Origin of the sequence: Pseudomonas sp. DCB_BI (assembly GCF_026240995.1) — a bacterium.
In the GTDB taxonomy this organism is placed as follows: Bacteria; Pseudomonadota; Gammaproteobacteria; order Pseudomonadales; family Pseudomonadaceae; genus Aquipseudomonas.
In genome coordinates this window covers 228622-458304 of sequence record NZ_JAPFCG010000001.1, presented here as the reverse complement: position 1 = coordinate 458304, position 229683 = coordinate 228622, and the positions used below count along the sequence as shown (strand labels likewise).

The window sequence follows — 229683 nt, the reverse complement described above, 5'->3', positions numbered from 1 at the left end:
TGGAATACTGTCAAGTGAAGGTCGTCGCATCGTCTTGGGTGGCCATTTAGCCCCGGCAGGCAATACTTCTCTCTATACGCAGGCGTGTTCCTGGTGGCGCGCGCCGCTGGGAGGTGTCTGGTGAACAAATTAACGATTGTGGGTGCCGGCCTGGTCGGCGAGGCGGCGGCGCAGATCATCGCCCGGGATGAGTTGTGCCGTGAGCTGGTGTTGATGGACGTGCAGGGTGAACTGGCGCAAGGCAAGGCGCTGGACGTTTGGCAGGCGGCTGTGGATTCAGGTTCCGATACCCATGTTCACGGCGGGGCCAAAGCCGAGATGCTGGAGGGTTCCGAGCTGGTGGTGATCACGGCGGGCGTGCCGCGCAAGCCCGGCCAGTCGCGCCAGGATGTATTGAGCACCAACCTGCCGATCCTCGACAGCATCATGGCGGATATCAAGCACCACGCGCCGACAGCGACGGTGCTGGTGGTGTCCAACCCGGTCGATGTGCTCACCTACCGCGCCTGGCGCGTCAGCGGGCAGGGGCGCGACAAGGTGTTCGGGCAGGCGGGGGTGCTGGATACCGCGCGCATGAAGTGCTTCATCGCCGAGCAAACCGGGTTTTCTGCACGGGATATCACGGCGCTGGTGCTGGGCGGGCATGGCGACAGCATGGTGCCGCTGATGCGCTACTGCCAGATCGGCTCGGTGCCGCTGTCGCACTTCCTGTCCAGCGAGCAGATCGAACAGATTGTCGAGCGCACCCGTAAGGGCGGCGGTGAAATTCTGGGGTTGAAGAAGATGGGGAGCGCCTGCGATGCACCGGGCGTGGCCATTGCGCAGATGGTTGATGCGATCGCCAATGGGCGGAACCGTATTTTGCCGGCGGTGGCGATTCTCGAGGGCGAGTATGGGCGAACGGATATCGCCATGGGTGTGCCCTGCGTACTGGCAGAGAAGGGGCTTGCGCGGATTATCGAGTTGCCGCTGGATGCGCAGGAACAGGCGATGTTCGACCACTCTGCAGACCAGGTGGTGCGGGATATTGCCGAGATGAAAGCTTTGTGAGCGCTAAAGCGGTTTCAGTTGACGCCGTAGATGCAGGAGCGCCCTTGGTGGCGCTCCTGCGCGTCGTGCCTGAGTAGATGATTTCGCAGTGGCCGTGTGCAGCCCTTAGCGCTGATAGGCTTTGCCAAAATGCCGTTCCAGGCGCGCCTGCAGCAGCTCCAGCAGTATCGACAGCACCCAGTAGATCACGGCGGCGGTGGTCAGCATTTCCAGGTAGCGATAGCTCGATCGCCCATACGACTGCGCCAGAAACATCACCTCCCAAACCCCCATCACGGATATCAGCGACGAGTCCTTGAGCATCGAAATGAACTGGTTGGCGGTGGGCGGAATGATCACCCGCATGGCCTGGGGCAGAATGATGTGGCAGAAGATCTGCGGCGTGCGCATGCCCAGCGCCAATGCTGCTTCACGTTGCCCACGGGCCACGCCGAGGATGCCGGCGCGGAAGATCTCGCTCAGGTAGGCGCCGTAGTTCAGCGACAAGGCAATGATGCCGGCGCTGATGGCGCCGGGTACCAGGCCCACCTGCGGCAGCCCCAGGTAGATCAGCAGAATCTGGATCAGCAGCGGTGTGCCACGGAAGAACGAGGTATAGAAGCTGGCCACACCCACCAACACCGCGCTGTTGGATAACCGTGCCAGCGCGGCGGCAAAGCCGAGCAGCACGGATACCACCATCGAGCACAGGCACAGGAACAGGGTCAGTGCGGCGCCTTGCAGAAAACCATTGGGCCCCAGCTTGAAACCGGCCAGGTTGGGAAACTTCTCCAGAATGATGGCGAACTTCAGGTCAAAGCTGAGGAAGAAGGCGACAAACAGCCCGAACAGCGCCAGCCAGGTCAGCAGTAACCGGGTGCGAAAGCCGAACAGGCCGGCGCCCGCAGGCTTTGCCACGGGCTTGGGGGAGGGAGGGAAAGTGCTCATTTGCTGATGTCGGCGCCAATCCATTTCTGCGACAGCTTGGCCAGGGTGCCATCAGCCTTCAGCTCGGCGAACACCTGGCGTACCTTGGCATCCCACTCCGGGTCGCCTTTTTCGATGGCCACCGCGTTGGGCTCTTCATACAGCGGCGCACCGGCCAGCTTGAAGCGCTTGTCTTGCTGCAGGCGCGGCTGCGCGGTCACCAGGTTGGTAATGATGGCGTCCAGGCGCACGCCAGTGCCCAGGCCCAGGTCCTGGAAGGCGACGTTTTCAGTGTCGTAGGGCGCAGCCTGCACAAAGTCGAACGGGTAATCGATCTTTTGGTCTTCCTTGCCTTCAATGACCAGGTTCTTGTTCAGGTAGCTTTCGTAGCTCGATGCACTGATCGAACCCACCTTGCGGCCTTCCAGGTCTTTGGCGCCATGGATGCGTTCATCCGAGGCATTGACCACGATCACGGCGGGCGATGCGTAGTACTCCACGGGGAAGTCGAACACCTCGGCGCGCGCCTTGCTCGGGGTCATCGAGCAAATGCAGATGTCGTAGCGCCCGCTCCAGCGGCCAGCGGCAATTACGTCCCAGGACGGTGTTTCCAGGCGCAGTTTGACGCCGAGCTTGTCGGCCACTGCCTTGGCCACGTCCACGTCGTAACCGTCGAGTTGGTTGTGGTCATTGAGGAAGGAAAACGGCGGGTAGCTTTCCATCAGCACGTTGACCATTTCCTTGCGCGATTCAACCCGCTCCAACGTGGCGCCAGCAAAGGCTTGGGTGGCAGTTGCGAGCAGTACAAGGCCCGCACCCAGCAGAGAAGAAAATCGCATGTACATACCTGATATGTTGGGCAAATGGGTGATAGGGTATTTAATAGTTATAACCCTAATCCCCATAATGAATTTTATTCATAAGAACCTTCAGAGAAGTTATATGGCAGAGCGAACGATGGTAATTCTGGACGGTGGCATGGGCCGAGAGCTGCAGCGCAGCGGTGCACCGTTTCGCCAGCCCGAGTGGTCGGCGCTGGCGCTGAGCGAGGCGCCGGAGGCGGTCGTGGGCGTGCATGCAGCCTTCATCGATGCGGGTGCGCAGGTCATCACCAGCAACAGCTATGCAGTAGTGCCGTTTCACATCGGTGAAGAACGCTTTGCCGCTGAAGGGCGACAGCTGGCCCATATCGCAGGTCAGCTCGCGCGGCACGCGGCAGATAGCGGCGCGCACCCGGTCAGGGTGGCCGGTTCGCTGCCGCCGCTGTTCGGGTCCTACCGCCCCGACCTGTTCCAGCCCGAGCGTGTGGCAGAGGTGCTGACCCCGCTGCTCCAGGGCCTGGCCCCGCATGTTGACCTGTGGCTGGCCGAAACCCAGAGCTCCGTGGCCGAAGTGCGGGCCATTCATAGCCATTTGCCTGCAGACGGCAGGCCGTTCTGGGTGTCATTCACTCTGCAGGACGAGGACGTCGACGAGGTTCCGCGCCTGCGCTCCGGTGAACCGGTGGCCGACGCCATCGAAGCCGCAGTCAGCCTGGGGGTGGCTGCGGTGTTGTTCAACTGCAGCCAGCCTGAGGTGATCGGCGCCGCCATCGATGTCGCGCGCTCGGTCATCGAGCGGCACAACGCCGAGATTGCCATCGGTGCCTATGCCAACGCCTTCCCGCCGCAGCCCAAAGAAGCCACTGCCAACGATGGCCTGGACGAACTGCGCGAAGACCTCGATCCGCCGGGTTACCTGGCATGGGCCAAGGACTGGCGTGCGCGGGGTGCCAGCATGGTCGGTGGTTGCTGTGGCATCGGCCCGGAGCATATCGCCGAGCTGAAGCGCAACCTGGCCTAAGCGCCCACGTGATGGGTCAACGTACAAGCCGTGGTATCGCCCGCACGTAAATCAGTTCACTCACCAGCTCTACCAAGGTTTGTGTGATCACCGCCGCTGCCGCCAACCCGCGCATCTCTTCTGGCAACGCCAGCGCCAGCGGCAGCACCACCAGCGAGTTACGCGTGGCTGCGCTGAAGGTTACCGAGCGTGCCTCGGTGGCCGGCAGGCGCAGCAGCCGTGCCGAGGCGAAGCCGAGTACCGGCGCCAGCAGCATGAAGCCGATGTATACCGGAACCACCGGCAGCAAACGGTCGAAATCACGCAGTACCACGACAATCTGCGAAGCGATCACCACCATCAGCACCAAGGCCATGGCCGGCACCGGCAACCACGCCCAGGCGTCGTTCCAGGTCGCGACTGCGCGCGAGCGCCGGGCACCAGCGCTGGTGAGCACCGCGAGGGCCATCGGCAACACGATCAATAGCACGAAGGCTTCCACGAACGGGGTGATGGAGATTGTCACCTGGCTGCTGCCACCCAGCATCAGGGCCAGGTACACCGGCAGCAGCACCAGTTGCGCCAGCAATAACAGGGGGGTTGCGGCCAAGGTCAGGCGTGAGTCGCCTTTGCCAATGTGGGTGAACACCACCACGTAGTCGATGCAGGGCGTGAGCAGCACCAGCAAGGCACCGATGAGGATCGCCGGGTGTTCCACCAGCCCGCGGGTGATGGCCCAGACAAGCAGCGGAACGAGCATGAAATTGGCCAGTAGCAGGGCAGTGATGAAGCGGCGGTTACCCAGGCCCTGGCGCAGGTCGAGAAAGGGTATTTGCAGGAACATCGCGTACATCAGCACGGCGATGGCCGGGGTGATCAGGGCTTCAAGATGGCGCGCAGTGTCGCTGGCCAGCAGGCCGAAGGCAACGGCTGCTAGCACGGCAGCGAAGTAGATCGGGGTCTGGTGGGTCTCGAGTTGTTCTCTGGTCAAGGTGTGGCCTGTGGTTGGTAATGTGGAAGCAACTTGAATTGAGCCCAGGTAATGAAGGCAAGCATATTACCTGTGGGAGCGGGTTCACCCGCGAACACCGGCGTAGCCGGTGCCATCCACCTCGTTGCCCTCTTCGCGGGTAAACCCGCTCCCACAGGGACCGCGACAGGTTAGCGAACCTGGTTCATGAAAAACGAAAAAGCCCGGCACTGGGCCGGGCTTTTTCACTTCAGGCAAGCGCCAATCAGTTGCCGTAAACCGGCAGCTTCTTGCAGATGGCCTTGACCTTCTCACGGACGGCGTCGATCACCGCTTCGTTGTTCAGGTCTGCCAGGATGTCGCAGATCCAGCCGGCCAGTTCCTTGCACTCGGCTTCCTTGAAACCACGGGTGGTCACGGCTGGGGTGCCGAAACGCAGGCCCGAGGTGACGAACGGCGAACGTGGGTCGTTCGGTACCGAGTTCTTGTTCACGGTGATGAAGGCTTTGCCCAGTGCGGCGTCAGCGTCCTTACCGGAGATTTCCTGCTTGATCAGCGACAGCAGGAACAGGTGGTTCTGAGTACCGCCGGAAACCACGTCGAAACCACGCTCGATGAACACGCTGGCCATGGCCTGGGCGTTCTTCACGACCTGCTGCTGGTAAGCCTTGAACTCAGGCTGCAGGGCTTCCTTGAAGCAGATGGCCTTGGCGGCGATGACGTGCTCCAGCGGGCCGCCCTGGGCGCCCGGGAAGACGGCGGAGTTCAGCTTCTTCTCGATGTCGGCGTTGGCACGGGCCAGGATCAGGCCGCCGCGCGGGCCGCGCAGGGTCTTGTGGGTGGTGGTGGTGACCACGTCGGCGAACGGCACCGGGTTCGGGTAGACGCCAGCGGCAACCAGGCCAGCAACGTGGGCCATGTCGACGAACAGGTAGGCACCGACCTTGTCGGCGATGGCGCGGAAGCGTGCGAAGTCCAGCACCTGCGAGTAGGCCGAGAAGCCGGCAACGATCATCTTCGGCTTGTGCTCTACCGCCAGGCGCTCGACTTCGTCGTAGTCGATCAGGCCGTTGCCGTCGATGCCGTACTGGATGGCGTTGTACAGCTTGCCCGAGGAGCTGACCGAAGCACCGTGGGTCAGGTGGCCGCCGTGGGCCAGGCTCATGCCCAGAATGGTGTCACCGGCCGACAGCAGGGCCAGGTAGACGGCGGCGTTGGCCTGGGAGCCAGCGTGCGGCTGGACGTTGGCGTAGTCGGCGCCGAACAGCTCCTTGGCGCGGTCGATGGCCAGTTGCTCGACGACGTCGACGTACTCGCAACCACCGTAGTAGCGCTTGCCCGGATAACCTTCGGCGTACTTGTTGGTCAGCACCGAGCCTTGGGCTTCCATGACTGCCGGGCTGGTGTAGTTTTCCGAAGCGATCAGCTCGATATGCTCTTCCTGGCGCAGGGCTTCTTGCTGCATGGCTTCGAAGAGCTCGGCGTCGTACTTGGCAATGGTCAAATCACGGCTGAACATGGCGGTCCTCAAGGATCGGGGGTGAGTTAGGCGGGCATTCTAACCGATTGATTCGCGGCTGGCATATGAAGTGGCATCAAGTCGCGGACCAATGGGCTTCATGTTGCATCCCGCGCCGTGTCTGGGCTGGGCGGGGGCGAGAGTTGACTCGAAGGTCCGTTTTTTAGGCGCAATTCAGTCGCGGCTCCTAGGGGACCTTGTGAACAGGCAGCGGGCGGGTCAATGGAACATGAACAAGGTCTCGTTGGAGAATTGCGCCTCGAACTGATGCGCCGGCATCGGTCGCCCGAACAGGTAGCCCTGTACCTCGTCGCAACCGTGCTCACGCAGAAACTCCAGCTGCTCGTGGGTTTCGACGCCTTCGGCGATCACCGCCAGGTTGAGGCTGTGGGCCATGGCGATGATCGCCCGGGCAATCTGCGCGTCCTGTTCGCCTTCGGGCAGGCCGTCGACGAAGGTACGGTCGATCTTCAGCACGTCGATGGGGAACTGCTTGAGGTAGTTGAGCGACGAGTAGCCAGTGCCGAAGTCATCGACCGCAATGCTCAGCCCGAGGTTTTTCAGGCTGGCCAGAATTTGCAGCGCCTCGTTCACCTCGCGCATCAGGATACTTTCGGTGAGCTCCAGCTCCAGGCATGCGGGTGGCAAGCCGCTTTCCTCAAGGATGGTGGCAATCCGTGTACCCAGCTGGCCGTCGGAGAACTGCCGCGCCGAGATATTCACCGACACCTTCGGTACCCGCACCTTGGCCTTGTGCCAGGCCTTGAGCTGACGGCTGGCCTCGCGCAGCACCCAGTCGCCGACTTCTACCACCAGGCCCAGCTCTTCGATCACCGGGATGAAATCGCCCGGCGGCACCAGGCCGCGGGTCGGGTGGCGCCAGCGCAGCAGCGCTTCGGCACCGGTCAGGCGCTTGCCGTCGCCGCTGAACTGCGGCTGGTAGTAGAGGATGAACTCGTTCTGCTCCATGGCGTGGCGCAGGTCGCTTTCCAGTTCCAGGCGCTCCAGGGCACTGGCGTTCATCTCGGCCTGGTAGAACTGGAAGTTGTTCTTGCCGCGTTCCTTGGCGTGGTACATGGCGGTGTCGGCGTTCTTCATCAGCTGGCTCAGCTCGCTGCCATCCTGCGGGCTCAGGGCAATGCCGATACTGGCGGTGACGAAGAACTCGCGGTTTTCCAGCACGAACGGCCGCACCAGGCTGCCAAGGATGTTCTCGGCCACATGGATGGCGCGGTTCAAGGCCATTTCGCGGGTGGGGCGTGGTTGCAGCAGCAAGGTGAACTCGTCACCGCCCATGCGCGCCACGGTGTCGTCATCGTCCACGCAGGCCAGCAGGCGCAGGGCCATGTCCTTGAGCATGCGGTCGCCGGCGGCATGGCCAAGGGAGTCGTTGATCGGCTTGAAGCGGTCGAGGTCGAGGAACATCAGCACCACCCAGGCCTTCTGCCGTTCGGCCTGCTGCAGGGCGTTGTACAGGCGGTCCTGAAACAGCGTGCGGTTAGGCAGGTGGGTGAGGGCGTCGTAGTAGGCCAGGCGGTGAATGCGCTGTTCGCTGGCCTTGCGTTCACTGATGTCGGTGAAGAAGCACACGTAGCTGGCCAGGTCGCCTTCGTCGTCCAGTACCGCGGTAATACCGACCCAGGCCGGGTAGTGGTCGCCGTCACGGCGCTTCAGCCACACTTCGCCCTCCCAGCTGCCACGTTGGTGCAGTTGCTTGACCACATAGCGCAGGTGGCTCTCCTGCTGTTCATCGACGGTGAGCATGCCCGGCAACTGGTCGAGGACGTCGCTGACGGCATAGCCACTGACGCGGCTGAACGCCTCGTTGGCCTGGACGATGTAGCCGGCCGGGTCGGTGATGAGAATCGCCGAGGTGGAGTGCTCGAATACCGTCGCGGCCATGCGCAGGTCTTTCTCCGCGCGGCGTTGCTGGCTGATGTCACGGCCCACCCCGAGCACGCCTTCAAACCGTTGGTCGTCGTCCCACACCAGTACCAGGCGCAGCTCGATCGGGATCTTGCGGCCATCGGCGCGCAGGCAGTCGAACAGGAACAGCTGGGTGGGCAACTGGCTGCGCAGTTGCGCCAGTTGGGCCGGATCGCCCATTGCGCTACTGACCCGCTCCATCAGGCTGTAGATGCCGGTGAGCTGGGCCGGGTTGGCGATGATCGACTGCCAGCCGTTGGCGAAGATCCAGTCTGCCTGGTAGCCCAACACGCTCTGCACCGACGGGCTGACATAGTTGAGCTTGAGCAGGCTGTCGGTAGAGAAGATCACGTCGCTGATGCTTTCGGCGAGCATGCGGTAGCGCTGCTCGCTGTCGCGCAGGGACTGGCTGGCCTCGATCTGCACCGTCACATCCTTGCCCACCCCGATGATGCGCGTAACCAGGCCCTCGGCGTCGCGGGTCAGCACCTGCTCGCGGATGTCGTAGCAGCGCCAGCCGCCATCATGGTGGCGGAAACGCAGTTGGCAGTGCAGCGGTTGGTCATGGCCTTCGTCGCGCTGTTGCTGGCGCAGGGCCTGGTAGTGCGCGGCATCTTCAGGGTGCAGCAGCAGCTCCCAGAAGCGGTCGCCCATTTGTGCCAGTTCGGTACGGTCGTAGCCCAGGGTCTGGCCGAGGTGGCGGTTGCTGAAGATCATCCGCTGGCTCAGCACATCCTGCACGTACAACTGGTCGGGGACGGTGCGGACCACGTCCGACCAGAAGCTTTCGCGCTCCAGCAGGGACAGCTCTACCTGCTTGCGGCTGGTGATGTCGCTGATGCTGAGGATCACCGCCTGGTAGTCACGCCGCTGCTGCGGCAGGCGTGCCATCAGCCACAGGTGCAGCTCGCCGCCCAGTGGCGCCGGCAGGCGTACTTCCAGCTCCAGCAGCTGGCGTTGCTCGATCAGGGCGTCGATCAGTTGCATGCCGATGCTTTCGCGGCCGTCGCCAGTGCCGTCGATCAGCCGATGCCAGGCACCTTCATGGCTGTCGATGTTGAGCAGTTGGCGCGCCACCTGGTTGACCTCGGTGATCTTAAGCTCCAGCAGCAGCGAGCGGCGCAGGTTGGTGTCCAGCGCCAGGCTCTGCTTGAGCGCGGCGCGGTTGCGCAGGTGGTAGCGGTCGAGTTGGCCGGGCAGGCTGGAAAGGTCGAGCACGCACAGGGCCACACCGGTGCCTTCGAAGATTTCCTGGTAGCGCCGGCGGTCTTCCTGCAGCGCGCGCTGGCGGCGACGCATGTTGATCAGCGCCAGCACCGGCAGCAGGGCGCAGAACAGCACCAGCATGCATTTGCCGATCAGCGCCGGCAGCAGCTTTTGCTGGGCCAGCTTCGCGTCGAACAGGCCGCGCAGCTGCCAGGTGCTGTTGTCGATAAAGGCCAGCATCACGCTTTGCAGTGGTTCGTTGCTGGTATCGGTTGGCGCGTGGTGCTGCAGCACCTCGCCGCTGCGGCTGTTTTCCAGCAACCACAGCGGGTGCCCATCGCCGTCCAGGTGGGTGGTGAGTTCGCGGTAGTAGTCGGGTGACAGGCGCAGCAACCAGTAGCCGCGGTCCTGTTCAGCGGCCTGGCGCAGCAGCAGGTACAGGGTGCGGTTGTCGGCTGAATTGGTAAAGAAGTACGCACGGCCCTGGTTCAGCGTGAGCAAATCGTCAAGCAACTGGCGGTCGGGGCTGTTTGCCAGGCTGTCGGCGCGCAGTTGCCCGCTGCTGTTCAGCCAGGCCAGGCTTTGCAGGGCGGGCAGCCGCTCGCGCAGGGTAACCAGCAGGCTGGGCAGGGCGGCCGGCGTCGGCGCATTGACGTAGGGCTGCACCACATTCACCGCTTGCTGGGCCTTGAACGCCATGTTCAGGCTCAGGTGGTCAGCCAGTTCCGCGGTCGCGTCCAGGCTTTGTCGACGCAGGTCGGCCTGGGTGTGGTTGAACTGGGCGAGCAGCTGCCACAGCAGCAGGCCCAGCAGGATCAGGGCCAGCATCGCCAGCGCACCCTTGATCGACCCGCGCAAGGTAGAGGCGGGCGCTTGTGGCGCGGAACGCAGTGGCGACGGATGAGTAAGATTGGTCAAGCGTTGATCCTGCGATTGGGCTGGCGATGGCAGGGACGGAGCATGCAGGGTGTGTGCCGTTGTCTGCCTGCCGCACCGCGGTGGCGCACTATAAGGCCGGACACCCGAAACCGGCTAGCATGCCTAGGATTGTGGCAAAGTGCCAGCCATGTTGACCGAAGGTGGCTGCCGGGTGGTTCGGCAAGCCCCTGCAAGCTGTGCGAGAATAGCGCCCGCTATACATGACAACGCATCGGAGATGTTCGCTTTTGGTTACTCACTTTTCCTCCAATGGCCTCGATTCCGCCTGTGGGCGCAGCAGTCAGACCCTTGTCAGCACTGCCGTGACCGAGGACGTATCCTGCAAGTCTTGCCAGCGTTCGCTGAGCAAACCCGAGGCGGCTGCTACCGCCAAACCCAAGGCCCCATCGCTGGCTGAACTGCGCAAGACCGCCAAGGCGGCAGCAGAGCCGGCTGTTGCAGTGGCGGCGGCCAAGCCGGCAGCCAAGGTGATCAGTACTGCACCTGCCAAACCGGCCAAGGCGGCTGAGCAGCAACCTGCCCGCAGCGGCGGCTTCAGCGTGAAGTCTGCCTGGGCCGCGCGCCTGGCCGAGCAGGGCGACCGTTGCCGCTTGCCGCGGGGCAAGGTCAAACAGCGCCACGTGTGAGCCATTTCGGCTGCTGTGCCGGCCCTTTCGCGGCTAAAGCCGCTCCCACAGATACTGCATTGCCCTTGAAGGCAGTGATATCCCTGTGGGAGCGGCTTTAGCCGCGAAGAGGCCGGCACAGGCATCAAAATCCCCCAAGGGACAGCTCCGGTCCCGCCCCACCCTCGACCCCTCCTATGCAACGCCGCGCGTTGGCGTAGAATGGTCGTCTTTGTCCAATGACACTCGAACACACATCCACCCGGCCCCGCTGCCGGGGCGATCGTCGATGTCTTTACCTATCTGATTAGAGGGCTTGGTTTTGGCTCAATACGTCTACACCATGCATCGGCTGAGCAAGGTCGTGCCGCCGAAGCGGGAAATTCTCAAGAACATTTCCCTGTCGTTCTTCCCGGGCGCCAAGATTGGCGTGCTCGGCCTGAACGGCGCCGGTAAATCGACCCTGCTGCGGATCATGGCGGGCGTCGACAAGGAATTCGACGGCGAAGCCCGTCCGATGCCCGACATCAACGTTGGCTACCTGCCACAGGAACCGCAACTGGACCCGACCAAGTCGGTCCGTGAAGTGGTCGAGGAAGCGGTCAGCGTGATCAAGGACGCCCAAGCCCGCCTGGACGAGGTGTACGCGGCCTACGCCGAACCAGATGCCGACTTCGACAAGCTGGCCGCCGAACAGGCCAAGCTGGAAGCCATCCTGCAGGCCGCCGACGGTCACAACCTGGAGCGCCAGCTGGACGTGGCCGCCGACGCCCTGCGCCTGCCGGCCTGGGATGCACGCATCGAACACCTGTCTGGTGGTGAGAAGCGCCGTGTGGCCCTGTGCCGCCTGCTGCTGTCGGCCCCCGACATGCTGCTGCTCGACGAACCGACCAACCACCTGGACGCCGACTCGGTGGCCTGGCTGGAGCGCTTCCTGCACGACTTCCCGGGCACCGTGGTAGCGATTACCCACGACCGTTACTTCCTCGACAACGTCGCTGGCTGGATCCTGGAACTGGACCGCGGCGCCGGCATCCCGTACGAAGGCAACTACTCGGGCTGGCTGGAAGCCAAGTCGGACCGTCTGGCGCAGGAATCCAAGCAGCAGAGCGCCCACGAAAAGGCCATGAAAGAGGAACTGGAGTGGGTGCGCAAAGGCGCCAAGGCCCGCCAGTCCAAATCCAAGGCCCGTCTGCAGCGCTTTGAAGAAATGCAGTCGCAGGAATTCCAGAAACGCAGCGAAACCAACGAGATCTACATCCCGGCCGGTCCGCGCCTGGGCGACAAGGTCATCGAGTTCAAGAACGTCACCAAGGGCTACGGTGACCGCGTGCTGATCGACAACCTGTCGTTCGCCATGCCGAAAGGCGCCATCGTAGGCGTGATCGGCGGTAACGGTGCCGGTAAGTCGACCCTGTTCCGTATGCTGATGGGCAAGGAACAGCCGGATTCGGGCAGCATCGAGATCGGTGAAACCGTGCAACTGGCCTGCGTCGACCAGAGTCGCGAGGACCTGGACGGTGGCAAGACCGTGTTCCAGCAGGTTTCCGACGGTTCCGACATGATCCGCATCGGCAACTATGAGATCCCGTCGCGTACCTACGTTGGCCGTTTCAACTTCAAGGGTGGTGACCAGCAGAAGTTCGTCAAGGACCTGTCCGGTGGTGAGCGTGGCCGCCTGCACCTGGCCCTGACCCTGAAGGAGGGCGGTAACGTCCTGCTGCTCGACGAACCGTCCAACGACCTCGACGTCGAAACCCTGCGTTCGCTGGAAGAAGCCTTGCTGGACTTCCCGGGCGCCGCGATCGTGATTTCCCACGACCGTTGGTTCCTGGACCGTGTAGCGACCCACATCCTGGCGTACGAAGACGACTCCAACGTGGTGTTCTTCGAAGGCAACTACACCGAGTACGAAGCCGACCGCAAGAAGCGCCTGGGCGATGCTGCTGCCCAACCGCACCGGGTACGGCACAAGAAGCTGGCCCAGTAAGCTGGCTTTATGATGCACAAGAATGGGGCCCTATGTGGCCCCATTTTTGTGCTTGGCTAACCCGCAAACCCTGCTTATCAGGCACTGCATTTGTATACACTTATATAAAACGCACCAAATAATTTCAAAAAAACGACATCTCGCCCTATTCCAGTGCGATTGCTTCTTGGTACATTCCCGAAAAAACCAATAAGTCCAAACCCTTCGGTGAGATGTCTACCATGATCGAATCTGTCGACCATTTCCTTGCGCGTCTGCAACAGCGCGATCCAGGCCAACCCGAATTCCACCAGGCGGTGGAAGAGGTGTTGCGTACCCTGTGGCCATTCCTTGAAGCCAACCCCCGTTACCTGCAGTCCGGCATTCTCGAACGCATGGTCGAGCCGGAGCGCGCGCTGCTGTTCCGTGTGTCCTGGGTCGATGACCAGGGCAAGGTGCAGGTCAACCGCGGTTACCGCATCCAGATGAACAGCGCCATTGGCCCCTACAAGGGCGGCCTGCGCTTCCATCCGTCGGTGAACCTCAGTGTGCTGAAGTTCCTGGCCTTCGAGCAGGTGTTCAAGAACTCCCTGACTTCGCTGCCCATGGGCGGCGGCAAAGGCGGCTCGGACTTCGACCCGAAAGGCAAGAGCGACGCCGAAGTGATGCGCTTCTGCCAGGCGTTCATGAGCGAGCTGTACCGCCATATTGGCGCCGACTGCGACGTGCCGGCCGGTGACATTGGCGTGGGTGCCCGCGAAATCGGCTTCATGTTCGGCCAGTACAAGCGCCTGGCCAACCAGTTCACTTCGGTACTGACCGGCAAGGGCATGACCTACGGTGGCAGCCTGATCCGCCCGGAAGCAACCGGTTACGGCTGCGTGTACTTCGCCGAAGAAATGCTCAAGCGCCAGGACAAGCGTATCGATGGCCGCCGTGTGGCGGTGTCCGGCTCGGGCAACGTTGCCCAGTATGCGGCGCGCAAGGTCATGGACCTGGGGGGCAAGGTGATCTCGCTGTCCGATTCCGAAGGCACCCTGTACGCCGAAGCTGGCTTGACCGACGCCCAGTGGGACGCGCTGATGGAACTGAAGAACGTCAAGCGTGGGCGTATCAGCGAGCTGGCCGAGCAGTTCGGCCTGGAGTTCCGCAAGGGCCAGACCCCGTGGAGCCTGCCGTGCGATATCGCACTGCCTTGCGCCACGCAGAACGAGTTGGGCGCCGAAGACGCCCGCACCTTGCTGCGTAACGGCTGCATCTGCGTGGCCGAGGGCGCCAACATGCCGACTACCCTGGAAGCCGTGGACATCTTCCTGGACGCCGGCATCCTGTACGCGCCGGGTAAAGCCTCCAACGCCGGTGGCGTGGCCGTATCGGGCCTGGAAATGTCGCAGAACGCCATGCGCCTGCTGTGGACTGCCGGTGAAGTGGACAGCAAGCTGCACAACATCATGCAGTCGATTCACCATGCGTGCGTGCACTACGGTGAAGAGGCCGATGGCCGCGTCAACTACGTCAAGGGTGCGAACATCGCTGGCTTCGTGAAAGTGGCTGACGCGATGCTGGCTCAGGGCGTGGTCTGATTTGAGACCCTGAGGGCCGCTTTGCGGCCCTCAACCCTCACCCAAAATCTCAACCACCTCTATCACCTGTTCGCCTAGCGGTCGCCGCCAGAGCACCTCATCCCCCGGCGCGGCCCCAAGCAACGCCCGCCCCAAGGGCGAACCCCAGTTGATCAACCCCTGCCCGGCATCCGCCTCATCCTCGCCCACCAGCCGCACCACCTGCTCCTGGTCATGGGCATCGGCAAACCGCACCCGGCTACCAATCTGTACCTTGCTATGCGAAGTCGCCGCCGGTACCACTTGAGCGCTTTGCACCCGCGCGTTGAAGTAGCGCAGATCTCGCTCGGTATCGGCCAGCCGTTGCTTGTCACCCCGTTCGCCCTGCGCCTGCAGTTCGCTGCGCAAGGCATTCAGCTCGGCCACACGGGTTTGCAGCTGGCGCAGGCCGCTGGCCGTCACATAGTTGGGTTGGTCACTGACGCGCCGCTCGACCGGTTGGTCGGCCTGGGCGGCGGCCTGGTCTTCGTTGACGAATGCTCGGCTCATGCAGGGCCTCCTTGTGCAAGGGACCATCATGGCAGGCCACTGGTTTAAAGGAATGTCCGTTTGCGACTCAGTTGTGGCGATAAGCCTTGGCCGCGCCACGGTCCTTTTCCTGTTCCCAGTCGCGGTCGCGCTGGTCCCAGAAGCGCTCGTGGTACTGGCGCTGTTCTTCGCTGTTCTGCATGGCCTGGCACTGGCGGAAGCCATCGTCCCAGCCGGTTTCGTACTGGCGCTCGTGCAGATAGCGCGGTACGTTTTTGCGAAAATTGCCCACCATCAGCCCGGCCGCCTGGCGGCCACTGCTGCAGCCGTCCTGGAAGCCATCCGCATAGGCGGGAGGGTAACCGTTGTTGACCATCTGCTCGTGGGTGGTTTCGCAACCTGAAAGCAACACCGCAATGCACACGCCGAACCAGTACCGCGACATAGCCACAAAGCCCTCCAGTTGATGGTGGAAAGTCTAGGTGGCGATTTGTCGGATAGGTGTCAAAACAGTGTCAAAGAGTTGGTTCAGTCACACTGCTTTGCCAGCCTGACTGGCCAATTCGCGGGCTTGCCCGCGAGAGGCCCCAAAGCGGCCTCAGTAGTGATACCACTTCAGCTCCAGCATCACCTCGTTTTGCGCCGTGGCCAGGTGGCTGAATTCCCGCGAGGCACTCAGCCGCAACCCCAGGTTCTGGCTGATCTCCCACTGCTGGTTCAGGCTCACACTGCGCCGCACCTCGCCGTTGGTGAAATAGTCACCCTTGGCCTCCAGCGTCATGTTGCCCAGCCCGTTGCGCCACAGCAGCCCGCCATTGAACCCCGCCGCCGGGGCAATGAACTCGGCGAAGTCGTTGTGGTGCTCGACCCGCACCGTGCCCAAGGCAAAGCCCAGCAAGCCATCGGCCAATTGCCAGGTACCCCCGGCGCCGCCATTCACATGGCTTACCAGGACTTCGTCATCATGCTTGCCCGGCACCCGTTCCAGACCGCCAGCCACTTGCCAGGACCACGGCTTGAGCAGCTCGTTACGGGGTGTCAGTGAACGGATGGTGGCTAAATCCAGGCGTTGTATCTGCCAGTCGTTGCCTTCGTATTGGCGCACCTTCAACTGCAGGATTTCGATCTGCGCGCCCAGCGGGAAGCCATAGGCATTGTCGTTCAGGTCGTGGTAGGCCATGCGCAGGCCGTACTCGGCGTAGGCACGGTCTTCGCGGGTGCCCACGCCCAGCTGCCAGGTGCGCGAATCATGGCCGTCCTCAGGCAGGCCGGGGCGCTCTATCTGCAGCGGCGGGGGCGGGTTGCTGTTGATCGCCCGCAGCAGCTCGAAGCTGCGCTTGGCTTGCCCGGGGTCGCGTTCCTGGCCATTGGCACGGTAGCGCTCCAGGCGATACGCAGCGTCCTGTACCAGCGCCTGGCGTTCGCGGGGCAAGGCTTTGAAGTCGGGGCTTTGCAATTGCGTGGTGTCGGCGCTGACGGCCAGCACCTGGCGCTTTTCGTCATGGTCGAGTGGCTCGGCGCGGGCCAGCAGTTCACGTTCGCGCGAGGGGCGGTAGGTTTCGCTGGCGACCATGCCGGACTGTTTCACGGCTTTCACCGTATCGGTTGGGATGGCGGTCAGCGGGAACTGCGAGGTCAGGTCCAGGCTCGGCCGGGCGACCTGCAGCAGCTCCAGCAGGCGGTACGAGCAGTTTTCGTCGAAAAAGAAGTAGTCGAACTGGATCTGCTTCAGCTCCCACACGTGTTCGACCATGCGCCCGGTTTCTGCCGGGGTAAGGTCCAGCTGGTATTCCCACAGGTCGCGGTTTTCCAGGCTGCGGTATTCGGAGAGTTTTTCCTGGTAGGGCATCAGCGCGAACAGCCCCGGGTAGCCGCCCATCAGGCCCTTCCAGGCATACAGGATGCTGTTGTCGCTGCCTTCGATGTAGGCACCGAAGTTGATTGCGTAGCTCAGTAGCGTGGTGTCGTCGCTGCGGGTGTTGGACTGGTCGATGCGCAGCAGGGTGTGGCCGAACATCGACGATGGGCTGTTCAGGTAGGCCGCCGGGAAGATCAACGCGGCGCTGTGCGGGTCGATCGACTTGTACCAGGTCTTGAACTCCTGGCAGTCCGGTTGCGGCAAGTCTTGCAGGTTCAACTGCTCGCGCAGCCAGCGGGTGCGCGCCGGGAATACGCATTGGGCATGCTTGTCGCCGAGGCTGGCCGGGGCATACAGCGCATCGACCGTCGCTTGCAGCTCTTGGTCGGGGTGGTGGGCGCCATCCTCGGCCAGGAAGAACGCGTCATCGTCCACATAGCTGCGCCAGCCGCCAAGCTTGGCGGTTTCGTAATGGCCCAGGGCGATCCAGTAGGGGGTGTTGGCCAGTTGCTGGAGACGGCCTTGATCCAGCACGGGTGCGGCATGAACAGGGGCGCAGGCACACAGCGCCAGGGCAGCGAGGCGTTTGAGCATATCGGGCAACTACTTCTAAACGATGCCGAAAAAGGCGAAACCCGCCCCGTGGTGGGGCGGGAGCAGCAGTGCTTAGGCCTCGGTAGCGTATTTGGCCAGGCGTGGGTCGCTCTTCAGAACGGCCAGGGTGTTGCTGTGGACAGTTTCGGCAGTGACGTCGGCACTGCTGAAGATCTGGTTGAAGTGCTGGTGGGTGACCGAGTTGAAGTAACCACGGTCTTCCGGAGCTACGCCGAGGACCACGGCATAGGTGGTCAGTGCTTCGCCCTGGCCCATGGCCATGTCTTCGGACAGTTCGTTCATCATGCCATTCATGGCGAACCAGGACTTGCCGCCGTAGGTCAGCGAAGCCTTGGTCGAGCAGCCGTTGGTGCCGGAGGTCATGCCGAAGGTGGCGTTACCAGAGGTGCCGTTGGTGGTGGAAGCCAGGAAGTGTGCCGGCGTGCCGCGCTGGCCTTCGAACAGCATGTTGCCCCAGCCGCAGTTCGGGCCGCCTGGCGCTTCAGCCATGGCGTTGAGCGAGACTACGGTGAACAGAGTACCCAGAAGAATCCGTTTCATAGCATTTGTTCTCTTTGTCTTAACCAAGGGTCAGGGTTTCTGGCAACTCGGTTGCCAGGTCGGGGAAGCATTTCACCCACCCGCGCAGCTTGGAGTTTAGGCACGATCTAAAGGTTGCGTTGTTGATTGCGAAAAATTTGCTGTGACATCACCTGCGTTGGCTGCGACCTGCTGCGATATAAAGTCCCGTGGAGCCTTGCAAGGCGCGCGCGGGCAGCGCCAGAATGCTGCGTATCTGCCCCGCCGAAGTAAGGAAACCCAATGCCCGATCCTGTCGCTGCGCGCCTGCGTCTCGCGCCTGAAGCCCTGACCCGGCGTTTCTCGCCCGAGCAGTTTGCCTTTACCAATACCGACGATCTGGAGCCGTTTCGCGGAGTCCTGGGCCAAGAACGTGCTGTGGAGGCCCTGCAGTTCGGCGTGGCAATGCCGCGCCCCGGTTACAACGTGTATGTGATGGGCGAGCCGGGCACCGGCCGCTTCTCGTTCGTCAAACGGTACCTCAAGGCCGAGGGCAAGCGTCAGCAGACCCCGGCCGACTGGGTCTACGTCAACCACTTCGACGACACGCGCGAACCGCGTGCACTGGAATTGCCTTCGGGCAGCGCCGCCGAGTTCATCACCGACATGGGGGGCTTGATCGACAACCTGCTGTCGACCTTCCCGGCGGTGTTCGAGCACCCCTCCTACCAGCAGAAGAAGGGCGCCATCGATCGCGCCTTCAACCAGCGCTACGACCGCGCCCTGGATGTGATCGAGCGTGCGTCGCTCGAGAAGGACGTGGCGTTGTACCGCGACTCCAGCAACGTCGCCTTCACCCCGATGGCCGACGGCAAGGCGCTGGATGAGGCCGAGTTCGCCCAGTTGCCGGAAGAGGTGCGCGAGCAGTTCCACGAGGACATCGCCCAGCTTGAGGAGCAGCTGAACGAAGAACTGGCCAGCCTGCCGCAATGGAAGCGCGAATCGAACAACCAGCTGCGCCAGCTCAACGAAGAAACCATTACCCTGGCCCTGCAACCGCTGCTGGCGCCGTTGTCGGAAAAGTACGCCGAGAACGCGGCAGTCTGTGCTTACCTGCAATCGCTGCAACTGAACCTGCTGCGCACCGTGGTCGAACAACTGGTCGATGACAGCAAGACTGACGCCGTCGCCCGCAAGTTGCTTGAAGAGCAGTACGCCCCCAGCCTGGTCGTCGGCCATCACGCGGATGGCGGCGCACCGGTGGTGTTCGAGCCGCACCCGACCTACGACAACCTGTTCGGCCGTATCGAATACAGCACCGACCAAGGCGCGCTGTACACCTCGTATCGCCAGTTGCGCCCGGGCGCGCTGCACCGGGCCAATGGCGGCTTCCTGATTCTTGAAGCCGAGAAGATGCTGGGCGAGCCGTTTGTATGGGATGCGCTCAAGCGTGCGTTGCAGTCGCGCAAGCTGAAGATGGAGTCGCCGATTGGTGAGCTGGGCCGGGTCGCCACCGTCAGCCTGCAGCCGCAGATGATCCCGCTCAACGTCAAGCTGGTGATCATCGGCTCGCGCCAGCTGTACTACGCACTGCAGGACCATGACTCGGACTTCCAGGAGATGTTCCGCGTGCTGGTCGACTTCGACGAAGACATGCCGATGGTCGACGAAAACCTCGAGCAGTTCGCCCAACTGTTGCGCACCCGTACCAACGAGGAGGGCATGGCGCCGCTGACCAGCGATGCGGTTGCACGCCTGGCCACCTTCAGCGCTCGCCTGGCCGAAAACCAGTCGCGGTTGTCGGCGCGCATCGGCGACCTGTTCCAGTTGGTCAGCGAAGCCGATTTCATCCGCCAACTGGCCAGTGACGAAATGACCGACGCCGGCCACATCGAGCGTGCGCTGAAGGCCAAGGCCACCCGCACCGGGCGGGTGTCCCAGCGGGTGCTGGACGACATGCTCGCCGGCATCATCCTGATCGACACAGAAGGGGCTGCGATTGGTAAGTGCAACGGCCTGACCGTGCTGGAGGTGGGTGATTCGGCATTCGGCATGCCCGCGCGGATATCGGCCACCGTATACCCGGGCGGCAGCGGCATCGTCGACATCGAGCGCGAGGTCAACCTTGGCCAGCCGATCCACTCCAAGGGGGTGATGATCCTCACCGGTTACCTGGGCAGCCGCTACGCACAGGAGTTCCCGCTGGCCATTTCCGCGAGCATTGCCCTGGAACAGTCCTACGGCTACGTGGACGGTGACAGCGCCTCGCTGGGTGAAGCCTGCACGCTGATCTCGGCACTGTCGCGCACGCCACTCAAACAGTGCTTTGCCATCACGGGCTCGATCAACCAGTTTGGTGAAGTGCAGGCGGTGGGTGGGGTCAACGAAAAGATCGAGGGCTTCTTCCGCCTGTGCGAGGCACGTGGCCTGACCGGCGAGCAGGGGGTGATCATCCCGCGGGCCAACGTCGCCACCCTGATGCTCGACGAGCGCGTACTGCAAGCGGTGGAGAACGGCATGTTCCACGTCTACGCGGTCAGCCAGGCCGACGAGGCCCTGAGCCTGCTGGTGGGCGAGGAGGCCGGGGGGCTGGATGACAAGGGCCAGTTCGCCGAGGGCAGCGTCAACGCCCGGGTGGTGGAGCGGCTGCGTGAAATCGCCGAAATGATCAGTGAGGAAGACATCGAGAAGGCGGAAAAGGAGCGCCTTGAAGACATGATTGCCCAGGCCAAACCGGCTTGAGTCAATAAACCGGCGCTGGCGGCGATGTGCTACCGTTCAGCGCCGGTTTTCCATCTTTCTGTACTGTTCTTCTATGCTGGAACTTAAGGACGGTACAGCGTTCAGGATGGAAACAGCCTGAGGGTTTCGGGCTGAACAAGGCTCATTGGAGGGGACGCGGCCATGCGCAACCTCAGCCTCACACGCCAGTGCCTGGGCCTGGTGACCCGTATCGAATGCAGCATCCGCCCGCTGGCCGGAGACAACGGCATGTGGACGTTGCTGTTCGCCGCCGGCATGGCCGGTGAACAACCCTCCGCGATCAAGGCACAGGGGCCGTTTCATGGGCCGCTGGTGGCTGAGTCGGTGCTCAATGCCATTGTCGACAGCCTGACCCTGCATGGGTACCAGGTGGCCGAGGACCCGCAGATCTGGTGTTTGCATTTGCAGGCGCAGTTGCGGCGGATCAATGGCGAGCGGTGTCGCAACCTGGGGGATTACCAGTTTCACCCTGAGACCTGAAGATTGCCGGGGCTGCTCCGCAGCCCCCGGGCTTTTGCTGTAACAGGTGGCTGGCTATACTCGCCGTCGTTTTTCAGTCACCTGACGAGTCTCAAAACCCTCCATGGAACGTATCCTCGAAAACGCGATGTACGCCTCGCGCTGGCTGCTCGCCCCGATCTACTTCGGCCTGTCCCTCGGCCTGCTGGCCCTGGCGCTGAAATTCTTCCAGGAAGTGGTCCACGTCCTGCCCAACGTCTTTGCCCTCAGCGAAGCCGACTTGATCCTGGTGATCCTGTCGCTGATCGACATGTCGCTGGTGGGCGGCCTGCTGGTGATGGTGATGATTTCCGGCTACGAGAACTTCGTCTCGCAACTGGACATCGACGAAAGCAAGGAAAAGCTCAACTGGCTGGGCAAAATGGACTCTTCGTCGCTGAAGATGAAGGTGGCCGCGTCGATCGTGGCAATTTCCTCCATCCACCTGCTGCGGGTATTCATGGATGCGCAGAACATTTCCACTGACTACCTGATGTGGTACGTGATCATCCACATGACCTTTGTAGTCTCGGCATTCTGCATGGGCTATCTGGACAAGCTGACCAAGCACTGAGTCCTGCCATGCCTGAGGGAGCGGGCATGCCCGTTCCCTCAGAGGTCGAGGCTCAACTGACGAGCGGCGTCAGTCTTGACTTGTGTATTCTTCTTTCCTGTACGAAAAATGAGCACTCATGCGTGGTTCCACCAGCGAGGTGCTTTCATGAACCTGCATCAGCTCAATACCGAGGCCAGGGCTGGCCATGTCGACGAACTGAACCTGATCGCCATCGAGGGCGGTGACTACCTGCTCGAAGCGCGCGTAAAAGGTCATGCCCACCCTTTGTCCGACACCCGCGGTGAACGCTTGCGCGTGCGCTCGGTGGAGGACGCCCGCAAGTTGCTGCAAACAATTCCCATGGTCTCGATGAACCTGGTGCACTGGTCGGTGCAAGATGAGATGTGCGGCATGGGCACCCACCCGCAAGAAGACCTGAAGGTACCGATTTCCCAGCGTTCGGCCTGGTAGCTGCTCGCAGGGCCTCAGTGTGCTAGGCTGCTCGCCCTTTTCATCAAGGGCGCGGCCGCACTGCGCCCTGCAGTGGAGCACGACAATGTCCGAACTCAACCTGTCCACCGACGAAACCCGCGTTAGCTACGGCATTGGCCGTCAGCTGGGCGGCCAGCTGCGCGACAACCCGCCACCAGGCGTTAGCCTGGAAGCCATCCTGGCCGGCCTGACCGACGCCTTCAATGGCGCTGACAGCCGCGTCAGCGAAGCCGACCTGTCGGCCAGCTTCAAGGTCATCCGTGAGGTGATGCAAGCCGAGGCTGCTGCCAAGGCCGAAGCCGCTGCTGCCGCTGGCAAAGAATTCCTGGTCGAGAACGCCAAGCGTGACGGCATCACCACCTTGGCTTCGGGCCTGCAGTTCGAAGTACTGACCGCAGGTGAAGGCGCCAAGCCGAGCCGCGAAGACAACGTGCGCACGCACTACCACGGCACGCTGATCGACGGCACCGTGTTCGACAGCTCCTACGAGCGTGGCCAGCCGGCTGAATTCCCGGTAGGCGGCGTGATCGCTGGCTGGACCGAAGCCTTGCAGCTGATGAACGCTGGCAGCAAATGGCGCCTGTATGTGCCGAGCGAGCTGGCTTACGGCGCCCAAGGCGTTGGCAGCATCCCGCCGCACAGCGTACTGGTGTTCGACGTCGAGCTGCTCGACGTTCTGTAAGCGCCTTGAGGCCGGCAGTGCCGGCCTCAATTCCAGTCTGTCCCCCCGGGGCGCAATGCCCGCGCATAGCAGAACAGAAACAAATTCCGCACCAGTTCCTTGAGCACGCCCGGTTCGCTCGAATTCAGGCCGCTCAGGTCCAGGTCACCCTGGTCACGCAGTTCGTCGAGGGCTTCTTCTTCAAGCACCGCGCACACTTCGCCGGTTTCTCGATGAAGAATGCGCAGGTAGGGGTGAGGGCGGTCCAGCCAGGCGTCGATCAGATAAGTCATGGCTATTCTCCTTGGATAACAGTTCCAATGAGAATAATTCTTATTATCAAAATAGCAAGCGCCAATTGGCGGTTTTTTGCCTGATCAGACTTTGCGGACGAACTCGGACTTCAGCTTCATGGCGCCGATGCCATCGATCTTGCAGTCGATATCGTGGTCGCCGTCGCACAGGCGGATGTTCTTGACCTTGGTGCCGACCTTGACCACCAGGGACGAACCCTTGACCTTCAGGTCCTTGATCACGGTGACGGTATCGCCGTCCTGCAGGATGTTGCCGACCGAATCCTTCTTCACCACATCGTCGCTGGCCGCCTCGGCGTCGCCGCTGGCCGACCACTCGTGGGCGCATTCAGGGCAGATCAGCTGAGTGCCATCCTCATAGGTGTATTCGGAGTTGCATTTTGGGCAGGGTGGCAGAGTGCTCACTTCGGTTCCTCAAACAAACAGACGGGCGGTTAAAGGCCTGCATTGTAAAAGGTATTTTTCCGGAAGGGATTATGTCCGGACAAAAGCGTCGCGGGCAAGCCCGCTCCCCACCGATGGTGCAGGAGCGGGCTTGCCCGCGAATGAAGATGACTCGGTCTGTCAGTGAGTACGCGCGACCGCGAACTCGCTCAGTTCAACCAGCGCATCCCGGTATTCGCTGGCAGGCAGCACTTCGAGGCAGGCAATGGCACGTTTCACGTAGTCGCGCGCCAGTTCGGCAGTGTACTTCAGCGCACCTGATTCCTCGACCGCCACACGAATCTGCTCCAGGTCTTCCAGGCCACCCTTCTGGATTGCCTGGCGCACCAGTGCAGCCTGCTCGGCAGTGCCTTCGCGCATGGTGTAGATCAGCGGCAGGGTCGGCTTGCCCTCGGCCAGGTCGTCACCGACGTTCTTGCCCAGGGTCTGCGAGTCGCCCTTGTAGTCCAGCAGGTCGTCCACCAGCTGGAAAGCTACGCCCAGGTGGTCGCCGAAGGTACGCAGGGCTTCGCGCTGCTCGTCGGTGGCTTGGGCCAGCGCCGCGGCGCTGTGGGTGGAGGCCTCGAACAGCATGGCGGTCTTGCCGCGAATGACCTCCATGTAGACTTCCTCGGTGGTGCTGGCGTCGCGTACCCGCGACAGCTGCAGCACTTCACCTTCGGCAATCACCCGGGTGGCCTTGGACAGGATCTGCATGACCGGCATCGAGCCCAGGTCGACCATCATTTCGAACGAGCGCGAATAAAGGAAGTCACCCACCAGCACGCTTGGCGCGTTGCCCCACAAGGCATTGGCGGTGGAGCGGCCACGGCGCATGCCGGACATGTCGACCACGTCATCGTGCAGCAGGGTGGCGGTGTGCAGGAATTCGATGGTGGCGGCCAGCAGGCGCAGGTCGTCGCCTTCGCGGCCCAGGGCCTTGCCACACAGCAGTACCAGCAGGGGACGCAGGCGCTTGCCACCGGCAGACGTGATATAGTCGCCGATCTTCGATACCAGCGGCACGCGCGAGGTCAGCTGCTTCTTGATGATCTCGTCGACGGCGCTGAAATCATCAGCCACCGCACGGTAGAAGGTTTGGGGTTGCATCGGCTGCTCCAGTGAGGTTGCGCGGCATGCTAGGTCGCAGGTCCCGGTGTGTCAAGGCGCGGTGCCAGCTGGCCGGGGGCGGTACTTGCAAGCAAAACCGCGGTTGCGTACAATCGCGCACCCTAACTTCCTGGGCAGCACCTGCCTTACGCAATTGCACCGGGCCGTTCCAGCCCTGTGCAGCCATGCCAGCCAATACTCATCATATAAAGCGCTGGGTGAGCAGGATTATCGGAGAAATACCATGTCTTACGCAGTAATCGTTACCGGCGGCAAGCAGTACAAAGTCGCTGAAGGTGAATTCCTCAAGATCGAAAAACTGGAAGTCGCCACTGGCGAATCCGTGACCTTCGATCGCGTTCTGCTGGTCGCCAACGGTGAAGAAGTCACCATCGGTGCTCCAGTTGTTGCTGGCGCTAAAGTAGTGGCCGAAGTCGTTTCGCAAGGCCGCCACGACAAGGTTCGCATCATCAAGTTCCGTCGTCGTAAGCACCACATGAAGCGTATGGGCCACCGCCAGTGGTTCACCGAGATCAAAATCACCGGCATCCAGGCTTAATCCCCTAGATCCCCTGAATTTATTTGGAGAATTGAACCATGGCTCACAAGAAGGCTGGTGGTAGTACTCGTAACGGTCGCGACTCAGAATCTAAACGCCTTGGCGTGAAGATGTATGGCGGCCAGGTTATCAAGCCAGGCAACATCATCGTCCGTCAGCGCGGCACCGAATTCCACGCTGGCTACGGCGTTGGCATGGGCAAGGACCACACCTTGTTCGCCAAGATCGAAGGCGTGATCAAGTTCGAGAAGAAAGGCGAGTTCATGCGCCGTTACGTGAGCATCGTCGCCGCTTAATCGCGACGTCGCTCCAGAAGCCCCGTCATGCGACGGGGCTTTTTCGTTTGTGGTGAGCCTCTTGCAAAGCTGTTTGTCTGGGTTGCCGGCGTTGGTTTCTACGGTCGTACGGGGCCGCCGCGCTCATTTTTGCAAGAGCCTCATGTTTTTGAGTCATTCAGCTCGTCTGCCGACGAGAGGCGGTTTTAATGAAGTTTGTTGACGAAGTTTCGATTCGGGTCAAAGCCGGTGACGGCGGCAACGGTTGCATGAGCTTCCGTCGCGAGAAGTTCATCGAGAACGGTGGCCCTAACGGTGGTGACGGCGGTGACGGCGGCTCGGTGTACATGGTTGCTGACGAGAACCTGAACACCCTGGTCGACTACCGCTACACCCGTCACCACGAAGCCCAGCGCGGCTCCAACGGCGGTAGCACCGACTGCACCGGCAAGAAGGGTGAAGACCTGTTCCTGCGTGTGCCGGTCGGCACCACCGTGATCGATGCCTCCACCCAGGAAGTGATCGGTGACCTGATTACCCCGGGCCAGAAGCTGATGGTCGCCCAAGGCGGCTGGCACGGCCTGGGCAACACCCGTTTCAAGTCCAGCACCAACCGTGCGCCGCGCCAGACCACCCCAGGCAAGCCGGGTGATCAGCGCGACCTGAAGATGGAAATGAAAGTGTTGGCTGACGTTGGCCTGCTGGGCCTGCCAAACGCCGGCAAGAGTACTTTCATCCGCTCGGTCTCGGCAGCCAAGCCGAAGGTGGCTGACTACCCGTTCACCACCCTGGTGCCAAACCTGGGCGTGGTCAGTGTCGACCGCTGGAAGAGCTTCGTGATCGCCGACATCCCCGGCCTGATCGAAGGCGCCTCCGACGGTGCCGGCCTGGGTATCCGCTTCCTCAAGCACCTGGCGCGTACCCGTGTGCTGCTGCACCTGGTGGACATCGCGCCGCTGGACGAAAGCAGCCCGGCCGATGCCGCCGAAGTGATCGTCAACGAGCTGACCCGTTTCAGCCCGTCGCTGGCGGAGCGTGAGCGCTGGCTGGTGCTGAACAAGGCCGACATGGTCATGGACGACGAGCGCGACGAGCGCGTGCAGGAAGTGATCGACCGCCTGGAATGGGAGGGCCCGGTCTACGTGATTTCGGCCATCTCCAAACAGGGTACCGAGAAGCTCAGCCACGACCTGATGCGCTACCTCGAAGACCGCGCCGACCGCCTGGCCAACGACCCGGCCTATGCCGAAGAACTGGCCGACCTCGACCAGCGCATCGAAGACGAAGCCCGTGCCCAGTTGCAGGCGCTGGACGATGCCCGCACCCTGCGTCGCACCGGCGTCAAGAGCGTGCACGACATTGGCGACGATGACGGTTGGGACGATGATTTCGAGGACGACGAAGACGGCCCGGAAATCATTTACGTGCGCGACTGACCGGTTGCAGTACACTAAACGCCGCTCTCTGGAGCGGCGTTTTTGTATCCACGGTATCTACAGATTCGACATAGGTTGGAAGAAGATGCGAAGCAAGGTGACGGGCGCCAAGCGCTGGGTCGTGAAGATTGGCAGTGCTCTGCTGACCGCCGATGGCAAGGGCCTCGACCGCGGTGCCATGGCCGTTTGGGTCGAGCAGATGGTCGCGCTGCGTGAGGCAGGCGTGGAGTTGGTACTGGTCTCCTCCGGGGCCGTGGCTGCCGGCATGAGCCAGCTGGGCTGGACCTCGCGACCGAGCGCGATGAACGAGCTGCAGGCGGCTGCCTCGATCGGCCAGATGCGTCTGGTACAGGCCTGGGAATCGAGCTTCGGCGAACACGGCAAGCACACTGCGCAGATCCTGCTGACCCATGACGACTTGTCCGACCGCAAGCGTTACCTGAACGCCCGCAGCACGCTGCGTACCCTGGTCGACCTGGGTGTGGTGCCGGTGATCAACGAAAACGACACCGTGGTCACCGACGAGATCCGCTTCGGCGACAACGACACCCTCGCGGCGCTGGTGGCCAACCTGGTCGAGGCTGACTTGCTGGTGATCCTTACCGACCGTGACGGCATGTTCGACGCCGACCCGCGCAACAACCCCGAAGCCCAGCTGATCTACGAAGCCCGTGCCGACGACCCGACGCTGGATGCCGTGGCCGGTGGTACCGGTGGTGCCCTGGGCCGTGGCGGCATGCAGACCAAGCTGCGCGCCGCCCGCCTGGCCGCCCGTTCCGGTGCCCATACCATCATCATTGGTGGCCGCATCGAGCGCGTGCTCGACCGCCTCAAGGCTGGCGAGCGGCTGGGTACCTTGCTGTCGCCCGAGCGCGGCATGCTCGCTGCGCGCAAGCAGTGGCTGGCCGGCCACCTGCAAACCCGTGGCACCCTGGTGCTGGATGCCGGTGCCGTGCAGGCGCTGCGCCAGGCCAACAAGAGCCTGTTGCCGGTTGGTGTCAAGACCGTGCAAGGCAGCTTCCGCCGTGGCGAGATGGTGGTGTGCGTCGGCCCGGACGGTGTCGAGGTGGCTCGTGGGCTGGCTAACTACAGCGCCCTGGAGGCGCAGAAGATCATTGGCCAGCCGTCGGATGCCATCGAAGCGGCCCTGGGCTATATCGCCGAGCCTGAACTGGTCCACCGCGACAACCTGGTGCTGGTATGAGCCTCTTCACGCGCGCGATTGCCGTGGTGGCTTTGGCGCTGCCTATGCTGGCCGGGGCTGAGGAGATCGGCCAGGTGTCCACCGTGTTCAAGTTTCTTGGGCCGAACGACCGGATTGTGGTCGAGGCCTTTGACGACCCCAAGGTCGAGGGCGTGACCTGCTACCTGTCGCGTGCCAAGACCGGCGGCGTGAAGGGGGGCTTGGGCTTGGCGGAAGACCGCGCGGAGGCTTCGATCGCCTGCCGTCAGGTCGGGCCGATCAATTTCAAGGGTGAGTTGAAAGATGGCGAGGAGGTGTTCAAGGAGCGCACCTCGCTGGTGTTCAAGACCATGCAGGTGGTGCGCTTTCTGGACAAGAAACGCAATACGCTGGTGTACCTGGTGTACAGCGACCGCATGATCGAGGGCAGCCCGCAGAACGCGGTAACTGCAATTCCGATACTGCCTTGGGCTCATTGATAGCCTGGTAGGTTGCCAGGAGGCCTGCGGCCTCCATTCGCGGGGCAAGCCCGCTCCCACAAGTGCTATTCAGGCTTCAAGGACTGCGAGGGGCCTGTGGGGGGCTGGTGGGTTGCCGGGAGGCCTGCGGCCTCCATTCGCGGGGCAAGCCCGCTCCCACAAGTGCTATGCAGGCTTCAAGGACTGCGAGGGGCCTGTGGGGGGGCTGGTGGGTTGCCGGGAGGCCTGCGGCCTCCATTCGCGGGGCAAGCCCGCTCCCACAAGTACTATGCAGGCTTCAAGGACTGCGAGGGGCTGTGGGGGCTGGTGGGTTGCCGGGAGGCCTGCGGCCTCCATTCGCGGGGCAAGCCCGCTCCCACAAGTGCTATGCAGGTTTCAAGGACTGCGGGGGGCTGTGGGGGCTGGTGGGTTGCCGGGAGGCCTGCGGCCGCCATTCGCGGGGCAAGCCCGCTCCTACAGGTACTACGCAGGCTTCAAGGTCTACGAGGAACCTGTGGGAGCGGGCTTGTCCCGCGAATGGGCCGCAAAGCGGCCCCAATACCCAATATCAGGCCAGTTCCTCGGCCTGGTCCTCGCGCACAACCGCCTTCACCTCATCCAGACGGCTGATGAACTTCCAGTCCGCCTCGTCGATGTAGATGCCATTCGGCCCGCTGCCACCTTCCAGGTCGATCGCAACACGCGCCGATACCTGCGGCTTCACACTCGCCAGAATCGGTACGAAGCCCAGTTGCAGGCTGGTTTCCAGCAGTGCCGCCTGGTTGCGTTCGTCAATGTCTGCCGCTTCGTCCAGATAGTACGGTAGGCGGATGCGCCCAGCCAGGTCGCGGTCCATCAGGTGCAGCAACAAGTACATGTTGGTCAGCGCCTTGATGGTCATGGTGGTGCCGTTGGACGCCGCACCGTCAATGTCCGCGTGGATGATCGGCTGGCCGTTGACCTTGGTGATCTCGAACGCCAACTCGAACAGATCCTTCAAGCCCAACTGGTTGTGGTTGGCCGCCACCAGCCGCGCCAGGTACTCCTTGGCCTCTTCGTTCTTGTTGTCCTGCTCGGCGCTTTGGGTCAAGTCGAACACCGACAGGGTTTCGCCTTCTTCGTACTGGCCAGCACTGTGGATGATCTGGTCGATGTGCTTGAGCGCTTCCTTGTTCGGCGCCAGCACCACGCGGAAGCTTTCCAGGTTGGACACTTGGCGCTTGTTGATCTCACGGTTGAACAGGGCCAACTGGTGCTCGAGGCTGTCGTAGTCGCTGCGGATGTTGCGCAGGGTCCGGGCAATGTCGGTAACCGCCGCGCGGCGGGCCTTGGCCAGGGTCAGGGCTTCGTCGGTACGGTGGGCATAGGCGTTCACCAGCAGTTGCAGGCGGCGCTCCATGTCGTCTTCGCTGTCGAACTTGGCAACGCCTTTCAGGCGCACCTGCGCGTAGAGCGCTTCGATCTGGTTGTCGACGCGTTGCAGGCCCTGCCAGCTGTCCTGATAGTCGTTGAGCAGCGGCAGCAGGTTGTCCATCGAGTCGTCGATGGCTTCCATGAACGGCGTACCGTAGGGCAGGTCGGCCGGCAGCAGCTGGCGACGGCGCAGGGCGTCTTCCAGGGTGCGCTGCTTGGATTCGAGATCGCCGATCTGGCGGCCGACCAGCTGCAGCTTGGCCGACAGCTGCTGGACGCGCTCGGTGAAGGCATCGCTGGAGCGCTTGAGTTCGTCCTGGGCGGCTTCCAGCTGCGACAGCTGTTCCAGCTTCTCTGGTTCTTCGGCAGCGAGGGTTTCGCTGCGGCGGAAGTCTTCCAGCGCCTTCTGCGCGTCCAGCACTTCTTGGTACAGGGTTTCGGTCTGCGCCTTGGAGGCGGAGCGGTCAGCGGCTACGGCCTGCTGGGTCTTGAGCTGTTTCAGCTCTTTTTCCAGGCGCTCTTTCTGGTCGCGCAGGGCCGCGCGGTCGGCCAGCGCCTGCAGTGCCGGCGGGTCGATGTTGGTCAGGTCGATGGCCAGGCCCGGGGCTTCGAAGCGCTCGCCCTTGAAACCGTCCAGTACCGCTTCCAACGACTTGACCCACAGGTCGCTATCGTCCAGTTCTATGCCACGATCGCCCAGCGGCAGGCTGAACAGCGCGCCGTTGAACAGGCGCATCAGGCGGTCGACGTCCTGCTGGGAGAACTCTTCGCGCAGACGGGCGTAGCTGTTGTTGTCGGCGTGGTCGAGTTGTTGCCTGACCTGCTTCAGGCGCTTTTCCAGGTCGCGCACGCGCTCGTCGAGGTCTTCGGCGCTGAACTGCCGCGACTGGGCCAGGGCGCCGGCCAATTCGTCGTGGGCGTCCTTGGCGGCCAGCAGTTGCTGCTCCAGGACCTTGACGTCATCGACCAGGGCAAAGCGGTGCTTGAGCACCGACAGCTCCCCCAGCCAGCGCTGGATACCGGTGATTTCGCGTTCCAGGCGCATCAGCTCCTGAGTGCCACCGCGCTGATCGTTCTGCAGCCGGTCCTGCTCGCCACGGTAGTGCTCGGACTGGATTACCAGCTCTTCCTTGCGCGCCATGGCGTATTCCTGCCAGGTGCCCAGCAGGGTGTCGAGCACCGGAGAAATGCGGTGCAGCTTGCCGCGCAGGATATCGCGCTGGGCCACACCGCCCGCCAGGGCCTCGACCAGCGGGCCGGCAGCAACCAGGGCGTTGTAGTCCTGCTCCATGCGGCGCACGTCGCGGAAGGCCTCTTCGCAGGCAGCGATGTAGTCGACGCTGCCAGAGCGCAGGCTGTGCTCGAAGGCGTCGAGGAACAGCTGCTTCAGCTTGGCCGCGGTGATTTCGCGCATGTGCAGCAGGTTGATGAACAGCGCGCGGAAGGTTTTCAGGCTTTGCTCGCTGGTGGAGCGCAGCGGAATCATGGTCAGGTCCAGCGGCACCGAAGTGTGGCCGCCCACCAGCAACCGGCGCAGCTCGTCCGGCTTCAGCTCATAGGCCTTGATACCGAGGCGCTCAAGGTTGGTGAACAGCTCTTTCTGGCGCAGGCAGGTGTCGTTCTTCTGGTAATGGGCCAGGTCCAGCTCGCCCTTGTAGGCAAAGAACTGGTGGCCGAAACCGCCGCCCGGGCCGCGGCCGACCACGCCGATTACGTGCGGGCCGTGGGGTAGGCTCAGCTCGCAGAGAATGTACGAGGTGTCGCTGGCGAAGTAGAAACGGCGTGACTGCTCGAGGCTGTACTTGCCGAAGCTCATGTCCGACATGCGCGCCAGGATCGGGAACTGCAGCGCGTTGATCGACGCCGATTTACCCAGGTTGTTGGCGCCGTACACCGACAGTGGTTGCTCCAGCGGGAACAGGCCAAGGCTGTAGCCGGCGGTGTTGAGCAATGCAAAGCGGCGGATGCCGTAGCGTTCCTGGCTCATGCGTCAATCTCCTGTTGCTCTTCGCGGATGGCCCGGGCCAGGGCGTCCTCTTCGCTTTCCTCGCCCTCGAAAGGCGTGAGGTCGAGCGGGTCGTCGGTGCGGTTGAGTTCTTCGGGGCTTTCTTCCTCGACCAGTACCGGCGTCGGCAGCGGCAAGGCGCTGTGCAGGGTGGCGGCCAGGTCGCGGTCCTGCTGTACCGACAGGCACACATCGAGGAAGCGGTGCATCGGCGGCAGAAAACGGTAGATGCCGCCTTCTTCATGGGCGAAGCCGAGTTGAGTCATGCGGCGCAGGATTTTCTCTTCCAGCTCGTCCACGGTCTGCACTTCAGCCTGCAGGAACAGGTCGCGGTACTTGTCCAGCAGCGAGGGCAGTTCGTCGCGGCCGATGCTGCCGCCGTCGAGCACGGCCATCGGGTCGCGGCCCTGGTCAGCCAGGTGCTCGACCAGGATGAAGGTGAACAGCGACAGGCGCTGCGCGGTCTTGTTGACCTGCGCGGCGGTCATGTCCGGGACGAAGTAGTAGAAGCCACGGGTATCGCACACCAGTTCGAAGCCCAGGGCCTTGAACAGGGTGCGGTACTGGTCCTGGAAGTTCGACAGCTGGGCGTACAGCTCGGGGTCGCGGCGGCTGACGTGGAAGCCTTTGAACAGCTCGCGGAAGATCGGCGCGAGCTGGGACAGTTCGGAAAGATCAAGATGCATGGGCTGGGCTCGCGTTGGGTTCGGTAGGCGCGCTGGCGGCGTCTTCGCGGCTGGAGGTCAGGGCGAACGAACGCAGGCTGACCAGGTGTTCCTGGGTGGTGTACTCGCGGCGGTCGAGGCGTTCGCGCTTGAAGCGCTTTTCCCGCGACAGGCGTGAGAACCAGTACAGCAGTTCGTCGGTGGCACCGTCGGGCTCCTGCTCCAGCAGCCAGACCATCAGGTCGGGCAGCGGCAAGGCCTGCTCGCAGCGTTCGGCCATTTCCTTGACGGTGCGTGGGGCCCGGGGCAGGGCGCCGGACTGGGTCTTGTGGGCCTTGGGGAAGCGCGCTGGCTTGGGCTCGAAACGGGCCAGGGCGTACACATAGGCTTCGACCTGGCTAGCGCTGCCGAGGAAGGTGCTTTGCGGGCGGGTAAACATCGGCATGGCCGCTTGAGGCACGGCATCGATGCCTTTGCGCCGGATCACCGACAGGGCCAAGGCGGCGCCACGGGTGACGGCGTTGTGCCGGCGCGCTTCTTCGCGTAGCGGCAGCAGCAGTTCGCGGGCGTGGCGCAAGGTCAGCTGGGCGCTGGTCTGCATTTCCAGGATGCGCGCATGGGTACGTAGCAGCATGTCGTCGTCGACCAGGTGGCCCAGGCGCGCCTGTTCACCCAGCAGTTTCAGCAGCACGGTCTCGACCTTGCGCACGCCTTGCTCGAAGGCCCCGTCGGCGTTGACCAGCTGGATCATCGGCTCGACATATTCGTCCCAGGTCGCCAGTACTTCGGCATAACGCTGGCGCAGGGGAATCTGCCGGTTGCTGGTCTTGGCCCGTTCGGCTACGGCCACCAGCGCCTGTTCGTCATTGTCGAGCTTTTTCAGCACATCGCGCACGCGCATGTCGAGCAGGCGCAGTTGGCGTGCCAGGTCGTCACTGTCACGGTTGTCGAAGGCATCCTGGATGTGCCCGGCAAGGCGCTCCAGGTGGCGCAGGTAGGCCTCGATCTCCAGGCACAGGCCCAGGCGGTGTTCGCGGCGCAGGTAGGCGAGGAAGTCGTGGATCTGCGCGTTGAGCTCGAAACGGTTCGGGCTCTTTGCCACCGGGACCAGGATATCCAGGCGGATCCACACGTCGAGCAGCTGGGTGATGTCCTGCGGGGTACTCTCGACCTGCTGGCGGGCCACATGCTGGCGCAGTTCGACCAGGCTCAGGGTGCCCTGGTCGAAACGCTCGCACAGCGGCTCGATCAGGGCCCAGTGTTCGGCTAGGGCGCGCAGGACGCGCTTGGGTTCGATCATTGGCTTCGACTCGTTGCCAAGAAAAAGGGGGCGATTGTACTGCATCCGGGGGGGAGGTTTTCACCCCTTGGTCTGTAATGAGAGATAACCTTTTTGTTTGTGGGTGTATGGCGTTGTTTTTGTGGTGGTGTGGAGATCGAGCGCCGCCCGCGCGGCGCATCGCGACGCAAGGCCGCTCCCACATTTGTTTCGGGCCAATCAATCCTGATCCATTGGCGCGCGGTCCCTTGCTTGTCCCCTTCGATATCGCGTCGTGCACCCAGGGTACGCGCGCCAATGGCACAGGCATGACTGGCCCGAAACAAATGTGGGAGCGGCCTTGCGTCGCGATGCGCCGCGCGGGCGGCGCTCGGTCTGATAGGCGCTGCAAAAGCCACGGCGTACACGTTAGAATGCCCAACTGTCTTGAGCCCCTCGGATATCCGCCCCTTGCTGACCGAACCCCGTCGCCGCGCCTTCCTTTCCGCCATGCAAGTGGTGCACTGGCTGCCGCGCGCCGAACTGCCGTTCGCCGCACCGTCGCGGCCCGAGTTGCTGCTGCCGGTGGCGCCGGTCGAAGACATCGATTTCGAAGTTCGGCCGACACCCGCGGGCAACGAGGCACCGGTCGCGCCCCAGGCCCGCTCCGGCGAGCGACCGAAAATCGAGATCCCGCGCCCGGGCAGTGCGCCCAAGCCTGCCGCCAAGCCTGTCGAGGCCGAGGAGCAACCTGCACCTCCACGCCCGGCCCCCGTGCCGCCGCCACGTTTCGCGCTGCAGTTGTTGCGTGCCGGCAGCTGCCTGCTGCTGGTGGAGCTGGCCACCGGTCAGCCGTTCCAGAGCCGCGACCCGTCCTACCTGCTGCTCAAGGACATGCTACGCGCCGCCGGCCTGCCCGACGCCCCGCAGATCATCGGCGAACCGGTGCGCTGGCCGCTGCTGGTGCGCGGCAACATGGACCAGGGCCCGGAAGCCGCCCGCGATTTCGTCCAGGGCTTTGTCCAGGCGCGCCTGGAAGACGCCCCGTGCACCTGCCTGTGGCTGGTCGGCCTGCCAGCAGCGCGCTTTGCTGCCAATGCCGACGCCGAAGCCTATTACCAAACCCTGAAGCTCGACGGCCTGGGCGACGCCTGGGCCTTGCCGGGCCTTGAACTGTTGATGGACGAGCCGCAGCGCAAGGCGGACGTCTGGAAAGCCATGCGCCAGCTGATGGCGCGCTGGAAGAGCGTTGAATGAGTGAATCGATCAGTTTTCGCCCGATGACCGAGGCGGATCTGGATGCCGTACTTAAGATCGAATATGCCGCGTTCAGTCACCCCTGGACCCGCGGGATCTTTCAGGATGCGCTCAAATCGTACGAAGTGTGGCTGATGTTCGATGGCCAGCAGCAAGTGGGCCATGGGGTGATCAACGTGATCATCGACGAGGCGCACCTGCTCAACATCACCGTCAAGCCGGAAAACCAGGGCTGCGGGCTCGGCTTGCGCCTGCTTGAGCACCTGATGGCCCGTGCTTACCAGCTCAATGGCCGCGAATGCTTCCTGGAGGTGCGCGCCAGCAACCAGTCGGCCTACCGGTTGTACGAGCGTTACGGTTTCAACGAAATCGGCCGCCGCCGTGATTACTACCCGATCGCCGGTGGCCGTGAGGACGCCCTGGTCATGGCTTGCACCTTGCTTGAAGACTGATCCACGTCCACGGGTATCGCGCTAAAGTCAGAAGACCAGGATTGCCATGCACGGACGGGTAAAGGATGAGGAAGCTGTTTCTGAGCGCATGCCTGCTGGCAGCAAGTGCTGCCCATGCCGATGAACGTGATGTCTGGATGTTCGCCCAATGGGCAGGCGACCATCAAACCCGGCCCTTCCGTGAAATGCTTGTGGATGCCCGCCTGTACGGCGTAGTGCCCATCCACCAGTTGCTACGCTCGGCTTCGGACTGGAAGCTGTGCCACGCGTCGCCCTTCGCGGTGCCGCCCGCCAGCAACTGGCCAGCCGTACGTTCGACCCTTTCATTGCTCAAGACCCTCGACGACCAAGGCGTCCTGCGCCAGTTCGAAGTGGTGTCGGCCTACCGTGAGCCGCGGCTGAACACCTGCGCTGGCGGAGCGGCCAACAGTGCTCATACCCGCGCTTTTGCCGTTGATGTGCTGCTGCCCGCCTGGGCCGATCCTAACCCGCTGTGTCGCTTCTGGCAGCAACACGGCCAGGCGTGGAACATGGGCTTGGGGCGCTACCCGTCAGGCCGCATCCATGTGGATACTGCCGGTTATCGCACCTGGGGTGGTGACGGCAGCGCCGGGTCATCGTTCTGCATCAAGCCCAAATGAGCCAGGCAGCCCTGGCATTCCTCCATCACCCACTCCGCGAAACGCTGGCGCTTGCCGCTGTCAGCCAAGGGCTGCGCGCTGAGCAGGTGATAGGCCGAGCCGTCGCGGACGAAGCCGAATGGCGCCTGCAACTGCCCGCTGTCGAGTTCGTCGCACACCATCAGGGCTGAGGCCATGGCCAAGCCCAGGCCGGCGCTGGCGGCCTGGATCGACAGGTAGAAATGCTCGTAGTCGCTGCGTTCGCAGTGCCGCGCCTGTTGCCCGCTCAGGCGCAGCCAGGTGGGCCAGGCAGCAGGGCGGGTGGTGCTGTGCAGCAGCCGTTGGCCATCGAGTCTGGCGCTGGCGGCGGGGTGGCACACCGGACCGATCCATTCATCGCAGACCTTCTGGCTGAACAGCTGGTTGTTCCAGTGGAAGTCGTCACGGCGGATGGCCATGTCGACCCCAGTGCGGGCGAAGTCCAGCGGCCCGCCGGCAGCCACCAGGTGCAACTGCAGGTCGGGATGGGCGGTATGAAAGCGGGGCAGCCGCGGGATCAGCCAGCGCATGGCGATGGTCGGCTCGCAGGACAGCACAAGCACATTGTCGCGGGCCTGGTGCTGCAAGCGCTGCACGGCGCCTTCCAGCTGCTCGAAAATCGCCTGGGTGGTGCCTTGCAGGGCGCGGCCGGCAGGGGTGAGGAAAATGGCCCGGTTGCGGCGTTCGAACAGCTCCATGCCAAGGTTTTCTTCCAGCAGGCGTATTTGGCGGCTGACCGCGCCGTGGGTGACGTGCAACTGCTCAGCGGCGCGCACGAAGCTCTCGGTCCGGGCGGCAATGTCGAAGTAGCGGAAGGCGTTGAGTGGCGGCAGTTTCATGGCATCCCTTTTGGCCGGCACTGGCATTATGACTGTGTGAGAAAAACTATCAGATATGCCTCACTATAAATCGATTTTTACGCGTTCATAAGCCCTCGATAATCACCCCGTCTGTGTATTTTCATCGTCTATCGAGCGCCATTTGCATGACCGAACTCATCGCCGTCACCCTGTTCACCTTGCTCGCCGTCATCAGCCCTGGCGCCGATTTCGCCATGGTCACTCGCAGCAGTTATGCACAAGGCCGCCAGGCCGGGCTGGCGGCCGCGGTCGGTATCGCATTGGGAGTACAGGTGCATGTGTTGTACACGGTGCTGGGCATCGCCGTGATCATCAGTCAGACCCCGGTACTGTTCATGGCCATGAAGGTATTGGGCGCCGGTTATCTCATTTACCTGGGCTACAAATCACTGACCAACACCGGGCGCATCAGCCTGGAGGGTGGCGAGCGTTCCACTGCCACCGTGCTGCAAGCCCTTCGCATCGGCTTTCTGACCAATGCCCTGAACCCCAAAACCATGTTGTTCGCCATCAGTGCCTTCACCCAAGTGGTGCAACCCGGCAGCTCGTTGAAGCTGGCGTTTGCCTACGGTGCGTTCATGTCCCTTGCCCACTGGTTGTGGTTCAGCCTGGTGGCGGTGTTTTTTTCCAGCGCGCCCTTGCGCAAGGCGATGATCGACCGGCAACTGCTGGTGGACCGGGTGATAGGCCTGGCGTTGATCGGGCTTGGCTTGACGGTGGCGGTGAGCGGTATTCGCTGAGACGACGATCGGAGGCGGGGTGGGGGCCATTGCAAACCCTTGTGTGTGCAGTGGCTGCCTTCGATGCGGTAACTTTCTCTCAGGCAAAGAAAAAGGGCTTACCTTGCGGTAAGCCCTTCGTCTTGTTTGGTGGCTACACAGGGACTTGAACCCCGGACCCCAGCATTATGAATGCTATGCTCTAACCAACTGAGCTATGTAGCCGATGGCGCGCATTATTCTCTTGAACGGCCCCCCTGTCAACACTCATTTCAAAAAAAATTTGCACGCTTTCAAAAACTTAGCGGCCAGGCCTGGTTTCAGCGCACCACAAGCCAGTGCCCGAGCACCCGGTGTAGCTGCAGATGCTGGGCGGCAGCCAGGGATTGCAGGGTTTCGCCAGCCCGGTCCAGGTTGAAGTCGCCGCTGACACGGCGATGGGCCACTTGTTCATCTACCAGCCACAGCCGCTGCCCCTGATACCTGGCCAAGCGCTCCAGCACCTGCCCCAATGGCATGTCGATGGCCTTCAGGCGGCCGTTGCGCCAGCTATCGGCGGTCTTCAGGTCAACCTTCTGCAGCGGGCCGATGCGGGTGTCGTCGAACGTGACGCGCTCACCCGCCGAGACCAGGCGCTGCTCGCCACCCTGAACCACCATGGCCTTGCCAGTGAGTACCACGAGTTCGTCATGGTTGGCGTGGCGGGCTACCTGTAGGCGGGTGCCGTATACCTGGATGCGCGCGTTACCCACAGCCACTTCCATGGCACGCCCGTCGAGCATGACCTCCAGATAGACCTGGCCCTGCACCAGATGCAGCTGACGGGTGCGGCCGCGCAGGTCGACGTTCATCGCGCTGGCGCTGTCCAGGTTCAAGGTGGTGCCATCTGCCAGGCGTGTGCTACGGCGCTCACCCGTATCAGTGTGCAGCTCGCTAGCCAGGCGCTGCATCAGCGGCCAGTACAGGTAAGCGGCAGTCCCCAGCCCTAGCAAGAAGACCAGCGCCAGCCATTTGCCCAAATGGCTGCGGCGCACGGTTATTGGTCGTGGGCGAGGTCGGGCGGGTGCTGGTTGCAGCTGTTGCCAGAACGCCTCCAGTTCGGTGTAGGCGTGGGCGTTCTGCGCTACCTGGCACCACGCCCCGAATGCCTGGCGCTGGGTTTCGTCGCAACCGGGCTGGCGCAGCACTGAAAACCACTCCAGCGCTTCCTGCTGTGGGTCGGGCTTCAGCTGCTTGGCGGGCATCGGGTTCATGGGTCGGTCTGCTCACGATAGGGGCTATTTGCCCAACGATGACAGGGATGATTGGACAAGGATGCTAATTATATTGAGAACCATTTTCAAGTACGCGGCGATAAGGGGATAAAAAAGGTAGCTATGTATCTATTTGTTTCCCGATAATCGGATCCCAACCCGAGGACGGAGATTCAGCCCAATGGCCACCAGTAGTGCCTCCACCGCATCCACCCAGGCAGCGGCAAGCCAAGCCACGCCTCTGGTGATGCGCATCATTGGTTTCTGTGCCCTGGCGCATCTGATCAACGACCTGATCCAGTCGGTATTGCCGGCGATCTACCCGATGCTCAAGGCCAACTACAACCTGAGCTTCGCCCAGATTGGCCTGATCACCCTGACCTTCCAGATCACCGCCTCGTTGTTGCAGCCCTGGGTTGGCTTTTTCACCGACCGTCGGCCGACGCCCAACCTTTTGCCGCTCGGCACCCTGTGCACACTGGTAGGTATCGTGATGCTGGCGTTCGTCGGCAGCTTCCCGATGATCTTGCTGGCGTCAGCGCTGGTCGGCATTGGTTCGTCAGCCTTCCACCCAGAAACCTCGCGTATCGCGCGGCTGGCTTCGGGCGGGCGCTTTGGCCTGGCCCAGTCCACGTTCCAGGTTGGCGGCAACACCGGTTCCGCTTTGGGCCCGTTGCTGGCAGCGGCCATCGTGATCCCGTTCGGCCAGACCCATGTCGCCTGGTTTGGCGTGGCCGCGCTGTTCTTCCTTGGCGTCACCCTGATGCTGCGTGGCTGGTACAAGGAACACCTCAACCAGGCCAAGGCCCGCAAGGCGGTGCAGGCCACCCATGGCATTTCGCGCAAGCGCGTGATCGCGGCGCTGATCGTGCTGGGCCTGCTGGTGTTCTCCAAGTACTTCTACATGGCCAGCTTCACCAGCTACTTCACCTTCTACCTGATCGAGAAGTTCGATGTGTCGGTGGCCAGCTCACAGTTGCACCTGTTCCTGTTCCTCGGTGCGGTGGCGGCCGGTACCTTCTTTGGCGGACCGATCGGTGACCGCATCGGGCGCAAGGCGGTGATCTGGTTCTCGATCCTGGGCGTGACGCCATTCACCCTGGCGCTGCCGTATGCCGACCTGTTCTGGACCACGGTGTTGAGCGTGGTGATCGGCTTTATCCTGGCGTCTGCGTTTTCCGCGATTGTGGTGTACGCGCAGGAACTGGTGCCGGGCAGCGTGGGCATGATTGCCGGGATTTTCTTCGGGCTGATGTTCGGCTTTGGCGGGATCGGCGCGGCGCTGCTGGGGTATGTGGCGGACCTGCGTGGCATCGAGTATGTCTATGGGGTGTGCTCGTTCCTGCCGTTGTTCGGGCTGCTGGCGGTGTTCTTGCCAAGCACTGGCAAGCGGTGAAAGTGTCGGGGGCTGCCCTGCAGCCCCGACAATTGACGATTTGATCACTGTTGGCCTAGAGTGCCGCCTCTTTTTTCAATGCCCACAAAGTAGCCAACGCAATGCGCCGTTCCCAGTCCCTGCCCAGCGCCCGTCAGCCTGCCCTCCAGGCCCTGCGTCGTGCGTGGCCGAGCGACACGGTGCTCAAGCGCCGCCGCAGCGTGCTGTTTGCCTTCACCTTCTCGCCACATCTCGCCTGAACTGATCTGCGCTTTCGCGTCGCCCGCCATCCCGGCGTGCGCGCCTGTGTCTGCACGTCTTTTAGGTTGGCAAGGAGTGGTACATGAACAAGCGTTTGCTGGCGGGCCTGTTGTTCGCCGTATCGGTAGTGGGTTTCAGCCTGGGGGCCAGCCTGCCGCTGGTTTCGTTGCGCCTGCATGAGGCGGGGGCGAGCACCCTGGAAATCGGCATCCTCTCGGCCATCCCGGCGGCAGGCATGATGCTCTCGGCATTTCTGGTGGATGCCTGCTGCCGCCATCTCACCCGGCGCACCATCTACTTGCTGTGTTTCAGCCTGTGCACGGTCAGCATTGCCTTGCTCGAGCCGGCATTCGGCTCGCTGTGGTTGCTGGCCCTGCTGCGTCTGGGCCTGGGGCTGGGTATGGGTATCGCCATCATCCTTGGTGAGTCGTGGGTCAACGAACTGTGCCCGGAGCACAACCGCGGCAAGATCATGGCCCTGTACGCCACCAGCTTCACTGGCTTCCAGGTACTCGGCCCGGCCATGCTCGCCGTGCTGGGCGCCGACAGCCCATGGATCACTGGCGTAGTGACCGCCTGTTACGGGCTGGCGCTGCTGTGCATCGTGCTGACCGTGCCCAACGACCATGTCGAACACGAAGAAGGCGAAAAGAGCTTCGGCCTGGCCGGGTTCTTTCGGGTGGCACCGTCGTTGTGCATGGCGGTACTGTTCTTCTCGTTCTTCGATGCCGTGGTGCTGTCGCTGTTGCCGGTGTATGCCAGCAGCCATGGTTTTGCCGTGGGCGTAGCGGCGTTGATGGTGACCGTGGTGTTTGCCGGCGACATGTTGTTCCAGCTGCCGCTGGGCTGGCTGGCCGACCGCGTCGAGCGTACCGGCTTGCACCTGGTGTGCGGGCTGGTGGCGATGGCGATCGGCATCGGCCTGCCGTGGCTGCTGAACATGTCCTGGCTGCTGTGGCCCCTGCTGGTGGTACTGGGCGCAGTGGCGGGGGGCATCTATACCCTGGCACTGGTACTGATTGGCCAGCGCTTCAAGGGCCAGGACCTGGTAACCGCCAATGCCAGCGTGGGTTTGCTGTGGGGTGTAGGTAGCCTGGTCGGGCCGCTGGTCAGTGGCGCGGCGATGGGCGTGGCGCCGCATGGCTTGCCGATGGCGCTGGCGCTGATGGCTGGGTTGTTCGTGTGCTTTGCCCGGCAGTCATTCCGCGCTGCGGGGCGCTTGCGAGCGGTAGCGGACTGACAAGCCTGCGCGGCCCTGCGGGGCCACCTAGGCGTCAAGCTGCTCCAATACTTACCCAATACCGGGTGCGGTATTCCACCCGCACCGGCAGGCTATGGCTGAGCAGTTGCAGGATCTCCCCGGTATCGCTCAGCTGGTAGGTGCCAGACACCTTCAGGTTCGCAACTTCGGGCGCACAGCGCAGCAGGCCTGGGCGATAACGCGCCAACTCGGCGACAAATTCCCCAAGCGGCATCTGCTGCACGCTCAACACACCGTCTGTCCATCCCCAGGGGTCGCTATGCAGCGTCACGGCCTGGAAGCTGCCGTTGGCCGACACCTGCAAGGTCTCACCTGGCAGTACCTGCCGGGCCGTGGCTGATGCAGGAAACAGCGTAACTGCACCGCGGCGTACGGCCAGCAGCAGGCCCTGGCTGTTTTCTCGCAGCAGCAGTTGGCCGTCGACAGTGGCCAGCGGACCGACGCGTGTCTCGATCAGAAACGGGCGATTGTCGTTGGGGTTACTCTCCAGGCTCACTTCGCCGTGTACCAGCTCCAGCCGGCGCTGCGCACTGCTGTAGTGCAGGTCGATGGCGCTGGCGGTGTTCAACTGGATACGGCTGCCATCGCTACCTTGCAACTGCCGGCGCTCGCCGGTAGCGGTGCTGCTGTCGGCCAGCAGTTCAGGCAAGCCCAACGGCTCACGCGCAGCCAGGCCCAGGCTGCCGCCCACGGTCAGCAGCGCCAACAGCTTGAGGTGGCTGCGACGGCTGCTTTGTTGTTGCTGGCTGCCGTCCAGGGTGCGCCGGCTCAGGTCCTTGGGCAGGCCGGCCAGTTCGTCACCGAGCATGCTCACGCGGTGCCAGGCCAAGGGGTTGTGCGGGTGGCTGGCCAGCCATTGCTGAAATTGCTGCTGGGTACGCGGGCAGGGCCTGTCGAAGCGCAGCTTCACCAGCCAGTCGATGGCCTGGTCAACCTGCGCCTGCGCAGGTGTGCCATCAGGCGTCGACATAACGCAACCGATAGCAGACGCGCAGGGCGGTGGCGAGGTCGCGCTCGATGGTCGCTCGGGACACTTGCAGATCCTGGGCGATCTGCACAATGCTCAAACCGTCGAGCTGGGCCAGCAGAAAGGCCTGGCGGGCGCGCGGTTTGAGTTGGTGCAAGGCTCGGTCCAGACGTTCCAGTGCGTCCAGGATGACCAGCCGATCTTCCTCGCTGGGCACTTCGGCTTCGGGCAGGTGAGCCAGGCTCTCCTGATAAGCCCGCTCCAGGGCCCGACGGCGGAACTGGTCGATCATCAGGCCACGGGCGATGCTGCTCAGGTAGGCGCGGGGCTCTTTGAGCGGCGACATCTGGCGCGCGCGCAACACGCGCACGAAGGTATCCTGGGCCAGGTCGGCAGCGTGCTCGCTGCAACCCACCCGGCTACGTAGCCAGCCCCGCAGCCAGGCATGGTGGGACTGGTAGAGCAGAGCGACCTCGGCCGGTTTGAGCGTGTCGTTGATCTGCATCGTTGCGAAGACCCGGTCCCATGGAATGTGCGAATGTGAACAGTTCTCAATTCTATGCGGGGATGATGGCGCGGGGCAATGGCATGCCAGGAATTAGCCGAGCAAGATCCGGCGTTTGTCCGATGAACGGCTGCGCTAAGCTGGACCTGCAATCGACCTGATGGAGGTGCCATGATTCTGGCCGACCTTTCCCCTGAGGCTTACCGCGAAGCCAGCGAACACCTGGCGGCACTGGACCCGGACTGGTCGCGGCACATCGCGGCGACCGGGCCTTGTCTGCACCAGGCTACGCCTGGGCGCGAACCGTACGAGGCACTGGTGCGGGCGATTGCCTACCAGCAGCTGCATGCCCGTGCGGCCGAGGCCATCCTCGGGCGGTTGCTGGCGCTGTTCCCGGAGGATGCGTTCCCGCAGCCCGAGCAGTTGTTGGCGGTTGCCCCGCAAACCCTGCGCGCCTGCGGCTTCTCGGCGAGCAAGATGGCGACGATCCAAGGCATTGCCCAAGCCCGGCTGGAAGGGCTGGTCCCTACACGCGAAGCGGCGCTGGCCATGGCCGACGAGGCGTTGATCGAGCGCCTCGTAGGGTTACGCGGGGTAGGGCGGTGGACGGTGGAAATGTTGCTGATCTACAGCCTGGAGCGTTCGGACATTCTGCCGGTGGACGATTTTGGCGTGCGCGAGGGCTATCGTCGGCTCAAAGGCCTGGACAAGGCGCCGACGCCAGCGCAAATGCGCTCGCTGGGCGGCGGCTGGCGGCCTTACCGCACTGTGGCGGCCTGGTACCTGTGGCGGGCCTGAGGTTTCGGCATTGCCTGTAACGGCCCCCCTCCGGGCACAGGCCACAACGATCTGGAAGCTTACCCATGACTGCGTTCACCACCTCCAACCAACGCTGGCAAGCCGTCGAATCCCGCGACGCCGCTGCCACCGGCCACTTCGTCTACGCCGTGCGCACCACCGGCATCTACTGCCAGCCAAACTGCAAGTCGCGCCTGGCCAAACGCAGTAATGTCGAGTTCTTCGACACACCTGCCTGCGCCGAAGCCGCCGGTTATCGCCCCTGTAAACGCTGCTTCGCCCCCGCCAATGCCAGCACCAACCGCCACAGCCAGCTGGTGACCCGTGCCTGCCGCCTGATTGAAACCGGCGACCCCACCCCTAGCCTCGACCAGCTAAGCGCGCAACTGGCCGTCAGCCCGTTCCACCTGCACCGGCTGTTCAAGGCCGAAACCGGCGTTACGCCCAAGGCCTACGCCACTGCCTTTCGCGCCCGGCGCCTGCGCGCGCATCTGGAAGACGGCCAGCGCTCGGTCACCGATGCCATCTACGACGCCGGCTACAACTCCAACAGTCGCTTCTATGCCAGCGCCGACCAACGCCTTGGCATGCGCCCACGGCAGTACCGCGCCGGCGGTGCCGGAGCAACTATTCACTTCGCGTTGGGCCAATGTTCATTGGGCGCGATCCTGGTGGCACAGAGTGATAAAGGCATCTGTGCGATCCTGCTGGGCGATGACCCCGAAACCTTGCTTTACGACTTGCAGGACCAGTTCCCCAAGGCCCGCCTGATTGGCGGTGACAGTGCCTATGAACGGCTGGTCGCCGAGGTGGTCGGCTTCGTCGAAGCCCCGGCGCTGGGCCTGGCCCTGCCGCTGGATGTGCAAGGCACAGCGTTCCAGGAGCGGGTGTGGCAGGCCCTGCGCGAGGTGCCGGTCGGCAGCCGGGTCAGCTATACCGACATCGCCGAGCGTATCGGCGCCCCCAAGGCTGTGCGGGCGGTCGCCATGGCTTGCGCAGCCAATCACATTGCCGTGGCCATCCCCTGTCACCGCGTGGTGCGCCGGGATGGCGACATCAGCGGCTACCGTTGGGGCGTCGAACGCAAGCAGCAGTTGCTGAAGCGAGAAACGGCACTCTCCTGAAGCCCTGAAGCCGCGTAGAATCCACCGCCAAATCGAATTGTGAAGAGGAATATTCGATGAGGCGTGTCAGCCTTGTTCGTTTTTGCCCTGGCCTGATGGCCATGCTGGCCCTGATGCTGGTACTTGCCAGCCCGGCCTGGGCGGCCCCGGCCACCCCTTTGTCCAACCTGGCCAACGCCGAAGCCTCCGCACTGGATGAAAACGCCAGCATCGAAGAGTTGAGCGATCGCCTGGACCAGATTCGCCAGGGCGTTAGCAGCGAAGCCAATGACGACGTGCTGTCGCAGTTACGCCTGTCAGCCATGCAGGTTCAACGCCAGGCGGACGCCCTGAGTGCGCAGCGCACCACCGATGTGGAAAAGCTCGACGACAAGCTCAAGGTGATTGGCCCGGCGCAGCCAGACGAGGCGGCCACCCTGACCCAACAGCGCAAAGCCCTCGAGGCCGAGAAAAAGGCCCTGGTGGCCCAGCAGCAGCAGGCCACCAAGCTGACCCAGTCGGCCCGCGACCTGTCTACGCAGATCGTCAACCTGCGCCGCAGCCAGTTCAACTCGCAGATCACCAGCCGCGCGGCTACGCCACTGAGCCCGGCGTTCTGGCAGAGCATCATCCGCCCCACCCAGGACGACGTGGCGCGCCTGCGTGACCTGCGCGGTGAGGTGGCTGATGCCATCGGCAGTGCCTTCAGCGCCGAACATCGCTGGCTGTTCATGGCCAGCCTGGTAGCTGCCATCCTGGTGTGGACCCTGGTGCGCCTGTGGATAGAACGCCTGCTGGCCAGTGCCATGGTCAGGTGGCTGCCCGAGGGCCGTTTACGCCGCAGTGCCTTGGCACTGGGTGTGAGCCTGGCCACACTGGGCACGATCGCCGGTTCGGTTTCGCTGTTGCGCTGGGGGCTTGAGAGCAGTGCCGAGCTGGGCTCCGATATCGCCAGCCTGGTCAACCATGTGCTCGCGTTGGTGGTGTTCAGCGCCTTCATCACTGGCCTGGGCCGTGCCATGCTGATGTTGCAGCGCCCGTCATGGCGCCTGCCACCCATTCATGACGAAGTGGCCAGCGCGCTGGGCTGGTTCCCTAAAGTGCTCGCGCTGGCGCTCATGGGCATGATGACCATGGAGCGTATCAACAGCGTGATTGGCGCCAGCCTGGCGCTGACCGTGGCCGTCAACGGCCTGACCGCGCTGGTGGTAGCGATGACCTTTGCCGGCGCGCTGCTGCGCTACCGGCGCACACTGCGTACGCATGATCTGGAGCGCCCGACCGGCCTGGCCGGCTTGATCCCGTTCGTGATGGTCATCTGGCTGACGCTGATCCTGCTGGCCCTGGTCACCGGCTACCTGACGCTGGCCTACTTCCTCACGGCCAAGTTGCTGTGGGTCAGCCTTGTGGTCACCTGCGCCTACCTGCTGACCACCTTCCTCGGTGACCTGTGCGAGACCTTGTTGTCACCACGCCTGCCCGGTGGCCTGGCACTGGCCTCTACCCTGGGCCTGGCGCCACGTCACCAGGCCCAGGCCAGCACCATCCTGGCCGGTATCGGCCGTACCGTGGTGCTGTTCCTGGCACTGTTGCTGACGCTGATGCCATCGGGCACCAGCCCGAGCGAGCTGCTGCTGAGCCTGGGCGACTGGGACGGGACCGGCGGCAAGCTGCTCGGCAACCTGAACATCGTGCCGCAGGACATCCTGCTGGCGCTGGGGATTTTCCTCGGTGGCATGTTCGCCATTCGCGTGGTCAAGCGCTGGCTGAGTGAGCGCCTGTTGCCGGAAACCGATATGGATGCTGGCATGCGCGCCTCGCTGGTGACTCTGGTGGGGTACCTGGGCTTCCTGTTCCTGGCCATGCTGGTGATGTCGACCCTGCGTATCAACCTCACCAGCCTGACCTGGGTGGTCAGTGCCCTGTCGGTGGGTATCGGTTTCGGTTTGCAGCAAATCGTGCAGAACTTCATTTCAGGCCTGATCCTGCTGACCGAGCGCCCGGTGAAAGTGGGTGACTGGGTGAGCCTGGCAGGTGTAGAAGGTGATATCCGCCGCATCAACGTGCGCGCCACCGAAATCCAGATGTCCGACCGTTCGACGGTGATCGTGCCCAACTCGCAGTTCATCTCCCAGAACGTGCGCAACGTGACCATGGGCAATGCGCTTGGCGTGGTCGGCATCACCCTGACCCTGCCGCTGGAAACTGACGCTAACCGGGTGCGCGAGCTGCTGCTGGCGGCCTACCACGAACATGAAGCGATTCTGGATGCCCCGGCGACGTCGGTGTCGTTCAAGGACCTGACGGCCAGTGGCATGGTGATTGGCGTGAGTGGTTATGTAGCGGGGCCGCGGCAGGTGTCGGGGACCCGGAGCGACCTGTTGTTCACCATCCTTGGGCGGTTGCGTGACGAGGGCATTCCGCTGTCTTCGCCGCAGAGCATGGTGCTGGTGCAAGAGGGTACGCGCCCCGCTGATGAATCGGCGTAAGGGCCGTCTCGGGGTAAGTTGGATCGCCGCTCTCACAGGACTGTATATAACTCTTCGAGTTAGCAGGGCCCCTGTGGGAGCGGTCTTGCGAAACGACCCGCAAATCAATTTTCAATGCCCTGTGATTTCGCCTACATCTCGCATCAGGACCAGTTCATTGAGCGCCCTGACCATCTGCACGTTATGCACGGTATTGACCAACATTCCGATGCCAGGCTCGCCGGCATTGCCGCAGATGTATTCGTCCAGAGTGTCTTCGATACCGCGCAGCAATTGGGAAGCGTACAGCAGCGCCTCGGGCGAGGGCATGTCGTTGTTGATGGTGTAGAACGTGCGGGGGGAGGTTTTGGCGGGTGGATCAGGGACTACTTTTTTCATGCATTACTCCTAGATCGGTCAGGAGCTGATGCCCATTCCCTCTCACAGGTTTGGGTGGCAGCTGTACGCGGGGTGAGAGACCGGTGATCTAGGAAACCGGCCAGGACGAATCCTGCCCGCGCACAGCTACCGCTGAGGTTGCAGCTAGATCAACACAGGCTCTCACACCCGGTCGCCGAATTTGACGACACAGGGAAATTAGCCCTGATGCTGATAATCAACAACAGAGAAACGGCAGCGCCGTGCGTAGGATAATTCCCAATCAGGTTGTTCTTGAAGCATTTGGTTTTAGGTTGGGATTTTTCTTACGAGGGATTGATTGGGAATGCATGGCTGGAGATTGGGTGAGGGCCACCATGTGTTCGCCATGAGTAGTTCAGCGCCTGTTGGATCGAGCGCCGCCCGCGCGGCGCATCGCGACGCAAGGCCGCTCCCACATCTGTTTCGGGCCAATCACTCCTGTGGTATTGGCGCGCGCCCCCCTTGTTTGTTCCATTCGATAGCGATAGCTGATCATTTGCTCTTCTGCTATCGCCAGCCATGCACCAAGGGTGCGCGCGCCAAAGGAGCAGGAGTAACTGGCCCGAAACCGATGTGGGAGCGGCCTTGCGTCGCGATGCGCCGCGCGGGCGGCGCTCGATTTCACAGGCGCTGAAAATGTTGTGACAGGCACCTGGCGACCATCACCCCAAACACCGCGTCACATGCTTGACCGATTGGTAGGCCGACAACCCCCAAGGCCCCAGCTCACGGCCGATCCCGCTACCCTTGGTACCGCCCCACGACGTCTCGACGAACACCGCCTGCACCGAGTTGATCCACACATGGCCAACCTCCAGCGCATCGGCCACGCGCTCGGCGCGCTCCAGGTCCGCAGTGCACACCGTCGCCACCAGGCCGAAACGGCTGTCGTTGGCTTCGGCGATCGCCTGTTGCTCGGTAGCAAAGCGCCGCGCGCACAGCACCGGGCCGAAGATTTCCTCGGTCCACAAGCGGCTATCCTTCGGCACATCGGCATACAGCGTCGGGCTGACGAACCAGCCGTCGCGGTCCAGTGTCTTGCCACCGGCCAGGCACTGCAAACCTTCTTCACGCGCCGTGGCAAAGTAGCTGGCAACCTTCAACCACTGGGCTTGGCTGGTCAGCGGGCCCATTTCGACCTCTTCGGTCAGCGGGTTGCCCACCCGCAGGTTTTCCAGCGCCGCCTGCAGGCGCTGCAGCAGGGCATCGGCAATGCCGTCCTGCACCAGCAGGCGCGAAGTGGCTGAACACATCTGCCCGGCGTTCCAGCTTATGCCAGCGACAATCCATTCCACAGCCTGGTCGACATCGCAATCATCGAACACCACGATCGCCGACTTGCCGCCCAGCTCCAGCGTTACCGGCCGGCACTGCGCCGACGCACTGCGCATCACCTGGCTGCCTACGCTGTTGCTGCCGGTGAACGACAGTTTGTCCAGGCCGTTGTGGCTGCTCAGCGCGGCACCGGTCTCGGCTTTGCCGTTGACGATATTCAGTACCCCGGCCGGCAGGCCCAAGGTGTCGGCGATCTGGCCGTAGGCCTGCTCGACCAGCGGGGTCACCTCCGAAGGCTTGAGCACCACGGTGCAGCCGGCGGCCAGGGCCGGGGCAAGCTTCCAGGCGCTGGTCACCAGCGGGAAGTTCCACGGCACGATCAGGCCGACCACGCCCACCGGCTCCAGGCGAGTGCGGGCGGTGAAGCCCGGCGCAGCCAGCGGTACGTCACGGTTTTTTGCCGGCAATTGCTCGGCCAGCTCGGCGTAGTAGCCGAAGGTGGCGATGGCGTCGTCCAGGTCAATCTCTGCCTCGTGGCGCGGCTTGCCGTTGTTGCGCATCTGCAGGGTGATCAGCGCTTCGCGGCGCTGACCAAGCTGTTCGGCAAAGCCTCGCAGGTAAGCGGCACGCTCGCTGGCGCCGGTGCTTTTCCAGGCGGGCAGGGCAGTACGGGCGGCGGCCACGGCCTGGTCGACCTGCTCGACGCTGGCAGCCATCAGTTCGGCGAACGGTTGCCCCAGCGCAGGGTCGTTGACGCTGATGCAGTCGCTGCCTTGGCCTTCGACCCAGCGGCCGGCTATGTAGTGGGAAGTGGTCATGGTCGGTTTCCAGTCAGGCCATTTCGGCAGTGGTTACAGGCGTGTGCGCAGTACTTTTGCTGCGCACCCAGCGCGGGCCCTGAGGGCCATACACGCCAGCAGGTTCAGGGAAAAGGTTGAGCAATAGCAGGTACAGCACCCCTGCCAACCCAAGGGTGACCGGTAGGCTCAGGTCGACGCCAGCGGCCAGGTCGCCCAGCGGGCCGACGAACTGCCCCGGCAGGTTGACGAAGCACAGGCCGACCGCCGCGCTGGGGATCCATGCCCCCATGCCGCGCCAGTTCCAGCCGTGCAGGAACCAGTAGTGGCCACCACGCTGGCCGCGGGTGAACACCTGCAGGTCATCGGCGTGGTAGAAGCCGCGGCGTGTGATCAGGCCGAGAATCATGATCACCATCCACGGGCTCGTGCAGGTGATGATCAGCACGGCAAAGGTCGACACGCTTTGCACCAGGTTGAAGGTGAAGCGACCGATGAAGATGAAGCCGATCGCCAGCGCGCCGATCAGCAGCGTGGCGCCTGCGCGGCTGAGCAGGCGCGGGAACACGCTGGACATGTCCAGGCCGGTGCCATACAGGGCGGTGGTGCCAGTGGACATGCCGCCGATCACGGCAATCAGGCACACCGGCAGGAAGAACCAGCCAGGGGCAACGGCCAGCAGGCCGCCGACATAGTTGTTGGTGGCGATGTAGTCCGGTGCCTGGGTGGCCACCAGGGTGGCGGTGCACAGGCCGAACAGGAACGGAATCAGCGTGGCACCCTGGGCCGCAATCACGGCCAGCATGATGCGCGCCTTGGGTGTTTCACGCGGGATATAGCGTGACCAGTCACCCAGAAACGCACCGAACGACACCGGGTTGCTCATGGCCAGGATCGCTGCGCCGACGAACGCTGCCCAGAAGCCGGCCTGGCCGAGGTTGACGCTGCCCGCGTAGCCCGCATCGAACGGCCCGGCAAAGGCAACGATGCCCAGCAGGAACAGTAGGCTCGAAGCCCACACGGCAATCTTGTTGACCCACAGCATGAAGCGGAAGCCGAAGATGCACACCACCAGTACCAGCACTGCGAACAGGCCGTAGGCCAGGCCCAGGGTCAGGTCGGTTTCCGGAAGGCCGGCCAGGCGTTTGGCGCCACCGACCAGGGCGTCACCCGAGCTCCATACCGACAGTGAGAAGAACGCCACAGCGGTGAGTAGCGACAGGAACGAGCCGACGATGCGCCCGTGTACACCAAAGTGCGCGCCCGACGATACAGCATTGTTGGTGCCGTTCAGCGCGCCGAACAGCCCCATCGGTGCAAGGATAAGCGCGCCGATGCCAACGCCGAGCAGAATGGCCCACACACCGGCCTGGAACGACAGCCCGAACAGTACCGGGAAGCTGCCCAGCACGGCTGTGGCAAACGTATTGGCGCCGCCAAAGATCAAACGAAACAGGTCCAGCGGGGAGGCGTCGCGTTGATCGGCGGGGATCTGTTCGACGCCGTTGGTCTCGATACCGGTCGAGTGGCTCATGGTAATGCTCCAGCGCGGTTGTTGTGGGCCGGCGCGTGCGCGGGCCTTCTTGTGGGTGCGATGGCAGGGCGGCAGGGCCGCAATAAAGGTGATCAGGCCGGTGATACGACCGACAGGTGCTCGTGGCAGGCGAGCCACTGGTCCCCGTGGCGACGGAAGACAATGGTCTCGCGCTCGCGCAACTGGTGTTCTTCACCGGCAATGCGGATATGCGTGGCCACATCATGCATGAAGACCGCCACGTCACCCTGCAGGCTCACTTGGGCGTTACCCGATTCGCAGGCCAGCACGGCAAAGCCGTCGGCCTGCCACTGGGCCCAGAGATCTTCGTAGGCACGGCGCGACAGTAGCGGTTGCGGCAAGGTGTGGAAAAGGAAGGTGGCGTCTTCGCTGAAGCAGGCGAAATAGCGGGCGGTATCGTTGCTGGCGAAGGCGGCAACAAGGTCGGCGGCGGCTTGCCGTACCTGAAGTGTCTGGTCCACGGGAGTGGCCTCACGGTTTTTGTGATTGTGGTGAAGCGATTCTGGTGGCGCTTGCCGGGGGGAAAAATCGCTGGCAGCAAATAATCAGTTCAGGAATTTGTGAAGTGACAAGCCTGCCACAGTCCCTGCACCAATCTGCAAGCGAAGCGGCAAACTGGTATTCGTCGACCATACTGAAGCTTCATTCACCTTCAGGAGAGTGTCATGTCGAAGCCGTCCAAGAAGAAGCCCTCCCAGGAGCAATCAGAAAAGTTGGGCGGCAAGGCCTACGAAAAAGCCCTCAAGAGCCTGCATGTAGAGTTGGTGAAGCTGCAGGAGTGGGTGGTGGCCAAGGGCCTGAAGCTATGCATTGTTTTCGAAGGCCGTGATGGCGCCGGCAAGGGCGGCACCATCAAGGCTATTACCGAACGCGTCAGCCCGCGGGTATTTCGGGTGGTGGCGCTGCCCGCGCCGACCGAGCGGGAGAAGACGCAAATGTACCTGCAGCGTTACCTGGGCCATCTGCCAGCGGCAGGTGAAGTGGTGATCTTCGATCGCAGTTGGTACAACCGTGCGGGCGTTGAGCGGGTGATGGGCTTCTGCTCCGGCGAGCAAGCGGACAAGTTTCTGGCCGGTGTCCCTGGGTTCGAGAGGGTGATGGTCGACTCGGGGATCATCCTCATCAAGTACTGGCTTGAAGTCAGCGCCGAAGAGCAGACCCGGCGCCTGCAGGATCGCATCAACGACGGCCGCAAGCTGTGGAAGCTATCGCCGATGGACCTCAAGTCGTATACCCGCTGGGATGACTACACCAAGGCGCGGGACGACATGTTCCAGGCGTCGGATACCGCATGGGCACCGTGGTTCGTGGCCCATTCCAACGACAAACGTCGCGCCCGGCTGAATATCATCAGCCATCTGCTCAGCCGCATTCCCTATCAGGACATAACCCGCGACCAGCTGGTGAAGCTGCCCAAACGCGGCAAGATCGGCAAGTACAAGGCTGTCGCCTACCCGTTCAAGGTCGTCGAAGAACGCTTCTGAACCCCTCCCTCCCGGGAGCTGCGAAGGTACGAGCTCATGCCACATGACGGCAGCCTGCTGCAGGCGACGGTGGTATTTCTTCTGGCTGTGGTGCTTCTGGTGCCGCTGGCGCAGCGTCTGAAAATGGGCGCAGTGCCGGGATACCTCTTGGCGGGAATCTTGATTGGCCCGTCGGTGCTTGGGCTGTTGGGCAACCCGGACAACGTGGCGCGGCTGTCGGAAATGGGCGTGGTCATGCTGTTGTTCGTGATTGGCCTGGAGCTTTCCCCGCGGCGCCTGTGGACCATGCGCCGGGCGCTATTTGGCGTCGGCAGTTTGCAAGTGGGGCTGACCGCAGTGCTGCTTGGGCTACTGGCATTCTGGCTGTTCGATCAGTCGAAACCTGCCGCTATCGTGCTGGGCCTGGGCCTGGCGCTGTCGTCCACCGCCTTTGGCTTGCAGGTACTGGCCGAGCGCAAGGACCTGGGTAAACCTCATGGCCGCCTGGCCGTGGCCATCCTGCTGTTCCAGGACATTGCCGCCATTCCCTTGATTGCCGTGGTGCCGTTGCTCGGTGGCGATGTCAGCACTGCCGACGAAGGGGCCTGGCCGTTGCTGGCCGTGGCTGTCGGTATCGGCCTGCTGATCGTTTTCGGCCGCTATCTGCTGACCCCGGTATTCAAGTGGACGGTGGGGTCGGGCCTGCCTGAGCTGTCGACCGCCACGGCATTGCTGGTGGTGCTAGGCACCGCCTGGTTGATGGAGCATGTGGGCGTGTCGATGGCGCTGGGGGCGTTTCTGGCCGGTGTGCTGATGGCCGAGTCGCCTTTTCGCCACGAGCTGGAAACCCAGATCGAGCCGATCAAGGGCTTGCTACTGGGGCTGTTTTTCGTAGGTGTAGGCATGAGCGCCGACCTGCGTCTGCTTTTTGGCATGCCGCTGATAGTGCTAGGCCTGACCGTGCTGCTGGTGGCGATCAAGCTGCCCTTGCTGTATGGGCTGGGGCGCACGCTGGGCGAGCTCAACAAGGCCCAGGCGCTTTGCCTGGGTGTGGTGCTGGCCTCGGGGGGCGAGTTCGCCTTTGTGGTGTTCAAGCTGGCGCTGGCGCACCAAGTGCTCACACAACAGGTACACGACCTGCTGGTGCTGGCCATCACCTTGTCGATGGCGGTGGTGCCCTTGGTCATGATGGCCCTGGCGCGGCAGCTGCGCGATGAGAGCCCTGTGCAGGCATCCCCTGAAACGGGCCAGTGAATTGCGCCTAGCTGGCGCATTGAGTAACGGGAGGTGAATCATGCAGTCGAGTTTCAAACTGGACAGCGCCCTGTCGCGGGGCTTGCTCGATGTGCTCATCAAGGCCGGTCTGGTGGCAGCCTTGGTGATCTTCGCCTTTCAGGTGTTTCAGCCGTTCCTGGAGCTGATGCTGTGGGCGGTGATCCTGGCGGTTACGTTGTACCCCTTGCATTGCCGTATCCAGCGCCGCACCGGGCTCAAGCAAGGCTATGCGGCGACGCTGGTAGTGCTATTGGTACTGGTGGTGCTGCTGGTGCCTGTCTACCTGGTGATGATGTCCATCGCCGAATCGGTGGACAGCCTGGTGACGCTACTCAAGACCGGCGCCTGGAGTGTGCCGGTCCCGCCTGATTCCGTGGCGACCTGGCCACTGATCGGGCCGAAGGTGCATGCGCTGTGGTTGGCGGCCTCCGAAAACATGGCCAGTGTGCTGAACCAATGGCTGCCCCAGATCAAGGGGGCCGGGCTGACGGTGCTGGGCGCTGCGGCCAGCGCCGGTGGGGCCTTCCTGCTGTTCATCGGCGCGATCCTCATTTCCGGGGTCATCATGGCCTTCGGTGAACGAGGTGAAATCGCTGCGCAGCGTATCGCCATGCGGGTTTCAGGCGCAGAGCGCGGTAAACCCTTGGCCACGCTGTGTACGGCTACCATTCGCGCGGTGGCACAAGGGGTGATCGGCATTGCCTTCATCCAGATGCTGCTGATCGGTGTTGGTTTTATCGTCAAAGGGGTTCCCGGTGCCGGGATGCTGGCCATCGTCATCCTCATGCTGGGCATTGCACAGGCCCCGGCGACGCTGGTGACCTTGCCGGTGATCATTTATGTGTTCAACGCCGAAGGCTTCACGGTGGCGACCATCATTTTTGCCGTCTACACCTTTGTCGCCGGCCTTGCCGACAACGTGCTCAAGCCGCTGCTGCTGGGGCGCGGGGTCGATGTACCAATGCCGGTGGTACTGATCGGGGCGCTGGGCGGCATGGTGGTCAAAGGCATCATCGGTTTATTCATTGGCCCGGTAATCCTCGGCGTGACCTATGTGTTGTTCTGGCAATGGGTTGCGCTGCAGGTGCCGGAGCAACCAGCACCCCCTGCTGCCTGAGCCATGCCCAACTGTTGCCATGGCCTGGTGTTACTGATGCTACTGGCTGGTTGCACCCAGGTCGGCCCCGATTTCGAAACGCCCCAGGCGCCGTGGCTGGACGGCTGGAGCACACCTTTGCTGGAGCAGGCAGGGCGTAGCGCCGCCACCCCTGACATGCGCGCGTGGTGGGGGATGTTTGCCGACCCGATGCTGGACGCGCTAATTGCCGAGGCCGACGCCAACAACACCAACCTGCGCGTGGCGGGCCTGCGTATCGCGGAGGCTCGCGCCCAGTTGGCGATCGTGCAGACCGGGCGTTATCCACAGTTGCAGCAACTGAGTGCGCAGAGCCTGTATCTGAAGCAGGACCAGTCAGGTACCTCCACCGCCCGTGATTCGGTGTTCTGGCAATCCAGCGTCGGTTTCGACATCGGCTGGGAAATCGATTTCTGGGGCCGCTTCAGTCGCGCCATCGAAAGTGCCGACGCCGTCTACTTTGCCTCCCAGGCCAATTACGCCGACGCCATGGTGCTGCTGCGTGCGCAGGTGGCCGACACTTACTTTGCTCTGCGTACCGCCGAAGCTCGGCTGGCTATCGCCCAAGAGAACGCCAAGCGCCAGGCGCGTAGCCTGGAGATCACCGAGCGGTTGTTCCGCCACGGTGAAAATGACGAACTCGACTGGCAGCAGGCGCGTACTCAATACCTGGCGACCCAGGCCACCATTCCCGAGTTCGAGAACCAGCTCAATGCCCTGCGCAATGTGCTGTGTTCGCTGCTCGGCCGCCCGCCTGGGCCGCTGCCGCAGCTGGCGGCCGGCCATGGCCAACTGCCCTTGCCAGATCGGGCAGTGTTGCAGGATGTACCGGCCAGCCTGCTGCAGCGCCGCCCGGACATCCGTGCCGCCGAGCAGGCAGTGGCGGCGCAGTCGGCGCTGGTCGGGGTGGCCGAGGCCGATCTTTATCCACAGCTGAGCTTGCTTGGCAGTATCGGCTGGACCTTTCTATCGGCCAATCATCTGCCCAACACCTTCGACCTGGCGGCTGGCCCAAGCCTGATCTGGAACCCGTTCGACTATGGCCGGCGCAAGAACACCGTACGCGTGGAAGATGCCCGCTTGCAGCAACTTATCGAGTTGTACCAGCAGGGCGTGCGCGAAGCCGCCCGTGAGGCCGACGATGCTGCCAGCGGGCTGGTGCGCTCGCTGCAGAGTGCAGCCATTCGCGACCAGGCCTCCCAGGCTGCGCAACGCTCGCTGAACCTGGCCAGTTCGCAGTACCGCGAAGGCTTCGCCGATTTCCAGCGCGTGCTCGATGCTCAGCAACTGCTGTTGCAGCAACAGGACGGTTACCTGGTCAGCCGTGGCAACGCGGTCAGCAGCCTGGTGACTTTGTACAAGGCCCTGGGGGGTGGTTGGGACGCCAGCCGCGCGCCGATCGACCCGGCCACCCGCCAGCAAATGCAGCAACGCACCGACTGGGGCGAGTTGCTCGACGAGCCAGCCCCCACCGCGCATGCACAAGGTGAAACCGAATGAGCGACGCCACGCCAACGCCGCCCCCGTCAGCCCCGGATCGCGGCATGCGCTGGGTGCTGCTGCTGATTGCGGTCAGCCTGCTCTGGTACTTGCTGGCTGACCGCTATACCCCGTATACCCAGCAAGCTCGCCTGCAGGCTTACGTGGTCCCGGTGGCCGCCGAAGTGGCCGGGCAGGTCAAGCGTGTGGCCGTAGGCAACAACCAGGAGGTGCGCCAGGGCGATGTGCTGTTCGAACTCGATCAGGAGCAGTACCGCATTGCCTTGGCCCGTGCCGAAGCCGACCTCGATACCGTGCGCCGGCAAATCGGCGCCAGTACCGCCGGCATCGATTCGGCGCAGGCAGCGCTGGTGGCCGCCCAGGCCAACGAACGCAAGGCGCGCCAGGACGCCGAGCGCCTCAAACGGCTGATTGACGAGGACCCCGGTACGGTGTCGGTGCGCCGCCTGGAAGGCGCCCAGGCCACCCGCGACCAGGCTATCAGCCAAGTGGCGGCAGCCCGTGCCGAGGTGGAGCGCGCCCGTGAGCAGCAGGGCGGGGCACAGGAAGACAACGCCCAGCTGCGCAGTGCTGCGGCCAATGTGGAAAAGGCCCGCCTGGACCTTGCCCGTACCGTGGTGCGTGCCGACGCGAACGGGTTGATCACCGACCTGCGCACAGACGTTGGCCACTATGTCGGGGCGGGCAGCCCCATGATGACCCTGATCAGTATCCATGATGTGTGGATAAGTGCCGACATGACCGAGAACAACCTCGGTCGCTTGCGCCCTGAAACCCCGGTGCTGGTGGTGCTCGATGCGCTGCCGGGCACCGTGTTGAAAGGGCGTATACGCAGCATTGGCTATGGCGTGAGCGTGGGCCAGAGCACGCCGCCGGGTACGCTGCCGACCGTGCAGAATAGCCGCGAGTGGCTGCGTTCGGCGCAGCGCTTCCCAGTGATTGTGGAGCTGGAGCGCGACCAGCTTCAGGACAAGACCATGCTGCGGGTCGGTGGTCAGGCCGAGGTCATGGCCCTGCCCAGCGAAGGCAACCCACTGAACCTGCTGGGCCGGTTGTTCATGTGGCTGATGAGCTGGCTGTCGTATGCCTATTGAATGGCGCCGCCAGCGGGCACTGCGCCTGGCCTGGGGCGTATCGCTGTGCCTGGCCGTGAGCTTTGGTATCGGCTTGCCGGTGCCGATCCTTGGGCCGGTGTTTGCGGTGCTGTTGCTGGCCATGCGCAGCCAGCCATTACCCCTGCGTGCGGCACCGGCCCTGGCGCTACTGGTGCTGCTCGCTTGCGGCAGCGGGTTGCTGCTGATTCCGCTGTTGCGCCATGCGCCGTTGGCCGGGGTGTTACTGGTCGGGGTGGGTGTTTTCCTGACCTTGCGCTATGCACTGAAGGGCGGCAACGGCCTGCTGGCCAACCTGCTGGTGATCGGTCTGACCATGATCGCCGCTGCCGGCACCAGTGACTTCACCCTGGCATTGTCGGTGGTCGAAGCGCTGGCCAAAGGCATGCTGCTGGCAGTGCTGGGCACGTCGGTGGCGCATACGTTGTTCCCCGAACCTGCCAATGCGCCAGCACCGCCGGTGCCGCCGCTGCTGAGCAGCGAGCATGTCAGCTGGGTAGCGCTGCGTGCCACGCTGATCGTGATGCCGGCCTTTCTGCTGGCGCTGATCGCCCCGGACCAGTACATGCCGCTGATCATGAAAGCAGTCAGCGTAGGGCAGCAGGCCGGCGAAACCCGTGCGCGGCACGCCAGCCGGGAGCTGATCGGCTCAACCTTGCTTGCTGGCGTGTTGGCGATACTGCTGTGGGGGGCGTTGAGCCTGTTCGTGCACCTGTGGATGTTCTTCCTGTGGGTGCTGCTGTTCGCCCTTTGGCAGGCGCGGCGGCTGTACCAGGCCGTGCCGAATCGGCAGAGCCCGGCGTACTGGGTCAGTTGCCTGACGACCATGTTGATCTTGCTGGGGCAGTCGGTGCAGGACAGTGCAGGTGGGCAGGATGTGTACAAGGCGTTCGCGGTGCGTATGGCGCTGTTTCTGGCGGTGTCGGTGTACGCCAGCGCCATGTTGATCTGGATTGACCGGCTTCGGAATCGGCGCGGGCTTCTTCGCGGTTAAGCTCGCTCCCCTGGAAGTTCAGGGCTGCCAATCAACCCCGCTCTCTTCCAGGTAGGCATCCACCGCTGCGCCCACCGTTGGATGAAAGGCCTTCTCCCCCATATGCTCGAACAACTCGAACTGCCGCATCTTGTCCTTCACCGGGTCCTTCATTTCGGCGAACTGCAACTCCACCCCCCGCGCCTCCAGTGCCCGGTCCAGTTCGGCCAGCATGTCCGCCGAAGTGATATCGATGCTGGTCACCGGCTCAGCGGCAATGACCACCCGCTGTACCGGCGTTGGCGACGCGTCTACCGCCGCCATCACTGTGTTCTGGAACTGCTCGGCGTTGGCAAAGAACAACGGCGCGTCCCAGCGCAGCAGCACCAGCCCTGGAATACGCCGGGCCTGTGGATAACGCTGCATGTCATGGTAACCGCGCAGCCCATCCGCCCGGCCAAGCACCGCGTGGTGCGGCCGCCAGCCGTCCCACAGGAACTCGATCACCGACACCACCACGGCAATGCAGATACCGGGAATGGCGCCGAACACTGCCACGCCGACAAAGCAGGTGAACGACAGCCAGAACTCCCACTGCTGCATGCGGAAGATACGCTTGAGGTCGGCAAACTCGAACAGCCCCAGTGCAGCGGCAATCACCACCGCAGCCAAAGCGCTGTTGGGCAGGTGCTGCATGAGATTGGGCGCTACCAGCAGCAACAGGGTTACCGCCAGCGCGCCGATGATGCCGGTGAGCTGGGTCTGCGAGCCGGCGGCTTCGGCCACTGGGGTGCGCGATGAACTGCTGCTGATCGGAATGCCCTGGAACAGCCCCGAGGCCAGGTTGGCCACGCCCAGGCCGAACATTTCCTGGTTGGGGTTCACCGGCATCTTGAGGCGCGCGGCATAGGAGCGTGACAGCACACTGGTGTCGGCGAACGACACCAGCGCCACTGCAATCCCGCCCAGTAGCACCTCGACCAGGTCAATGTCGCTGACCCAGGGGAAGACGAAGCCGGGCAGGCCCTGGGGCAATTGCCCGAGTACCTTGACGCCCATCTGATCGAGGTTGAACACGCTCACTGCCAGCGTCGCCAGTACCACGGCGATCAGGATGCCCGGCAGGCGCTTGAACGGTTTGAGCAGCAGAATCAGCGCCAGGCTACCGGCACCCACGACAAAGCTTGGCCAGTGCCCTTGGCCGGCGTATAGCGCCTGGCCCAAGGACCAAAGGTCGCGCAAGGGCCCTTCGCTGTCGACTTTGATGCCGAACAGCTTGGGCAACTGGCTGATCAATACGGTCAGGGCGATGCCGTTCATGTATCCATAGCGGATGGGCTTGGACAGCAACTCGGTGATAAAACCCAGGCGCAGCAGCCCGGCAATCACACAGAACGCCCCGGCGACCAAGGCCATCATGCTGGCGATGGCGATCGCCCGCTGCGGGTCGCTGGCCGCGTATTGCACCACCACCGCCAGGATCGGCGCGGCCAGCGCCGAGTCCGGGCCCAGCACCAGGATACGGCTGGGACCGAACAGGGCATAGGCCAACAGGGGGATGATGGTGGCGTATAGGCCATAGATGCCGGGGACGCCGGAAGCCTCGGCGTAGGCGATGCCCACAGGCACCAGCATGGTGGTGAGCACCAGGCCGGCGGCGATGTCCTTGGGTAGCCAGGCTGCCTTGTAGTGGAGCAGGGTGACCAGGCCGGGTAACCAGCGTTGCCAGTCGAAACGAGTGGGGTGGGGCATGGTGTCGGCTCGGGGCGAGAAGGGCGCTGAACCTCAGCTTAGATGCTGGGATCGAGTGCCGCTTTGCGGCCCGTTGTCATCAAAGAATCGATCAATGCCCTGCTAGCCCCCGACAGCTGGCGATGTGGCGGATAGATGACCGAGAAGGGCCGTCGGGCCCCCTCGTAATCCTCCAGCAAGCGCACCAACCGGCCCCGCTGCAGGCGTTCTGCGACTATGAACTCGTAGGTCTGGCAGATCCCGACACCTTGCTCGGCCAGTGAGATGCACCCCAGCACATCGTCCGCCACCACCGGATTTCCCTGCGGAACGAAGAGCAGCTCCTCCTCTCCTTGACGGAACTGCCAAACGCCTGGCCTGCCATTGCTGGGCATGATGAAAGGCAGGCAATTGTGTCCGGCCAGCTCCGCCAGTGATTGCGGCCTGCCGGCACGCGCGAGGTAAGCTGGCGCGGCCACCAGGCATAGTCGAGCCTCCTCTAGCCGACGCGCCACCAGGCTACTGTCCGGCAGGTCGCCAAGGCGAATAGCCAGGTCATACCCTTCGGCCACCAGGTCGACATTACGATTGGTGATGTTCAACTCGACCTGCACTTTCGGATAGCGCAGGGCGAAGGCTGCCAGCATGGCCGGCAACCGGTGATGCCCATAAGTGGTCGGTGCGCTCAGGCGCACACGGCCCTGTACTTCGCCATGGCCGCTCAGGGCTTGCTCTGCGCTGGCGATCTGCTGGAACGCAGCGCGCGCCTGCTCGACGTATTCCAGGCCACTGTCGGTGAGGCTCAAGCGACGCGTGGTACGGCGTAGTAACTGCACCCCCAGGTGCAACTCAAGCCGCGAAATGGCCCGACTAACCACCGACGGGGTGGTCGCCAAGGCCACCGCTGCTGCACTGAGCGAGCCACGTTCGACCACTTCCAGCAGCGCCTCGACATCCCCCAGGTGGCCAAACCGTCGCGCCATTTTGTTCTCCAAAGCAAAAATGCTTTTCTACAGGCCCAATTTATCGCTTGTCTGATCGCCAATAAAGTGTCGGTCAGTGCACGGCATCCCGCCTGTGCCTGAATGGAGGGAATGCTATGCGCACTTACCAACGACTGGCCCTGGCTGCTGTCATAGGCAGCGCGAGTCTGGGCGCTCATGCGGCGAACGTCCTTGTGGTACTGTCTGACGAGAGCCACCTGGAGCTTCGCGACGGCAAGGCATTTGCAACCGGTTTCTACCTCAACGAACTGCTGGAACCGACCAAAACGCTGCTGGACGCAGGCCATCACGTAACCTTCGCTACTCCCCTCGGTCGCGCGCCGACGTTGGACCGCAGCTCGGCCGCGGCCCAGTACTTCGGCAACGATCCGAAGCAACTGGAGCAATATCTGGCGCTGCTGGATCAGCTGCAGCTTACTTCTGCGAAGCATTCGCCGGTGATCAGTCTGTCCCGCGTGGAGCAGATTGGTTATAGCAAGTTCGATGCAGTCTATGTGCCTGGCGGCCATGCCCCGATGCAAGACCTACTCGCCGACCCGGCGCTGGGGCGCCTGCTTCGCGCTTTCCACGCCGAAGGTAAAACAACCGCGCTGGTCTGCCACGGTCCTATTGCTCTGCTTTCGGCGCTGGAACGGCCGCAGAAGCTGATCCAGGCACTGGAGAACGGGAACCGGACAGCAATGCCTGAAGACTGGATTTATACCGGTTACCGCATGACAGTCATCAGCAATCAGGAAGAAGAACAGGCCAAGGGCCTGCTCGGCGGAGGGCAGATGAAGTTCTATCCGCAGACCGCCCTGGAGCGAGCTGGCGGGCAGTATAAGAGCAACCCGTCGCCGTGGGCGCCTAATGTTGTCATCGACCGCGAATTGATCACTGGGCAGAACCCGGCGTCAGCGGCCCAGGTGGGTCAAGCCATATTGCATCGTCTGCAGAAACACTAATGGTAAAGACATGCCATGACGCAACGTACTTTTCTTATTACAGGAGCCAGCAAAGGCATCGGCCGGGCAATCTCCGAGCAACTGGCGGAGGAGGGCCATCAAGTCGTTGGTATCGCTCGCCAGGCTGGCGATGCCAGCTTCCCCGGCGAACTGAGAGCGGGAGCCCCTGCCTATAAAGACTGCTTCTGTGCGCGTTAGGGGGCAGACTGCGCCTTCATCCACACGCATCATCCACCTTCTCCACACCGCTTGGGTTAAGCCTGTGCTGACCCAGCCATTTTCTTGTCATCGCGTGCAATACAAGCGATCGACCACCAGGTCAGCATCCCGCCTATCAATACCATTGGAAGGCTTAGGTATTGACCTGTGCTGAACAGCTGGTAGGCCTCGTAGGCGGCCTGTGGCTCCTTTAAAAACTCGAGGACCAAGCGTGCCGAAAACACCAGGGTCAAGAACACTCCAAACAACAGGCCATGGGGAGTGCTGTGCTTGAATTTTTTGTAGCAACCAAGCAGAACCAAGAACGTCAGCAGATAGGCTACCGCCTCATAGAGCTGAACGGGATGGCGTGGCATTGCATCAACAGACTGAAATACGACGCCCCAGTCTGAGTAGGTAGGCTTGCCCAGAATCTCAGAATTCACAAAATTGCCGATCCGTACAAACGCTGATCCCAATGCTGCGGGAAGGCTTGCTCGGTCGATCAGCCAGAGGAGGGGCATCTCCGATCTCAATGATCGAGATCCAAACCATAGTCCAATCAGTACACCGATCATTCCACCGTGGCTAGCCAGGCCACCTTCCCAAACACGGAGGATCGACCAAGGATTGCTGAGATAGTATTCAGGGTCGTAAAGGAAACAATGGACAAGTCGCGCGCCGACTATGGCGCCGACAACCGCGTAGTAAAATAACCGCTCTGCGTAATCCGGGTTGACGCCCTCAGCCTTGAAGATGCCTCTGAGTATTCTTTGCGCAGCCAGGAATGCTCCGACGAAAAGTACCCCGTACCAGTGGATAGTGAATGGCCCGAAAGTCACCAGGACAGGGTCAAAACTCCAGTGGATAGTCATGTGTGTTGCCTCTAAGAGTGTTGGTCGTTTTCTTCATCTGTGCGGGCATAAAAGTGTGATGGGCCTGTCACTTGGCACGCCCGGGGTGTCTTACGGTTCTTGGCGAGGCTGAAAACTAAGGCTGAAGCTTTTAGATTAAAAGAAGGTTATTTGCTCACCACGATCGTAAAGGTGCCGCATGTCTGAACTTCAGGACATAAGGTCGCTGTTAGGTGAACATCCAATTTGGTAAACGATTGTGCTGTGCTGAGTAAACAGGTTAGAGACAGCTCGATCGTATCCCTGAGCCTTTTAACCAACACCGCTACCTCAATGGGGGTATCGATTGGGGTCTCCGATCCAGTCAATACAGGCCGCTCTGACTTGCCACCCGCTAAGCCCCCAACAAGCCCTGCTCATGAGTCAGATGATGTTCTTGATTTCGAGTGGGCCGTTAGGCTCAAGCCAACCCGCTTCCGTTGGTTGGCCAAGCCTCGCAATTAGGGCGCTATTCCTGTTATCAAAGACCGCTTCGACCGATCGATGCGCCACCGTCAACGTAGATTGTCTGCCCAGTAATGAAAGCGCTGCCCTCTCCGAGCAGGAAGGCCACTGCCGACGCGATCTCTTGTGGCTGCCCTAGCCGCCCCATCGGCACCGCGGCGATATAGGCAGCTTCGCCTGCGCTGCCCACCGGATTACCGCCGCGGAACAGTTCGGTCTCGACCGGCCCTGGAGCGACCGCATTAACTGTGATTCCGGTTTGTGCCAGTTCCAGCGCCCAACTGCGAGTGAAGCTAATCAGTGCTGCCTTGGCGGCCGCATAAGATGTGCGCTGGCGAATACCAAGCACGGTCAGGCTGGAGATGTTCACCACGCGCCCCCAACAGCGCTTGCGCATCCCTGGCAGCAGCGCTTGGGTCGCCTGCAGCGCGGGGTGCAAGTTAACCCGCATAACCTCATCGAAGCTTGCCAGATCAACGTTTTCCAGCATCTGGGGACGGACCAAGCCGACGTTGTTTACCAGGCCGTCGAACTCGTAGTGTTTCGTCAATTCCGCCAGCATCGCAAACAAACGCTCTGAGTCGCTCAGGTCCCCGGCGATCAATTCGCCGGGGAAGCTGACATCATCAGCCTGGCGAGCAATACCAACGACCTGATGGCCCTCTTCCACCAGTTGCTCGGAGATTGCCCGGCCAATGCCCTTGCTGGCTCCTGTGATCAGAAAGGTACGTTGCGTCATGTCATGCCCCTATTAATGAATGGCTTGGCCCACCTGCGCAGCTCTAGCGGGACGAGCGGGCTCACCGCCAGATCAAACAAGCGGCTAGCCATGGAAATGCGGTAGCACGAATGTTCCCAACTCTTCCAGTGTCTCGTCCAACGGACGTCGGTTGTGGCGCAAATGCAGACCAATATGCGCCACACCTGCGGCGTGCATGGCCTCGAGTTCTGCAATCAACCCCTTTCGCCCGACCTTGCAGCCGAAGCGGTGACGCTCCAGCGGCGCGTCGGGGTTTTCATCCAGGTCCAGGTGGATGAACGACACGTATGGCTTGTCACCCGCCACCTCACGCCACACCCCCGCGCGGCGCACGTGTTCGGTCGGAGTGCCAGGGTAGGCCAGCCAGCCGTCCAAGTGCTCGCCGACCCAGGCTGGGCTCTGTTGTGCCAGGCCCGCCACCAGCAGCGGTAAAGGCTGGAGCGGCCTCGGAAGTACTTCGACGCCAGCCGGTAAATCGGCACTACGCCATTCACGCAGCAGGGTGATTTGCTTGCGAAACGCCTCACCACGGTTATCGAAGTCGCGGCCGAACAACGGGTACTCCACCGGTCGATCACCACTGGCCACCCCCAGCAACAAGCGTCCGCCACTTAGCAGGTCTGCGCTGGCAGCTGCCTTCATGGTCAGCAACGGTTCGCGGATCGGTAACACCACTGCAGCGGTGCCGAGCAAGATATTGCGGGTCACCCCGGCGAGGAAACCTAGGTAGGTGAATACCTCGAATACCTGTGCAGCATCGCCGAATTTTGGATCGTACAGAGGCACGTCACGTACCCAAAGAGCTCGGAATCCCAGGCGGTCAGCGAGGGTGGCCAGGCGCGCGTGGTGGGCTAGATCGGGTATCCCGAACGGTGTCCCTGCCCGCTGACGAGACTGCTCGCGCATGCTGTTCCAATCGTTGTCCAAAGGCAGTTCGAGGCCGATGCTCAGGCCTCCAGAGGCAAGTCTCTGCAAAGTAGGATTCATGGCTAAGGATCGCAAGACAAGAAATGACGCCCAGCCTATGACAGCTTCAGGTTGTGCTGTAGATCCAGATAATTCACAACAATTGTGAATTGAGTTCGTGTAAGGAACTGGAACGTCAATCGGCCTATCTCGAGGGAGTTACCTCGCTTTTCATTGATTTCGAAAACAGTTTTAACCAGGCGCGGCCTGCCCAGCCCTCGCGCCGCAAGTTAAGCTTTGCATACTTGTGCCCAAGGATCAGCAATGGCCCGACTTGATATCAACCGTTCCGGTGAACTGGAGGTTTTCGTGCGTGTTGTCCAGGCCGGAAGTTTCTCTGCGGCGGCGCGAGACCTGCGTATAACGCCCTCGGCGGTGAGCAAGCTGGTTGCACGGCTGGAAGGGAGGTTGGGGTCACGACTGTTCAACCGTTCAACCCGGCAGTTGAGCCTGACCTATGAAGGTCGTGCTTACTACGAGCGTGGTTTGGGTCTACTCGCCGACCTGGATGAACTGGAGCGCAACGTCGCATCCCAGGATGCGCCACGAGGAAGGGTGCGCATCAATGCCAACATGGCGTTCGGTTATCACTACCTGTTGCCGTTGGTCCCATTGCTCATTGAGCACCTGCCAGAAGTGAAGCTCGATCTGGTGCTGACCGACGAGGTGATCGACGTGGTCGGTCAGCGCACCGATATCGCTGTACGAGCAGGCCCCATGAAAAGCTCCAACCTGATCGCTCGGAAGCTCGGCCACACGCGGATGGTGATCGTTGGCGCGCCCGACTATCTTCAAGTTCATGGTGTTCCGGACAGTCCCGCAGCGCTGCAGCGCCACAATCTGCTGACGGCCAACTATGCTCGAGCCTTCAATGGCTGGCCCTTGGAGGACGGTGGTCAGGTGATCAAGGTAGTCACGGCGGGGAACGTTCAGGCTAGTGATGGCGAAGCCTTGCGCCGCCTGGCGCTCAATGGCACAGGGCTGGCAAGGTTGGCCGCGTTCCGGGTGCGTGAGGACATCGCCGAGGGGCGTCTGGTACCGGTGATGGAGGCGTACAACCCAGGCGACCTGGAAGAGGTCCATGCAGTGTTCGTCGGCCAGGACGGCTATGTGCCGCTGCGGGTTCGCGCGGTTCTGGATTTTCTCGTCGAGCACGTGCACGTTAAATGACCGTGACTGTGCTGCGGTGACTTTGGTCGAGGTGCGCAACGTGAGCAGCCAGGCGATTCTCGTCGGTGTTGATCTTGGTACCTCCAGCACCCGCGCCGTGGCCGTCGATGCCCAGGGTACCTTGCGTGGTGTCGCGCGTGTGGGCGATGTGCCGATGGCACGACGGGCCGGGATGGGCATGGTTCGAGAGGGGTTTCTCGATGCACCGCTGGCGGCTATCCGGCAAGCACTTGACGAAGCCCGGGCAAGCCCGGCGCAGGTCGCCGGTATCGCATTGTGTGGGCAGATGGCCGGACTTTGCGCGGTGGATGCCATGGGGGAACCCGCCACGTCCTGCGATGCGTGGCTCGACCTGTCTTGCGCCTCAAGCGTGGCCTTGTTGCGGCCCCATGAGGAACAGATCGTGGCGCGCTCGGGTAGCCAACTAATTGCCAGCCACGGCGCCAGGTGGCTGCAGATCCGCCAGCAACAGCCAGATCTCTACCAACGCTTGTGCAAATTGACGGTCCCTTGTGCTTTGGTGACCGGGCGCCTGTGTGGGTTGGACGGGCAAGCAGCGTTCATGGATACCACTTGCCTGGGGTTCAACTGTTTTGCCGATGTTCCCGCCAGCGGCTGGAACCTGGACTTAGTCCGTGCCTTAGAGCTTGACCCAGCTCACCTGCCGCGCGTCGTAGAACCGTGGGAGCGGATTGGTGGTCTGACCCGCGGCATAGCCCACACGCTTGGTCTTCTTCAGGGTACGCCGGTTTTCGCCGGATGCGGTGATGTCGCCGCGACCTTACTGGGCAGTGGCGTGTCAGTGCCAGGGCAGCTAGTAGACATTGCTGGCACCGGCTCTGTGTTCTGCGCTGTACGTGACGACTTCACCGTGGACCATCACCACCACACATTGCTGACCCTACGCCACTGCATACCGGGGCTTTATTACAACGCCGGTTACGTCGGTGGCGGCGGGTTGTGCTGTGACTGGTTGGAGTCGCTGCGAGCTCAAGCCCGCCCGCCCCAGGATGTAAGCGCGGCATTGCGAGAGCTCACACAGGTGCCACCGTTGTTGTTTGTGCCGCACATGGGTGGCCGTCATTTGCCGTTGTTTGCAGATATGCGCGGTGCCTTTGTTGGCCTGACCTGGCAGCACGGCCTGGCCGACATGCAACGGGCGATGGTCGAGGCTACCGCCTTTGAGTACGCCGGTTTTCTGAAGGCCATGCTGGGTACTGGCTTGAGGCCTGTCGAAGCTGATGTGCTGGTGGTGGGTGGGGGGGCCTCGAGCGAGGTGTTTAATCAGATCAAGGCTGACGTGCTAGGGCTGGCTTATCGTCGTCATGGGGTATTCGAGGCCGCGGCCCGGGGGGCGGCGCTGTTGGCTGGTCACGGAGCTGGGGTGTTCACCGACCTGAATAAGGCTGCTGGACGCATGGTGGGGACGGTGAATGGGGTGACGCTGCCGGACAAATCGAGGTACGGGTTGTACCGGCAGCGGCGAGAGGTGTACGGCAAGATGCTAGACGCGCTCGGGCCGGTGTTCCGAGACATGGCGAGGCTGGCATGGATGTAAAAACGGTCGATGCTGGCCTCATGTCGGTTGCAGGGCTTCTTGATTCTTTAATGCCCTACAGGCTTGAGCAGGTGGCGCGCAGGTGTTTCCAGTTCGTTGAAATAGCGCACTGCGAAATCAACGAACGCCCGTACCCGCTGGGGCAGTTTCTTACCACCCTCGGTCAGTAGGTGGAAGCCGGTCGCTGGGCAGCTGAAATCCTCCAGCAGCGGCACCAGCCGCTGCTCGTGAATATCTTCGGCAACCTCCCAGACCGACTTCCAGGCGATGCCCAACCCTTGCAGCGCCCATTGGCGCAGGGTGAAACCATCGTTGACCAAGCGATTACCCCGGACGTGCACCGAAAACGTTTCCCCGTCACGAGTGAAGCGCCACTTGTCCTGGGGGAAATCCGCCTGTAGATGGATCAAGCAGTTGTGCTCCTGCAACTGCTCCGGGCACTGCGGCGTACCGTGGCGTGCCAGGTAATCTGGCGAGCAGCAGACAATGCGACGGTCGCCCCCCAACGAACGCGCCACCAAGGTACTGTCGGGCAGGTTGCCATAGCGGATCGCGATGTCCGAGCCGGACTCGACGAAATCCAGCAAGCGGTCGGTGAAGAATAGCCGCACGGTCACATGGGGGTGCTCCTCGACGAAAGCATCGACCAGTTGGCTGACCCACTGGCGGCCGAGGTCGGTGGGGCAGGTTACGCCTATGGTGCCGCGCAGTTGCGCGCTACCGCCACGGATGACGCTGTCTAGCGCCTCCACGTCCTCCAGGATCTTCTGCGCCGATTCGAATAGGTACAACCCTTCGGCGGTGGGGCTCAACCCACGCGTGTTGCGTTTGAGCAGGCGGAGACCATAGAACTCCTCCATCGCCTTGAGACGGCCACTCATGGCCGCTGGCGAAAGGCCAAGCTGACGCCCGGCCATCGACAATGAGCCGCTCTGTACCACCAGCCTGAACAGCCGTAGGTCTTGGAGTCTGTCTGCCATGGCGTTACCTCGTTGTCGTTATTGCGTGCTATCGCTTCATTTTTCACGCTTGCTTAAAGCTTGGCAATGTAATGGCTTGAAGGCGACCAATACAGAGGGTGGCTTTTCAAATGCGCTGAAAAGTCATTCCGGGAAAATCGAATACTTGTCAGGTAAGAACGCTCCTTAACATGGCAACAGGCTCAACGCTAAGAGGAGTTGAATGATGTCAGTTGCATCGAATCAAACCACCCACGGCAATCAGGATGTCGCCGATCTGTTTCGCAGCGCCATGGGGCGTTTCGCCTCATCGGTCACGTTGGTCACCACTGTCGACGAGCACTGCTGCCCGCACGGCCTGGCTGCCACCGCGTTCTCCTCGGTTTCGATGGACCCCGCATCTGCGCTGGTCTGCGTCAACCGTAGTTCCAGTGCGTCACCAATTATCAAGCGATCTGGCCTGTTCTGCGTGAACATGTTGCAGAAGGAGCATGAGGCCCTGTGCGCAATCTTCAGCAAGCCTGAACTGCGAGACCGGCGTTTCGTCGATGGCGACTGGGCTGTAGGCGTCAACGGGCTGCGCTACCTGGCCGACGCCCAGGCTTCGATCTTCTGTGAAGTCGTCCAGGCGGTGGAATACGGCTCTCACACCATCTTCATTGGTAATGTCGTGAACGTCATCACCCAGTCGCTGGAGTCGCCACTCGTTTACATGGGTGGGCGCTTCAGAGAATTGGCAGCCTGACTGCAATTAATGCTCGTACCCCTCAAATAAATACAAGAAGTGGTGTTCGTATGTATGGCTTCAGTTCCAAGGTGCGCCTGATGCCACCTTCATTAAAGCTCAATGCCCAGGCGTCGGGTATCACCGGTCCGTTGCTCGGCCTGGTCCTACTTTGCGTCGTGCTCAGCCTGACCACCGACGCATTTCTCACCTTGAGCAACCTCCTCAATATCCTCGACCAGGTGACCGTGCTGGGCATCATGGCATTGGGTATGACACTGGTTATCTTGATCGGTGGGATCGACCTGTCGGTTGGGGCGGTGCTGGCCGTGTCGATCATGGTCATGAGTTGGGCCGAGCACGTCATGGGCCTTCCCATGGGCTTGGCAATCGGCGCGGCACTGCTTACTGGCGCAGCCTGCGGCGGTGTCACTGCGATGCTGGTGGTGCGTGCCGGCTTGCCTTCGTTCATCGCCACGCTGGCAATGATGTCCGTTGCCCGTGGCCTGGCCTACATGGTTACCGACGGTACGCAGATCAGCGGCTTTCCGGAATGGTTCGGCAACCTTTCCATCATCCGGTACGCCGGCGTGGTGTCGCTGACTGTGGCCTGTTTCGTGGTTTTGGCCCTGCTGTTCTGGTTCGTGCTGCGCTTTACCGTGGCCGGGCGCAGTCTTTACGCAATCGGCGGTAGCGCCAAGGTGGCCAAGCTGTCGGGCATACGGGTCAAGACCCATACCGCCATCGTCTACGTGATCTGCGGTATCACCGCCGCCTTGGGTGGGGTCATCCTCACTTCGCGCCTTGACACCGCCGGTGCAGGCGCCGGGGTCGGCTACGAACTGGATGTGATCGCAGCGGTGGTGATCGGCGGCGGCAGCCTCAAGGGCGGCGCTGGCAGCGTGGTCGGCACTCTGGTGGGCGTCCTGATCATCGGCGTACTGCGCAACGGCTTGAACCTGGCCGGTATCTCGCCCTTCGTTCAGCAAGTGATCATTGGTGCTGTCATTGCCGCTGCAGTGATGCTTGATGCCATGAAGCGAAAGACCGCGTAACCCCCTCACCAGCCTTTGACAATCAGAACAATTCTGGAGGCGTGTAATGAACGTTTTCTCTTCGCGTGTGCGCGTTTTTCTTGCCCTGCTGCTACTGCCCGCCTTGGCCAATGCTGAAGGCAAACCGTTGAAAGTCGGTATGTCGATCCCCAGCCTGCAATGGGAGTTCTACCTGATGGTGCGTGACGGCGTGCTGGAGCAGGCCGCAAAAGATGGCATCAAGGAGGTGCTGGTCGTTGACGCGCAGGCCGACGCCGCGCGTCAGGTCAGCCAGATCCAGGACTTGCTGAGCAAGGGTATCGACGTACTGCTGTACACCGCCACCGGCTCTGCTGCCTCGGCGGTACCAGTACGCTTGGCCAAACAGCAGGGTGTACCGGTGGTGTGCGTCGATAACTTCCCGAAGAACGTCGAGTGTGATGCGTACGTCTCCACTGACAACACCGCTGCTGCCGCCGAGCTGGCGCGCCAGGTGGTGAAACTGACCGGTGGCAAGGCGCAGGTCGGCCTGCTCCAGGGCACCCTTGGCGACACCACCGAGAAGACCCGCGCCGACGGCTTCGACGTCGAACTGGCCAAGACCCCGGGTATGGTGATCATCGATCGCAAACCCACCGACTGGTTGCAGGATAACGGCTTCAAGGTGGCCCAGGACATGTTGCAGAAGCATCCGCAGATCGATGTCTTCGTTGGCCGCTCAGATGCCCCCGCCCTGGGCGCCGCCCAGGCCGTACGCGTGGCCAACGTACAGCACAAGGTGTGGATTTTTGGCTACGACGGCCTGCGTCCTGCGCTGGAGGCGGTCCGTGACGGCAAGATGGACATGACCATCACTCAGCAATCTGTGGAGATGGGCCGTATCGCCCTGCGTACTGCACTTGCCCTCAAGGCTGGCGCGCCGGTGGAGAAGCATCAGGCGCTGCCCGCATTCGTCACCACCCGCGAGAACGTCGAGACGTTCATCGCCCGTCACCCATGAAAAGGACGCCGAGCATGAAAATGGCAAGCACGCACGCGCCATTCTTCCGCGCCGACCAGTTGGGGATGTCATTCAACGGTATTGGTGTGCTGGAGAGCATCAGCCTGGAAATCGGGCGCGGTGAAGTGTTGGCGCTACTTGGCGAAAACGGCGCTGGCAAGTCCACGCTGTCGTCGATCATCGCCGGCTCCCTGTGCCCGAGCCGTGGCCGCATGACCCTGGAGGGCCAGCCCTATGCGCCGACCTGCCCGAAGGATGCCATCGCCCAAGGGGTGATCATGATCCACCAGGAGATTCAGCTACTGCCTGAGCTGAGCGTGGCGGAGAACATCTTCCTTGGCCATCTGCCTACACGCAATGGCGTAGTGGACCGCCGGCGCATGCGCCTTGAGGCACAGGTGCAGCTCGAGCGCCTGGGCCTGGACATTTCGCCGGAAACACTGGTACGCGAGCTGAGCATTGCCGCTCAGCAGTTGGTGGAAATCGCCAAAGCCCTGACCCTGAACTCACAGCTGCTGATCCTTGATGAGCCCACCGCTGCGCTGGGCGGGGAGGAGACTGAACGGCTATTCGAGCAGATCGAGGCGCTCAAGCGCGAAGGCGTTTCGTTCATCTACATTAGCCACCGAATGGAAGAAATCGGCCGTATTGCTGACCGCATCGTAGTCATGCGTGACGGCCACCTGGTCGCCCATCACGCTCAAGCAGATGTTGAGGTGGGCGTGTTGGTGGCACAGATGGTCGGCCGTTCGATCGAACGGCTGTTCCCGGTCATCGCAGCGCCCCTTGCCCGAGAAGTGTTGACGGTGCGTCACCTGACCTGCCGCAGCAAGCGTTTTCAGGACATCTCGTTCTCGGTGCGCGCCGGTGAAGTTTTTGGAATCGCCGGTATGGTCGGCGCCGGGCGTAGCGAGGTGATCCGGGCAATTGCCGGAGTCGACCCGGTGGCCAGCGGCGAGGTGATAGTCGACGGTCACGTCCTGCGTCTGGACGGTGTGCGTGGCTCGATTGACGCCGGCGTGGTGCTGGTGCCCGAGGACCGCAAGGCCGAAGGCGTGGTGCTGGACCATTCGATCGCCGAGAACCTGGCCTATTGCAACCTTGACCGCCTCGGCATTCGAGGGTTGCTGACGCGGGGCAGGATTGATGCCTTCGCCAGCGAGCGCATCGCCACCCTCGGCGTCAAGGGCGATCCGGACAAGCCTCTGGACAAGCTCTCTGGCGGCAACCAGCAGAAGGTAGTAATCGCCAAATGGATCGCCCGTGAACCCAAGGTGATCATCCTCGACGAGCCGACCCGTGGCATAGACATGGGGGCCCGCGCCGCGATCTACCAGCTGATCGCCGACCTCGCCGCCAGTGGTGCGGCCGTCGTGGTGGTGAGCTCGGACCTGGACGAGGTGATAGGCCTTTCCCATCGCGTGATGGTCATGGCCCGTGGCACTTGCCAGGGCGTTCTCGACGGTGAGCAAGTCGCACCGCAGCAGATCATGGCCCTGGCAACAGCCTGAGGAGTGCCAATGGACGTTATCGAATACCAGCATCTTACTGAGACACCGTTCGAGAGTCTGCTGGACCTGCGTGGCCAAGTAGCAGTGGTCACCGGAGGTAGCTCTGGCATCGGCCTGGACATTTCCCGACGTCTGGCCCAGGCCGGTGCTCGGGTGGTGATCGGCAGTCTGGCCCGCGAGCGCACCGATGAGCTAGTGCACGAAGGCTTGGACGTGCACTTCGTCGCTACCGACGTCAGTTGCCGTGAGCAACTCGAACGGCTAGCGGCCGAGGCGAGTGGGCAGGGCCGGCTGCGCATCTGGGTGAATAACGCTGGCATTTACCCACTCAAGTCCATCGACGAGGTGGACGAAAGCTTTTGGGATCGTATGCAGGCAATCAATACCCGCGCCGTTTTTTTTGGCGCCCAGTGCGCCCAGGCGCAAATTCGCCGACATGGGGAGGGAGGCGGCATCATCAACCTGTCCTCGGTGTGCGGTCACCGACCGATGACCAACCATGTGACCTACGACACCAGCAAAGGCGCGATCTTGGCCATGACTCGCAGCCTGGCCAAAGACCTGAGTAGGCATGGCATCCGGGTCAACTCCATCTCGCCTGGGCTGACCGCAACACCGGGCAACCTGGAACCCGAACTGTTCCGTCAGCACCAGCAGAACCGAGTTCTTGAAAACATCCCGCTAGGTCGCCCTGGGGAGCCATATGAAATCGCCAACGTGGCGTTGTTCCTGGCATCGCCCCTGGCCTCGTACCTCACCGGCACTGACATAACGGTCGACGGCGGTTGGTTGCTGCACGGCAGCTGACTCCCTCCCTCGTCCCACCGCCAAGGCGCCCGTGTGGGCGTCTGGGCACCCTATCGCCTGATAAAGGAGAACCACCATGAAACTCGCGATGTTCATGCAGCCTCTACACCATAAGGGCTGGGACTACCATGAAATGTACGACCAGGACATTGCCTGTGTCGTACACGCCGATAAGGTCGGCTACGACGAAATGTGGATCGGTGAGCACACCTCGCAGCGCACTGAGCCGATTACCAACGCCCTGCAGTTCATGTCTGCAATGATCCCGCTGACCCAGCGCATCAAACTGTGCACCGGCGTGCTCAACCTGCCGCACCATCACCCGGCGCGTATCGCTGCTGACGCTGCCATGTTCGACCACATGAGCCGTGGTCGCTTCATTATGGGGATCGGCCCAGGGGGGTTGGCCTCCGACTTTGAAGTCTATGGCAGTAACGGCAAAGACCGTGGCCGGATGATGGTCGAGTGCTACGAGATGATCCGCAAGATCTGGAGCAGCAATGCACCCTACCAGTTCTCAGGTGAGTTCTTCGATGTGTCGCTGGTGAATACGGTCAATCATGAGCTGGAGATTGGCTATATGCCCAAGCCATTCCAGCATCCGTTCCCGCGCCCTGCCACTACCGCTATGAGCCCGTTCTCCAGCACCGCGAAACTGGCCGGCAGCAAGGACTGGGACCTGATGTCCGCAAACTTCAACCCGACCGCCACGGTAGCGTCACACTGGCAGGCTTACCTCAAGGGGGCAGAGGAGGCCGGCCATCAGGCCGACCCGCGCAACTGGCGTGTGGCACGTTCGGTGTTCGTCGCAGACTCCCAAGCCCAGGCCGAGGACTACCTGGCCGACCCGAACTGCACCCTGCGACGTTACTTCGAGTACATGATCGATAACCTCGCCAGCAACAACTACATGCAGATCTTCAAGACCCGCCCTGACATGACTGACGCCGAGGTCACCGTCGATCACTGCATCCGCGAGATGGTGATCTACGGCGATGCTGACGGTGTGGTCGATCAATTGGTCGCCTTCAGCGAGCAGACCGGTCCGTTCGGCACCCTGATGACCACTTTCCACGAATGGGATGACGAGGCCTTGTGGCGCCGTTCGATGGAATTGACCGCCCGTGAAGTTATGCCACGACTGAGCCGTTACATGCAGCCGCGTCTCGATGCAGCAATGGCCGTCAGCGCCTGACCGGCGCCTTCTGACAGACTACCGATCCAAGGTGCGACATGACCCTAGCAGTTGATCCGAGCAACACCGATGAGTACGCCCTCACGCCCACCGAGCTCGCGCGCTTGCGCGAGAAGGCGCAGTTCATTCGTCTGGAAACCATTCGCCTCATCGAGATTGCAAAAGTTGGCCACTACACCTCGGTGTTTTCCGCAGCCGAATTGTTCGCCGCGCTTTACTACGACGTGATGTCCCTACGGCATGGCGAGCCCAAGTGGCCGCTGCGCGACCGCTTCATGATGGGCAAGGGCCACGCCGCCGTTGGCTTGTTCCCGGTGTTGGTGGAATGGGGCTTCTTCGACAAGGAGATCCTCGATGGCTACACCCGGCTGGGTAACCCGCTGGGCGACCACCCGGACATGCGCAAGGTGCCGGGTGTCGATTTCTCCTCCGGCTCCATTGGCCACGCACTATCCGGCGGGCTGGGCATGGCGATGGCTGGGCGTATGCTCGGTCAGGACTTCACCACGTTTGTCATGGTCGGCGACGGTGAAATGCAGGAGGGCCAGGTGTGGGAAGCGGCCATGGCCGCCTCGCATCACAAGGTAGGCAGCCTGGTGGCCATCGTCGATCGCAACGGTTTCCAGCTGGATGGCAGCGTTGACGATGTGATTGGTGTTGAGCCACTGGCTGACAAATGGCGTGCGTTCGGCTGGGACGTCTACGACGTCGATGGCCACGACCTGGCCGCGCTGACCCCACTGTTGCGGCGTATCAAGGCTGAAAAGGGCCGTGAGAAGCCGGTGTGCATCATTGCCCAGACCCTCAAGGGTAAAGGCGTCTCGTATATGGAGACTGAACCTGGCTGGCACTTGGGCTACCTGGACCCAGAAGACGCGCAACGCGCCATCGACGAAATCAAGAGCAAGGTGATCTGATCATGAATACTGCCCCCCTGTCCCCCAACTCCTGGCAGTACCGTGCCCTCAATACTCAAACGCCTGGCCTGGACGCGTTGTCCGATGCATTGCTGGCGTTGGTCGAGCAGGGCGAACCGGTGGTCGCAGGTACTGCGGACCTTCAGTACTCCAACGGCCTGGCCAAATTTGCTCAGCTTCATCCGGAGCGCTTCGTGCAGTTCGGAATCTCCGAGCAGAACATGGTGTCGTGCGCCGCAGGTATGGCTGCGGTCGGGATGAAGCCATTCGTAGCCACCTTTGCCTCGTTCCTGCCGCTTTTGTGCTGCGAGCAGATTCGCATGGATGTCGCTTACTCGGCACTACCGGTGCGCCTGATTGGCCACCACGCCGGGATATCCCTGGGCTTCTATGGAACCTCGCACCATGCCACCGAAGACCTGGCGATCATGCGCGCGATTGCTGACATCACCATCGTCGCACCGGCCGATGCCAACCAGCTCAAGGCCGCGATCAAGGCCTCGGCCAAACATCCGCAGCCGATCTACTTCCGCATCCAGCGCGGGCGTGACCCGGTGGTGTACCAAGAAGAACCTGTGTTCGAGTTCGGTAAGGCCACCACGCTGCTTACCGGTGATGAGTTGACCATCATTGCCACAGGCTCGACCGTGCATCCTGCCCTGCAGGCAGCCAAGGCACTTAATGCCCAAGGTCGCTCGGTGGGGGTACTGGACATGACCACCGTCAAACCGCTGGATGTGGACGCTGTGCTGCGCGTTGCGCGCCAGAGCCGGGCGATCCTTACCGTCGAAGAGCACAACATCATCGGTGGCCTGGGGGGCGCTGTATGCGAGGTGATCGCTGAAGCAGGTATCGGTACGCGCATTCGTCGTCATGGCATCCATGACGAGTACAGCCTGATCGCGCCGCCCACCCACCTCTACCGTCACTACAAGCTGGATGCCGAAGGCATCGAGAGCGTGGCGCGAGAGTTGATCGACTGATCTGAAACTGCAGTTCTCCCACAGCAGGACCACGCTCCTACAGCGATTACAACGATTGCTGTAGGAGCGTGCTGGCCATACCCGACAGGGCTGGACCTACTATCACCAAATCTTGCCCGAAAAAAACAACAAGAGTGCAAGGCATGACCCTTTCCCCCGACTGACGACAGTAACTGATCCCAATAAACGATTTACGCCGCGATCGTGCGGCGGGTGAGCGCGTGTCTGACGCCCTCGCCACGGACGGCTGTCGCCCGCAGAAAGCTGATCGCCCGCAACACAAAAACAACAAAGCGGAGCACCACCATGAAACTGAAGTCCCTCACCACCCTTGCCGGGGCGTCCCTGGCTACGCTCGTATTGCCGGCCCATGCCCTGGAGTTCACTGGCTACTTCCGAACCGGCGCCGGCGGCGCCTCCAGTGGTGGTAGCCAGAGCTGCTTTCAGCTTCCCGGCTCACCCTCGAAGTACCGCTTGGGCAACGAGTGCGAACAGCTCGCCGAACTTCAATTGGCTCAAGACCTGATCAAGCCTGACGACGGCTCGACCCTGAGTGTGGTGGGTATGGCCCAGCTGTTCGCTGGCTATGGCCACAGTCCACAGTTCACAGGCGAGCATGGCTATTCCCGGATGGTGCAGATGTATGCCCAGTGGCGTGACATGCCGGTACTCAACGGTGGTGCGTTCTGGGCCGGCCGGCGCTACTACCGGCGTAACGACATTCATATCTCCGACTATTTCTATTGGAATCAGAGCGCTACAGGCTTCGGTTTTGACGAAGTGGCCATTGGCGACCTCAAGTACAGCTATGTGTTCTCGCGCAAGGACAACCTGTTTCAGGAGCCCTACATCAACCGTCACGATTTCAATGTCGGTGGCTTCAAGAGCAACTTGGGGGGAGAGCTGGAGTTCGGCGTGAGTTACCTGCAACGGCCCGACAGCCGCGACAGCCACAGCGGGTGGTCAGTGGCAGCGCAACATAAACAGAAGGGTTTTTTCGGCGGTTTGAACACGTTCGCCCTCCAATACGGCCGTGGCCCAGGCACCGCCTTGGGCTATACCGGCGACCCTACCCTGGACAACGGTAACCAGAGCTGGCGGGCGGTGGAATACTTCGACTGGCGACTGACGCCGCGTTTCGGCGGACAGTTCCAGGTGGTTTACCAGAAAGACCGGCGCCCTGATGGAAATGACCAAGATTGGTTGTCGCTGGGAGTGCGTCCGGTGTACGCGTTCAGCGAACATTTCAAGCTGATCACGGAGCTTGGTCGCGACCAGATCGATGCTCCCGGCGGTACGCGCAAATTGACCAAGTTCACCATCGCTCCCACTTGGTCGCCGGCAGGGCCGGGCTTCTGGCAGCGACCTGAGATACGCCTTTACTACACATATGCGCGATGGAACCAAGCAGCTCAGCGCGCCGCCAATGAGATTGCGGCGGGCTCGGCGTTGTCTGAAAGCGGCGCTTTCGGCAATGCGCTGCATGGCAGCAACTTCGGGGTGCAAGTGGAGTATTGGTGGAAGTGAGGCGGTAGTGGGGCGGGTGTGGGGTTTCCTGCACCCGCCAGATTCTGTTTGACTCTAAGTGGGGGATACCGACTAAACAGGTTTGCTTACCAATGCACGCTGGTGCTGCGCAGCCACTGGTGAATCGTCTCGCGCTTGGGCAACCAGCCCAGCAGCTGCCGCGCATTTACCGCCCTTACCCGGCTGTTTGAGCCAATCGCAAAGCGTGCCCAGTCACCTAGTTCGGCAATCGCCTCGTCCGCCGGCCAGCTCTCGATACGCCCTTCGAAACCCAGTGCGTGGCTGATGGACGTCGCGATCTCGATGAACGAAGCCTCGCCGTTTTCGGCAAAGAACAACGACGCCGAAGGTGCCTTTTCCAATGCCAGTCGATACAGCTCGGCTAGGTCCTCAATGTGTACGTTGGACCATCGATGTACGCCTGCGCCCATATAAGCGCCCGCGCTGAACTGACGCGACTTGGCCAGCAGCTTGGGCAACTGGTCGCTGGCGGTGGGCAGGCCCAGTGCATCGCCGTAGATCATGGTCGGACAGAACACAATGGCCCGAATGCCCAGTTCCACGCCGGCATTGCGCACTCGTTGGTTGATCGCTACACGGTCGCGACGAATATCCATCGGCTCGAAGGGCGTCTCGTCGGTGAAGATCGCCTCCCGTTCGTAGGCTCCGCGCGCGTCGTCGCCTACCACACTGGAGCCAGAGGTGTGAATGAACGGTTTGCCGCTGCCGCGTAGGGCGTTGATGAAGGTCTCGACGCTGGCCCGGTGGTCCGAGTCGGCGGTGTGCACGACGGCATCGGCTGCCTGGGCCTGTTGGGTGAGGATGTAGGTGTCATCCAAGGTGCCCAGCACTGGAGTGATGCCCAAGGCTTGCAGGGCCTCGCGTTTGGCAGGATCGCGGATCAGGCCGGTGACCTCGTGTCCGGCGTCTACCAGGTACTTGGCTACCGAGCCACCGATGTAGCCCGAAGCGCCGGTTATGAAGATTTTCATCGTGGACCTTTCTTATTGGTAGTGGAGGGAAGCAATTTGGATTGCGGCCCTACGGTAAGAACTTGCCGAAGGCGCGACCAGTCGCTAACCACGCACAACTCTTGTGACGTCGATTCGTATCAACATTTGCTGAATTGTATTTGCACGGGAAGTGAATACGGGTGTCGCGCCGATTCGTAATAGATTCCTGGCAAGAACAACTACAAAAGGTACGACATCGTGGATTACCAACTGACCGGCAAGAATGTTCTGATCACCGGCGGCGCCACTGGTATAGGTAGGGCCATTGCCCAGTGCTTCCTGGACGAAGGCGCCAATGTGGTAGTCAGTGGGCTGACTGAGGCCATGGTCGCCGAAGCCTGCGAAGCCCTTGGCCCTCGCAGCAGTGGTCTCGCTGGCGATCTGACCCAGCCGGGTGTTGCCGAGCGTCTTGTCGAGCAGGCCCGATGCAACGGCCCGATCGATTACTTGATCAACTGTGTCGGCATCTTTGAGGTGCGCGACTTCTTCGAGACAGACGACACGCAGTGGTTTCATTATTTCGACGTGAATGTCATGACAGCGGTACGCATGACTCGCCTGGTGCTGGCCGACATGCTTGCAGCGGGCCAGGGTTCGGTGGTGTTCATCAGTAGTGAATCGGCAGTCAAGCCGCAGCCTTGGATGGTCCACTACGGTGCCATGAAGTCTTGCCTGCTAGGAATATCCCGTGCCTTGGCCGAGCTGACCAAGGGAAGCGCGGTGCGGGTCAACAGCATCCTGCCGGGGCCCACCAGCACTGAGGCGGTACGTCGTTACCATGCCGAAATCGCCGAGGAAAAGGGCATCAGCCCGCAGCAGGTGGTGGCCGACTACTTCGACCAGACCGAGCCCACTTCGTTGATCCGTCGCATGATCGAGCCGGAGGAGGTGGCCCGTAGTGTGGTGCATCTGGCCGCATCACCCGCGCTCAATGGGATGGCAATGCGAGTGGAGGGCGGGACTATTCGCAGCATACTTTGATCGCGGTTGCGGCCTATTTCGGCATGGCCATTCTCAACTTCCAGGCTCTTGCTCTCGCTCCAGCTTGCATACAGTGCCTCGCTGGAGCAGAGCGAATCAGTTACCGCCGATCAGCAGGTCGCTATAGTCACTTTCCGGCGCCACAGCAACCAGGCCAGTGGCAGATTCACCAGTAAGGCTGCAGCAACACCAGCCCAGGGGGTAATCGCCAGCTGGCCGTTTTCCACCAGCATGCTACCTGCACGTTCGCCCAGGGTGATGCCCAGGTTGAATGCCGAGATGTTCAATCCCGAAGCGAAGTCTACTGCCTTGGGTGTATGCAATCGGGCGGTGGACAACATGCCGGTCTGGAACGCTGGAGTCATGCCGAAGGCAACGATGCCCCAGACGAACATGGTGATCACCATCAGAACTTTGTACTGCAGCGACAGAGCCAGTGCTACCAGCGTCAGAGCCAATACGCCAAACAGCAGACGCAAGGTTCGTTCCCAGCCCAGGCTATCGGACAACCGGCCACCAAGCAGGTTGCCGATCATGGTGGCCACACCGAACACCAGTAGCAGCACGCTGGCGCTGCTGGCGGAGAACCCGGTGATGTCTGTCAGGATTGGTGTGATGAAGGTGAATGCCGAGAAGCTCGCACCGAAGCCAAGGATAGTGACCGACATCATCGCCCAGATCGCCGGGCTGCGGAGTGCAGCTAACTGTCCCAGGGCATTGCCGGGTTTACTGGCCGGCTGCCGTGGGAGCCAAACTGCGGTGGCCAGCAGCGCAATCAGGGCGAGCAACGCCACAGCATAAAATGGCAGGCGCCAGCCGAGGGCGTTGCCAAGGTAGCTGCCCAGCGGCACACCAATGACCATCGCCAGTGTCAGGCCGGCGAACATCACTGCAATCGCCTTGCTGGCCTGGCCTTCTCGTGCCAGACCAGCTGCCACTGTAGCGCCAATAGCGAAGAAGCTACCGTGCGCCAGCGCGGTGATGATGCGCCCCAATAACAAAACAGGGTAATTCGGCGCTAAGGCCGAGATCAGGTTCCCCAGCAGAAACACACCGATCAGTACCATCAGCACGATTTTTTTCGGGAAACGCCCCAGGCCGATAACGATCAACGGCGTGCCGATGGCCAAGGCCAAGGCATACAGCCCAACCAGGCTGCCGGCGCTAGCGAGGGAAATAGAAAAGGCTGCGGAGATCGACGGCAGAATGCCGACGATGATGAATTCGGCGACGCCGATTGCGAAGGCGGTGATCGCCAAGGTGAGGATGCCGGGATGCAGCCCGGTGCTGGATCTGCTCATGTTCAGTACTCCGGATTCGAGATCGCAAGACGAAAAGGTGCCTTCGCCGGAGTTCTGGTTCTTGTGCGGGCGGGGGAGGCGGCCGGGCTCGAGGTTATGATTGTCGCCCGGTGTGACGCGTGGGGGCTGCGTCAACGGCCTCTACTTTGGGGGATAAGGCGTAGGATGGGTATCCAGTGGTGAGGCACATCATTTGTGATGCCAGGGCATATACGGGACATCAAATCATGTGTCATGGCTGTACCAACTTGCAGGCAAAACAAAACCCCTTGAAGCGCAAGCCTCAAGGGGTTTGTGGGTGCTGCAGGGTACCGCTTAGACGTTGAAGCGGAAGTGCATCACATCACCGTCTTTGACGATGTAGTCCTTGCCTTCCAGACGCCACTTACCGGCTTCCTTGGCACCGCTTTCACCCTTGAACTGGATGAAGTCGTCATAGGCCACCACTTCAGCGCGGATGAAGCCTTTTTCGAAGTCCGTGTGAATCACACCGGCCGCCTGTGGCGCGGTGGCACCGACACGCACGGTCCAGGCACGGACTTCCTGCACGCCGGCAGTGAAGTAGGTCTGCAGGTTCAGCAGCTCGTAACCGGCGCGGATCACGCGGTTCAGGCCAGGCTCTTCAAGGCCCAGGGCCTCCAGGAACATGTCTTTCTCTTCACCGTCATCCAGCTCGGCGATTTCTGCTTCGATCTTGTTGCACACCGGCACCACTACCGCGCCTTCTTCCTCGGCAATGGCCTTGACCACGTCCAGGTGCGGGTTGTTCTCGAAGCCGTCTTCAGCGACGTTGGCGATGTACATCACCGGCTTGCTGGTCAGCAGGTGGAAGCCACGGATCAGGGCCTTTTCGTCCTCAGCCATGTTCTTCATCAGGCTGCGCGCAGGCTTGCCTTCGGTGAAGTGCGGGATCAGCTTTTCCAGAATGGCCTTCTGCGCCAGGGCATCCTTGTCGCCACCCTTGGCGTTGCGCGCTACCTTCTGCAGTTGCTTTTCGCAGCTGTCGAGGTCGGCGAAGATCAGTTCGAGGTCGATGATCTCGATGTCACGCTTGGGGTCGACGCTGTTGGAAACGTGGATCACGTTCTCGTCTTCGAAGCAGCGCACCACGTGGGCAATGGCGTCGGTCTCGCGGATGTTGGCGAGGAACTTGTTGCCCAGGCCTTCGCCTTTCGAGGCACCGGCAACCAGGCCGGCGATGTCCACGAATTCCATGGTGGTCGGCAGGATGCGGTTTGGCTTGACGATTTCAGCCAGCGCAGCCAGACGCGCATCGGGCATCGGCACGATGCCGCTGTTCGGCTCGATGGTGCAGAAAGGGAAATTCTCCGCCGCGATGCCAGACTTGGTCAGGGCGTTGAACAGGGTGGACTTGCCGACGTTGGGCAGGCCGACGATGCCGCAATTGAAACCCATGGGTATTCCCCTCTCTAAAGGAAATCAGGCCTTCTGGCTGTGCAGCTCGCGCATCGCCTTGGCGAAATCGCCGGCAAGCACGTCCGGCAGCACGCCGAGGGCAAAATCGATGCTGGCGTCGAGCTTCTCCTGCTCGGCGCGCGGCGCGCGGCCCAGGACGAAGTTGGAGACCAGTTTGGCGTCACCCGGGTGGCCAATGCCAAGCCGCAGGCGGTGGAAGTCGTTCTGGTTACCGAGCTGCGCGATGATGTCGCGCAGGCCGTTGTGCCCACCATGGCCGCCGCCGCGCTTGAGCTTGGCAACGCCCGGGGGCAGATCGAGTTCGTCGTGTGCCACCAGTATCGCTTCCGGCTTGATGCGGAAGAAATTGGCCAACGCCGCCACGGCCTGGCCGCTACGGTTCATGTAGGTGGTGGGGATCAACAAACGAACGTCGTTGCCCTGATGGCTGAACTTAGCCGTCAGGCCGAAATATTTTTTGTCAGCGGTCAGCGATACACGCTGGGCGCTGGCAATGCGTTCAACGAAAAGAGCCCCTGCGTTATGCCGGGTCTGTTCGTATTCGGGGCCGGGGTTACCCAGGCCAACGATCAACTGGATGGCGGTCACGTCAGGGGCTCTTCCTTGGAGTTGGTGGGTTACAGGGCGCGGCGCGCACTGTAACCCGATCAACACCGGCGTGCGAGTGGATTACTCGGCAGCGCCTTCGTCAGCAGCTTCAGCGGCAACGCGCGGAGCGTGAACGTTGGCAACAGCTTTGTCATCACCGTGGGCCAGAGCTACGAACTCTACGCCTTTCGGAGCTTTCAGGTCCGACAGGTGGATGATGGTGCCGATTTCAGCGTTGGCCAGGTCGACTTCGATGAACTCTGGCAGGTCTTTGGCTTCGCAGGAAACTTCGATCTGCGATTCAACGTGCGAGATCTCGCCGCCTTTCTTGACCGGTGCTTCTTCGTTGATGAAGTGCACTGGAACAACAGCAGTCAGCTTCTGGCCAGCTACGACGCGAACGAAGTCGGCGTGCATGATGAAGCCTTTGGCTGGGTGACGCTGCATGGCCTTGACCACGACGTTCTGCTTGGCGCCGTCGACGTTCAGTTCGATAACGTGGCTGAAGGCAGCTTCGTTTTCGAACAGCTTGGCGATTTCCTTGGCCACGATGGTCAGGGATTGGGCTTCTTTATCGCCACCGTAAACTACGGCAGGGATGCTGGCGGCGTGACGCAGGCGGCGGCTCGCACCTTTCCCCAGGTCAGTACGCGCTTGGGCGTTCAGGATGAAATCAGTCATTTTGCTTCTCCAAAATAGCCTCCCGAATGGCGTTTGCGACCAGCGCCAGACGGGGATGGCAAAAAAGCCCCGCCCCAACACAGGTTGGGGCGGGGCGCTTCACATCAACACGTGTTCCGCTTAGCGGAACATCGCGCTGATCGATTCTTCGTTGCTGATGCGGCGTACCGCTTCAGCGACAACCGGTGCGATATCCAGCTGGCGGATACGGTCACAGGCTTGAGCAGCGGCGGACAGCGGAACGGTGTTGGTCACCACCAGCTCGTCCAGTACCGACTTCTCGATGTTCTCGATCGCGCGGCCCGACAGGACAGGGTGCGTGCAGTAGGCGTAAACCTTGGCAGCGCCGTGTTCTTTCAGGGCTTTGGCCGCGTGGCACAGGGTGCCGGCGGTGTCGACCATGTCGTCTACCAGGATGCAGGTGCGCCCTTCGACGTCGCCGATGATGTGCATGACCTCGGAGTGGTTTGCCTTCTCACGGCGTTTGTCGATGATACCCAGATCGACGCCCAGGGACTTGGCGACGGCGCGTGCGCGCACAACACCACCGATGTCCGGGGAGACGATCATCAGGTTCTCGAAACGCTGGTCTTCGATGTCGTCAACCAGTACGGGCGAGCCGTAGATGTTGTCGACGGGGATATCGAAGAAGCCTTGGATCTGGTCAGCGTGCAGGTCGACGGTGAGAACACGGTCGATACCTACGACAGTGAGCATGTCAGCAACGACTTTGGCGCTGATGGCTACACGTGCCGAACGCGGACGGCGGTCCTGGCGGGCATATCCGAAGTAAGGAATCACGGCGGTGATTCGGGATGCTGAGGAGCGGCGGAAGGCGTCGGCCATCACTACCAGTTCCATCAGGTTATCGTTGGTCGGGGCACAGGTCGGCTGAATAATGAAAACGTCTTTACCGCGAACATTTTCATTGATCTCAGTGCTGATCTCACCGTCGGAGAATTTACCGACAGAGACGTCACCGAGAGGGATATGCAGCTGACGTACGACACGCCGAGCCAGATCGGGGTTAGCGTTCCCCGTAAAGACCATCATCTTGGACACGCGCAGTACCTGAAGGCTGAGGGTATACCTGGATGAGTATAAGGAAAATGGCAGGGGCGGCTGGATTCGAACCAACGCATGGCAGGATCAAAACCTGCTGCCTTACCGCTTGGCGACGCCCCTGTATCTGTTGCTTGCGAACGCTTATGCGCTCGACTTCTTGACCAGACTTTGCAGCTTGCGATGCAACATCGAAACATTGCTTCCTTTCGCCACAAACCCTGTTTGGGTCGCTGAAAGAAGGGCCAGAACTTTATCAGCTTCGGCTTTGCTTGGGAAGGCCCCAAACACACAACTTCCAGTGCCGGTTAGTCGAGCCTCAGTGAATTTTCCCAGTGAATTCAACGCATTGCGAACTTCTGGGTAATTCTGCTCTACCACCGGTTGGCAGTCATTTCGACTGTTTCCCTCGGGAACGGGGCGCATCTTAAGGGGGAGAGAATCACGTGTCAACTGTGGATGTGAAAAAATTTCTACTGTGCTGACAGACACTTGCGGCACCAGCACGACATACCAGGGTTCCTCCGGGTCGACCGGGGTCAGTTGCTCGCCCACACCCTGGGCGAACGCGGCGTGGCCGCGTACGAACACCGGCACATCGGCACCCAGGCTCAGCCCCAGTGCGGCCAGGCGGTCTTCGTCCCAGTCCAGTTGCCACAGGTGGGCGAGGGCCAGCAAGGTGGTTGCGGCATCCGAGCTGCCGCCACCGATGCCACCGCCCATGGGTAATACCTTGGTCAGCCAGATGTCGGCGCCCAAGGTGGTACCGGACTGTTCCTGCAGCGCGCGCGCGGCGCGCACGATCAGGTTGCTGTCGTGCGGTACCGCAGCGATCTCGGTGTGCAGGCGGATCACGCCATCGTCACGCAGGGCGAAACTCAGTTCGTCGCCATGGTCCAGAAACTGAAATACCGTTTCCAGTTCGTGGTAGCCATCTGCGCGGCGGCCGATGATGTGCAGCCACAGGTTGAGCTTGGCCGGGGCGGGCAGGGTGAGCTTTTGCATGCGATCAATGCCCCAGCTGGCGCGGCTGCCAGTCCTTGACCACCAGGGTCACGTCCAGGTCCTTGCCGTGCAGCTTCAGGCGCTCGGGCAACCAGTAGCCGTTCTGTTCGGTGTAGCTCAGGTATTGCACCTGCCAGCCATCCTGGTCGAGGCTGGCCAGGCGGCTGTCGCCATCCAGGGTCAGCTTGCTCTTGCTGTCGGGGGCGGGCAGGCCGCGCACCCACCAGACCAGGTGCGAAACCGGCAGCTGCCAGCCCAGTTGTTCTTCCAGCAGGGCTTCCGGGCTGGTGGCTTCGTAGCGGCCCTGGTTGGCCACTTCCAGCACCACGCCACCCGGGCGGCCGGTAAGGCGTGCGGCGCCACGGCCCAGTGGGCCTGCCAGGCGAATGTCGTAATAGTCCTGACGCTGCAGCCAGAACAGCGTGCCGCTGCCGGAATCGCGCGGGGCGCGGATGCCGACCTTGCCGTTGATCTGCCAGCCATCGAGGCTGCTCAGCTGCTCTTTGTGGGCGCGCCACTGCTGCGGGTCGCCGTGGCCCTGCAGGGCCTCGCGGCTACCGAAGCCGGCACAGCCGGCCAGCAGGGCGATCAGGGTGAAGGTGATGCAATGGCGCAGGAACATGGCGTTAAAGGGTCTCGGATCCGGTCAGGCGCAGGATGGTCTTGCGCAGGATGGGGCTGTCGGGCTGGGCTTCGAAGCCTTTGGCCCAGACCTGGCGGGCTTCGCGGCGCTTGCCGTTGGCCCACAGTACTTCGCCCAGGTGTGCAGCCACTTCATGGTCGGGGAAGTTGGCAAAGGCCTGGCGAAGGTAGGTTTCGGCGGCGTCGAGGTTGCCCTGGCGGTAGTTGACCCAGCCCAGGCTGTCGAGCACTGCCGGGTCGTCCGGCGTCAGCTGGTGGGCCTTGTCGATCAGCGACTGGGCTTCGGCGTAGCGGGTGGTGCGATCGGCCAGGGTGTAGCCCAGGGCGTTCAGGGCCATGGCGTTTTCCGGCTCGCGGGCGATGATGGCGCGCAGGTCTTTTTCCATCTGCGCCAGGTCGTCGCGTTTCTCGGCCAGCATGGCGCGGGTATAGAGCAGGTTGAGGTCGTCGGGGTAGCGCTGGATGGCTTGCTGCAGCACTTGGCTGGCCTGGGCATCCTTGTTGTTGTTGCTGTAGCTTTCCGATTCGATCAGGTACAGCTGGATGGCGTAGTCCGGTTGCGCTTCGCGGGCTTCGGCGAGCAGGCGCGAAGCCTCGCTGGCGCGGCCGTTGGCGATCAGGATGTCAGCCTGGCGCAGCTGCGCCGGCAGGTAGTCGGGGCCGGGGCCCACCAGGGCGTATTCGCGCAAGGCGCCGGCGGGGTCGTGGCGTTCTTCGCGGATGCGGCCCAGGTTGAGGTGGGCGGCGTCGACGTTGCTATCGCGTTCGACCAGCTCCTGCAGATAGCCTTCAGCTTCATCCCAGTCCTTGTTCTCCAGGCATACCAGGGCCAGCGAGTAGCGCAGCTCGTCGTCGTCCGGGTACTGCTGGACCAGGCTGAGGAACTCGCCCTTCGCGTCGGCGATGCGGTCCTGCTCGACCAGGGTGCGCGCGTAGGTCAGGCGCAGGCGCTTGTCGTCCGGGTTGTCACGAATGGCCCCGCGCAGCAATGGCAGGGCCTCCGGACCACGGTCCAGGGCCTGGAGCAGGCGGGCGCGCAGCAGGACCGGGGCAATTTCGCCGTTCTGCGCGGGGTGCGACTCGAGCAGTTCCAGGGCTTCCTCGGCCTTGCCGTCCTGGTTCAGCAGCAGGGCCTTGCCGAAGACCAGCTGGCCGTTATCCGGGTATTTCGCCAGCAGCCGCTCGAAGCTTTGCAGCAGGCCGTCGCGGGTGCTTTGGTCGGTTTCGGCGGCTGACAGGGCGAGGAAATCGAAATGGGTATCGCCCTGGCCTTGCAGGACCTTTTCCATGTAGGCCATGGAATCGTCATAGCGGCCGGCGCGGGCCAGCTGGATGGCGGCGGCACGCTGGGCGTCGAGGTTTTGCGGGTCGTTGCGTGCCCAGACCAGCGCATTGTCCAGGGACGGTTCGTCGGCGCCCAGGTATTCGGCAATGCGGTAGGCCCGCTCGGAAACCCCCGGGTCTTGGGTTTTTGCCGCCTGGTCGGTGTAGTTGGCCAGGGCGATGTCGAAGCGGTTGCGCTGGCCGGCCAGCTCTGCCACCAACAGGCTATAGAGGGTGTCCTGCTTGAACGAGCCATACACCACGGGCTTTTCCGCCTCGCCCTTGCCGGTTACGGCGACGGGGGGCTCGGCCTGTTGCGGGGCCAGGCTCTGGCAGCCCTGGAGCAGGGCGAAGGCAAGCAGCAATGCGTATGGTTTGTTCATAGAAAGGCTTATAGGAGGACTCACCGGCGGTCGGGGCATGATGACACAAGCGCGGAGGCAAACCCACCTGCGAAGGTCGTGGTTTACAGGCTGGGTGGTGCTGAGTAGGACAGCGGGGTGGGGGAGAGGTTCGCTGGGGCTTGTGCTTGAGGTTTAGCGCTGCTTTCAAAGGGTTTGGTAATGATCGGCAACATATAGGAATGCCCTAAAGAGTAACAGTGCGAGCAAAAGCGCTAGGCACACAATTACGAGTCTGCTGAGTAATTTCTTCGTGTGGCTTGGTAATTGGTTTGCTTCTTTGGCATCTATTAAGCCTTTGCGTGCATAGGCTTTCGGGAAGGTTAGCATTAAAGATATTGTTCTGAATCGAAAAACTTTCCCGGTAAAGCCAAGTCCAGCATATGTTTTTCTGTCCTCGATGATTAACTTGCAATTGGATGGCATTGACTCAATGTGTTCAGTCAGGCGATGGGGTAATATGCACCAACTAGGCCTCCTCCCACGCTACCTGCCTATGAACTACTCTCGACTATTTTAGAACTTCTGCAATCTACCTGTCTTCCTAGGCATTCGTTATCCTCAGTCCCACCAGTAACAGCGCAGAGGAGTGCGCCTGTATCGGCTGTTGGCACGCCAAGAGCGAGACAAATACTAGGGGCAATAGTACCACCGTAGCTTGCTGCTATCCCTCCCCCGTCGACACGGCCTGTCAAGGAAGATTCATGGACGTATTTAGCTCTTCTGCACTCATTATCGCGGCCAGTGGTACAGGCTTTTGTAGGAAATATTCCCTCGTTACGTTGCCACGTCAGGTTTCGATTCGGGGCAAGTCGTATCGGCATGAAGTCATAGATAATGCGACAGCATCAGTGCAATGAACAAGGTGATGTGAATAACCCATAGGGTTAACAAAATGCGCTTTTCGCGGAGGGGGAAATTTTTTATTTCCTCAATTTCAGCGTAACCCCTGTAGATGAAGATTTTGGGTATGGCCAATAGTGTTGCAATCTGGCCGGTTCTTATTGTTTTGCCCAAGAGTCCGGCGTACTGGTAATTTTTGATGTTGTCAGATACGAGGCGGGAGGTGGGCAGGAAAGATTCAAAATGCTCGGTGTATTTGTGCGAAATAATAATTTGCGCGCTAGCGGCAATTAGCATTGCTGTAATCAGGATCAGCGCGATCAGTCCTGGCTCTATGTTAGTCATTTTGAGAACTCGTGATACAAAAAGTCACCTAATACCTCGCCTTTTTCTCCTGCGAAATCACCGGCTAACTTCGCCCCGGCAGCGCCACCGATGACCGCGCAGGTGAGTGCCCCTAGTCCGGCAGTCCCTACTCCTAGTGCCGCACATACTGCGGGTGCAACAATACTCCCTCCTAGGTAACCGCCTACAGCGCTACCAGCCAGACCTCCAGCTAATGATGCAGAGTTTACATATGCAGCACGCTGGCATTCGCTTTCTCTGCCCAGAATACAAGCCTGGCGAATCTCTAGCCCCGTCGCTGCTACGTCAAGCGCTATGCCAATATAGGTTCCCTTTTTGATCAGGTTGGCAGCCTTGCCCACCCCGGCAACCTTATCCGCATACCCCGCAATTTCACCCGTGTGCAAATAGCTTTTCGTAGAAATGGCCAGTGTCCTCTTGATCGATCCCTTGTTGCGCAACCCAGCGCCGAACGCCGCCAGCTTGCCCAACTGTTCGTCAAGTTTCGAGAACAGTGCCGTACGCTTGGCATAAAACTGGTCGCGGGCATTGAGCGTCCCTGAGCCCAGATGCTCCCTGTGCAATTTCTCGATTTCCAGCAATGTGTCCTCAATTGCTTTCAGATGCTTGCTCCAGCCATCGCTAACCACGCCTGCACCCATTGACGCGTGGGCGAGCAAGCTCTTCAACAGTTCGAAGTTCTCCAGAAAAAACTCATCGGCACCTTGCCCGCTGCGCATCAGCCCCATATGGGTCACGGCAGCTTTTGACATCAGATATGCCTCCTGACTGGTGCAGGAAGGCGTGGACCAGTCACCGACGATCACCAGTTCGCCGCCTCTGACAACGCTGTTGAAAATGTGCGAATTGAGGATGTCAAACTTGCTGGCCGAGTGCCCGGTCAGCGCGAAACCGGCCTTGAGCGTGTGGTAGCTTTGCATCCTGGGGTTGATGAACGCACGGGCTTCAGACATGGCGACCCCTCATGCGTACTTCTTGTTACCTATCCGGTCCCACCCGCCAGCAATGTTGCCGCCGCCGGAGCCGTCGGTGCGTTTTTGCTGGGTATAGGTGGCCTTGATTCGGCCGTAGTCGAGCTGAATCACCTCGATCGGCACGCCATCGGCGGCGCTCTGGGTGTAGTCGGCGATGATCACTTCTTCGAGAATGATTTCGTAATACTTGAGCTTGTCGCCGCCCGCGCGGCACAGCGCGAGTTTCACTTCCTTGAAATGCTGGCCTGCACAACTGGCCTCCATCAGTTTGCAACTGGCGCTGTCGAGAAACTTAGTGAAGGTGAAGTTGCTGGCTGCGGTGCGGCCAGAGCTGGCGCCGCCGGCGGAGCTTGCGGTGGCGGAGGTGCTTTGGCTTACACCGAATTCATAACCGGTCACTTCAATCCACTTGCTGTACTTTTCGTCCAAGGCTTCGCCTGGGATATCGCTGATTTGCAAATACGCGTCAAAAGCCATGTTTACCGCTCCTTGGCAAGGATGTGGGTACGGAATATTGATGTAACGACGGGACTTGCCCCGTCAGTGCTTGGCAAGGCTAGGCGCGGAAAGGGGGGAGGGCAACAGCTGGGCATATATTTGGGAAATGGACTACAAGATTATGGATAAGTCCTCTGGAAATATTTAGAAGTTTTCTCGCTCTGGTCGGATTACTTGGCCTGGGCGATATTGAAACCGGCCGGCCAATTTCGCGACCAGCAGACTATAGAGCGTGTCTTTCTTGAATGAACCATGCATTACGGTTTTTCCAACTTGCTCTTGCTCTTGCTTCTAAGTGCGCGATAGTTGAGGCGACGCAGATTGCGACTTCAGGAGGCCGAGCGCAGGGCTTGCGGAGGGAGGTGACGGGCATGGATGCCCGTCAAGCGCTGGGCCCCAGGATGGGGCCTGCAGCGCGGTCCTCCCGGGAGCAAGTCCGGAGTGAGGGGACCCCGGAGCGGAGCGTAGGGGCCGGATGATGGGAGCCGACGGCTTTGGTTACTTTGGCCACGACCAAAGTAACCCGCCGGAAGGGCGGAAAGGTGACTACGCGCCACCTTCGCGAATGAATACCTACTTGATGTGGATGCTCACATCCAAGAAGCAAGAAGCAAGAAGCAAGAAGCAAGAAGCAAGGAGCGAAGTGGTCTGTTTTGACTCGGCGAACCGTCATTTGCGATGGCGACGCTGACTCACCTTTTCGCAAAAGGCTTAAGGCAGTTAGCTCTGTAACCAGCTTCTTGGCGTCCGTTGTCACGGGGCAAGCCCACCAAAAAACGCTGCGCTCCCATCATCCGGCCCCTGCGCTGCGCTCCGGGATCCCCTCTCACCGGCCTCCTGAAGTCGCGAAGATCAAAAGCGGGAGTGAAACCTGAAATCAACGTTGATGCTGGCCCGCGAGCGGCGATAGCCGCAGGACTATCAGCACAATAGCGAACGGTGGTTGTCCTAAAACCTGCGAAAGAGGACAATTATCGGCTTCCCGTCACAACCAGCGACCTTGCATGGCCTTTCTTGCACTTGGTATCAACCATAAGACTGCCTCGGTAGACGTACGCGAGCGCGTGGCGTTTACCCCAGAGCAGCTGGTAGACGCCCTGCAGCAGCTCTGCCGACTGACGTCCAGCCGCGAAGCGGCGATCCTGTCGACTTGCAACCGCAGTGAGCTCTATATAGAGCAGGACCACCTGTCCGCCGACGCCGTGCTGCAATGGCTGGCCGATTACCACCGCCTCAGCCTCGACGAACTGCGCGCCAGTGCCTACGTGCATGAAGAGCACGATGCCGTGAAGCACATGATGCGCGTGGCCTCGGGCCTCGACTCGCTGGTGCTCGGTGAGCCGCAGATCCTCGGCCAGATGAAGTCCGCCTACGCCGTGGCCCGCGAAGCGGGTACCGTCGGGCCGTTGCTCGGGCGCCTGTTCCAGGCCACCTTCAGCGCCGCCAAACAGGTGCGCACCGACACCGCCATCGGCGAAAACCCGGTGTCGGTGGCATTTGCCGCCGTCAGCCTGGCCAAGCAGATCTTCGCCGACCTCGGCCGCAGCCAGGCCCTGCTGATCGGCGCCGGCGAAACCATTACCCTGGTCGCCCGCCACCTGCATGAGCAAGGCGTGCGCCGCATCGTCGTCGCCAACCGCACCCTCGAGCGCGCCAGCACCCTCGCCGAGCAGTTCGGCGCGCATGCCGTACTGCTGGCCGACATCCCCCAGGAACTGGCCAACAGCGACATCGTCATCAGCTCTACCGCCAGCCAGTTGCCGATCCTCGGCAAGGGCGCGGTCGAGAGCGCGCTGAAGCAACGCCGGCACAAGCCGATTTTCATGGTCGACATCGCCGTCCCCCGCGATATCGAACCTGAAGTCGGCGAACTGGACGACGTTTACCTGTACACCGTCGACGACCTGCACGACGTGGTGGCAGAAAATCTCAAGAGCCGCCAGGGCGCGGCCCAGGCCGCCGAAGAACTGGTTACAGTAGGCGCTGAAGACTTCATGCTGCGCCTGCGCGAGCTGGCTGCGGTGGATGTGCTCAAGGCCTATCGCCAGCAAAGCGAGCGCCTGCGCGACGAAGAACTGCAAAAGGCCCAGCGCCTGCTGGCCAACGGCGGCAACCCCGAAGACGTGTTGGCCCAACTGGCCCGGGGCCTGACCAACAAACTCCTGCATGCGCCCAGCGTGCAGTTGAAAAAGCTCTCGGCTGAGGGGCGCGTCGATGCGCTGGCCATGGCCCAGGAACTCTTTGCCCTCAACGAGGGCTCGACGGACAAATCCCCGCAATGAAAGCGTCGCTGCTGAACAAACTGGAAATTCTCCAGGACCGCTTCGAAGAACTCACCGCACTGCTCGGTGATGCCGAGGTCATTTCCGACCAGACGCGCTTTCGCGCGTATTCCCGCGAATACGCCGAGGTCGAGCCGGTCTACGCTGCTTATAAAGCGTGGCGCAAAGTCCAGGACGACCTCGAAGGCGCCCAGGCGCTGCTCAAGGACAGTGACCCGGACCTGCGCGAAATGGCCGTGGAAGAAGTGCGTGAAGCCAAGGAGCAACTGCTGACGCTGGAGGCGCAGCTGCAGCGCATGCTGCTGCCCAAGGACCCCAACGACGGCCGTAACGTGTTCCTCGAAATCCGTGCCGGTACCGGTGGCGACGAGGCGGCGATCTTCTCCGGCGACCTGTTCCGCATGTATTCGCGTTATGCCGAAAAACGTGGCTGGCGCCTGGAAATCCTGTCCGAGAACGAGGGCGAGCACGGCGGCTACAAGGAAATCATCGCCCGCGTCGAGGGCGAGAACGTGTATGGCAAGCTCAAGTTCGAGTCCGGCGCCCATCGCGTGCAGCGCGTGCCGGAAACCGAATCCCAAGGCCGTGTCCATACATCTGCCTGCACCGTGGCAGTACTGCCCGAGCCGGACGAACAGGCAGCTATCGAGATCAACCCGGCCGACCTGCGCGTCGACACCTATCGCGCATCCGGTGCCGGCGGCCAGCACGTCAACAAGACCGACTCGGCAATCCGCATCACCCACTTGCCCACCGGCATTGTGGTGGAGTGCCAGGAAGAACGTTCTCAGCACAAGAACCGTGCCCGTGCCATGTCGTGGTTGTCGGCCAAGCTGAACGACATGCAGACCAGCGCCGCACAGAACGCCATTGCCAGCGAGCGCAAGCTGCTGGTGGGTTCCGGTGACCGCTCCGAACGCATCCGTACCTATAATTATCCACAGGGGCGGGTGACCGATCACCGTATCAACCTGACCTTGTACTCGCTGGACGACATCCTCAGCGGTGGCGTGGAGGCGGTGATCGAACCGTTGCTGGCCGAATACCAGGCTGATCAACTGGCCGCCCTGGGGGACTGATGACCATCATCGCCAGCCTGCTGCGCAACGCGCAGCTGCCCGAATCGCCTACCGAGCGCCTGGACGCCGAACTGCTGCTGGCCGCGGCCATCGGCAAGTCGCGCAGCTATCTGCACACCTGGCCCGAGCGGATTGTCAGCAGCGAAGATGCCGAGACCTACGCCGGCTACCTGCAGCGCCGTCGGGGTGGTGAGCCAGTGGCTTATATCCTGGGCCAGCAGGGCTTCTGGAAGATCGACCTGGAAGTCGCGCCGCATACCCTGATCCCGCGGCCGGATACCGAGTTGCTTGTCGAGACTGCCCTGGAGCTGCAAGCCGCCTCGCCAGCCACGGTTCTTGACCTGGGTACCGGCACGGGTGCTATCGCTCTGGCGCTGGCCAGCGAACGGCCGGCCTGGCAGGTGACTGCGGTCGACCGGGTGGAGGAAGCCGCAGCCCTGGCCGAGCGCAATCGTCAGCGTCTGGGCCTGAACAACGCCCAGGTACGCGTCAGCCATTGGTTCGACAGCCTGGTCGGTGAGCGTTTCGACTTGATCGTCAGTAACCCGCCCTACATTGCCGCAGCAGACCCGCATCTGGTGGCTGGCGATGTACGCTTCGAGCCCAGCAGCGCCCTGGTGGCCGGTGCCGATGGCCTGGACGACCTGCGTGTGATCGCCGCCCAGGCCCCGGCGCATCTGTTGCCGGGGGGCTGGTTGCTGCTGGAGCACGGCTACGATCAGGCAGCTGCCGTACGCGCTTTGCTGGCTGAGCAAGGCTTTGTCGAGGTCGCCAGTCGTACCGACCTGGGCGGCCATGAACGCATTACCTTGGGGCGCCTGCCATGCTAAGTGATGAGGAACTGCTGCGTTACAGCCGCCAGGTACTGCTGGCGCAGATCGACATCGACGGCCAGTTGCGGCTCAAGCAAAGCAAGGCGCTGATCGTCGGGCTGGGGGGCCTGGGCTCGCCGGTTGCCTTGTACCTGGCTGCTGCCGGTGTAGGGGAACTGCACCTGGCCGACTTCGACACCGTCGACCTCACCAACCTGCAACGCCAAGTGATCCACGACAGTGCCAGCGTCGGCATGAGCAAGGTCGACTCGGCGCTGCAACGTCTGCAGGCGATCAACCCGGAAATCAGCCTGGTCGCCCACCGCCAGGCTTTGGACGAAGACTCGTTGGCCGCCACGGTGGCAGCGGTCGACCTGGTGCTGGATTGCTCCGATAACTTCGCCACCCGCGAGGCGGTCAACGCCGCGTGTGTCGCTGCCGCCAAGCCGCTGGTCAGCGGTGCGGCAATCCGCCTGGAAGGGCAACTGTCGGTATTCGACCCGCGGCGCGACTATAGCCCTTGCTACCACTGCCTGTACGGGCATGGCAGCGAAGCGGAGCTGACGTGCAGCGAAGCCGGGGTGATCGGCCCTCTGGTGGGCCTGGTAGGCAGCTTGCAGGCGCTCGAAGCAATGAAGTTGCTGGCGGGCTTTGGCGAGCCGTTGGTCGGCCGTTTGTTGTTGATCGATGCCCTTGGCACCCGTATCCGCGAGCTGCGCGTCAAGCGCGACCCGGCTTGTGCTGTCTGTGGCAAACGCGATGGCTGAGCGCTCGGCGCCGGTCGGCGTGATGGACTCGGGGGTCGGCGGGTTGTCCGTGCTCGCCGAGATCCAGCGCCTGCTGCCCAACGAGACGTTGCTGTATGTGGCCGATTGCGGGCATATACCCTACGGTGAGAAGTCGCCGGACTACATCCGCGAGCGCTGCCGGCACATTGCCGGGTTCTTCCATGAGCAGGGCGCAAAGGCCATGGTGTTGGCCTGCAACACCGCCACGGTGGCGGCAGTGGCCGACCTGCGAGAGTTGTATCCGGGCTGGCCTTTGGTGGGCATGGAGCCGGCCGTGAAGCCGGCAGCGGCCGCCACGCGCTCGGGTGTGGTGGGTGTGCTGGCTACCACCGGTACCTTGCAGAGTGCCAAGTTCGCGGCCTTGCTCGATCGCTTCGCCAACGACGTGCAGGTTATTACCCAGCCTTGCCCCGGCCTGGTCGAGTTGATCGAAACCGGTGACCTTGCAAGTCCGGCGTTGCGCCAGCTGCTGCAAGGTTATGTGCAGCCGCTGCTGGCAGCAGGCTGCGATACGCTGATCCTCGGCTGCACCCATTACCCTTTCCTTCGCCCATTGCTGGCCGGCATGGTGCCGGAGCACGTAGCCGTGATCGACACCGGCGCGGCCGTGGCGCGTCAGTTGCGACGGCTGCTGGGTGCCAATGACCTGTTGGCCGAAGGCCCGGCCGGCGCTGCACGTTTCTGGACAAGCGCTGACCCAGAAACCTTAAGAAGAATCCTACCTGTGCTGTGGCATAAGTCCGACGATGTGCAAAGCTTTGCGTTGTGAAAAAAACGTGAAAAAAGGCTGAACTATCGTTCCACTTCTGCTTTCTACCGCTTGCCTGAGATGAGGCGGACACTAACAACAGCATCAGGAAGGATGTTTCTTATGAGGAAACTGCTGGGCTTGGCAGCGGCTGCTGCCTTTATTTGGGGGCAAGCGATGTCGGCACAAGCTGCCGATGTTTCGTTTTCGGTGGGGCAAACCGGCGACTCGACCATGGTCTACCGGTTAGGGCTGCAATCGAACTGGGACGCTAGTTGGTGGCAGACCAGCGTTGGTCGGCTGACCGGCTATTGGGATGGGGCCTACACCTACTGGGATGGCGACGAGACCGCGAGCAATCACAGCCTGTCTTTCGCGCCAGTGTTCGTCTATGAATTTGCCGGTGAGTCGGTGAAGCCTTATATCGAGGCGGGGATTGGGGTGGCGGCGTTCTCCAGCACCGAGCTGGAAAGCAACGAGCTGGGTTCGGCATTCCAGTTCGAAGACCGCATCGGCTTTGGTTTGCGCTTTGCCGGCGGGCATGAGATTGGGGTGCGGGCAATTCACTATTCGAACGCCGGCATCAAAGAGCCCAATGATGGTGTAGAAAGCTACAGCCTGCATTACCGAATGGCGCTCTGAGTCCACTTGCATTCACCCCTTCGCGGGCAAGGCCCGCGAAGGCGGTAATGCTGATTTCAGGTACTAGCGCGTCAGCGGCCACAGGCTGCTGAGTTCCAGAGTCTCCAGGACCAGTTCCGGTTCTGCCTGAGGCCACCGCCGCAATAACTCTTCTGCAGCACTGCCGGGTGTCCACTCCTCTGGTATCGCCTGTGCGGACGTCACCGTTACCTTCAGCGATTGTGGCCCAACGATAGTCAGGGCTACCCCTTGCTGCTCAAGGGCCTTGCGCTGCTCACGCATCCATTGCGGCAAGGTGTTCCAGCCTGCGGTCACCTGTGTCGGCGCAAACAGCTGCAGCGCCGAATAACGGTTGAAAAGCGCCATCACTTGCGGCGACTGCCCCTTTGCCAACAACGGCAGCGCTTTGCTCAGGCAATGCTCTGCGGCGAGCTGGTTGGTAGTGACGATCGTTTCAATCAACTCGCTGTCACCCACATTGTCTGGCAAGTAATCGCTGGTGCCGGTGTTGATGATCAGCCCGTCCAGCGAGCACCAGGCATGGCAAATTTGTTGGCACGCATCGGTGACTTGTTGCTCATCATGCAACCCCCACGGCACCTGCAACAATTGGCTGCCGTAACGTGCCCGCAACGCTTCCAGCACAGCGCTGTCCTTGCCACTTGCGGCAACGCGATGCCCTTCATCGAGCATCCGCTCCACCAAAGCCAAGCCAAGTCCGTTGCTTGCGCCTGTAACCCAGAAACTGCGCGAGTTAATCAAGACGTTATCCCCTAATTCTGCCGGCGTGGCAGCCCTTTGAACGCATCCAGGGCCCGCTGGCGACTGCTGCTGAGATCTACGATTGGACTTAGGTATGAAGTATTACCGAAAAGGTCCGTCGATTTAATGGGTTGATGGATGGCTTTTTCATCGAGCGTTTGCAGTTCGGGTACCCAGTGGCGAATGAACTGCCCCTGAGGGTCGAAGCGCTGCGATTGCGAAACCGGGTTGAAAATACGGAAATAGGGCACCGCATCGGTGCCGGTGGACGCGCTCCACTGCCAGCCGCCGTTGTTGGCGGCCAGGTCACCGTCTATCAGGTGGCGCATGAAGTGGCGTTCGCCCTTGCGCCAGTCGATCAGCAGGTTCTTGCTGAGGAACATGGCCACGACCATGCGCAGGCGGTTGTGCATCCAGCCTGTGTGCAGCAGTTGGCGCATCGCGGCGTCGATGATCGGGAGGCCGGTGCGGCCTTGTTTCCAGGCTTCGAGGTCGTCGGGTGCATCGCGCCATGGCAGGGCCTCGGTATGGGCGCGGAACGCGCGGTGGCGTGACACCTGTGGATAACCGTGCAGGATATGCTTGTAGAACTCACGCCAGAGCAGCTCGTTGATCCAGGTCTGCACGCCGATGCTGCCGCTGTCGAATTCGCCCCGGTTGCTGGCCAGGGCGCCATGCAGGCATTGGCGCGGTGAAATGACACCCGCGGCCAGGTAAGTGGAGAGCTGGCTGGTACCGGGCTTGGCCGGCAGGTCGCGCAACTGGTGGTAGTCGTCGATGGCCTCGTCAAGAAAGCGCGACAGCCTGGTCTGTGCCTCTGCTTCACCTGCGGGCCAGTGCTCACGCAATGCATGCGCGGTTTTCTCGAACCCGTCGATGTGTTGGGGAATCGGGTCGCTCTCGATGTTCAGCGGTGCCTGGCGCTTCACCCGATGGGCCAGCGCAGGCAAGCTGCGGTGCAAGTGTTCCAGGCAGTTTTTCTTGAACTGGCTGAACACCTGGAAGTAATCGCCACTGCGGGTCAGGATGGTGCCGGGGCGGAATAGCAGCTGATCGAGATGGCTGTGTGCCTGGATAGCCGCTTTTTCGAGCATTGCGCGGGTAGCATCGTCCCGGCGCTGCTCGTTGATGCCATATTCCTCGTTCCAGTGCACGCTTTGCACCTGATGCTGGCGGCAGACATCAAGGACGGCTTGCGGCGCCTGGTCCCAGGTACTGACTTTACGGATCAGTAGCGGAATGTTGAGCTTTTCCAGCGACTGGCGCAGGTCGCGCAGATTACGCAGCCAGAAGTCGACTTTGCAGTCGGCGTCGTCGTGCGCTTGCCATTGCCCGGGGCTGACCAGCCACAACGCGATGGTTGGGCCGCGTTCGGCAGCGGCGCTAAGAGCGGTGTTGTCATCGATGCGCAGATCGCTGCGCAGCCAGGTCAGGTGCATGGGGCATTCATCTCTACAGGCTGGCGGTCATGCGCTTGAAGCAAGCGCAATGCCGCCTGCGGGGTATCGAACAGGAAAAGGTCGGGCAGCTCGGACTCCCTCAGTTGGGCTTCATGCAAGGCGACCATGCTGCCGCCCAGCAGCTTCGGTCCTGGCATGCCCTGCAGAGAACGCAGCAACGCTTTGTCGTCGATGCGCGGCCCCAGATGCAGCAGCACGGCGCGTGGCTGGAAGGCGCTGAGCGCGGTTTGCAGTTGTGGGGCGGATACCGGCTGTTCCAGCACCTCGACCGGGAAGCCATTGCTGGTGAACAACCACGCGCATAACCACAAGCCGGGGTTGAAGGTACGTTCGCAGTCCTCCGCAAGCAGTACAGCGGGGCCTTGCAGCAGCTGGTTGTCGTGGTACACGCGAGCACCGAGCTTGCTGCGCAGCCAACCGTGAAAGAACACCTGCTCCAGCCGCGCATTGAAATAATTGCGCCAGCGCAGGTCGAGCAGGTCGAGCAGCGGGAGCAGCAGTTGCTCGCACAGGGTCACGGCGGGGTACAGGGCCATGGCCTGGTTAAGCTGCTGGTCTAGGGCACGCTGTGACAGGCTGGCGATGGCTTCGATCAGCTGGAACTGCCTGGCTTGCCAGTCACCCTTGGGCGCTGTGCTGGCCGGTTTGTCGAGCAAGTCACGGACCTGGCCGACGGAGGCACCACGTTGCAGCCAGGCCAGGATCGCCTCGACCCGCTCAACCTGCTCCAGCGGATACAGGCGATGCCCCTTCGCAGTGCGCTGGGGCTTGAGCAGGCCATAACGACGCTCCCAGGCGCGCAGGGTGACCGGGTTGACGCCGGTGCGGCGCGCCAGTTCGCCAATGGGCAGTAACGCGTCAGACCGCATTGCGCAAGCCCAGGCTTTCGGGGTGCGGCTGCAGGTAGGCCTGCTGTTGCAGGTACGGGTCAGGGTGCTTGCGCAAATGGTGCTTGAGCAGGGTCAACGGCACCACCAGCGGCACCACGCCTTTATGGTACTGGCCAATGACTGTCTGCAACTCGTCCTTGTCCTGTTGGGTCAGGGCATTCTTGAAGTAACCGCACAGGTGCTGCAGCACGTTGCAGTGGGTGCCCCGGCTGGCGCAGCGACGCAGGGCCTGCATCAGCTGGCTGAAATAGAGCTGGCCAATGGCTTGGGGGTCGACGTCCTTGTCCATGCTGCCAAGCAGGCGGCCAAGGGTGCGATAGGCCTGCGGATTGTTGGCCATCAGCAAGTACTTGTAGCGTGAGTGAAAGCGCACCAACGCGCCCCGGCTGAGGCCTTCGGCCAATACGCGCTGCCAGTCAGCATAGGCGTAGACGCGGCTGATGAAATTCTCGCGCAGCACCGGGTCGTGCAGGCGGCCTTCTTCCTCGACCGGCAGGTCGGGGCGCATTTCGCAGAAAGCCTGGGCATACACACCGCGGCCGCCATTCATGGCTGGGTAGCCATTGTCCTGGTACACCTTGACGCGCTCCAGGCCACAAGAGGGCGATTTCTGCATGAAGATATAGCCGCAGATGTCGTCGAGCTGGCTGGCCATCTGCTCGCCATAGCTGCGTAGCGGGCCGGTCACGTCCATGCCCGGGTTGCGAGTACCCACCACTTCCGGTTGTTCGGGGTTGCCGATAAGGCGAATCGGATCGCGTGGCACGCCCAAGCCAATAGCCACTTCCGGGCATACCGGCAACCAGTCGAAGTGTTGTTCGAGTTGTGTGCGACACAGGTCAGAGGACTTGTGGCCACCGTTATAGCGCACGCTGTGCCCGGTCAGGCAGGCGCTGATGGCGATACGCGGCTTGCTGTGGGCGGAAGGGTCGTGCATGGCTGCCTCCATAAACCTGTACGTAAGTAAAATCTTGTACAGGTTTATTCCAGCACAGCACAGAAGTTATGCAAACCACTATTTTTGTATAGTGCTAAATCACTCCAGGTGTTCGAGCAGTCGTCGTGCCGCTTCCTGGCCACTGAGCCATGCACCTTCGACCCGCCCGGACAGGCACCAGTCGCCGCAGGCGTACAAGCCCTGGTCGGCATCGGCCAGTGCGCCCCATTCATGGTTGCTGCTGGGGCGGGCGTATAGCCAGCGGTGGGCCAGGGCAAAGGTTGGCTCGGGTACCACGCAGCCGACCAGCTCGGCGAATTCGCCCCACAGCTGTTCGATGACTTCTTCCTTGGACAGGTCGATGTGCTGCCGGCTCCAGTCGGCAGTGGCGTGCAGTACCCAGGTGTCGAGCTGTTCGTCCCGGCCTGGCTTGCTGCGGTTGCGGGCCAGCCAGTCGAGTGGGTTGTCCTGGACGAAGCAGCCTTGCATCGGCGTGTCCAGGGCTGCCTGGAAGGCCAGTGCAACGGCCCAGGTGGGCTCCATCTGCACACCCGCAGCCACCGCCGCCAGTTTCGGGGTGGCGGCCAGCAGTGGTGTGGCCTGGGGGGCAGGGACTGCGATCACGACGCGGCTGTAGGGGCCGTGGCTGCAGCCTTCGGTGTCCTGCAGGTGCCAGTACTGTTTGCCGCGGAACACTTCGGCAATGCGGCAGCCGAAATTGACCGTGACGTCCTTGAGCAGGCCGCGGGTGATGGCACTCATTCGTGGCACGCCGACCCAGCGCGTCTGCTCGTCCGGGGAAGGGCTGAGGGTGCCATCCCGGTAGTTGTACAGCTGCGGTTTCCACTGTTCGGCCCAGCCGGCGGCAACCCATTGCTGCACCTGGTCGACAAAGCGCCGGTCACGCGCAGTGAAATATTGGGCACCGAGGTCGAGTGCGCCGGCCTCGCTGCGCTTGCTGGCCATGCGCCCCCCACTGCCGTGGCCTTTGTCGAACAAGTGCACGGATTGCCCGGCCTTCTGCAGGGCTTGGGCGGCTGACAGGCCGGCGATACCGGCCCCGATGATGGCAATAGGTACTGTCATGATGGCCTCTTCGAACCTTGCTGTGAGCAGAGTACGCTTTCAGGCAAACCTGTACAATGTGCAAAATTTGTATAAGGTTATTCCGCTTAAGCGGTCAGGTTGGCCTATGTTTATCCGAGAGCGTCGGGTCAAAAAAGTGCCTTGATGTTAAAAATAGACCACCGCCGCATTCTGCGAGGACACAGCCATGCATATATTGCTGACGGGCGGCACTGGGTTGATTGGCAAGCACCTTTGCCACTACTGGCTTGGCCAGGGCCATCGGCTGACAGTGTGGAGCCGGCGCCCTCAGGATGTGCCGAAAATTTGCGGCACTGGCGTACGGGGTATCGCCCGGTTGGAGCAGCTGGAGCCGGATGATCAGCTCGACGCGGTGGTCAACCTCGCGGGGGCGCCGATTGCCGACCGGCCTTGGACGGCTGCCCGGCGCAACCTGCTGTGGGCCAGCCGCATTACGCTCACCGAGCAGCTGCTGGCTTGGCTCGGCACCCGGGAGCAGCGCCCGGAAGTGTTGATTTCGGGGTCTGCGGTGGGCTGGTACGGTGATGGCGGTGAGCGCGAGCTGACCGAGGCCTCAACCCCCGTGCGGGAAGATTTCGCCAGCCAGTTATGCATTGCCTGGGAAGAGACCGCCCAGCGTTCCCAGGCCCAGGGTATTCGCGTGGTGCTGGTGCGTACCGGGTTGGTGCTGGCCAGCGACGGCGGCTTTTTGTCGCGCCTGCGCGTGCCGTTCAAACTGGGACTGGGCGGGCCTCTGGGCGACGGGCGGCAATGGATGCCCTGGGTCCATATAGACGACCAGGTCGCCCTGATAGATTTTCTGTTGCAGCACAAGGATGCCAGCGGTCCTTATAATGCCTGCGCGCCCGAGCCGGTGCGCAACCGCGAGTTCGCCAAGCGCCTGGGGCGTACCTTGCACAGGCCGGCACTGCTGCCGGTGCCCGCATTTCTGCTGAAGGCAGGCTTGGGCGAGCTGTCGATGCTGCTGCTCGGTGGCCAGCGGGCGCGCCCAGTGCGCTTGCTCGCGGCAGGCTTCACCTTCCGTTTCAACGATCTGCAATCGGCCCTGGACAATTTGTCCAGCCGCCTCTGACATAGGACGCTGCATGACCGATCATGCCCTGCTGCTGGTCAACCTGGGTTCCCCGGCCTCCACCTCGGTGGCCGATGTACGCCGCTACCTCAACCAGTTCCTCATGGACCCGTACGTGGTCGACCTGCCGTGGCCGTTGCGGCGCTTGCTGGTGTCGCTGATCCTGATCAAGCGCCCAGAGCAGTCGGCACATGCCTACGCTTCGATCTGGTGGGAGGAGGGCTCGCCTCTGGTGGTGCTGACCCGTCGGCTGCAGGCCGCGATGGTCGAGCACTGGCCGCATGGCCCAGTGGAAATTGCCATGCGCTACGGCCAGCCAGCGTTGCCTGATGTGTTGGAGCGGCTGGCCGCCGAAGGTGTGCGCAAGGTGACTTTGGCGCCGCTGTATCCACAGTTCGCCGACAGCACGGTGACCACGGTGGTCGAGCAGGCAAAACAGACAGTCAGCGAGCGCCAGTTGCCGTTGCAGATGCGTGTGCTGCAGCCGTTCTACGAGCACCCGGCGTACATCGAGGCACTGGCTGCCAGTGCCCGGCCGTACCTTGAGACGGGTTACGACCACCTGCTGTTGAGCTTCCATGGTTTGCCGGAACGGCACCTGAAAAAGCTGTTTCCGAAAGGGGTCAAGCACGACCTGCGTGCTGCCGATTGCTGCTACGAAGCGACCGCCGAAGTACGTTCGGTTTGCTATCGCGGGCAATGCCTGGCTACGGCCAAAGCCTTTGCGCAGAGAATGGGCATACCTGATGGCAAGTGGTCGGTATCGTTCCAGTCGCGGCTGGGCCGGGACAAGTGGATCGAACCCTACACCGAGACGCGGTTGGATGAGCTGGCCAAGGCAGGTGTGAAGAAGCTGCTGGTGATGTGCCCGGCGTTTGTGGCGGATTGCATCGAAACGCTGGAAGAGATAGGCATGCGTGGCAGCGAGCAGTTTGTCGAGGCGGGTGGCCGGGAGCTGGTGCTGGTGCCGTGCCTGAATGATCACCCGGAGTGGGTGAGGGTGTTGGCTGATATGTGTGACAAGGCCTGAATCGAAGGGGCCGCCTTGCGGCCCCTTCCGACCGTTTATACATCCAGCTTCTTGTGCTTCCAGCCATCATTGCCCGGCAGAATCAGGTTCAGCGCAATAGCCACAATGGCGCACAGGGCGATGCCCTTCAGGCCCCAGTCATCCGGGCCGTCACCGCTGCCGATCAGCACGCCGCCGATACCGAACACCAATGTCACCGAGACGATCACCAGGTTGCGTGCTTCGGCCAGGTCGATCTTGTGGCGGATCATGGTGTTCATGCCCACCGCTGCGATCGAGCCGAACAGCAGGCACAGAATGCCGCCCATCACCGGCACCGGGATGCTCTGCAGCAGCGCGCCGAACTTACCGATGAACGCCAGGGTAATGGCGAAGACCGCCGCCCAGGTCATGATCTTCGGGTTGTAGTTCTTGGTCAGCATCACCGCGCCGGTCACTTCGGCATAGGTAGTGTTGGGCGGGCCGCCGAACAGGCCGGCTGCAGTAGTCGCCAGGCCGTCCCCCAGCAACGTCCGGTGCAGGCCAGGCTTCTTCAGGTAGTCACGACCGGTCACGCTGCCCACCGCGATCACCCCGCCGATATGCTCGATCGCCGGCGCCAGCGCAACCGGAACGATGAACAGAATGGCCTGCCAGTTGAACGCAGGGGCGGTGAAATTGGGGATTTCCAGCCACGGTGCGGCAGCGATCCTGGCGGTGTCGACCACGCCAAAGGCGAACGACAGGGCAAAGCCCACCAGCACGCCGGAGATGATGGGTACCAGGCGGAAAATGCCCTTGCCGAATACGGCAACGATCAAGGTTGTCAGCAGCGCTGGCATCGAGATCAGCATGGCCGTCTTGTACGGCATCAGCGCTGTACCATCCCCACCTTTGCCCATTGCCATGTTGGCGGCGATAGGCGCCATGGCCAGGCCGATGGAGATGATTACCGGGCCGATCACCACGGGCGGCAGCATGCGGTCGATGAAACCGGTGCCTTTGATTTTTACCATCAGGCCCATGAAGGTGTACACGAAGCCTGCAGCCATCACGCCGCCCATGGTCTCGGCCAGGCCGAACTGGCCCTTGGCGAGGATGATAGGGGTGATGAAGGCAAAGCTCGAAGCCAGGAACACCGGTACCTGACGGCCGGTGACCAGCTGGAACAGCAAGGTGCCGATGCCGGCAGTGAACAGCGCGACGTTCGGGTCCAGGCCGGTGATCAGGGGCATCAGCACCAGCGCGCCGAATGCCACGAAAAGCATCTGCGCGCCCGAAACGACCTGGCGCCAGAGCGGGTCGTTGAAGCCGTCCTGCATGGTCAGGCGTCCTTTTGCTTGGTGCCGAAGATCTTGTCACCGGCATCGCCCAGGCCTGGCACGATGTAGCCGTGCTCGTTCAGGCGCTGGTCGATCGAGGCGGTGTAGATTTTCACGTCCGGGTGGGCTTTTTCCACCACCTCGATGCCTTCTGGCGCGGCGACCAGCACCATGGCGCGAATCTCTTTGCAGCCAGCCTTTTTCAGCAGGTCGATGGTGGCGACCATCGAACCGCCAGTGGCCAGCATCGGGTCGATGATCAGGGCCAGGCGCTGGTTGATGTCTGGCGCGAGCTTTTCCAGGTAGGTGTGGGCTTCCAGGGTTTCTTCGTTGCGGGCAACGCCAACGGCGCTGACCTTGGCACCCGGGATCAGGCTGAGCACGCCATCGAGCATGCCGATGCCGGCGCGCAGGATCGGTACCACAGTGATCTTCTTGCCGGCGATTTTTTCCACCGAGACCTTGCCACACCAGCCGTCGATCTCGTAGGTTTCGAGTGGCAGGTCCTGGGTGGCCTCATAGGTCAGAAGGGCGCCGACTTCCTGGGCGAGTTCGCGAAAATTCTTGGTGCTGATATCGGCACGGCGCATCAGGCCGAGCTTGTGGCGGATCAGCGGATGGCGGATCTCACGAGTGGGCATAGGGGGGCTCCGAAAGGCGGGCAAAAAAACCGCGCTAGATTAATCTATTCAGCCTGTGCTGTCGTCTGGTCATTCTGGACGTTAGTCCATAAATGCTTGATCTGTGACGAGCGGATGCGTACCTTTGCCCGCTTTTCCAAATTGCACCCCGGAGAGCGCCATGTCCGCCGATCTCGAGCATATCCGTCAAGTCATGCGTGAAGCTGACTGCCTGTACACCGAAGCCGAAGTCGAAGCGGCCATCGCCAAGGTCGGCGAGCAGATCTGCAAAGACCTGCACGACAAGAACCCGGTGGTGTTCTGCGTAATGAACGGTGGCCTGATCTTCTCCGGCAAACTGCTGACCCACCTGCAGTTCCCGCTGGAAGCCTCGTACCTGCACGCCACCCGCTACCGCAACCAGACCAGCGGCGGCGAGTTGTTCTGGAAGGCCAAGCCGGAAGTGTCGTTCATCGACCGTGACGTGCTGATCGTCGACGACATCCTCGACGAAGGCCACACCCTCAGCGCCATCATCGAGTTCTGCAAGCATGCCGGCGCGCGCTCGGTGCACACTGCGGTGCTGATCGACAAGGACCACGACCGCAAGGCCAGCCCGGACCTCAAGGCCAACTACGTGGGCCTGCCCTGCGTCGACCGCTACATCTTCGGTTACGGCATGGACTACAAAGGCTACTGGCGCAACGCCAACGGCATCTTCGCCGTGAAGGGGCTGTGATCATGCGCCAGCCTGCGTTCATCGACCAATCGCTGTTCGCCGGGCTGGCCGAAAAGGCTGCTGCCAACCCGCGCGGGCGGCAGCATCACACCTTCCACGAAATGGAAGAGCCGTGCCATCGCATGGCGGTCGGGTTGCAGCCGACGACCTACATCCCGCCGCACCGCCACCTGAGCGCCGACAAGGCAGAGACCTTGCTGGTGCTCAAGGGGCGCTTTGGCCTGCTGATTTTCGATGAGCAGGGCGGGGTCACTGCCAAGCGGGTGCTGCAGGCTGGGGGCGACTGCCTGGGTGTCGACCTGGCGCCGGGTACCTACCATGGCTTGGTGGTGCTGGAGCCCGACAGCATCCTGTTCGAGTGCAAGGCTGGGCCGTACCGGCCGGTAGGCGAGGGCGAGCATGCGCACTGGGCGCCGCGCGAGGGTGAGGCGGGTGTAGCCGAGTACCAGGCCTGGTTGCGCGCGCAGTTCGATTGATGGCGCCGGTACAGCCCAGACACAGCGTGCTAGAGTGCTCCTTCATACAAGGAGCCTCACATGCGTGCGATTCTTCCCCTCCTGTTGGCCTTCAGCCTGCCACTCGCCGCCGCACCCCTGCACAGCCAGTTCCTGCCACCTGACGACCTGTCCCTGCGCCAGGAAGCGCCGACCAGCCAGCAACTGCTGCAAGTGACCGATTACTCGGTGGTAGTCGGGGCCCAGCGCCAGTCCGACCAGCAACCGATCCCGATCACTTCGTCGCTGCAGGTGCGCCTGAAGGGCAAGCCGTTGAGCAAGGGCGCCACCATCGCTCAGGTGCTGCTGACCTTCGACGGTGAAGCCGCCAAGAGCCTGAAGAAGCCGGTGTATGACGAAAAAACCCGCACCTTGAGCCTGAATTACCCGGTGAGCGACTACCGGGTGATCATGGACCTGTTGCGCAACGAAACGCTGTACGTGCAGTTTCTTACGTATGGCAACGGCCATATATGGGCCGACTTGCACACCGGCACCGTACGTACGCGTTGAGGCGCGTAGCCTGCGAGGGGTAAACTGCCGGCCTTCGAAATTCCGTGATGGTCCAGTTGGAGTCGGCAATGCGTAAAGACAAGAAACAGGTAATCGGTGACGAAATCAGCGACGACTACATCAAGTCGTTCCTTCAGTTCGAGCCGGCCGATGGCGTGACCTCGCCGTCGCTGCACAAGCTGGTCAAGGCTTACCGTGGCCTGCGCGTCGATGACTTCGAGCGCTTTGTCGGCTTCTTCGTCGAAGCTGGCCTGGACCTGGATGGCAAGGACGAGCACGGCAAGACCTTCGTCGAGCAGATTGCCGACCAGCGCAATGCGCCGGAGTACATCGAGATCATCGATAACGCCCGCGGCTGATCTTCAACCTGTGCTGGCCCTTTCGCGGGCTCGCCCGCTCCCACAGGGATGAGGGCAGCGCCGAACCTGTGGGAGCGGGCAAGCCCGCGAAGAGGCCCACACAGGTTGATAGATCGCCAGACACAAAAAAACGCCCCGAGGGGCGTTTTTTCGTTAGCGGGCGGTTCAGGCGTAATGCTTGGCCGCCGGGCTGCTTTCTGCCAGGTCCAGCGCCACGTCGTTTTCGGCACTGATCTTGTGGTACAGGGCAGCATCGGTCGCCAGGGTCTTCTCGCGTGCGGGGAAGATTTCCTTGAGCTTGGCAGCCCAGGCACCCTTGGCCTGCTCGGGGAAGCAGCGCTCGATCAGTTCCAGCATGATCGATACGGTTACCGAAGCACCCGGCGATGCGCCGAGCAGTGCCGCCAGGCTGCCGTCCTGTGCCGAGACCAGCTCGGTACCGAACTGCAGCACGCCGCCTTTCTTCGGGTCTTTCTTGATGATCTGGACGCGCTGACCTGCCACTTCCAGGCGCCAGTCTTCAGCCTTGGCCTGTGGATAGAAGCGACGCAGGGCTTCCAGGCGCTGCTCCATCGACTGCATCACTTCGCTGACCAGGTACTTGGTCAGGTCCATGTTGTCGCGGGCCACGGCCAGCATTGGGCCAATGTTGCCCATGCGTACCGACAGCGGCAGGTCCATCAGCGAACCGTGCTTGAGGAACTTGGTAGTGAAACCGGCATATGGGCCGAACAGCAGCGAAGTCTTGCCGTCCACGACGCGGGTGTCCAGGTGCGGTACCGACATCGGCGGGGCGCCGACAGCGGCCTGGCTGTAGACCTTGGCCTGGTGCTGCTTGACGATTTCCGGGTTGTCGCAACGCAGCCACTGGCCGCTGACCGGGAAGCCGCCGAAGCCCTTGCTTTCCGGGATGCCGGACAACTGCAGCAACGGCAGGGCCGCGCCACCGGCGCCGAGAAACACAAAGCGGGCATCCACTTCGCGGCTGCCGCCGCTGTTGACGTCCTTGATGCTCACGGTCCAGCCGCTGCCATTACGGCGCAGGCCAACGACTTTCTTGCTGTACTTGACCTGCGCGTCCGGCGAGTCTCCCAGCAGCTTGAGCAGCTTGTTGGTCAGGGCGCCGAAGTTGACATCGGTACCTTTGGCCACGCGGGTTGCGGCGATATGCTGGTCGGCCGGGCGGCCAGGCATCATCAGCGGCATCCAGTCGTTCATCACGGCCTTGTCTTCGGTGTATTCCATGTCGGCGAAGGCGTGGTGCTGCTTGAGCAGCTCGAAGCGCTTCTTGAGGAAGGAAACACCCTTGTCACCCTCGACGTAGCTCAGGTGCGGGACAGGGTTGATGAACGCACGCGCCGAGCCGAAGTTGCCCTTCTTGCTCAGGTAGGCCCAGAACTGGCGCGAAACCTCGAACTGGGTGTTGATGTGCACGGCCTTCTTGATGTCGATGCTGCCATCGGCGGCCTGCGGTGTGTAGTTCAGCTCGCACAGGCCGGCGTGGCCGGTACCAGCGTTGTTCCAGGGGTTGGAGCTTTCCGCGGCTCCGGAGTCCATTGCCTCGACGACCTCAAGCTTCAGGTTCGGGTCAAGCTCCTTGAGCAGTACGGCCAGGGTGGCACTCATGATGCCCGCGCCTACCAGTACCACATCAACCGATTCGTTCTGCGCCATTTAACGCGTCTCCACAATCTACAGCTACCTAATTGACAGCATAGGACCTGGGTTCGCCAGGGTCGCCATGTCCGACTTTTCGCAGTTCTTTCAACTTCCGCGGACACCGCCAATCAGTCTTCGGGTTCAGGTATTGAACGCCGTTTGCCACAGGTGCGGCAATTCGACTTATGGTCAAGGTGTCGTGCGTGCGTTATGGAACGGTTCAGACACTCATGCGCGATGAGCGTATTTGCCGCCTGTTCAGGGCTGTTCGGGAAACATCTGCCGCTTTTGCACATGCCAGACTGTTCATTTGCTCGCCACACTCTTGTGAAGTTGTGAAAACCGTTTTTTCACGCTCTTTTGGAGACGTGAACCTCAAAAGGGGACTGCGCGATGGCAACCCGCAGGTTCATGCAGTGTGAAGGGCCGGAAAAGCAGGCACGACAGCCGATGCAAGACCTGAGTGGAAGGCTCTCTGTGGGCTAAGCGGTGAAGTTGCCGGGGTCAATCGGCGAATGCGGGGCCCGATCAGGAGACGTCCTTATAATCGGGGGGAGATTATAGCGATGTCGCGGGCAGAAATGTCGCCATTCGTGGTTTTTATTGCAGCGTTTGTCAGGCCGCGAGGATGCGCTGGTGCCAGCGGCGGCTTGCGCGGGCGCAAACCCGGGCGCTGGCGGGCAGTTCGCGGCCCAGCCAGGCCAGCTGAATTTCGCCGATCTGCACCCAGCCGCTGCCGCTGGGTGCCTGGGTGCATTGCTTGAAGGCCAGGCATTTGCCTTGTCCATCGAGGCGGGCGTAAACGTTGTGGCGCGGGCGTTGGAAGAGCAAGGTCCAGAGCGAGGCCATGGCGACGAGTCCTTTGCGTTAGGGCTTGGTGCAAGGATACGGGCGCGGCCATGAAACGATTGTGACAAGCGGTTCGGACCGATGACTGGTCGATATCAGGCTAGGTATACTGTGCCCCTTAGCCGCATTTTCTGGAGAAACGCGCATGTTGCAACGTCTGTTGTTCGGTTTGCTTGCCGTGGCCAGCCTTAGCCTGGTCGGTTGTGCCCACAGCCCGCAACAACTCAACCCGCAACCCACGCTCAAGGCCCAGTTGGCCCCGGTCGGCCACGGCCAGCCGGTGGTGGTCCGGGTGGTTGACGGCCGCCCATCGCAGTCCCTGGGCACCCGCGGTGGCATGTACCCCGAGACCAGCACCATCAGTGTCAGCGGTAACGACATCGTGCCCAAGCTGCAGGCCCAGGCCGAGGCTGCTGTGCGCCTGCTCGGCTTCACCCCGACGCCGAACGCCTACAACGCACCGCAGCTGACCGTGACCCTGGCAGAGCTGAAGTATCAGTCGCCGAAAGACAACCTCTATGTGACCGAGGCCACCATTGGCGCCACGTTCCGTGCAGATGTGAAAAACGGCGGCCGCAGCTACAACGGCCGTTACGGTGCTTCGCTGGACCAGCGTTTCGGGATGGCGCCGAACCAGGACACCAACACCCAGCTGGTTGGCGATGTGCTGAGCGATGCACTGACCCGCTTGTTCAAAGACCCGACCATCGGCCAGGTGCTCGGCCAGTAAGCGTGTTGTTGCCTGTACCGGCCTCTTCGTCGGTACAGGCTCACGCTGCTGCTATGTGGAAATCCAGCAGGCTGAAGCCGGTGCTGGCATCCACCTCCGGCAAATTCTCATGCGCATGCCCGCCCAGCGCACAGTAGACCAGCCACTGACGGTCCTGCACATTGATGGCAAAACCATCGATCAGCGCCTGTTGTTCATCGCTCTGGGCGACGAGGTAGAGGCGGTCCTGGTTTTCGGCGTGCAGCATGAACAAGCTCCGTGTCATGAAAAGGCCGACAGGGTGGCCTGCTCAGATGACGAGCGGATGACAGATGAAATTTAATGACAGTTTGTCGCCAAGGCCGGGCGCCACGGGGCGAGTTGGGTAGAATGCGGACCTTTGCCGTCGCTTTCACCGAGGTTGCGTGATGTCCTTGCAAGTGCTCTGGGGGTTCCTGGCCGCCCATCCTACCAAGCTGATCAACGTACTGGCGCTGCTGCTGACCTGCCCGGGCGGGTTGCTGCTGCACAGCGCGCGGCGGCGCGAGGCCGAAACCCGCGAGAGCCTGGCACTGGAGGAAGGGCTGGTGGATGCGTTCGACCTGCGGGTGCCCAAGTACTTTTATATTCTTGGGTTTGCTTGCCTGGCGATGGCGTTGCTGCTGTCCTGGTTCAGTACCTGGCTCTGAAATTCCGGGGCCGCACAGCAGCCCCGGTATCTGTCAGGCTACCGGTGCCTGCTGCTTGACCTGGTACTGGTTACGCACCGGGGTCGCATACTGCAGCACCAGGTACGGACGCTGCTCTTCAGGGCAGGCATCCAGCCGGCGCTGCCATTCTTCCTTGGCTTTGGCCAGTTCGTCCGCCGGGAACACCTTCTCCGCCCCCGGCACTTGCAGGGCTTCGTCCTTGCCTTCCCACATCGCATAGGCCAGGTAGTGCACCGGGAACAACCGGTAGCCACCCAGAATCTGCCGGTCGATTTCCGCCGCCAGCTGCTTGGTGTCCTCGTAGTACTCGGTCACCGGGGGGGCAAAGTTGATGTGCACCCGCCCCTTGTAGCCGGTAATACCCTTGGCAATGCTGTTGTCGTCCTCGCCCGGTGCCTTCTTGTAGGTGCCGGTGGTGGCGCGGATGTACAGCTCGCGGGCCTTGGCCTGGTCGCATGGGTCGTATTCGTAGCTGATCGACACCGGGGTCAGGTTCAGGCTCTGGATAACTGCCCCGAACGCCTCGTCCTTGCGGCTCATGTGGAACATCTTGAGGATCGCCGAGTCAGTACGATCATCACCGTCCTTGGCCCGGCCTTCAGCCTGGGCAATCCAGATCGAGGTCGCGTCATTGCGGATCGAGTGATTGATGTAGGCCGAGAGCAACTGGTAGGCAGCGAGCTTTTCCCGGCGCCCACTGATCGAGCGGTGCACGATGAAGCTCTTGTTCAGGCGCATCATGTCGCTGACGAACGGCTTTTGCAGCAGGTTGTCACCGATGGCGATGCGTGGGGTGGGCAAGCCTGCGTGGTACACCGCGTAGTTGACGAACGCCGGGTCCATGACGATGTCGCGGTGGTTGGCCAGGAACAGATAGGCGGTACCGGCCTTGAGCTGTTCCACGCCCGAATAAGTGACGCCGTCGGTGGCGCGATCGATGGTCTGGTCGACGTAGTACTCGACTTTGTCCTGCAAGGTCGAAACGCAGGTGACACCGGCGAACTCCTTGCGCAGGCGTCGGGCGATCAGCGGCTTGAGCAACCAGCCGAGAGCTCCGGCCGCGCGCGGGAAGCGAAAGTGGGTGAGGATATCGAGGAATGCCGGGTCGCTGAGCAGGCGTGCCAGAACGGCAGGGACCTCAGCATCGTCGTACGGTCGGATGGCATCGAATTCGCCCATCATGCTCTCTTGTTGGAAACGGCTAGGGTAATAAGGTAGGGGCGGGCTCCGAAAAACGGCTCGGACGCACACAGGCCCTTCAAACAGACCGGCAATTATACGCATAAGTCACCCCGGAGGCCGCGATGCTTGAAATTGCGATCTACGATTGCCCTTATTGTGGCGAAGAAGTCGAAACCACGGTGGACCTGTCCGGCGGCGATCAGGAGTACATCGAGGATTGTCAGGTGTGCTGCAAGCCTATCCGCTTCGTGCTGCAGGTTCATGGCGAGGAATGGATGCTGGATGTTTTTGGCGAGAACGACTGATGCGGCGGATCTACGAACCGGAAAACCTGCTTGAAGCCGAAATGCTTGTGGGCATGCTGGCCAGCGAGGGCATCGACGTGCAATTGATGGGCCGTGACTTGATGGGCGCTGTGGGCGAACTGCCTGTGCAAGGGCTGCTCGGCCTAGCGGTGGCGGATGAGCAGGCCGAGTACGCACGGCAGCTGATCGATGCGTACAATGGTGCCCAGCCACTGGTTGGCGACGAACCGGAGAGTTTCCCCGGTACCTTGATCTGCTAGGTTCTGAATTCGCCCATGTGTGGACGTTACGCCCTGTTTCGCTGGCCCCAGGCCCTTGCCAGTCTGCCGGGCTTTCCCGCAGGCCAGCCGGCCCAATGGAATATTGCGCCCGGGGCTTCGGTGCTGATCCAGCGCCAGCTCGAGGGCCAGCAGCAGTTGGCCAAGGCGCGCTGGGGGCTGACCCCGGCCTGGCTTACCGACCTGTCCCGCACCCCTGCCCATGCCCGTGCCGAAACGTTGGCCGAGCAACCCATGTTCCGCGAGGCGTTTCGCCAGCGCCGTTGCCTGATGCCGGCCAACGGTTTTTACGAGTGGCGGGGTACCGTGCGCAAGCGCCCCTATTGGCTGACGCCGGGGGAGGGCGCCTCGCTGTATTTTGCTGCTGTCTGGGAGGCCTACCCGGTGCAGGACCAGGTATGGCTGAGCTGCGCGGTGGTGACCCAGGCCGCCATGAACCAGCGCCGGCCGCTGATCCTTGACGAAGCCGGGCAGGCGGCCTGGCTCGACCCGGATACGCCGGTTACCCGTTTGCACGAACTGCTGGCCAGCCCGCCGGGCCAACTGCGCGAGCGGGCTTTGGCGACTTTCGTCAATGATCCCAAGCTGGATGCGCCGGAGTGTCTGACCCCGGCCTGAGGTACTGCCTGCCCCGGGCTGTTCGCGGCTGAGGCCAATGCCGGCGACGAAAATCTTCCCTGCGGCTATAGCGGCTACTGGCGACTCGGCCTAGGATACGGCGCATGTAAAAAGGGAGTGTTTTCATGCGTAAGTCTTTTGTCGTCAGCCTTTTGAGTGCTGGCATCCTGCTGGCCGGCTGCCAGGCGGTGAACACCACCAGCGGCGGTGCTGTCGGCGTCGAGCGCCAGCAGTACATGTTCAGCATGCTCTCGACCGATGAGGTCAACCAGATGTACGCCCAGTCGTACCAGCAGACCCTGGGTGAAGCCTCGAGCAAGGGTGTGCTCGACAAGTCCAGCGCCGATGCCAAGCGTGTGCAGGCAATCGCCAATCGCCTGATCGCCCAGGCGCCCAAGTTCCGCCCGGATGCTGCGCAGTGGGACTGGCAAGTCAACGTGATCAAGAGTGATGAGCTGAACGCCAACTGCGGCCCTGGCGGCAAGATCATCGTCTACACCGGCCTGATCGATCAGCTCAAACTCACCGACGCGGAAATTGCCGCCGTAGTGGGCCACGAGATCGCGCATGCCCTGCGTGAACACAGCCGTGAAGCCATGTCCAAGGCGTACGGTGTGGAAATGGCCCGCCAGGGTGCCGGTGCCATCTTCGGCCTCGGCCAGAGCAGCATGGCGATGGCCGACACGGTGGTGAACTACGCCATGACCCTGCCCAACAGCCGGGCCAACGAAAACGAGGCCGACCTGATTGGCCTGGAACTGTCGGCGCGTGCCGGCTACGACCCGAACGCCGCGATCACGCTGTGGAACAAGATGAGCAAGGCCTCCGAAGGGGCGCCGCCCGAGTTCATGAGCACTCACCCGGCGTCCGATAGCCGCATTGCTTCATTGCAGGCGGCGATTCCGAAGGTGATGCCGCTGTATCAGGCTGCGGCCAAGCAGTAATCGCTTGAATCGTGGGGGCGCCAAGCGCCCCCCTTTTCATGTTACCCAATCCAGCCACTGGCCTTCATCGCCGAGTAAACGGCCACGATCGCCAGCACGAAGAACGCCGTGGCCGCCAGGCGGCGAATCAACGTCAATGGCAGCTTGTCGGCCGCGAAGTTACCCGCCAGCACCACCGGCACGTTGGCAATCAGCATGCCGAGGGTGGTACCGATGATGACCATGATCAGGTGCGGGTACTGTGCAGCCAGCATCACCGTGGCGACCTGGGTCTTGTCGCCGATTTCCGCCAGGAAGAATGCGATCAGCGTGGTCAGGAATGGCCCGAAGCGGCGTGCCGGGTTCTCGTCGTCGTCCATCTTGTCCGGCACCAGGGTCCACAGCGCCGTAGCGGTAAAGCTCGCAGCCAGGATCCAGTGCAGTGCCGAATCACTGAAGAAACTGCCGACCCACGCGCCAACGGCACCGGCTGCGGCATGGTTGGCCAGGGTGGCGGCGATGATGCCGGCGATGATCGGCCATGGCTTGCGGAAGCGGGCAGCGAGAATGAGCGCGAGCAGTTGCGTCTTGTCGCCGATTTCGGCGAGAGCAACGATAGCGGTGGGGACCAACAGAGATTCCAGCATCAGGATTCCTACGGGGGCGGGTCGACACGGCTATGACACGTACAGCCTCCCCGCCCCGGGTAAGGTGTGCGTGTCATAGGTCTTGTCAAACCCCGTATCCGTCTATGCGGATCTCTCCATGCAGGCTCGCATGGGGGTCGCACGCGCCATGGTCTGTGGACCAAGTATGTTGACGCGTACCGGGCGAGCTGGGTGCTCGCGGGAGACTACTCCCCTAGGACGGTGCGGATTCTGCCTCGGTAAAACGCTTTCGGCAAGCGCTGTTTTTATCCGTGCGTGGCCTGGTAGATACGGAAGCCATCGGCTTCTTCGCGTACTTGGCAGTTGCCCAACGCCCCTTCGATCAGCGGCTGGTAGCGCAGGAAGCTATTGGCGACCAGGCGCATTTCGCCGCCTTTTTGCAGATGATCGGCCGATTTTTTCAGCAAGTTTTCCGAGGCCTGGTAGCTGGTGTGAACCCCGGTGTGGAACGGTGGGTTGCTCAGGATCAGGCTCAACCCGGTTGGCGCCGCGTCGATGCCGTCACCGCTGATCACCTCACCCTCCAGCCCATTGGCGGCCAACGTCAGGCGGCTGGCGGTCACGGCGAAGGCATCCACGTCCAACAGTGTCACCCGGTTTTGCGGGTAACGGCGTTTGACCGTTGCGCCCAGCACCCCGGCACCGCAGCCAAAGTCCAGCACGTGCCCGCTGGGCAGGCCATTCAGGTGCTTGAGCAGCAGCGCGGTGCCCCGGTCGAGGCGGCCGTGGCTGAACACCCCGGGCAGGCTGACCACTTGCAGCGGGCCGTCTTCCAGGGCCAACTCGAAGCGCTCGGCTAGGGTTTCCAGGGGCTTGGCCTCGGGCGCGTGTTCGACGGTCACCTGCCAGAGCTGGCAATGGCGGGCGCTGTCGAGCTTGCGCGGCTTGCCGAAGGCCTGCAACTGCTTGGCTGCGCCTTCGATACCGCCGCGCTTTTCTCCAACCAGGTACAGCTCACGGCCAGCCAGGCGCGCGGCCAAGGCATTGAGCAGGTAGGCTGCCAGCTCGCGGGATTTGGGCAGGAACAGCACGGCGCTGTCAAAAGCCGCAGCTGGAGGTGCCACCGCATAATGGCTGCGACCGGCGAAGCGGCTGTCGAGCATGGCCTGATCGCCGGCATGCCAAGTCCAGGCCTGGGCCTGGGGCAACTGGCCGAGCAAGTCGTCGGCGGGGGCGCCGGCGAGCAGCAGCGGCCCCTGGAACAGCTCTGCCTGGCGGAGCAACACTTCACTGCGCGGGTCCATGGACGACGCCTCCTGGAAAAAGTGGCGCAGTGTAGCAGAGGCAGGCGCTGGGCTCAGCTGACCACGCGGCGGGGCTGCCCGGCGAAGAAGCCCTGAGCGTTCTCGCTGAGCTGGCCGACGATGCGCTGGCGCGACTCCACTGCGCCCCAGGCGCTGTGTGGGGTGATGATCAGGCGTGGGATGCCGGGTTCGAGCAGCGGGTTGCCATTGACCGGTGGCTCTACGCTCAATACATCGGTGGCGGCGCCGCCCAAGTGGCCGCTGCGCAGAGCGTCGGCCAGGGCCTGTTCATCGATCAGGCCGCCACGCGCGGTGTTGACTACCAGCGCACCGGGTTTGAGCAGGGCCAGTTCGCGGGCACCGAGCATGTGCCGGGTGTGCTCGTTCAGCGGGCAATGCAGGGTCAGCGCGTCGACTTGCGGCAGCAGCTCGGCCAGCGGCAGGCGGTCGGCGCGTTCCGGCCGGCCGGGGATCTGCCCGCTGATTACGCGCATGCCGAAGGCTTCGGCCAGCCGTGCCACCGCGCCGCCCAGCTCGCCGTGGCCGAGCAGGCCAAGGGTCTTGCCCTCCAGCTCGACGATAGGGAAGTCCAGCAGGCAGAACTGGCTGGCCTTGGCCCACTGGCCTTCGGCCACCGCCTGGTTGTAGTCGCACAGCCGGGTGGCCAGCGCCAGTAACAGGGCCAGCGTGTGCTGGGCGACCGAGGGCGTGCCATAGCCCTGGCAGTTGCACACGGTGATGCCCTGGGCGCGGGCGGCGGCCAGGTCGACATTGTTGGTGCCCGTGGCGGCCACCAGGATCAGCTTCAGTTGCGGGTTGGCGGCCAGCGTTACGGCGTCGAGCATGACCTTGTTGCTGACCACGGCCACGGCGCCTTGCAGGCGTTCAGCCACTTGCTCGGGGCGGGTGGCGGCGAACAGCTCGAACTCGTCGAACTGCTGCTGCAGGGGCGAGAGGTCGAGGTCGCCAAGGTCCAGGGACTGGTGATCGAGAAACACGGCGCGACGCGGGCTGGGCATTGGGGCTCTCCGGAGGGCAGGGCGGAATGTCGGTGTCACGGCGCAGTGTCTAGCCCGCGGTTACCACACGTCAACGCCCGCCACTCATACCTTTGCCAGGCAAATCATTCCTTCGGCTGATTTAGCCGTCACATTGGCGAACTACAGTAATCCCCAGACTTGTCCGGCCCGCTTTTCAGAAAAGGGATACCCATGTTGCAGACTCGCATCATCAAGCCCGCCGAGGGCGCCTACGCCTACCCATTGCTGATCAAGCGTCTGCTGATGTCTGGCAGCCGCTATGAAAAGACCCGTGAAATCGTCTACCGCGACCAGATCCGGCTCACTTATCCACAGCTCAACGAGCGCATCGCCCGCTTGGCCAACGTGCTGACCGAGGCCGGGGTCAAGGCCGGTGATACCGTGGCGGTGATGGACTGGGACAGCCACCGCTACCTGGAGTGTATGTTCGCCATCCCGATGATCGGTGCAGTGGTGCATACCATCAACGTGCGCCTGTCGCCCGAGCAAATCCTCTACACCATGAACCATGCCGAAGACCGCGTGGTGCTGGTCAATAGCGACTTCGTCGGCCTCTATCAAGGCATTGCCGGGCAGTTGACCACCGTCGACAAGACCCTGCTGCTGACCGATGGCCCGGACAAGACCGCCGAGCTGCCCAACCTGGTCGGCGAGTACGAGCAACTGCTGGCTGCCGCCAGCCCGCGCTACGACTTCCCGGACTTCGACGAAAACTCGGTGGCCACCACCTTCTACACCACCGGCACCACCGGTAACCCCAAGGGCGTGTACTTCAGCCACCGGCAACTGGTGCTGCACACGTTGGCCGAAGCTTCGGTTACCGGCAGTATCGACAGCGTGCGCCTGTTGGGCAGTAATGATGTGTACATGCCGATTACACCGATGTTCCACGTTCATGCCTGGGGCATCCCCTACGCCGCCACCATGCTCGGCATGAAACAGGTTTACCCTGGCCGCTACGAGCCAGACATGCTGGTCAGGCTGTGGCGCGAAGAGAAGGTCACCTTCTCCCATTGCGTGCCGACTATCCTGCAGATGTTGCTCAATTGCCCGAACGCCCAAGGCCAGGATTTCGCCGGCTGGAAAATCATCATCGGCGGCAGTTCGCTCAACCGTTCGCTGTACCAGGCTGCGCTGGCTCGCGGCATCCAGCTGACCGCAGCGTATGGCATGTCCGAGACCTGCCCGCTGATTTCCGCCGCGCACCTGAACGACGAACTGCAGGCCGGGAGCGAGGACGAGCGCGTCACCTACCGCATCAAGGCCGGTGTGCCGGTCCCGCTGGTCGAGGCAGCCATCGTCGACGGCGACGGCAACTTCCTGCCCGCCGATGGCGAAACCCAGGGCGAGCTGGTGCTGCGAGCCCCTTGGCTGACCATGGGTTACTTCAAGGAGCCGGAAAAGAGCGAGGAGCTGTGGCAGGGCGGCTGGCTACACACCGGAGATGTCGCCACCCTCGACGGCATGGGCTACATCGACATCCGCGATCGCATCAAGGATGTGATCAAGACAGGAGGCGAGTGGATCTCCTCGCTCGACCTGGAAGACTTGATCAGCCGCCATCCTGCCGTGCGCGAAGTGGCGGTGGTGGGAGTGGCCGACCCGCAATGGGGCGAGCGGCCGTTCGCCCTGCTGGTGGTGCGCGATGGCCAGGCCATCGACGCCAAGGCATTGAAGGAACACCTCAAGCCATTTGTCGAGCAAGGTCACATCAACAAATGGGCGATTCCAAGCCAGATCGCCGTTGTTACTGAAATTCCCAAGACCAGTGTCGGCAAGCTCGACAAGAAACGCATCCGCCAGGACATCGTCCAATGGCAGGCCAGCAACAGCGCGTTCCTGTCCACGCTTTGACCGCCATGCGGGTCGCGCACGTCAGAACGCGACCCGCATGCTAGAGGGTCTGGCGCCTTGCCAAATGGCGAAAATGCGCCATCCTAATGCACTGCCAACGCGCAAACGGAGCACATTTACAGCGAGTTGGCGGCATGGAGCGCAAATCACACTTTAGAGGGATCAAGCGCCTGTGCCTTGCTGGCTATAGTCGGGGCCAGGGGATTTTCAGGAATGGGGGAGGGCGACACGCGCAAGCCGTGTCGTCGCAGGTCAAAGCCTGCAAACCGGTCGCTCGGGCCGTTCTTGAAAGGACTCACTGCCATAACAATAAAGTACATGGAGTAGCGTCGATGAAATCTGCAAACCTGTTCTGGCGCCGGGCCAAGTTGCCCTTGGCGGTCAGCCTTGCTTCCACGCTCGCAAGTCCTGCTTTCGCTGTCAGTTTCAACATCGGTGAAATCGAAGGCCAGTTCGACTCGTCGCTCTCCATCGGCGCCAGCTGGTCGACCGCCAACCCCAACAAGAACCTGATCGGGGTGAACAACGGCGGCAAGGGCCTGTCGCAGACCTCCGACGATGGCCACCTTAACTTCAAGAAGGGCGAAACCTTCTCGAAAATCTTCAAGGGCATCCATGACCTGGAACTGAAGTACGGCGATACCGGCGTGTTCGTGCGCGGCAAGTACTGGTACGACTTCGAGCTGAAGGACGAAGGCCGCGAGTTCAAGGACATCAGTGACTCCAACCGCAAGGAAGGCGCCAAGTCGTCCGGTGCCGAGTTGCTCGACGCCTTCGTGTACCACAATTATTCCATCGGCGATCAGCCGGGCTCGGTACGCTTCGGCAAGCAGGTGGTGAGCTGGGGCGAAAGTACCTTCATCGGCGGCGGCATCAACTCGATCAACCCCATCGACGTGTCGGCGTTCCGCCGCCCTGGGGCCGAGATCAAGGAAGGCCTGATCCCGGTCAACATGTTCTATATCTCGCAAAGCCTTACCGACAACCTGTCGGCCGAGGCCTTCTACCAGATCGAGTGGGACCAGACGGTTGTTGATAACTGCGGTACGTTCTTCTCGCAGCCGGACATCATCGCAGACGGTTGCACCGATAACCTGCGCGTACTCAACAGCAGCCGGACAGTGCCGGGTGCGGCTCAGCAGTTTCTCGCCACCCAAGGCGTGAACATCAACGAAGAGGGCGTGATGGTGCGCCGTGGCGCCGACCGCGATGCACGCGACAGCGGGCAATTCGGTGTGGCCATGCGCTACATGTTCGAGCCGCTGGACACCGAGTTCGGTGCCTACTTCATGAACTACCACAGCCGTGCCCCGATCTTCAGCGCCACCGGCGCACCGGCTTCGGTGTTCTCCGGTATCGCTGGCCTGCCGGCGCAGCTGCGGGCCTTGGCGCCACTGATCGTGGCGGGTAACTCGCAATACTTCGTCGAGTACCCGGAAGACATTCGTCTGTACGGCTTGAGTTTCTCCACCACGTTGCCAACCGGCACCGCATGGAGCGGCGAAATCAGCTACCGGCCCAACGCCCCGGTGCAGTTGAACACCACCGATATCCTGTTTGCCGGTGTTCGTCCGTTGGGCGGCGCACTGACCAACGCTTCGCTGTTGACCGGTACTCCGGGCCAGGACCTTCACGGCTATCGCCGCAAGGAAATCACCCAGTTCCAGACTACCCTCACGCACTTCTTTGACCAGGTGATGGGCGCCAGCCGCATGACGGTGGTGGGCGAGGTGGGTGTCACCCACGTGGGGGGCCTGGAGAACGCCCACGATACTCGCTACGGTCGCGACCCGGTGTTCGGCCCCGGCCCACTGCCTTCCACCGGTGGTGCAGATACCTGCCAGGCACTCAACGGCAGCACTATCGGCGGTGCCGGTGCTGGTGCATCGACCACCAACCTGAACCGCAAGTGCGAGAACGATGGCTACACCACCAGCACCTCGTGGGGCTACCGGGCTCGCGTCATCTGGGACTACAACGACGTATTCGCCGGGGTCAACCTCAAGCCAAGCGTGGCCTGGTCGCATGACGTTTCCGGTTACTCGCCTGGCCCTGGCGGCAACTTCGAGGAAGGCCGCAAGGCGGTCAGCCTGGGCCTGGACGCCGAGTACCAGAACACCTACACGGCTAGCCTGTCGTACACCAACTTCTTCGACGGCAAGTACAGCACCGTGGATGACCGCGACTTTGTTGCGCTCAGCTTCGGCGTGAACTTCTAAGCACACAGATCCAGGACGACACGACATGAACAAGACCAGAAGTCTGCTGCAAGCCGGTGTGCTGGGCCTGTCCCTGCTGGCGACCAGCGTCATGGCTGCGGTATCCGCCGACGAGGCGGCCAAGTTGGGCAGCACCTTGACCCCGATGGGTGCCGAGAAGGCCGGCAACGCCGATGGATCGATCGGGCCATGGGAGCCGCTGTCGAAGACCGCAGGCAGTGTCGACGGCAAGGGCTTCCTGGCCGACCCGTACGGCAGTGAAAAGCCGCTGTTTACCATCACCGCCCAGAACGCCGAGCAGTACAAGGACAAGCTTTCGCCGGGCCAGTTGGCGATGCTCAAGCGTTACCCGGACACCTTCAAGATCCCGGTATTCAAGACCCACCGCGGTTCCACGGTGCCTGCCGACGTATTCGCCGCCATCAAGGAAAACGCCACCAAGACCACCTTGGTGGAGGGCGGCAACGGCCTGAACAATTTCCGCACCGCCGTGCCGTTCCCCATCCCGAAAACCGGCCTGGAAGTGATCTGGAACCACATCACCCGCTACCGCGGCGGCAGCGTCAGCCGCCTGGTGACCCAGGCCACGCCGCAGCAGAACGGCTCGTTCAACCCGGTGTATTTCTCTGACCAGTTCGTCTTCCGCGACAAGATGAAGGATTACGACCCGAACAACCCGGGCAACATCCTGTTCTACTTCAAGCAGGAAGTGACCGCACCGGCGCGCCTGGCCGGTACCGTGCTGCTGGTCCATGAAACCCTTGACCAGGTGAAGGAGCCGCGCAAGGCGTGGATCTACAACGCCGGCCAGCGTCGCGTGCGCCAGGCGCCGCAAGTGTCGTACGACGGCCCGGGTACTGCCGCGGACGGCCTGCGAACTTCAGACAACCTGGACATGTTCAACGGCGCGCCAGACCGCTATGACTGGAAGCTGGAAGGCAAGAAGGAGCTGTACATCGCCTCCAACGCCTTCAAGCTCGATGATCCCAAGCTCAAGTACGCTGACATCATCAAGGCCGGGCACATCAACCAGGACCTGACTCGTTACGAGCTGCGCCGGGTCTGGCATGTGGTTGCAACGCTCAAGCCGGGCCAGCGGCATATCTATGCCAAGCGTGACTTCTATATCGACGAGGACACCTGGCAGGCTGCTGTGATCGACCAGTACGACGGCCGTGGCCAGCTGTGGCGCGTGTCCGAGGCGCATGCCCAGGCCTACTACAACGTCGAGGTACCCTGGTACACCCTGGAAGCCATCTATGACCTGCAGTCCGGTCGTTACCTGGCCCTGGGCATGAAGAACGAAGAGAAGCGTGCGTACGACTTCGGCTTCAGCGCCAGCAAGGCCGACTTCCAGCCAGCAGCGCTGCGCCAGTCGGGTATTCGCTAAGCTGAACGCACTCGACGCTGTGTGATCCCCAGAACGCCCCGGCTTGCCGGGGCGTTTTTTTGTTTTCCTGCTCCGGGCTTTCCGCGGGCCAGGCAATCAACCTGCTGAATACCTCTCCAAACCCTCGTTCCAGCCCATGTCCATCGGCCATGTTGCTTTTTGTCGCAGTCTTTTCTGAGGCAATTGTTCCCATCATCTTCAAATGCGCCGCGTTAACGGCTAGTCTCGCAAGCATCCATATGCCGTAGTCTTCCACCCAGAATGAGCCGGCCATGACTGATCTGTCCCGTACGCATGGATTCGCCAGTCAGGCCCTGGGCCTGCTGGACGGGCGTTTCTTCCGGCCGCCCCTGCCGGATGGCCATGTGCCGCGCGTGCGCTTGTGCCAGCGGCTGAATGCCGGTTTGGGCGGGCGCTTGCTGCTGGTCAATGCGCCGGCAGGTTTTGGTAAAAGCTCCTTGGCCATCGAATTCTGCGAAGCACTGCCCGAGCACTGGCGCAGCCTGTGGCTGGGCCTGAGCCAGCGCGATGCCGACCCTGGCCGCTTCCTCGAGCGGCTGCTCGAAGGCTTGCAACAGTACTGCCCGGCACTTGGCGGCCAGGCCATGGGCCTGCTGAAGATGCGCCAGCGCCACCAGCCGTTTGCCTTCGAAGAATGGCTCGACGGCCTGCTCGACGAGCTGGCGCTTTACCTGCAAGCCGATACGCCCTTGCTGGTGGTGCTGGACGACTACCATCTGGCCCAGGGGCCGGTACTTGACCGGTGCCTGCAGTTCTTCCTCAATCACTTGCCTCCCGGCCTGGTGTTGCTGGTCACTAGCCGACAACGTCCAGACTGGCACCTGGCGCGCCTGCGCCTGTCACGGCAACTGGTCGAGCTCAACGAACAGGAACTGCGCCTCACCGCCGAGGAGTCTTTGGCGGTAATCGGCCGCCAGCCCACCGGGCTGCGTGGCCAGGCGCTTGATAACCTGATCCAGCGCAGCGACGGCTGGGTGGCCGGGCTGCGCTTCTGGCAGCTGGCGGCCAGCGACAGCGCTGACGAACAGGCCTTGCCCCAGGCGCTGCACGGTGGCGAGGGCCTGATCCGCGACTACCTGCTCGAAGAAGTCATCGACATGCTACCCGCGGATGTACAGGCCTTCCTGTACGAGACCGCCTGCCAGGAGCGCTTCTGTGCCTCGCTGTGCGACGCCGTGCGCGGCGCTCACGACAGCGCCGCGATCCTGTGCTTCCTGCAGGCGCACCAGGTGTTCCTGGTGCCGCTGGACGAGCATGGTCAATGGTTCCGTTATCACCACTTGTTCTCCGACTTGCTGCGCAGCCGCCAGGCCAGCGAACCACTGGCCGGCCTGCACCTGCGCGCGTGCCGCTGGTTCGAAGCCCAGGGGCTGCTGGACGAGGCGGTGGAGCAGGCGCTGCGTGCCGGTCACCTCGATGTCGCCGCCGACCTGGTGCAGAGCCTGTCCGAGGAACAACTGCTGGCCGAGCAGAACGTCGGCATGCTGCTGCGCTGGAAGATGGACCTGCCCGACAGCCTGTTGATCAGTACGCCGCGGTTGATTGTGCTGTACAGCTGGGCGTTGGGCCTGGCTTGTCAGCTGGACGCGGCCGAAGAGCTGGCCGGTTACCTCAGCCGCTTCCTGCCCGCGCCCTCGGCGACCGCGCAAAAGTCGATGCTGGCGCAGTGGCTGGCATTGAGCGGGGTGATCGCCCGTGGCCGGGGTGACCGCGAGCGCACCCTGGCCTATTGCGGCGAAGCGTTGCAGAGCTTGCCGAGCAAGCGTTATGGCCAACGCCTGGTGTGTTTGTCGACACTGTCCAACCTGGCCATTGCCGATGGCGACTTCTGGCGCGCACGCGGGTGGAATCGTGAGGCGCTGGAGCTGGCTCAGCGTGTTGGCAACCCGTTGTTCGAGGCGTTGGCCCATTACGACCGCGCACGGGTGCTACACGCCCGTGGCGAAGTGCTGCGCGCCCTGGACGAAGTGCGCCAGGGCCTGCAGCGCCTGCAAGGGCTTTCGGCGCAGCGCCTGTATGCCGTGCGCGCACGCCTGACGCTGTATGAAGGCTACCTGCTGGTCTCGCGCCTGCAACCCGCCCAAGGCCGTGCGCGCTTGCGCGCAGGGCTGGGTGAGGCGCGGGCCTGTCGGGATATCAGCGTGCTTATCGGCCATTGCGTGATTGCCACGCTCGATGGCCGGGAAGGGCACTTTGCCGAGGCTTTTGCCGAGCTGGCCGAGGCTGAGCGGCTGATGCACATCTGGGACGTGCCGCCGGTCTATTACTTGGCCATGATCACTTTGGTCAAATGCGAACTGTGGTTGGCCCAGGGCCGCATCGACCTCGCCGAGTCGTGGCTGCTGCGTCTGGGCCAGACCTACGGCGGCGAGCAGCCAGCGGCAGCGCCAGAGTTTCACCCGCTGCTGCCGTTGCACATTGCCTTGCAACAAGCGTTGCTCGAGCGTGTTCAGTCACGTCGTGATGACGCCGTCAAACGTCTGGCTGGCCTTGCCGAGCGTGGCCAGGCCAGTGGCGGCATGATGCTTGCCGTCAGTGCCCTGAGCCAATGGCTGGTGCTGTTGCTGGACGAAGGCCGGGACGGCCAGGCAGCGCAATTGTTGCCACCGCTGCTGGAGGCAGCTCGCGGCGGTGTGCTGCAGCCATTCCAGGCGCTGTTGGAAAAGCACCCGCAATGGCTTCACGAGCATCTGCAGGCAGGTAGCACGTGCCCGGTTCAGGCAGAACTGCTCAAACGCCTGCCGTCACTGCCAAGTCCCAGCGCCGGGACCGGTGAGGCGTTGAGCGGTCGCGAACTGGCCGTGCTCGAGCTGATCGCCCAAGGTTGCTCCAACCAGCAGATCAGCGAGCGCCTGTTCATTTCCTTGCACACGGTAAAAACCCACGCCAGCCATATCAACAGCAAGCTGGGCGTGGAACGGCGTACCCAGGCGGTGGCCAAGGCCAAATCCCTGGGGCTGCTGGCTTGAAGCTGGCCCCTGGGTTCATTGCCCGCTAAAGTGATGGCGTGAGGCCATGGTTTGTGGCCGGCAATGCTCTACCCTCATCTTTCCCGACCGGCTGCCGATACAGCGATCGGTGGCATCGCCTCGCGCGATTTTTCAATCATTCCAAGGCAGGTCGTGTTGATGCTGCAGTACGGGCAAAAGAGCTTTCTGATCGTCGACGATTTTACCGACTTTCGCACGTCGACCCGCTCCATGTTGCGTGAGTTGGGCGTGCGCGACGTTGACACCGCCGACAGCGGCGAGCAGGCGTTGCGCATGTGCGCGCAGAAGCGCTATGACGTCATCCTGCAGGACTTCCACCTCGGCGACGGCAAGAAGAACGGCCAGCAGGTGCTGGAAGACCTGATCATCGACAAGCACATCAGCCATGAGTGCGTGTTCATCATGGTCACGGCCGAGAGCAGCCAGGCCATTGTCCTTAGCGCCATCGAGCACGAGCCCGACGCCTACCTGACCAAGCCTTTCAACCGGGTTGGCCTGGCCCAGCGTGTCGAGAAACTGTTCCAGCGCAAGACACTGCTCAAACCGATCCTGCAGGCGCTCGACCGCCACCGCCCGGGCGAAGTGCTGGCGGCTTGCGCCGAGCTGTGCAAGAGGGACCCGCGCCTGGCACCGCTGTGCCTGCGTTACCGGGCCGATGCCTTGCGCAACCTCAACCGTTTCGAGGAGCTCGAAAAATTCCTCAAGGCGATCCTGGCCAGCCGCCCGCAGCCGTGGGTTTACGCGGCCTTGGGGGCGCTGATGCACAAGCGTGGCCAGAATGCCCAGGCCCAGGGCGTGTACGAACAGGCACTCAAGGCCTTCCCGATCATGCCGAGCCTTTACGACGGCATGGCCGAAGTCCTGGTAGCTCAGGGTGAAACCAAACGCGCCCAGAGCCTGCTTGAAGAGGCCGTGCGCCTGTCGCCGCTGTCGGTGCGCCGGCAATCGACGCTGGGCAAGCTGGCGCTGGAAAACGAAGATTTCGAGAGTGCCTCGAAAGCGTTCCGCCATGCGGTGAATCAGGGGCAGAGCTCGCGCTACAAGGATGCCGAGAACAACCTTGGCCTGGTGCAGGCGCTGATGAGCAAGAATGCGGGTTTTGGCCTCGACGCCCGAACCCGGGTCGAGATCAACACCACGCTCAGCGAAGTGGCCAAGGAAAACCCCGAGGATCAGGGCTTGCAGGTACGTGCGCGGATGATGAAAGCCGCCAGCCTGTTGCAGGCCGGTGACCCGGAAACGGCGGCCAAGCTGACCGAGCAGGCGATTCAGCGCCTGGACAAGATGAACCAGTTCTTCTCGGTCGATTCAGCCCTGACCGTTGCCGCGCAATTGCAGGCGATGGGGCAGGAAGCTGCCGCGATCGGCGTGCTGAAAAGCTGTGTGGAAAGTTATGGCGATGACCCCAAGGTCATGGAAAGAGTGGGCAAGCTGACGGACGACCCCAGTGTGCTCAACGCCATCACCGAAGCGGTCACCCTCAATCGCCAGGGGGTGCGCAGTTACCAGGGAGGGCAGCTCGGCGAGGCGCTGCAACTGTTCCGCAAGGCACTGGGTTTACAGCCGAAGAACATCAGCATCGCCCTCAACACCGCCCAGGCGCTGCTGCGCATCGGCGGTGACGACCCTCAGCCCGCGATCATGCAGGAATGCCGCGACGCCTTGACCAGCGTGGCCGGTATCCCTGCCAGCGACAATCGCTATGACCGTTACCGCAAACTGCACATCCGAGTGTTCGGCGCATGACTCAAGACAATCAGGGGCTGGATTTTTCCACGGTGATCGCCTCCACCGTGCACGACCTCAAGAGTTCCCTGGCGGCGTTGATCCAGTCCCACAGCCAGTGGGTGCAGCGCTTGCCCGAAGAGCTGCGCGGCGGTGCCGAGCAAGGGATGATGGAGCACGAGTTTCGTCACCTTAACGGCATGCTGGTGCAGTTGCTGGGGTTGTACAAGCTGGGGGTTAACCAGCTGCCGGTGTGCCCGGACTACCATGAGCTGGATGACTTCATCGAAGCCCAGCTGGCGGCGCACGAGGAAGTGCTGAAGCACAACGATATCCTCGCCACCTGGCGCATCGACACCGACAACCCGTTGGGTTTCTTCGACCGCGAACTGGTGGCCTCGGTCATCGCCAATGTCATCACCAACGCCACCCGCTTTGCCGGACATGCCTTGCTGATCACCATTGAAGAAGCTGACAACCAGCTGGCCATCTGCGTCAACGACGATGGCCCGGGTTATCCACAACGCATGCTCGAGCGCCAGGAGGAATACATCCAGGGGATCGATTCGACTAGCGGCAGTACTGGCCTGGGGCTGTACTTCGCGGCGCGGATCGCGGCGCTGCATGAAAGCGGCGGTGTGCGCGGGCGGATCGAGATTTCCAATGGCGGGGCGCTTGGGGGCGGGTTGTTCAGGTTGTTCCTGCCTTGAGGGATTGGGTGCCTGTGAGATCGAGCGCCGCCCGCGCGGCGCATCGCGAGCTGCGCTCGTTCCGTTTTTTTCGGGCCAATTATTCCTGGGGGAGTTGCGCGCGCCCGCTTGGCGCATGGCGCGATATCGCGTCGTAAAACAAGGCGGTCGCGCGCGCCTGTCACAGGCATAACTGGCCCGAAACAAATGTAGGAGCGAGCGCAGCTCGCGATGCGCCGCGCGGGCGGCGCTCGATCTCACAGGCGCCACTTCGCTCAAGCCATGAACCTCGTGCACCCACCCCATTTTCCTGTCAGGCTCCCAGCAGAACCCAGCGTTACCTGCGAGAACACCATGACCCAAACCCCGCCTGCACTCATCCGCGAAACCTTTCCGGTAGGCCCTCTGCAATGCAACTGCACGCTGATCGGCGACCCGCTGACCCAAAAGGCCATCGTCGTCGACCCGGGCGGTGACCCGGACAAGATCCTCGCCCGCCTGCAGGCCCACGGTCTCACGCTGGTGAGCATCATCCACACACACGCGCACTTCGATCATTTTCTGGCCTCGGGCAAGCTCAAGGCGTTGACCGGCGCCACCTTGCACCTGCACAAGGACGACCAGGCGCTGTGGGACAACCTGGAAATGCAGTGCCAGATGTTCGGCGTGCCCTACACCCCAGTACCGTCCCCCGACCGTTGGCTGGGCGATGACGAAGAACTGGCCTGCGGCTGCGGCGTGGCCCTGCATACACCAGGGCACACCCCGGGCTCGATGAGCTTCTGGTTCGCCGATGCCAAGCTGCTGATCGCCGGTGACACCCTGTTCCGTCGCGGCATTGGCCGCACCGACCTGTGGGGGGGCGACCAGCGGGCGATCGTGCGTTCCATCAAGGAGCGGCTTTACCGGCTGGACGAGGAGGCCGTCGTGGTGACCGGCCACGGGCCCGATACCCGGTTGGGTGACGAAATGCGCGAGAACCCCTTCGTGCGTGCCTGATGGCAGATGAAGGCACTTTCATGGAATTTTTCGTTGCCGACGCAATCCAAGGCTGGCATAGATCCCTTTATGATCTGCCGCATTCATGAATTCAGTAGGAGCTTGTCCATGTTCACCATGCGTCGTCTGATTATCGTCGCAACTGCCGCTGCCCTGATGACCGGCTGTGCCGGCCAGAATCCCTACGACAACCAGGGCCAGGCGCAGGGCTCCACCGGGATGAGCAAGACCGCCAAGTATGGTGGCCTGGGCGCGTTGGCCGGCGCCATCGCGGGTGCCGCCATCGACCACAACAACCGTGGCAAGGGGGCACTCATCGGTGCCGCTGCAGTGGGTGCTGCCGCTGCTGGTTACGGCTACTACGCCGACAAGCAGGAAGCCGAACTGCGCGCGCAGATGGCCAACACCGGCGTGGAAGTGCAACGCCAGGGTGACCAGATCAAGCTGATCATGCCGGGCAACATCACCTTCGCCACCGACTCGGCCAACATCGCCCCAAGCTTCTACTCGCCGCTGAACAACCTGGCTGGGTCGTTCAAGCAGTTCAACCAGAACACCATCGAAGTGGTCGGCTTCACCGACAGCACTGGCAGCCGCCAACACAATATGGACCTGTCCCAGCGCCGCGCGCAGGCGGTCAGCACCTACCTGACCTCGCAGGGTGTGGATGCCTCGCGTATTTCTGTACGTGGCATGGGCCCGGACCAGCCAATCGCCAGCAACGCTGACGCCAATGGCCGTGCGCAGAACCGCCGGGTGGAAGTGAACCTGAAGCCGATTCCGGGTCAGCAGTATGACCAGCAGCAAGGCCAGGTTCAGCAATATCCGTGATTGACCGCCCGGGGCTGCAACGCAGCCCCGGCTTCTTAGCGCGCTACGCTGGCCTGAATCGCCGTCAGGGCAATGGTGTGCACGATATCGTCTACCTGTGCCCCTCGCGGCAAGTCGTTCACCGGTTTGCGTAACCCCTGCAGCATCGGCCCCAGGCTGACCCCGTCAGCACTGCGCTGTACCGCCTTGTGTGTGGTATTGCCGGTATTCAGGTCGGGGAACACGAATACCGTGGCACGCCCGGCCACCGGGCTGCCTGGCGCCAGCTCCCGGGCAATTGCCGGGTTGGCCGCCGCGTCATACTGCAGGGGGCCGTCGATCAGTAGATCGTGCGCTGCGTCCTGTGCCAGGCGTGTCGCTTCGCGCACTTTCCCGACTTCCTCATCGCTGGCCGAATCGCTTGAGTAACTGATCATCGCCACCCGCGGCGCAATGCCGAAGGCCTGCGCCGATTCGGCGCTCTGCCGGGCAATTTCGGCCAGTTCGACAGCGCTCGGGTGCGGGTTCATCACGCAGTCGCCGTACACCAGTACCTGCTCGGGGAACAGCATGAAGAACACCGACGACACCAGGCTCGAGCCCGGCGCAGTCTTGATCAACTGCAGGGCAGGGCGGATGGTGTTGGCAGTGGAGTGCACCAGCCCGGAAACCAGGCCGTCCACTTCATCCAGAGCCAGCATCATGGTCCCGATCACCACCGGGTCTTCCAGTTGCTGCTCGGCCATCGGGGCGTTGAGGTTCTTGCTTTTGCGCAGCTCGACCATCGGTTCTACGTAGCGCCCGCGTATCAGCTCCGGGTCGAGGATCTCCAGGCCCGGCGGCAGGGTAATGCCTTGGGCGCGTGCCACGGCATCCACATCCTCGGGCTTGGCCAGCAGCACGCAACGGGCAATGCCTCGGGCCTGGCAGATGGCTGCCGCCTGAACCAGCAAAGGCTCGGCACCCTCAGGCAGGACGATGCGCTTGTTCGCTTGCTGCGCGCGCTGGATCAACTGGTAGCGGAACACCGCCGGCGACAGCCGCAGTTCGCGCGGCGTGCCGCAGCGTTGGTGCAACCAGGCCGCGTCGAGGTGGCTGGCGACAAAGTCGGTAATGAATTCGGCGCGCTCGCGGTCATCCACCGGAATTTCACGGTTCAACGAGTTGAGCTGGTTGGCGGTGTCGTAAGAGCCGGTACTTACCGACAGGATAGGCAGCCCGGCCTGCAGCGCGCCACGGCACAGGCCAAGGATACGTGCGTCAGGCTTGCTGTCGCTGGTCAGCAGCAGGCCGGCCAGTGGCACACCATTGATTGCTGCCAGGCTGACGGCAAGGATGATGTCGTCGCGATCACCCGGGGTTACGACCAAGGTGCCTGACGTGAGCAGCGGTACGGTGTTGGCCACCGTGCGGGCGCAGATGATGATCTTGCTCATGCGCCGCTGCTCGTAGTCGCCGGCATTGAGCACCTGGGCGCCAAGCAGGTCGGCCACGTCACGGGTGCGCGGGGCGTTCAGCTCGGGCTGGTAGGGGATACAGCCGAGCAGTTGGAAATCATTGCCACGCAGCAGCGGCGAGTGCTCGCGCAGGCGGGTGGCGAAGTCCGCCATGCTTTCCTCGGTACGCACCTTGTTGAGAATCACCCCGAGCACTTTCGGGTCGCGCGGGCCGCCGAACAACTGGGCCTGCAGTTCGACCCGGCCGGACAGCTCGCTGAGCACTTCATTTTCCGGGGCTGAAACCAGGATTACCTCGGCATCCAGGCTCTTGGCCAAGTGCAGGTTGACCCGTGCCGCATAGCTGGCGTGGCGCGTTGGCACCATGCCCTCGACCACCACCACGTCATTGCCGACGCAGGCTTGCTGGTACAGGCGGATGATTTCTTCAAGCAGCTCGTCCAGCTGGCCGTCACCGAGCATGCGCTCGACATGGGCCAGGCTCAGCGGCACGGGCGGCTTGATGCCATGGGTGCGGGCGACCAGCTCGGTGGAGCGCTCCGGGCCGGTGTCACCCGGGTGGGGCTGGGCGATCGGCTTGAAGAAGCCGACCTTCAGGCCGGCACGCTCAAGGGTGCGCACCAGGCCCAGGCTGATCGAAGTCAGGCCGACACCAAAATCGGTCGGCGCAATGAAAAATGTCTGCATGCGTGCTTCTCGAAATAAGCGGTGCAAGAAATTAACGGCCAAGGGTAGCGCTATCGGCCCCTTGTGCGCACCAGCCGCAAGCGAAAGGCTGGCCGATGTGCTGCGCGCGCTGGACCGGGTCGAGCACCCATGGGCGTGCCTGCCACGGCGGCTGGTGGCGCAGGTGCTGGGTATGGCCACAGGACAGTTCGGCCACCCAATGGCCTTCTTCGTCCTGATGAAAACCGGTGATCCGACTGATGGGCCGTTGCTCGTCCGCGGTGCGTTCGCAATCGGACGATGGCTTGGTTACACTTGTGCGCTCTACATTCTTTTGCAAAAGGTCTTGCCCCATGCTGATCGCCGCCAACAAGGCTGTCTCCATCGACTATACCCTGACCAACGACGCCGGGGAGACCATCGACAGCTCCGCCGGTGGTGCCCCGCTGGTTTACCTGCACGGTGCCGGCAACATCATCCCGGGCCTGGAAAAAGCCCTGGAAGGCAAGCAGGCCGGTGACGAGCTGAACGTTTCCATCGAGCCGGAAGACGCCTACGGCGAATACCTGGCCGAGCTGGTCAGCACCCTGAACCGCAGCCTGTTCGAAGGCGTTGACGAACTGGAAGTGGGCATGCAGTTCCACGCTTCGGCGCCGGACGGCCAGATGCAGATCGTCACCATCCGCGACATCGACGGCGACGACGTCACCGTTGATGGCAACCACCCGCTGGCCGGCCAGCGCCTGACCTTCCAGGTCAAGGTCGTGAACGTGCGTGACGCCAGCGACGAAGAAATCGCTCACCGTCACATCCACGGTGAAGGTGGCCATCACCACTGATTTTCTGCGCTAAGCTCAGAAAGTCGCCAGGCGCTCGGGCAAGCCGATTTGCCTTCCTACGGGAGGGGGACGGTTTGGACGAGCGCCTTTTTAGTGGGCGGAATTCGCCGACGCGGCAACCGGGAACCTGAGAGGGGATGTCATCATGAGTGCATTTCACGAGCTGAAGCTGGACGCGCTGAACGGCGGAGAGCTACCTCTGGCACCGTTCAAGGGCCAAGTGGTGCTGGTGGTCAACGTTGCCTCCAAGTGTGGTCTTACGCCGCAATACAAAGCCCTGGAACACCTCTACCAGGCGTACAAGGACAAGGGCTTCAATGTGCTTGGCTTGCCGTGCAACCAGTTTGCCGGGCAGGAGCCGGGTAGCGAGAAGGAAATCCAGGACTTCTGCAGCCTCAACTACGGGGTGAGCTTCCCGCTGGGGGGCAAGCTGGAGGTCAACGGGCCGCAGCGCCATTCGCTGTATCGCCTGTTGGCGGGTGAGGGGGCCGAGTTTCCGGGCGACATCACCTGGAACTTCGAGAAGTTTCTGGTTGGCAAGGACGGCCGGGTATTGGCGCGTTTCTCACCTCGCACCGCGCCGGATGACCCGGTGGTGGTGCAGGCAATCGAGAAAGCGCTAGCCTGAAGAACGCCTGTCGCGATGCTTTGGGCACCTGTGAGATCGAGCGCCGCCTGCGCGGCACCTATCTCACAGGCGCTGCAAAAATTGCCCAGAACGCCCAGCCGCAGCACCAGGTTGCCGGCAGGCGCCGTCCAGGTACCCCTCGAACTGCTCGACAATTGCCCCCCAGCCTTGACGGCTGGCATGCTGCCGCGCATTCAGGCGAACCCGGCGCAACGTTTCCTCATCTTCCAGCAGCCAGCAGGCCGCATCGATGAACGCTGCCTGGTCACCCGGCATCGCTAGTGCACCACTGTGCCCATGGCGAATATGCTGTGCGGCCGCGGCTTCGTCATAAGCGATTACTGCCAACCCGGAGGCCATGGCCTCGAGTACCACATTACCGAAGGTTTCGGTCAGGCTCGGAAACAGGAACAGGTCCCCGCTGGCATAGTGCTCAGCCAGGACCTCGCCGCGTTGGGCACCACAGAACACCGCGTCTGGCAGCTGTTGTTGAAGGGCGGCGCGCTGTGGGCCGTCACCGACCAGAATCAGGCGCAGGCGCTTCTGTGGATAAGTCTTCTGCAACGCCTCGAGGCAAGGGCGCAGCAAGCCAAGGTTCTTTTCCACCGCCAACCGCCCCACATGCAGCACGGCGATATCATCCGGCCTTAACCCCCAGCTTTCGCGCAACGCCTGGCTGCGCCGGGCGGGGTGGAACAGGCAGGCATCCACACCACGGGCAAGCAGTTCCAGGCGCTCGAAACCACGGCGTTCCAGTTCCAGGCGCTGGCTGGCGCTGGGCACCAGGGTGACCGCTGTTCGGCGATGGAACCAGCGTAGGTAGTGGGTGAGCAGGCGCGCCAGCAAACCCAGGCCGTACTGGCCGGAATACTGCGGAAAGTTGGTATGGAAGCCGCTGACGACCGGGATCCCAAGGCGCCTGGCCGCGCGCAGGGCGCTGAGCCCCAGCGGCCCCTCGGTGGCGATGTACAGTACATCTGGCCGTTGCCGCCGCCAGCGTCGCAGCAGCGTGTGCATCGACACCTCGCCCCATTGCAAGCCGGGGTATCCCGGCAGTGCCCAGCCACGGCAAAGCATGAGCTGGGGGTCATTGTGCACCGGCCTTTCGCCGGGTTGGCGCGGGCGCACCACTTCGATCTGGTGGCCGCGTTGACGCAGGCCTTCGCCGAGACGGCCAAGGGTGTTGGCCACGCCGTTGATTTCGGGTGGGAAGGTTTCGCTGACCAAGGTAATGCGCAGGGCGGGTGTATTCATGACAAAAAGTTTCCGCCTGCTCGGTTGCGTCACTGTGACGGGCCTGTGACGCGCAGATGACAGCTGACCGGCGTCGCTTGTGGAATTTGCGAATATTTATCGGCACGGCACTCAAGAAGGTGTCACCGGCAGCCGATGAAGATGCATTCGATTACCGATGCGCTCCAGGAGAGCGGTGATGTTCAACAACAAGCTCAAGCAAGAAATCCGGCAGCTGCGCGAAGACCTGATGTCCATCGAACAGGTCAAGAGCAGCCTCGACAGCGAGATGCTGGTTTTGCAACTCGACCCACAGGGACGGATCGAGATGGTCAACGGCAATTTCGAGAGCGAGATGCTCTACCGTGCCGAACAATTGCTTGGACGCAACATAGAGGACATCGTCCCGGGCCATGTCAAGTCGCTGGATTTCTACCAGCGCATGAAAACCGCGATCAGCCGCGGCGAGCACCTGAACGGCGCGTTCCGCCTGCTGCGTGGCAATGGCCAGGAAGCCTGGTTGCGCTCGATCCTTCAGCCGGTCAAGGACAGCGAGGGGCGCATCAAGTACTTCACCCTGCATTCCAGCGACCTCACCCGCACCATCGAGACCTCGCGCGAGCACGAAAGCCTGATCAAGGCGCTGATGCGTTCTACGGCGGTGATCGAGTTCGACCTCGACGGCACCATCCTCACCGCCAACGAGCGCTTCCTGAGCAGTGTCGGTTACCGCCTGGAGCAGATCCGCGGCAAGCACCACCGTATGTTCTGCGAGCCGGAAGAGTCCAACTCGGTTGGCTACCAGGCATTCTGGGACAAGCTGCGTCGAGGCGAGTACGTTGCCGACCGCTTCAAGCGCATTGATGCCCATGGCCGGGTAATCTGGCTGGAAGCTTCGTACAACCCGATCTTCGATGCCCACGACGTGCTCTACAAGGTGGTCAAGTTCGCGACCGTGATTACCGACCAGGTCAACCAGGAGCAGGCGGTAGCCGAGGCGGCAGATGTTGCCTACAACACCTCGCTGGGGACTGATGCCAGCGCACGCAAGGCTACCGATGTAGTGACCCAGAGCGTCAGCGTGATGCGTGGCCTGGAGGCCTCCATGCAAGAGGCGGCCGAAGGCATTCAGGCGCTGGATACCCAGTCGCGGGTGATCGGTTCGATCATCAAGACCATCAGTGATATTGCCGGGCAGACCAACCTGCTGGCCTTGAACGCCGCCATTGAAGCGGCCCGGGCGGGCGAACAGGGGCGCGGCTTTGCCGTGGTCGCCGACGAAGTGCGCCAGCTGGCCTCACGCACCAGCACCGCCACCGAGGAAATCGCCCGGGTGGTGCAGCAGAACTCGCAGCTGGCGCAGGCGGCGGTGGCGATCATCGACACCAGCAAGCGTCAGGCCGAACAGGGGCTGGCGCTGGCGGATGAGACGGGCAACGTGATTGTCGAGATCCAGGACGGGGCGAAGCGGGTGGTGGATGTGGTGGGGCAGTTTTCCAGCCGGTTGGGGCAATAGGGACCAAGCCAGGCAGGTTCCGCTTTTTTTTGCGGGAGCGGCCTTGTGTCTTGATGGGGATTTAGAGTCTGAACTGAGAGCGCTGAATGGCAAGCTGAATGCTTGTCCCGCGAAGCATCCAACACGGTGCATGGCACCGGCTCCGCCGGTGTTCGCGGCTAAAGCCGCTCCCATAGTGACCGGTCGTGGCAAGCGGGATGTGCAACGTGCCGCGAGAGATCAGTTACGTTCCCGCACCCAGAACAACGTAGCCCCGGCCACTGCCGCCGGCATCATCAGCACGTTCACCCCCGGGATAAGCAACGCCAGGTAGGTAATGCCGCCAAAGCCCAGCGATTGCCAGCGCTTCTGGCGCAGCCAGGCCAGCATGTCCTGCCAGCTCATCTTGTTGTTGTCCGCGGGGTAGTCGATGTACTGGATGGCCATCATCCACACGCCGAAGATCAGCCACAGCGGCGCTGCCACCACGTTGACCACCGGGATCAGCGACAGGATGAACAGGCCGATGGCGCGTGGCAGGAAGTAGCCCAGCTTGCGCATTTCGCGGCTGAAGGTACGCGGCACCATGGCCACAAGCTCGCCCCAGCTGAAGGCGGGGAAGTTGTCTTCGCCACGGACCACCACCTCCACCTTTTCCGCCAGGAACCCGTTGAACGGCGCGGCAATGATGTTGGCCACCAGGGTGAACGTAAAGAACACCATCAGCACCAGAAGGGCGACGAACAGTGGCCAGAGTATGTAGCTGAGGAAGCTCAACCAGTCTGGCAATGTTGGCATCAGGGCATCCAGCCACACGGCGAACTCGTGGCCGGCGAAGTAGACCAGGCCACCGAACAGCAACAGGTTCACCGCCAGCGGCAGCAGCACGAACAACCGCAGGTTGGGGCTCAGCACCAGTTTCAGGCCTTCGCGCAGGTATTGGGGGCCAGAGAGGACAGGGGCTTGCATCGAGACACTCCGCAGAGAAGGAAAACGCGCTGACCTTACCGAGTTTGCCGCGCCGACGAAAGGCGGGTAGCGGGTGGGAAACGGCCTGTAACAAAAGCGCCAGCGGCTTGGCTATCGATGAAATCGCAGCATAGACGATGCCTATGAGGTGGATTGTCTAAGGATATTTCCTTAATCTTTGCGACCTCGCTACAGTGCGCTCAACTTTCCGCTTTCCGGGCCTGCGCGTTGTAGCCTTCCCCAAGTGCTGCGTGGGTCCTTTTTAATTTTCCAGCTGGCGCCGCCGGTATCGGATACCGGCCCGCTCGACAGGAGTTCGACATGTCCGAAGTACGTCATTCGCGCGTCATCATTCTTGGTTCCGGCCCTGCCGGTTACAGCGCCGCGGTGTATGCCGCACGTGCCAACCTCAAGCCGCTGCTGATCACCGGCATGCAGGCCGGCGGCCAGCTGACCACCACTACCGAAGTCGACAACTGGCCGGGCGACCCCCACGGCCTGACCGGCCCGGCGCTGATGCAGCGCATGCAAGAGCATGCCGAGCGCTTTGAAACCGAAATCGTCTTCGACCACATCAATGCCGTCGACCTGGCCAACAAGCCGTTCACCCTGCAGGGTGACAGCGGCAAGTACACCTGCGACGCGCTTATCATCGCCACTGGCGCCAGCGCTCGCTACCTGGGCCTGCCGTCGGAAGAAACCTTCATGGGCAAGGGTGTTTCGGCCTGCGCCACCTGCGACGGTTTCTTCTACCGCAACAAGCCGGTCGCTGTGGTGGGTGGTGGCAACACTGCCGTAGAAGAAGCACTGTACCTGGCCAACATCGCCAGCAAGGTGACCCTGGTACACCGCCGCGAGACCTTCCGCGCCGAGAAGATCCTGGTCGACAAGCTGAACGCCCGTGTGGCCGAAGGCAAGATCGAGCTCAAGCTCAACGCCACCCTGGACGAAGTGCTGGGTGACAACATGGGCGTAACCGGTGCGCGCCTGAAGAACAACGACGGCAGCAGCGACGAAATCAAGGTCGACGGCGTGTTCATCGCCATTGGCCACACCCCGAACACTTCGCTGTTCGAAGGCCAGCTGACCTTGAAGGACGGTTACCTGGTGGTGAACGGTGGCCGCGAAGGCAATGCCACCGCCACCAACGTCGAGGGTGTTTTCGCTGCCGGCGACGTGGCCGACCACGTTTATCGCCAGGCCATTACCTCGGCCGGTGCCGGCTGCATGGCGGCACTGGACGTTGAGCGCTACCTGGACGGGCTGGCCAACGCCTCGTTCTGATCCAGCGGGGCGCAGAGCGCCCCCAACAAAAAACCGGCTCTGAAGCCGGTTTTTTGTTACCCGCAATCAGCTTACAGGCTCAAGCGCATCGACAAATCGACCGCCTTCACATCCTTGGTCATCGCCCCGATCGAGATGTAGTCCACACCTGTCTCGGCAATTACCCGCAAGGTGGTCTCGTTGACCCCGCCACTGGCCTCCAGCTTGGCCTTGCCGGCAGTGATGCGCACCGCTTCGCGCATTTCATCCAGGCTCAGCTCATCAAGCATGATGATGTCCGCGCCAGCGGCCAGTGCTTCGCGCAGCTCGTCCAGGCTCTCTACCTCGATTTCCACAGGCTTGCCCGGGGCGATCCGGTGCGCCGCGGCCACCGCCTCGGCCACTCCCCCGCTGGCTGCAATGTGGTTTTCCTTGATCAGGAAGGCGTCGTACAGGCCAATGCGGTGGTTGTCACAGCCGCCACAGGTGACCGCGTATTTTTGCGCCAGGCGCAGGCCTGGCAAGGTCTTGCGGGTGTCCAGCAAGCGTACCTGGGTGCCTTCCACAAGGTCGGCGAGGAAGCGTGCACGGGTGGCGACCCCCGACAGCATCTGCAGGAAGTTCAGCGCGCTGCGTTCACCACTGAGCAGCGAACGGGCCGGGCCTTCGAGGTGGAACAGCGGCTGATTGGCTGTGGCCCGTTCGCCGTCAGCCACTTGCCAGTGCACTGCCACCCGCGGATCGAGCTGGCGGAATACGGCATCCACCCATGCGGTGCCGGCGACTACGCAGTCTTCGCGGGTGATGATGGTCGCCTTGGCCAGGCGCTCGGCCGGGATCAACTGCGCGGTGATATCGCCACTGCCGATGTCTTCCAACAGCGCGCGGCGCACGTTGGCTTCAATTTCAGCGGTCAGGTCGGCAAGGCGTAGGTTCGGCATGGTCGGCTCCACAAGCTAGATGCCCGCGATTATAGGGCAGGGGGCTGGTGTGTACAGCCGCCTTGGCGATGACCTTTGGTCGGGCCCTGCGAGCAACCGGGGGAAATCACGGTCTTTAACCAGCCAGTGAAACGGCGCTGGCAGCTGTGCGATTTTTTCCCGATAATAGCGACCAGTATTTGGCGTCATAGCTTTGACGATCTTAAGCCCCTCCGGGCGAGACACCCTGCAAGGAGTCCAGGATGCATAAAGAAGGCAAGGTGGTGCCCTTGGTGGCGGCCATCGACCGAGGCGGGCGTGCGCCCCTGCCTTGCCTTCCGGTGTTGCTGCTGCAAGTGCGCGACAAGGCCGCCCTGCAGTTGCGCCAGGGTTTGCAGGACTTGTTCGATAACGCCGACGACACCCTCTTCGAAATGGCCGACAAGGCCTTCGACCGCGGTGACCAGAACTTGTACTTCGAAGCCATGCGCGACCTGCGCCTGAAGCGTAAAAGCATCGAGCGTGGCTTTCTGGATACCTTCTACGACACCTTTGCCCGCATCGGCCAGGCCGACCTGCTGGCGCCTCTGGTCGAGCCTGTGAGCTCGCGCAACAAGGGCCAGATAGAGCGGGCCGCCGCTGTCGAAGGCATGGTGGCGCGGGTGCTGTCACGCGATGGCATTGCCTTGCAGCAACTGGGTCTGCGCTTGCAGGTGTTGCTCGACCGCCCTGTGTTCGAGCAACACAACCCGCTGGGGCCTGCCGCGTTATGCGAGTACTTCCTCGACGCCGGGCGCAGCCTGGGGGTTGGCCTGCGGGTCAAGCTGGTGCTGCTGAAGCTGTTCGAGCGCTATGTGCTACGCGATGCCGATGTGATCTACGGCGAAGCCAACCAGTTGCTGGCTGCTGCCGGTGTTCTGCCAGAGCTGCAACCGGCACCGCGCAGGCGTGCCGAAGACCGGCGCATGCCTGCACGACGAGGGCCGGTGCAGCTTGGTCAGGAGGTGGACGCGGATGCGGCAGGGCAGGCGTTCTTTGCCTCGTTGCAAACCCTGCTCGCCCCGCTGCGCGGGCAGTTTGCCCCGCGCTTGCAGGCGGTGGCTGCGGCGCAGCCGATCAGTAGCGCAGACCTGCTCAGGCTGCTGTCGCATCTGCAGCGTTATGCGCCTGCCAGCCACGAAGCCGATGATTTCGACCTCGGCCAGCAGCTGGAGCAACTGCTGTTGCGGGTCAGCGTGCGCAGCGGTACACGCCGGCGCCTGTCCGTGGCCGACGAAGACATGATCAACCTGGTTGGCCTGCTGTTCGCCTTCATCCACAACGACGACAACCTGCCGGCCAGCCTGCGGGCGTTGATTGCGCATCTGCATATCCCGCTGCTCAAGGTGGCATTGCTGGACAAGGGGCTGTTCAGCCGGTCCAGCCACCCGGCGCGCCGTCTGCTCAACGAAATCGCCGGTGCGGCGATTGGCTGGGAATGCGGTGGCGAAGGCCTACGTGACAGCCTGCATTTGCGGGTACAGCGTATTGTTCAGCGCCTGCTCAATGATTTTGCCGAGGATGCCAGCCTGTTCACCGAGCTGCTGGAGGACTTCCTCGCCTTCAACCAGGACGAGCGGCGGCGCAACGAGTTGCTAGAGCAGCGCACTCGCGATGCTGAAGAAGGCCGTGCCCGGGCGTTGCAAGCCCGGCAGCAGGTTCAGCAAGTACTCAACCAGCGCCTGCGCGGCAGGGTGTTGCCGCAGGTGGTGGTGCAGATGCTGGTACAGGCCTGGAGCCAGGTGCTGCTGCTGGCATGGCTCAAGCAGGGCGAAGCCTCGCAAGCCTGGCAGGACGCTCTGCAGGCAATGGACACACTACTGGCCAGCATCACCCCAACCCATGAGCCGCAAGCCTTGTTGCAGCAGGTGCCCGGCTTGCTCAAGGCGTTGCGTGATGGCCTGGCCAGCGTGGCGCTGGACTCGCAAGCCACCCGGGAGTTTTTCCTGCAACTGGAGCAATTGCACCTGCGTGCCTGCGCGGGTGCCGCGCAGCAGCCGGGGGGCGAGAGCCAACCCTCGACCGACGTGCTGGTCGCCGAGGAAATCGTGCTGGCCATCGCCGAAGAACCTGCCTGCGCACCGCTGCGGATCGACGACGGCCAGGCTGGAGCGCTGCGCCAGGCCCAGCGCCTGCGTATCGGCACCTGGGTTGAGGTATTCGATGAAGACGAACCGTTGCGTTGCAAGTTGGTAGCGCGTATTGCCGCCAGCGACCGGCTGGTGTTCGCCAACCGCACCGGCATGAAGGTGCGCGAGTGGAGCAGTACCAGCCTGGCCAAAGCCCTGCAACGCAACGAAGTTCGCGTACTGGATGACGGGTTGCTGTTCGAGCGGGCGCTGGAAGCGGTGCTTGACGGCTTGCGCACCTAGCCGCGGTTGTATGGCGTAGGCCCGCGCAGGTGGCGATCCCGTGGCCGCAGCCGGGGCCGACGACCGCGAGGTCTGTTTCGCGGGCACACCGATCCCGCCATGGTTGCTCGTATTACAATCATTCACATGCACAGCGCCGTGGCCGCAGGGCATACTGTGGCTCTGTTCACGGCGCTTTCAGGATCTGCCCCATGCAATTGGACCGTGCCACTGGCTGGTTCCACGGAACTGGAATCACCCACTGCCCTTCGCCAAACTTCAATGCCCGCCCAGAAGGCGAATCGATTTCCCTGCTGGTGATCCACAACATCAGCCTGCCGCCGGCCTGCTTCGGTACCGGCAAGGTCCAGCAGTTCTTCCAGAACCGCCTGGACCCCGACGAACACCCGTACTTCGCCAGCATCAAGCACTTGACCGTGTCGGCGCACCTGTTTGTCGAGCGTGACGGCGCAGTGACCCAGTTCGTCTCGTTGCGCGACCGCGCCTGGCACGCGGGTGTGTCTTGCTTCGACGGGCGTGAAGGCTGCAACGACTTTTCCATCGGCATCGAACTGGAAGGCACCGACGACCAGCCCTATACCGATGCCCAGTACACCGTGCTGGAGCAACTCACCCGGCACATCCGCAGCGCCTGGCCGGCCATCGACCTGGGCCGCATCCAGGGCCATAGCGACATTGCCCCGCAGCGCAAGAGCGACCCCGGCCCGGCGTTCGACTGGCCGCGCTACCGCCAGGCGCTGCAGCACAACGAGGACAAGGCATGAGTTTTCTGGTGTTGTTGCTGGCGCTGTGGGTCGAGAAATTCTCGGCCTTGCGTCATCAGGTGCAGCGCGACGGGTTCTTCCTTGGCGAGCTGGTGCGCCTGGAGCGCAGCGGCAAGGTTCACCCCTGGTGGACGCTGGCCATCCTGGTGCTGGCCCCGGTAGCCCTGCTGGTGTTGCTGCTGCATGTACTGGAGCCTGTGGCCTACGGCTTGCTGGCCCTGCCGGTGCACCTGCTGGTGCTGGTCTACAGCCTCGGCCGTGGTGATGCCAAGGCCTCGTTGGGCCCGTTCCGTGATGCCTGGCGGCGCGGTGATGACCAGGCGGCGCTGCATGTGGCCGAGCGTGACTTGGGCCTGGCGGCCGATGAGCCGCAGAGCCTGCTGGTGCGGGTGCAGGGCAACTTGTTGTGGCAGGTGTACCAGGGCTTTTTTGCGGTGATCTTCTGGTATTTCGTGTTGGGCCCTGGGGCGGCACTGGCCTATCGGCTGCTGGCACTGTGCGGTGAACATAGCAAGCAGCCGGCGCTGAAGGCGCGGGCCGAGCAGCTGCGGCACGTCATGGACTGGCTCCCGGTGCGGGCACTGGCATTGAGCTTTGCCTTGGTCGGCAATTTCCTGGCAGTGACGCGGGTGATGCTGCACGAAGTGCTCAACTGGCATATCAGCGCTGCGCACCTGGTAGCCCGGGTCGGGCGCATTGCCGATGACATTCCCGAAGAAGAAGACAGCCAGCGCGGGTTGGGGCGTCTGGACAGCCTGTGGGAGCTGCTGCTGCGCTGTGCGGTGTTGTGGTATGCCGGGTTTGCGCTGTGGACGGTGTTGGTCTGAAGCAACTCATGGGCCGCTTTGCGGGTTGCCCGCGAAGAGGCCCATGAAGATGGAGCGCTTTCAGCTACCAGCCAAACAACTCGCAGGCGTTGCGACTGCTGGCATCTGCCAGCGCGCCAACCTCCACCCCCATCACTTGAGCCAGCGCTTCGGCAATCTCTGGCAGGTGCTCGGGGCTGTTCCTCACGCCCGGGTACATTACCGGCGCCATGTCGGGTGAATCTGTCTCCAGCACCACGCTGTCCAGCGGCAGCCGCGCCAGGGTTTTGCGCAGCCGCAGCGCTTGCGGCCAGGTCGCCGCACCGCCCAGGCCGAGCCGAAAACCCAGCTTGATGTATTCGCGGGCCTCCTCATAACTGCCGGCGAACGCATGGATCACGCCTGCCCGCACCGGCTTGTAGCGCTTCAGCGTGGCGATCACCTGGGCATGGCTGCGGCGCACATGCAGCAGCGCCGGCAGTTCGAAATCGCAGGCCATCTGCAGTTGTGCTTCGAACAGCGCCTGCTGGCGTGTTTTGTCCAGGCTATCGAGGTAGTAGTCCAGGCCAAACTCGCCCACGGCGCATAGCCGCGGGTCTGCGCGCAGGCGCTCCAACCACTCCCGCAGCTGCGTCAGGTGCTCGGGCCGATGCTGGTCGAGGTAGACCGGGTGCAGGCCCAGCGCAGCGAACAGGCACGGCTCGGTACAGGCCAGCTCCCACACCCGCTGGAAGTTCGTCTGGTACACCCCCAACACCACCATCCGCTCCACCCCGCGTGCCGCCGCGCTGGCCAGTAGGCGTGGGCGGTCGGCGTCGAAGTCGGGGAAGTCCAGGTGGGTGTGGGTGTCGATCAGGCGCATGTTCAGGCCGCTGGAAGGCGTTGCTTGAACGTTCGGCCAACGGCATGCACGCCTGGTTCGTAGCGTTTTTCCTCGATGGCGGCCAGCGCCAGCTCCAGTGCGATGGCGGCGATCTGGCCATGCTGCTGGGCCATGGCATTGACCGGCAGCGGCAGGAAATCGAGCAACTGGTTGTCGCCGAAGGTGCCCAATCGTAGCTGGCGGGAGTCGGCGGGGCGCGCCTGCAGGGTATCGAACACCCCCTGCAGCAGCACGTACGAGGTGGTCACCAGGGCATCCGGCAAGCCGCCCAGATCGTTGATAAGTTGCTGCATCAGGCGCTGGCCACATTCACGGCTGAACGCTTCGCCTTGGTAGCGGCGGACTTCGCCGGCATAGCCTTGCAGGGCTTCGTCGAAACCACCGGCACGCGCCTGGCTGACCGACAGCTCGGGACGGGCGCCGATCAGGGCGATGCTGCGTGGCGCGGCGCAGAGCAGGCTGGCGGCCAGTTGGCGGCTGGCGTCGCGGTCATCGCTGATCACCGAGCAGAAGTGTGCAGGGTCCAGGCGGCGGTCGATGGCGATCACCGGCAGGCCTTTGTCCTGCAGCTCGCGGTAGCTGTCATCCTCGGGTGGCAGGCAGCTGGCAACGAACAGTGCATCGCAGCGGCGTGCACGGAACAGTTGCTGCAACTGGCGTTCGCTGTCTGGCTGGTCGTCACTGCTGGCGATCAGCAGCTGGTAGCCACGGGCGCGGGCGCCTTGCTCCAGCTGCTTGGCAATGCGGGCGTAGCTGGGGTTCTCGAGATCCGGGAGAATGAAGCCCAGGGTGCGGGTATGCCGGCTGCGCAGGCCAGCAGCTTGCGGGTTGGGGGTGAAGCCATGGGCCTCGACCACCGCGCGTACCCGCTCGACGGTGCTGTTGCTGATGCGCTGCTGTTCAGCCTTGCCATTGATGACGTAGCTGGCAGTGGTCACGGACACACCGGCCAGACGGGCGATATCGCTGAGTTTCACCGAATTTTCCTTGTTATTACCGGGGCTGGCAGTAAAGCGGACCGGGTAGTTTGACCCGGATCAGCCATTACGCGCAGACGACCATTGTCGCAATTGTCCGACAGGATGGGGCTTTTTCCTCGGCAGATTATCGAGTAACGTGGCCACTTGGTCAGATTAAACGTTTCAGCCGCCTAATTTTCTGCCTCGGCTGCCGTCCCTGCAAGGCTGTTTACTGGCCCTTTATGTGAATTTCACAACAATACTCCAGTACCCGAACGGGAACTGCAAAAGGAGAAGGTCATGCTCGAGCTCGCCAAGGAGCAGATAGCCATGGGCCAGGTGGCCGCCGACAAAGCCGGCGCACTGCGCCTGCTGGCGGAGCGGCTGGTTGCCGATGGCCTGGTCGCCGACGGTTACCTGCAGGGGCTACAAGCCCGCGAAGCGCAAGGCTCAACGTTCCTTGGCCAGGGCATCGCCATCCCGCACGGCACGCCGCAAACCCGTGACCTGGTGTATGCCACCGGCGTGCGCCTGTTGCAGTTCCCCGAGGGGGTGGACTGGGGTGATGGCCAGATGGTGTACCTGGCCATTGGTATCGCCGCCCGTTCCGACGAACACCTGCGCCTTCTGCAACTGCTGACCCGAGCCCTGGGCGAGACCGATCTGGCGCAAGCGCTGCGCCGGGCCAGTTCTGCCGAGGCGCTGCTCAAGCTGTTGCAGGGGGCGCCCCAGGCGCTGGCGCTGGATGCACAACTGGTCGGCCTGAACCTGCCAGCCGAAGATTTTGACGAGCTGGCCTGGCGCGGTGCCCGCTTGTTGCAGCGCGCCGACTGTGTCGACAGTGGCTTTGCCGCAGTGCTGCAACAGGCCGAGCCTCTGCCCCTGGGCGAGGGCTTGTGGTGGCTGCACAGCGAGCGCCAGGTGCGCCAGCCGGGCTTGGCCTTCATCACCCCGCAACAGCCGTTGCGTTACCGCGACCAGCCGCTCAACGGCCTGTTCTGCCTGGCCAGCCTCGGCGCTGCGCACCAGGCCTTGCTCGAGCGCCTGTGCGAAGTGCTGATCGAAGGCCGCGGGCAGACGCTCTACCAGGCCACCAGCAGCCGAGCCGTGCTGGAAGTGCTGGGTGGCGAGGCGCCGGCCGACTGGCCCAGCGCGCGTATCGTGTTGGCTAACCCCCATGGCCTGCATGCCCGCCCGGCCAAGGTGCTGGCGCAATTGGCCAAAGGCTTTGAAGGTGAGATCCGTGTGCGACTGGTCGACAGTGCGCAGCCGGCGGTGTCGGTCAAGAGCCTGAGCAAGCTGCTGAGCCTTGGCGCCCGCCGCGGCCAGGCGCTGGAACTGGTGGCCGAGCCAGGTATTGCCGCCGACGCCTTGCCAGTACTGCTGGCCGCCATCGAACAGGGATTGGGCGAGGAGGTGGAGCCGCTGGCGCAGAGCGTTGCGCCCGTTGCCGATCTCGTACCTGAAGTGTTGCAGGCCCCCGTTGCCGGCAGCCACATTCAGGGCGTGGGTGCGGCCCCCGGCATTGCCTGTGGCCCGGCGCATGTGTGCGTGGAGCGGGCGTTCGACTACCCCCTGCGCGGCGAATCGTGTGCGCAGGAGCGGCAGAAACTGCGCGAAGCCCTGGCTACCGTGAACGGCGAACTGCAGGCCTTGGTGCAGCGCAGCGACAAGGCGATTGGCGAGATCTTCGTCACCCACCAGGAAATGCTCGCCGACCCTGCCCTGAGCGACGATGTCGAGCAGCGCCTGGCCCAGGGCGAAAGTGCTGCGGCGGCATGGATGGCCGTGATTGAAGCGGCCGCCCGTCAGCAGGAATCGCTGCACGATGCCTTGCTCGCCGAGCGCGCCGCCGACCTGCGTGACATTGGCCGCCGCGTGCTGGCGCAGTTGTGTGGCGTGCAGGCGCAGGTCGAGCCCGAGCAACCCTACGTGCTAGTGATGACCGAAGTCGGCCCGTCCGATGTCGCCCGCCTGGACCCCGAACGGGTCGCCGGTATCGTGACCGCCCAGGGCGGTGCCACCGCCCACAGTGCCATTGTCGCGCGTGCCCTGGGCATCCCGGCAGTGGTCGGCGCAGGTGCGTCGGTACTGTTGCTGGAAAGCGGCACAGCGCTGCTGCTCGATGGCCAGCGCGGCTTGGTCAGCGTCGCCCCGCCAGCGGATGAACTGCAACGGGCGCTGGCCGAGCGCGACCTGCGCGAGCAGCGTCTGCAGGCCGCTTGGGCCAACCGCTTCGAGCCCGCCGTCACCCGCGATGGGCACGCTGTCGAGGTGTTCGCCAACATTGGCGACAGCAGCGGCATCGCCAAGGTGGTGGAGCAGGGCGCCGAAGGCGTGGGCCTGCTGCGCACCGAGCTGATTTTCATGGCCCACCCGCAAGCGCCGGACGTGGCCACCCAGGAAGCCGAATACCGCCGTGTCCTCGATGGCCTGGACGGGCGCCCGTTGGTGGTGCGCACCCTGGACGTCGGCGGTGACAAGCCGCTGCCGTACTGGCCGATCGCGGCCGAAGAAAACCCGTTTCTCGGCGTGCGTGGCGTACGCCTGACCCTGCAGCGCCCGCAGGTGATGGAAGACCAGTTGCGCGCCTTGTTGCGCGCAGCCGACCAGCGCCCGCTGCGCATCATGTTCCCGATGGTTGGCCAGGCACACGAGTGGCGCGAGGCGCGGGCCATGGTCGAGCGCCTGCGGGCAGAACACCCTGTGGCCGACCTGCAGCTGGGCATCATGGTGGAAGTGCCTTCGGCAGCCCTGCTGGCACCGCAACTGGCGCGCGAAGTGGACTTCTTCAGCATCGGCACCAACGACCTGACCCAATACACCTTGGCCATCGACCGTGGCCACCCCAGCCTCTCGGCCCAGGCCGACGGCCTGCACCCAGCGGTGCTGAGCCTGATCGACATGACCGTACGCGCCGCCCACGCCCACGGCAAATGGGTAGGTGTGTGCGGTGAGCTGGCCGCCGACCCGCAGGCGGTCGCCGTGCTGCTGGGGCTGGACGTGGACGAGCTCAGCGTCGCCGCGCGCAGTATTGCCGAAGTCAAGGCCCTGGTCCGCCAGGCCGATCACCAGACAGCCCGCGCCCTGGCGCGCGAGGCACTGCAACAGGACAGCGCCGCAGCGGTTCGCGCGCTGGTGGAGCGTTACTGAATGGCCAAGATCCTCACCCTCACATTGAACCCGGCACTGGATATCACCGTTGGCCTGGGCACCCTGCGCCCGGGGCAGGTCAACCGCAGCCAGGCGCAGCACAGCCATGCTGCCGGCAAGGGGCTGAACGTTGCCCAGGTGCTGGCCGACTTGGGGCACAGCGTGACCGTTGGCGGTTTTCTCGGGCAAGACAACTTGCAGCCGTTCGAGGCGCTGATCGGCTGGCGGGGTTTTGCCGACTGCTTTGTGCGCGTCCCGGGCGAAACCCGCAGCAACATCAAACTGGTCGAGGCGGATGGCCGCGTCACCGACATCAACGGCCAGGGCCCGGAAGTGGACGAGGCGGCACGCACTGCCTTGCTGCGCCGCCTGGAACAGCTTGCCTCGGGCCACGACGCGGTGGTGGTGGCTGGCAGCCTGCCGCGCGGGATCGATACCGACTGGTTCCGCCAGTTGCTCGAACAACTCAAGGCGCAAGGCCTCAAGGTGGCCCTGGACAGCAGCGGCGACGCCCTGCGTGTCGGCCTGCAGAGCGCACCCTGGCTGGTCAAGCCCAATACCGAAGAGCTGGGCGAGGTGCTTGGGGTGGCTGTGGATAACCCGGCGCAACAGCGCGCTGCCGCCGAGCGCCTGCTGGCCAGTGGCGTCGAACATGTGGTGGTGTCGGCGGGCGAGCAAGGTGTCAGCTGGTTCACCCATGACCTGGCCTTGCATGCCTGCCCGCCCAAGGTGCGGGTCGCCAGCACGGTGGGGGCGGGGGACTCGCTGGTGGCTGGCATGGTTCACGGCTTGTTGCTAGGCGAAGCGCCCGCGCAGACCTTGACCCGTGCCACTGCCATCGCAGCCCAGGCCGTAACCCAGGTCGGCTTCGGCATTCGCGATCGCGAGCAGCTGGCACTGCTGGAGGCCGCAGTGCAACTGACAGAACAACAAGAGGGTTGCCGATGAACATTGCCATTGTCACCGCCTGCCCCAATGGCCAGGTGTCGAGTGTGCTGAGTGCCCGCTTGCTGTCTGCCGCTGCCCAGCGGCGTGGCTGGAGCACCAGTGTCGAGGTGCAAGATGCCGAACACCCCGAGCGGCAGCTGAGCGCTGCGCAGATCGCCGAGGCCGACTGGGTGCTGGTGGTCAGCACCGGCCCCGTGGACCTGGCCCGCTTTGTGGGCAAGCGCCTGTTCCAGAGCACGCCGTCGCAGGCCCTGGCTGACCGCGAAGGCTTCCTCGATGAAGCCGCGGCCAACGCCCGCTTGCTGGCGGAGGTGCCGGGTAGCCCTGTGGTTGCTGACCGTTCAGGCGCGCGCATCGTTGCAGTCACTGCTTGCCCGACCGGCGTCGCCCATACGTTCATGGCTGCAGAGGCCCTGCAGCAAGCCGCACAACAATTGGGCTATAAGCTCACTGTCGAGACCCAGGGCTCGGTCGGTGCGCGCAACCCTTTGTCTGCCGAAGCCATCGCAGAGGCCGACGTGGTGCTGCTGGCTGCTGACATCGAAGTACCCACTGCGCGCTTTGCCGGCAAACGCATCTACCGCTGCGGCACCGGCATCGCCCTGAAGCAGGCGCGGGCCACCCTGGACAAGGCCTTGGCGGAAGGCAAAGTGGAAAGCAGCGCTGACGCCGCAGCGGTGACGGCTGCGGCCAAGGGCGAGAAGACCGGGGTGTACAAGCACCTGCTCACCGGCGTGTCGTTCATGCTGCCGATGGTGGTGGCTGGCGGCCTGCTCATCGCCTTGTCGTTCGTGTTCGGTATCGAGGCCTACAAACAGCCGGGCACGTTGCCGGCGGCGCTGATGCAGATTGGTGGCGAGGCCGCGTTCAAACTGATGGTCCCGCTGCTGGCGGGGTATATCGCCTGGTCCATCGCCGACCGCCCAGGGTTGGCCCCCGGCATGATCGGCGGCTTGCTGGCGAGCACCTTGGGTGCAGGCTTCATCGGAGGCATCGTCGCCGGGTTTCTCGCCGGTTACAGCGCCAAGGCCATTGCCCGCTGGGCCCGGTTGCCCAGCAGCCTGGAAGCGCTCAAGCCGATCCTGATCATTCCGCTGCTGGCCAGCCTGTTCACCGGCCTGGTGATGATCTACGTGGTTGGCCAACCGGTAGCGGCAATGCTCGAGGGCCTCACCCATTTCCTCGACAGCATGGGCACCACCAATGCCATCCTGCTGGGGCTGTTGCTGGGCGGCATGATGTGTGTCGACCTTGGCGGGCCTATCAATAAAGCTGCCTATGCCTTCTCGGTGGGGCTGCTGGCTTCATCGAGCTATGCACCGATGGCGGCGACCATGGCCGCCGGCATGGTGCCGCCGATCGGTTTGGGTATCGCCACTTTCATGGCCCGGCGCAAGTTCGCCCAGAGCGAGCGCGAGGCGGGCAAGGCAGCACTGGCGTTGGGGTTGTGCTTCATTTCCGAAGGTGCGATCCCATTTGCCGCCAAGGACCCATTGCGGGTCATCCCGGCCAGTGTGGCAGGCGGTGCGTTGACGGGGGCATTGTCGATGTATTTCGGCTGCAAGCTGATGGCGCCGCATGGCGGGTTGTTCGTGCTGCTGATCCCCAATGCAATCAACCATGCGTTGCTGTATTTGCTGGCGATCGTGGCGGGCAGCTTGCTGACGGCAGTGGTGTATGCGCTGATCAAGAAAAGCGAGCGGGTGGAATTGGCGGTGGCGCCGGTGAAAGGGTAAAGACTCCCATCGGGGCCAATGGCCTCTTGGCGGGCGTGCCCGTCAAGGGGCCGGAACAGGTCAACGCCGATGTTTGTGCCGCAACGGCACCAGCAGGTCCCCCAGGCCGTTATGGTCGATCTCATGCATCAACGCCAGCAACCCACCTAGCTCGCCGGTCGGGAAGCCTTTGCGCGCGAACCAGGCCAGGTAGTCCCCGGGCAGGTCGGCAATGGCCCGCCCTTGGTACTTGCCAAAGGGCATGGTCCGGGTCACCAGCAGTTCGAGGGTTTCCGGCTTCATCTATGCTGCACCTGGCTGTGGGAAAGCGCCGACCATACTGCAATCTGCACGAAGGCCCAAGCGGCAATCATGCAGAACACCGCTACCACGCTTCCTTCGTATTTTTATAAGGCATTGATTTAAAAGGAATTTATTGAATTCTCAGGGTTGGCACGAACGCTGCTCCAGTAAAGGTGACTATCACCTGCCAAGGAGTTCGTACCATGAGCAACCCCAACAAAGACGTTATCGACGTGCTCAACGACCTGATCGAGTACAGCAAGGATGGCGAGAAAGGTTTCAAGGCCTCGGCCGATGATGTGAAGAACCCAGAGCTGAAAGCGTTCTTCGTTCAGCGTGCTGGCGAATGCGCCAACGCTGCCGGTGAATTGCAGAGCGAAGTGCGCCGCCTGGGCGGCGACCCGGAAACCTCCACCAGCATCAGCGGCGACCTGCACCGCGGTTGGGTCAACCTGAAGTCGATGGTCACCGGCAAGGATGAAGAAGCGGTGCTCAACGAAGTGGAGCGTGGCGAGGACCATGCCCTGAAGGCCTACAAGGAAGCCCGCGAAAAGTTGGTCAAATTGGGCCGCACTGCCACCGACACGACCTATAGCCTGGTGGAAAAACAGCTGCAAGGTGTGCAGCGCAACCATGACCAGGTCAAGGCCCTGCGTAACGCCGCCCGCGCCCGTTCTTAAGCCTCGGGCCCCTCTACCCGGTTACGGCCTTTGGCCTTGGCCCGGTAGAGGGCTTCGTCCGCAGCGCCCAGCACCCGGCTCAAGTCGTGCTGGGAGCCGGACAGGCCGATGCCAATGCTCACCGTGACTGAGTGAGCATCGTCGGCAAACGGTGCCAGTGCCTCGACACTGGCCCTGATGCGTTCAGCCAGCAGCTGGGCGCCAGCCAGGTCGGTCTCCGGCAGCACCACCTGGAACTCTTCCCCCCCATAACGTGCAGCCAGGTCGGCCGGCCGGCGTATGCACGCCTCAATGGTCTTGGCCACTTCGCGCAAGGCATGGTCGCCACCGGCATGACCATGTCGCTGGTTGAATGCCTTGAAATGATCGACATCGACCATCAGCAGTGCCAGCGGCTTGCGGTTGCGTTGGGCGCGGGCCCATTCCTGGCGCAGCACCTGATCCAGCCGGCGGCGGTTGGCCAGACCCGTCAGGCTGTCGGTGGCGGCCAGCGTAGCCAGGCCCTGTTCGGCGTCGTGGCGGCGGCGTAATTCGCGACCCAGCAGGAAGGTCAGCCAGAGAATGCCCACGCACAGCACCCCGGTTGCCGCGCTGACCAGAATGGCGGTGCGGCGCCAGGACTGGAACACCTCATCAGCCGAGTGCACCACCAGCACGATCAACGGTAGCTGCGCGACCCGGGCGAAGGTATACATGCGCGGCTTGCCGCTGGTAGCCGAACGGGCGGTGAAGCTGCCGCTCTGCTCACTGAGGATGCGCTTGAAGTTCGGCCGTTCGGCGTAGTTGGTGCCGATCATCAGGTCTTGCGGGTGGGAAGGCTGGCGGGCGAGCAACTGGCCGTCGGCATTGAACAGGTTGATGCTGCTGTCGTCGCCAATGTCCAGGCGCTTGAACAGTTCACTGAAATACGACAGGCGCAGCGCCCCTGCCGCCAGCCCGTCGAACTCGCCGTGGGGGCCGGAAATGCGCCGGCTGAAACTGATGCACCATTCCAGGCCGCCGAGCTTGGCCTTGAATGGTGGGCCTACCAGCAGCCCGAGGTTGGCGTTTTGCTGATGCGCCTTGAACACCCCCGTGTCGCCGAAGTTGGCCTGGCGCGGCACGCTGCTGGCGGAATCACCGACCACGTTGCCTTGCTGGTCCAGCCACAGCACGTCACCACGCTTGCGGTCGATGAAGGCCTCGTTGAACAGCAGGCGCTGGCGCAGCGGGCCCGGGATTTGCGGCAGTTCCTTGCGCCCGACCGCCCAGATCAGGCCTTGCAACGACTGGTCGTAAAGTTCGACGTTGCGCAGGATATCGCTTTCGATCAGTTGCACGATGTTGTTCGACGCCCGCACTGCCGACAACTCCACGCTGTCGCGCTCGCGGGCCAGCAGGTAGCTGACGATGGCCACGATGGCGAGCACGGCAAGGCAACTGCCCAGGTTGAGGGTCAGCTCCGGGTGCGACCTGTAGAGTGCTAGACGCGGGGATTGGGTGGGCATGCTCGCTACTGCAAGGACAGGGCCATTCGCGGCGGCGACATTCTAGGGAAGCAGAGATTGTCGGACAAGATTTGTCCGACGGAATCACGATTTACTGCACTTTCGATTTGCCGTGTACACCTGTGGTAGCGGGTGAACCCGCTACCACAGGGTTATAGGTGATGCTTTCCGCGCAAGATCAGAACACGTTCAGTGGGTAATCGACGATCACCCGCAGTTCATCGTTGTCGCTGTTGCTGTCGATCGAGGCATAGCCCTGGCTGCCACGGTGGGTGGCATAGCGCACCAGCACCGACAGGTCTTTCAGGTCACCTTCCTGGAATACGTATTTCACGTCCAGGTCGCGTTCCCAGTGCGTGGCGTTCTTGCCGTCGGCGCGGTAGTAGTCGTAGTGGGTGGTGTCCTGGGTGGCCTTGGTCAAGTCCGCCTCACCGCGCGAGTACGACAGCGAGCTGGTCAGGCCGGGCACGCCGACACCCGCGAAGTCATAGTTGTACTGCAGCTTCCACGAGCGCTCGTTAGGGGCGTTGAAGTCCGAGTACATGCGCGAGTTGTCCAGGTACACGCTGTCGCCCAGGTTGATGTAGTCGAACGGCGTGTTGCCATTGACCCGCTGGTAGGCGGCAGTAACGCTGTGGTAACCGGCGTTGACGGTGAAGTGCACGCTGTAGGTGTTGTTGTCGATCTTGCCCAGCAGGGCCTGGCCGGTGTCCTGGGTATGGTAGAAGTGCACGCCCGGGTTCAGGCTGACCAGGTCGTTGACCACGTAGGTGTAGTCGAAGTCGGCGTAGTACTGGTTCCAGATGTCCTTCAGCTCGGCGGCGTACAGGTTGGCGGTAATGTTCGGGGTACCGCTCCACGACGCGCCGGCCCAGTTCAGGTGTTTGCTCTTGTCGTGCTCGCCGAGCGAGCCATAGTAGGTGTCGATGCGGCGGTGGCCGCTTTGGTTGTACGGGTGGGTGAAGCTCACCTGGCCGCCTTCGAGCAGCAGGCCGTCGACGCTGGTGTTGGTCAGGCTCACACCACGGAAAGTCTGCGGCAGCATGCGGGTTTCACCGCCGGCGATCACCGGGTTGGTGAGGAACAGGTCGCCGGCTTTCAGTTCGGTGTCGAAGGCTTTCAGCTTGACCGCGGCACCGGCAGTGGAGAACGCGTGCGGGGCTGCGCCCAGCTCGCCATCGTCCTTGATGTGCTCGGGCAGGATGCTGGTGCCGGCATGGCCGCCACCGCCGTCGAGCTTCAGGCCCAGCATGGCATGGGCGTCCAGCCCGAACCCGACCACACCTGGTGTGTAGCCCGACTCGAAGCGCGCCACCGCGCCCTGGCCCCACTCGCGGGTGTCGCGCACGTCGGCGTTGTGGTTGTCGCGGTTGAAGTAGGCATTACGGAAATGCAGGTTGAACGACGAACCTTCGATGAAGCCATCAGCCTTGTCTTCATCTGCCTGGGCGGCGTAAGGGATCGTTGCAGTCAACGCAATGAAAAGCGGGGTAAAACGAAACGCGGAAGGCACCGGTACTAGCTCCTTTGGTCTGACGGTGGGGCAGTTGTTATTTTTGAATGTGCGTCTTTTTTATAGGTGAACGTTACAGCCGGGCTGAGAGTTACAGCACATAAAAAAAGCCGCTGATCGGCAGCGGCTTTAAAAGGCTAACATATCGGCACCGGTGGTGCCCATGGCGTAGCCAAGGGAAAACGGATGCAGCGACAGCGCTTGATCAGCTGTCGGCGTTGGCATCGACAGAAGCCTTGGAAGCTGTCTGGGGTGCGTCTTTTGCGGCGTCTGCCTGCTGTGCGGCTACGGTCTCGCGGGCGTCTTGATGGACCGCGCTGAACTCGGCATTACGGGCGACGAAAGCGGGGGATTCTTCGGCCATGGCCAAGGGCGACAACAACAGGGACGACAGGACGAAAACGCTGGCAATACCCATACTGTTGGACATTTGAAACTACCTTCTTGCTGTGCAAGTGCTAATGAGGACGAGCTAAAGTTAGTCCTTTCGATACACTTGAAACAGAGCGAAGTGCGATAAGCACTGTTGCGCAAAAGGTAACGATCCCTGCACAAGCAATAGGACTTTCGGCGCAAAGCCGCATGCTAGAGCCCCTGTGGCTCGCGACCTCTTGTCAGGTATGGGGCGGCAGCCTCATGCCAAAGGTATTCAACCCCGCACCACTGCGCACAAACACCTCCCCCCCATGCATCAGCGCAATCGCCTTGACGATCGCCAGCCCTAACCCATGGTTACCGCCACCACTGTTGGTGCGCGCTGCATCCACCCGGTAGAAACGCTCGAACAGCAATGGCAAGTGCTCGTCGTCAATCGCCGGGCCAGGGTTGCTCACGGCGATGCTGACCTGCTCGGTCCCGGCATCGATCTGCACCTGGATCACCTGGTGCGGTGCGGTGTGCTGTACGGCGTTGTTCAGCAGGTTGATCAGTGCCCGGCGCAACTGCGCCTTTTCGATCGGCGCCTGGGCATCGCCGCTGACGCTGACGCTGACCTGGGCGTCCTCAAGGATGTAGTCCAGGTAGTCGAGGGTGGTCGCCACTTCCTCGGCCAGCGACGCCTGAGTCAGGGCGGTAGCCTTGCTGCCCTGGTCGGCGTTGGCCAGGAACAGCATGTCGTTGATGATGCTGCGCAGGCGCTCCAGTTCCTCCAGGTTCGATTGCAGCACCTCGAAGTAGTGCTCGGCGCTGCGCCCGCGGGTCAACGCCACCTGGGTCTGGCCGATCAGGTTGGTCAGCGGCGAGCGCAGTTCGTGGGCGACGTCGGCGTTGAACGCTTCCAGCCGCGAATAAGCCTGGCTGACCCGGTCGAGCGCGGCGTTGAAGGCATCAGCGAACTGCGCCAGTTCCGGGGCCAGGTCATGGGTTTGCAGGCGCCCGTTCAAGCGCGGGGGGGCCAGCGCCTGAGCTTCTCTGGACAGTGCCAACAAGGGGCGCAGGCCAATGCGCGCCACCCAGTAGCCCAGGACCGATGCCAGCAGTATGCCAAACACCGCCAGGCCGATAATCGCTACCAACAGGCTGTGCTGGGCCTGCCAGAAGGTTTCGGTATCGATACCGATCATGAAGCGCAGCGCCGGCCGTTCACCCAGCGCCGGCAGCTCGCTCACCAGCACTTTGTACGGGTAGGGCCGCTCGGGCAGGCGCAGGTCGCGCATGCCCTGCGGGCCTTCGGCGAAGGCGCGTACCAGCTCGCTGGGGTGGCCATACTCATAGGCCGGGTTGCTGCTGACCACCCAAAAGCGAATACGCTTGTCCTCTTCGCTGAGCAGGTTGAGCTTGTTGTTGATCTTGGCCCAATGCTCCGGCGTACCGAAGCGGTTGAGGGTGGATTCAAGCACGCTGAAACGCGCATCCAGCTCCGCTTGTGGCAGCAGGTCCAGGCTGCGGTCGACCTGGCGATACAACGCCGAGCCGATCAGCAGGAACACGCCCAGTGCCACCAGGATGAACAGTGCCGACAGGCGCAGCGCGATGGAGTTACCCCGCACGGTTTTCCAGGACATAGCCCATGCCTCGGATGGTGTGCAGCAGCTTGTTGTCGAACGGCCCGTCAAGCTTGGCGCGAAGGCGCTTGATTGCCACCTCGACGACGTTGGCATCGCTGTCGAAATTGATATCCCAGACCAGCTCGGCAATCGCCGTTTTCGACAGGATTTCACCCTGCCGGCGGGCCAGCACGCTGAGCAGCGAGAACTCCTTGGCAGTCAGGTCCAGGCGCTGGCCAGCACGCGTGGCCTTGCGCGCCATCAGGTCGATCCACAGGTCGGCCACCTGTACCTGCAGGGGTTCATGGCTGCTGCTACGGCGGGTCAGGGCCTGCAGGCGGGCGACCAGTTCAAGGAACGAGAACGGCTTGCCCAGGTAGTCGTCGGCACCTTCGCGCAGACCATGGATGCGGTCTTCGACCCGTTCGCGGGCAGTGAGCATGATGACCGGGGTCTGCTTGCGCGCACGCAGGGCGCGCAGCACGCCGTAGCCGTCCAGACCCGGTAGCATCACGTCCAGTACGATCACCGCGTAATCACCCTCCAGGGCCAGGTGCAGGCCGTCGATGCCATCGCGCGCCAGGTCGACGTTAAAACCCTGCTCGGTCAGGCCGCGATGCAGGTAGTCAGCGGTTTTTTCTTCGTCTTCGATGATCAGCACACGCATGGTCTTGTCCTAACTGGCACTTGGCGCTGCCTCGCGGGCAGCCTGGCGGCGGTGGAACAGGCGCTCCAGGGCCAAGTATATGACCGGGGTGGTGAACAGCGTCAGCGCCTGGCTGACCAGCAGGCCGCCGACCACGGCAATGCCCAATGGCTGGCGCAGTTCGGCGCCGGCGCCAAAACCGAACATCAGCGGCACCGCGCCGAGCAGGGCGGCCAGGGTTGTCATGATGATCGGCCGGAAGCGTGTCAGGCAGGCCTGGTGGATCGCCTGTTCCGGTGTAAGGCCTTGTTGGCGCTGCGCTTCGAGGGCGAAGTCGATCAGCAGGATGCCGTTCTTCTTGACGATACCGATCAGCAGCACCACGCCGATCAGCCCCATGATGCTGAAGTCCTGGCCCATGGCCCACAGTAAAATCAGCGCACCGAGGCCTGCCGAGGGTAGGGTGGAGATGATCGTCAGCGGGTGTACGAAGCTCTCGTACAGCACGCCAAGAATGATATACACCGCCACCAGCGCCGCCAGGATCAGCCACGGTTGGCTCGACAGCGAGCTCTGGAAGGCCTGCGCCGCGCCCTGGAAGTTGCCGCTGATGGAATCGGGCATCCCCAGTTCGCGTTGGGTGCGGTCGAGGATGCTCACCGCATCGCCCAAAGCCACACCGGGTGCCAGGTTGAACGACAGGTTGGCCGCCGGGAATAGGCCGTCGTGGCTGATCGACAATGGCCCGGTGCTGGGCGGCGCCACATGGGCCAACGCCGAGAGCGGCACCATTTCGTTGGTCAGTGGCGAGCGCAGGTAGAAGAAGTTGAGGCTTTCGGCCTTGCCGCGCTGGTGCGCATCCAGTTCGAGAATGACCTTGTACTGGTTGGTATCGGTCTGGAATTCGCTGATCTGCCGCTGGCCGAAGGCGTCGTACAGCGCCTGGTCGACGTCGGTGGTGGTCAGGCCGAAGCGGGCCGCAGCCTGGCGATCGATGTCGATTCGGGTAACGCTGGCGCCCAGTTGCAGGTCATTGGACAGGTCGCGGAACGCCGGGTTTTCCCGCAGCCGCTCGGTCAGGCGCTGGGTCCACAGGTTCAGTGCCTCGCCGTCGTTGCTCTTGAGCACGTACTGGTACTGGGTGCGCGAAGGGCCGGAACTGAGGTTGATGTCCTGGCCGGCGCGCATGTACAGGACAATGCCCGGTACCTGGGCCAGCTTGGGCCGCAGCCGGTCGATCAGTTCGCTGGCCGATACATCCCGTTCGCCACGTGGCTTCAGGGCGATCCAGAAGCGGCCGTTGGCGATGGTCTGGTTGCTGCCGGTAACGCCCACCGAGTGGGAGAACGCGCGCACCGCCGGGTCGGCACCGATGATTTTCGCCAGCGCCTGGTGTTTTTCGATCATCGACGGGTACGACACATCCGCTGCCGCCTCGCTGGTACCGAGGATGAAACCGGTGTCCTGCAACGGGAAGAAGCCTTTGGGGATGGCCACGTAACCGGCCACGGCCAGCGCCAGGGTTACCCCGAACACACCGAGGGTCAGGCGCTGGTGGGCAAGGGCGTGGTCAAGACCCTTCTCGTACCATTTGACCAGGCGCTCGCCAAAACCGCCCTTGTGCTCGCCGGGCGGGCGGCGCATGAACAGCGCGCAGAGGGTAGGCGCCAGGGTTAACGAAACCACCACCGAAATCAGGATGGTGGAAGTGGCAGTAAGGGCGAACTCCTTGAACAGCCGGCCAACCACACCACCCATGAACAGCAGCGGGATGAACGCGGCTATCAGCGAGAAGCTGATCGACACGACGGTAAAGCCGATTTCCCCGGCGCCTTTGAGCGCTGCCGTGCGGCTGTCATCGCCGGCCTCCAGGTGGCGATGGATGTTCTCCACCACGACGATGGCGTCATCGACCACGAAACCCACTGAAATGACGATAGCGACCAGGGTCAGGTTGTTCAGGCTGAAGCCGAGGATGTACATCAGCGCGCAGCTGGCAATCAGCGACACGCCAAGCACGCTGGACACCACCAGGGTCGCTGACCACTGGCGCAGGAACAGCGCCATCACCCCGATCACCAGGACCACGGCGATCATCAGGGTCAGCTCCACTTCGTGCAGCGAGGCGCGGATGGTCTGGGTGCGGTCCTGCAGCACCGACACCTCGACCGAAGCCGGCAGCATCTCCTGCAGCTTGGGCAGGGCGGCCATGACGCGGTCCACGGTATCGACGATGTTTGCGCCGGGCTGGCGGAAGATCACCAGGTTGAGCCCCGGCTTGTCACCGGACCAAGCCTTGACGTAGGCATTTTCGGCACCGTTGATTACCTTCGCCACGTCCTTCAGGTGCACGGGGGCGCCGTCACGGTACGAGACGATCAGTTGGGCGTAGTCCTCGGGGTGGAACAGCTGGTCGTTGGCGGCAATGGTCGACACGCTGTGCTCGCCGTACAGCGCGCCCTTGGCCAGGTTCAGGCTGGTCTGCTGGATGGCCTGGCGCAGGTCGGCCAGGGTCAGGCCGATGGCCGCCAGCTTCTCGGGTTGCGCCTGCACACGAATGGCCGGGCGCAGTTGCCCGGTGATGTTGATCAGGCCGACCCCTTCGATCTGGCTCAGCTGCCGGGCCAGCAGGGTTTCGGCGTAGTCGCTCAGGTCGTTGCCGGGCATCTGGTCGGAACTGACCGTCATTACCAGCACCGGGCTGTCGGCCGGGTTGACCTTGCGCCAGGTCGGCGGGTTGGGCAGGTCTTGCGGCAGGCGTGCAGTGGCGGTGTTGATGGCCGCCTGCACTTCCTGGGCGGCGGTGTCGATGTTCTTGTCCAGCGTGAACTGCAGAATCAGTGTGGTCGAGCCCAACGCGCTGCTGCTGGTCATCTGGGTCATGCCGGGGATGGCACTGAACTGCACTTCCAAGGGCGTGGCGACCGAGGAGGCCATGGTTTCCGGACTGGCGCCAGGCAACTGGGCGGTGACCTGGATGGTCGGGAAGTCGGCCTCGGGCAGCGGCGCCACCGGCAGGCGCGGGAAGGCGATGGCCCCCAGCAGCACCAAGGCGAAGGTCAGCAGCAAGGTGGCTATGGGGTGGTCGATGCACCAGGCCGAAACACCGTTGCGCGTGTTCATGGCTGGCCCCGGCTGTCGGCCATTTCCGACGGTGCGGGCGCGTTGGGGGTGACCTCGACCCGTGCCCCCGGCTTGAGCCGCGACTGGCCATCGAGCACCAGGCGCTCGCCCGGCTTGACCCCGGCAATGATGTTCTGCCCGCTGTCCTGGTACAGCACCTTGACCGGCACGCTGGTGACCTTGTCACCCTCCAGGCGGTAGACGAAATACCCGTCGACCCCGCGTTGCACCACTGGCGGCGGTACTACCAGGGCGTTTTCATCCACGGCGGTACGCAGGCGTATGGTGACCAACTGGCCTGGCCACAGGCGGCCAGCTTTATTGTCGAACTCGGCTTTCACCCGCACGGTGCCGGTGGTGGCGGAAACCTGGTTGTCGATCAAGGCCAGGTGACCTTCGCCGAGCAGGCTGCGTTCTCCGTCGGCGTCCATGTAAGCCTGCACCAGTGCCGGGGCGGGTGCCTGGAGCAGGCTTTGCAGGGTCGGCAGCATCTGCTGCGGCAGGGCGAACTCCACGGCGATGGGGTCGATCTGGGTGACGCTGAACAGGCCTTGGGTATCGCTGGTGCGCACCAGGTTGCCTGGGTCGACATTGCGAATGCCTACACGGCCGGTTACCGGTGAGCGGATCTGGGTATACGACAGCTGCACTTCGGCGTTGGCGATGGCCGCCTGGTTGCCTTTGACCGTGGCCTGCAGCTGGTTGACCAGTGCCTGCTGCTGGCCGAGTGTCTGCTTGGACACGCCGTCATCGCTGCTAAGCAGGCGGTAGCGCTTGAGGTCGACAGCGGCTACCTGGATCTGCGCCTGGCTCTGGCCGAGCTGGGCGCGCGCCTGGTCGAGCTGGGCACGTATGGCGCGGTCGTCGAGGGTCGCGAGCAGGTCGCCTTGCTTGACCCACTGGCCCTCCTTGACCAGCACTTGGGTCAGCACCCCCTCGACCTGTGGGCGCACGTCTACGCTGTGCAGCGACAGCACCGAGCCGATGGCGCTGGCGTAGCGCGGTACGTCCTGCTGCGCGACGCTGACCACGCGCACCGGGATGGCTGCTTGCGCGCGGGGGCCAGGGGCTGGCTGGCGCTGGGCGAACCAACTCCCAGCGACTACCAGGGCCAACAGTGCCAGGGCGGCAAGTAGGGCAGAGCGGGACGGACGTCGCATCGGTGCGGGCACCTTGGCCAGTGGGGTGGGAACGGTGGTCAGTATTCAATCTTATAGCCGCCGAACCGGGTCGGCAGCGTGACCGCTGGCTGACAGGCGTGTCAGTTTCAGTTCTCCGGCCGCAGCGGTATATGCAGGTTGATTTCTACAGGCTAGGTGCGGCAGACCAACGGCAGCTGTTCATAGATGATGCACAGGTCGTTGTCGTCGAGGTTGCGGCAAGGCCCAGGGGTGAAGGCGACAAAGGTCACCGACACGCGCGCTTCGTCGTTGCCGCAGTGAGCTCGGTACGAGCGGCGCAACACATGCTCACGCTGCTCCAGCGGCATGCTCGGGCCGTCGGTCACTTGGCCTCCGGGCTCCATTCACTGACAAAGGCCCGTTGCTGTTGGCGGTCGTACAGGCACAGTTCGGTGCCGGTGCGCTGCTTCATGTGCTTCTGTGGGTAGACGCCCTCGATCAGCAAGGCACTCATGCCCACCTGGTCATCGAATTCCACGGGCTTGCCGCGGGCGTGGGCGTTCTTGAACTGGCTGGCGGCCAGGCAGGCCTTGAGCATCTGTTGGCGCTGCTCGTTCCAGGCCTGGCTGCTGGAGGCCTGGGCAAGGCCGCTGAAGAGGGCGCAGCCGATCAAAATGGAGCTGAGAAACTTCATACGCGATTCCGGCAAATTGCTTGCGAGGGGCGAGAATTATGCCCGACTCCCCCCCGACGGCAAGCCGGGGAGTTTGTCGCTGAATATATCAGCGCTCGGCGAACACCACGGTACGCGCGGCCACCACCAGACAATCGGTCAGCTCTGGCGAAGAGAACTTGGTAAGGATGGCATTGGCCCCGGCCTGGGTCGCTTTCTCGCTGCTCATGGCGCTGTCCAGCGAGGTGTGCAACAGCACGTACAGGTGGTGGAAGTCGGGGGTTTCACGCAGGGTACGGGTGAAGGCGTAGCCGTCCATCTCGCTCATTTCGATGTCGGAAACGATCACGTTGATCTCCTGGGCGGTGCCTTGCAGCTCAAGCAGAACGTTGATTGCGTCCTTGGCGCTGCGCGCGGTGTGGCACTCGATGCCGAGGTTGCGCAAGGTATGCACCGACTGTTGCAGGGCCACCTGGCTGTCGTCTACGACAAGGATGTTGGCGGCGGCCAGCAGGCTGGCGTCTTCCTCGCTCAAGGTACCGTGGGGTGGTTCGGCCACGGGCGGGGCGATGGCGTGGATGACTTTCTCGATGTCCAGCACCTGCACCAGGGTGTTGTCGACACGGGTTACGCCTGTGATGAAGGAGCGGTTGCCCGACGCGTAGGGCGGCGGTTTGATGTCGGTGCTCAGGCAATGCACGATGCGGCTGACCGCCTGCACGTGCAGGCCCTGGCGCGAGCGGCTGATCTCGGTGACGATCAGGCAGCCGCCCTGCGGGTCTTCGAGCGGCCGCTCGCCAATGGCGCGAGACAGGTCGATGACCGACAGCGAATGGCCACGCAAGGTCGCAACGCCTTTCACGTTGGGGTGCGATTCCGGCAGTTTGGTCAGCGGCGGGCAGGGGATGATTTCGCTGACCTTGAGCAGGTTGATAGCCATCAACTTGCCGCTGCGCAGGGTGAACAGCAGCAGCGAAAGCGAGTCCGCGCGGGCTTTTTGCGTGGCCATGGTGACCTTCGGTGGGGAACAGGGGATAACCCGTTATCGGCGCTTTGGCGGCTGGCTTTAGGGTATTGATGGCAGTGGGTGGGGTCGCCTTGGTTTTTGTGTTGCCAGTGAGACCGAGCGCCGCCCGCGCGGCGCTCGGTCTCACTGGCAGCGCAAATCTTCCGTCATGCCCTACCGTTCGCGCAGTGCCTCCCTGGCTCGGTTCAGCGGTTTGATCAGGTAATCGAGGATGGTCTTCTCGCCGGTACGGATATCCACCGTGGCAATCATCCCTGGCACGATCGCGAAGTGCTTGCCGGCCTTGTTCTGCAAGCTGTCCTGTTCGGTGCGGATGAACACCCGGTAGTAATAGATCTCTGGTTTCACCTCATCCTGCAAGGTATCCGGCGAGATCCCCACCACCTTGCCATCCAGCCCACCATAGACCGAGTAGTCATAGGCGCTGATCTTGACCTTGGCCGCCTGGTCCGGGTGGATGAAGGCGATGTCGCGTGGGGCGATACGGGTTTCGATCAGCAGGCGCTCATCCATCGGTACGATCTTCATCACCTGGCCACCGGGTTGCACCACGCCGCCCAAGGTATTGACCTCGATGTCCTTGACGATGCCGCGGACCGGCGAGCGCAAGGTCAGGCGGGTAAGCGAGTCGCTGCGCCCGCGGACCACCTCCGACAAGCTGTCGGCCTCGGCGCTGGCCTTGGCCAGTTCTTCCCGGGCTCGCACCAGGTAGTCGGAGCGCGCCTCGTTGGCCTTGAGCTCCAGCTCTGAACGCTGGCGGTTCAGGCGGATCACCTCGACCCGGCTCGAGGCGCCCATCTTGGCCAGGTTCTCGGTGATCTTCAGCTCGCTGCGCACCAGTTGCAGTGAGTCCTCGATCCCTGCCAGGGTCTGTTCCAGGCCGCGGCGGCGGGTCTGGTACAGGGCGGTTTCGGCGTCGATCAGCTCGGGCGAGTCGCGCAGGCTGGCTGGGAAGGTCAGTGGCTTGCCGGTTACCTCGGCCTGCAGGCGCGCCTGGCTGGCCTTGGCCGCGCGGTACTTGGCCTCGCTTTCACCCACGCTGGAGGCAGTCTTGGTTGGGTCGAGCTGGGCCAGGATCTGGCCGCGCTCGACCAGGTCGCCCTCGGCCACGCTCATCTGCGCGACGATGCCGCCCTCGAACGACTGGATCACCTGCTCCCGTGAGCTTGGGATGACCTTGCCGGTGCCGGTGGAGACCTCCGTGACCTCGAACCAGGCTGCCCAGGCCACGAACGCCGCCAGCATCAGCGCGCACAGGGTGATGATACGACTGGCGCGGAATACCGCCTGGTCGTCCTGGCCGTCCAGGTAGGAGGCCGGGAGTTCATGGTTGCTCATGCCTGCGCTCCTTGCAGTTTGGCCAGTGCGGCATCGCGTGTGTCATCGATGACGATGCGCCCGCCATCGAGTACCAGAATGCGGTCGACCCGTTGCAGCACGCTCAGGCGGTGAGTAGCAATCACCAGGGTGCGGCCCTGGCAGAAGCGCTCAAGGTTATCCAGCAGCTTGCGCTCGGTCATGTCGTCCAGCGATGCGGTCGGTTCGTCCAGCAGCAGGACCTGCGGCTGGCGCACTAGCAGGCGGGACAGCACCAGCGCCTGGCGCTGACCGCCGGACAGGCCCAGGCCGCCTTCAAGGATCAGGTGGTCCATCCCCTTGGGCAGGCGGCGGACGAAGTCCAGTGCGCCAGTGGCGGCCAGCGCGGCCACCAGTTCCTGGTCGCTGGCCTGGCCGGCGCCGAGGGTGAGGTTTTCCCGCAGGGTGCCGTGGAACAGCCGTGCGTATTGCGGCAGCAGGCCGACGTCGCGACGCAGGTCGGCAGGATCGAGGTGGGCCATGGCGATGCCGTCCAGGCTGACTTCACCCTGGACCAGGTCCATGGCCCCGCCCAGCGCTTGCAGCAGGGTGGATTTGCCGGCGCCGTTGCGCCCGAGCACGGCAATGCGCTCGCCAGGCTGAATATCCAGCTGGCCGATGTTCAGCACCGGCGGGGACTCTTCGCTGTAGCGGAAGTTGGCCTGGCGCAGTCGGTACTCGCCGCGGATGGCCGGCAGGTGCACGCGGGCTTCGCCTTCAGGGTGGTCGACCGGCGACTGCATCAGCTTGTCCAGGCCTTGCAGCGCTACCTTGGCCTGTTGCCAGCGGGTCAGGACATGGGTCAGCTGGGCCAGCGGCGCCATCATTCGCGATGAAAGCATCGACGCTGCCACCAGGCTACCGGTGGTGAGGTCGCCGGCGATTACCATGGGGGCGCCAACCACGATGACCACGGCGAACACCGCCCCCTGAACGTTCTGGGTCCACGTTACCAGGCCGTTGGTGAGGGTGCGCAGGCGCAGGTTGGTATGGGCACAGGCGGCGTTGTACTGGTTCCACTGGCGCTCGAAGCGTGCTTCGGCCTGCAGTGCCTTGATTTCGTCCAGGCCCTGAATGCTTTCCACCAGCATGGCGTTGCGCAGCGCCGATTCGCGCATAGAGGCGTTGGCCAGCCGCGCCAGGCGCCGTTGCGCCAGCAAGCCTGGCAAGACCATGGCCAGCAGCGCGACCAGCGGGATGAACACCAGCACACCGCCAATCAGCCAGAACACGAACAGGAACAGCAGGAAGAACGGCAGGTCGGCCAGCGCCGTGGCGGTGCTGGACGTGATCAGATCGCGGATCGACTCCAGCTCACGCAGTTGCGAGATGAACGAGCCGGTGGACTTCGGCCGTACCGAGTTGCGCAGACGCAGGGCATGGCCGTAGACCAGGTCACTTACCCGCAGGTCGGCGCGCTTGCCAAGCAGGTCGCTCACTTTCAACCGCAGCAGGCGCATGCTGAAGTCGAACACCAGCGCCAGCACGACACCGCCAAACAGCACGTACAGGGTCGGCAGCGATTCCGCGGGGATCACCCGGTCGTACACCTGCATCGAGAACAGCACCCCGGCCAGCGCCAGCACGTTGGCCACCAGCGAGGCCACCATCACCTGGCCGTACGGGCGCAAATCGCGCAGCACGATACGGGCGAACCAGTGGCGGTCGTAAGGTGCGGTGTAGTCGTCGGTACGCACGTCGCGCAGTGGCCGTGCCGGGCGCAGCAGGGCAACGCGGTTGATGCGGCCCTTGAGGGTGTCGCGGGGCAGGCGCGAGGTCAGGCCCTGGTCACCGGCAAACACCACTGCCAGGTCGTCTTCCTCGGTGACTGACTCGACCACAGCCAACTGGCCATCGTCCAGCTCCAGCACCAGCGGGGTGCGCCATTGCCGCAGGCCCTTGGCATCGAAGCGCACGAAGCGCAGGGCCAGCCCGGCCTGGCGGGCCATGTGCCGGAGAATTTCGTCGAGCGGTCGGGCATCCTCGACAGCGGCCAGGCGAATGCGCTGGGGCGATACATCCAGGCGGTAGTGGTGCGCGACCTGAAGCATCACTTCCAGCCATGGCCCGAGATCTGGCCGGTGGGCTTGGTCTGCGGCGGCAGCAGGAGCCTGGTTGGGCAGGGTCACATTGATCGAATCGCTCATGGCTGGATCTCCACACCTTGCAGGTTGCGCCCCTCAAGGCCAAAGGCCGTGCGCAGGGCGCCGGTGTTGTACAGGCAGTCGACATCCAGGCGCAGCAGATCGGAGCGGGTGCCGGCAAGTTCGAAGCGAGACTGATAGATCTCCTGCTCGGCGTTGAGCAGGTCGAGCAGTGGCCGGGTGCCCAGGTCCAGGTATTGGCGGCCGTAAAGCATGCGTGCTTCCTGAATGCTGACCTGGCGCGCTTCCAGCGAGCTCAGTCGTCGACCCAGCCCGGAGGTTTGTGCCACGGCCTCGGCCAGGCCGCGGCGAGCCTGCAGGCGGGCGGCGTCCTCGGCGGAGTCGGCCGCGGTCAGGGCATGGCCAGCGGCGCGGCTTCGGGCGCTGATGGCACCGCCCTGGTAAATGGGCACTTCGACGTTCAGGTAGATGCCTGCCTGGGTACGGTCCAGCCTGGCGTTGTCGCGGTTGTAGTCGTCGTCCAGGTAGTGGTTGACCTGCGGTTGCAACGACAAGGTGGGGTAGGCCTCGGCCTTGGCCTGGGCCAGTTCCGCCTGGCCTTGGGCGCGTTGGGCCAGGGCCATCAGCACCGCCGGCAGGCGGTCACCGCCCTGTGCGGGGCGTTTGCAGGCCTGGTTCAGTTCGTTGGGCGTGCCCTCGGCCAGGGCCGGCGGGGTGACGCGCCCCATCAGCGCAGCCAGGGTCGAGCGCCAGCGCTCGTATTGCGACTGGTACTCCTCCAGCGTGGCGCGGGCGCTTTCCACGCGAGACTCAGCCTGCACCACATCGGAACGGGTACTGGCGCCCATGTCGCTCCGCTGGCGCGCCATGCCGGCAATGTCGCCGACCCCGCGGATCTGGTCACGGGCAATGGTCATCAGTTGTTCGTAGCGGCGGGTTTCGATCCAGGCGTAGGCGGTGTCACGGGCCAAGTCATCGACCACCAGCAGGATATTGGCCTGGGCGCGGGCAGCGGCAGCCTGAGCCGCGCTGACGGCGCTGTCGACCTTGCCGAAGTCGTAGAGCATCTGCTTGAGCGACAGGTTAAGGGCCTGGCTGTTGCGGTCGCCGCCATAACCGGTGTCGTAACCGGTGCGGATACCGCCGGAAATCTGCGGGTAGTAACCCGCGCGGGCGACGTTGATGCCTTCGCCCTGCTTGTACAGGTTGCCGATGGCTTCGGCGATGCTTGGGTGCCATTGCGCGGCCTGCAGCACCGCGTCTGTCAACCCGAGGCGTTCGCCACTGGCCACCGGGGCCATGCCGCTCGGCGGCCGGGCAGGCACCGCCTCGGGCGCATCGCGTAACAGCGATGGCCCGATCTGGCGCAGTTGAGGGTCTATATCATCGGCTGCCTGGGCACCCGGGTGGAAATTCAGCGCCACGAGCCCGAAGGCTCCCAGCAACAGCGGTGACAGCGGACTGCTTCGCTTCACATAGTTCCCTTACTGCTGGTCGTCCATGCCGCCGGGCGTGGGCCCGGCGGGTTTGCGGCGGCCTCAGACAACGTGGATACCGTTCTGTACCCACAGGTGGTGGCTTGGATCCTCCTGGGCCGTGTATTGGTTATAGTCGATCCCGTCGGCGGTTTGGTTCCCGACCAGGGTCCAGCTGTCCGTCATGTGCACCGAGTCCTTGTCGTCCCCCTTGATGATCAGTGTGTCGGTACCGGTTTCGGTGATTGCCACCACGTCCGCCAGGTTGAGGGTCAGCGCCACCGAACTGGTGTCGTTGAGGTCGATGATTTCGATGTCATGCACACGGCCGGCCAGGTTGCCCAGGTCGATGCTGGCATCGCCGCCGCCCCACAGCAGTGTGTCGGTGCCGGTACCCCCGTCGACACTGGCGAAGTTCTGGTCGACCACCACCAGCGTGTCGTCGCCTGCACCACCTTCCAGGGTGATGTGGCCACCCTGACTGCCATCGAGGTGGTCGTTGCCGTCGGTACCGGCGATGACATCGCTGGCAGCGGCCACGCTGGCCAGCGCCACCGACGCGTCACTGGTGTCGGCCAGCAGCGAGGTGGTGGTGACGAGGCCGGCGGCGTTGTCCAGGTTGATGGTCAGCGTTGCCGTGTCGGTGGTGCCGTTGGGGTGGGTCAGCTCGTAGGTGAAGGTGTCATGCTGGCCCACCGCCGCCGAGGTGAGCCCGGCGTTGAGCGTATAGGTGTAGCTGCCGTCGGCATGCACCAGCAGCGAACCGTAGGTGCCTGCCACTGTCACGCCGTTGTAGCCCGGGATGGTGTAGGTGTTGGCAGCGGTCAGGACGCTCAGCACGGTCAGTGCCGAACCTATGTTGTCATCGGTCAGCAGGTTGCCGGTGGCCGCCGTTGCGCCACTGACCACGAATTCGGTCAGGTGCGTGGTGGTGGCGTTGACGCTGGTGGTGATCGAGCTGGCCAGGCCTATGCCGCCGGCAGTGACGCGCACGTGGTAGGTGCCAGCCCCTTGGTTCTGGAAGGTATAACCCGCGCCGCCACCCAGCAGGCTGACCAACGAACCACCGTTCACCGACTGCACCAGTACATATTGGCCGGTGGCCGGGTTGAGCTTGAGCAGTTCGATGGTAGTGCCGTTGAGCAGGCTCAGCAGGTTGGTGGAGTTGACCACCACTTGCAGGTTGGCCGTGGTGTCGGCGGCCACCGTGGTGGTGTAGGTGGCTTGCCGTGTACCGATCAAGGGCAAGGTCAGCGAGCCCAGCGTGGTACTGCTGGTGTCCACGCGGTTGGCCAGGGTCAGTTGACTGAAGCCGACATCGTTTACGGCGTCGACCACCGTGGCCGGTGCCCCGTAGTTGGTATCGCTCCAGATCTCCGTGGCTTGTGGGCTGTCGATGCGCACATACAGGTTGGCCGCATCAGACAGGCCGTTCGGGTGCACCAGTTGGTAGCTGAACACGTCTACCTTGCCGACACTGCCTGGGCTGCCGTTCGGCGTATAGGTGTAGCTGCCGTCGCCCTGGATCACCAGTGTGCCGTACAGGCCCTGCACCGTGGTGGCAGTGCCAGCGGCAACGTAGCTGCCGTTTTTCAGTACTTGCAGCACCGCGCCGCTGTCCGGGCCGCGTGCATCCACGGTGCCATCAGTGCCCACATCGGTGATGACGTTGCCAGAGGTGGCAGTGCCGGTGCCGGTGAACTGGGTCAGGCTGGTGGACGTGATGTCCAGCGCGGTGGTTACCTGGGTGATCAGGCCAATGCCGCCACTGCCCACTGTCAGGCGGTAGTCACCGGCTTGCAGGGTGCCGATATCGACCTGCAGCCCAAGTGGCAGCACGATCAGGTCGAGCAGCCCCTGGGTATTGCCGGTGGCGATGGTGACCCAGGCGCCAGTCGCGTCTTTCACCTGCAGCGTGAATGTCGAGTTGTTGAGCAGCGCCAGCACACTGTTGGTGGTCAGCGTCAGGGTCGGGTCAACCGTGGTGCCTGCTGCCACTGTCCAGGTGTAGGTCTTGCTGAAGCCCGACAGCAGGGTCGTGAAGCTGTCCGTGTAGGTCTTGGTGGCGCTGACCGGCACCAGGTTGACCGTGGCCGTCGCCAGGTTGTCGCTGGCGACGACCGGCGCGTTGGCATCCACATCCGGCGCGGTGACGTTGACGTTGCCCGACACGTTGCCGCGCGGGTCGGCGAGGGTCACCGAAAGGATCTGGCCGTTGTCCTGCGGCGGGCTCAGGGTCACGGTGAAGGTGCCGTTCTGCTGCACGGTTGCGGTTTGCAGCACGGTACCGTTGGCACTGCGCACGGTCACCGTGGCCCCCACTTCGCCGGTACCGGTCAGGGTACCGCCGTCGGCGCTGAACACCAGGTTGCCGGCTGCCGCAGGCGGGGTCAGGTCCGGTGCGGTCAGTGCGGTGCCGGTAGACACGTTGCCGGCGCTGTCGGTGAGGGTGACGCTGAGCGCCTGGTTGTCGATCTGTGCGGCGGCCAGGCTGACCACGAACAGGCCGTTGCTGCCCACTGTCGCAGTCCCCAGCACGGTACCGGCGCTGTTGCGCACGGTGACCGTGCTGCCCACCTGCCCAGAACCGCTGACCGAGGTGCCGTTGGCGTTGATGGTAGCCAGCGGTGCAGCTGGCGCCGTGGTGTCGGGTGCGGTCAGGCTGGTGCTGGCGGACAGGTTGCCGGCAGCATCCGACTGGCGTACCACCAGCAGTTGCCCGTCGTTTTGCGGGGTAGTCAGGGTGATGCTGAAGGTGCCGTTGGCCTGCACGACTGCGCTACCGACCTGACCGCTCGGGCCTTGTACGGTGACCGTGGCGCCCGCTTCACCGGTCCCGGTGAGTACCGTGCCCGTGCCGTTGATGACCAGGTTGGCCGGTGCGGCAGGTGGCTGTAGGTCAGTGGCAGTGTAACTGGTGCTGCCCGAGTTGTTGCCCGCAGCGTCGGCCTGGCTCACAGCCAGTACCTGGCCATTGAGCTGCGCGGCGTTCAGGTTGATGGAGTACACGCCACCGGCATTCACCAGGCCGCTGCCGAGCACGTTGCCACCGGCGTCGCGCACGGTCACCGTGGCCCCGGCCTCACCCGTGCCGCTCAGCACCAGGCCGTTGGTGGACAGGGCGGTCACCACCGGGTTGGCCGGTGGCGTGATGTCAGCTGCCTGCACGAAGGTGGGCTGCGACTCGCCGCCCACCAGCGCCACGGCTGTCACCGTGAGGTGCTGGCCGTTGAGCTGTGCCGAGTCAAGCGTGAGCGAGAAGGTGCCGTTGAGCGTTGCGCCACCGGTGCCGATCAGATTGCCTGCGGCGTCGTACACGCGGATACCGACACCGCTGGGCGCATTACCCGACAAGGTCAGGCCGTCGCTGTCCAGGATCACGTTGGTCGGTGGTACCGGCGGTGCGACCAGCGGCGTCACATAGGTCGTCACCGCTGATGTGTTGAAACCGTCGGACTGCGTGACTGCCAAGGTGGCGAGCGAGCCCGCCGCCGGCGACAGGGTGATCTGGAAGTTGCCTGCGGCATCGACCACGCCGGTGCCGATCACAGTCTGGTTGAGGCTGACGGTGACCGTCGCATTGGCCTCGCCCTTGCCGGTCAGCACGTTGAAGGTGTCGTTGATCGCCAGGTTGGTGACCGGCTCGGGTGCCGAGGTGTCGTTGGTTTGGTACGGCGCAGGTACCGAGGCGTTGCCGGCATCGTCGGTGGACACCACGCTGAGCAGCTGGCCGTTGTTCTGCGCCGGGCTGATCGGCACGGTGAACTGGCCGTTGGCGCCCACTTCCACCTGGCCCACGATGCTGTTGTCCGGGCCGCGAACAGTGATGGTGCTGCCGGCTTCGGCGGTACCGGTCATCGACGTGCCGGCCGCATTCAGCAGCAGGTTGCTGGGCTGTACCGGTGGTGTCAGGTCCGGTGCAGTTACCAGCAGTGGCGACGATGGGTTGCCGGTGGCGTCCTGGGCGATCAGGGTGAGTTGCTGGCCGTTGATCTGCGGGCTGCTCAGGTCGACCACGAAGGTGCCGTCCGGGTCTACCGTAACTTGGCCCAGCAGGTCGCCACTGTTGTTGATCACGGTGACCCGAGTGCCGGCCTCGGCAGTACCGATCAGCTGGGTACCGCTGTCGTTGATGCTGGCAATGACGGTTGCCGGTGGCGTGATGTCCACCGCCGTGACCGTACTGATCGGCGATACGTTGCTGCTGCCGTCGGTCAGGGTTACCTGCAACAGCTGGCCATTGAGCTGGGCGGCGTCCAGATTGACCGTGAAGGTGCCGTCCGGAGCAACCGTGGCGCTACCGATCTCGCTCGTGCCAACGTACACGCGCACCGTGGTACCCGCTTCGCCGGTACCCGCCAGCACATCGCCTGCTGCATTGAGCCGCAACTCGGTCGCCGCAGCCGGGGGCGTGAGATCCGGCGCCTGAACGTCGACCGGTTCGCTGACGTTGCCCGGTGGGTCAGCCTGCAGCACCGACAGCACCTGGTTGTTGATTTGCGCGGGGGTAAGCTCGACGCGGAAACTGCCGTCGGCGAGTACTGTGCCAGTCCCCAGCACGGTGCCAGCGGCGTCGCTCACGATCACGGTTGCACCGGCTTCGCCCAGGCCGCTGACTACGCTGCCATCGGCATTGATCACGACCTCGGTCAGCGGAGCAGGCGGGGTGAAGTCCGGGGACAGCAGGGTGGCCACTGCCGACACGTTCCCGGCGGCGTCGGTCTGGGTGAAGCTGAGCAGTTCGGCGTTGCCCAGTGCCGGGTTGAGGGTAATGGTGAAGTGGCCGCTGGCATCGACAGTGGCACTGCCGATCTGCGCGCCGCTCGAATCGGTCACAGTCACCAGCGCGCCGACTTCACCACGGCCGGTCAGGGTCACACCTTCACCCGATATCGCCAGCTCGCTTGGTGCGGCAGGCGGCGTGGAATCCGGCGCGGTGATGGCGCTGGCAGCGGACTGGTTGCCAGCCGCATCGGTCAGCAGCACCTGCACCTGCTGGCCGTTGGCTTGCGGCGAGTTGAGGTCGACCTGGAAGGTGCCGTCGGCACGTACCACCGCGGTACCGAGCACGCTGCCATCGGCGGCCAGGACCCGCACACTGGCCCCGGCCTCGCCGCTACCATTGAGCAGGCTGCCACCCCCGGCGAACGCCAGGTTTTGCGCAGCATCCGGCGCCACACGGTCTGGCGCGGTGAGGCTGACACTGTTGGACTCGTTGCCGGCGGCGTCGGCCTGCGCGGCGCTGAGCTGTTCGCCGTTGATCTGCGCGCTGCCCAGGTTGGCGCTGAAGTTGCCATTGGCGTCGACCACGGCGGTGCCCAGGTCGATACCGCCTTCACCGATCACGGTAACGGTGGCCCCCGGTTCACCTCGACCACTGAGGACCAGGCCATCGTTGGACAGCACCAGGTTGGTCAGCGGTTGCGGTGCGGTGGTGTCCGGTGCCTGCAGCATCGCCGGCAGCGAAACCGCGCCGTCACTGCCGGTGGCGCTCACTTCCAGGACCTCGCCGTTGGCCTGTGCGCTGCCCAGGTTGACGGTGAAGGTGCCGTCGTTGGCCACTGGGCTGCTGCCCAGCAGCACGCCATTCGGGCCGTATACATTGACCGTGCTGCCCGCCGTCGCGGTGCCGGTCACCGATAGGCCGTCCGCCGCCAGCACCAGGTTGTCCGGGGTGGCGGGCGCGAGCGCGCCAGGTGCGGTGACGTTCTGCGCAGGCGAGACGTTTTGTGATGCGTCGGCCTGGACCACGCTCAGGCTTTCGCCGGTGATCGCGGCCGGCGACAGGGTGACGCTGAAGCGCCCGTCGGCCGCGACCGTGGCTGTGCCCAGCGCGGTGCCGTCCGGGGCCCGGACGGTGACTGTCGCACCGGCTTCGCCATTGCCCATCAAGGTAGCGCCGTCGGCGGAGACTGCCAGGTTGCTTACCGCCGCAGGCGGCGTGGTATCGGTGGCGGTGTAAGGCGTCGCGGGCGATACGTTGCCTGCTGCATCGGTCGCGGTTACTTGCAGGGTCTGGCCATTGGTCTGGGCACTGCCCAGGGTGACCTGGAAGGTACCGTTGCTGCTGGCCACCGTGGTGCCCAGCACGTTGCCGCTGGCATCGCGCACGGTCACGGTGCTGCCGGCTTCGGCGTTACCGCTCAGTTGCAGCCCGGTGCCGGCCAGCGCCAGTGCGGACGGTGCGGCTGGCGGGGTGAAGTCCGGTGCAGTCACCGCCACGGCGGTTGAAGTGTTGTTGCCCGCGTCGGTCTGGGTCACGCTCAGTTGCTGGGCGTTGAGCTGGGCACTGGTGAGCGTAAGGGTAAAGCTGCCATTGGCCGCAACCAGCCCGGTACCGATGATGGTGCCGTCCGGGCCGCGCACGGTGACGCTGGCGCCGGCTTCGCCGAGGCCGGTCAGGGTCAGGCCGTTGTTGTTCAGCACCACATTGGTCAATGGTGCAGGCGGGGCCAGGTCCGGAGTGGTCACATTGATCGCTGGCGAGGTGTTGCCGGCGGCATCCACTTGGGTGACGCCGATGGCCTGGCCGGTGGCTTGCGGTGTATCGAAGGTCACCGTGAAGCGGCCATCGGCACCCACTGTGGCGGTGCCAAGCACAGCCCCCGCAGCATTGCGCACCTGGACCGTTGCACCGACTTCGCCGCTACCGGACAGCTGCCGGCCGTCCTGGCTCAGCACTGGGTTGGTGATTGCCGCAGGCGGTGTACGGTCTGGCGTGGCCAGGCTGGCGGGGCCGGAGACGTTGCCCGCTGCATCGCTGAGGGTAACTTGCAGGGGGCTGCCAGTGGTCTGTGCGCTAGGCAGGGTGATCTGGAACTGGCCGCTTTGGTTGACAGTGCCGGTCGCCAGAATAGCGCCACTGGCATCGCGAACCGTGACGGTGGCACCGGCTTCGCCCTGGCCGCTGAGCACAGTGGCCGCACTGTTGAGGCTGAGGTTGCTGGCGGCCAGCGGTGCCAGCAGGTCGGGTGTCTGCACGCTGGTTGCCAGCGACTGGTTACCGGCGGCGTCGGCCTGGGTGACGATCAGGTACTGGCCGTTGGCCGTATTGGGCGCCAGGGTGATGCTGTACAGGCCGTTGCTGCCGACGGTGCCGGTACCCAGCAGGGTGCCCTGGGCATCGGTGACCCGTACGGTAGCCCCTACCTCGCCCTGGCCGGTCAGCGTGCTGCCGTTGGTGCTGAGGTTGGCGGTCGGTGCATCTGGCGCCGTGGTGTCGCTGGCCACGACGGTGGCCGGCACCGATGGCTGGCCGTCGGCCGTGGCGCGGGCGCTGACGTGCAGGGTCTGAGCATTGAGCTGGGCGTTCTGGAAGAACACGCGGAAGGTGCCGTCGCTGCCGACGGTGGCGGTGCCCAGGGTGGTACCGCCGGAGGTCACGGTGATCAGCGAGCCGATGGTGCCGGTACCGGTCAGCAGGAAGCCGTCGGCACTGATCGCCAGGCCGGCAGGTGTCGCCACTTCGTTGCCGGTCGGGCCTGCAACGGGGACTTCAGTGGAGGTGTTGCCCGCCGGATCGGTGACCTCCACGGTGCCGGTGTCGCCAGCGGCAAGGGGTGGATCGACCGGCACTACGAACGTGCCATCTGGGCCTGTGGTGCCGCTGCCGATAGGGTTGCCGTCGGCATCACGCACGACCACGGTACTGCCAGGTTCGGCGGTACCGCCCACAGTGCCGCCGTCCGGGCTCACGGTCACATCCGTGGCCGGTTGCGGGTCGGTGGTGTCGGGGGCTGTGGTTGTGACCGGGGCGGAGTCGTTACCGGCTGCATCGGTGACGACTACGGTCACGGTCTCGCCGTTGGTCTGCGGAGTGTCCAGCGGTACGCTGAAACTGCCGTCCGGGTTGACCGGGGCGGTGACCACGTTGCCCGCGCCGTCTGTGACGGTGACCGCGCTGGCACCTGGTGCAGTGCCGGTAACGGCGGTGCCGTCTGCGCTGACCGCCACATCGGTGGGCAGTGCCGGTGGGGTGATGTCGGGTGCGGTGATCGGGGTGGCGTCGGAGAGGTTGCCCGCCGCGTCGGTCAGGGTCACTTCCAGCGCCTGGCCATCCAGCTGTGCCGGCGCCAGCGGTACCGTGAAGTTGCCACCCACCGGCACCACCACGCTGCCGAGCAGGTCGCCAGCGGCGTTGCGCACTTCAACGGTGCTGCCGGCTTCACCAGTGCCCTGGATGGCGTTGCCGCCCTGGGTGATGGTGAGGCCGGCCGGTGCCGCGGGTGCGGTGCTGTCGTCAGCAGTGAAGCTGGCCGAAGGCGAGGCGTTACCGCCGCCATCGATCAGTACCACCGACAAGGTTTCACCGTTGGTCTGGGCTGGCGCGATCGGCACGTCGAAGGTGCCATCGTCGTTGACTTCGATGGTGCCCAGCAAATCGCCGGCGGCGTTGCGTACTTCCACGGTGCTGCCAGCCTCGCCCTGGCCGCTGAGCAGCGTGCCTTCCGCATTCAGGCCAAGGCCCTGGGCCGGCAGTGGTGCCTCAAGGTCTGGCGCGGTCACGGTGTCGGCCGGCGACGGGTTGCCGGCATTGTCTGCCTGGGTAACGGACAGGGTCTGGCCATTCACCTGCGGCGGGTCGATAGCCACGCTGAAGCTGCCATCGGGCTGCACGGTGGCGGTCCCTACCACGGCGCCAGCCGCGCCGGTGACGGTTACTTGGGCACCAGGCTCGCCGGTACCGGTCAGGGTGGTGCCGTCGCCCGAAAGGGTGAGGCCGCCTGGAATGCCCGGCGCCTCGGTGTCGGGCGCAGCAAGGTCTACAGCCGCCGACAGGTTGCCGGTCGGGTCACGTTGCTCCACGGTCAATGCCTGGCCGTTGGTCTGTGGTGTATCGAGGGTGATTTCGAATGCGCCGCCGGCGCCCACCACCACGCTGCCCAGCACGCTGCCGTCCGGCCCACGCACGGTGACGGTGGCGCCTGGCTCGCCGATGCCGGTGACGGTGGTGCCGGTGTCGTCGATGGTCGGGCTGGTGACCACTTGCGGTGGGGTGAAGTCTGGTGCAGTGAAGTCCACCGGCCCGGCACTGTTGCCCAAGTTGTCGGTGGCTTCCACGGTCAGGCTTTCGCCATTGCGCTGTGGCGCGTTGAGGGTAACGTCGAAGCGGCCGTCGCCACCCACTGTAGCGGTGCCCAGGACGTTGCCTTCGGCATCGCGCACGGTAACGGTGGAGCCGCTCTGGCCCTGGCCGGTGAGGTGGATGCCCGCCGTGTCGATGGCCAGCCCCGAAGGTTGCAGCGGGCCGTCCAGGTCAGGCGCGGTGATGGTCGCGGTCGAGCTGTTGCCGGCTGCGTCGCGCAAGACCACATCCAGTTCCTGGCCGTCAGTTTGCGCCGGGTTGAGTATCACGCTGATCACGCCGTCGGCGCCGATTTGGGCATTGCCCAGCACGTTGCCCTGGGCATCCACCACCTGTACGGTGGTGCCCGGCTCGCCACGGCCAGTCAGAACGCTGCCGTCGTTGCTCAGTTGCAACTCGGTGGCTTCGTTAGGCGGGGTAATGTCTGGTGCACTGACCTGGGTGGGCAGCGAGCTGTTGCCATCGGCGTCGATCGCCACCACATCCAACAGCTCGCCGTTGGCCTGGGCAGGCGTGAGCGGGATGGTGAAGGTACCATCGTTGCCGACCTGGATGCTGCCGATTACCGTGCCCTGGTCGTCAAGCACTTCAACCAGGCTGCCTGCTGGCGCCGTACCGCTGATAGCGCTGCCGTCGGCAGACACGACCAGGCCGCTCGGGCTGTCAGGCAGTGCGGTGGCCGGTACGATGACGGTCAGGCCTGGCGAAGGGTTGCCGGCGGCATCGGTCTGCACCAGCACAACGGTTTCGCCCGCCGTGACCGGGCTGTCGAGGTTGACCAGGAATGTGCCATTTGCCGCGACGGTGCCGGTACCGATGACGGTGCCGTCGGCATCGCGCACTTCGACCGTGGCACCGGCTTCGCCGCGGCCGGAAATGACCTGGCTGCCAGCACCAGTGATGACATTGCTGACGATGGCTGGCGGGGTGATATCCGGGGTTGCGTAGCTTAGCGGTACCGAGCTGTTGCCCGCCGCATCGGTCACCCTGACCGACACGGTTTCGCCGTTGGCTTGTGCCGGGTTCAAGGTAAGGCTGAAGCTGCCGTCCGGTGCGGCGATGGCGCTGCCTATCAGGTTGCCTGAGGCATCGCGCACATCCACCCGCGCACCTGCTTCGGCCGTACCGGTCAGGGTCAGGCCATCGGCCAGCGCCAGGCCGGTCGGTTGCAGCGGCGCTACATTGTCGGGCGTAGTCAGCGGGCTTGGAGTGGACACGTTGCCAGCGGCATCGGTCAGGGTTACTTGCAGGGACGAGCCGTCGATCACCGGAGTCGGCAGGGTGACATTGAAGCTGCCATCCGCTTGCACGGTGCCGCTGACCAACACCTGGCCTTGGTCATCACGCACTTCCACGGTCGCGCCTGCTTCGCCGCGGCCGGATACCGTACGCCCGTCGTTGCTGATCACCAGGTTGGTGGCCGGCTCCGGCGGCGTGGTGTCGCCGCCGTTGTCGATGATGGGGGCGGTGACGGTGCCGGCCTGCGAGGCGTTACCGGCAACGTCGGTGGCGGTGACTTGCAGCTGTTCGCCCGCTACCTGTGGCGGGCTGAGGGTGATTTCGAAGGCACCGCTGGCGCCCACCACCACGCTACCCAGCACGGTGGTGCCATCGGCGGCCAGCACACGTACGGTGCTGCCTGCCTCGGCGCGGCCACTGACGACGGTGCCATCGCCGGCGATTACCAGGTCGCTTGGCGCCACCGGCGGGGTGATGTCCGGTGCGGTGACTTGTACCGGCAGCGACGAGGCGCCGTTGCTATCGATGGCCACCACGTCCAGCAACTCGCCATTGGCCTGGGCTGGGTTGAGCACCACGGTGAAGGTGCCTTCGGCGCCGACCACGATACTGCCGACCAACGTGCCATTGGCATCGTGGACTTCCACGCGGCTGCCAGCGGGAGCCGAGCCGCTGATGCTGGTGCCGTCTTCGGCCACCACCAGGCCGCTCGGGCTGGTGGGCGTGGCCACCAGTGGCACGTCGTAGGTCAGGGCCTCGGAGGCATTGCCGCTCGGGTCGGTCTGCACCACGCTCAACCGCTCGCCTGGCAGTGCCGCCGGGTCGAGGTCGAGCAGGAAGGTACCGTTCGCAGTCACTGTGCCGGTGCCGATCAGCGTGCCATTGGCATCGCGCACCTCGACCGTGGCACCGGCCTCGCCACGGCCGGCCAGAACCAGTCCATCGGCGCCGACCACAATGTTGCTGACGACCGCGGGCGGGGTGATGTCCGGTGCATCGAACTGCAGTGGGCTGGAAATGTTGCCGGCGGCATCGACCAGGCGGATATCGAGCACTTCGCCGTTGGCCTGGGCCGGTGACAGGGTGACGCTGAAGCTGCCATTTTCGTTGACCAGACCGCTGCCGATCAAATTGCCCGCAGCATCACGCACCTGCACGGTCGCGCCTGGCTCGCCGCTACCGGTGAGGGTAACGCCGTCTGCCAGGCCCAAGCCGGTTGGCTGGGTTGGCGCCTGCAGGTCTGGGGTAACCACCGAAGCCGGCGTGGAAGCATTGCCGGCAGCATCGGTCAGCACCACTTGCAGCGTGCTGCCATCCTTGACGGCCGGGACGAGGGTGATCTGGAAACTGCCATCTGGGTTGACCGTACCATTGGCCAGCACATTACCTTGGGCATCGCGCACCTGCACGCTGGCCCCGGCTTCGCCGCGGCCGCTGAGCTGGGCGCCGGCCAGGCCGATGACCAGGTTGGTGGCGGCATCCGGTGGCGTGGTATCGCCACCGTCGATGTCTGGCGCGGTGACGCTGCCGGCGGTGGAAGCATTGCCGGCGGTGTCGGTGGCGGTGACTTGCAGCACCTCGCCATTCACCTGTGGCGGGTCGAGGGTGATGCTGAAGCTGCCGGTAGCGCCAACCACCACGCTACCCAGCACAGTGGTGCCGTCGGCGGCCAGCACGCGCACGGTGCTGCCCGGTTCGGCACGGCCGGTGACCACGCTGCCGTCGGCATTGATCACAAGCTCGCTCGGGGCAACCGGTGGGGTGATGTCAGGCGCGGTGATTTGCGCCGGCAGCGACGAAGCGCCGCTGCCATCGATAGCTACCACATCCAGCAGTTCGCCATTGGCCTGAGCTGGATTGAGGATGACCGTGAAGCTGCCATCGGCGCCGGCCACCACACTGCCGATCAGCGTGCCGTTGGCATCATGCACTTCGACGCGGCTGCCGGCAGGCGCGGTGCCGCTGATGCTGCTGCCATCCTCGGCGAACACCAGGTCACTCGGGCTGGCTGGCGCGGTGGTGACCGGCACTTCGAACTGCAGTGCCTCGGAGGCATTGCCGCTCGGGTCGGTCTGCACCAGGCTCAGTTGCTCGCCAGGTTGCACTGCCGGGGAGAGCTCGATGAGGAAGGTGCCGTTGGCCGTTACCACGCCACTGCCGATCAGCGTGCCATTGGCATCGCGCACCTCGACGGTGGCACCGGCTTCGCCGCGCCCACTCAGGGCCAGCCCATCACCACCCACCACGATATTACTGACGGCAGTGGGCGGGGTGATGTCCGGTGCATCGAACTGCAGCGGCGCAGAAGTATTGCCGGCCGCGTCCACCAGCCGTACGTCCAGCGCTTCGCCATTGGCCTGGGCGGGGGACAGGGTGAGGCTGAACAGGCCATCGGCACCGACGATACCGGTGCCGACCAGATTGCCCGCCGCATCGCGCACTTGCACGGTGGCGCCGGGTTCGCCGCGGCCGCTGAAGGTGACGCCATCGGCCAGGGCCAGCTCGGTGGGCTGGGCGGGCGGCAGCAGGTCGGTCGAGGCAACCGAGCCTGGCGCCGACACATTGCCAGCGGCATCGGTAAGGGTGACTTGCAAGGTGCTGCCGTCTTTCACGGCAGGGGCCAGGGTGACGGCGAAGGTGCCATCGGCGCCAACGGTACCGCTTGCGATGAGGTTGCCTGCAGCGTCACGCACTTGCACGGTAGTGCCAGCCTCGCCACGCCCGCTGAGCTGGCTGCCGGCCAGGCCGACCACCAGGTCGGTCGGGGCATCCGGTGGCGTGGTGTCGCCGCCATCGATGTCCGGGGCAGTGACGGAACTGGCGGCGGAGGTGTTGCCAGCGGCATCGCTGGCAGTGGCTTGCAAGACTTCGCCGGCCACTTGCGGTGGCGCCAGGTCGATGCTGAACCGGCCGTCCTGGCCGACTACCGCAGTGCCCAGTTCGGTACCATCGGCGCCGACGATGCGCACGGTGCTACCCGGTTCGGCACGGCCGGTGAGCACGCTACCGTCAGCACTGACGGCCAGGTCGGTCGGCGCTGCCGGGGCAGTTACGTCGGGGGCGGTGACAGTGCCGGGGGCCGAGACATTGCCGGCGCCGTCGGTCAGGGTGACTTCAAGGTTCTCGCTGTTCACCTGCGGCGGGTTCAGGGTGATGTCGAAGCTGCCGTCGGCGCCGACGGTGCCAGTGCCGATGAGGTTGCCCGCAGCGTCACGGATGTTCACCGTGGTGCCCGCTTCGCCACGGCCGGTCAGGCGCAGGCCATCCGGCGAGACCAGCAGGTCGATCGGTGTGGCCGGGGCGGTGGTGTCAGGATCGGAACCACCACTGCTGCCGCCACCGCCACCGCCCCCGTCGGCTGCCGCTGCCGCACCACCGACACCGAGCAGGCTGAGCCCGGCAATCGCCCAGGTCGGCATGGCACTACCGGCAGTGCCGATACCTGCGACCAGCTCGTCCAGCGAAGCCACATCCTCGAAGGTGAAGCCGGTGAACGCCGCCGCATCGTACTGGGCATGCCACAGGGTGCCGTCTTCGCCAACGAAGACAATGTCGCTGCCGACCCCGGCCTGGTCCACGGCGAAGAAGTTGCCAATGGTGACTTTTTCACCGGATTTCAGGGTGACGATCAAGTCTTGGCCACGCTGGGTGACCGTGGCGATCTGGTCGGGGGCCACCGGCATCTGCACGACGCCTGGACCCTTCAGGTTGATATTGCCCCAGGCGCTCTGAGTGGCGACTTCGGATTGCTTATCGGCGACGACGATGTTGTCCATGAATGCTCCCTGCTGGTATCCGGATCCCCCGGCCCGGCTGTTCGGGCCACAACCGACGTAACAAAGCCCTTTCAGGGTTTGTACGCACGATCTCGACCAGGCAGTCGAGATTTGGGTGGTTAGGGAGATATAGCAGCCAGGCGGGAAGCAACCAGATGGCTTTCTGAGTTAATCCTTTTGTAGGTAAACCTCAGCGAAGCCCAAGCCGGCGGGCCAATCGGCTCAGATTTGCGCGGTCCAGGCCCAGCTCACGCGCTGCTGCCGCCCAGTTTTCCTGATGCCGCTGCAGGCAGGCCTCGATCATCTCGCGCTGGTAGACATCGACGGCTTCGCGTAGGCCTCCTTCGGGCACTGTACTGACCGGCAGCGGTGCCGCGGGCGAGGGCAGGGCGCTGGCGGTGGGTGAGGACACGCGCAGGTCCAGGTCGTGGGCTTCGAGGGTGAGGATCCGAGGCCGGTCGGGGTGCTGGCCCAATGCCTTGAGCGCCGAGCGGCCGATCAGGTGCTCGAGTTCGCGCACGTTGCCCGGCCAATCGTAGGCCAGCAGCGCGGCCTGGGCGTCGCTGTTCAGTCTCAAACTGTTCAGGCCCAGGCGTGAACGGTTCTGTTCGAGGAAGTAGCCCGCCAATAGCAGCACGTCCCGCCCACGTTCGCGCAACGGAGGCACCTGCAGTGGGTATACGCTGAGGCGGTGATAGAAATCGGCGCGGAAGTTGCCGTTGCGCACTTCTGCCGCCAAGTCGCGGTTGGTGGCGGCGATCAGGCGTACGTCCACGCAGTGCTCGCGGTCCGAACCCAGGCGCTGCAGTTGGCCGCTCTGTAGCACACGCAACAGTTTGGCCTGCACCGCCAGCGGCAGTTCGCCGACTTCGTCGAGAAACAGCGTACCGCCGTTGGCCAGTTCGAATTTGCCACGGCGCTCGCCGTGCGCGCCAGTGAAGGCACCGCGTACATGGCCGAACAGCTCGCTTTCCACCAGGGTGTCGGGCAGGGCAGCGCAGTTGAGGCTGACCAGCGGCTTGTCGGCGCGGCTGCTGGCCTGGTGCAGGGCTTGGGCAACCAGTTCCTTGCCGACACCGGTTTCGCCTGTGATCAGCACCGTCAGGTCGCTACCGCCGACCAGGCGAATTTCTTCTACCAGGCGTTTGTGCGCCGGGCTCTGGCCGATCAGCTCCTTGTCCTGGCCACTGGCCTGGCGGTAGATCTCGGCGCGAAGGTGTTCGTCCTCGGCGCGCAGGGCCAGGTGCTCTATGCGCTCGGCCACGGTCACAGTCGCGGCGGCCAGGCTGGCGAACGCCTGCAGGGCATCCAGTTCCAGGCTCTGGAATTGCCCGGGGGTAAGGGCGTCAAGGGTGACCAGGCCCCAGGGGCGCTCATCGACCATCAAGGGGCAGCCCATGCAGTCGTGCACTTCGAGGTCGGCATCCGGGGCATTGACCAGGCCATCGTAAGGGTCTGGCAGTTCGGAGTCGCTGGCGAAACGGGTGGGCTCGGGGCGGCTGAGGAGGATCTGGAAACGCGGGTGTTCGCTGACCCGGAAGCGCCGGCCGAGGGTATCCGGGCTCAGGCCGTCCACCGCCAGCGGCACCAGCCATTCGCCATCCAGGCGCAGCAGCGCGGCGGCATCGCACGGCAGCAAGCCACGCATGGCCTGCAGCAGCCGGCGATAGCGTTCCTGATCGGACAAGTCACGGGACAGGTCGCTGACCAGGGGCAGCAGGGCAGTGAGTAACGGCTTTGCAGTCATAAGGACTCCTCTTGGTCGATATGACTATACGCCGCCATGTGTCCTTTTGACATGTTAGTGCTCAAGTCATTGATTTTTATGAACATAAAAGTTGGCACGATTGCTGTAGTGACCCTGGCAGTCATTTGAAGCCACCAGGCTCAGGAGTTGTTGCAATGCTCAATGCCGAACAACGTGCAATCATCAAGGCCACCGTACCCCTGCTGGAAAGCGGCGGCGAGGCGCTGACCACTCACTTCTACAAAATGATGCTCAGCGAGTATCCCCAGGTGCGCCCGCTGTTCAACCAGGCGCACCAGGCCAGCGGCGACCAGCCGCGTGCCCTGGCCAACGGCGTGCTGATGTACGCCCGCCACATCGACCAGCTGGAACAGCTGGGCGGCCTGGTCGGGCAGATCATCAACAAGCACGTTGCCCTGCAGATTCTGCCGGAGCACTACCCGATCGTCGGCAGCTGCCTGCTGCGTGCCATCGAAGAAGTGCTGGGCAAGGAAATCGCCACCCCTGCAGTCATCGGGGCCTGGGGGGCGGCCTATGGCCAACTGGCCGATATCCTGATCGGCGCTGAAGAAGGTTTGTACAAGCAAAAGGAGGAGGCCGAGGGAGGCTGGCGTGGTACTCGCGAGTTCCGCCTGGTGCGCCGCGATCAGGAAAGCAGTGAAATCGTTTCGTTCTACTTTGCCCCGGTGGATGGCAAGCCGGTGCTCAAGGCCGAACCTGGCCAGTACATCGGCCTGAAGCTGGACATTGACGGTGCCGAGCAGCGTCGCAACTACTCTTTGTCGGCGCTGTGCGATGGCAAGGAATACCGTATCAGCGTCAAGCGTGAAGCGGGCGGCAAGGTCTCCAGCTACCTGCACGATGAGCTGGTGGTTGGCGATACCCTGCAGTTGTTCCCACCAGCGGGCGACTTCACCCTGGCCACCAGCGAAAAACCGCTGGTGCTGATCAGCGGTGGCGTGGGTATTACCCCGACCCTGGCGATGCTGGAGGCTGCACTGCAAACCCAGCGTGAGGTGCATTTCATTCATTGCGCGCGCAATGGCGCGGTGCATGCCTTCCGCGACTGGGTCGATGGGCTGGCGGCGCGTCATCCGCAGTTGAAGCGCTTCTACTGCTACGCCGAGGCGCAAGGCGCGGATGCCGCCGATGCCGTGGGCCTGCTGAGCGCCGACCTGCTCGCGGAGTGGCTGCCACTTGAGCGTGATGTGGACGCCTACTTCCTAGGGCCGAAGGGCTTCATGGCGGCGGTCAAGCGCCAACTGAAGGGCCTGGGTGTGCCGGAGCAGCAGAGCCGCTACGAGTTCTTCGGGCCGGCGGCGGCCTTGGCGTGATGTAGCGCCTGTAATGCCCCTTCGCGGGTGAACCCGCTCCCACTGGCATAGCGCCCTGTGGCAGCGGGTTTCCCCGCGAAGAGGCCGGCACAGGCTTATGTGACTACTTCCTGCCTATATATAAAGGAAGATGAAACCGGCGCGCTGCGCTTTCATAGTTAATCGTCCTTTAATCACGGTATCCTTCACTCCCGGGTGTCGAGGGGCATGCCCCTGCGCGGCACTCGGGCAGCCGTTTTTTTGCCGCCCGGCGTTGAACCGACGTCGTTACGGCCGGTCTCAGCCACACCGGATAGCCCTGCGCAGCGCTATCACGCCGCCTCCTCGGCACACTCACTGGCCCTGCCCAGCGTGTAGACTTGCGCCAAGGCGGGCGGACCACGCTGCCACTATCCATCGAAGGAACCGGGAATGATCGAACAAACAACGCGCCTGAATCGGGAACGGCGCTTTCTGGTGCTGCTGGGCCTGATCTGCATATCGCTGATCGGCGGCGCGCTCTACATGCAAGTGGTGCTGGGCGAGGCCCCTTGCCCGTTGTGCATCCTGCAGCGTTATGCACTGCTGTTCATTGCCGTGTTCGCCTTCATCGCCGCGGCAATGCCGGGGCGCCGTAGCCTGACCTTCTTCGAAGCCCTGGTGGTGCTCAGCGCCATTGGCGGAATCGTTGCGGCTGGCAACCATGTGTATATACTCGCCAACCCCATGGTCAGTTGCGGCATCGATACCCTGCAACCGATCGTCGATGACCTGCCGTTGGCCAAGCTCTGGCCGCTGGCATTCCAGGTCGACGGCTTCTGCAGCACGCCGTACCCGCCGATTCTTGGTTTGTCACTGGCGCAATGGGCGCTCGTTGCCTTCGTGCTGACTGCTGTGCTGGTGCCGCTCGGCATCTACCGCAACCGACGCCAGGCTTAGACAAAAGTCCCGAATTGCATCGGGTCTTTTGCAGCGCACGAGAAGAGCGAAAAGTTGCCTCCCGCTTGATTCAGATCAACCACGAAGCCTTGTAGAATGCGGCTTTGAGGGCTAGCAAGCGGGGTGCGACAAACTGTCGCGAAGTTGAATTGTTGAGTCGCATTGTTGCGGATTCTGTAAAAGACTGTTGCTCAATAAGTCATAGTCAAGGGTTGGCGACCTAACTACAATCGCCCCCAATTTCCGTTCGGCACTGCTTGCGAGTCGCAGGATTGAAGGAAGCCCCAGCGCTCCTTTTTGCTGACTTCGTCAAGTTTCGCCCAACGGCGATACCGGGCGGACCCCCCTCCGCGTTTTCCCGCACCAAATGGACTTGGTCTGAAGTACAGGCCTGTTGCCTACGAAACCATAAGCACCGTTAACCCGCTTGAAGCCAAGGTCCTGCAGTCGGACCCAGGCAGGAGCGAGTACGGGCGCGAAATGCCTCACTTGGCAGGACGAAGTGTTGGCTACCAAAACACAAATTGCATTGAAGCAAGCTGATCTAGAGGTCGTGAGATGAGTAAAAAGCGTTACCCCAGACTGTTTGGCATATTGCCCTTTTTAGGCATGCTTTTACTCAGTGGGTGCAACTGGACCCTGCTCGACCCGAAGGGCCAGGTCGGCATTGAGCAAAAGAACCTGATCCTGATCGCTACCGGCCTGATGCTGCTGGTGGTGGTGCCCGTGATCATCATGACCCTGGCGTTCGCCTGGAAGTACCGTGCTTCCAACAAGGCTGCCACCTACACCCCTGACTGGTCGCACTCGACCAAGATCGAGGCCGCGGTGTGGATCATCCCGATCCTGATCATCATCGCCCTGGGTTACGTCACCTACCACTCCACCCACAAGCTGGACCCATACCGTCCACTGGATTCCGATGTGAAGCCGGTGCAGATCGACGTGGTCGCGCTGGACTGGAAGTGGCTGTTCATCTACCCGGAGCAGGGCATTGCCACGGTCAACAAGATCGTCTTCCCGGCTAACACCCCGGTCAACTTCCGCGTCACTTCCGACGCCGTGATGAACTCGTTCTTCATCCCGGGCCTGGGCGGCCAGATCTACGCCATGGCCGGCATGACCACCAAGCTGCACCTGATCGCCAACGAAAACGGCGAGTTCGACGGTATCAGCGCCAACTACAGCGGTGCTGGCTTCACCGGCATGAAATTCAAGGCTACTGCCACCTCCCAGGAAGACTTCGACAAGTGGGTCGCCGAGGTCAAGCAGTCGCCGAAGAAGCTGGACAAGGCCGAATACGACGCCTTGGCCAAACCAAGCGAAAACAACCCAGTCGCGCTGTATAGCGAGGCCTCGCCAGAGCAGTTCCAGCTGATCGTCGACAAGTACGAAGGCATGAACCGCGGTCGTAGCCACGAAGAAGCAGGCAGCAAAGATCTGGCCACAACCAAGGGTGTGGAATCGAGTATGCAACCAGCTGCCGGTGCAGAGGAGTAAGAGATGTTCGGTAAATTAAGCCTGGAGGCGATACCCTATCACGAGCCGATAGTCATGGTGACGCTTGCCATGATCGCGCTCGGCGGTATCGCTGTCGTCGGTCTTATCACCTATTTCCGCAAGTGGACCTACTTGTGGAGCGAGTGGCTGACTACTGTCGACCACAAAAAGATCGGCGTGATGTACATCATCGTCGCGATGGTCATGCTGCTGCGCGGCTTTGCCGACGCCATCATGATGCGTACCCAGCTGGCTGCCGCAACCGGTGGCTCCGAAGGCTACCTGCCGCCTGAACACTATGACCAGATCTTCACCGCTCACGGTGTGATCATGATCATCTTCATGGCGATGCCGTTCTTCACCGGCCTGATGAACCTGGCGGTTCCTCTGCAGATCGGTGCACGTGACGTTGCCTTCCCGTTCCTGAACTCCCTGAGCTTCTACCTGCTGCTGGCAGGCGTGCTGCTGGTCAACATCTCGCTGGGCGTTGGTGAATTCGCCAAGACCGGCTGGGTTGCCTATCCGCCGCTCGCGGGCATCCAGTACAGCCCTGGGGTGGGTGTCGACTACTACATCTGGGCGCTACAGCTATCCGGATTGGGTACGACGCTTACCGGCGTGAACTTCCTCGTCACCGTGATGAAGATGCGCGCACCTGGCATGAAACTGATGGACATGCCGATCTTCACCTGGACCTGCACCTGGGCCAACGTACTGATCGTCGCTTCGTTCCCGATCCTGACTGCTGCACTCGCGCTGCTGACTGTTGACCGTTATCTGGACTTCCACATCTTCACCAACGAGCTTGGTGGGAACCCGATGATGTACGTCAACCTGTTCTGGGCGTGGGGTCACCCTGAGGTTTACATCCTGATCCTGCCGGCCTTCGGCGTGTTCTCGGAAGTTACCTCGACGTTCTCTGGCAAACGCCTGTTCGGCCACCACTCGATGATCTACGCATCGGGCGCGATCGCCATCCTCGGCTTTGCGGTATGGCTGCACCACTTCTTCACCATGGGTGCCGGCGCCAGCGTCAACACCTTCTTCGGCCTGGCGACGATGCTGATCTCCATCCCGACCGGTGTGAAGCTGTTCAACTGGCTGTTCACCATGTACCAAGGCCGTGTGCGCTTCACCGCACCGATGCTCTGGACCCTGGGCTTCATGGTCACCTTCTCCATCGGTGGCATGACTGGCGTACTGCTGGCCGTTCCGGGTGCTGACTTCGTCCTGCACAACAGCCTGTTCGTAATTGCGCACTTCCACAACGTGATCATCGGTGGCGCGGTATTCGGCTACATCGCCGGTTTCGCCTTCTGGTTCCCGAAAGCCTTCGGCTTCACCCTGAACGAGAAGTGGGGCAAAGCTGCCTTCTGGTTCTGGCTGTCGGGCTTCTACGTTGCGTTCATGCCGCTGTACGCCCTGGGCTTCATGGGCATGACCCGTCGTCTGAACCACTCCGACAACCCACTGTGGGAACCCTACCTGTACGTAGCCGTTGTCGGCGCCGTGCTGATCCTGTTCGGTATCGCTTGCCAGCTGATCCAGATCTTCGTTTCGGTCCGCGACCGCAACCAGAACCTGGACGTGACCGGCGACCCATGGGGCGGCCGTACCCTGGAATGGTCGACTTCTTCGCCACCTCCGTTCTACAACTTCGCTCACATGCCTGAGAAAGTTGGTCTGGACTGCTGGCACGAAGCCAAGGAAGCGGGCGTTGCGTACAAGGCCCCGGCCAAGTACGAAGCCATCCACATGCCGAGCAACACTGCTACCGGTCTGTTCATGGGCCTGTTCCTGACCGTCTTCGGCTTCGCCTTCATCTGGCACATCTGGTGGCTGGTGGGCGCGAGCCTGGTTGCAACCATCGCTGTCTTCGTTCGCCACGCTGCACGTGACGATCAGGGCTACATGGTTCCGGCCGAAGAAGTGGCGCGCATCGAAGGCGAGCGTATGAAAGCGCTGGCCAAAGCAGGTGCTCTGCCTGCCGGCGCACGTGTCGAATCGTTTGAGCGGGTGTAATCAATGTCCAGTCAAGTAATGCACGGCGGCGCTGCTCATGGTCACGACCATGGGCATGACGACCACCACCACGACTCGGGCCAGATGACCGTACTGGGTTTCTGGCTGTACCTGATGACCGACTGCATCCTGTTTGCGTCGCTCTTCGCCACCTACGCGGTGCTGTCCGGCAGTTTTGCCGGCGGCCCGTCGGGTCACGACATCTTCCAGCTCGATTTCGTAGCTGTTGAAACGCTGTTCCTGCTGCTGTCCTCGATCACCTTCGGCTTCGCCATGCTGAAGATGTTTGATGGCAAGAAAGCAGGTGTACTGGGCTGGTTGGCCGTGACCTTCCTGTTCGGTGCAGGCTTCATCGCGATGGAAATCTATGAGTTCCATCACCTGATCGGCGAGGGCTTCGGCCCGCAGCGCAGTGGCTTCCTGTCGGGCTTCTTCGCCCTGGTAGGTACCCACGGCCTGCACGTGACTGCTGGTCTGATCTGGATGGCAATCATGATGTACCAGATCAACAAGCACGGCATCACGCCGACCGCCAAGACCCGCATGAGCTGCCTGAGCCTGTTCTGGCACTTCCTGGACGTGGTCTGGATCTGCGTATTCACCGTCGTTTACCTGCTGGGAGTTCTGTAATGGCTAACGCACACGACACTCATCACGAAGGTAATCACGGCAGCGTCAAGTCGTACATGATCGGTTTTGTACTGTCGATCATCCTGACCGCGATCCCGTTCGGCCTGGCCATGACCGCCAGCCTGCCGAAGAACCTGACCGTTCTGATCATCGTTGCCATGGCCGTGATCCAGGTAGTTGTTCACCTGGTGTACTTCCTGCACATGGACCGCTCGAAAGAGCAACGCAACAACGTATCGACGTTCCTGTTCACCACCTTGGTGATCGCTCTGCTTGTCGGCCTGTCGCTGTGGATCATGTTCAGCATCCACTTCGAAATGTTGGCCAAGTGAGGTAAGACTGCATGTCCGTTAAGCACTTTATCCAAATCACCAAACCGGGGATCATTTTCGGTAACGTGCTTTCCGTGGCAGGCGGTTTCTTCCTTGCCTCGAAGGGCCATGTGGATTTCGCCCTGTTCCTGGCGGTGGTGATCGGTACTTCGCTGGTGGTTGCGTCCGGATGCGTGTTCAACAACTGCATCGACCGTGACATCGACCACAAGATGGAGCGCACCAAGAACCGCGTCATGGTTCAGGGCGGTATGTCGCTGCCCCTCGCGCTGATTTACGCCACCCTGCTCGGGGTGGCGGGTTTCAGCCTGCTGTATGTACAGGCCAACCCGCTGTCCGCGTTCTGCGCACTGATTGGTTTCGTCGTCTACGTCGGTTTCTACAGCCTGTGGCTGAAGCGCAAGTCGGTGCACGGCACCTTGGTCGGCAGCCTGTCCGGTGCCATGCCTCCAGTGATCGGCTACTGCGCCGTGAGCAACAGCTTCGACCTGGCTGCGGTTACCCTGCTGGTGATGTTCAGCCTGTGGCAGATGCCGCACAGCTTTGCCATCGCCATCTTCCGCTTCAAGGATTACAGCGCTGCCAACATTCCGGTTCTGCCGGTGGCGCGCGGTGTCCTCGCGGCGAAGAAGCAGATCGTGCTGTACGTACTGGCCTTCGTTCTTGCCACCTTGATGCTTACCCTCGGCGGTTACGCCGGCCTCGGCTACCTGGCCGTGGCAGCCGCCATGGGCCTGTACTGGCTGTACATGGCGTGGGGTGGTTACAAGGCTGAAGACGATAGCAAGTGGGCCCGCAAGGTGTTCGGCTTCTCCATCCTTACCGTCACTGCATTGAGCGTGATGATGGGCGTGGACAGCCAGACCGCTGCGGACGTGCTGATGACCTACGCACGCTGAAACTGCTGCCTGCTTCACGAAAACCCCGGCCACTGTGCCGGGGTTTTTTTTGGGTATTTTTCCTGTGCCGGCCGCTTCGCGGGTAAACCCGCTCCCACAGGTTCCCCACAGCCCCGGAGACTTGCGCCTTACCTGTAGGAGCGGGTTTACCCGCGAAGATGCCGGCGCAGGAAATATAAATTTCTGATTTTCAAACAATAGATCTGAAAAAATCTAACAAAACAGGAAATTATCCTTTACAGGCATCCTGTTTCGGCACTATCTTCTGATTCAGGCCGCCACATCGGCCAACGTCGCTCGGACGGTTCCGGGCGCTTACGTCCTCAGAGGAAGCCATGGCCAACCCAGGTTCGCCGCGCCGCTTTGCGCGCATCGATCGTCTCCCCCCTTACGTTTTCAACATCACTGCCGAGCTCAAGATGGCCGCCCGCCGCCGTGGCGAAGACATCATCGACCTGAGCATGGGCAACCCCGATGGCGCCACCCCGCCGCACATCGTCGAGAAGCTGGTGCAGGTCGCCCAGCGTGAAGACACCCATGGCTATTCCACCTCGCGCGGTATCCCGCGTCTGCGTCGGGCAATCTCCAACTGGTACAAGGAACGCTACGAGGTCGACATCGACCCGGAAAGCGAAGCCATCGTCACCATTGGCTCGAAAGAAGGTCTGGCCCACCTGATGCTGGCCACCCTCGACCAGGGCGACACTGTACTGGTGCCCAACCCCAGCTACCCGATCCACATCTACGGCGCAGTGATCGCCGGTGCCCAGGTGCGCTCGGTGCCGTTGGTGCCTGGTGTGGACTTCTTCAACGAGCTTGAGCGGGCCATTCGCGAGTCCATCCCCAAGCCGAAGATGATGATCCTCGGCTTCCCGTCCAACCCGACCGCGCAGTGCGTGGAGTTGGACTTCTTCGAGCGCGTGGTGGCCTTGGCCAAGCAATATGGCGTGCTGGTGATCCACGACCTGGCCTATGCCGATATCGTCTACGACGGCTGGAAAGCCCCGTCGATCATGCAGGTACCGGGTGCCAAGGACATTGCGGTGGAGTTCTTCACCCTGTCCAAGAGCTACAACATGGCCGGCTGGCGGATCGGCTTCATGGTCGGCAACCCCGAGCTGGTCAGTGCCCTGGCGCGGATCAAGAGCTACCACGACTACGGCACCTTCACACCGCTGCAGGTAGCCGCCATTGCCGCCCTTGAAGGCGACCAGCAGTGCGTGCGCGACATTGCCGAACAATATCGCCAGCGCCGCAACCTCTTGGTGAAAGGTTTGCACGAGCTGGGCTGGATGGTCGAGAACCCCAAGGCTTCGATGTACGTGTGGGCGAAGATCCCGCCAGAGTATGCGCACTTGGGTTCGCTGGAGTTCTCCAAGAAACTGCTGGCCGAGGCAAAGGTGTGCGTGTCGCCGGGGATCGGCTTTGGTGATTATGGCGATGATCATGTGCGCTTTGCCCTGATCGAGAACCAGGACCGCATTCGCCAGGCTATTCGCGGGATCCGGCAGATGTTCCGGGCCGACGGGTTGGCCCGCAAGTAAGGTGACTGGGGCTGCGACGCAGCCCCGATTGCCTCGTGGGCTAGCTTTCCACCTGCCTCCTGGCTCCCGATATTCCTACCTTCAGCACTCATTTCTCACCAAAGAGATCCCCATGAGTGTCTTCACCGCCTATTTCTGCGGCACCGGATCGCACCGTTTCGACGATGCCAACCCCAACTTCTGGAATGGTGAGCTGGTCTCGACCCTGGCCAGCAACGACCAAGGCCGCGAGTTCGCCCACTGGATTGCCGTAGACGGCCCCGGCAGCGGCAACCTTCAGGATGACACCCTGTTCGTCGAACCCGGCGGCTATTTCAACTGGAGCGGCCAGCTGTTTGGCCGCGGCTGGGAAGAAAACGTCAACCATGTGCTGCAGGTGATCAAGGGCGAAAGCAACTGGCAGCGCACCAAGCTCGACGAAGAGGAGTACCAGCGGCTGAAAGCCGCCGGGGTGCCGATCCCGGACGTTACCACCACGGCGTCGTGGTTTTGGCGCAACTACGACTACGGCGACCGTCATCCAACGCCGCAGGAACTGCAAGAGCGCATCATCAGCATGTTCCGCAAGCCGCGCTTGCCCACGCAGGTGAACCTGGTGGGTTGGAGCAGGGGAGGGATCAGTTGCCACATGCTGGCCAACGCCATGGCCCAAGACCCTGTATTGCGCGGCATCCCAGTGAACATCTTTGCCATTGACCCGGTGCCAGGGGTCGGTAATGTGCAAACCGACCGCGTCACGTTGGCTGGCAACGTCAAGGAGTACGTAGGTTTCTACTCGCGGGATGAGCGTTCCAAAGGTTTTGCCTGCGTGATCCCTGCGGTCGCGAGTACCACGCGAACCTGCATCTATCCGATGCCAGGCCGGCATGCCACGCTGGTGGGTAACGCCTCGGTTGACGGCGCGAGCCATGGCAAGGTGCTGCCAGAACCTGGGTTGATCGTTCGCCACTTTGCCGAGGTCTGCCTGACGCGCTGGGGTGTGCAGCTGGACAAGTGCCTGGCCTTGGGCGAAGGCCAGTTGATGAAGTATCACCAGCTCATGGCAGCTGCCGAAAAGCAGTACCAAGCCATGCGCAGTGAGTCTTACACGGTCCTTACCGAGGGCGAAAAGCACGACCGTCTGGTGCACCGTGGTGAGCAGCGTACGTACTTCAGCAAAGTGCGGGGCGAGGGTTACGACCCGAGCGCAGGGCTGGCATTGCAGCGTTGGGATGCTGCCACTTACAAGGCCATCTGCTAGCCGAGGTGGGCGGCCGGATCAGCGGCAATTTTTTTTGCATTGCCCCTCTATCCAGCCGCCCCCGCTTGGAATGAAAATGGCGCAGCGGGCCAGCCCCGATAACAACAACCTTCCTCCGTGCCATCATGTCCGAATATAACCCTTGCCTTGACTGCGGCGCCTGCTGCGGGTACTTCCGTGTGTCCTTCTTCTGGGGCGAATGCCAGTCTGCCGGGGGCGTTGTGCCGGACGACCTGGTGGTACAGATCAATCCCACCCGCGTTGCCATGATTGGCACCGATGCCAAGCCCTGCCGCTGCGTCAGCCTGCAGGGCGAGATCGGTAAAGAGGTGGCTTGTACGATTTACGCCAACCGTTCCAGCCCGTGCCGCGAGTTTGACGCGTCTTGGGAGGGTGGGGTGCATAACCCAAGCTGTGATGATGCGCGGGCGGCGTATGGTTTGCCGCCGCTGACCCCGCCAGAGGCCAACGAGCCGCATTGGCCGGATGATGGGGCTGAGGTGGCCTGAGCGTTTTTCGCGAGCCTGTCTTCCAGGCCAGTCATGCCAGCGAAGGACGCGCGCCTTCTTGGCGCATGGCGCGATATCGCGTCGTACAATCAAGGCGGTCGCGCGCGCCTGTCACAGGCGTAACTGGCCCGAAACAAACGGAGCGAGCGCCAGCTCGCGATGCGCCGCGCGGGCGGCGCTCGATTTACGCTCCCCTGAAAATCCCAAGGCAAGCCTCCTCAAACACACCCCATAACCCAAGACCTGCCCCACTCACCCCACATGACGTTAAACTGTCATCTCCCCAGCAATGGACAGGAGATCCGGCGTGACCCCACCCCGCAGTTTCCCCAGTGACCTCTGCCTCGACAGCCCGCGCCTGCATTTGCGCCCCATGCGCCATGCCGATGCCGCGCAGTGGCTGGCGATCATGGCCGACCCCGAGGTCATGCGCTATTGGCACCATGCTCCCTGGCAAGACCTGGCTGAAGCCGAGAGCGCCCTGGCCGCCGACCGCGAAGCCTATGCCAATGGCGACCAGCTCAAGCTCGGCATGTACCGCCGCGACAACGGCGAACTGATCGGCATGGTCCAGCTGTTCAACATCGACGACATTTCCCGCCGTGGCGAAATCGGCTACTGCCTGGCCAGCGCCGTGCAGGGCAGGGGCTACATGGACGAAGCGCTGACCTGCTTCATCGACTACCTCGCCCACACTCTGCACATGCGCCGCCTGGAAGGCGAAATTGACCCCCGCAACCAAGGCTCGGCACGCACCCTCGAGCGCCAGGGTTTTGTGCTGGAAGGCACCTTGCGGGCCCGCTGGTGCGTGGCTGGTGAGCTCTCTGACTCGGGTATTTACGGCTTGTTGCTCGAACCACCTGTTGCATAGTCTTACGGCGAATAGCTACTATTCGGGAACAATTCTCACTTGTGTCCCGGTGCCCCATGCCCGTAGCCGACTCACCGAGCCCGTACCCGCTTGAACAGCTGTACAGCGAGCACCATGGCTGGCTTTTCAGCTGGCTACGTCGCAAGCTGCGTTGTTCGCACAGCGCAGCCGACCTGGCCCAGGACACCTTCGTGCGCATCCTGGCCTCGCGTGATGCCTTGCTGGGCATGCGCGAGCCACGCGCCTACCTCAGTACCACTGCACGCCGCCTGTTGATCGACCGGGTGCGCCGACAGCAAATCGAAGAGGCCTACCTCAGCGAACTTGCCTTGGCTGCCGATGCGTTGGAAGGGCACCAGTCTCCCGAAAGCATCCTCATCACCCTCGAAGCGCTGGAGCAGATCGCTTTCCTGCTGGAAGGCCTGCACCTGAATGCGCGCGAGGCCTTCGTCGGTTACTATTTGGACGACCTGACCCAGCCTCAGATTGCCAAACGCCTGCAGATTTCCCCACGCATGGTGCGCAAGTACCTGGCCCAGGCCTTGATCCATTGCCACCGCACGCTGGACATTGCCGAACCGTGAATCCCTCGCGTATCGAACAGGAAGCGGCCGAATGGGCCCTGTGCCTGGGCGAGGGTGAGCTGGATGCCGACGAGGCGCGTGAGTTCGACGCCTGGCTACAGGCCGACCCACGCCACGGCGCCACCTTGCGCCGCATGCAAGGGGTGATCAGCCAGGTGCAGGCACTGCGCGAGCAACGCGGACCGGTGGGCGCCGGGCTGCGCGCCGGCGTACAGGTTTCGGCTCCAGGCTCGGGCGCTCGGCGCACTTTGCTCGGTTTGGCCCTGGCAATCTCCTTGCTGGGCACACTGAGCCTTTCTGGTGGAACGCCGCGCGACTGGCTGGCCGACTTGCGTACCGCGCCGGCGGAGTGGCGCAGCCAAACCCTGGAAGATGGCTCGCAGCTGACCTTGGCGGGCAACTCTGCCGTGGATGTCGAGTTCAGCACTGGCGAGCGGCGCATCCGCCTGCTGCATGGCCAGGTGCTGGTAGATGTTAGCCATGACCCGACGCGACCCTTCGTCATACAGACTGACGAAGGTAGCTTCAAGGCTCTGGGTACGCGCTTCGTGGTCAGCCAAGGCCACGCTCGCAGCGAGCTGACCATGCTTGAGTCCCGGGTCGAGGCGCGCACTGCCGTGTCCGGCGATCAGTTGGTCGTCGGCCCGGGCGAGCGGGCATGGGTGGCGCGTGAAGGGCTTGGCCCGTTGCCTGCCATCGACCCGGCGCGGGTCGATCGGGCCTGGCAGCATCACCAGTTGGTGGCCGAAGGCGTACCGCTCGATCAGGTGCTCGATGCCTTGGCCGAGCAACGCCGTGGCGTGCTGCGCTTCGACCGCCAGGCAATGCAGGCGATCAAGGTGTCGGCGGTGCTGCCTCTGGACGACAGCGAAAGGGCCCTGCGTCTGCTGGCCGAGGCGCTGCCGATTCGTATCGGGGGCGTTGGCCGCTGGTGGACCACGGTCGAGCCCGTCTCACGAGAAAATTGATTCAGGTGGTTCCGCTTCTGCGCAGTGGCCCGTCAGACAAGAGGCCAACCGATCAAGAACAAGGAGCCGATCCACCATGCGCCGATTCCCTGGCCACCCCGTCCTCAGCCCGCTAGCCCTAGCCTTGCGCCTTTCCTGTGCCGGGCTGTCCCTGTCCGTTGCGGCCCTGCCGGCTGTCGCCGAGGAGGCCGCCCGCCGCAGCTTCGAAGTGCCCGCTGGCAACCTGGCCCAGGCGCTGGGTAGCTATGCCCAGCAAGCCGCCGTGTCACTGGCCTTCACCCCCGAAGCACTGGCCGGCCTGCACAGCAACGGCCTGCATGGTCTGTATTCGGTGGACAGCGGTTTTGCCGTGCTGCTGGCCGGCAGTGGGTACCGGGTAGAGCGTAGCGATAACGGCTACCGGCTGGTGGCCGAGCCGCAAGCGGCGGTGAGCAGTGACGCGATGGAACTTGGCGTGACCACAGTAGCCGGGCAGGGCATGGGCCAGAGTACCGAGAACACCGGCTCCTACGCACCGGGCCTGATCAGCGTTGGCTCCAAGACCCCGACCAGCCTGCGCCAGACGCCGCAATCGGTGTCGATCGTGACCCGCCAGCTGATTGAAGACCAGCAACTGACCGACATCAACCAGGCGATGAAAGTGACGCCGGGCATCGTCACCCAGAGCACCACCTTCCGCACCCAGGACTTCCTCTCGCGTGGTTTCAGTATCCAGAACCTGCAGATCGACGGCGCTGCACCGCAAGCGCTGGGCACCGCGATGGGTTCATTCTATTCGTCGAACATCTTCGAACTGGCCGAGTTCGACCACATCGAGGTACTGCGCGGTACTGCTGCGTTGTATGGTGGGTCGGGTGACCCGGGTGGCATCATCAACATGGTGCGCAAGCGGCCGACTTCTTTTAACCAGCTGAAGCTGACCCTGTCGGCCGGTAGCTGGGACAACTATCGCCAGGAGTTCGACCTGTCCGGCCCGCTGGGTTGGGATGGCCGCGTGCGCGGTCGCCTGGTGATGTCCAACACCGATCGCCAGTATTTCACCGACAACCGCGCCACCGAGCGGCCGTTGGTGTATGGCGTGCTGGAGGCGGACGTTACGGACGACACCATGCTCACCTTCGGTGCTCGCTACAACAAATCCCACGAAACCGGCAGCAACAGCGCGGTGCCGCGCTACAGCAATGGTGCTGACCTGAACCTGCCACGGCATACCGGCCTGACCAAGAAGTGGGCCTACCTCGACGCCACCGCACGCGAGTACTTCGCCAAGGTGGACCACCGATTCAACGACGACTGGAAGCTCAACCTCAGCTACACCAACACATGGGACCTTGGGCTGTTCAAGACGGCGACCACTCTGAATGCAGTGGACCCGGTGACCAATACCGGAGCGACCTGGTACGGCACCTCGACCCGCCAGGAGAACGAGCAGCACCTGTATGACGGTAACGTCTCTGGCCACTTCCAGGCCTTTGGTCTGGACCATGAAGTGGTCTTCGGTGCCGACTACCAGAAGATCGACAGCCGGTGGCTGGGCACTGCGCCTTATGCCGCGTCGGGCGCGCCCGCCAACGTGTTCGATCCCGACAGCTCGGCGTTCGACGACCCCGGCAATGGGCGTGACTACAAGCGCGACTACAGCCCCAACTCGCAACGTCAGTACGGCCTGTACGGCAGCCTGCGGTTGCAGTTGGCCGAACCCTTGCACCTGATTGTGGGAGCACGTGCGCAGCGTTTCCACTTTTGGCAGACCTACACCAACAACCTGACCTCGCCAGCAAGTATCTCCAGCCCGGAACAGCGTATAGGCACGAAGGTCACCCCGTTCGGTGGCCTGGTCTACGACCTTGACGATCAATGGTCGACATACGTCAGCTATTCGGAAATCTACAAACCGCAGTCCAGCCGAATCAGCGGCCCTGCGCAAAGCGGTTCGCCGCTCGAGCCCATGACCGGCAAAACCTACGAAACCGGCCTCAAGGGTGAGTTGTTCAATGGCGCACTCAACGCCAGCGTGGCGCTGTACTACAGCACCCGCGAAAACGAAGCGGTGCAAGACCCGAACTTCCTGGCCACCAACGCCGGCTTCTCGGGCAGCTGCTGCTATGTGTCCAACGGGAAGGTGGTGAGCAAGGGCATCGACATGGAGCTGTCTGGCGAGCTGCTGCCGGACTGGATGCTGGTGGGGGGCTACACCTTCAACCTGAACCGTAACCGCAGCGCCGATGCGCCGCTGAGCACGGTGATGCCAAAGCACCTGTTCAAGCTGTACAGCACCTACCGGCTGCCGGGTATCCTCAGCGACTTCAAGGTCGGCGGCGGCGTGCAGGTACAAAGCGCCACGTACATGAGCGGTACAGTGAATCGCTACGACAGCAGCGGCGCGCTGGTTGAGCGAAATGTCCCGTTCGACTTCGACCAGAGCGGCTATGCGATCTGGAACGCGTTGGTCGAATACCGTGTCGATGATCACTGGAACGTCACGCTCAACGGCAACAACCTGTTCGACAAGAAGTACTACGAAACCGTGGGTACTTCGACCTATGGCAACTACTATGGTGAGCCACGCAACTTCATGGTGACCCTGCGCGGCACCTATTGAGGGTTTGGAAGCGGGGCTGGGCCTGGGTTAAGGTCGTAGGCTGTCCCGTTTCTCTCAGGAATCCCCTTTGCCCGTTTTCTACCTGAGCATCAGCCTGCTGCTGTATTTGCTCGCTCTGTTCTTCGATGGCGCGCTGATGAGCGGCGAGCGTCATATGCCGGCCCTGCAGATGCTGCTGTACGGGCCATGGGGTGTGCCTTTCGGCTTGCACCAATGGTTTGCCAATCCGCTGCTGGCCTTGGCCGTCCTAGCTCATCGGCGGTTTCGCCGCCTTGCATTGCTGGCGGGTCTGGCCGCTACGTACCTTGCGGGCACCAGCTTCGGCATTACCCGACTGCCGGATAACCAGACCTATGAATTCCATGACCTGACCGGTTTCGGGGCGGGCCTCTACCTGTGGTTGGGGGCAATGGGGGTGTTCTGCATTGGCCAGGCCTGGCATTGCTGGAAGGCCCGTAGCGCGGATGACATGCCCGGTTGGAGCTGGCTTGATGTGGCCTTGATCGCGGCGCTGGGTGTGACGTTGTATGCGGCCACGCAGATGCCATCGTTGCGCTTCGAGCCAGGCAAGGTGTTGATGCCGCCGGAGCAGCCGCAGACGCTTTGATACCCACAAGGAGGGTTAGCATGATCAAGCATTACCTGGCAGGCCTGGCGTTGGCCTGCGTGCTGCCTTTGGCAGTGGCGGAAGATTACACGGCGGCTTACGGGCAGTGCATGGATAAGGCCTCCAGCACCGTGGCCATGAGCGCGTGCATCGGGGCCGAAACGCAAGTGCAGGATCAGCGGTTGAACCGGGTGTACAAGCAGTTGATGGGCAAGCTGGATGCGGGGCAGCAGAAGAGCCTGCGGGATGTGCAGCGCAAGTGGCTGGCCTACCGTGATGGCAATTGCCAGTTCCATGTACAGGCCAGTGGCGGCACCATGGCGCAGCTGGAAGGTGGCACCTGCATCATGGACATGACCCGCGACCGCGCGGCGGAGCTGGAGCGGGTGCTTAGCCCTGGGCAGTAGCGCCTATTCAGGCATGGTTGGCTCACCTCTGCAGGCACGGGTTCAGCCGCGAACACCGGCAAACCCGGTGTCATGCACCGCTTCGCCTTCTTCGCGGGTAAACCTGCGCCTACAGGGACTGCAGGGTGCTGGTTCTATTTGCGCGGCTCGCGCAGCGCCCGGGCCTTCAGGTACTCACGCACTTCCACGGCATCCCCGGCAAACTCGATACGTTCTGCCTTGGCATCGCGCTGGTAGGCATACATCGGGTCGTAGTACTCGGTCAGCAAGCCTTCGATCCAGCCCCGGTGCATATCCACCGCGCCACTGCGCTGCTGCTCTTCCAGCGCTTCGCGCAGGATCTCTGACAGCCGCTGGTAACGCTCGCCACCCAAGCGCTTGTAGATGTTGGCCATGCTCTGCAGCATGCGCTCGGCAAACAGCCGGCGACCATCTTCCTCGCCATGTACGGCTACAAACTCGGCACTCAGGTTGACCACGTAATCGCGCAGGATGCGTTCCACGCGGTTGGCGAAGCTGTCTTCCAGCCACACCAGCGGGTACTGCTGCATGCCCTGGTACAGCGCCAACGGCACCGTGCAGCTGCCGACGATGCGGCCTTCGTCTTCCAGCACGAACTGTTCGATACCTTGGGCGCGTTTCTTCAGCAGGTCGATTGCCAGCTGGTTTTCAAAATCGATCTGCGCCGGCTGCGCGGTGGCACGCTTGCCAAAGCTGGAGCCGCGATGGTTGGCATGGCCTTCCAGGTCCAGCACGTTGGCCAACTGGTGCAGCACATCGGTCTTGCCGGTACCGGTCAGGCCGCCCACCAGCACGAAATCGCATTCCTCCACGGCCTGCTGGGTAGTTTCCAGCAAGAAGGTCCGCATGGCCTTGTAGCCACCTTTGACGCGCGGGTACTGGATACCCGCCTCATCGCGCAGCCAGCCTTGCACGATCTGCGAACGCAGGCCGCCACGGAAGCAGTACAGGTAACCTTCAGGATGGGCCTGGGCAAACGCTGCCCAGGCCTCAAGGCGAGCCTGCTTGGTGGCGCCGCTGACCAGCTGGTGCCCCAGGGCGATGGCGGCGGCCTGGCCCTGCTGCTTGTAGCAGGTGCCGACCTTTTGTCGCTCTTGGTCATTCATCAGTGGCAGGTTGACCACGCCGGGGAACGCGCCCTTGGCAAATTCGACGGGGGCGCGCATGTCCATCATCGGCACATCGTCGAGGAATAGCTGGCGGAAGTCAGTGCAGTCGTGGCGCATCAGAACACCTCGACCGCGTGGCTCTGTCGCTCGACCAGCTTGCCGATCGGCGCCAGTTGCAAGCCCAGTTCTGCCGCCACGGCAAGGAACTCGCTTTCACCCTCTGCAGTAACCGCAACCAGCAGGCCGCCGCTGGTCTGCGGATCGCACAGCAGATGCTTCTGCTCGTCGCCGAGGGCGCCGATCTTGTGGCCGTAGCTGTCGTAGTTGCGCAGGGTGCCGCCGGGGACGCAGCCCTCGGCCAGGTAGTACTCGACGCTGGGCAGGCGTGGCACGGCGGCGTAGTCCAGGTGGGCAGTGAGGCCGCTGCCTTCCGCCAGTTCGACCAGGTGGCCGAGCAGGCCAAAACCGGTGACGTCGGTCATGGCCTTGACCCCGTCAAGCTTGCCGAAGCGGCTGCCGGGGGTGTTGAGGGTGCACATCCAGTCACGGGCCAGGCCCTGGTCCTGCGCGCGCAGCTTGGCCTTTTTTTCGGCGGTGGTGAGGATGCCAATGCCCAGCGGTTTGGTCAGGTACAGGCGGCAACCGGCGCTGGCGGTGTCGTTACGCTTGAGGTGGCGCTTGCTGACCACCCCGGTGACGGCCAGGCCGAAGATTGGCTCAGGGGCGTCGATGGAGTGCCCGCCGGCCAGCGGGATGCCGGCTTCGGCGCACACCGCGCGGCCACCCCGGATCACTTCGCGGGCCACTTCCGGGGGGAGCACGTTGACTGGCCAGCCGAGGATGGCAATGGCCATCAGCGGGTCGCCGCCCATGGCGTAGATGTCGCTGATGGCGTTGGTGGCGGCGATGCGGCCGAAGTCATACGGGTCATCGACGATCGGCATGAAGAAGTCGGTGGTCGAGACCACGCCGCGTTCTTCGTCCAGCGCGTACACGGCGGCATCGTCGCGCGAGGCGTTGCCGACCCACAGTTTAGGGTCCAGGGCCTGGGTGCCGCTTTCGGCGAGGATCACGTCCAGCACTTTGGGGGAAATCTTGCAGCCACAGCCGGCACCGTGGCTGTACTGGGTCAGGCGAATCGGCTCGCTCATGCGTACCTCAGCAGGTCAAATTGTTGCGCGATTGTAGCAAAGCTGGCCTTTGCGCCTGTGCCTCTTATAATTCCCGGTGTCGGCGGAATTGTCGGCGCATCTGTTGGCATTGTCCCGCTATTGAACCGGAGAACACCCATGCTCAAACGCCCACTGGCGCTCGCCGCCGGCCTCGTGCTGTCCTGCTGTGCCGTTGTCGCCCAGGCCGCTGAAACCCTACGGGTCAGCGCCATCCCAGACGAAGCGCCAACCGAGCTGCAGCGCAAGTTCAAGCCGTTGGGCGAGTACCTGGCCAAGCAGTTGGGCATGGACGTGAAGTTCGTACCGGTGGCCGACTACCCAGCGGTGGTTGAATCGCTGGCCTCCGACCGCCTGGACCTGGCCTGGCTGGGTGGCTTCACATTCGTCCAGGTACACCTGAAGGACCCGACTGCCACGCCGCTGGTGCAGCGTGAACAGGATGCGCAGTTCACCTCCAAGTTCATCACCGCCAACCCCGATGTGAAAAGCCTGAGCGATCTCAAGGGCAAGTCGTTTGCCTTCGGCTCGATCTCGTCCACTTCGGGCAGCCTGATGCCGCGTTACTTCATGCTCAAGCAGGACAACATCAAGCCTGAAGACTACTTTAGCCGCGTGGCCTATTCTGGCGCGCATGACGCCACCGTGGCCTGGGTGCAGGCGGGCAAGGTTGACGCTGGGGTGCTCAACGCCAGCGTGTGGCAGAAGCTGGTGGATGCCGGCAAGGTCGATACCGGCAAGGTGAAGGTGTTTGCCACCACCCCGACTTACTTCGACTACAACTGGACCGTGCGCGGCAACATGGACCCGGCGCTGAAAGAGAAGATCAAGAAGGCCTTCCTCGACCTCGACCCGGCCAACCCGGAGCACAAGGCAATCCTCGATCTGCAGGCCGCCAGCCGCTTCATCGAGACCAAGCCTGAGAACTACGCCGGCACCGAGCAAGCTGCACGCGAGGCCGGCCTGCTCAAGTGACAGCTCTGAATGTGGCCATCCACCTGTACGGCGCCAGTCTGCGCCATGGCCAGGTACGCGCACTTGATGCGGTCAACCTGCGCATCGACCAGGGCGAACGCGTCGCCATCATTGGCCCGTCGGGGGCGGGCAAGTCCAGCTTGCTGCACCTGATGGCGACGGCTGTGCAGCCCGGCAGCGGGCGCCTGGAACTGCTCGGCGAGCAGCCTTGGGCGCTATCGGCCCGGGCGCGCCAACGCCTGCGTGCAAGGGTAGGGCTGGTGCATCAGGCGCCGCCCTTGCCGCCGCGCCAGCGGGTAGTCACTGCGGTGCTGGCAGGGCGCCTGGGGCGGTGGAGTGTGCTGCGCGGCTTGCTCAACCTGTTGTACCCCAGCGATGTAGCAGGCGCGCGGCAGGTGTTGGCCGAGCTGGGGCTGGCCGACAAGCTGTTCGTGCAGTGTGGGCAATTGTCCGGTGGCCAGTTGCAGAGGGTCGGCATTGCCCGCGCGTTGTATCAGCAGCCGCAGCTGCTGCTGACCGATGAGCCGGTGTCGGCCATGGACCCGGTGTTGGCCGACCACAGCCTGGCGTTGCTCAACCGCTATGCCCAGGCCAACGGCGTAACCCTAATAGCGAGCCTGCATGCGGTGGAGCTGGCGCTGGCGCACTTCCCGCGGGTGATCGGGATTCGCGAGGGGCAGGTGGCATTCGACTGCCCGGCGGAAGCCGTTACCCAGCAGTTGCTGGATGCGTTGTACGCCAATGAACAACTGGCTTCGCCGCCAACCCAGGGGCCGGCCCTGACCGTGCAGATTCCGCGATGCTGAAGGCTGACGCGCGCGACCCGGCTTTAGTGCCGCGGTTGTTGTTGGCCCTTTTGGCCGTAGCGGTGCTGTGGCCTGGTGTCCAGTTGAGCGAGCTGAACCCCGCGGTGCTGCTGCAGGCAGAGAACCGGCAGCAAATCGCCAGTTTCACACGTGCTTTTTGGCCGCCGGCGCACGATACCGAGTTCCTTGCATTGTTGTACCAAGCCACCTTGCAGACACTGGCCGTGGCGACTGCCGGCATGGCGCTGGCGTTGTTGCTGGCAATCCCGGCCGGTTTGCTGGCGAGCCGCGCCTTGTCGTTGGGTGCGGCCTCACGCGGGGGGCGCGCGGGGTTCTGGTCACGCTTTTTGCGCCTGCCGGTGCGCGGGCTGCTGATTTTCCTGCGTAGCGTGCCGGAGATCGTCTGGGCGTTGTTGTTCGTGCGTGCTGTGGGCCTGGGGCCGACGGCAGGCGTGTTGGCCATCGCCATCACCTATAGCGGCATGCTCGGCAAGGTCTACGCCGAGATCTTCGAGTCGGTCGACCAGCGCCCGGCCCATGCCTTGTTGCAGGCGGGCAGCGGCCGGTTGGCGGCGTTTCTCTACGGCATCCTGCCCAATGCCGCCTCCGAGGTGGTGTCGTACACCGTGTACCGCTGGGAGTGCGCGGTGAGGGCTTCGGTGGTGATGGGTTTTGTCGGTGCTGGCGGGCTGGGGCAGCAGATCGACCTGTCGATGCGCATGTTCGCTGGTGGCGAGGTGGCGAGCATGTTGCTGATGTTCCTGCTGCTGGTGATCCTGGCGGACCTGCTCAGCCGCCTGCTGCGCTGGAGGTTGGCATGAACCGGGTGATCAACCTGCTACTGCTGGGCGCCATCGTGGCGGCGGTGGTGGCTTCATTTGCCTACCTGCAGCTGGACCTGCACGCGCTGGTCGGTAACGGCGGACTGGCGCAGATGGGCGAGTATGCCGGGCGCTTCCTGCACCCGGACCTTTCGCCGGGGCATTTGCAGGCGGTGTGGCGCGGGGCGCTGGAAACCCTTGCCATGTCCGGGCTGGGCACCTTGTTGGCGATGGTGCTGGGAATGTTGCTGGCACTGCCGGCGGCGGGTCGCTTCGGTTGGCCGTTGCAGGGGGCGGCGCGTTTGCTGCTCAATGCCTTGCGGGCCATTCCGGAACTGGTGTGGGCGGCGCTGACCGTGCTGGCTGCAGGGCTTGGGCCGAATGCCGGTACCCTGGCCTTGGCGCTGCACACCGCAGGGGTGCTGGGGCGGCTGTTCGCCGAGGCGCTGGAGAACGCGCCGCCGGAACCCGCGGCGGCGATCCGCTTGCAGGGTGGTAGCCAGGTCGCAGCGTTCTGCTTCGGTACCTTGCCCAACCTGTGGCCGCAGTTGCTGGCCTACAGCCTGTATCGCTGGGAGAACAACATCCGCATGGCCAGCGTGCTGGGGTTTGTCGGAGCGGGCGGGCTGGGGCAGATGCTGTACACCACGTTGAGCCTGTTCCAGGAGGCTCAGGCCAGCACCGTGATCATCGGCATGCTGGTGTTGGTATTGCTGGTGGATATGTTGAGTGATGTGTTGCGCCAGCGCTATGTGCGTGCCTGACCGATAGCCGCGGCTGCTTTTCCGCCCCGCAGCTCTCATGCATCCACAGCTTCGGCACACTGCGCCTCCCGTTGCATCGACTCCAGGTTGCGCTCGATCGTTTCGCAAATGGTATCCATCTGGATCTGGTGCTCACTGAACCGGAACGGGCTTTGCAAATCTGTCCCTATCCGCTCAATCGCCAGCAACATGAACCCCACCACCGTCGAAGCCAGTGGCGTGAACCAGCCCAGCGACTCCACCAACCCTACCGGCACGATCAGGCAGAACAGAGTGATGAACAGCCGTGGGAAGTACACATAAGGGTAGGGCAATGGTGTATTGGCGATCCGCTCCATGCCACCCTGGGCATTGGACAGGTCGACCAGCGTCGACTCCAGCCGTGCCAGGCGAATGCTGTCCAGCCGCCCGGCCTGGTATTCCCGCGCCAGCAAGGCCGCTGAGCCGCCGAGGATGTCGTTGGCGAAATTGTTCGAGCGGTTGCGCCTTTCAAACTCGGCTGGCGGGATAAAGGCCATCAACTCGTCCGGGCACGACTCACCCTTCAGGTGCGCCGCCAGGCAGTTCACATAGGCGATATGCCGACGCAGCAGGGTCGCCTTGACCGGGTTGAGGCCGTCGTCCGGGTCATCGATCAGGGTCAGCGTTTGCCGTGCGAAGCTGCGCGAACTGTTCACCAGCGCGCCCCACAACGTACGCGCCTCCCACCAGCGGTTGTAGGCACTGCTGTTGCGAAAACTCACCAGCACCACCAGTGCCGAACCCAGCAAAGTCAACGGGATCAGCGGCAGGCTGAACTTGCTGTTGAAGAACAGCATGAAGTCGATGGTAACCAGCACATCCCAGATCAGCAGCCAGAACAGCGACCAGCCGATGTAGCCGATGGTCTTCACCACCAGGCGGTACTTGCGGGCGATGACGTCTTTCACGCGGGGGTACCTCGGAACGCGGGGGATGCAGGATCGGACGTCGAGGGGCGCCGAAGGTTCGCGTGGCGAATGTTGCAAGGAGTTTAGAAGCTGAAATGATGAGATAAGTCTGACCCGGCTAGACCGGGCCCGTTAGCTGAGCAGCTGCTTCATCTGCACCAACGCCACCCGCGTGCCATCCCACGCCTGCCGCTCCTCGATACCGAACGGCATGAAGCCCAGTTGCGGATAGAGCAGCAAGCCTGCGGTGTTGTGATTGAAGCATGACACCCAGACCTCCCGGGCGGCGTATTGCTGGCGGGCCAGGTCGATCATGGCGGTCACCAGATAGCGCGCCACGCCTCGGCCGCGGGCGGCGGGCGCCACGACGACGTTACCCAGGGCACACACGCCGCCGTGTTCGGCTTTATAAAAGTTGGCGAAGGCCAGGACCGTGCCCTTGTCTACCACCACCGTGGAGCCGCTGCGTTGAGCGATGGCGTCGCTCAGCTGGACTGGGGTCAGGGGGTAAATGGCTTTGGGGAACATATAGAACAGCTCGTCCGGGCCCTGCGGGAAGTTGCAGATGGCGGGGATGTCGCGGGGCTGGATCGGGCGGTGGGTCAGGTACATTGAAGATCCTTCTTGTGCTAGCTGGGCGGTTCTCTTCGCGGGTAAACCCGCTCCCACAAAACCTCCAAAGTCTCTGCGACCTGTGTGGTACCTGTGGGAGCGGGTTCACCCGCGAAGAGGCCATTAGCCTTGCATCATAAGCCGCTTTGCATCCGTACAGGCGGCCTGCCCCTCACCTCATGGCTTGGCCGCTACTGCCACGTAGCCTTTCACCGCGGCCGGCGCCCGCGGCCTGGCCTTGTTGGCCAACAGGTACTGATAGCGCCGCCATTCCTTGTCGATCTCGTTGAACGACATGAATACGCTGATACGCTCCTTGCCCGCCAGGTCCGGGCGCTTGCCGGCGTCGATTTCGCTGGTGGGGATGATGGCAACGTTGATGCCCACTACCTGGCCGTCATCGGCGAAGACTGGCCCGCCCGACATGCCCTTGGTAATCGGGCCGTCATGCACCGAGTAGAAGACGCTGCCCGGCGTACCTTCAAGCCGCACCAGCGAAGGCAAGGCATGGCCCTTGCCCTGCATCGGCATCATGAAACTGTTGAAACCTACCGCCGTCACCGCTTCCCCAGGTACGTACTGGCGCCAGTGCGGCACGTTGCTGGCCTTGTGCTTGAAGAACACCACGTCACCGAGGCCCTCGTGGACCACGTTGCGCAGGAAAGGGGTGTGCTTGGCGGTGACGGCGTATTCATCGTTCCACTGAATAGCGCTTGCCATCAGCAACATCGGCAGCGGGGCGCCGGAAGTCACCACGAAAGCCTGGCTGTAGACAGGATCGGAAACGTAAGACGTTGGCACTCCATTGCACCCACCGAGCAGCATCAGTGCCGCCATGCAGGGCGCGATTTTTTTCATGTTTCACACAGGGGTGGAGAAATGGGAGTGCAACTATGGCCAAGTGCCATCATGCCAGCAATACTTTTAGCCTATATCCGACGAATGACAGCTTAAGTGCTAGTCATGGGCGCGGCCAATAGAATGCAGATATGGCTCCAGGCCGCGAGGTCATTGATGCGGCGTCAAATCTGCGCGGTGCTGCGTAAAGAAATGGCAGGCGAAAAAAAACCGACCATCAGGTCGGTTTTTTCCGGATCTTGGTGCCCCGAGGGAGACTCGAACTCCCACTCCTTTCGAAAACGGATTTTGAATCCGCCGCGTCTACCAATTCCGCCATCAGGGCGTGGCGCGCAGTATAGAGAGGTGCCGCTGGTCGGTCAATCGGCTTTCATGGTCAATTTTCACACATTGGGCTAAACTTCCCGGCCCTGCCGAACCGAACATCATCATGCGCGTCGCCGATTTTTCCTTCGAACTCCCCGATTCCCTGATCGCCCGCCACCCATTGGCCGAGCGCCATGGTAGCCGTCTGCTGGTCCTCGATGGGCCGAGCGGCGCGCTTACGCATCAGCAATTTCCCGATCTGCTCGACTACCTGCGCCCCGGCGACCTGATGGTGTTCAACAACACCCGGGTGATCCCGGCGCGGTTGTTCGGCCAGAAAGCCTCCGGCGGCAAGCTGGAAGTGCTGGTCGAGCGTGTGCTCGACAGCCATCGGGTGCTGGCCCATGTGCGTGCCAGCAAGGCGCCGAAAGAAGGCGCGGTCATTCTCATCGATGGCGGTGGCGAGGCCGAAATGGTCGCGCGCCACGACACCCTGTTCGAACTGCGCTTCACCGAAGAGGTGCTGCCACTGCTCGACCGCGTCGGCCATATGCCGCTGCCGCCGTACATCGACCGCCCCGACGAGGGTGCCGACCGTGAACGCTACCAGACCGTGTATGCCCAGCGTGCCGGTGCAGTTGCCGCGCCTACCGCCGGCCTGCATTTCGACGAGGCGTTGCTGGAAAAAATCGCCGCCAAGGGCGTCGAACGTGCTTTCGTCACCCTGCACGTGGGGGCCGGCACCTTCCAGCCGGTACGGGTCGACAAGATCGAAGACCACCACATGCATAAAGAGTGGCTCGAAGTGAGCCAGGACGTGGTCGATGCCATCGAGGCCTGTCGTGCCCGTGGCGGTCGGGTGATCGCGGTCGGCACCACCAGCGTGCGTTCGCTGGAGAGCGCCGCGCGCGATGGCGTGCTCAAGGCCTTCAGCGGCGATACCGACATCTTCATCTATCCGGGCCGGCCGTTCCATGTGGTCGACGCCCTGGTCACCAACTTCCACCTGCCGGAGTCCACGCTGCTGATGCTGGTCTCGGCCTTCGCCGGTTATCCCGAGACCATGGCCGCCTACGCGGCGGCGGTCCAGCAGGGGTACCGCTTCTTCAGTTACGGTGATGCCATGTTCATCACCCGCAATCCGGCGCCACGTGGCCCCGAGGATCAAGCATGAGTCGCACCTGTCGAATGTCCTTCGAACTGCTGGCCACCGACGGCAAGGCCCGTCGTGGTCGCATCACCTTCCCCCGTGGCACCGTGGAAACCCCGGCGTTCATGCCAGTGGGCACCTATGGCACGGTCAAGGGCATGCTGCCACGCGATATCGAGGCCATTGGCGCCGAGATGATCCTGGGCAACACTTTCCACCTGTGGCTGCGCCCGGGCACCGAGGTGATCAAGAAGCACAACGGCCTGCACGATTTCATGCAGTGGAAAGGCCCGATCCTCACCGACTCCGGTGGTTTCCAGGTATTCAGCCTGGGCGCCATGCGCAAGATCAAGGAAGAGGGCGTGACCTTCGCTTCGCCGGTCGATGGTTCCAAGGTGTTCATGGGCCCCGAAGAGTCGATGCAGGTACAGCGTGACCTGGGCTCGGATGTGGTGATGATCTTCGACGAATGCACGCCTTACCCGGCCGAGCACGATGTGGCCCGCACCTCCATGGAGCTGTCGTTGCGCTGGGCCCAGCGCTCGAAGAACGCACACGCCGACAACACCGCGGCGCTGTTCGGGATCGTCCAGGGTGGCATGTACCAGGACCTGCGCATGCGCTCGCTGGAAGGCCTGGAAAACATCGGCTTCGACGGCCTGGCCATCGGCGGCCTGTCGGTAGGCGAGCCCAAGCACGAAATGATCAAGGTGCTGGATTACCTGCCAGGCCAGATGCCGGCTGACAAACCTCGTTACCTTATGGGGGTAGGCAAACCGGAAGATCTCGTTGAGGGTGTGCGCCGCGGCGTCGACATGTTCGACTGCGTGATGCCGACGCGCAACGCGCGCAACGGTCATCTGTTCGTCGATACAGGGGTGATCAAGATCCGCAATGCGTTCCATCGCCATGATGACTCGCCGCTGGATCCGACCTGTGACTGCTATACCTGCACCAACTTCTCGCGCGCCTATCTGCATCACCTGGACAAGTGCGGCGAAATGCTGAGCAGCATGCTGAATACCATCCACAACTTGCGCCATTACCAGCGCTTGATGGCCGGTTTACGCGAGGCTATTCAACAGGGTAAATTGGCCGTCTTTGTCGACGCCTTCTACGCCAAACGCGGGCTTCCCGTACCGCCTTTGGACTGACTGTCTGCATCCATTATTAGAAAATTACATTAGGAGTGCCCAATGAGCTTCTTGATCCCCGCCGCATACGCGGACGCTGCAGCACCTGCCGCTGGCCCAGCCGGTACCGGCTTCGAGTGGATTTTCCTGGTCGGTTTCCTGGTCATCTTCTACCTGATGATCTGGCGCCCGCAGGCCAAGCGTGCCAAAGAGCAGAAGAACCTGCTGAGCAACTTGCAGAAAGGCGACGAAGTTGTCACCAACGGCGGTATCGCCGGCAAGATCGTCAAGGTTTCCGATGACTTCGTGGTTCTGGAAGTGTCGGACACTGTCGAACTGAAGTTCCAGAAGGGCGCGATCGCTGCGACCCTGCCAAAAGGTACGCTCAAGGCTATCTGAGTTACCGGTTTTATTTTCCAGTCGGGGCGCGCAACGCGCCCCGCGTCTTGAACGGGCGGCGTGATGCTGAACAAATACCCTCTGTGGAAATATGCACTGATCGTGCTGGTACTGGTGGTCGGTTTCATTTATTCCGCTCCCAACCTCTACCCGGATGACCCGGCGGTGCAGATCAGTGGTGCCAGCTCGGCGCTGCAGGTAAACCAGGCCGACCTCGATCGCGTCAGCAAGGCGCTGGTCGATGCCAAAATCGCCGTCAAGGGCGCGAGCCTGGGCGAGAAGGGCAGCGGGCTGATCCGCCTGACCAACCAGGAAGACCAGCTCCCAGCCAAGGATGTTGTGCGCAAGGCACTGGGCGATGATTACGTCGTGGCCCTGAACCTGGCCCAGACGACCCCGCAATGGCTGCGTAACCTGGGTGCGAGCCCCATGAAGCTGGGCCTGGACCTGTCCGGTGGTGTGCACTTCCTGCTGGAAGTGGACATGGACAAGGCCATGACTGCCCGCATGAAAGTCTACGAAGGCGAGGTCAAGACCTTGCTGCGCAAAGAGCGCGTCCGCTACCGCAGCCTGCCTCAGCAGGATGGCGGCATCATGCTGGGCTTCGCTGACGATGCCACCCGCGAACAGGCACGTGCCCTGATCCGCAAGAATTTCAATGATTTCGACCTGACCACCACCGACCGCAACGAGCTCGCGGTGCTGCGTCTGGCGCTGACCCAGGCAAAAGTCGCCGAGATCCGCGAATACTCGATCAAGCAGAACCTCACCACCGTGCGCAACCGCGTCAACGAGCTGGGCGTGGCCGAGCCGCTGGTACAGCGCCAGGGCGCCAACCGTATCGTGGTCGAGCTGCCAGGCGTGCAGGACACTGCCGAAGCCAAGCGTATCCTCGGTAAAACTGCCAACCTGGAGTTCCGCTTCGGTGCTGAGCCAGGTGCATCCAAAGCCACCACCGAGGTGTTCGAGTTCCGTGAAGGCGGCCGCTCTGCCGCGGTCGAGCGGGGCCTGATCATCACCGGTGACCAGGTTACCGACGCCCAGGCCAGCTTCGACGAACACGGCCGCCCGCAGGTGAACATTCGCCTGGATGGCCACGGTGGCGAGCTGATGAGCCGCGCAACGCGCAGCAACGTCGGCCGCAGCATGGCGGTAATCTTCATCGAGCAGAAGCCGGTTACCCGCTATGTCAAGCAAACCGTCGATGGCGTCGAGAAGGACGTAGCCGTACAAAGCTTCGTCGAAGAGAAGAAGATCATCAGCCTGGCGACCATCCAGTCGCCACTTGGCAGCCAGTTCCGCATCACCGGCCTGAACGGCCAGGGTGAATCGTCCGAGCTGGCTCTGCTGCTGCGTGCCGGTGGTCTGGCCGCGCCGATGTACTTCGCTGAAGAACGTACCATTGGCCCAAGCCTGGGTGCTGACAACATCACCAAAGGTATCGATGCGTCGCTGTGGGGCATGCTGTTCGTCTCGCTGTTCATCATCGCCATCTACCGTGCCTTCGGCGTGCTGGCCACTATCGCCCTGGCGGGCAATATGGTGCTGCTCCTGGCGTTGATGTCGCTGCTGGGTGCAACCCTGACCCTGCCGGGTATTGCCGGCATCGTGTTGACCATGGGTATGGCGGTGGACGCCAACGTGCTGATCTTCTCGCGTATTCGCGAAGAGATCGCTGCTGGCATGTCGGTGCAGCGCGCCATACATGAAGGCTTCAATCGCGCCTACTCGGCAATCGTCGACGCCAACCTGACCACCCTGTTGGTCGGTGGCATCCTGTTCGCGATGGGTACCGGCCCGGTCAAAGGCTTTGCAGTCACCATGTCCCTCGGGATTTTCACCTCGATGTTTACTGCCGTCATGGTGACCCGTGCATTGGTCAACCTGACTTGTGGTGGGCGTGACATCAAGAAGCTGTGGGTTTGAGGGAGCTGCGATGAAAACCATCAATTTCATGGGCGTACGCAATGTCGCGTTCGCTATCACCGTGCTTCTCACCGTGCTGGCGCTGTTCAGCTGGTGGCATAAGGGTCTTAACTTCGGGCTGGATTTCACCGGGGGCACGCTGATCGAGTTGACCTATGAACGCCCGGCCGACGTCAAGGCTGTGCGTGCCGAGCTGGTCGAATCGGGCTTCCACGAGGCCGTGGTGCAGAGTTTCGGTGCTACCACTGACCTGCTTGTGCGCATGCCTGGCGACGATCCAATGCTGGGTAACAAAGTGGCTGAAGCCCTGCAAAAGGCCGGGGGTGACAACCCTGCCATGGTCAAGCGGGTCGAGTTTGTCGGCCCGCAGGTGGGTGAAGAACTGCGCGACCAGGGTGGCATGGGCATGCTCCTGGCCTTGGGCGGCATCCTCATCTACCTGGCATTCCGCTTCCAGTGGAAGTTCGCCGTGGGTGCGATCATTTCGCTGATCCACGACGTCGTGGTGACCCTGGGTATCCTGTCGTTCTTCCAGATCACCTTCGACCTGACGGTGCTGGCCGCGGTGCTGGCGATCATTGGCTACTCGCTGAATGACACCATCGTCGTGTTCGACCGGGTACGTGAAAACTTCCGCGTCATGCGCAAGGCGTCGTTGATCGAAAACATCAACGTTTCCACCACCCAGACCTTGCTGCGCACCATCGCCACTTCGGTTTCGACCTTGCTGGCAATTGCCGCGCTGCTGTTCTTCGGTGGCGACAACCTGTTCGGCTTCTCGCTGGCACTGTTCATCGGTGTTCTGGCCGGTACCTACTCGTCGATCTACATCGCCAACGTGGTACTGATCTGGCTGAACCTGAACAGCGAAGACCTGATCCCGCCGGTCAAGGCTGAAGGTGTGGACGAGCGCCCGTAAGGCCTGGTCCCTACGCCGTACGGCGGCCAAAAGGCGCGAGTGTTGAACTCGCGCCTTTTTTTTTGCTCCAAGGCTGGGAGAAGGCGGGGTAACCCCCGCGGGTATGATCAGGAGGTTCATGTGAACAAATCAATGCTGGTGGGCGCGGTACTGGGTGCTGTCGCTGTGACTGCCGGAGGTGCTGTCGCAACCTACAGCTTGGTCAACAAGGGGCCTGAATATGCGCAGGTCACTGACGTGCAACCGATCAAACAGCAGGTAAAAACCCCGCGTGAAGTGTGCAAGGACGTCGCTGTGACGCGTCAGGCGCCAGTCAAGGACCAACACCAGATTGCCGGTACCGTGGTCGGTGCTCTGGCGGGTGGCTTGCTGGGTAATCAGATTGGCGGCGGTACCGGCAAGAAGATCGCTACCGTGGCCGGTGCGGTCGGTGGCGGTTACGCCGGTAACAAGGTGCAAGAAGGCATGCAGCAGCGTGACACCTATACCACTACACAAACCCGCTGCAACACGGTCAACGACATCAGCGAGAAGGTGGTGGGTTACAACGTGACCTATTCCATCGGTGATCAGGTAGGCAAGGTGAAGATGGACCGCGAGCCGGGCTCGACCATCCCGCTGGACAAGAATGGCAAGTTGATACTGAGCGAAGCTGGTCAGTAATTTGCGTTGTCACGCAAAACCATCAGGCATAAAAAAAGCACCTCGAGAGGTGCTTTTTGCTGTCTGGCAATTTGCGCTTAGCGCTTCATGCTTTCCGGCAGGTGCGGCTGGATAGCGGTCAGTACGGCCTTGAAGCACTTGATGTTGCCTGCAACGATGTGGCCCTTGTCGAGGAAGTCGTGGCCACCGTTGAAGTCACTCACCAGGCCGCCGGCCTCTTGGATCAGCAGCACGCCAGCTGCCATGTCCCACTCGGACAGGCCGGACTCCCAGAAGGCGTCGAAGCGGCCAGCGGCAACGTAGGCCAGGTCCAGGCTGGCGGAGCCGGCGCGGCGGATGCCGGCGGTCTGGCCAGTCAGGGCGCGGAACATACCCAGGTAGTTGTCCAGGTCGGCCATTTGGCTGTCGCGGAATGGGAAACCGGTACCCAGCAGGGCGCCTTCCAGGCTGGTGCGCGAGCTGACGCGCAGGCGACGGCCGTTGAGCTGGGCGCCACGGCCACGGCTGGCGGTGAATTCTTCTTGGCGAACTGGGTCGACGATTACCGCGTGCTCGAGGCGACCACGGTATTTGCAGGCGATGCTGACCGCGAAGTGCGGGATGCCGCGCAGGAAGTTGGTGGTGCCGTCCAGTGGGTCAATGATCCACAGGTAGTCTTTGCCTTCTTCGCCGGTACCCGCGTGCAGGCCGGTTTCCTCGCCCTGGATGGAGTGGTTCGGGTAGGCCTTGCGCAAGGCATTGACGATGCTTTGCTCGGCGGCGCGATCGACTTCGGAAACGTAGTCCTTGGCCTCTTTCTCATCGACCTTGATGCTATCCAGGCGTTCGATGGAGCGGAAAATCAGTTCACTGGCGCTGCGAGCGGCGCGCAGGGCGATATTCAGCATAGGCTGCATGGGCGGGTCACCTGGAGATGTTAAAGAAGAAAGCCGATCATTCTAGCAGAAAACTTTGGCGGCAGAAGTGTCACATTTGCTTTCATGGCGTTACGTCTGTCGGTTCTGTAAGATCGAAGGCCCTGATTCCTGCATCTGTGAGCACAACACCTTGCTGCAAAATATTCGTGTTGTTCTGGTCAATACCAGCCACCCCGGCAACATCGGCGGCGCTGCGCGTGCCATGAAAAACATGGGCTTGTCGCGTCTGGTGCTGGTGCAGCCGAAAGAATTCCCCGCCCTTGATGCCAGTGCCCGTGCCTCGGGCGCCGACGATGTGCTGGACAACGCCCAGGTGGTCGACACCCTCGAGCAGGCGCTGGTCGGCTGTAACCTGGTGATGGGCACCAGCGCCCGCGAGCGCAGCATTCCCTGGCCGTTGATCGGCCCGCGGGAGTGTGGTGACAAGGCGGTGGAGCATGCCAATGGCGGTGAAGAGATCGCCTTGGTGTTCGGCCGCGAACACGCCGGCCTGACCAACGAAGAACTGCAGCGATGTCACTTCCACGTGCACATTCCCTCCAACCCCGACTTCAGCTCGCTGAACCTGGCAGCCGCCGTGCAGGTGCTCTCCTACGAGGTGCGCATGGCCTGGCTGGCCGTCGGTGCAGTGCCGGGCAAAGTCGAGAAGGTTGACGCCAGTGAGCTGGCGACCATGGACGAAATGGAGCTGTTCTACGACCACCTGGAAAAAACCCTGGTAGGTATCGGCTTCCTCGACCCGGAAAAGCCCAAGCACCTGATGCCGCGCCTGCGCCGGCTATATGGGCGGGTGGCGGTCGAGCGTTCGGAAATGAGCATTTTGCGCGGCATCCTTACCGAGACCCAGAAAGTGGTCCGGGGCGAGCCGCATAAACGGAAGGACTGACAGATGTTCGAACGCCTGCGTGAAGATATTCAAAGCGTTTTTCACCGTGACCCGGCTGCGCGCAACGCTTTCGAGGTGCTCACCTGCTACCCCGGCATGCACGCCATCTGGCTGCACCGGTTGGGCAACGCCCTCTGGAAGCGCGATTTCAAGTGGCTTGCCCGCCTAGTGTCGAACTTCGGCCGCTGGATGACCGGCATCGAGATCCATCCCGGCGCCACCATCGGCCGGCGCTTTTTCATTGACCACGGCATGGGCATCGTCATCGGCGAAACGGCCGAGATCGGCGATGACGTCACCCTGTATCAGGGCGTGACCCTGGGCGGCACCAGCTGGAACAAAGGCAAACGCCACCCGACCCTGGAAAATGGCGTGGTAGTAGGGGCGGGCGCCAAGGTGCTTGGGCCGTTCACCGTCGGTGCCGGGGCCAAGATCGGTTCGAACGCGGTGGTGACCAAGGCGGTGCCGGCCGGCGCCACGGCGGTAGGCATCCCGGGGCGGATCATCGTCAAGAGCGAAGACAACGAGGTCGAGGCCAAGCGTAAGGCCATGGCCGAGAAGATCGGTTTCGACGCCTACGGTGTCAGCGGTGACATGCCCGACCCGGTGGCGCGCGCCATCGGCCAGATGCTCGACCACTTGCAAGCCGTCGACGAGCGGCTGGAGGGCATGTGTGGCGCCCTGACCAAGATGGGCAGTGACTATTGTGCCAAGGAGCTGCCGGCCTTGCCGGAAGATGACTTCACCGAGGTTGCCCAGGCCACCCGGCGCGACACTCAGTCGCATTGATTGCGCCGTGTTGAAAGCCCGGTGACATACGGGGCGTGTGCTCACGCCCCATGCCTGCTACAATCGCGCCCGCCTCCCCGATGCAAACCCGACTAAAGCAGTAGGTCTAATAGTTGACTTAAATGCTCGGGAATCGCATACTCGCACACATCCCGAAACTCCCGTGGTACCCAATAGCCATGCGACTGACTACCAAAGGCCGATACGCCGTGACTGCCATGCTCGACCTGGCGTTGCACGCGCAGCATGGGCCGGTGTCTTTGGCCGATATTTCCGAGCGCCAGGGCATTTCCCTCTCTTATCTGGAACAGCTGTTCGCCAAGCTGCGCCGCAGCAGCCTGGTTTCCAGCGTGCGCGGTCCAGGTGGCGGCTATCAGCTGTCCCGGGGCATGGAAACCATCCAGGTGGCGCAGGTCATCGACGCGGTCAACGAGTCGGTCGATGCCACCCGTTGCCAGGGGCTCGGGGACTGCCATGCCGGTGATACCTGCCTGACCCACCACCTGTGGTGCGACCTCAGCCAGCAGATCCATGAATTCCTCAGCGGCATCAGCCTGGCCGACCTCGTCATGCGCCGCGAGGTGCAGGAAGTCGCCCAGCGCCAGGACCTGCGTCGAGTCGCAGGCCGAACCGCCCAGCTGGACAAGATTGAGACGTCAGCCGTCGATTGATCCCCTTGGGACGACGAGCGACGCCACCGCCTGATAGGAGAGACAAATGAAGTTGCCGATCTACCTCGATTACTCCGCGACCACTCCGGTTGACCCACGTGTCGCCCAGAAGATGGCCGAATGCCTGCTGGTTGACGGGAACTTCGGTAACCCGGCCTCGCGCTCCCACGTCTTCGGCTGGAAGGCCGAGGAAGCGGTCGAGAACGGTCGCCGCCAGGTTGCCGAGCTGATCAACGCCGACCCGCGCGAAATCGTCTGGACCAGCGGTGCCACCGAGTCCGACAACCTCGCACTGAAAGGCGTGGCGCACTTCTATCAGACCAAGGGCAAGCACATCATCACCTCCAAGATCGAGCACAAGGCGGTCCTGGATACCGCTCGCCAGCTGGAGCGTGAAGGTTTCGAAGTCACCTACCTCGAACCAGGCGAAGACGGCATCGTCACCCCGGCCATGGTAGAGGCCGTGCTGCGCGACGACACCATCCTGGTCTCGCTGATGCACGTGAACAACGAAGTCGGCTCGATCAACGACATCGCCGCCATCGGTGAGCTGACCCGTTCGCGCGGCGTACTGTTCCACGTCGACGCTGCCCAGTCGGCCGGCAAGGTGGACATCGACGTGCAAAAGCTCAAGGTCGACCTGATGTCGTTCTCGGCGCACAAGGCCTACGGCCCGAAAGGCATCGGCGCGCTGTACGTCAGCCGCAAGCCGCGTGTACGCCTGGAAGCCATCATTCACGGCGGTGGCCATGAGCGCGGCATGCGTTCGGGTACCCTGCCGACCCACCAGATCGTCGGCATGGGCGAGGCCTTTGCCATCGCCAAGCAGGAAATGGCCGCGGAAAACGTGCGCATCAAGGCCCTGAGCGACCGCTTCTTCAAGCAGGTCTCCAACCTTGAAGAGCTGTACGTCAATGGCAGCCAGACTGCCCGCGTACCGCACAACCTGAACCTGAGCTTCAACTACGTCGAAGGCGAATCGCTGCTGATGTCGCTGAAGGACATCGCCGTATCGTCCGGTTCGGCGTGCACCTCTGCGTCGCTCGAGCCGTCTTACGTGCTGCGCGCCCTGGGCCGCAACGACGAGCTGGCGCACAGCTCGATCCGCTTCTCCTTCGGCCGCTTCACCACCGAAGAAGAAGTCGACTACGCCGCGCAGAAAGTCTGCGAGGCTGTCAATAAACTGCGTGAGCTGTCGCCGCTGTGGGACATGTACAAAGACGGCGTTGACATCTCCAAGATCGAGTGGGCCGCCCACTAAGCAGTCGCCGGCAAGAGCGGCTCCCTGATGAGGAAGGAATTGCACCATGGCATACAGTGAAAAGGTCATCGACCACTACGAAAACCCACGCAACGTCGGCAAGATGAATGCCGAGGACCCGGATGTCGGTACCGGCATGGTCGGCGCCCCAGCGTGCGGTGACGTGATGCGTCTGCAAATCAAGGTCAACGAGCAAGGCGTCATCGAAGATGCCAAGTTCAAGACATACGGCTGCGGTTCGGCCATCGCTTCCAGCTCCCTCGCCACCGAGTGGATGAAGGGCAAGACCCTGGACGAAGCCGAAACCATCAAGAACACTCAGCTGGCCGAAGAACTGGCGCTGCCGCCGGTCAAGATCCACTGCTCGGTACTCGCCGAAGATGCCATCAAGGCAGCTGTGCGCGATTACAAGCAGAAGAAAGGCTTGATCTAAGTCGCCTGTTGCAAGGTAAGGAGTCCTGATGGCTATCAGCATGACAGAAGCCGCCGCCAACCACATTCGCCGCTCCCTTGACGGGCGCGGCAAAGGTGAGGGCATTCGCCTGGGCGTGCGCACCACCGGTTGCTCGGGCCTGGCCTACGTGCTGGAGTTCGTCGACGAACTGGCGGACGAAGACACCGTGTTCGAGAACCATGGCGTGAAGGTGATCATCGATCCCAAGAGCCTGGTGTACCTCGACGGCACTGAGCTGGATTTCGTCAAGGAAGGGTTGAACGAAGGCTTCAAGTTCAACAACCCCAACGTGCGCGGTGAATGTGGCTGCGGCGAAAGCTTCAACGTTTGAGGCTGGCTGTGGGTACTCCTTGTCATTACGCATTGTTTGACCTCCAGCCAAGCTTCCGCCTGGATCTCGACAAGCTGGCCACTCGCTATCGCGAGCTGGCCCGCGAAGTCCATCCCGACCGCTTTGCCGACGCCTCCGAGCGTGAGCAGCGGGTAGCGCTGGAAAAGTCCGCAGCACTCAACGACGCCTACCAGACCCTGCGCAGCGCTCCGCGCCGCGCCCGCTACCTGCTGGCCATCAGCGGCCATGAAGTGCCTCAGGAAGTCACGGTCCACGACCCTGACTTCCTGTTGCAGCAAATGCAGTGGCGTGAAGAGCTCGAAGAGTTGCAGGACGAAGCCGACCTTGATGGTGTCGGCGTGTTCAAGAAGCGCCTGAAGGCTGCCCAGGACACGCTGAACGAGGACTTTGCCGCCTGCTGGGATGCCCCAGGCGAGCGCGACAAGGCCGAGCGCCTGATGCGCCGCATGCAGTTCCTCGACAAGCTCGCCCAAGAAGTGCGCCAGCTGGAAGAGCGCCTCGACGATTAACCCGGTGTTGCCCGTGATGACACCTAAGGTATTCAGATAAGCATGGCCCTACTGCAGATTGCCGAACCCGGTCAAAGCCCTCAGCCTCACCAGCGCCGCCTGGCGGTGGGGATCGACCTGGGTACCACCAACTCTCTGGTCGCTGCACTGCGTAGCGGCCGCAGCGAGCCCCTGCCCGACGCGCAGGGCAACGTCATTCTGCCGTCCGCGGTGCGCTACCTCGACGGGCGTATCGAAGTGGGGCAGGCTGCGCGTGACGCCGCTTCCAGCGACCCGCTGAACACTGTGCTGTCGGTCAAGCGCCTGATGGGGCGCGGCCTGGCCGACGTCAAGCAACTGGGCGAGCAACTGCCGTACCGCTTCGTTGGCGGTGAGTCGCACATGCCGTTCATCGACACCGTGCAGGGTCCGAAAAGCCCGGTGGAAGTGTCTGCAGACATCCTCAAGGTGCTGCGTGAGCGTGCCGAGGCGACATTGGGTGGCGAGCTGGTGGGTGCGGTGATTACCGTGCCGGCCTATTTCGACGACGCTCAGCGCCAGGCTACCAAGGATGCTGCGCGCCTCGCCGGCCTGAACGTGCTGCGCCTGCTCAACGAGCCGACGGCAGCTGCCGTGGCTTACGGCCTGGACCAGAACGCCGAAGGCGTGGTGGCCATCTATGACCTGGGCGGCGGTACCTTCGATATCTCCATCCTGCGCCTGACTGCTGGCGTGTTCGAAGTGCTGGCAACCGGGGGCGATACCGCCTTGGGTGGTGACGACTTCGACCATGCCATTGCTGGCTGGATCATCGAGCAGGCTGGCCTGTCGTCCGACCTTGACCCGGCCACCCAGCGCGCGCTGCTGCAAACCGCTTGCGCCGCCAAGGAGGCCCTGACCGACGCCGACGTAGTCAGTGTCAGCCACGGTACCTGGCAAGGCGAACTGAGCCGTGCTGCCTTCGAGGGCATGATCGAGCCTATGGTCGCCCGCAGCCTCAAGGCTTGCCGCCGCGCCGTGCGCGACAGTGGCGTGGAGCTGGAAGAGGTCAGTGCCGTGGTCATGGTCGGCGGCTCGACCCGCGTGCCGCGCGTGCGTGAAGCGGTGGGCGCGCTGTTCGGGCGTACCCCGCTCACTTCGATCGACCCTGACCAGGTGGTGGCCATTGGCGCCGCCATCCAGGCCGACACCCTGGCCGGCAACCGCCGCGAGGGTGGTGAACTGCTGCTGCTCGATGTCATCCCGCTGTCCCTGGGCCTTGAAACCATGGGTGGGCTGATGGAGAAGGTGATCCCGCGCAATACGACCATCCCGGTGGCGCGTGCCCAGGAATTCACCACTTATAAAGATGGCCAGACGGCCATGATGATCCACGTGTTGCAGGGCGAGCGTGAGCTGATCAGCGATTGCCGTTCGCTGGCCCGCTTCGAACTGCGTGGCATCCCGGCCATGGTCGCTGGCTCGGCAAAAATTCGCGTCACGTTCCAGGTCGATGCCGATGGCCTGCTCAGCGTCGCTGCGCGCGAGCTGGGCTCGGGCGTGGAAGCCAGCATCCAGGTCAAGCCGTCTTACGGCCTGACCGACGGCGAAATCGCCCGCATGCTCAAGGACTCCTTCGAACACGCAGGTTCCGACAAGCACGCCCGTCAGTTGCGCGAGCACCAGGTGGACGGCGAGCGCCTGCTCGAAGCGGTACAGGGCGCCCTGGACGCCGACGGCGAACGCTTGCTCAGCAGTGACGAGCGCGACGCCATCGAATTCCAGATGCAAGAACTACGTGATTTGCTGGCCGGCACCGATGGCGCAGCCATCGAGCAACAGACCAAGCGTCTGTCGCAGGTGACCGATGCATTTGCCGCCCGTCGCCTTGATTCGACGGTCAAAGCCGCACTGGCCGGGCGCAACCTGAATGAGATCGAGGAGTAATCGATGCCGCTGGTGACATTCCTGCCGCATGAGAAGTTCTGCCCCGAGGGGTTGACCGTGGAGGTCGAGCCCGGGACCAATATCCTGGAGTTGGCCCACGACCATCACATCGAGATGGAAAGCGCCTGCGGCGGCGTCAAGGCCTGCACCACTTGCCACTGCATCGTGCGCAAGGGCTTCGATTCGCTCGAAGAGGCCGACGAGCTGGAAGAGGACATGCTGGATAAGGCCTGGGGCCTGGAAGCGCAGTCGCGCCTGGGCTGTCAGGTGGTGGTCGCCGACGAAGACCTGACCATCGAGATACCCAAGTATTCGCTCAACCACGCTGCTGAAGCACCGCACTGAGGGCCTGTACATGAGTCTGAAATGGGTTGATGTACTTGAGATCGCAATCCAGCTTGCAGAAAGCAAGCCTGAGGTCGATCCTCGTTATGTGAATTTCGTCGACCTGCACCGCTGGGTGCTGGCCTTGCCAGAGTTCAGCGACGATCCGTCACGCGGCGGAGAGAAAGTGCTTGAGGCAATCCAGGCGGCCTGGATTGACGAAGCCGACTAAGCGTCATGTGCAGGTTAGGCAATCCCCTGAAACCCGCGTATAATTCGCGGGTTTAATTTTTCGTAACACTCATATTCTGGAGTTTTCCATGGCTGTTCAACGTACTTTCTCGATCATCAAGCCTGACGCTGTTGCCAAAAACGTCATCGGCAAGATCACCACTCGCTTCGAAGAAGCCGGCCTGAAAATCGTTGCCTCGAAAATCAAGCAGCTGTCCAAAGCCGAAGCCGAAGGCTTCTATGCTGAGCACAGCCAGCGCGGCTTCTTCGGTGACCTGGTTGCCTTCATGACTTCCGGCCCAGTTGTTGTTCAGGTTCTGGAAGGCGAAAACGCCATCGCTCTGAACCGTGAGCTGATGGGTGCTACCAACCCTAAAGAAGCTGCTGCCGGCACCATCCGCGCTGACTTCGCCGAGTCGATCGACGCCAACGCCGTTCACGGTTCGGACTCCGAAGCTGCTGCCGCTCGCGAAATCGCTTACTTCTTCGCTGCTACCGAGGTAACCACTCGCTAAGCGAAAGCTTACGGGTGAGGGTGAATCCATGACGACATCTACTGGCAAAATCAACCTGTTGGGTCTGACCCAGCCGGAAATGGAACAATTCTTCGACTCTATCGGGGAGAAGCGCTTCCGCGCCGGTCAGGTGATGAAATGGATTCACCATTTTGGCGTGTCCGACTTTGCGGCCATGACCAACGTTGGCAAGGTCTTGCGCGAAAAGCTCGAGGCCGTTGCCGAGATTCGCCCCCCGGAAGTGGTCAGTGAAGATATTTCCGCCGACGGCACCCGCAAGTGGGTGATCCGCGTTGCCTCCGGCAGCTGCGTCGAGACCGTCTACATTCCTACCGACGATCGCGGCACCCTGTGCGTGTCGTCGCAAGCTGGCTGTGCCCTGGACTGCAGTTTCTGCTCCACCGGCAAGCAAGGCTTCAACAGCAACCTCACTGCCGCCGAGGTAATCGGCCAGGTGTGGCTTGCCAACAAATCCTTTGGGACCGTTCCTGCCAAAGTCGACCGCGCGATTACCAACGTGGTGATGATGGGCATGGGCGAGCCCTTGCTGAACTTCGACAACGTCATCGCCGCCATGAAAATCATGATGGATGACCTTGGCTATGGCATTTCCAAGCGTCGCGTCACCCTGTCAACCTCGGGCGTGGTGCCGATGATCGACGAACTGGCCAAGCACATCGACGTGTCGCTGGCCCTGTCGCTGCACGCCCCGAACGACGAGCTGCGCAACAAGCTGGTGCCCATCAACAAGAAGTACCCGCTGAAAATGCTGCTGGAATCGTGCATGGGCTACATGGCCACCCTGGGTGGCAAGCGCGTGCTCACCGTCGAGTACACCCTGCTCAAGGACGTCAACGACCAGCCGGAGCATGCTGCGCAAATGATCGAGCTGCTGCGCGATGTGCCGTGCAAGATCAACCTGATCCCGTTCAACCCGTTCCCGCACTCGGGTTACGAGCGGCCGAGCAACAACGCTATCCGCCGCTTCCAGGACCTGCTGCACCACGGTGGTTTCAACGTGACCACCCGCACCACCCGGGGCGACGACATCGACGCCGCCTGTGGCCAGCTTGTCGGCCAGGTCAACGACCGTACCCGCCGCAGCGAGCGCTACATCGCGGTGCGCCAGCTTTCCGCGGACGTCGAGCTGCAAGACAGCGCCGCCAGCCACTGACCGGGACCTGCCCATGAGCCTGCGCGCCGCGCTGTCGATCCTTGCGCTTTCGCTGCTGGCCGGCTGCGTGTCGGGCGGCGCGGGCGACCCCTTGGCCAGCCGCCAGGGCAGGGTGGAGGCAGGGCGGGCTTATGTGCAGCTTGGCCTGGGTTATTTGCAACAGGGTTTGACCGAGCAGGCCAAGGCGCCGCTGGGCAAGGCCCTGGCCCTCGACAGCTCCGATGCCGATGCGCACGCCGCCCTGGCCCTGGTGTTC

General features: G+C 62.8%; 203 protein-coding genes, 3 tRNA genes, 3 pseudogenes and 1 riboswitch (1 of these 210 only partly in view). Of the genes and pseudogenes, 122 read left to right on the top strand and 87 right to left on the bottom strand.

The genetic code is table 11. The features are described 5' to 3' along the window. Positions 1-120: 120 nt before the first annotated feature. Positions 121-1050, top strand: a complete 930-nt coding sequence (locus OO258_RS02060; RefSeq protein ID WP_266028687.1) for a malate dehydrogenase — start codon at positions 121-123, stop codon at positions 1048-1050. 105 nt (positions 1051-1155) lie between these two features. Here the strand turns inward: OO258_RS02060 and OO258_RS02055 are convergent, their stop codons facing one another. Together OO258_RS02055 and OO258_RS02050 are read right to left on the bottom strand one after the other, a co-directional pair. Continuing rightward, the gene (locus tag OO258_RS02055; protein WP_003247513.1) at positions 1156-1977 is read right to left on the bottom strand and encodes an amino acid ABC transporter permease; all 822 of its coding nucleotides are present in this window, start codon (positions 1975-1977) and stop codon (positions 1156-1158) included. Beyond that, complete coding sequence (locus OO258_RS02050) at positions 1974-2795, bottom strand: ABC transporter substrate-binding protein (protein ID WP_003247511.1); 822 nt, start codon at positions 2793-2795, stop codon at positions 1974-1976. Before OO258_RS02050 ends, OO258_RS02055 begins: the two co-directional genes overlap by 4 nt. Positions 2796-2913: 118 nt before the next feature. On the opposite strand from OO258_RS02050, the gene OO258_RS02045 reads away from it, so the two are divergent. Continuing rightward, the gene (locus tag OO258_RS02045) at positions 2914-3798 is read left to right on the top strand and encodes a homocysteine S-methyltransferase family protein (RefSeq protein WP_019750412.1); all 885 of its coding nucleotides are present in this window, start codon (positions 2914-2916) and stop codon (positions 3796-3798) included. A gap of 16 nt (positions 3799-3814) precedes the next feature. Here the strand turns inward: OO258_RS02045 and OO258_RS02040 are convergent, their stop codons facing one another. The 3 genes from OO258_RS02040 to OO258_RS02030 form a co-directional block, all read right to left on the bottom strand. After that, positions 3815-4768, bottom strand: a complete 954-nt coding sequence (locus OO258_RS02040; protein WP_266028686.1) for an arsenic resistance protein — start codon at positions 4766-4768, stop codon at positions 3815-3817. Between the two features lie 244 nt (positions 4769-5012). Continuing rightward, entirely contained in the window at positions 5013-6266 is a 1254-nt protein-coding gene (glyA, locus tag OO258_RS02035) for a serine hydroxymethyltransferase (protein ID WP_003247505.1), read from the bottom strand. 219 nt (positions 6267-6485) lie between these two features. Next, complete coding sequence (locus OO258_RS02030) at positions 6486-10316, bottom strand: EAL and GGDEF domain-containing protein (protein ID WP_266028685.1); 3831 nt, start codon at positions 10314-10316, stop codon at positions 6486-6488. A gap of 248 nt (positions 10317-10564) precedes the next feature. Here OO258_RS02030 and OO258_RS02025 point away from each other — a divergent pair, with 248 nt between their 5' ends. The 3 genes from OO258_RS02025 to gdhA all read left to right on the top strand — a co-directional run bounded on the left by OO258_RS02025 (position 10565) and on the right by gdhA (position 14494). Continuing rightward, complete coding sequence (locus tag OO258_RS02025) at positions 10565-10963, top strand: hypothetical protein (protein ID WP_266028684.1); 399 nt, start codon at positions 10565-10567, stop codon at positions 10961-10963. Positions 10964-11264: 301 nt separating this feature from the next. Next, complete coding sequence (ettA, locus tag OO258_RS02020; protein ID WP_110746852.1) at positions 11265-12932, top strand: energy-dependent translational throttle protein EttA; 1668 nt, start codon at positions 11265-11267, stop codon at positions 12930-12932. Positions 12933-13153: 221 nt separating this feature from the next. After that, positions 13154-14494, top strand: coding sequence for an NADP-specific glutamate dehydrogenase (gene gdhA, locus OO258_RS02015; protein WP_266028681.1), 1341 nt, complete (start codon positions 13154-13156; stop codon positions 14492-14494). A gap of 30 nt (positions 14495-14524) precedes the next feature. Here gdhA and OO258_RS02010 read toward each other — a convergent pair whose 3' ends face one another. The 4 genes from OO258_RS02010 to OO258_RS01995 all read right to left on the bottom strand — a co-directional run bounded on the left by OO258_RS02010 (position 14525) and on the right by OO258_RS01995 (position 18014). After that, on the bottom strand, positions 14525-15022 hold the full coding sequence (locus OO258_RS02010; RefSeq protein ID WP_110746856.1) for a GreA/GreB family elongation factor: 498 nt from the start codon (positions 15020-15022) through the stop codon (positions 14525-14527). Between the two features lie 67 nt (positions 15023-15089). Continuing rightward, positions 15090-15446, bottom strand: a complete 357-nt coding sequence (locus OO258_RS02005; RefSeq protein ID WP_110746858.1) for a hypothetical protein — start codon at positions 15444-15446, stop codon at positions 15090-15092. Positions 15447-15599: 153 nt separating this feature from the next. After that, a complete protein-coding gene (locus tag OO258_RS02000) occupies positions 15600-17453 on the bottom strand; it encodes a DUF4105 domain-containing protein (protein WP_266028680.1) in 1854 nt (617 codons plus the stop codon). A gap of 72 nt (positions 17454-17525) precedes the next feature. After that, on the bottom strand, positions 17526-18014 hold the full coding sequence (locus tag OO258_RS01995) for a DUF3015 domain-containing protein (RefSeq protein ID WP_012270426.1): 489 nt from the start codon (positions 18012-18014) through the stop codon (positions 17526-17528). Positions 18015-18275: 261 nt separating this feature from the next. On the opposite strand from OO258_RS01995, the gene OO258_RS01990 reads away from it, so the two are divergent. The 5 genes from OO258_RS01990 (at position 18276) to OO258_RS01970 (ending at position 22963) form a co-directional block, all read left to right on the top strand. After that, positions 18276-20714 carry a Lon protease family protein gene (locus tag OO258_RS01990; RefSeq protein WP_110746862.1) on the top strand — a complete coding sequence of 813 codons (2439 nt, stop codon included), beginning with the start codon at positions 18276-18278 and terminating at the stop codon, positions 20712-20714. A gap of 162 nt (positions 20715-20876) precedes the next feature. Next, positions 20877-21215: a hypothetical protein gene (locus tag OO258_RS01985; RefSeq protein WP_003247487.1), complete on the top strand. Its 339-nt coding sequence runs from the start codon at positions 20877-20879 to the stop codon at positions 21213-21215. Positions 21216-21318: 103 nt separating this feature from the next. Further along, on the top strand, positions 21319-21807 hold the full coding sequence (locus OO258_RS01980) for a TIGR00645 family protein (protein ID WP_003247486.1): 489 nt from the start codon (positions 21319-21321) through the stop codon (positions 21805-21807). A 147-nt stretch (positions 21808-21954) separates the two neighbouring features. Further along, the gene (locus OO258_RS01975; protein ID WP_266028677.1) at positions 21955-22260 is read left to right on the top strand and encodes a DUF6482 family protein; all 306 of its coding nucleotides are present in this window, start codon (positions 21955-21957) and stop codon (positions 22258-22260) included. A gap of 85 nt (positions 22261-22345) precedes the next feature. Beyond that, entirely contained in the window at positions 22346-22963 is a 618-nt protein-coding gene (locus OO258_RS01970) for an FKBP-type peptidyl-prolyl cis-trans isomerase (protein ID WP_110746867.1), read from the top strand. A 26-nt stretch (positions 22964-22989) separates the two neighbouring features. On the opposite strand, the gene OO258_RS01965 is transcribed toward OO258_RS01970, so the two are convergent. The 3 genes from OO258_RS01965 to OO258_RS01955 form a co-directional block, all read right to left on the bottom strand. Beyond that, the gene (locus OO258_RS01965) at positions 22990-23235 is read right to left on the bottom strand and encodes a hypothetical protein (protein WP_266028675.1); all 246 of its coding nucleotides are present in this window, start codon (positions 23233-23235) and stop codon (positions 22990-22992) included. A gap of 84 nt (positions 23236-23319) precedes the next feature. Beyond that, positions 23320-23661, bottom strand: coding sequence for a zinc ribbon domain-containing protein YjdM (locus tag OO258_RS01960; RefSeq protein ID WP_010951939.1), 342 nt, complete (start codon positions 23659-23661; stop codon positions 23320-23322). A 159-nt stretch (positions 23662-23820) separates the two neighbouring features. Continuing rightward, complete coding sequence (locus OO258_RS01955) at positions 23821-24789, bottom strand: polyprenyl synthetase family protein (protein ID WP_266028673.1); 969 nt, start codon at positions 24787-24789, stop codon at positions 23821-23823. A 244-nt stretch (positions 24790-25033) separates the two neighbouring features. Between OO258_RS01955 and rplU the strand changes: the two genes are divergently transcribed. From rplU to OO258_RS01930, 5 genes are all read left to right on the top strand, one after another. Beyond that, on the top strand, positions 25034-25348 hold the full coding sequence (rplU, locus tag OO258_RS01950; protein WP_003247466.1) for a 50S ribosomal protein L21: 315 nt from the start codon (positions 25034-25036) through the stop codon (positions 25346-25348). A gap of 38 nt (positions 25349-25386) precedes the next feature. Beyond that, complete coding sequence (gene rpmA / locus OO258_RS01945; RefSeq protein WP_003247464.1) at positions 25387-25644, top strand: 50S ribosomal protein L27; 258 nt, start codon at positions 25387-25389, stop codon at positions 25642-25644. Positions 25645-25832: 188 nt separating this feature from the next. Next, positions 25833-27059 (top strand): Obg family GTPase CgtA, encoded by a 1227-nt coding sequence (gene cgtA, locus OO258_RS01940; protein WP_266028671.1) that lies wholly within the window; start codon positions 25833-25835, stop codon positions 27057-27059. Between the two features lie 85 nt (positions 27060-27144). Beyond that, entirely contained in the window at positions 27145-28263 is a 1119-nt protein-coding gene (gene proB / locus OO258_RS01935; RefSeq protein WP_110746871.1) for a glutamate 5-kinase, read from the top strand. Next, positions 28260-28721 (top strand): CreA family protein, encoded by a 462-nt coding sequence (locus OO258_RS01930; protein WP_110746874.1) that lies wholly within the window; start codon positions 28260-28262, stop codon positions 28719-28721. The genes proB and OO258_RS01930 overlap by 4 nt, the downstream gene beginning before the upstream one ends. A 547-nt stretch (positions 28722-29268) precedes the next feature. Here OO258_RS01930 and mksF read toward each other — a convergent pair. Genes mksF through mksB form a run of 3 tightly spaced genes read right to left on the bottom strand, consistent with a single transcriptional unit; the run spans position 29269 to position 34083 of the window. Beyond that, on the bottom strand, positions 29269-32100 hold the full coding sequence (gene mksF, locus OO258_RS01925) for an Mks condensin complex protein MksF (protein ID WP_266028670.1): 2832 nt from the start codon (positions 32098-32100) through the stop codon (positions 29269-29271). Beyond that, positions 32097-32804, bottom strand: a complete 708-nt coding sequence (gene mksE / locus OO258_RS01920) for an Mks condensin complex protein MksE (RefSeq protein WP_266028669.1) — start codon at positions 32802-32804, stop codon at positions 32097-32099. Before mksE ends, mksF begins: the two co-directional genes overlap by 4 nt. Further along, the gene (gene mksB, locus OO258_RS01915; RefSeq protein ID WP_110746880.1) at positions 32794-34083 is read right to left on the bottom strand and encodes an Mks condensin complex protein MksB; all 1290 of its coding nucleotides are present in this window, start codon (positions 34081-34083) and stop codon (positions 32794-32796) included. Before mksB ends, mksE begins: the two co-directional genes overlap by 11 nt. Before the next feature lie 429 nt (positions 34084-34512). Here mksB and OO258_RS01910 point away from each other — a divergent pair, with 429 nt between their 5' ends. The 3 genes from OO258_RS01910 to OO258_RS01900 all read left to right on the top strand — a co-directional run bounded on the left by OO258_RS01910 (position 34513) and on the right by OO258_RS01900 (position 36391). After that, on the top strand, positions 34513-35298 hold the full coding sequence (locus tag OO258_RS01910) for an energy transducer TonB (RefSeq protein WP_266028667.1): 786 nt from the start codon (positions 34513-34515) through the stop codon (positions 35296-35298). Next, a complete protein-coding gene (rimI, locus tag OO258_RS01905; RefSeq protein ID WP_266028666.1) occupies positions 35295-35750 on the top strand; it encodes a ribosomal protein S18-alanine N-acetyltransferase in 456 nt (151 codons plus the stop codon). The genes OO258_RS01910 and rimI overlap by 4 nt, the downstream gene beginning before the upstream one ends. 65 nt (positions 35751-35815) lie before the next feature. Further along, positions 35816-36391, top strand: a complete 576-nt coding sequence (locus OO258_RS01900; RefSeq protein WP_177410752.1) for a D-Ala-D-Ala carboxypeptidase family metallohydrolase — start codon at positions 35816-35818, stop codon at positions 36389-36391. On the opposite strand, the gene OO258_RS01895 is transcribed toward OO258_RS01900, so the two are convergent. After that, positions 36331-37248, bottom strand: a complete 918-nt coding sequence (locus OO258_RS01895) for a LysR substrate-binding domain-containing protein (RefSeq protein WP_266028665.1) — start codon at positions 37246-37248, stop codon at positions 36331-36333. The two genes, OO258_RS01900 and OO258_RS01895, sit on opposite strands and share 61 nt — an antisense overlap. Positions 37249-37394: 146 nt before the next feature. Here OO258_RS01895 and OO258_RS01890 point away from each other — a divergent pair, with 146 nt between their 5' ends. Continuing rightward, positions 37395-38009, top strand: a complete 615-nt coding sequence (locus OO258_RS01890; protein WP_266028664.1) for a LysE family translocator — start codon at positions 37395-37397, stop codon at positions 38007-38009. Between the two features lie 127 nt (positions 38010-38136). Here OO258_RS01890 and OO258_RS01885 read toward each other — a convergent pair. Then, positions 38137-38213 (bottom strand) — tRNA-Met (locus OO258_RS01885). A 95-nt stretch (positions 38214-38308) separates the two neighbouring features. After that, positions 38309-39232: a FecR family protein gene (locus OO258_RS01880; RefSeq protein WP_266028723.1), complete on the bottom strand. Its 924-nt coding sequence runs from the start codon at positions 39230-39232 to the stop codon at positions 38309-38311. A 190-nt stretch (positions 39233-39422) separates the two neighbouring features. On the opposite strand from OO258_RS01880, the gene OO258_RS01875 reads away from it, so the two are divergent. The 3 genes from OO258_RS01875 (at position 39423) to OO258_RS01865 (ending at position 42117) form a co-directional block, all read left to right on the top strand. Further along, positions 39423-40637: an MFS transporter gene (locus OO258_RS01875; protein ID WP_266028663.1), complete on the top strand. Its 1215-nt coding sequence runs from the start codon at positions 39423-39425 to the stop codon at positions 40635-40637. Positions 40638-40738: 101 nt separating this feature from the next. Beyond that, positions 40739-40876, top strand: a complete 138-nt coding sequence (locus OO258_RS01870; RefSeq protein ID WP_266028662.1) for a hypothetical protein — start codon at positions 40739-40741, stop codon at positions 40874-40876. 83 nt (positions 40877-40959) lie between these two features. Beyond that, a complete protein-coding gene (locus tag OO258_RS01865; RefSeq protein ID WP_266028661.1) occupies positions 40960-42117 on the top strand; it encodes an MFS transporter in 1158 nt (385 codons plus the stop codon). A 34-nt stretch (positions 42118-42151) separates the two neighbouring features. On the opposite strand, the gene OO258_RS01860 is transcribed toward OO258_RS01865, so the two are convergent. Together OO258_RS01860 and OO258_RS01855 are read right to left on the bottom strand one after the other, a co-directional pair. Beyond that, entirely contained in the window at positions 42152-43108 is a 957-nt protein-coding gene (locus OO258_RS01860; protein WP_266028660.1) for a FecR domain-containing protein, read from the bottom strand. Continuing rightward, on the bottom strand, positions 43095-43610 hold the full coding sequence (locus OO258_RS01855) for a sigma-70 family RNA polymerase sigma factor (RefSeq protein ID WP_266028659.1): 516 nt from the start codon (positions 43608-43610) through the stop codon (positions 43095-43097). Before OO258_RS01855 ends, OO258_RS01860 begins: the two co-directional genes overlap by 14 nt. A gap of 171 nt (positions 43611-43781) precedes the next feature. Between OO258_RS01855 and OO258_RS01850 the strand changes: the two genes are divergently transcribed. The 3 genes from OO258_RS01850 to OO258_RS01840 all read left to right on the top strand — a co-directional run bounded on the left by OO258_RS01850 (position 43782) and on the right by OO258_RS01840 (position 48000). Continuing rightward, positions 43782-44408: a DNA-3-methyladenine glycosylase family protein gene (locus OO258_RS01850; protein WP_266028658.1), complete on the top strand. Its 627-nt coding sequence runs from the start codon at positions 43782-43784 to the stop codon at positions 44406-44408. A gap of 65 nt (positions 44409-44473) precedes the next feature. Next, complete coding sequence (gene ada, locus OO258_RS01845) at positions 44474-45532, top strand: bifunctional DNA-binding transcriptional regulator/O6-methylguanine-DNA methyltransferase Ada (RefSeq protein ID WP_266028656.1); 1059 nt, start codon at positions 44474-44476, stop codon at positions 45530-45532. A gap of 56 nt (positions 45533-45588) precedes the next feature. Further along, entirely contained in the window at positions 45589-48000 is a 2412-nt protein-coding gene (locus OO258_RS01840) for a DUF3772 domain-containing protein (protein ID WP_266028654.1), read from the top strand. Positions 48001-48111: 111 nt separating this feature from the next. Here OO258_RS01840 and OO258_RS01835 read toward each other — a convergent pair whose 3' ends face one another. From OO258_RS01835 to OO258_RS01820, 4 genes are all read right to left on the bottom strand, one after another. After that, on the bottom strand, positions 48112-48378 hold the full coding sequence (locus tag OO258_RS01835; RefSeq protein ID WP_266028653.1) for a hypothetical protein: 267 nt from the start codon (positions 48376-48378) through the stop codon (positions 48112-48114). A gap of 683 nt (positions 48379-49061) precedes the next feature. Beyond that, positions 49062-50492: an aldehyde dehydrogenase family protein gene (locus OO258_RS01830; RefSeq protein ID WP_266028652.1), complete on the bottom strand. Its 1431-nt coding sequence runs from the start codon at positions 50490-50492 to the stop codon at positions 49062-49064. A 13-nt stretch (positions 50493-50505) separates the two neighbouring features. Then, a complete protein-coding gene (locus tag OO258_RS01825; RefSeq protein ID WP_110745471.1) occupies positions 50506-52005 on the bottom strand; it encodes a purine-cytosine permease family protein in 1500 nt (499 codons plus the stop codon). Positions 52006-52097: 92 nt separating this feature from the next. Then, positions 52098-52487 (bottom strand): YybH family protein, encoded by a 390-nt coding sequence (locus OO258_RS01820; protein WP_266028651.1) that lies wholly within the window; start codon positions 52485-52487, stop codon positions 52098-52100. A gap of 204 nt (positions 52488-52691) precedes the next feature. Between OO258_RS01820 and ppk2 the strand changes: the two genes are divergently transcribed. The 6 genes from ppk2 to OO258_RS01790 are packed head-to-tail and all read left to right on the top strand — an operon-like array spanning position 52692 to position 59505. Continuing rightward, positions 52692-53510 (top strand): polyphosphate kinase 2, encoded by an 819-nt coding sequence (gene ppk2, locus OO258_RS01815; protein ID WP_266028649.1) that lies wholly within the window; start codon positions 52692-52694, stop codon positions 53508-53510. Between the two features lie 36 nt (positions 53511-53546). Beyond that, positions 53547-54743: a monovalent cation:proton antiporter-2 (CPA2) family protein gene (locus OO258_RS01810; RefSeq protein WP_266028648.1), complete on the top strand. Its 1197-nt coding sequence runs from the start codon at positions 53547-53549 to the stop codon at positions 54741-54743. 40 nt (positions 54744-54783) lie between these two features. Next, a complete protein-coding gene (locus OO258_RS01805) occupies positions 54784-55881 on the top strand; it encodes an AI-2E family transporter (protein ID WP_266028646.1) in 1098 nt (365 codons plus the stop codon). A gap of 3 nt (positions 55882-55884) precedes the next feature. Then, positions 55885-57399 (top strand): efflux transporter outer membrane subunit, encoded by a 1515-nt coding sequence (locus OO258_RS01800; protein WP_266028645.1) that lies wholly within the window; start codon positions 55885-55887, stop codon positions 57397-57399. Further along, positions 57396-58493, top strand: a complete 1098-nt coding sequence (locus tag OO258_RS01795; protein WP_266028644.1) for an HlyD family secretion protein — start codon at positions 57396-57398, stop codon at positions 58491-58493. The genes OO258_RS01800 and OO258_RS01795 overlap by 4 nt, the downstream gene beginning before the upstream one ends. Further along, positions 58483-59505, top strand: coding sequence for a DUF2955 domain-containing protein (locus OO258_RS01790; RefSeq protein WP_266028642.1), 1023 nt, complete (start codon positions 58483-58485; stop codon positions 59503-59505). The genes OO258_RS01795 and OO258_RS01790 overlap by 11 nt, the downstream gene beginning before the upstream one ends. Before the next feature lie 18 nt (positions 59506-59523). On the opposite strand, the gene OO258_RS01785 is transcribed toward OO258_RS01790, so the two are convergent. Then, positions 59524-61236, bottom strand: coding sequence for a SulP family inorganic anion transporter (locus tag OO258_RS01785; RefSeq protein WP_266028641.1), 1713 nt, complete (start codon positions 61234-61236; stop codon positions 59524-59526). A gap of 38 nt (positions 61237-61274) precedes the next feature. Further along, positions 61275-62198, bottom strand: a complete 924-nt coding sequence (locus OO258_RS01780) for a LysR family transcriptional regulator (protein ID WP_004575690.1) — start codon at positions 62196-62198, stop codon at positions 61275-61277. Between the two features lie 116 nt (positions 62199-62314). Between OO258_RS01780 and OO258_RS01775 the strand changes: the two genes are divergently transcribed. Together OO258_RS01775 and OO258_RS01770 are read left to right on the top strand one after the other, a co-directional pair. After that, positions 62315-63163: a type 1 glutamine amidotransferase domain-containing protein gene (locus OO258_RS01775; RefSeq protein WP_266028640.1), complete on the top strand. Its 849-nt coding sequence runs from the start codon at positions 62315-62317 to the stop codon at positions 63161-63163. Between the two features lie 15 nt (positions 63164-63178). Beyond that, positions 63179-63316: pseudogene (locus tag OO258_RS01770) on the top strand (SDR family NAD(P)-dependent oxidoreductase); the annotation flags it as partial. 101 nt (positions 63317-63417) lie between these two features. On the opposite strand, the gene lgt reads toward OO258_RS01770, so the two are convergent. From lgt to OO258_RS01755, 3 genes are all read right to left on the bottom strand, one after another. Beyond that, positions 63418-64236: a prolipoprotein diacylglyceryl transferase gene (gene lgt / locus OO258_RS01765; protein WP_266028636.1), complete on the bottom strand. Its 819-nt coding sequence runs from the start codon at positions 64234-64236 to the stop codon at positions 63418-63420. Between the two features lie 499 nt (positions 64237-64735). Beyond that, a complete protein-coding gene (locus OO258_RS01760; RefSeq protein WP_266028634.1) occupies positions 64736-65458 on the bottom strand; it encodes an SDR family oxidoreductase in 723 nt (240 codons plus the stop codon). Between the two features lie 84 nt (positions 65459-65542). Beyond that, the gene (locus OO258_RS01755) at positions 65543-66466 is read right to left on the bottom strand and encodes a TIGR03571 family LLM class oxidoreductase (RefSeq protein ID WP_266028632.1); all 924 of its coding nucleotides are present in this window, start codon (positions 66464-66466) and stop codon (positions 65543-65545) included. Between the two features lie 243 nt (positions 66467-66709). Here OO258_RS01755 and OO258_RS01750 point away from each other — a divergent pair, with 243 nt between their 5' ends. Both OO258_RS01750 and OO258_RS01745 read left to right on the top strand, forming a co-directional pair. Continuing rightward, complete coding sequence (locus OO258_RS01750) at positions 66710-67615, top strand: LysR family transcriptional regulator (protein WP_266028631.1); 906 nt, start codon at positions 66710-66712, stop codon at positions 67613-67615. Positions 67616-67655: 40 nt separating this feature from the next. After that, a complete protein-coding gene (locus OO258_RS01745) occupies positions 67656-69173 on the top strand; it encodes a xylulokinase (protein WP_266028630.1) in 1518 nt (505 codons plus the stop codon). Positions 69174-69220: 47 nt separating this feature from the next. On the opposite strand, the gene OO258_RS01740 is transcribed toward OO258_RS01745, so the two are convergent. Further along, entirely contained in the window at positions 69221-70153 is a 933-nt protein-coding gene (locus tag OO258_RS01740) for a LysR family transcriptional regulator (RefSeq protein ID WP_266028629.1), read from the bottom strand. A gap of 205 nt (positions 70154-70358) precedes the next feature. Here OO258_RS01740 and OO258_RS01735 point away from each other — a divergent pair, with 205 nt between their 5' ends. The 9 genes from OO258_RS01735 to OO258_RS01695 all read left to right on the top strand — a co-directional run bounded on the left by OO258_RS01735 (position 70359) and on the right by OO258_RS01695 (position 79830). After that, positions 70359-70877: a flavin reductase family protein gene (locus OO258_RS01735; RefSeq protein WP_266028628.1), complete on the top strand. Its 519-nt coding sequence runs from the start codon at positions 70359-70361 to the stop codon at positions 70875-70877. 80 nt (positions 70878-70957) lie between these two features. Continuing rightward, positions 70958-71911, top strand: coding sequence for an ABC transporter permease (locus tag OO258_RS01730; protein WP_266028626.1), 954 nt, complete (start codon positions 70958-70960; stop codon positions 71909-71911). Positions 71912-71957: 46 nt separating this feature from the next. Beyond that, positions 71958-72890: a substrate-binding domain-containing protein gene (locus OO258_RS01725; RefSeq protein WP_266028624.1), complete on the top strand. Its 933-nt coding sequence runs from the start codon at positions 71958-71960 to the stop codon at positions 72888-72890. 14 nt (positions 72891-72904) lie between these two features. After that, positions 72905-74401, top strand: coding sequence for a sugar ABC transporter ATP-binding protein (locus OO258_RS01720; protein WP_266028623.1), 1497 nt, complete (start codon positions 72905-72907; stop codon positions 74399-74401). A 9-nt stretch (positions 74402-74410) separates the two neighbouring features. Beyond that, entirely contained in the window at positions 74411-75208 is a 798-nt protein-coding gene (locus tag OO258_RS01715) for an SDR family NAD(P)-dependent oxidoreductase (RefSeq protein WP_266028622.1), read from the top strand. A 76-nt stretch (positions 75209-75284) separates the two neighbouring features. Continuing rightward, the gene (locus tag OO258_RS01710; protein WP_266028620.1) at positions 75285-76403 is read left to right on the top strand and encodes an LLM class flavin-dependent oxidoreductase; all 1119 of its coding nucleotides are present in this window, start codon (positions 75285-75287) and stop codon (positions 76401-76403) included. A gap of 38 nt (positions 76404-76441) precedes the next feature. After that, on the top strand, positions 76442-77320 hold the full coding sequence (locus OO258_RS01705; RefSeq protein WP_266028619.1) for a transketolase: 879 nt from the start codon (positions 76442-76444) through the stop codon (positions 77318-77320). A gap of 2 nt (positions 77321-77322) precedes the next feature. After that, complete coding sequence (locus tag OO258_RS01700) at positions 77323-78303, top strand: transketolase family protein (RefSeq protein ID WP_266028618.1); 981 nt, start codon at positions 77323-77325, stop codon at positions 78301-78303. Between the two features lie 306 nt (positions 78304-78609). Beyond that, complete coding sequence (locus OO258_RS01695; protein ID WP_266028617.1) at positions 78610-79830, top strand: maltoporin; 1221 nt, start codon at positions 78610-78612, stop codon at positions 79828-79830. 86 nt (positions 79831-79916) lie between these two features. On the opposite strand, the gene OO258_RS01690 is transcribed toward OO258_RS01695, so the two are convergent. Continuing rightward, the gene (locus OO258_RS01690; RefSeq protein WP_266028616.1) at positions 79917-80822 is read right to left on the bottom strand and encodes an NAD-dependent epimerase/dehydratase family protein; all 906 of its coding nucleotides are present in this window, start codon (positions 80820-80822) and stop codon (positions 79917-79919) included. A gap of 219 nt (positions 80823-81041) precedes the next feature. Here OO258_RS01690 and OO258_RS01685 point away from each other — a divergent pair, with 219 nt between their 5' ends. Further along, on the top strand, positions 81042-81824 hold the full coding sequence (locus tag OO258_RS01685) for an SDR family NAD(P)-dependent oxidoreductase (RefSeq protein WP_266028615.1): 783 nt from the start codon (positions 81042-81044) through the stop codon (positions 81822-81824). A 110-nt stretch (positions 81825-81934) separates the two neighbouring features. On the opposite strand, the gene OO258_RS01680 is transcribed toward OO258_RS01685, so the two are convergent. The 12 genes from OO258_RS01680 to OO258_RS01625 all read right to left on the bottom strand — a co-directional run bounded on the left by OO258_RS01680 (position 81935) and on the right by OO258_RS01625 (position 92924). After that, on the bottom strand, positions 81935-83125 hold the full coding sequence (locus OO258_RS01680) for an MFS transporter (protein ID WP_266028613.1): 1191 nt from the start codon (positions 83123-83125) through the stop codon (positions 81935-81937). A 315-nt stretch (positions 83126-83440) separates the two neighbouring features. Continuing rightward, the gene (gene ychF / locus OO258_RS01675) at positions 83441-84541 is read right to left on the bottom strand and encodes a redox-regulated ATPase YchF (RefSeq protein ID WP_266028611.1); all 1101 of its coding nucleotides are present in this window, start codon (positions 84539-84541) and stop codon (positions 83441-83443) included. Between the two features lie 24 nt (positions 84542-84565). Beyond that, on the bottom strand, positions 84566-85150 hold the full coding sequence (gene pth, locus OO258_RS01670; protein ID WP_009686183.1) for an aminoacyl-tRNA hydrolase: 585 nt from the start codon (positions 85148-85150) through the stop codon (positions 84566-84568). An 81-nt stretch (positions 85151-85231) separates the two neighbouring features. Beyond that, positions 85232-85831 (bottom strand): 50S ribosomal protein L25/general stress protein Ctc, encoded by a 600-nt coding sequence (locus OO258_RS01665; RefSeq protein WP_110745481.1) that lies wholly within the window; start codon positions 85829-85831, stop codon positions 85232-85234. Positions 85832-85951: 120 nt separating this feature from the next. Further along, complete coding sequence (locus OO258_RS01660; protein WP_003247410.1) at positions 85952-86893, bottom strand: ribose-phosphate pyrophosphokinase; 942 nt, start codon at positions 86891-86893, stop codon at positions 85952-85954. Positions 86894-86941: 48 nt separating this feature from the next. Then, a tRNA-Gln gene (locus OO258_RS01655) sits at positions 86942-87016 on the bottom strand. Positions 87017-87037: 21 nt separating this feature from the next. Continuing rightward, positions 87038-87898 (bottom strand): 4-(cytidine 5'-diphospho)-2-C-methyl-D-erythritol kinase, encoded by an 861-nt coding sequence (gene ispE / locus OO258_RS01650; RefSeq protein WP_110745482.1) that lies wholly within the window; start codon positions 87896-87898, stop codon positions 87038-87040. 4 nt (positions 87899-87902) lie between these two features. Continuing rightward, positions 87903-88520, bottom strand: coding sequence for a lipoprotein insertase outer membrane protein LolB (gene lolB, locus OO258_RS01645; RefSeq protein ID WP_012270479.1), 618 nt, complete (start codon positions 88518-88520; stop codon positions 87903-87905). A 4-nt stretch (positions 88521-88524) separates the two neighbouring features. Continuing rightward, positions 88525-90246, bottom strand: coding sequence for a tetratricopeptide repeat protein (locus tag OO258_RS01640; RefSeq protein ID WP_266028609.1), 1722 nt, complete (start codon positions 90244-90246; stop codon positions 88525-88527). A gap of 846 nt (positions 90247-91092) precedes the next feature. Next, the gene (locus tag OO258_RS01635) at positions 91093-91452 is read right to left on the bottom strand and encodes a hypothetical protein (protein ID WP_014755319.1); all 360 of its coding nucleotides are present in this window, start codon (positions 91450-91452) and stop codon (positions 91093-91095) included. Further along, entirely contained in the window at positions 91449-92426 is a 978-nt protein-coding gene (locus tag OO258_RS01630; RefSeq protein ID WP_266028608.1) for a hypothetical protein, read from the bottom strand. Before OO258_RS01630 ends, OO258_RS01635 begins: the two co-directional genes overlap by 4 nt. Before the next feature lie 9 nt (positions 92427-92435). Next, positions 92436-92924: an Hcp family type VI secretion system effector gene (locus OO258_RS01625; protein WP_266028606.1), complete on the bottom strand. Its 489-nt coding sequence runs from the start codon at positions 92922-92924 to the stop codon at positions 92436-92438. A gap of 1025 nt (positions 92925-93949) precedes the next feature. On the opposite strand from OO258_RS01625, the gene hemA reads away from it, so the two are divergent. From hemA to OO258_RS01595, 6 genes are all read left to right on the top strand, one after another. Continuing rightward, positions 93950-95227 carry a glutamyl-tRNA reductase gene (hemA, locus tag OO258_RS01620; RefSeq protein ID WP_110745484.1) on the top strand — a complete coding sequence of 426 codons (1278 nt, stop codon included), beginning with the start codon at positions 93950-93952 and terminating at the stop codon, positions 95225-95227. Then, positions 95224-96306 (top strand): peptide chain release factor 1, encoded by a 1083-nt coding sequence (prfA, locus tag OO258_RS01615; RefSeq protein WP_110745485.1) that lies wholly within the window; start codon positions 95224-95226, stop codon positions 96304-96306. The genes hemA and prfA overlap by 4 nt, the downstream gene beginning before the upstream one ends. Continuing rightward, complete coding sequence (gene prmC / locus OO258_RS01610) at positions 96306-97136, top strand: peptide chain release factor N(5)-glutamine methyltransferase (protein WP_266028605.1); 831 nt, start codon at positions 96306-96308, stop codon at positions 97134-97136. The genes prfA and prmC overlap by 1 nt, the downstream gene beginning before the upstream one ends. Then, a complete protein-coding gene (locus OO258_RS01605) occupies positions 97130-97885 on the top strand; it encodes a molybdopterin-synthase adenylyltransferase MoeB (RefSeq protein ID WP_110745487.1) in 756 nt (251 codons plus the stop codon). Before prmC ends, OO258_RS01605 begins: the two co-directional genes overlap by 7 nt. Beyond that, a complete protein-coding gene (murI, locus tag OO258_RS01600) occupies positions 97878-98675 on the top strand; it encodes a glutamate racemase (RefSeq protein WP_266028604.1) in 798 nt (265 codons plus the stop codon). The genes OO258_RS01605 and murI overlap by 8 nt, the downstream gene beginning before the upstream one ends. A gap of 102 nt (positions 98676-98777) precedes the next feature. Then, positions 98778-99296, top strand: a complete 519-nt coding sequence (locus OO258_RS01595; protein WP_266028603.1) for an acyloxyacyl hydrolase — start codon at positions 98778-98780, stop codon at positions 99294-99296. A gap of 63 nt (positions 99297-99359) precedes the next feature. Here the strand turns inward: OO258_RS01595 and OO258_RS01590 are convergent, their stop codons facing one another. From OO258_RS01590 to OO258_RS01570, 5 genes are all read right to left on the bottom strand, one after another. Further along, positions 99360-100058, bottom strand: a complete 699-nt coding sequence (locus OO258_RS01590) for an SDR family oxidoreductase (RefSeq protein ID WP_110745490.1) — start codon at positions 100056-100058, stop codon at positions 99360-99362. An 11-nt stretch (positions 100059-100069) separates the two neighbouring features. Further along, positions 100070-101497 carry a deoxyribodipyrimidine photo-lyase gene (phrB, locus tag OO258_RS01585; protein ID WP_266028602.1) on the bottom strand — a complete coding sequence of 476 codons (1428 nt, stop codon included), beginning with the start codon at positions 101495-101497 and terminating at the stop codon, positions 100070-100072. Continuing rightward, complete coding sequence (locus OO258_RS01580) at positions 101488-102387, bottom strand: MerR family transcriptional regulator (protein ID WP_110745492.1); 900 nt, start codon at positions 102385-102387, stop codon at positions 101488-101490. The genes phrB and OO258_RS01580 overlap by 10 nt, the downstream gene beginning before the upstream one ends. Beyond that, the gene (locus OO258_RS01575; RefSeq protein ID WP_266028601.1) at positions 102377-103345 is read right to left on the bottom strand and encodes a YbgA family protein; all 969 of its coding nucleotides are present in this window, start codon (positions 103343-103345) and stop codon (positions 102377-102379) included. Before OO258_RS01575 ends, OO258_RS01580 begins: the two co-directional genes overlap by 11 nt. 99 nt (positions 103346-103444) lie before the next feature. After that, positions 103445-104431 (bottom strand): NAD(P)/FAD-dependent oxidoreductase, encoded by a 987-nt coding sequence (locus OO258_RS01570; RefSeq protein WP_110745494.1) that lies wholly within the window; start codon positions 104429-104431, stop codon positions 103445-103447. A 187-nt stretch (positions 104432-104618) separates the two neighbouring features. Between OO258_RS01570 and OO258_RS01565 the strand changes: the two genes are divergently transcribed. Then, on the top strand, positions 104619-105524 hold the full coding sequence (locus OO258_RS01565) for a TIGR01777 family oxidoreductase (RefSeq protein ID WP_110745495.1): 906 nt from the start codon (positions 104619-104621) through the stop codon (positions 105522-105524). Between the two features lie 13 nt (positions 105525-105537). Next, positions 105538-106554, top strand: a complete 1017-nt coding sequence (gene hemH, locus OO258_RS01560) for a ferrochelatase (protein ID WP_266028598.1) — start codon at positions 105538-105540, stop codon at positions 106552-106554. 35 nt (positions 106555-106589) lie between these two features. On the opposite strand, the gene OO258_RS01555 is transcribed toward hemH, so the two are convergent. Both OO258_RS01555 and upp read right to left on the bottom strand, forming a co-directional pair. Next, a complete protein-coding gene (locus tag OO258_RS01555; RefSeq protein WP_266028596.1) occupies positions 106590-107855 on the bottom strand; it encodes a uracil-xanthine permease family protein in 1266 nt (421 codons plus the stop codon). 2 nt (positions 107856-107857) lie between these two features. Then, positions 107858-108496 carry a uracil phosphoribosyltransferase gene (upp, locus tag OO258_RS01550; protein WP_003247366.1) on the bottom strand — a complete coding sequence of 213 codons (639 nt, stop codon included), beginning with the start codon at positions 108494-108496 and terminating at the stop codon, positions 107858-107860. Between the two features lie 160 nt (positions 108497-108656). On the opposite strand from upp, the gene OO258_RS01545 reads away from it, so the two are divergent. The 4 genes from OO258_RS01545 to OO258_RS01530 all read left to right on the top strand — a co-directional run bounded on the left by OO258_RS01545 (position 108657) and on the right by OO258_RS01530 (position 110580). Continuing rightward, positions 108657-109214 (top strand): hypoxanthine-guanine phosphoribosyltransferase, encoded by a 558-nt coding sequence (locus tag OO258_RS01545; RefSeq protein WP_016501490.1) that lies wholly within the window; start codon positions 108657-108659, stop codon positions 109212-109214. Between the two features lie 2 nt (positions 109215-109216). Beyond that, positions 109217-109690, top strand: coding sequence for a WbuC family cupin fold metalloprotein (locus OO258_RS01540; protein ID WP_266028594.1), 474 nt, complete (start codon positions 109217-109219; stop codon positions 109688-109690). Positions 109691-109750: 60 nt separating this feature from the next. Further along, positions 109751-110221 (top strand): hypothetical protein, encoded by a 471-nt coding sequence (locus OO258_RS01535; RefSeq protein ID WP_266028593.1) that lies wholly within the window; start codon positions 109751-109753, stop codon positions 110219-110221. Positions 110222-110289: 68 nt separating this feature from the next. After that, complete coding sequence (locus OO258_RS01530; protein WP_051095858.1) at positions 110290-110580, top strand: PA4642 family protein; 291 nt, start codon at positions 110290-110292, stop codon at positions 110578-110580. A 165-nt stretch (positions 110581-110745) separates the two neighbouring features. On the opposite strand, the gene mqo is transcribed toward OO258_RS01530, so the two are convergent. Together mqo and OO258_RS01520 are read right to left on the bottom strand one after the other, a co-directional pair. Next, positions 110746-112254: a malate dehydrogenase (quinone) gene (mqo, locus tag OO258_RS01525; protein WP_110745500.1), complete on the bottom strand. Its 1509-nt coding sequence runs from the start codon at positions 112252-112254 to the stop codon at positions 110746-110748. 600 nt (positions 112255-112854) lie between these two features. Beyond that, entirely contained in the window at positions 112855-113088 is a 234-nt protein-coding gene (locus OO258_RS01520) for a hypothetical protein (RefSeq protein ID WP_266028591.1), read from the bottom strand. Between the two features lie 145 nt (positions 113089-113233). Here OO258_RS01520 and OO258_RS01515 point away from each other — a divergent pair, with 145 nt between their 5' ends. After that, on the top strand, positions 113234-113818 hold the full coding sequence (locus OO258_RS01515; protein WP_110745502.1) for a YajG family lipoprotein: 585 nt from the start codon (positions 113234-113236) through the stop codon (positions 113816-113818). Between the two features lie 40 nt (positions 113819-113858). Here OO258_RS01515 and OO258_RS01510 read toward each other — a convergent pair whose 3' ends face one another. Next, on the bottom strand, positions 113859-114065 hold the full coding sequence (locus tag OO258_RS01510) for a hypothetical protein (protein WP_266028590.1): 207 nt from the start codon (positions 114063-114065) through the stop codon (positions 113859-113861). A gap of 160 nt (positions 114066-114225) precedes the next feature. Here OO258_RS01510 and OO258_RS01505 point away from each other — a divergent pair, with 160 nt between their 5' ends. Continuing rightward, on the top strand, positions 114226-114486 hold the full coding sequence (locus OO258_RS01505) for a hypothetical protein (protein ID WP_110745504.1): 261 nt from the start codon (positions 114226-114228) through the stop codon (positions 114484-114486). Positions 114487-114519: 33 nt separating this feature from the next. Here OO258_RS01505 and OO258_RS01500 read toward each other — a convergent pair whose 3' ends face one another. Beyond that, entirely contained in the window at positions 114520-115689 is a 1170-nt protein-coding gene (locus OO258_RS01500) for a 1-acyl-sn-glycerol-3-phosphate acyltransferase (RefSeq protein WP_266028589.1), read from the bottom strand. Between the two features lie 122 nt (positions 115690-115811). Between OO258_RS01500 and OO258_RS01495 the strand changes: the two genes are divergently transcribed. The 4 genes from OO258_RS01495 to OO258_RS01480 all read left to right on the top strand — a co-directional run bounded on the left by OO258_RS01495 (position 115812) and on the right by OO258_RS01480 (position 117834). Beyond that, the gene (locus OO258_RS01495) at positions 115812-115994 is read left to right on the top strand and encodes a CPXCG motif-containing cysteine-rich protein (RefSeq protein ID WP_266028588.1); all 183 of its coding nucleotides are present in this window, start codon (positions 115812-115814) and stop codon (positions 115992-115994) included. After that, complete coding sequence (locus OO258_RS01490; RefSeq protein WP_110745507.1) at positions 115994-116254, top strand: DUF2007 domain-containing protein; 261 nt, start codon at positions 115994-115996, stop codon at positions 116252-116254. Before OO258_RS01495 ends, OO258_RS01490 begins: the two co-directional genes overlap by 1 nt. A 15-nt stretch (positions 116255-116269) precedes the next feature. Further along, positions 116270-116890, top strand: a complete 621-nt coding sequence (locus tag OO258_RS01485) for an SOS response-associated peptidase (RefSeq protein WP_266028587.1) — start codon at positions 116270-116272, stop codon at positions 116888-116890. Between the two features lie 125 nt (positions 116891-117015). Continuing rightward, positions 117016-117834: a M48 family metallopeptidase gene (locus OO258_RS01480; protein ID WP_266028586.1), complete on the top strand. Its 819-nt coding sequence runs from the start codon at positions 117016-117018 to the stop codon at positions 117832-117834. Positions 117835-117875: 41 nt separating this feature from the next. Here OO258_RS01480 and OO258_RS01475 read toward each other — a convergent pair whose 3' ends face one another. The 3 genes from OO258_RS01475 to OO258_RS01465 form a co-directional block, all read right to left on the bottom strand. Beyond that, positions 117876-118460 carry a TMEM165/GDT1 family protein gene (locus OO258_RS01475; protein ID WP_003247342.1) on the bottom strand — a complete coding sequence of 195 codons (585 nt, stop codon included), beginning with the start codon at positions 118458-118460 and terminating at the stop codon, positions 117876-117878. An 88-nt stretch (positions 118461-118548) separates the two neighbouring features. Beyond that, a riboswitch (yybP-ykoY riboswitch) is annotated at positions 118549-118687 on the bottom strand. Between the two features lie 39 nt (positions 118688-118726). Continuing rightward, positions 118727-119725, bottom strand: coding sequence for a class I SAM-dependent methyltransferase (locus OO258_RS01470; protein WP_266028585.1), 999 nt, complete (start codon positions 119723-119725; stop codon positions 118727-118729). Between the two features lie 53 nt (positions 119726-119778). After that, a complete protein-coding gene (locus OO258_RS01465; protein WP_266028583.1) occupies positions 119779-120744 on the bottom strand; it encodes a 2-hydroxyacid dehydrogenase in 966 nt (321 codons plus the stop codon). A gap of 192 nt (positions 120745-120936) precedes the next feature. Here OO258_RS01465 and OO258_RS01460 point away from each other — a divergent pair, with 192 nt between their 5' ends. From OO258_RS01460 to OO258_RS01425, 8 genes are all read left to right on the top strand, one after another. After that, complete coding sequence (locus OO258_RS01460) at positions 120937-122619, top strand: fatty acid--CoA ligase (RefSeq protein WP_266028582.1); 1683 nt, start codon at positions 120937-120939, stop codon at positions 122617-122619. Between the two features lie 332 nt (positions 122620-122951). Next, positions 122952-124838, top strand: a complete 1887-nt coding sequence (locus tag OO258_RS01455) for a DUF1302 domain-containing protein (RefSeq protein WP_266028581.1) — start codon at positions 122952-122954, stop codon at positions 124836-124838. A gap of 25 nt (positions 124839-124863) precedes the next feature. Beyond that, positions 124864-126228 carry a DUF1329 domain-containing protein gene (locus OO258_RS01450; protein ID WP_110745514.1) on the top strand — a complete coding sequence of 455 codons (1365 nt, stop codon included), beginning with the start codon at positions 124864-124866 and terminating at the stop codon, positions 126226-126228. A gap of 272 nt (positions 126229-126500) precedes the next feature. Next, on the top strand, positions 126501-129218 hold the full coding sequence (locus OO258_RS01445) for a LuxR C-terminal-related transcriptional regulator (RefSeq protein WP_266028580.1): 2718 nt from the start codon (positions 126501-126503) through the stop codon (positions 129216-129218). A 159-nt stretch (positions 129219-129377) separates the two neighbouring features. Further along, positions 129378-130985 (top strand): tetratricopeptide repeat-containing response regulator, encoded by a 1608-nt coding sequence (locus OO258_RS01440; protein WP_110745516.1) that lies wholly within the window; start codon positions 129378-129380, stop codon positions 130983-130985. Continuing rightward, positions 130982-131674 carry a sensor histidine kinase gene (locus OO258_RS01435; protein ID WP_266028579.1) on the top strand — a complete coding sequence of 231 codons (693 nt, stop codon included), beginning with the start codon at positions 130982-130984 and terminating at the stop codon, positions 131672-131674. The genes OO258_RS01440 and OO258_RS01435 overlap by 4 nt, the downstream gene beginning before the upstream one ends. Positions 131675-132007: 333 nt before the next feature. Further along, positions 132008-132652, top strand: a complete 645-nt coding sequence (locus OO258_RS01430; protein WP_266028578.1) for an MBL fold metallo-hydrolase — start codon at positions 132008-132010, stop codon at positions 132650-132652. 108 nt (positions 132653-132760) lie between these two features. Further along, positions 132761-133483 carry an OmpA family protein gene (locus tag OO258_RS01425; protein ID WP_016501466.1) on the top strand — a complete coding sequence of 241 codons (723 nt, stop codon included), beginning with the start codon at positions 132761-132763 and terminating at the stop codon, positions 133481-133483. Positions 133484-133518: 35 nt separating this feature from the next. On the opposite strand, the gene pta is transcribed toward OO258_RS01425, so the two are convergent. Together pta and OO258_RS01415 are read right to left on the bottom strand one after the other, a co-directional pair. After that, positions 133519-135606 (bottom strand): phosphate acetyltransferase, encoded by a 2088-nt coding sequence (pta, locus tag OO258_RS01420; RefSeq protein WP_266028575.1) that lies wholly within the window; start codon positions 135604-135606, stop codon positions 133519-133521. A gap of 31 nt (positions 135607-135637) precedes the next feature. Then, positions 135638-135940 (bottom strand): DUF3565 domain-containing protein, encoded by a 303-nt coding sequence (locus OO258_RS01415; protein WP_266028574.1) that lies wholly within the window; start codon positions 135938-135940, stop codon positions 135638-135640. On the opposite strand from OO258_RS01415, the gene OO258_RS01410 reads away from it, so the two are divergent. Both OO258_RS01410 and OO258_RS01405 read left to right on the top strand, forming a co-directional pair. Next, positions 135939-136424 (top strand): FKBP-type peptidyl-prolyl cis-trans isomerase, encoded by a 486-nt coding sequence (locus tag OO258_RS01410; RefSeq protein WP_003259610.1) that lies wholly within the window; start codon positions 135939-135941, stop codon positions 136422-136424. The two genes, OO258_RS01415 and OO258_RS01410, sit on opposite strands and share 2 nt — an antisense overlap. A 145-nt stretch (positions 136425-136569) precedes the next feature. Then, positions 136570-137052, top strand: coding sequence for a glutathione peroxidase (locus OO258_RS01405; protein ID WP_110745520.1), 483 nt, complete (start codon positions 136570-136572; stop codon positions 137050-137052). Positions 137053-137115: 63 nt separating this feature from the next. Here the strand turns inward: OO258_RS01405 and OO258_RS01400 are convergent, their stop codons facing one another. Then, positions 137116-138306: a glycosyltransferase family 4 protein gene (locus OO258_RS01400; RefSeq protein WP_266028573.1), complete on the bottom strand. Its 1191-nt coding sequence runs from the start codon at positions 138304-138306 to the stop codon at positions 137116-137118. 157 nt (positions 138307-138463) lie between these two features. On the opposite strand from OO258_RS01400, the pseudogene OO258_RS27530 reads away from it, so the two are divergent. Together OO258_RS27530 and OO258_RS27525 are read left to right on the top strand one after the other, a co-directional pair. After that, a pseudogene (locus OO258_RS27530) lies at positions 138464-139213 on the top strand (PAS domain-containing protein); the annotation flags it as partial. A 156-nt stretch (positions 139214-139369) separates the two neighbouring features. Further along, on the top strand, positions 139370-139801 hold the full coding sequence (locus OO258_RS27525; RefSeq protein WP_416309178.1) for a methyl-accepting chemotaxis protein: 432 nt from the start codon (positions 139370-139372) through the stop codon (positions 139799-139801). Positions 139802-140020: 219 nt separating this feature from the next. Here OO258_RS27525 and cysZ read toward each other — a convergent pair whose 3' ends face one another. Next, the gene (cysZ, locus tag OO258_RS01390) at positions 140021-140749 is read right to left on the bottom strand and encodes a sulfate transporter CysZ (RefSeq protein WP_110745523.1); all 729 of its coding nucleotides are present in this window, start codon (positions 140747-140749) and stop codon (positions 140021-140023) included. A 321-nt stretch (positions 140750-141070) separates the two neighbouring features. Between cysZ and trxB the strand changes: the two genes are divergently transcribed. Beyond that, on the top strand, positions 141071-142033 hold the full coding sequence (gene trxB, locus OO258_RS01385) for a thioredoxin-disulfide reductase (RefSeq protein WP_003247318.1): 963 nt from the start codon (positions 141071-141073) through the stop codon (positions 142031-142033). Positions 142034-142104: 71 nt separating this feature from the next. On the opposite strand, the gene nadC is transcribed toward trxB, so the two are convergent. Continuing rightward, entirely contained in the window at positions 142105-142953 is an 849-nt protein-coding gene (nadC, locus tag OO258_RS01380) for a carboxylating nicotinate-nucleotide diphosphorylase (protein ID WP_110745524.1), read from the bottom strand. 242 nt (positions 142954-143195) lie between these two features. On the opposite strand from nadC, the gene OO258_RS01375 reads away from it, so the two are divergent. The 3 genes from OO258_RS01375 (at position 143196) to ampE (ending at position 146934) form a co-directional block, all read left to right on the top strand. Then, positions 143196-145343: a DUF1631 domain-containing protein gene (locus OO258_RS01375; protein WP_266028569.1), complete on the top strand. Its 2148-nt coding sequence runs from the start codon at positions 143196-143198 to the stop codon at positions 145341-145343. Between the two features lie 191 nt (positions 145344-145534). After that, positions 145535-146107: a 1,6-anhydro-N-acetylmuramyl-L-alanine amidase AmpD gene (ampD, locus tag OO258_RS01370; RefSeq protein WP_266028568.1), complete on the top strand. Its 573-nt coding sequence runs from the start codon at positions 145535-145537 to the stop codon at positions 146105-146107. Next, positions 146104-146934 carry a regulatory signaling modulator protein AmpE gene (gene ampE / locus OO258_RS01365; protein WP_266028567.1) on the top strand — a complete coding sequence of 277 codons (831 nt, stop codon included), beginning with the start codon at positions 146104-146106 and terminating at the stop codon, positions 146932-146934. The genes ampD and ampE overlap by 4 nt, the downstream gene beginning before the upstream one ends. Positions 146935-146998: 64 nt before the next feature. Here the strand turns inward: ampE and OO258_RS01360 are convergent, their stop codons facing one another. Both OO258_RS01360 and cra read right to left on the bottom strand, forming a co-directional pair. Further along, positions 146999-147775 (bottom strand): TatD family hydrolase, encoded by a 777-nt coding sequence (locus tag OO258_RS01360; protein ID WP_266028566.1) that lies wholly within the window; start codon positions 147773-147775, stop codon positions 146999-147001. A gap of 2 nt (positions 147776-147777) precedes the next feature. Beyond that, a complete protein-coding gene (cra, locus tag OO258_RS01355; RefSeq protein ID WP_266028564.1) occupies positions 147778-148773 on the bottom strand; it encodes a catabolite repressor/activator in 996 nt (331 codons plus the stop codon). A 282-nt stretch (positions 148774-149055) separates the two neighbouring features. On the opposite strand from cra, the gene ptsP reads away from it, so the two are divergent. From ptsP to OO258_RS01340, 3 genes are read left to right on the top strand one after another with little or no spacing between them, the layout of a single operon-like run. Continuing rightward, the gene (gene ptsP / locus OO258_RS01350) at positions 149056-151908 is read left to right on the top strand and encodes a phosphoenolpyruvate--protein phosphotransferase (protein ID WP_266028562.1); all 2853 of its coding nucleotides are present in this window, start codon (positions 149056-149058) and stop codon (positions 151906-151908) included. Next, a complete protein-coding gene (pfkB, locus tag OO258_RS01345; RefSeq protein ID WP_266028561.1) occupies positions 151909-152856 on the top strand; it encodes a 1-phosphofructokinase in 948 nt (315 codons plus the stop codon). After that, positions 152853-154592: a PTS fructose-like transporter subunit IIB gene (locus OO258_RS01340; RefSeq protein WP_266028560.1), complete on the top strand. Its 1740-nt coding sequence runs from the start codon at positions 152853-152855 to the stop codon at positions 154590-154592. Before pfkB ends, OO258_RS01340 begins: the two co-directional genes overlap by 4 nt. A 60-nt stretch (positions 154593-154652) precedes the next feature. Here OO258_RS01340 and OO258_RS01335 read toward each other — a convergent pair whose 3' ends face one another. Continuing rightward, the gene (locus tag OO258_RS01335; protein ID WP_266028559.1) at positions 154653-154874 is read right to left on the bottom strand and encodes a DUF3820 family protein; all 222 of its coding nucleotides are present in this window, start codon (positions 154872-154874) and stop codon (positions 154653-154655) included. Between the two features lie 203 nt (positions 154875-155077). On the opposite strand from OO258_RS01335, the gene OO258_RS01330 reads away from it, so the two are divergent. Next, positions 155078-155554, top strand: a complete 477-nt coding sequence (locus OO258_RS01330) for a ferritin-like domain-containing protein (RefSeq protein WP_266028558.1) — start codon at positions 155078-155080, stop codon at positions 155552-155554. Here OO258_RS01330 and OO258_RS01325 read toward each other — a convergent pair. The 15 genes and pseudogenes from OO258_RS01325 to norR form a co-directional block, all read right to left on the bottom strand. Beyond that, positions 155551-157041, bottom strand: coding sequence for a sensor domain-containing diguanylate cyclase (locus tag OO258_RS01325; RefSeq protein ID WP_266028556.1), 1491 nt, complete (start codon positions 157039-157041; stop codon positions 155551-155553). The genes OO258_RS01330 and OO258_RS01325 overlap by 4 nt on opposite strands. Positions 157042-157219: 178 nt before the next feature. Further along, positions 157220-158554 (bottom strand): OprD family porin, encoded by a 1335-nt coding sequence (locus OO258_RS01320; protein ID WP_266028555.1) that lies wholly within the window; start codon positions 158552-158554, stop codon positions 157220-157222. A gap of 205 nt (positions 158555-158759) precedes the next feature. Continuing rightward, the gene (locus OO258_RS01315; protein WP_266028554.1) at positions 158760-158984 is read right to left on the bottom strand and encodes a hypothetical protein; all 225 of its coding nucleotides are present in this window, start codon (positions 158982-158984) and stop codon (positions 158760-158762) included. A gap of 184 nt (positions 158985-159168) precedes the next feature. Beyond that, on the bottom strand, positions 159169-160557 hold the full coding sequence (locus OO258_RS01310) for a heavy metal sensor histidine kinase (protein ID WP_266028552.1): 1389 nt from the start codon (positions 160555-160557) through the stop codon (positions 159169-159171). Then, entirely contained in the window at positions 160532-161206 is a 675-nt protein-coding gene (locus tag OO258_RS01305; RefSeq protein WP_110745539.1) for a heavy metal response regulator transcription factor, read from the bottom strand. The genes OO258_RS01310 and OO258_RS01305 overlap by 26 nt, the downstream gene beginning before the upstream one ends. 9 nt (positions 161207-161215) lie before the next feature. Beyond that, a complete protein-coding gene (locus OO258_RS01300) occupies positions 161216-164308 on the bottom strand; it encodes a multidrug efflux RND transporter permease subunit (RefSeq protein ID WP_266028551.1) in 3093 nt (1030 codons plus the stop codon). After that, the gene (locus tag OO258_RS01295) at positions 164305-165468 is read right to left on the bottom strand and encodes an efflux RND transporter periplasmic adaptor subunit (protein ID WP_266028550.1); all 1164 of its coding nucleotides are present in this window, start codon (positions 165466-165468) and stop codon (positions 164305-164307) included. Before OO258_RS01295 ends, OO258_RS01300 begins: the two co-directional genes overlap by 4 nt. Positions 165469-165623: 155 nt before the next feature. Then, positions 165624-165815, bottom strand: a pseudogene (locus tag OO258_RS01290) (YkgJ family cysteine cluster protein); the annotation flags it as partial. Beyond that, the gene (locus OO258_RS01285) at positions 165812-166123 is read right to left on the bottom strand and encodes a hypothetical protein (protein ID WP_266028548.1); all 312 of its coding nucleotides are present in this window, start codon (positions 166121-166123) and stop codon (positions 165812-165814) included. The pseudogene OO258_RS01290 and the gene OO258_RS01285, both read right to left, overlap by 4 nt. Positions 166124-166211: 88 nt before the next feature. Next, complete coding sequence (locus OO258_RS01280) at positions 166212-167111, bottom strand: chemotaxis protein (RefSeq protein WP_266028547.1); 900 nt, start codon at positions 167109-167111, stop codon at positions 166212-166214. A 171-nt stretch (positions 167112-167282) separates the two neighbouring features. Beyond that, a complete protein-coding gene (locus tag OO258_RS01275) occupies positions 167283-168467 on the bottom strand; it encodes an HlyD family type I secretion periplasmic adaptor subunit (RefSeq protein WP_266028546.1) in 1185 nt (394 codons plus the stop codon). Then, entirely contained in the window at positions 168464-170632 is a 2169-nt protein-coding gene (locus tag OO258_RS01270; protein WP_266028545.1) for a type I secretion system permease/ATPase, read from the bottom strand. The genes OO258_RS01275 and OO258_RS01270 overlap by 4 nt, the downstream gene beginning before the upstream one ends. Continuing rightward, the gene (locus OO258_RS01265) at positions 170629-172065 is read right to left on the bottom strand and encodes a TolC family outer membrane protein (protein ID WP_110744965.1); all 1437 of its coding nucleotides are present in this window, start codon (positions 172063-172065) and stop codon (positions 170629-170631) included. The genes OO258_RS01270 and OO258_RS01265 overlap by 4 nt, the downstream gene beginning before the upstream one ends. A gap of 63 nt (positions 172066-172128) precedes the next feature. Beyond that, positions 172129-186165 (bottom strand): BapA/Bap/LapF family large adhesin, encoded by a 14037-nt coding sequence (locus OO258_RS01260; RefSeq protein WP_266028543.1) that lies wholly within the window; start codon positions 186163-186165, stop codon positions 172129-172131. Positions 186166-186355: 190 nt separating this feature from the next. Next, the gene (gene norR / locus OO258_RS01255; protein ID WP_266028542.1) at positions 186356-187912 is read right to left on the bottom strand and encodes a nitric oxide reductase transcriptional regulator NorR; all 1557 of its coding nucleotides are present in this window, start codon (positions 187910-187912) and stop codon (positions 186356-186358) included. 155 nt (positions 187913-188067) lie between these two features. Here norR and hmpA point away from each other — a divergent pair, with 155 nt between their 5' ends. From hmpA to OO258_RS01175, 16 genes are all read left to right on the top strand, one after another. Continuing rightward, complete coding sequence (gene hmpA, locus OO258_RS01250; RefSeq protein ID WP_266028541.1) at positions 188068-189246, top strand: NO-inducible flavohemoprotein; 1179 nt, start codon at positions 188068-188070, stop codon at positions 189244-189246. Positions 189247-189657: 411 nt separating this feature from the next. After that, entirely contained in the window at positions 189658-190164 is a 507-nt protein-coding gene (locus OO258_RS01245) for a disulfide bond formation protein B (RefSeq protein WP_110744961.1), read from the top strand. A gap of 558 nt (positions 190165-190722) precedes the next feature. Further along, positions 190723-191664, top strand: a complete 942-nt coding sequence (gene cyoA / locus OO258_RS01240) for a ubiquinol oxidase subunit II (RefSeq protein ID WP_110744959.1) — start codon at positions 190723-190725, stop codon at positions 191662-191664. A gap of 3 nt (positions 191665-191667) precedes the next feature. After that, on the top strand, positions 191668-193686 hold the full coding sequence (cyoB, locus tag OO258_RS01235) for a cytochrome o ubiquinol oxidase subunit I (protein WP_003248603.1): 2019 nt from the start codon (positions 191668-191670) through the stop codon (positions 193684-193686). Between the two features lie 3 nt (positions 193687-193689). Further along, positions 193690-194316, top strand: coding sequence for a cytochrome o ubiquinol oxidase subunit III (gene cyoC, locus OO258_RS01230; protein ID WP_029886722.1), 627 nt, complete (start codon positions 193690-193692; stop codon positions 194314-194316). After that, a complete protein-coding gene (gene cyoD, locus OO258_RS01225; protein WP_003248599.1) occupies positions 194316-194648 on the top strand; it encodes a cytochrome o ubiquinol oxidase subunit IV in 333 nt (110 codons plus the stop codon). The genes cyoC and cyoD overlap by 1 nt, the downstream gene beginning before the upstream one ends. Positions 194649-194659: 11 nt before the next feature. Then, complete coding sequence (gene cyoE, locus OO258_RS01220; protein ID WP_014861450.1) at positions 194660-195547, top strand: heme o synthase; 888 nt, start codon at positions 194660-194662, stop codon at positions 195545-195547. A gap of 335 nt (positions 195548-195882) precedes the next feature. Continuing rightward, a complete protein-coding gene (alaC, locus tag OO258_RS01215; protein WP_201198563.1) occupies positions 195883-197091 on the top strand; it encodes an alanine transaminase in 1209 nt (402 codons plus the stop codon). A gap of 112 nt (positions 197092-197203) precedes the next feature. Next, positions 197204-198331: a hypothetical protein gene (locus OO258_RS01210; protein WP_266028539.1), complete on the top strand. Its 1128-nt coding sequence runs from the start codon at positions 197204-197206 to the stop codon at positions 198329-198331. A gap of 125 nt (positions 198332-198456) precedes the next feature. Then, positions 198457-198840: a YkgJ family cysteine cluster protein gene (locus OO258_RS01205; protein ID WP_003248590.1), complete on the top strand. Its 384-nt coding sequence runs from the start codon at positions 198457-198459 to the stop codon at positions 198838-198840. Positions 198841-199147: 307 nt separating this feature from the next. Continuing rightward, positions 199148-199711: a GNAT family N-acetyltransferase gene (locus tag OO258_RS01200; protein WP_266028538.1), complete on the top strand. Its 564-nt coding sequence runs from the start codon at positions 199148-199150 to the stop codon at positions 199709-199711. 56 nt (positions 199712-199767) lie between these two features. Then, positions 199768-200295, top strand: coding sequence for a sigma-70 family RNA polymerase sigma factor (locus tag OO258_RS01195; RefSeq protein WP_266028536.1), 528 nt, complete (start codon positions 199768-199770; stop codon positions 200293-200295). Then, a complete protein-coding gene (locus OO258_RS01190; RefSeq protein WP_266028534.1) occupies positions 200292-201263 on the top strand; it encodes a FecR family protein in 972 nt (323 codons plus the stop codon). Before OO258_RS01195 ends, OO258_RS01190 begins: the two co-directional genes overlap by 4 nt. Before the next feature lie 76 nt (positions 201264-201339). Then, positions 201340-203865 carry a TonB-dependent siderophore receptor gene (locus tag OO258_RS01185; protein ID WP_266028533.1) on the top strand — a complete coding sequence of 842 codons (2526 nt, stop codon included), beginning with the start codon at positions 201340-201342 and terminating at the stop codon, positions 203863-203865. 67 nt (positions 203866-203932) lie between these two features. Beyond that, positions 203933-204472 (top strand): hypothetical protein, encoded by a 540-nt coding sequence (locus OO258_RS01180; protein ID WP_266028532.1) that lies wholly within the window; start codon positions 203933-203935, stop codon positions 204470-204472. 20 nt (positions 204473-204492) lie between these two features. Further along, positions 204493-204879, top strand: coding sequence for a lysozyme inhibitor LprI family protein (locus OO258_RS01175; RefSeq protein ID WP_266028531.1), 387 nt, complete (start codon positions 204493-204495; stop codon positions 204877-204879). Between the two features lie 134 nt (positions 204880-205013). Here OO258_RS01175 and mnmH read toward each other — a convergent pair whose 3' ends face one another. Further along, complete coding sequence (gene mnmH, locus OO258_RS01170) at positions 205014-206126, bottom strand: tRNA 2-selenouridine(34) synthase MnmH (protein ID WP_266028530.1); 1113 nt, start codon at positions 206124-206126, stop codon at positions 205014-205016. Further along, on the bottom strand, positions 206126-207160 hold the full coding sequence (gene selD, locus OO258_RS01165; RefSeq protein WP_266028529.1) for a selenide, water dikinase SelD: 1035 nt from the start codon (positions 207158-207160) through the stop codon (positions 206126-206128). Before selD ends, mnmH begins: the two co-directional genes overlap by 1 nt. Positions 207161-207298: 138 nt before the next feature. Here selD and OO258_RS01160 point away from each other — a divergent pair, with 138 nt between their 5' ends. From OO258_RS01160 to phnE, 4 genes are read left to right on the top strand one after another with little or no spacing between them, the layout of a single operon-like run. Then, on the top strand, positions 207299-208153 hold the full coding sequence (locus OO258_RS01160; protein WP_266028527.1) for a putative selenate ABC transporter substrate-binding protein: 855 nt from the start codon (positions 207299-207301) through the stop codon (positions 208151-208153). Continuing rightward, on the top strand, positions 208150-208959 hold the full coding sequence (locus OO258_RS01155; protein WP_266028526.1) for a phosphonate ABC transporter ATP-binding protein: 810 nt from the start codon (positions 208150-208152) through the stop codon (positions 208957-208959). The genes OO258_RS01160 and OO258_RS01155 overlap by 4 nt, the downstream gene beginning before the upstream one ends. Further along, positions 208953-209780 (top strand): PhnE/PtxC family ABC transporter permease, encoded by an 828-nt coding sequence (locus tag OO258_RS01150; protein WP_266028525.1) that lies wholly within the window; start codon positions 208953-208955, stop codon positions 209778-209780. The genes OO258_RS01155 and OO258_RS01150 overlap by 7 nt, the downstream gene beginning before the upstream one ends. Next, on the top strand, positions 209777-210544 hold the full coding sequence (gene phnE, locus OO258_RS01145) for a phosphonate ABC transporter, permease protein PhnE (protein WP_110744945.1): 768 nt from the start codon (positions 209777-209779) through the stop codon (positions 210542-210544). The genes OO258_RS01150 and phnE overlap by 4 nt, the downstream gene beginning before the upstream one ends. Positions 210545-210579: 35 nt before the next feature. Here phnE and OO258_RS01140 read toward each other — a convergent pair whose 3' ends face one another. From OO258_RS01140 to OO258_RS01125, 4 genes are all read right to left on the bottom strand, one after another. Then, positions 210580-211473: a bestrophin family protein gene (locus OO258_RS01140; protein WP_110744944.1), complete on the bottom strand. Its 894-nt coding sequence runs from the start codon at positions 211471-211473 to the stop codon at positions 210580-210582. A 132-nt stretch (positions 211474-211605) separates the two neighbouring features. Beyond that, positions 211606-212085: a GNAT family N-acetyltransferase gene (locus OO258_RS01135; protein ID WP_266028524.1), complete on the bottom strand. Its 480-nt coding sequence runs from the start codon at positions 212083-212085 to the stop codon at positions 211606-211608. A 177-nt stretch (positions 212086-212262) separates the two neighbouring features. After that, the gene (locus OO258_RS01130; protein ID WP_266028722.1) at positions 212263-212910 is read right to left on the bottom strand and encodes a trypsin-like peptidase domain-containing protein; all 648 of its coding nucleotides are present in this window, start codon (positions 212908-212910) and stop codon (positions 212263-212265) included. A 273-nt stretch (positions 212911-213183) separates the two neighbouring features. After that, a tRNA-Leu gene (locus OO258_RS01125) sits at positions 213184-213268 on the bottom strand. A 105-nt stretch (positions 213269-213373) separates the two neighbouring features. Between OO258_RS01125 and queA the strand changes: the two genes are divergently transcribed. The 6 genes from queA to OO258_RS01095 all read left to right on the top strand — a co-directional run bounded on the left by queA (position 213374) and on the right by OO258_RS01095 (position 219439). Then, the gene (gene queA / locus OO258_RS01120) at positions 213374-214423 is read left to right on the top strand and encodes a tRNA preQ1(34) S-adenosylmethionine ribosyltransferase-isomerase QueA (protein ID WP_266028522.1); all 1050 of its coding nucleotides are present in this window, start codon (positions 213374-213376) and stop codon (positions 214421-214423) included. A 14-nt stretch (positions 214424-214437) separates the two neighbouring features. Beyond that, positions 214438-215553, top strand: coding sequence for a tRNA guanosine(34) transglycosylase Tgt (gene tgt, locus OO258_RS01115; RefSeq protein ID WP_266028721.1), 1116 nt, complete (start codon positions 214438-214440; stop codon positions 215551-215553). Positions 215554-215595: 42 nt separating this feature from the next. After that, positions 215596-215931 (top strand): preprotein translocase subunit YajC, encoded by a 336-nt coding sequence (yajC, locus tag OO258_RS01110; RefSeq protein WP_008092587.1) that lies wholly within the window; start codon positions 215596-215598, stop codon positions 215929-215931. Between the two features lie 63 nt (positions 215932-215994). After that, a complete protein-coding gene (gene secD, locus OO258_RS01105; protein ID WP_019750504.1) occupies positions 215995-217857 on the top strand; it encodes a protein translocase subunit SecD in 1863 nt (620 codons plus the stop codon). A 10-nt stretch (positions 217858-217867) separates the two neighbouring features. Next, a complete protein-coding gene (secF, locus tag OO258_RS01100; RefSeq protein ID WP_266028520.1) occupies positions 217868-218776 on the top strand; it encodes a protein translocase subunit SecF in 909 nt (302 codons plus the stop codon). Positions 218777-218896: 120 nt separating this feature from the next. Next, positions 218897-219439, top strand: a complete 543-nt coding sequence (locus tag OO258_RS01095) for a glycine zipper 2TM domain-containing protein (RefSeq protein WP_110744935.1) — start codon at positions 218897-218899, stop codon at positions 219437-219439. Positions 219440-219516: 77 nt separating this feature from the next. Here OO258_RS01095 and suhB read toward each other — a convergent pair whose 3' ends face one another. Next, positions 219517-220335, bottom strand: a complete 819-nt coding sequence (gene suhB, locus OO258_RS01090) for an inositol-phosphate phosphatase (RefSeq protein WP_110744934.1) — start codon at positions 220333-220335, stop codon at positions 219517-219519. Between the two features lie 151 nt (positions 220336-220486). Here suhB and trmJ point away from each other — a divergent pair, with 151 nt between their 5' ends. The 13 genes from trmJ to pilW all read left to right on the top strand — a co-directional run. Then, the gene (gene trmJ / locus OO258_RS01085) at positions 220487-221242 is read left to right on the top strand and encodes a tRNA (cytosine(32)/uridine(32)-2'-O)-methyltransferase TrmJ (protein ID WP_266028519.1); all 756 of its coding nucleotides are present in this window, start codon (positions 220487-220489) and stop codon (positions 221240-221242) included. Between the two features lie 3 nt (positions 221243-221245). Continuing rightward, positions 221246-222031 carry a serine O-acetyltransferase gene (cysE, locus tag OO258_RS01080; protein ID WP_266028518.1) on the top strand — a complete coding sequence of 262 codons (786 nt, stop codon included), beginning with the start codon at positions 221246-221248 and terminating at the stop codon, positions 222029-222031. Positions 222032-222210: 179 nt separating this feature from the next. Then, entirely contained in the window at positions 222211-222702 is a 492-nt protein-coding gene (gene iscR / locus OO258_RS01075) for a Fe-S cluster assembly transcriptional regulator IscR (RefSeq protein ID WP_008092572.1), read from the top strand. A gap of 46 nt (positions 222703-222748) precedes the next feature. Continuing rightward, positions 222749-223963, top strand: coding sequence for an IscS subfamily cysteine desulfurase (locus tag OO258_RS01070; protein WP_110744931.1), 1215 nt, complete (start codon positions 222749-222751; stop codon positions 223961-223963). Positions 223964-224009: 46 nt separating this feature from the next. Continuing rightward, the gene (gene iscU, locus OO258_RS01065) at positions 224010-224396 is read left to right on the top strand and encodes a Fe-S cluster assembly scaffold IscU (protein ID WP_003248539.1); all 387 of its coding nucleotides are present in this window, start codon (positions 224010-224012) and stop codon (positions 224394-224396) included. 28 nt (positions 224397-224424) lie between these two features. Continuing rightward, positions 224425-224748 (top strand): iron-sulfur cluster assembly protein IscA, encoded by a 324-nt coding sequence (iscA, locus tag OO258_RS01060; protein ID WP_060511418.1) that lies wholly within the window; start codon positions 224425-224427, stop codon positions 224746-224748. A gap of 8 nt (positions 224749-224756) precedes the next feature. Then, entirely contained in the window at positions 224757-225278 is a 522-nt protein-coding gene (gene hscB / locus OO258_RS01055; protein ID WP_003248535.1) for a co-chaperone HscB, read from the top strand. A 42-nt stretch (positions 225279-225320) separates the two neighbouring features. Then, positions 225321-227183 (top strand): Fe-S protein assembly chaperone HscA, encoded by a 1863-nt coding sequence (gene hscA / locus OO258_RS01050; RefSeq protein ID WP_110744930.1) that lies wholly within the window; start codon positions 225321-225323, stop codon positions 227181-227183. Between the two features lie 3 nt (positions 227184-227186). Beyond that, positions 227187-227528: an ISC system 2Fe-2S type ferredoxin gene (gene fdx, locus OO258_RS01045; protein ID WP_021781772.1), complete on the top strand. Its 342-nt coding sequence runs from the start codon at positions 227187-227189 to the stop codon at positions 227526-227528. Between the two features lie 10 nt (positions 227529-227538). Then, positions 227539-227739 (top strand): Fe-S cluster assembly protein IscX, encoded by a 201-nt coding sequence (gene iscX, locus OO258_RS01040; protein ID WP_003248529.1) that lies wholly within the window; start codon positions 227539-227541, stop codon positions 227737-227739. Positions 227740-227827: 88 nt separating this feature from the next. Beyond that, positions 227828-228253 (top strand): nucleoside-diphosphate kinase, encoded by a 426-nt coding sequence (gene ndk / locus OO258_RS01035; protein WP_266028512.1) that lies wholly within the window; start codon positions 227828-227830, stop codon positions 228251-228253. 28 nt (positions 228254-228281) lie between these two features. After that, on the top strand, positions 228282-229427 hold the full coding sequence (gene rlmN / locus OO258_RS01030) for a 23S rRNA (adenine(2503)-C(2))-methyltransferase RlmN (protein WP_110744929.1): 1146 nt from the start codon (positions 228282-228284) through the stop codon (positions 229425-229427). A 13-nt stretch (positions 229428-229440) separates the two neighbouring features. After that, positions 229441-229683: the 5' end (the start) of a type IV pilus biogenesis/stability protein PilW gene (pilW, locus tag OO258_RS01025; RefSeq protein ID WP_110744928.1), read on the top strand. The gene runs 519 nt beyond the window's last position; the window shows 243 of its 762 coding nt (coding positions 1-243); the start codon lies at positions 229441-229443; its stop codon lies beyond the right edge, outside the window.

Bases quoted from the DNA above. Each gene is read 5' to 3' on its own strand.
- OO258_RS02055 (WP_003247513.1), bottom strand. From the start codon at position 1,977: ATGAGCACTTTCCCTCCCTCCCCCAAGCCCGTGGCAAAGCCTGCGGGC.
- OO258_RS02050 (WP_003247511.1), bottom strand. From the start codon at position 2,795: ATGCGATTTTCTTCTCTGCTGGGTGCGGGCCTTGTACTGCTCGCAACT.
- OO258_RS02045 (WP_019750412.1), top strand. From the start codon at position 2,914: ATGGTAATTCTGGACGGTGGCATGGGCCGAGAGCTGCAGCGCAGCGGT.
- glyA (WP_003247505.1), bottom strand. From the start codon at position 6,266: ATGTTCAGCCGTGATTTGACCATTGCCAAGTACGACGCCGAGCTCTTC.
- gdhA (WP_266028681.1), top strand. From the start codon at position 13,154: ATGATCGAATCTGTCGACCATTTCCTTGCGCGTCTGCAACAGCGCGAT.
- OO258_RS02010 (WP_110746856.1), bottom strand. From the start codon at position 15,022: ATGAGCCGAGCATTCGTCAACGAAGACCAGGCCGCCGCCCAGGCCGAC.
- OO258_RS02005 (WP_110746858.1), bottom strand. From the start codon at position 15,446: ATGTCGCGGTACTGGTTCGGCGTGTGCATTGCGGTGTTGCTTTCAGGT.
- OO258_RS02000 (WP_266028680.1), bottom strand. From the start codon at position 17,453: ATGCTCAAACGCCTCGCTGCCCTGGCGCTGTGTGCCTGCGCCCCTGTT.
- OO258_RS01995 (WP_012270426.1), bottom strand. From the start codon at position 18,014: ATGAAACGGATTCTTCTGGGTACTCTGTTCACCGTAGTCTCGCTCAAC.
- OO258_RS01990 (WP_110746862.1), top strand. From the start codon at position 18,276: ATGCCCGATCCTGTCGCTGCGCGCCTGCGTCTCGCGCCTGAAGCCCTG.
- OO258_RS01985 (WP_003247487.1), top strand. From the start codon at position 20,877: ATGCGCAACCTCAGCCTCACACGCCAGTGCCTGGGCCTGGTGACCCGT.
- OO258_RS01980 (WP_003247486.1), top strand. From the start codon at position 21,319: ATGGAACGTATCCTCGAAAACGCGATGTACGCCTCGCGCTGGCTGCTC.
- OO258_RS01975 (WP_266028677.1), top strand. From the start codon at position 21,955: ATGAACCTGCATCAGCTCAATACCGAGGCCAGGGCTGGCCATGTCGAC.
- OO258_RS01970 (WP_110746867.1), top strand. From the start codon at position 22,346: ATGTCCGAACTCAACCTGTCCACCGACGAAACCCGCGTTAGCTACGGC.
- OO258_RS01965 (WP_266028675.1), bottom strand. From the start codon at position 23,235: ATGACTTATCTGATCGACGCCTGGCTGGACCGCCCTCACCCCTACCTG.
- OO258_RS01955 (WP_266028673.1), bottom strand. From the start codon at position 24,789: ATGCAACCCCAAACCTTCTACCGTGCGGTGGCTGATGATTTCAGCGCC.
- rplU (WP_003247466.1), top strand. From the start codon at position 25,034: ATGTCTTACGCAGTAATCGTTACCGGCGGCAAGCAGTACAAAGTCGCT.
- rpmA (WP_003247464.1), top strand. From the start codon at position 25,387: ATGGCTCACAAGAAGGCTGGTGGTAGTACTCGTAACGGTCGCGACTCA.
- cgtA (WP_266028671.1), top strand. From the start codon at position 25,833: ATGAAGTTTGTTGACGAAGTTTCGATTCGGGTCAAAGCCGGTGACGGC.
- proB (WP_110746871.1), top strand. From the start codon at position 27,145: ATGCGAAGCAAGGTGACGGGCGCCAAGCGCTGGGTCGTGAAGATTGGC.
- OO258_RS01930 (WP_110746874.1), top strand. From the start codon at position 28,260: ATGAGCCTCTTCACGCGCGCGATTGCCGTGGTGGCTTTGGCGCTGCCT.
- mksF (WP_266028670.1), bottom strand. From the start codon at position 32,100: ATGAGCCAGGAACGCTACGGCATCCGCCGCTTTGCATTGCTCAACACC.
- mksE (WP_266028669.1), bottom strand. From the start codon at position 32,804: ATGCATCTTGATCTTTCCGAACTGTCCCAGCTCGCGCCGATCTTCCGC.
- mksB (WP_110746880.1), bottom strand. From the start codon at position 34,083: ATGATCGAACCCAAGCGCGTCCTGCGCGCCCTAGCCGAACACTGGGCC.
- rimI (WP_266028666.1), top strand. From the start codon at position 35,295: ATGAGTGAATCGATCAGTTTTCGCCCGATGACCGAGGCGGATCTGGAT.
- OO258_RS01900 (WP_177410752.1), top strand. From the start codon at position 35,816: ATGAGGAAGCTGTTTCTGAGCGCATGCCTGCTGGCAGCAAGTGCTGCC.
- OO258_RS01895 (WP_266028665.1), bottom strand. From the start codon at position 37,248: ATGAAACTGCCGCCACTCAACGCCTTCCGCTACTTCGACATTGCCGCC.
- OO258_RS01890 (WP_266028664.1), top strand. From the start codon at position 37,395: ATGACCGAACTCATCGCCGTCACCCTGTTCACCTTGCTCGCCGTCATC.
- OO258_RS01880 (WP_266028723.1), bottom strand. From the start codon at position 39,232: ATGCCCGCCAAGCAGCTGAAGCCCGACCCACAGCAGGAAGCGCTGGAG.
- OO258_RS01875 (WP_266028663.1), top strand. From the start codon at position 39,423: ATGGCCACCAGTAGTGCCTCCACCGCATCCACCCAGGCAGCGGCAAGC.
- OO258_RS01870 (WP_266028662.1), top strand. From the start codon at position 40,739: ATGCGCCGTTCCCAGTCCCTGCCCAGCGCCCGTCAGCCTGCCCTCCAG.
- OO258_RS01865 (WP_266028661.1), top strand. From the start codon at position 40,960: ATGAACAAGCGTTTGCTGGCGGGCCTGTTGTTCGCCGTATCGGTAGTG.
- OO258_RS01860 (WP_266028660.1), bottom strand. From the start codon at position 43,108: ATGTCGACGCCTGATGGCACACCTGCGCAGGCGCAGGTTGACCAGGCC.
- OO258_RS01855 (WP_266028659.1), bottom strand. From the start codon at position 43,610: ATGCAGATCAACGACACGCTCAAACCGGCCGAGGTCGCTCTGCTCTAC.
- OO258_RS01850 (WP_266028658.1), top strand. From the start codon at position 43,782: ATGATTCTGGCCGACCTTTCCCCTGAGGCTTACCGCGAAGCCAGCGAA.
- ada (WP_266028656.1), top strand. From the start codon at position 44,474: ATGACTGCGTTCACCACCTCCAACCAACGCTGGCAAGCCGTCGAATCC.
- OO258_RS01840 (WP_266028654.1), top strand. From the start codon at position 45,589: ATGAGGCGTGTCAGCCTTGTTCGTTTTTGCCCTGGCCTGATGGCCATG.
- OO258_RS01835 (WP_266028653.1), bottom strand. From the start codon at position 48,378: ATGAAAAAAGTAGTCCCTGATCCACCCGCCAAAACCTCCCCCCGCACG.
- OO258_RS01830 (WP_266028652.1), bottom strand. From the start codon at position 50,492: ATGACCACTTCCCACTACATAGCCGGCCGCTGGGTCGAAGGCCAAGGC.
- OO258_RS01825 (WP_110745471.1), bottom strand. From the start codon at position 52,005: ATGAGCCACTCGACCGGTATCGAGACCAACGGCGTCGAACAGATCCCC.
- ppk2 (WP_266028649.1), top strand. From the start codon at position 52,692: ATGTCGAAGCCGTCCAAGAAGAAGCCCTCCCAGGAGCAATCAGAAAAG.
- OO258_RS01810 (WP_266028648.1), top strand. From the start codon at position 53,547: ATGCCACATGACGGCAGCCTGCTGCAGGCGACGGTGGTATTTCTTCTG.
- OO258_RS01805 (WP_266028646.1), top strand. From the start codon at position 54,784: ATGCAGTCGAGTTTCAAACTGGACAGCGCCCTGTCGCGGGGCTTGCTC.
- OO258_RS01800 (WP_266028645.1), top strand. From the start codon at position 55,885: ATGCCCAACTGTTGCCATGGCCTGGTGTTACTGATGCTACTGGCTGGT.
- OO258_RS01795 (WP_266028644.1), top strand. From the start codon at position 57,396: ATGAGCGACGCCACGCCAACGCCGCCCCCGTCAGCCCCGGATCGCGGC.
- OO258_RS01790 (WP_266028642.1), top strand. From the start codon at position 58,483: ATGCCTATTGAATGGCGCCGCCAGCGGGCACTGCGCCTGGCCTGGGGC.
- OO258_RS01785 (WP_266028641.1), bottom strand. From the start codon at position 61,236: ATGCCCCACCCCACTCGTTTCGACTGGCAACGCTGGTTACCCGGCCTG.
- OO258_RS01780 (WP_004575690.1), bottom strand. From the start codon at position 62,198: ATGGCGCGACGGTTTGGCCACCTGGGGGATGTCGAGGCGCTGCTGGAA.
- OO258_RS01775 (WP_266028640.1), top strand. From the start codon at position 62,315: ATGCGCACTTACCAACGACTGGCCCTGGCTGCTGTCATAGGCAGCGCG.
- lgt (WP_266028636.1), bottom strand. From the start codon at position 64,236: ATGACTATCCACTGGAGTTTTGACCCTGTCCTGGTGACTTTCGGGCCA.
- OO258_RS01760 (WP_266028634.1), bottom strand. From the start codon at position 65,458: ATGACGCAACGTACCTTTCTGATCACAGGAGCCAGCAAGGGCATTGGC.
- OO258_RS01755 (WP_266028632.1), bottom strand. From the start codon at position 66,466: ATGAATCCTACTTTGCAGAGACTTGCCTCTGGAGGCCTGAGCATCGGC.
- OO258_RS01750 (WP_266028631.1), top strand. From the start codon at position 66,710: ATGGCCCGACTTGATATCAACCGTTCCGGTGAACTGGAGGTTTTCGTG.
- OO258_RS01740 (WP_266028629.1), bottom strand. From the start codon at position 70,153: ATGGCAGACAGACTCCAAGACCTACGGCTGTTCAGGCTGGTGGTACAG.
- OO258_RS01735 (WP_266028628.1), top strand. From the start codon at position 70,359: ATGTCAGTTGCATCGAATCAAACCACCCACGGCAATCAGGATGTCGCC.
- OO258_RS01730 (WP_266028626.1), top strand. From the start codon at position 70,958: ATGCCACCTTCATTAAAGCTCAATGCCCAGGCGTCGGGTATCACCGGT.
- OO258_RS01725 (WP_266028624.1), top strand. From the start codon at position 71,958: ATGAACGTTTTCTCTTCGCGTGTGCGCGTTTTTCTTGCCCTGCTGCTA.
- OO258_RS01720 (WP_266028623.1), top strand. From the start codon at position 72,905: ATGAAAATGGCAAGCACGCACGCGCCATTCTTCCGCGCCGACCAGTTG.
- OO258_RS01715 (WP_266028622.1), top strand. From the start codon at position 74,411: ATGGACGTTATCGAATACCAGCATCTTACTGAGACACCGTTCGAGAGT.
- OO258_RS01710 (WP_266028620.1), top strand. From the start codon at position 75,285: ATGAAACTCGCGATGTTCATGCAGCCTCTACACCATAAGGGCTGGGAC.
- OO258_RS01705 (WP_266028619.1), top strand. From the start codon at position 76,442: ATGACCCTAGCAGTTGATCCGAGCAACACCGATGAGTACGCCCTCACG.
- OO258_RS01700 (WP_266028618.1), top strand. From the start codon at position 77,323: ATGAATACTGCCCCCCTGTCCCCCAACTCCTGGCAGTACCGTGCCCTC.
- OO258_RS01695 (WP_266028617.1), top strand. From the start codon at position 78,610: ATGAAACTGAAGTCCCTCACCACCCTTGCCGGGGCGTCCCTGGCTACG.
- OO258_RS01690 (WP_266028616.1), bottom strand. From the start codon at position 80,822: ATGAAAATCTTCATAACCGGCGCTTCGGGCTACATCGGTGGCTCGGTA.
- OO258_RS01680 (WP_266028613.1), bottom strand. From the start codon at position 83,125: ATGAGCAGATCCAGCACCGGGCTGCATCCCGGCATCCTCACCTTGGCG.
- ychF (WP_266028611.1), bottom strand. From the start codon at position 84,541: ATGGGTTTCAATTGCGGCATCGTCGGCCTGCCCAACGTCGGCAAGTCC.
- OO258_RS01665 (WP_110745481.1), bottom strand. From the start codon at position 85,831: ATGACTGATTTCATCCTGAACGCCCAAGCGCGTACTGACCTGGGGAAA.
- ispE (WP_110745482.1), bottom strand. From the start codon at position 87,898: ATGCAAAAGCTCACCCTGCCCGCCCCGGCCAAGCTCAACCTGTGGCTG.
- lolB (WP_012270479.1), bottom strand. From the start codon at position 88,520: ATGTTCCTGCGCCATTGCATCACCTTCACCCTGATCGCCCTGCTGGCC.
- OO258_RS01640 (WP_266028609.1), bottom strand. From the start codon at position 90,246: ATGAACAAACCATACGCATTGCTGCTTGCCTTCGCCCTGCTCCAGGGC.
- OO258_RS01635 (WP_014755319.1), bottom strand. From the start codon at position 91,452: ATGACTAACATAGAGCCAGGACTGATCGCGCTGATCCTGATTACAGCA.
- OO258_RS01630 (WP_266028608.1), bottom strand. From the start codon at position 92,426: ATGTCTGAAGCCCGTGCGTTCATCAACCCCAGGATGCAAAGCTACCAC.
- OO258_RS01625 (WP_266028606.1), bottom strand. From the start codon at position 92,924: ATGGCTTTTGACGCGTATTTGCAAATCAGCGATATCCCAGGCGAAGCC.
- hemA (WP_110745484.1), top strand. From the start codon at position 93,950: ATGGCCTTTCTTGCACTTGGTATCAACCATAAGACTGCCTCGGTAGAC.
- prfA (WP_110745485.1), top strand. From the start codon at position 95,224: ATGAAAGCGTCGCTGCTGAACAAACTGGAAATTCTCCAGGACCGCTTC.
- prmC (WP_266028605.1), top strand. From the start codon at position 96,306: ATGACCATCATCGCCAGCCTGCTGCGCAACGCGCAGCTGCCCGAATCG.
- OO258_RS01605 (WP_110745487.1), top strand. From the start codon at position 97,130: ATGCTAAGTGATGAGGAACTGCTGCGTTACAGCCGCCAGGTACTGCTG.
- murI (WP_266028604.1), top strand. From the start codon at position 97,878: ATGGCTGAGCGCTCGGCGCCGGTCGGCGTGATGGACTCGGGGGTCGGC.
- OO258_RS01595 (WP_266028603.1), top strand. From the start codon at position 98,778: ATGAGGAAACTGCTGGGCTTGGCAGCGGCTGCTGCCTTTATTTGGGGG.
- phrB (WP_266028602.1), bottom strand. From the start codon at position 101,497: ATGCACCTGACCTGGCTGCGCAGCGATCTGCGCATCGATGACAACACC.
- OO258_RS01580 (WP_110745492.1), bottom strand. From the start codon at position 102,387: ATGCGGTCTGACGCGTTACTGCCCATTGGCGAACTGGCGCGCCGCACC.
- OO258_RS01575 (WP_266028601.1), bottom strand. From the start codon at position 103,345: ATGCACGACCCTTCCGCCCACAGCAAGCCGCGTATCGCCATCAGCGCC.
- OO258_RS01570 (WP_110745494.1), bottom strand. From the start codon at position 104,431: ATGACAGTACCTATTGCCATCATCGGGGCCGGTATCGCCGGCCTGTCA.
- OO258_RS01565 (WP_110745495.1), top strand. From the start codon at position 104,619: ATGCATATATTGCTGACGGGCGGCACTGGGTTGATTGGCAAGCACCTT.
- hemH (WP_266028598.1), top strand. From the start codon at position 105,538: ATGACCGATCATGCCCTGCTGCTGGTCAACCTGGGTTCCCCGGCCTCC.
- OO258_RS01555 (WP_266028596.1), bottom strand. From the start codon at position 107,855: ATGCAGGACGGCTTCAACGACCCGCTCTGGCGCCAGGTCGTTTCGGGC.
- upp (WP_003247366.1), bottom strand. From the start codon at position 108,496: ATGCCCACTCGTGAGATCCGCCATCCGCTGATCCGCCACAAGCTCGGC.
- OO258_RS01545 (WP_016501490.1), top strand. From the start codon at position 108,657: ATGTCCGCCGATCTCGAGCATATCCGTCAAGTCATGCGTGAAGCTGAC.
- OO258_RS01540 (WP_266028594.1), top strand. From the start codon at position 109,217: ATGCGCCAGCCTGCGTTCATCGACCAATCGCTGTTCGCCGGGCTGGCC.
- OO258_RS01535 (WP_266028593.1), top strand. From the start codon at position 109,751: ATGCGTGCGATTCTTCCCCTCCTGTTGGCCTTCAGCCTGCCACTCGCC.
- OO258_RS01530 (WP_051095858.1), top strand. From the start codon at position 110,290: ATGCGTAAAGACAAGAAACAGGTAATCGGTGACGAAATCAGCGACGAC.
- mqo (WP_110745500.1), bottom strand. From the start codon at position 112,254: ATGGCGCAGAACGAATCGGTTGATGTGGTACTGGTAGGCGCGGGCATC.
- OO258_RS01520 (WP_266028591.1), bottom strand. From the start codon at position 113,088: ATGGCCTCGCTCTGGACCTTGCTCTTCCAACGCCCGCGCCACAACGTT.
- OO258_RS01515 (WP_110745502.1), top strand. From the start codon at position 113,234: ATGTTGCAACGTCTGTTGTTCGGTTTGCTTGCCGTGGCCAGCCTTAGC.
- OO258_RS01510 (WP_266028590.1), bottom strand. From the start codon at position 114,065: ATGCTGCACGCCGAAAACCAGGACCGCCTCTACCTCGTCGCCCAGAGC.
- OO258_RS01505 (WP_110745504.1), top strand. From the start codon at position 114,226: ATGTCCTTGCAAGTGCTCTGGGGGTTCCTGGCCGCCCATCCTACCAAG.
- OO258_RS01500 (WP_266028589.1), bottom strand. From the start codon at position 115,689: ATGATGGGCGAATTCGATGCCATCCGACCGTACGACGATGCTGAGGTC.
- OO258_RS01495 (WP_266028588.1), top strand. From the start codon at position 115,812: ATGCTTGAAATTGCGATCTACGATTGCCCTTATTGTGGCGAAGAAGTC.
- OO258_RS01490 (WP_110745507.1), top strand. From the start codon at position 115,994: ATGCGGCGGATCTACGAACCGGAAAACCTGCTTGAAGCCGAAATGCTT.
- OO258_RS01485 (WP_266028587.1), top strand. From the start codon at position 116,270: ATGTGTGGACGTTACGCCCTGTTTCGCTGGCCCCAGGCCCTTGCCAGT.
- OO258_RS01480 (WP_266028586.1), top strand. From the start codon at position 117,016: ATGCGTAAGTCTTTTGTCGTCAGCCTTTTGAGTGCTGGCATCCTGCTG.
- OO258_RS01475 (WP_003247342.1), bottom strand. From the start codon at position 118,460: ATGCTGGAATCTCTGTTGGTCCCCACCGCTATCGTTGCTCTCGCCGAA.
- OO258_RS01470 (WP_266028585.1), bottom strand. From the start codon at position 119,725: ATGGACCCGCGCAGTGAAGTGTTGCTCCGCCAGGCAGAGCTGTTCCAG.
- OO258_RS01465 (WP_266028583.1), bottom strand. From the start codon at position 120,744: ATGCCCAGCCCGCGTCGCGCCGTGTTTCTCGATCACCAGTCCCTGGAC.
- OO258_RS01460 (WP_266028582.1), top strand. From the start codon at position 120,937: ATGTTGCAGACTCGCATCATCAAGCCCGCCGAGGGCGCCTACGCCTAC.
- OO258_RS01455 (WP_266028581.1), top strand. From the start codon at position 122,952: ATGAAATCTGCAAACCTGTTCTGGCGCCGGGCCAAGTTGCCCTTGGCG.
- OO258_RS01450 (WP_110745514.1), top strand. From the start codon at position 124,864: ATGAACAAGACCAGAAGTCTGCTGCAAGCCGGTGTGCTGGGCCTGTCC.
- OO258_RS01445 (WP_266028580.1), top strand. From the start codon at position 126,501: ATGACTGATCTGTCCCGTACGCATGGATTCGCCAGTCAGGCCCTGGGC.
- OO258_RS01440 (WP_110745516.1), top strand. From the start codon at position 129,378: ATGCTGCAGTACGGGCAAAAGAGCTTTCTGATCGTCGACGATTTTACC.
- OO258_RS01435 (WP_266028579.1), top strand. From the start codon at position 130,982: ATGACTCAAGACAATCAGGGGCTGGATTTTTCCACGGTGATCGCCTCC.
- OO258_RS01430 (WP_266028578.1), top strand. From the start codon at position 132,008: ATGACCCAAACCCCGCCTGCACTCATCCGCGAAACCTTTCCGGTAGGC.
- OO258_RS01425 (WP_016501466.1), top strand. From the start codon at position 132,761: ATGTTCACCATGCGTCGTCTGATTATCGTCGCAACTGCCGCTGCCCTG.
- pta (WP_266028575.1), bottom strand. From the start codon at position 135,606: ATGCAGACATTTTTCATTGCGCCGACCGATTTTGGTGTCGGCCTGACT.
- OO258_RS01410 (WP_003259610.1), top strand. From the start codon at position 135,939: ATGCTGATCGCCGCCAACAAGGCTGTCTCCATCGACTATACCCTGACC.
- OO258_RS01415 (WP_266028574.1), bottom strand. From the start codon at position 135,940: ATGGGGCAAGACCTTTTGCAAAAGAATGTAGAGCGCACAAGTGTAACC.
- OO258_RS01405 (WP_110745520.1), top strand. From the start codon at position 136,570: ATGAGTGCATTTCACGAGCTGAAGCTGGACGCGCTGAACGGCGGAGAG.
- OO258_RS01400 (WP_266028573.1), bottom strand. From the start codon at position 138,306: ATGAATACACCCGCCCTGCGCATTACCTTGGTCAGCGAAACCTTCCCA.
- OO258_RS27525 (WP_416309178.1), top strand. From the start codon at position 139,370: ATGCGTGGCCTGGAGGCCTCCATGCAAGAGGCGGCCGAAGGCATTCAG.
- cysZ (WP_110745523.1), bottom strand. From the start codon at position 140,749: ATGCAAGCCCCTGTCCTCTCTGGCCCCCAATACCTGCGCGAAGGCCTG.
- trxB (WP_003247318.1), top strand. From the start codon at position 141,071: ATGTCCGAAGTACGTCATTCGCGCGTCATCATTCTTGGTTCCGGCCCT.
- nadC (WP_110745524.1), bottom strand. From the start codon at position 142,953: ATGCCGAACCTACGCCTTGCCGACCTGACCGCTGAAATTGAAGCCAAC.
- OO258_RS01375 (WP_266028569.1), top strand. From the start codon at position 143,196: ATGCATAAAGAAGGCAAGGTGGTGCCCTTGGTGGCGGCCATCGACCGA.
- ampD (WP_266028568.1), top strand. From the start codon at position 145,535: ATGCAATTGGACCGTGCCACTGGCTGGTTCCACGGAACTGGAATCACC.
- ampE (WP_266028567.1), top strand. From the start codon at position 146,104: ATGAGTTTTCTGGTGTTGTTGCTGGCGCTGTGGGTCGAGAAATTCTCG.
- OO258_RS01360 (WP_266028566.1), bottom strand. From the start codon at position 147,775: ATGCGCCTGATCGACACCCACACCCACCTGGACTTCCCCGACTTCGAC.
- ptsP (WP_266028562.1), top strand. From the start codon at position 149,056: ATGCTCGAGCTCGCCAAGGAGCAGATAGCCATGGGCCAGGTGGCCGCC.
- pfkB (WP_266028561.1), top strand. From the start codon at position 151,909: ATGGCCAAGATCCTCACCCTCACATTGAACCCGGCACTGGATATCACC.
- OO258_RS01340 (WP_266028560.1), top strand. From the start codon at position 152,853: ATGAACATTGCCATTGTCACCGCCTGCCCCAATGGCCAGGTGTCGAGT.
- OO258_RS01335 (WP_266028559.1), bottom strand. From the start codon at position 154,874: ATGAAGCCGGAAACCCTCGAACTGCTGGTGACCCGGACCATGCCCTTT.
- OO258_RS01330 (WP_266028558.1), top strand. From the start codon at position 155,078: ATGAGCAACCCCAACAAAGACGTTATCGACGTGCTCAACGACCTGATC.
- OO258_RS01325 (WP_266028556.1), bottom strand. From the start codon at position 157,041: ATGCCCACCCAATCCCCGCGTCTAGCACTCTACAGGTCGCACCCGGAG.
- OO258_RS01315 (WP_266028554.1), bottom strand. From the start codon at position 158,984: ATGTCCAACAGTATGGGTATTGCCAGCGTTTTCGTCCTGTCGTCCCTG.
- OO258_RS01310 (WP_266028552.1), bottom strand. From the start codon at position 160,557: ATGTCCTGGAAAACCGTGCGGGGTAACTCCATCGCGCTGCGCCTGTCG.
- OO258_RS01305 (WP_110745539.1), bottom strand. From the start codon at position 161,206: ATGCGTGTGCTGATCATCGAAGACGAAGAAAAAACCGCTGACTACCTG.
- OO258_RS01300 (WP_266028551.1), bottom strand. From the start codon at position 164,308: ATGAACACGCGCAACGGTGTTTCGGCCTGGTGCATCGACCACCCCATA.
- OO258_RS01295 (WP_266028550.1), bottom strand. From the start codon at position 165,468: ATGCGACGTCCGTCCCGCTCTGCCCTACTTGCCGCCCTGGCACTGTTG.
- OO258_RS01285 (WP_266028548.1), bottom strand. From the start codon at position 166,123: ATGAAGTTTCTCAGCTCCATTTTGATCGGCTGCGCCCTCTTCAGCGGC.
- OO258_RS01280 (WP_266028547.1), bottom strand. From the start codon at position 167,111: ATGGCCACGCAAAAAGCCCGCGCGGACTCGCTTTCGCTGCTGCTGTTC.
- OO258_RS01275 (WP_266028546.1), bottom strand. From the start codon at position 168,467: ATGAGCAACCATGAACTCCCGGCCTCCTACCTGGACGGCCAGGACGAC.
- OO258_RS01270 (WP_266028545.1), bottom strand. From the start codon at position 170,632: ATGAGCGATTCGATCAATGTGACCCTGCCCAACCAGGCTCCTGCTGCC.
- OO258_RS01260 (WP_266028543.1), bottom strand. From the start codon at position 186,165: ATGGACAACATCGTCGTCGCCGATAAGCAATCCGAAGTCGCCACTCAG.
- norR (WP_266028542.1), bottom strand. From the start codon at position 187,912: ATGACTGCAAAGCCGTTACTCACTGCCCTGCTGCCCCTGGTCAGCGAC.
- hmpA (WP_266028541.1), top strand. From the start codon at position 188,068: ATGCTCAATGCCGAACAACGTGCAATCATCAAGGCCACCGTACCCCTG.
- OO258_RS01245 (WP_110744961.1), top strand. From the start codon at position 189,658: ATGATCGAACAAACAACGCGCCTGAATCGGGAACGGCGCTTTCTGGTG.
- cyoA (WP_110744959.1), top strand. From the start codon at position 190,723: ATGAGTAAAAAGCGTTACCCCAGACTGTTTGGCATATTGCCCTTTTTA.
- cyoB (WP_003248603.1), top strand. From the start codon at position 191,668: ATGTTCGGTAAATTAAGCCTGGAGGCGATACCCTATCACGAGCCGATA.
- cyoC (WP_029886722.1), top strand. From the start codon at position 193,690: ATGTCCAGTCAAGTAATGCACGGCGGCGCTGCTCATGGTCACGACCAT.
- cyoD (WP_003248599.1), top strand. From the start codon at position 194,316: ATGGCTAACGCACACGACACTCATCACGAAGGTAATCACGGCAGCGTC.
- cyoE (WP_014861450.1), top strand. From the start codon at position 194,660: ATGTCCGTTAAGCACTTTATCCAAATCACCAAACCGGGGATCATTTTC.
- alaC (WP_201198563.1), top strand. From the start codon at position 195,883: ATGGCCAACCCAGGTTCGCCGCGCCGCTTTGCGCGCATCGATCGTCTC.
- OO258_RS01210 (WP_266028539.1), top strand. From the start codon at position 197,204: ATGAGTGTCTTCACCGCCTATTTCTGCGGCACCGGATCGCACCGTTTC.
- OO258_RS01205 (WP_003248590.1), top strand. From the start codon at position 198,457: ATGTCCGAATATAACCCTTGCCTTGACTGCGGCGCCTGCTGCGGGTAC.
- OO258_RS01195 (WP_266028536.1), top strand. From the start codon at position 199,768: ATGCCCGTAGCCGACTCACCGAGCCCGTACCCGCTTGAACAGCTGTAC.
- OO258_RS01185 (WP_266028533.1), top strand. From the start codon at position 201,340: ATGCGCCGATTCCCTGGCCACCCCGTCCTCAGCCCGCTAGCCCTAGCC.
- OO258_RS01175 (WP_266028531.1), top strand. From the start codon at position 204,493: ATGATCAAGCATTACCTGGCAGGCCTGGCGTTGGCCTGCGTGCTGCCT.
- mnmH (WP_266028530.1), bottom strand. From the start codon at position 206,126: ATGCGCCACGACTGCACTGACTTCCGCCAGCTATTCCTCGACGATGTG.
- selD (WP_266028529.1), bottom strand. From the start codon at position 207,160: ATGAGCGAGCCGATTCGCCTGACCCAGTACAGCCACGGTGCCGGCTGT.
- OO258_RS01160 (WP_266028527.1), top strand. From the start codon at position 207,299: ATGCTCAAACGCCCACTGGCGCTCGCCGCCGGCCTCGTGCTGTCCTGC.
- OO258_RS01150 (WP_266028525.1), top strand. From the start codon at position 208,953: ATGCTGAAGGCTGACGCGCGCGACCCGGCTTTAGTGCCGCGGTTGTTG.
- phnE (WP_110744945.1), top strand. From the start codon at position 209,777: ATGAACCGGGTGATCAACCTGCTACTGCTGGGCGCCATCGTGGCGGCG.
- OO258_RS01135 (WP_266028524.1), bottom strand. From the start codon at position 212,085: ATGTACCTGACCCACCGCCCGATCCAGCCCCGCGACATCCCCGCCATC.
- OO258_RS01130 (WP_266028722.1), bottom strand. From the start codon at position 212,910: ATGCTGCTCGGTGGGTGCAATGGAGTGCCAACGTCTTACGTTTCCGAT.
- queA (WP_266028522.1), top strand. From the start codon at position 213,374: ATGCGCGTCGCCGATTTTTCCTTCGAACTCCCCGATTCCCTGATCGCC.
- tgt (WP_266028721.1), top strand. From the start codon at position 214,438: ATGTCCTTCGAACTGCTGGCCACCGACGGCAAGGCCCGTCGTGGTCGC.
- yajC (WP_008092587.1), top strand. From the start codon at position 215,596: ATGAGCTTCTTGATCCCCGCCGCATACGCGGACGCTGCAGCACCTGCC.
- secD (WP_019750504.1), top strand. From the start codon at position 215,995: ATGCTGAACAAATACCCTCTGTGGAAATATGCACTGATCGTGCTGGTA.
- secF (WP_266028520.1), top strand. From the start codon at position 217,868: ATGAAAACCATCAATTTCATGGGCGTACGCAATGTCGCGTTCGCTATC.
- suhB (WP_110744934.1), bottom strand. From the start codon at position 220,335: ATGCAGCCTATGCTGAATATCGCCCTGCGCGCCGCTCGCAGCGCCAGT.
- cysE (WP_266028518.1), top strand. From the start codon at position 221,246: ATGTTCGAACGCCTGCGTGAAGATATTCAAAGCGTTTTTCACCGTGAC.
- iscR (WP_008092572.1), top strand. From the start codon at position 222,211: ATGCGACTGACTACCAAAGGCCGATACGCCGTGACTGCCATGCTCGAC.
- OO258_RS01070 (WP_110744931.1), top strand. From the start codon at position 222,749: ATGAAGTTGCCGATCTACCTCGATTACTCCGCGACCACTCCGGTTGAC.
- iscU (WP_003248539.1), top strand. From the start codon at position 224,010: ATGGCATACAGTGAAAAGGTCATCGACCACTACGAAAACCCACGCAAC.
- iscA (WP_060511418.1), top strand. From the start codon at position 224,425: ATGGCTATCAGCATGACAGAAGCCGCCGCCAACCACATTCGCCGCTCC.
- hscA (WP_110744930.1), top strand. From the start codon at position 225,321: ATGGCCCTACTGCAGATTGCCGAACCCGGTCAAAGCCCTCAGCCTCAC.
- fdx (WP_021781772.1), top strand. From the start codon at position 227,187: ATGCCGCTGGTGACATTCCTGCCGCATGAGAAGTTCTGCCCCGAGGGG.
- iscX (WP_003248529.1), top strand. From the start codon at position 227,539: ATGAGTCTGAAATGGGTTGATGTACTTGAGATCGCAATCCAGCTTGCA.
- ndk (WP_266028512.1), top strand. From the start codon at position 227,828: ATGGCTGTTCAACGTACTTTCTCGATCATCAAGCCTGACGCTGTTGCC.
- rlmN (WP_110744929.1), top strand. From the start codon at position 228,282: ATGACGACATCTACTGGCAAAATCAACCTGTTGGGTCTGACCCAGCCG.